This is a genomic window from Oceanobacillus iheyensis HTE831 (assembly GCF_000011245.1).
In the GTDB taxonomy this organism is placed as follows: domain Bacteria; phylum Bacillota; class Bacilli; order Bacillales; family Amphibacillaceae; genus Oceanobacillus; species Oceanobacillus iheyensis.
Map to the genome: position 1 here is coordinate 2351686 of NC_004193.1, position 230686 is coordinate 2582371.

A 230686-nucleotide genomic window follows, 5' to 3' on the forward strand; every position below is an offset into this window, starting at 1 on the left:
CTAGAGGCTTTTCTTGGCAGTGTGAAATCCGGAACTTCGGTACTCAATTTCCCTCCCCATCACAGCTTGAAATTGCCAGACGGATTTGCCTATCTGACTTTCTCACTGCTTGGGCGCACACGTCCATCGGTGCGCATTCCTTATCCTACTGCGTCCCCCCATCGCTCAAACAATCATGAGGTGGTACAGGAATATCTACCTGTTGTCCATCGCCTACGCCTATCGGCCTCGGCTTAGGTCCCGACTAACCCTGAGAGGACGAGCCTTCCTCAGGAAACCTTAGGCATTCGGTGAAAGAGATTCTCACTCTTTTTTCGCTACTCATACCGGCATTCTCACTTCTAAGCGCTCCACCAGTCCTCACGGTCTGACTTCGCAGCACTTAGAACGCTCTCCTACCATTGTTCGTAAGAACAATCCGCAGCTTCGGTGATACGTTTAGCCCCGGTACATTTTCGGCGCAGAGTCACTCGACCAGTGAGCTATTACGCACTCTTTAAATGGTGGCTGCTTCTAAGCCAACATCCTGGTTGTCTGGGCAACTCCACATCCTTTTCCACTTAACGTATACTTTGGGACCTTAGCTGGCGGTCTGGGCTGTTTCCCTTTCGACTATGAACCTTATCACCCATAGTCTGACTCCCAAGTTTAAGTAACTGGCATTCGGAGTTTGACTGAATTCGGTAACCCGGTAGGGGCCCCTAGTCCAATCAGTGCTCTACCTCCAGTACTCATCATCTTGAGGCTAGCCCTAAAGCTATTTCGGAGAGAACCAGCTATCTCCGTGTTCGATTGGCATTTCACCCCTACCCACACCTCATCCCCGCATTTTTCAACATACGTGGGTTCGGGCCTCCAGTCAGTGTTACCTGACCTTCACCCTGGACATGGGTAGATCACACGGTTTCGGGTCTACGACCACATACTATATTCGCCCTATTCAGACTCGCTTTCGCTGCGGCTCCGTGTCTTCCACTTAACCTTGCATGGGATCGTAACTCGCCGGTCCATTCTACAAAAGGTACGCCGTCACCCATTAACGGGCTTCGACTACTTGTAGGCACACGGTTTCAGGTTCTATTTCACTCCCCTTCCGGGGTGCTTTTCACCTTTCCCTCACGGTACTGGTTCACTATCGGTCACTAGGGAGTATTTAGCCTTGGGAGATGGTCCTCCCGGATTCCGACGGAATTCCACGTGTTCCGCCGTACTCAGGATACACTCCGGAGGAAATTCCTTTTCAATTACAGGGCTGTTACCTTCTTCGGCTGACCTTTCCAGATCGATTCATTTAAAGAATTTCTTTGTAACTCCAAAGGAGTGTCCTACAACCCCAGAAAGCAAGCTTTCTGGTTTGGGCTCTTTCCGTTTCGCTCGCCGCTACTCAGGAAATCGAGGTTTCTTTCTCTTCCTCCAGGTACTGAGATGTTTCAGTTCCCCGGGTCTGCTCCCTATACCCTATGTATTGAGGTATAGGTACTGCTCCATTACGAACAGTGGGTTTCCCCATTCGGAAATCCCCGGATCAAAGTTTACTTACAACTCCCCGAGGCATATCGGTGTTAGTCCCGTCCTTCGTCAGCTCCTAGTGCCAAGGCATCCACCGTGCGCCCTTATTCACTTAACTAAGTTATTTCAGTAAATAAGCGTGCTAATTTAATAGCCTTGTTTCAATCTAGCTTCAGCTCCTAGTGACTAGTGTAACTTCCTTCTCCTCCGTACGATAAGTCAACATCGATTCACATACGTTCATCGTGTATCCTTTATCTCCTTCGGTTCAGTCCAGTTCATACGTCACTAAACAGTCGCTTCAGCCTTCTGTTTTTTTGATGTCGTTGTTACTCTTATTTAGTTTTCAAGGTACAATATAGTAACTTCTGTAAAAGAAGTTTATTCAATCGAGAGATTGCTCTCTCAAAACTGAACCAAACAACCAAGTACGATTCCGTAATAATCCTTAGAAAGGAGGTGATCCAGCCGCACCTTCCGATACGGCTACCTTGTTACGACTTCACCCCAATCATTAGTCCCACCTTCGGCGGCTGGCTCCTTACGGTTACCTCACCGACTTCGGGTGTTACCAACTCTCGTGGTGTGACGGGCGGTGTGTACAAGGCCCGGGAACGTATTCACCGCGGCATGCTGATCCGCGATTACTAGCGATTCCGGCTTCATGTAGGCGAGTTGCAGCCTACAATCCGAACTGAGAATGGTTTTGTGGGATTTGCTTGACCTCGCGGGTTCGCTTCCCTTTGTTCCATCCATTGTAGCACGTGTGTAGCCCAGGTCATAAGGGGCATGATGATTTGACGTCATCCCCACCTTCCTCCGGTTTGTCACCGGCAGTCACCTTAGAGTGCCCAACTTAATGCTGGCAACTAAGATCAAGGGTTGCGCTCGTTGCGGGACTTAACCCAACATCTCACGACACGAGCTGACGACAACCATGCACCACCTGTCACTCTGTCCCCGAAGGGGAAACTCTATCTCTAGAGTGTTCAGAGGATGTCAAGACCTGGTAAGGTTCTTCGCGTTGCTTCGAATTAAACCACATGCTCCACCGCTTGTGCGGGCCCCCGTCAATTCTTTTGAGTTTCAGCCTTGCGGCCGTACTCCCCAGGCGGAGTGCTTAATGCGTTAACTTCAGCACTAAGGGGCGGAAACCCCCTAACACCTAGCACTCATCGTTTACGGCGTGGACTACCAGGGTATCTAATCCTGTTCGCTCCCCACGCTTTCGCTCCTCAGCGTCAGTTACAGACCAGAGAGTCGCCTTCGCCACTGGTGTTCCTCCACATCTCTACGCATTTCACCGCTACACGTGGAATTCCACTCTCCTCTTCTGCACTCAAGTTCCCCAGTTTCCAATGCACGTTTACGGTTGAGCCGTAAGATTTCACATCAGACTTAAAGAACCGCCTGCGAGCGCTTTACGCCCAATAATTCCGGACAACGCTTGCCACCTACGTATTACCGCGGCTGCTGGCACGTAGTTAGCCGTGGCTTTCTGGTTAGGTACCGTCAAGGTACTATCAGTTACTATAGTACTTGTTCTTCCCTAACAACAGAGTTTTACGATCCGAAAACCTTCATCACTCACGCGGCGTTGCTCCGTCAGACTTTCGTCCATTGCGGAAGATTCCCTACTGCTGCCTCCCGTAGGAGTCTGGGCCGTGTCTCAGTCCCAGTGTGGCCGATCACCCTCTCAGGTCGGCTACGCATCGTCGCCTTGGTAAGCCGTTACCTTACCAACTAGCTAATGCGCCGCAGGCCCATCTGTAAGTGACAGCAAAAGCCGCCTTTCAACTTCTCATCAGGAGATGAAAAGTGTTATCCGGTATTAGCTCGCGTTTCCACGAGTTATCCCAGTCTTACAGGCAGGTTGCCTACGTGTTACTCACCCGTCCGCCGCTCATTCCATTATCGTCACCTCTAAAAGAGGATCTGATAACTTCCTGCGCTCGACTTGCATGTATTAGGCACGCCGCCAGCGTTCGTCCTGAGCCAAGATCAAACTCTCCATAAAAGTTGTGTTTCTTGTGCTTCAGAAGTCAACTTCTGACTTCATTTCTTTTTAAGAAAAACGAGGTGTTTTTCTTCTTTCGTACTGGTTGTTTTGTTCAGTTTTCAAAGAGCAATTTCGTTGTCGCCTTCAAAACAGCGACTTTAATAATTTACCACGCATCAAAAGATGTGTCAACAACTTTTTTGAGGAATTTTGTAAGATTTATAATTAACTTGTCCTCAATTGGTGGATAATCATTGTAGCATTCATTCTTAAATAAGTCAACCTTGTTTATTTAAAATATATCACTTAAAAAAGCGAACTTAAATACAGTACTATATATTTCATTATTTTACAAGCTTTTTAAATAAAAACCAATTAAAAAATTAATTATGAGACTTGATAAAAAGACATATGATAACGTAAATCTATGAAATATACGGAGAATCCTTTATATTGCCTGAATAATTATGTTCCAACCATATATTTTTAAACTCCAATTCATCCATATACATCAAAAAGATCCCAATTCTTCATGAGGTTGGGATCTTTTCAACTACACACCGACTCATATATAAGATTTCTAAGGTTATTTAGAAATTGTTTCACCTTTCCACTCTAGCATTCCACCACTCATATTTTTTACATTAAAACCTTGATCTTGTAAAAACTCAGAGGCATTATAACTTCTTCTTCCAGAACGACAAATCATTATATACTCTTTATCTTTATTTAAGTTCTCATATTCGTGTGGAATATCACTTAGTTTAATATGCTTAGCATTTTCAATGATACCTTGTGCAACTTCTTCATCTTCACGTACATCTACTAGTACTACATTATTTTCATCTTTTATTTCTTCTACTTCTTCCGGAGAAATTTCTTTAATTTCAGCCATGTTAATCCCATCCTTTTAAAGTCAAGATTTTCTAAATTTAATATTACTTGGATTAAGAATAAGATGCAACATCTTTGATTAAAATAAGCCTACTTAATAAAAGGCGGTGACCATATGCTGTACTCTCTTTCGCTTCTATTAACACTTTCTATAGTAAGTCCTGTAGCTGAACAGCCAACAGACCCGATTTCTATTCATTCATATCATGAAGATGTAACCGGTGATGGACAAAGTGATACGATTGATTTAAAAGGGGAACTATTTGCACCTGATGGCCAATATTATCAACATATATGGGCTGATATTACTGATGCAAATAATCATTCCTGGACTATTCCTTATGGAGGAGGTTATGAACCTTCACTACAATTCGTAGATTTAAACCACGATAATCAAAATGATATTTTTTATCAGAGTGCTACTGGAGGAAGTGGAGGGTTATATACAAGTAAACTCCATACAATCAAAAATAATCAGTTGATCGAAATTCCCTTGCCAAACAATCAACCGTTACAAGGAGAATTTATTGATGATTTTAAAGCATCGATAACTTTACTTCCTGGAGAAGAACCAATTATTATTGATTTATCTGATCGTAAAGACGAATATATTCGACTCAATATATATGATGAAAACGGAAACTTATTAGAACCTACTTCGTTAATGATAGATCCAGTTGCTATGTTTGAACCCGTTAATCTCAGTGAGAGAAATGGATACGGTTTAAAAAGTTATCAACAAATCAGCGGAGCTTATCATGCAGACGGAATTGGTGTAGTTGAATCACTCTGGTATTACGAAAAAGGGAAATGGAAATTATTAAAAACGACATTGAAATCAGATAATCCAACGGAAAATCCAACAGAGGAAAATAAAGATGAATAACCTCTATAAAAAGAAGCATTGACCATTTCCAGATCAATGCTTCTTTTTTTAATTTGCTACTATATTTACAAGCTTTCCTGGCACAACGATAACTTTACGGATAGTTTTTCCTTCTAACCATTTTTGCATGCTTTCGTCATCTAATGCCGCTTTTTCAAGATCATCCTTACTAATATCAACAGGAACCTGAATTTTAGATCGAACCTTACCCATGATCTGTAGAACGACTTCCACTTCATCTTCTACTAATTTTGATTCATCATATGCTGGCCAAGTAGCCTTACTTATTGATTCTGAGTGTCCAAGTTTTTGCCAAATTTCTTCACTTAAATGTGGTGCTACTGGTGACAGTAATTTAACAAAGCCTTCCGCATAAATTTTAGGAATTTTATTCGCTTTATAGCATTCATTAATAAATACCATCATTTGTGAAATACCAGTATTAAAATGCATATGTTCAAAGTCATCTGTCACTTTTTTCACTGTTTCATGATAAATCTTGTCTAATTCAGTGGATTCATCATCAATAATTTTATCTGTAAGCGAACCATCATCACCTACATACAATCTCCATACACGATCTAAAAATCTACGCGATCCATCTAATCCGTTTGTAGACCAAGCAACAGAAGCATCTAGCGGTCCCATAAACATCTCGTATAAACGTAATGTGTCTGCGCCATGCGAATCGATTATATCATCAGGATTCACTACGTTCCCTTTGGATTTACTCATTTTTTCGTTGCCTTCACCAAGAATCATGCCTTGATTATATAGCTTTTGGAATGGTTCTTTTGTGGAGACGACTCCAATATCAAATAAGAATTTATGCCAGAAACGAGCATATAACAGATGGAGAACCGCATGTTCTGCTCCACCTATATATATATCGATAGGTAGCCATTCTTCTAATGCCTTTGGATCTGCCAATCGCTCTGTATTATTTGGATCAATATAACGTAAGAAATACCAACAACTACCGGCCCACTGTGGCATTGTATTGGTTTCACGACGTCCTTTCAATCCAGTCTCTGGGTCAACTACATTTACCCAATCAGTATTATTTGCTAATGGCGATTCTCCCGTACCTGAAGGTTTTATTTCAGCAACTTGAGGAAGTGTCAATGGTAAATCCTCATCAGGTACAGCTGTCATTGTACCGTCTTCCCAATGAATAATTGGAATTGGTTCTCCCCAATAGCGTTGACGAGCAAATAACCAGTCACGTAGACGATAAGTTATTTTTTTCTCCCCACTACCATTAGCTTCTAGCCAATCAATCATTTTCGTTATTGCTTCTTCCTTACCCAACCCATTCAAGAATTCAGAATTAACATGTTCACCATCACCAGTATAAGCCTCATCATCTATATTCCCACCAGCGACTACTTCTTTAATAGGTAAGCCAAATGTATTTGCAAATTCATAATCACGTTCATCATGCGCAGGAACAGCCATAATTGCTCCCGTTCCATAGCTCATTAATACATAATCCGCAACCCAGATTGGCATTTCTTCTCCATTAACCGGATTAATTGCATACGCTCCCGTAAATACACCAGTCTTATCTTTAGCTAAATCTGTTCTTTCCAAATCTGATTTGGTCTGTATTTCATCTAAATAGTTTTGAACTGCTTCTTTTTGACTCAACGTTGTTATTTCTTTTACTAAAGGATGTTCCGGAGCGACAACAGCATATGTTGCTCCAAATAATGTATCCGGACGTGTAGTAAATACAGTAAACGTCCCTTCGTTTCCTTTTATAGAGAAAGTAACTTCCGCACCTTCTGAGCGTCCAATCCAATTTCGTTGCATTTCTTTTAGGCTATCTGGCCAATCTAATTCATTTAAATCTTCTAACAAACGGTCAGCGTATGCCGTAATTTTTAACATCCATTGTTTCATTGGCTTACGGATTACAGGATGTCCGCCTCTTTCGCTTTTACCATCAATTACTTCTTCATTCGCAAGCACTGTGCCTAAAGCCGGACACCAGTTCACCGCGACTTCATCCATATATGCTAGGTCATTTTCATATAATTTTTTAAAGATCCATTGTGTCCATTTATAGTAATTTGGATCAGTTGTATTTATTTCTCTATCCCAATCATAAGAGAAACCTAATTCTTTAATCTGACGTTTAAACGTATTAATATTTTGATTTGTAAATTCTGCAGGGCTATTACCAGTATCAATTGCATATTGCTCAGCAGGAAGACCAAACGCATCCCAACCCATTGGGTGCATTACTTCATATCCTTGCATACGTTTCATACGGGCTAAAATATCTGTAGCGGTATATCCCTCTGGATGCCCTACGTGTAATCCCTGCCCTGATGGATAAGGAAACATATCTAATGCATAGAACTTTTCCTTATTAGAGAACGTATCTGTTTTAAAAGTTTTATTGTCTTCCCAATAATCTTGCCATTTCTTTTCTATTTGACGATGCTGAAAACTCATGTCAACCCTTCCTTTCATAGTAAAACTGCTTACACTTTAATTTTTTGAGTAAACTAAAAAAAGCCACTCATCCCTCATAAACAGGGACGAGAAGCTTTTATTTCCCGCGGTACCACCCAAATTAGCGTCTATGAAGACACTCACTTGACATCGATAACGTTGATGAAACGGCAATAGTTACTTAAGTTCACTACAGCAACATCCAAGGTGAGTTCATATGTACATCATCAACAGTTTTCACCAACCACTGTCTCTCTTTTTTTGATGAGTTACACACTACTAGTCCTTATCATAGTCGTTAATTGATTTAATGGAATTATAATGAAAATACTTTTCGATGTCAAGAAACCATCGAAATATAATCATAGTATATACATATTTCTCAAATTGGAAACTTACTTCTATTTATTTATTAATATTAGACATGCTAAAATGTAAATATCACAAAAGCAAATGGAGGAAAATCTGCTAATGTTAAAAGGGATATTACATTTCGCCCATTATTTATTAGAGGAATCAATAAGTGAAGGTGAAGTTGTTATTGATGCAACATGCGGTAATGGTAATGATACGTTATTCTTAAGTCGAGTAGTTGGAAAAAGTGGTCATGTTTATGCATTTGACATACAACAACAAGCTATTCAAAACACAAAACAAGCACTGGAAAAGTATCATAACAACAATGTTACATTAATACACGGAAGTCACGCGCTAATCGAGGATTATGTACAACACGATGTTATTGGAGGAGCTATTTTCAATTTAGGATACTTACCACGAAGCGATAAATCAATTATAACGAAACCAGACTCAACAATAGAAGCTATTCAAAAAATATTAACAAAGTTGAAGAAAGATGGAATCATTGTAATTGTCGTATATTACGGTCATGATGGAGGTACTAGTGAAAAAGAGGCAGTATTAAAGCATGTGGCTAATTTAGATCAAAAACTGTACAACGTCTTACAATATGGTTTTGTAAATCAAAAAAATTACCCACCCTTTATTTTAGCTATCCAAAAAAGATGAGATATCACTTGAAAAGATGAACACTTTTCAAGTGGATCTTCTACTCGTTTCAATTATCATTTGACTCAACTTGTTGTCCCATAAAATAGTAATATAAACAATAGGTTCATAAAATGACCCACGGTAAAAACAATAAACAGAAACAAACCAGAAATTAACGCTTTTTTCATTTTATTTTTGATTTGTAATACTATACGCAATAATATATAAAATGAAATCAACATAAAGGGGATCGAGTATAAATACCCAAACGTAGTTACCCAACTATATAATGGATTTTCTACAACTTTAACAATTGTTTCACTTTGCTCAATAAATGCTAAACGCTGATTATACCCCACTATAAAAATGATAGATAATATGATGTAGTAGACAAATGAGACTATCTTTACCCATCTGGCTTCATCGATTGTTAATATATATAAACCAATAAAAAATAGTATGCCAATAATCAATTGGATCATCATCCAATATCGCTCCACTTCTATATCTTGAATTTCAACTTTTTTATTGTATCATAAAATAAAATTCAAGAAAGAGGAAATTTGCACTACCAATTCGTTTTTGCTTTTTCTAACTCCTCATACTCTATGGTTGGACGTTGCATTGAAGGAGGACAAACCCTATTATACTCTTTAATACGCTTATTAATTTTTTTTAATTCTTTTTCATTATTGACCGCTTGAAGTTGTATGGCAATCTCTTTTTGAAGCTTTAACCAATAAGGAAGATAACCAGCATCTTTTGCGATTTTCTGGAAGTTTTGAAGTACATCTCGTTTCACATAATCCTTCGGTAAAGGTTTTCCCATTCCGTTTAAATCTTTTCTATTCATTTCGCCGGAATCCTTTAAAATATCGCCAATTATATCATTATATTTCCTATCCATTCGTTTTAACTCCTTTTTTCAAATTGGCCAATCGAACCATTCCCCATGAGGATGTGTATGCATTTTAAATTCTTCATTCCTGTTACCGTTGATATAACTTTCTACATGTAACTGTCCATCCCAAATATTATTATAAATATGAAATACATCTCGTTTTTTCCCAATTTCAGAAACACGATCTAATAAGGTTTCACGTTGTTCTTTAGTAAGTTGATTTGCAACATGTGTATGAAAGATACAAAGTATAGATTCTTTATCACATTCTATAGCTAGTTCTTCTAGACAACTTAAGGCATCCGCTTCTATTAGCCTGATTTGCTCATTTGCCTTATTAAATTGACCAATAGCTTTATCCAACACTTCTATTCTATGCAAATCCTCTGGCCAAACTAATGATTTCAACCATCTCACATCATCATCGTCCATTAAATTCAAAACATGTAAATCTATACCTAACCTATCCTTGATAGGTAATTCTTTTGATGTAAAAGAAGGTAAATCTCCTTTTCTCACAAAAGAACTTATTGTTAAATCAGAATCAATATTTCCAAATTTACTTTTATTACTATTATAAGTATATGCATACAGATCACATAAAAGTTGTAATCCAGCACTAGTACCGATTTCGATTAAAGACATCTGCCTACCGGTCTTCTCATAAATATAATGAAATATAGGGAATAAATATGCACATCTGTTCACTTCATTCGTTTGCACGTATTTTGTGGTAATTCGTTTGATAATATCATCCTTATGATTTTGTACAAAATCTTTAAAATCTGGGTAAGCATAATTAGGTTGGTCTACCTCTTTTTTAAATTCTGGATAATAGTTTTTGAGTGGATGGTCATTGTGTATGTAAAGTAGATCTTTAACGGAAGCAAATAATAAATTGGCTACCGGCTGCCCTTTGGGAATAACTGAACAAAGGTCAATCATTTCAGGATCTTCGGAAATGTGTAAAGATAAAATGGAATAAAGTGAGCTTTTTTCTTTTACTTCTATTTCACCAAAATGGATGAACCTATCTTTTAAATTCATTATTCAATCCCTCCTAACTGTAATTCCTACATTCTTTATATATTCGTCAAATATTCTTTAACACCTTTATGTAATTGGATTCGTATATTTTTTGTTCCATTTTAAATTTGGTATACTTTAACATAATGCTAGTACATAGGAGGTTTTTTATGATTGATCATTATAATAATATTTATCCAACGATTCATCCAACAGCATTCGTTGCCAAAGACGCTGTAATTAATGGGGATGTTCAAATAAAGGAAAAAGTAAGTATTTGGTTCCATACAGTAATACGTGGTGATGTATCTAAAACAACTATTGGAAAGCGTACAAATATTCAAGATTTATGTATGTTACATCAAAGTCCTGGACAACCACTGATTATTGAAGAGGATGTAACTGTTGGACATCAAGTAACGCTCCATTCTGCGATTGTTAGAAAAAAAGCTTTAATTGGAATGGGATCGATCGTACTAGATGGAGCTGAAATTGGTGAGGGTGCTTTTTTAGGGGCTGGTAGTCTTGTTCCACCGGGCAAGAAAATTCCTGCCCATACACTTGCAATGGGTAGACCAGCAAAAGTCGTACGTGAATTGACAGAAGAGGATTATAAAGAGATGGACCGTGTAAGAAATTCTTATGTGGAAAAAGGCCAATACTATAAAAATAATACTAATATGGGTATTTAATAAGCTAACATAAGACACACCTTAGAAAAAATGTTATCACACAAATGATGTTGAAATTTATTTCTAAGGAGTGTCGCTTATTTCAACTAATCATGAAATTTTGTTTCATTTTCCTCGCTCTCTTTTATTGTAATTCCTGCTTATTTGCAAAATACTTTAATTTCTTTAGCGCGCGGTAAGATAATGATTTTGTAGTACCATACGGAATATCTAATTGTTCTGAAATTTCTTTGAAACTTAATGCGTAATAAAATCGGAGCACGATAATGGTTCTTTCTTTTTCATTTAGACGATCTAATAGTTGCTCTACGGTAATCTTTAATGGAATATCCAAATCATAATAAGCTTTTGTAGACACTTTTTCTGGTTCCATTATGATCATCTTTTTATTCTTCCTTATCGTATCAAGTGCACAATTAATGGTTATTTTTGTGATCCACGTCTTAAAATATTGCGGATTTCTTAACTCAGGTAATTTTTCATATGTTCGATAAGCTGTTTCTTGAATTACATCATATGTATCATTAGAATTCTTTACATATGTATTCGCAATGCGGTATAGATTTTTCTCATAACTGTGAAATAATGCCATAAATGATTCTTGATTCCCTTTTTGTGCTTCTTCTACTAGTTCAATGATACTACCACCTGCTTTGCAATGTATAATATATTTTTTGTCATAATACCATAATAAGCAGCTTTGATTTTTCATAAATCAGTAAACTCAATAGAAGAATTCAACATAATTTTATATCTTTCAGATAAAATTCATGAAAGTTTTCCTGTATATTAAGTCAATTTTATAAATTTCTGTTAAGAATTGATGTCTAGTTGAAAAATTAATTATTATGATAAATGAGTGCCATAATAATAATTTCGAATGGAATCAAACTGTTGGTCCACTCGATTAATAAACTAAAAAAACTACCACCTTAAAGATAGATGATAGTTTTTTTAAACATTTAATTATTTAGTTAGAGCAATAAGCTCTTCTGTTTTGTCTGTTTTTTCCCATGGGAATAAGATATCTTTTCGACCAAAGTGACCATAAGCTGCGGTATTTTTGTATATAGGTTTTCTTAAATCTAACATGCGGATAATACCAGCTGGACGGAGATCAAATAATTCTCTAACTGCTTCTACCAATCTGTCTTCACTTACTTTTCCAGTTCCAAATGTATTAACTGCAATGGAGACAGGTTGAGCGACACCAATGGCATAGGCTAATTGAACCTCACAAGATTTTGCAAGTCCTGCGGCAACTATATTCTTAGCAACATAACGAGCTGCATATGCTGCAGAACGGTCTACTTTTGTAGCGTCTTTGCCACTAAATGCACCTCCGCCATGTCTAGCATAACCACCGTACGTGTCTACAATAATCTTTCTTCCTGTCAGCCCTACATCACCTTGAGGTCCTCCAATTACAAAACGACCAGTTGGATTTATAAAATATTTTGTTTTATCATCTAACAATTCGCTTGGAACAACCGCTTGAATGACTTTTTCAATCATATCTCTTTCAATTTGCTCATTTTGTATTTCTGAATGATGTTGTGTAGAGATAACGATTGTATCTATACGTTCGGGCTTGTCATTCTCATCATACTCAACAGTTACTTGTGTCTTTCCATCTGGACGAAGATAATCTACTATACCTTCTTTTCTTACATCCGCTAACCTTTTGGACAATTGATGTGCTAATGAGATTGGTAAAGGCATTAATTCTTCAGTCTCATCACATGCGTAACCAAACATTAGCCCTTGGTCGCCAGCTCCAATAGCATCAATTTCTTCCTCACTCATTTTTCCTTGTCGTGCCTCAAGTGCTTGATTTACTCCTCCTGCAATATCTGCAGACTGTTCATCTATCGCAGTTAATACCGCGCAAGTTTCAAAATCAAAACCATATTTAGCACGTGTATACCCTATTTCTTTTACTGTTTCACGAACAAGGGCTGGTATATCTACATAAGTAGAAGTAGAAATTTCTCCTGATACAAGAACTAGTCCTGTAGTTACTGTTGTCTCACATGCAACCCTTGCGTTTGGATCTTTCTTTAAAATTTCATCTAAAATAGCATCTGATATTTGGTCAGACATTTTATCTGGATGCCCCTCAGTTACTGACTCTGAAGTAAATAAACGTCGATTTGCAGCCATAAGGCTAAACTCTCCTTTGATATATGTTGGTACGGATCTCTTTATAACTTCTATCCTATTCAAAGTGCCAATAAAAGAACCTCGTACTAAAAAACGCGGTACCTAAAATTATAGATAAAAACAAAAAAACCTTTCCTTCATAACATGAGGAAAGGAAGAATTATGGCCTTTCGCTCTTATTGTTCAAGGAACTATTATCCTTGCATCAGATTAGCACCTTTTCACCAGTAGTGATGGTTGCTGGGCTTCATCGGGTCTGTCCCTCCACCAACTCTGAATAAGAGTATCCGTTCATGGTTAAGATTAACGAAAGGTGAGTTGTCTGTCAACTAATTTAAGCCTTGTCACATCAAAAAATATATTGCATAAAATAAATTTTAATATAGTATGGACTATTTATTTTAATGTGTTATACTAATAATCAGATTTAATAAATATGGATCGTTAAGAGATTAAAACTACTCTAATTAATAGTAAGGAGATTATACCATGAAAACTGTTGATAAGTCTTATATGAAAGAATTACAAACAAATCATATTCACCACAATCTATCGGTAGCACAGCTCGTTGAAAAAATTCTGTATAGACAAGAAGGAATTCTTACATCTACCGGAGCAGTACGCGCCACTACAGGAACTTATACTGGTCGATCTCCGGAAGATAAATTTACCGTTAAAGATGAAGTTTCGGATCAACATGTTAACTGGGGTAAAGTTAATAAACCCATCCAGGAGGAAGTATTCAACCAATTATTATCTAAAGTGATTTCTTATTTAAATGAAAAACAAGAAATATTTAAATTTCAAGGATTTGCGGGGTCTGATCATACTTACCGACTCCCTATTCAAGTGATTAATGAATATGCTTGGCATAATTTATTTTCTAGACAACTATTCATTACTCCAACGGAAGAGGAATTAAACAATCACCAAGCAGAATTTACAGTTATTTCAGCTCCAGGATTTAAGGCTGATCCAGCTATTGATGGAACAAATTCAGAAACATTTATATTAATTTCTTTTAAGAAAAGAATTGTACTTATCGGTGGTACTGAATATGCCGGAGAAATTAAAAAGTCCATTTTTTCTGTGATGAATTATTTATTACCACAGCAAGATGTGCTTTCTATGCATTGCTCCGCTAATGTAGGCCAGGAAGGTGACGTTGCATTATTTTTCGGGTTATCAGGTACCGGGAAAACGACATTATCCGCAGACCCCTACCGAAAATTAATCGGTGATGACGAACATGGTTGGAGTCCAAATGGTGTATTCAATATTGAAGGCGGTTGTTATGCGAAATGTATCAATCTCTCAGAAGAAAAGGAACCACAAATTTATAACGCAATCCGTTACGGTACTGTGTTAGAGAATGTGATTTTAAATGACAATAGCAGAGAACCCGATTATGATGATACTTCATTAACAGAAAACACACGTGCTGCTTATCCTTTAGAGAATATAGACAATATTATTAATCCTAGTGTTGCAGGGCATCCAAATACAATTATTTTCTTAACTGCTGACGCATCAGGCACATTGCCTCCGATTAGCAAACTGACAAAAGAACAAGCGATGTATCATTTTCTAAGCGGATATACAAGTAAATTAGCAGGAACAGAACGAGGAGTAACAGAACCACTAGCTACTTTCTCTGCTTGTTTTGGTTCTCCATTCTTACCATTAGCTCCATCTAAATATGCAGAAATGCTTGGAAAGAAAATTGATATGTTTGATACAAATGTATTTTTGATTAATACCGGATGGACTGGCGGATCATATGGAGTGGGTGACCGTATTAAACTTTCCTTCACCAGAGCAATGGTTCACTCTGCATTAGAAGGAGAATTAAATTCTATAGAAACAATCACTGATGAAATTTTCGGTTTACAGATTCCTGCTCATGTTCCTGGAGTCCCTGATGAATTATTAGTACCTAAACAGACATGGGGTAATAAAGAAGCATATATGAAAGAAGCACAAACACTTGCATTAAAATTCCACGAAAACTTTAAGAAATTCACTCTAGCTAGTGAAACGATTAAGCAAGCTGGTCCTTTATATAAAGGATAATTTAAACATGTTTACTCATCCCATTAAGGATTAATATAAATGAGTGAAGTACTCGTTCGATATTTGCGAACAACCAGTCTCAATACGAGGCTGGTTTTTTATTCGTTTATCTCTGAAGGCTCGGTCCAGTTCGGCGTCGCTTAGCGGTGAGAAATGCTTTTGACTTGGCTAGCATTGCTCACCACCGACTTCGCAACTTCCCTCCCCTTCCTTCGATAACTCATCTTCCTCTTTCCTTTCGGAGATTCGTTTATCTCTGAAGGCTCAGTCCAGTTCAGCGTCGCTTAACGGTGAGAAATGCTTTTGACTTGGCCAGCATTGCTCACCAGCGACTTCGCAACTTCCCTCCCCTTCCTTCGATAACTCATCTTCCTCTTTCCTTTCGGAGATTCGTTTATCTCTGAAGGCTCAGTCCAGTTCGGCGTCGCTTAGCGGTGAGAAATGCTTTTGACACATATTTATATTTGGGCGCATACACTATTTTGATAAATTTTATCACATTTGTTGAAGGGAACGGTGGGTATGCGTAAGACGTATTTTATTATTAGTTTTGTCGCTGTTCTAATACTTTTATCGGCTTGTAATCAAGAATCAACCACAAACATAAAATTAGCAGAAGTAACAAGATCTATTTTCTATGCTCCACAATACGTAGCTTTGGAAAAAGGGTTCTTTGAAGAGGAAGGATTAGAGGTAGACTTACAAACCACTTGGGGCGGAGACACAACAATGACTGCATTATTGTCGGATGGTGCCGATATTGCTTTAGTAGGGTCTGAAACATCAATGTATGTGTATGCACAAGATTCAAGGGATTATGCAATAAACTTTGCTCAACTAACACAAACAGATGGAACATTTCTTGTAGCAAAAGAAGCAGACGATGATTTCTCTTGGGAAGATCTAAAAGATAGTACTTTCCTTGGCCAACGTGTTGGCGGAATGCCGCAGATGGTTGGTGAATATGTATTAAAAGAAAATGGAATCGATCCCCATGGAGATTTAAAATTAGAACAAAATATTGACTTCGCAAATATTGCTGGAGCTTTTGCTTCCGGAGACTATGATTATGTACAGTTATTTGAACCAACTGCAAGTATATTTGAAGCAGAAGGGCAAGGACACATTGTTGCTTCATTCGGGGAAGAATCTGGAGCTGTTCCATATACGGTATTTATGACCAAACAAAGCTTTATAGAGAAAGAAGATGAAGCAGTTGAAGCATTTACTAGAGCCATTTATAAAGCACAACAATGGGTGGATGAACAAAGCGCGGAAGAAATCGCAGAAGTAGTAGCTCCATATTTTGAAGAAACTGATGTAGAAATGTTAGCTTTATCAATCGATCGATATAAAGCTCAAGGTTCTTTTGCCACAGATCCAATTCTCGATGAAGAAGAGTGGAATAATTTACAAGGGATCATGAAAGAAGCTGGTGAATTACCAGAAAATGTACCTTATGAAGACCTTGTAAATACAGATTTTGCAGAGCGTGTCATGTCAGAATAAAGAGGAGGAACTATCTTGTCATTTCTGACACTTGAGCATGTAACCCACTATTATTTCTCAAAGGATTCATATGTAAAGGCACTGGATAACATCTCATTTACCATCAAAGAAGGGGAATTTATATCCCTATTAGGTCCAAGCGGCTGTGGGAAATCAACACTGTTATCCATTATTGCAGGCATTATTCACCAAACAGAAGGCCAAGTGTGTTTGCAAAAAGAAGAATTAATTAACCAAAATCAAGCAATTGGTTATATGCTTCAACAAGATTATCTTTTTCCTTGGAAAACCATTATTGAAAATGTACTGATTGGACCAAAGATTCACAGCAATATAACAGAAGAAATAAAACAAAATGCAATTAGTTTATTGAATGAAGTGGGACTGAAAGATGTTGAATCAAAATATCCTTCCGAATTATCTGGAGGAATGAGACAACGTGTAGCATTGGTTCGAACTTTAATCAATGATCCAAAAATTTTATTATTAGATGAACCTTTCTCTGCTTTAGATTATCAAACTAAATTAAAGCTAGAAGACCTTGTTTCCAAATTACTAAAAACCTATAAAAAAACCGCAGTACTAGTAACACATGATATTGGAGAAGCAATCGCAATGAGTGATCGAATCATCTTATTAAATTCTCATCCTGGATCAGTCGCAAAAATATATGATGTCCCACTGGAACTCAGGGATGAAATGCCATTACACGTAAGAAAACACCCAAAATACCAATTACTTTTCGATAAAGTATGGGATCAATTAGAACAAAAAGATGATTCCTCACCACTAAGGGATGATGAACATGAGTGATAAACAACTTTTTTCAAATTATCTTCAAGGCTTAAAAAGAGAGAATAAAATCGTATTTGCTTGGCAAATTTCCATTCTAATCATTTTGATTAGCTTATGGGAAATCGCCAGTAGATTGTATTGGATAGATCCTTTATTATTTAGTTCTCCAAGTAGAGTATTTCATTTAATTATTCAACGATTCGCTAATGGTTCACTGTTTTCTCATATTCAGGTTACTTTGTTAGAAACAATCCTAGGTTTTTTAATTGGAACCATCGGAGGTATCTTAATAGCAACCTTATTATGGTCTTCAAGACGCTTTGCACGAGTTATGGACCCTTATCTCGTCATTATGAATGCAATGCCAAAAGTTGCTTTAGGCCCTATTCTCATTGTTGCATTAGGTCCTGGATACCTTTCCATTATCGCCATGGGTTTCATAATTTCCGTTATCGTTACTACACTAGTAGTATATTCTGCTTTTAATGAGGTTGATCCGAACTATCAAAAAGTAATGCTTAGTTTTGGGGCTACTAGATGGCAATGCTTTAAAGAGGCGATCTTTCCTTCCGCATTGCCAGCAATAATATCTACATTAAAAGTAAATGTTGGTCTGTCTTGGGTAGGGGTTATTGTAGGGGAATACCTTGTTTCCAAACAAGGGTTAGGTTACCTCATCATCTATGGTTTCCAAGTATTCGATTTTACTCTGGTGATGTCGAGCTTAGTAATTATTGCTGTACTTGCAACGATAATGTATAAAGTCGTAGAAAAAATTGAACAGGTACTCATACGAAATAGAAGCGTGTAAGTCCAAGGCTTACACGCTTCTATCATTATTGTAAAAAATTGTTTTGATCCGCTTCATACAAGTATGGAGCACATCATCCTTCATAATAAAACTATACCCTTTTCGCTTACGTACATTTTTCGGTATTACGGATAGTAACACCGGACCTTTCGTTTCATAATACGTTTCTTGTTCAACTAACTTATGAATCATAGCAAAATATACATTTTTTATCACTGTGTCATTTCTTCCATCCACTTTATACTGGCCAATATAATGTAGTGATTCTACAGATCCACCAGTTTCCTCCATAACTTCTCGAACTGCCGCTTGTTCAGCTGTTTCTCCAGGTTCAACCTTCCCACCAGGGAATTCTATGCCTCGTTCCTTATGAGCAGTTAATAACCATTTATCTTTATAACGACAGATAACCCATACGTGCTTAGGCTCTTTAGAAAATGGATGATCCAAAAATGATAATTGTACAGTATTATTATAGAAATCCTTAAATCTATTCAAATCTTCCACTACTTTCTTCGATTGAAAATTACTGATATGTTATCTTTGAAATTTTCCAATCATGTTGAAACGTGAAATCCACTACCAATGTATATTCTCCTACCATTTCATTATAATTACTTTGAGTTAATTGGATAGTATTTTCATCTTTTTTAATCATATCATAATCATTTTCCTCTTGAAACCAAGATGGTGCATCCATGGGGATTATGTACATCCCATCTTGCTTTTCTTCATAGTAATACGATACAAAGTCTGAAGCCAAAGCTTCTGTGGTATACTGTTCAAATGCTTGAATAAGTTCATCTTTCGATTGATAAGCTTGTACTTTATAATTGCTATCTACTTCCTGTATTAATGTATCCATGAAACCATTCATTTTTTCTGTTATAGTGGAATGATCTAAAATTGAAGATTCCTTTTCTACCTGAACAGAGGCACTGTTACTATGATTTTCAGCATTAACTACTTCTTCTTGATTAAATGCGGAGAGTAAGATTATACCTAAAAATGCAACTATACTAAGTGCTAATACGTAATACGTTTTATTCTTCATTAGTTGAGACACTCCTCCAATAAGTTGAGTATAAGCGCTTAGTAATCTTTACCTTTTTTTCATCTTAGTTAAACCTACAATCCGTTTTTCCTAGTGTATTACTGTAGTCCAATAGAAAGAGTGAGGACTACAGTAATATTCCTCTCACAGCGTATATTCGTCAATACACCATTCTTATAAATGCTTATCTGATAATATTCCCATAGTTTGAATATGATTTTTAGTTTTTTCATCACCTAGGTCGTATAATAGTTGAAAAGCTTCTGTCATTGTATTGTCGTACATATCGTTTGCTTCATCATTGTGGTAAGGCATAAAGGGAATATGCGCTCGTTTAAAAGAATCAAAACTTGATTCATGCATATCCTCAAACTTCGATCGTAGTAACGTAATTTCATCTTCTGTTGCATATATAACAAAATCATCATTATTTTGATAACGAACTTGAGATATTTCACCTTCACCAACACTAATAAAATATTTTTGTTTATCCATATCTGACACCTCCTAGTATATAATCTGTGTATTTTTGTCTAATTCATCCAAATAAAAAAAGAGTATCTAAACTTATCAAAGTAAAATACTCTCTCATCATTACATATATTCGCTATAACACGTCTGGAACTTATTTCCCTAAATTATGACGCACTAATTTATTAGCAGCATTTCTAGGAAGTTCATTAACTACATGAATTTCTTTTGGACGTTTGTACTTCGCTAAATATTTTTCTAGATGTGCAGCAATTTCATTCTCACTTATGGGTCTACTACATACAATAAAAGCAATAGGAACCATCCCCCATTCTTCATTAGGACTTCCTTTTACTCCTGCTTCTTCTATACCTTCTATTTGTACTAATACGTTTTCTATTTCAGAAGGGTAGATATTTTCTCCACCAGAAATAATTAAATCATTTCTTCTATCCACAACATATAAATAACCTTGTTCATCCAAATATCCCATATCTCCAGTATGTAGCCAGTTATTTTCAAACACTTCTTTATTCGTCTCTGCTCGTTTATAGTATCCTTTGGTAACCATTGGACCTTTTACAAGAATTTCCCCAATTTGATTTGGATTATTTTCATTGTGTGCTATTTTAAGCTGTGCTGGAAAAAGCGGTTTGCCCGCAGAACCAATTTTTTTCAACGCATCTTCAGGAGTTAATGTAACAATTTGTGAAGATGTTTCTGTCATCCCATAGGATTGAAAAACTGGTATATTTTTTAATTTTGCTTGTTCTAATAAAGATTTAGGTGCTGGACCACCACCAAGAAGCATACAACGAAAGTCGTTCGGATAATGATGGTTTCCTAGCCGCTTTATTAACCGTTGAACCATTACAGTAACAACAGATACAATCGTAACCTTACGATCCATAATGGCATTATGAACCTTTTCAACTTCAAACTTTTCTAATACATAGATAGGCATCCCATAGATCACACTCTTTAACATGGTAGACAAACCACTTACATGAAATAAAGGTAAGGGGATTAACCATTTATCATTATCGTGTAACCCTAAATTTAATGCTGAACTTGTTGCACTCCACCAATGATTGCCAAAGGTTTGCTGTACAGCTTTAGGGAATCCTGTAGTACCAGATGTATACATCATAGTAAATATATCATCGAAATAAATTTCACTCTTTAGCGTTATTATACTTGTATCTTCCGTTACAGATTCTAGCTCGTTGTAATCCATTCGCTGCAGGACAAACTCGCTTGCCTTAAAAGATTCGGAAGTTATAATCACCTTAGCGTCAGAATCTAAAAGTTGTTGGTTTAATTCGTTGATTGTCAGTTTAGTATTTAATAAAACCGCTACCGCACCTAAGTAACTACATGCATATATGATTTGAATCATTTCAGCACAATTCGTAGAAAGGATCGCAATATGATCTCCTTGTCGAAAACCAAGTTTCCCTAATTTTCTCGCATAGGACTGACTTCGATGAAATAATTCAAGATACGTAATTGAACTACCATCCTCAAATTCAATTGCCTTTTTATCAGGGGATAAATCTGCTCGTTTTGTTAGCCAATGTGGAGTTGTTTCACTCATGATAATCTCTCCATTCTAGTACACTATACGATAAAAGAAACCTTTGTCCACACGGGACAAAGGTTTTTCTCCATTCTATCACATCTTAAGGGAAGCGAGGGAATTGTTTAAAGTCAGGTTTTCTTTTTTCTTTAAACGCATCGCGTCCTTCTTTAGCTTCATCCGTTGTATAATACAATAATGTAGCGTCTCCACCTAATTGTTGCAGTCCAGCTAATCCATCTGTATCCGCATTAAAGGAAGCTTTTAAGAAACGTAAAGCTGTTGGCGATTTTTCTAAAATTTCTTCACACCATTGGATAGTTTCTTCCTCAAGTTTATCTAGTGGTACAACCGTATTTACAAGTCCCATTTCATATGCTTCATCCGCATTGTATTGACGACATAAATACCAGATTTCACGTGCGCGTTTATGACCAACTAGACGTGCTAAATATCCAGCTCCGTAACCCGCATCAAAGCTACCCACTTTTGGACCTGTTTGACCAAAGATGGCATTATCAGCAGCAATTGTTAAGTCGCAAACTACATGTAGTACATGACCTCCACCAATAGCGTAACCGGAAACCATTGCAATTACTGGTTTTGGTATCGTGCGGATAAGACGTTGTAAATCTAATACATTTAAACGAGGAACCTCGTCCGTACCAACATAACCCCCGTGCCCGCGCACAGATTGGTCTCCACCTGAACAGAAAGCTTTTTCACCTTCTCCAGCTAAAACAATTACACCGATAGAAGAATCATCGCGAGCATCAATAAATGCATCAATCATTTCTTTTACCGTTAGTGGTGTAAATGCATTACGTTTTTCAGGACGATTAATGGTAACTTTTGCAATCCCATTATATTTTTCATAAATTATTTCTTCATAGCTGTTTACCTTTTGCCATTCTACAGACATATATATGCTCCTTTCAAGCAACAAAATTATGTAGTTATTGGGTTTCTAATTAGAAACTCTTCTACTATTTTACCAAAGATTTGAGGATTTTCCACATGAACTGCATGACCAACGTTTTTACATACTGTTAACGCTGCATTTGGAAATTTTTCTCTCATATTTTTATTTATATTTACAAATTTTAAATCTTTTTCACCAGTTACTAATAAAACCTTCATATAAAACTGCTTTAGATCGTTCCAAAACGAAGGTTGTGCCCCCGTCCCCATAGATTGAAGTGAGTGCGCTAATCCTTCAGGTTGATGAGACAGACGTTCATTTCTAATTTGTTGCCGCTTTTCTTCAGAAAGTTCTTTTTGCGATAAAAACAAAGGGATATTTTCCCAATAATCAACAAAATCTTCTATACCATTTTGTAAAATATAGTTTGCCAAATCTTTATCATTTTGTTGTCGTTGCCTTTGCTCTAGTTCAGAGAATAAACCAGGGGAAGCACTTTCTAAAATTAAAGAATGTACCATATCTGGAAATTCATTAGCAAAGTGAATTGCAGTACGTCCTCCCATGGAATAACCAACTAAATGGAATTTGTAAATGTTCATTTCAGTTAACTGTTTTCTTAGTTGATTACAACAAGCTTGCATCGTGGTCAACGTGTATCCCTTCGAAGAACCATGTCCAGGAAGATCAAACAAAATTAATTGATAGCCATGTAAATAAGTTTTTATTGATTCCCAAGTATTGAGTGTCCCTGTAAAACCATGTAATAACACGATTGGTTCACCATCACCAACTACTTCAAAATGCAACGCTTTATCATCTAAACTCATCTAACCATCCTTTAAAATTGCTTCCTTAATCAATTGCCATTTCGCTTGATGCCATTGAACATTTTGTTCACGATCTGTTTTTACTTCTATAATGGATAGACCATCGAGTTGATAACTTTCGTACAAAGCAGCTTTTAATTGTTCCTCTGTTTTCACATGATTGTAATTTGCCTCATACAGTTTCGCTACCTGTTCAAAAGATAAATCCATTGGAGTGCCAAACAAAGCTTCAAAATGACGCTTATCTTTCGCTTGTGGTAAGAAGGAGAATATCCCGCCGCCATTATTATTAATTAACACAATAGTAATTGGTAACTTATAATGCTTAGCAGCAAATAATCCATTCATGTCGTGAAATAAAGATAAGTCGCCGAGTAATAATGTTACTCTCTCATTATCTGCAGAAGCTCCTACTCCACTTGAAACCATACCATCAATACCATTAGCACCACGATTCGCTAATATATTTATTGTTTTTGGTGAAGTCATATAAAATGTATCCACATCCCGAATTGCCATGCTATTTCCAACATACAAGGTGCTCCCATCTGGGATAACTTCAGCTAAACCTCTAACGGCTTCGCCTTCCGTTATTTGTTCTTCGACACCCTCTAGTAGGTAATGTTTAGCAATTTGATTCATTTCTTGCCAAGTTTTCAACCATGCAGTAGAGACATCTTGATCCACCACCGTCATCTGCTCAAGTTGTTGGCATAATGTTGTAGGATCGGCAAATAAAAATGTTGTTTGATTAGAAGAATGATCTCGAATTCCTTCGTTGGGTTCGATTACGTATTGTTGTGTTTCGACATTCTCCATAACATAAAATAAATACGATTTAGAAACTGGCATAGCTCCAAATCGAATAATATAATCCGGTTTGAGCTCTTGTCTAATTTCTGCTTCTCTTAGGAATGCATCGTACCCATCTATGACATTGTCCTTATGATGCTGTCCCGTTCTCAATTGTGATAAAGGATCTGCAACTACAGGAATTCCCCACTTCCCAGCTAATGAAGTAACCGCATCCGCAAACTCAGCATCTGCCTGTGGCCCACAAACAAACAATCCTTTTTTGTTTGGACCGACTTCCTCTAGTAATATTTGCAATTGGTTTGGCGCTAATTGTTTGGTTCCCTCTTGCATAATATTTTGTCTAGTATAACTTTTTGTACCCCAAATAGCATCCAAAGAAAAATTAGGTGTTAACGGTTCGCGTAATGGGAAATTTAAATGAACAACCCCAGGATTCCCTTCCTCAGCAACGTGCTTCGCATGAGATGCTTTATTACGAACATAATGTAACATCTTATCTGATGCTTCCGGCATAGCCATTTCGTGAAACCATTTGGTGTAGTCGCCATACATTTTAATTTGTTCAATTGTTTGAGGAGCTCCAATATGTCTCAGCTCATGCGGACGATCAGCTGTTAATACAAGAAGTGGTACACGACTATAGTGTGCTTCCACTATTGCAGGATAATAGTTAGCTGCTGCTGTTCCTGACGTACATACTATCGCTACTGCACGATTTGATTTCTTCGCTAATCCTAATGCAAAAAAGGCTGCTGAACGCTCATCGACGATAATCCACTCTTTTATGGATGGATGCTCTGTAAATACAAGAGCAAGTGGTGTAGAACGAGATCCAGGAGAAACCACCACATCCGTCACACCACTTTTGGCTAATTCATCTACAAAATTCGCGACATAGCGCGTTAACTTTTCTGTATAATCCATCGTCTATCCTCCTAAAACAGAGAGCATTGGCATCAATTTAATATTTGTTTCTTCATATTCACTCACTGGATCTGAATCTGCGACAATTCCGCAACCTGCAAAAAGTGACGCTTCAGTTCCTTGAATCATAGCAGAACGTATAGCTACAGCAAACTCACCATTATTATTACTATCTAACCATCCAATAGGAGCACCGTACCAACCTCTGTCTAGCAGTTCATTATCTCTAATAAAAGCCATCGATTCTTTTCTAGGTGTACCACCTAAAGCTGGGGTTGGATGAAGTTCTTCTATAATAGAAAAAATACTATGGCTATTCATTAATTTAGCCGTTACAGGTGTATAAAGATGTTGTAGTGTCTTATACATATACACCTGTGGTTCACTAGGAATATCTACATCCGTACAGTACCTTTCAACGGCTTTTCTAATCATTTGAACAACATAGTCATGTTCTTTTCGATTCTTTGGATCTCTATACAGTTCTTCCGCAATTTTTTGATCTTCTTTTGTAGTCTTTCCTCTTGGCGCTGTACCTGCCAGACAAGTAGAAAATAATTGATTTCCTTCCACTTTAACAAGACGTTCAGGAGTCGCCCCTACAAAACAATCTCCGTCAATCTCATAAGCAAAAATATAACTATTCGATTGCGTTTCTATTAATTTTCTTATAATGGATGGAATATCTGCTCGCTCATCAAAACGTAAACGAACCTCTCTTGCTAATACAATCTTATTCGTACTGGAAGTTTTCATTTCCTCAGTTGCTTTTTGGATAGTCTGCATCCATTGTTTGGGAGCTACTTCTTTCTTTTCGATCATATTTACATCTTTTTTAAAGAAACTCGATTCTTCTAATAAATAAGACTCCATTTCTTGGTATTCTTCCATTAATTGAAAACCATGATCATCTGTACGCAGATACATATTAAAAGTTAAATAAAATTGATTTTCGATCCTCGTAACCATGATTTCAGGTATAGTTAATTGACCATCTGGAAAATTACTCCACAAAGGTGTTGATTCTTTTTTAGGGTCAAATGCAAAACCACCTAGTCCTACAATTCCAGTTCCTTGCTTTTCAAAAGGATTATGAATGACAGCTTTTCTCAACAATTCATTCCACTGATTTTCTATTGATTGAAAACGTTCACCTTTTGCTTGTATGGTAGTAGCCTGTCCAGCACCAAGAATAGTTAAGTCGTTTGAATTACTGGACCAGAAACTTCTTGTTAGGTCTCTATCTCCTGCTAATTCCAAAAAAGTATATATATTTAGCTTGTTAATTTTTTTTGTGTAACTAAACAACTTAGCTTCATCTTCCGATACCATTTCACTAATAGTTATATCAATAAGTGACGCTAGTCGTTTCTCTTCTATCTCAATCATTCCTATGAACCCCCGACATAATATCGTAAATTAATTATATCCTTCCTTATTTTATGCTCTTTTTACGAGTTTCTCAAGAAAAGCCTATTATTTCTATAAAATTCCTGCTAGTAACATACATTGACACCTTCTTAACCTTTCCATAAAATTAATATGATATAGAAAAATCAGGAGGATACGCTCAATGCAATCAAAAGATACATCAAACATAAAACAATTATTAAATGAACGTGAAGGATTTCATGTTTGGTGGCGACTACTTCGACCACACACTTTAACCGCATCATTTGTCCCAGTTTTTGTAGGTACAATGATTGCATTTAATGAAGGTGCCATTAACTGGTGGATTTTTACAGCGATGTTAATAGCTTCTCTATTAATTCAATCAGCAACTAATATGTTTAATGAGTATTATGACTTTGTTCGAGGATTAGATAATGACCAATCTGTGGGAATTGGGGGATCAATTGTACGAGATGGGCTAAAACCAAAACATATTCGAAATTTAGCATTTTTATTTTACGGAATATCAGTTTTACTTGGAATATACATTTGCATGATGTCTAGTTGGTGGATTGCAATTATTGGTTTATTTTGTATGTTAATTGGTTATTTATATACTGGAGGCCCTATTCCAATTTCATATACTCCATTTGGAGAATTATTTTCAGGAGTATTAATGGGATCAGTAATCATCGGTATTACTTATTATATCCAAACTGAAACGATATCTACAGAAATGATTTGGATTTCAATCCCAATTACAATATTTATTGGCTGTATAAATTTTGCTAATAATATCCGAGATCGTGAAGGGGATAAACGTGGTGGCAGAAAAACGATTGCAGTATTGATTGGAAAAGAAAGATCGGTTGCGCTACTTGGAACTTTAATCGCGTTGGCGTACATTATGACCTTATTGTATATCTTAATTGGATTCCTTCCAATTTGGTCTTTCATCACTTTCTTGAGTATTCCAAAAGCATATGGAATAATTAAGAAATTCCAAGGGAAGAAAACATCACTTGAAATGATGCCGGCGATGGGTGCTACTGCAAAAACAAACACTATGTATGGAATGTTATTAGGGCTGTCACTACTTATAACAGCATTGTTATAACTTTGAAAGGATGGAACTATGACAAATAAATTAAGTAAAGATAAGCTAAATTATTTTAAAGAGAAATTACAACAAATGAAAGAGGAATTAGAAGATAAACGGAACATCAATTCAAACTCTGACGAACTTGCGGATTACGATAATCATCCAGCAGATATGGGTACAGAACAATTTGAACAACAACGAGACGCTGGTCTTAACCTAATGAGAGAAAATCAATTAAAGGAAATTGAAGATGCACTGCAAAAAATTGAAGATGGCACATATGGGATAAGTGAAAAATCAGGTGAGCCTATTCCTGAAGAGCGTTTAGAAGTATTGCCTACTGCCCGTCTTTTAGTATCAGAGGAAGAAGAAAACAATGAATAATCGCTATGCATGCAATAGAAATCAAACTGCACAACATTCGGATTTAGGAAGATGATTCATCTAAAAAAACTTCGCTACCAATTTGATAGCGAAGCTTTTTTTATTTTAAAGAAAATCTAGTTTGTTGTTGCTGCAGCCATGCATGTAATTTCATAAATAACGGGATAAACAATACCGCAATAAACACACCTTTTATCATATTAAATGGTAGTACACCTGCAATTACAGATACCCACTTCACTTGATTTGACATTTCCCATCCCATAAACCAACCATACGCTGGTAAAATTAGATAGTAATTTAGAATACTCATTCCAACTGCCATCACAATCGTTCCAAATACTAATCCCGTGATTAAGCCTTTTACACCTTTCATTCGATGATAGATCATAGAAACTGGTACAACTAACATTACACCTGCAATAAAATTAGACAGAACACCAATCGGGTCCCCAGACCCAGAAACTGCCAGGTATAATATATTTTTAAAACCAACTACTACAATTCCAGCTATAGGTGAAAAAATCAATGAAGCTATCAAAGCAGGAACATCACTAAAGTCTACTTTTAAATATGGTGTAGGTAAAAATGGTAAAGGGAAGTTAATAAAGAATAGCACTAACGAAATTGTACTTAATAACGCAATGATGATTAATTTTAATAAATTGTTTCTTTTTGATTTTTGCATTATTTCTCCTCCATCAGTTCATTCGATTCCTATCTTGTGATGAAGGACGATTAACCGTTTGTATTACAATTAATAAAACCCTAGAGCGAGGCCCTAGGGTTTGAATACATCGTCAAAAATGCACACAAAAAATGTGTAACACAAACATGATCGACATCTTCTCCCATCCAGACTATAACTGTCGGTACTGGAATTTAACCAGATCAACCACAATATGTATGCAGCTCGCGGACTTTACCGCCGGTCGGGAATTGCACCCTGCCCCGAAGATTGGAATCGAATATTTATTTGTTAGAAATAATTATACATTTACATTGACTTTTTGGCAAGTCAATTACTATTTTCTGATGAAGTCAATAACAATGCTACCGTCAATGCTGAAATACCTGCGGATAGCTTACCAATTATCATTGCAGTCACCATGGATGATTCTATACCTGCAACAAAACCTAAATGTCCTCCAAATACAAATGCACCACTCACAGCAAAAGCCACATTTATAACCTTTCCACGTTCATTCATTTGCGGTACTAATGCTAACATTGGTATGACATGTGCTACAGATGCTATTAGGCCTGCCGTAGAAGCTGAATTTATTCGTAAACGATGACCAATCTTTTCTAAATGTTTCGATGCAAGTTTTGTAATTGCTGCTACAAGTGGAAAGGCTCCAGCTAATACAATAGCGATTAATCCAACAATTTGAATCCCATCCTCTAAAGGGGCTAATCCCGGGATAACAGTGATTTCAGTAATGGTTTCAATGCCGATTGCGATTAATCCAATTAATGCAATGGTTGTTACTATTTTACCTAACCAAAAAAATAGTTTAATCATCTTGTCAGCAAATAATAGTAGTCCTATTAAAATACTAATCGAAAACACGATTGGAATTACAAGATTTCGAACCATCATCGACCAGTCAAACCCAGCATAAAAACCTCCAATAAGACAACCAATGGGGATCGTACTAATCCCAATCATAATTCCCTTCGCAAAATACGAATGATCTTGTTTCGTGATCATGGTAAGTGCAACTGGTATGGTAAATGAAATCGTAGGACCGAGCATAGTACCTAAAAATACCCAAGCAAATAAAGCTGCTTCATTGCTTTCAGCCATTTGTTCTGCAAGCGCTTGTCCTCCCATATCTAATGCCAATATTGTATTCGCAAAAGTAGATGGGTCTGCCCCGATCCATGTGTATAAAGGTGTTACAATTGGAGTCAATACATTAGCAATTACTGGAGCTAAAGAAACAATCCCTACTATTACTAATGCTAACGTTCCCATAGATGTAATTCCTTCTTGAAATTTTTCTCCCAAGCCTAAGCGATTTCCAGCTACATAATCCATTCCACCAACTAATAAAAATAAAGCTAATATTAACATTATAATTTCGTTTATATTCATACTTTACCCCTTATGTATATCCATAAAAAAATGATTGAACTATACTCTGCTTACACTATATCAAAAATAGATTAAACAATATATAAATCAATTTCATAAAAGATAGTTTATGTAAAATTCCAGAAGGACGCTTATTAGCAATTAAAAAGTCTGCAGGAAAGGAATTGCTTCCTCTCCTACAGACTCCTTTTTTGTAAAACAAGCGATGCGATTACTATTCTTCTAGATTAATAAATAGTTTTCCTTCAGCTTGTTCTCTTGTTTCATTACCAAAGCTATCTTTTGCAATAACTTCAATAACTGCACCATCTGCAACTACATTACTAGTAGCTGTCCAGTATCCAACATATTTACCTTCCGAAACTTCCATCATTGGAAGTTCAGTTGCATTCGTAAGCCCAAGGTTTGTTAATGGCATATGAATAACATAGGTTGCACGTAAACCTGGTTCAGCTTCAAACTCAATTTTAACACTTTCCCCTGCATTAAGATGAACATCCTCTGTTGGAGTTACATTTTCAATTTCAGGAGCGGTATAATCCACTTCTAGAGTGACAGATTCAGTCGTTGTATTGCCAGCCACATCAGCTGCAACAACTTCTATTGTATTTTCACCCTCATCAAGTAAAATACGTTTAGAATAAGCACCATCTTCTACAGATGCTTGTTGCCCATTAACTTCGACATAGTCTAGGTTTTCATCTACTACTGTACCTTCTACGGTTACCGTTTCACGATTTGTCTTATCCCCATCTGAAGGATTATCAATCGTTAGCTCAGGTGATTCAGTATCTAGCGTAACCGTTACACTATCCGATTCACCAACAACGACATCATTCATAATAGATTGAGCTTGAATTTCGTTAGCACCTTCCGTTAAATCAAATGGAATAGAGAACTCTCCACTATCTCCAACTTCTACAGAGCCAACTTCTTCTCCATTATTCAATAATTGTAAAGTTGTTGTAGGCGAAGCTGTTCCTTCAACAGTTAATTCTGTTTCATTTGTAATATAATCTTCTGCAGGAGTAGTTATAACCGGGTCATCTACACCGTAAGCTACTCGAGCTCGAATCATATAGTTCCCCTCAGCCTCAGGTGATGGAGACCATGCTCCTGCCACACTTTGGTAGCTTCTCCCTGCATAAGGACCATCCTCATCGGTTGCAAGTCCTGGGACATTAGGATTTACTCCCGTTTGAACATATACCATATAGAAGTCTCCTTCTACTTGGATTGCATGTTCAGATAAATCTACTACAGTCCATTCATCAAGGCTTCGGATTGCTTCTGCGTCTACTGGACCAGCAATTCTTTCACCTGGAGTACCATCTGGACCACTCGCATCCCATACCTCAACTGCAAATTCAGTTCCGCCTGGATTTGGCCAGTCTGTACCATGGAATTGGAACACACCATCCGTAACAACTGCAGAATCTTTACCTTCTTCTAAAGACATTTTTACTGCCCATTTGTTTCCGGCATCGTAATAAGCACGAGCATTCTCAGCAGTTCCATCATCATAACCAATTTCTCCACCTGGAACGGTATAGAATGGTTCTAATGAGATATTTACTTCAGCATCTTGACCATCTAGATCAACCTCAGTTTCTGTTGCATGGTAACCTGAAGCTAATACTTTTAACGTATACGTACCTTCATAAGCAGTAAGCGAGAAGTTACCATCTGCATCCGTTTCAACAGGTGTAATGTTGGCATCTTCTACTAAAATTACCGTAGCGCCTTCTACGGCTTCACCAGTATCTTCATCTGTTACAGATCCAGTAACAGTATATTGATCGATTTCTTCTAGTGTAAAATCAGCTGTTGTAGATGCATCATCTTCAATAGATACAGATTGTTCTTCAGAATGGAAGCCATATGCTTCTGCAACTGCAGTAAAGTCACCAGCAGCATGCATAATTGAATAAGAGCCGTTTGCTGGATCTGTATTCACTGATCTGCCTGATTCCAAAATACTTACTGTTGCACCAATTGGTAATAATGTTGGATGAATTGCTTCTTGTTTGTTATCCTTTTCAACTATTGGCATAGCAGGTGTGATTTTATTTGGATCAACTTTTTCTTTCTTCGTTACATCTTTCTCAACTGCAACGTTCGATTGTTTCTGATCAATTGTTAATGCATTGGATCCTTTGACTTCTTTTAACCCAACTGTATTGGAAAGAGAAGTATCCGATAATCCAACATCATCAATATACCAACCATCTCTTACTACACTTCCATCTGTATCAAGATTGAAGCCGATATAAACTCGTTGTCCACTATATTCTGATAAATCCAACTCTACTTGTTGCCAACCATCAGACACATTTGTGATACGCAATAATTGAGTCCAGTTTTCTTGATCAGTAGAAATAAATACATGACCGAAATCCCAGTTATTTTCGATATTAAACCAGTGTTGGAACTGTAAATACGATTCACCATCAGGTAAATCTATTGGTGGCATTACTAACGTACTATTTTCATTGCTAGTATATTGACCTTCTGTATTTGTTGCAAATACATTATCTCCTGAAAGAGCTTCTCCAGGTCCAGAAGTAGGTTCTCCTCTGTTCCAACTAGCATTTTCACCAGTTACAAGCCATCCAGCTGGATTGGACTCAAAATCAGTGAAATACCCCACTCCAATACCAGGTAAAACCGTCAACGAATATTCATCTGTCGTTACTTCATTTCCTCCAAAATCATTGATAACAAACTGATAAGAGAATGAATCGCCAGTAATACTATCACCAGGAATAGTTACCGCATACTCTCCAGATTTGTAATCACCAGACACTCTTTCTGCTGTTAATGTTTCATCCCCAAATTCAACTTCAACTGATGAGACACTGATATTATCTGAAACATTAATCGTTAATGGTAAATCCATTCCTTCGTACGTTTCTACCGGAGCTTCGTGCTCGTAAGTAGGAGCTTCACTATCTTCTCCTTCTTTTGTAACTTGTCCTTCAAGTGTACCAAGTCCAGAAACTACAGAAGAGACAGCATCATAAGCATTTACTAGCCCATGCCCATACCCCATATTTGGCGATTCTGAGAAGTTTCCATCCGTAAGCGGTTGTGCAGTATTTATAAGAATCTCCTCTATATCATCTACGGACAAGCTTGGGTCTGCTTGTATTAATAAAGCAATTGCACCAGAAACTGCTGGACCTGCCATCGAGGTTCCATTCCATCCACCTTCATATCCGCCACCAGGTACCGAAGAACGGATATTTACACCAGGTGCTGAAATGTCAGGCTTAATATCTCCTTCATATGGAGATGGCCCTTGTAATGAAAAGGATGCTAAGCCATCATTAATATCCGTTGCACCCGTCGCAAAAGACTCTGGATAGTTAGCTGGAACAGCAATAGATCCCGGTCCACCAGGATTAAATAATGTCGTATTACCAGCTGAGAATTCAGGGAAGATCTCTGCTGCTCTCCATGCAATGACAACATCGCGATACCATTCATCTAATCCAGGTCCGCCACCCCAAGAGTTATTGACAACATCAGGTGCCATCGATGCATCTCCACCAGGAGCAAGAATCCACTCTGCAGCATCTAACAGATCCGCATCTGTACCACCAGCTGCAGTAAACGCCTTAACAGAGAGCCATTGAGCACCTGGAGCCACCCCTATTTGGTTCGCACCATCTGGTTCACTACCAACCATCGTTCCTGTTACATGGGTACCATGTCCATCATCATCATATGGAATTTCTTCACCAGCTGTTGCATCATACCAGCTATACGTATGATCTACTTCACCAGTAGCTGGATTATAACCACGATATTTTTCTGCTAAAGCAGGGTGGTCAAATTGTGCACCAGTATCAATACTAGCTACAACAACTCCAGAACCATCAAATCCCATATTCCACGTAGCTGGAGCACCAACTCTTTCTACGTTCCATTCCACATTTGCTACATCTGATTTTGGTGTTTCAGCATCTTTATCTACAGTTGTATACAGCTCCCGTGTTTCGTTTGGAAGTATCTTTTCTACTTCTGCAAATGTAGCAACTTTTTCTGCAACTTTTTTCGTTGCTGTTACCGCAATACCATTAACAATATGATAAGATTTGAGATCTTTTGCATTCCCTTTATCAATTTCCGCCTCTAAATATTCAATGACTTCTGCTTGGGAATCAATTGAAGTAGCTTTCAACTCTGAAATTACTGCAGAGCGTTGGATATGCTCCAATTTAGCCGCTGATAAACTTGCTTTTTCTGCAGTACTTCTTGCTTCTTTCGCAACACTTTCCACATCTGCTTTTTCATTGAATTTAACAAGAAATGTTACTTTCTCATCTTCTTTAAAATTATTCATCAAGCGCTCACTGACTTTAGCTTCAGTAACCTGATTTGAATCATTTAAAGAAACACTTGTTTTTCCGCTTTCTGCAAAAGATAGTCCAGGTGTAACCAAAGATAACGTCATTGCTACTGTAGCAACAAGGCTAAATGCTTTTGTCTGACGCCTTTTCTTTTTTCTCAAATCTTTTCCTCCCCTCATTTTTAGAACAAGCTGCATAAAATCGACGGATAGTTTAAAAAACAACAATGCCCCCTTTTTCTAAAATTGTCGATAATATACGTGTTTTCGTTAAGTGGTTCTTGCTGTTAATGCAAGTATAGTAAATGAAAGGAGTGATTTTTGTCGATTGAAGTCGAACTAAATCAGAATATTCTAAATTGATAGAAATGTAGGATTTTTTCACTGGGAATTACATAGACTTTTTAACTATAAGTAGACAGAAACCCTTACTCTACTTGTCAACAAAGAAATTAAAGATTACAAAAATGAAACAGAGGTACCAAGTAATGTTACATTTCAATGTAATATTTTTCTAAAAAGCAGAAATTTAATTAAAAAGTAACAGATTTTACACTTAAAATTAAGACGAATTCAGTATATTAAAGGACTAAATATTGTTTTGTAGTACCTTATATTCACTGAATAAATTTTTAAAATTACTTTATAAATAGATGTCACACCAGTTTGTTTTACAAATAATTACAAATTATTTCTGAAATATATCATTATTATTAAGAAATTAAAAAAACTCCCTTCCAAAGAGTGTATTACATCTACTTCGGAAGAGAGTAAATTTTTTTATTTTGTTATTACCAATTAATCTTCTAATGGATTTAGACTTTCCTTACCTGAAAGATTAGTTAACATGGTTACCATTAGCTGCACTTCTTCTTCCATATCCTGTTTACTCGCGGTTTCCACAGGTGAATGCATATAACGTAATGGTAATGAGACTAATGATACAGGAACACCTTTACCAGTAAGTCGCATTCTGTCAGCGTCAGTCCCTGTCATACGTGGTGTTAGTTCATATTGAATTTTTATATTTGCTTCCTTAGCTGCATTTTCCAGCCATAGATTTATTTTTCGATTAATTGGGGCACCTTTTGCTAGAACGGGTCCACCTTCTAAATATACTTCACCATATTTTTCTTTACTTACTTTTGGATAATCTGTTGCAAACGTAACGTCCACGGCAATCGCCATCGTTGGGTCTATACCGGCTGCAGCGAAATACGCTCCGCCCATATTGGTTTCCTCATTAACGGTGCTAACCGCATAAACACCAATAGATAGATTTTTTTCTGATAAGATGCGAATTACTTCTGCAACCATAAATGCTCCTGTTCGATTGTCTAAACCTCTTCCCGCAATATATCTATTTTGCAGTAACTCCGGTTCTGTTTTATAGACAGCTAAATCACCTATCTGCACATTTTTAATTGCCTCTTTTTTAGAAGTAAACCCGCAATCAATAAATAGATCTTCTAAATCAAAATCACCTTTTAATCCCCCGTGATGTTGAGCATTAACACCAATTACCCCTGTAATTTTGTTTTGGTACCCCAGGACTTCTACTCTCATACCAACTGCTGCTTTTGGATTAATGCCCCCCATTTTATCAATGTAGAGAAATCCATTTTCATCAATTCGATTTATTATTAATGCAATCTCATCGCAATGACCTGCTAATAATACTTTGAATTCAGCTTCTGGATTTAATACCGCAATTGCATTCCCGGCATTATCTGTACGCACTTCATCAGCATAAGTCTTCACATATTCCATCCACTTCTTTTGAATATCCATTTCCATACTAGACGGAGATGGAGTTTTTAGTAAATCCATTAAAAAATCATAGTGTAAGTTTTCCATTTAATCGTCCTCCTTAAGTACTGTAATCACCGGTTTATAGGCACTTTAGTTTACCATCCGTAAATTAATGGGTACACTAACTATATCAAAATATGTAAAAGAGGTGTACAAACATGCAATTAAACGAATGGTATAACAAAGGGATGTCAGTAGATGACTATATTGAATCAATGCAGGTTCATAAAGAAAGTCTCTTACATATCTATGACCATTTTCAGTTACCAGACAAATTATCACTTGTTGATCGATCCCTTCGTATTATCGTTATAACAGAAGATTGGTGTGGCGATGCAATGCTTAATATTCCTATACTTTTACGTATGGCAGAAGAAAGTAACATGCCTGTTCGAATTTTATTACGAGATGATAATCTCGAATTGATGGACCAATATTTAACAAACGGTAAATCAAGATCCATTCCAATATTTATTTTTATTGATGAAGATGGGGAAGAAGTAGCTACGTGGGGACCTCGTGCAGAAAAAATTCAAGAATATGTAGATAACGCACGAGAACAGCTCCCATCAAAAGAAGCTTCTGATTTCGAAGAAAAACAGAAAGAAATGTTTCTCTTTCTAACGAAATCTTATCGAGATAATCAAGATATGTGGAATACTGTCTATAACAGTATTAAGAATACTTTAGCATAAAAATTCCCCACCCTTCACTGTTATTTTTAGAATAAGTATTTAACTAAAACGCACATACTAGAACAAAAGCGCAAGCGCCCGTTTATCACCGTATGTCCTGCGCCCCTGTTTTTCAAGGGGTGGTTCGACTGGTCGAACTTCTTTATTTCTTTGAGGTAAAGGAAACACGATAAGCGTATGCGAATCGATGATGACTTTCACCGCAAGGGTATAAGTGCGACTATGCCTCACAAAGGACATTCGGCAGTCTTCTTTTCGCCATGGCATAAGTGCGACTATGCCTCATAAAGAACATTCGGCAGTCTTCTTTTCGCCATGGCATAAGTGCGACTATGCCTCATAAAGAACATTCGGCAGTCTTCTTTATCGTAAGGAGGTCTCCGGAAGGACAATAGGTGATGGGCGCTGGAGCTGGACGTGGCTAATTAACTTAGTTGTTTATCCACAGCTCCAAAATTTTATAATTTCCTAGACTATAACAAAAGCGCAAGCGCCCGTATAGAAATGTTGCGAGTCTATAAAAAAACAGTGAGGGTGAACCTTCATGAATATCCGCTCCATAAAACGCATTTATTTTCGTATACCCATAATTTTAAAATTATTAATGATTGTATTAGTTACAATGATTTTTTTTGGGATGATTATTCATTTTATCGAACCCGTACAATTCCCCACAGCCTTTGATGGAATTTGGTGGGCTTTCGTTACTGCGGCTACCGTAGGTTATGGTGACTATGTTCCGCTTACTACTACAGGAAGAATCATCGGTATTCTATTGATATTAACAGGTGGTGGTCTTATTGCTTTCTATATTACTTCTTTATCTACTGCTACACTAAAAAGAGAGCAAGATCTCGAAAATGGCCGTTTAGCTTTTCATGGTCATGACCATTTCATATTTGTAGGTTGGAATGAGCGCACGAGACAACTTATGAAACTTGTCTTAGAGTATTATCCAGGTAGAAGAATTGTTGTGATAGATAAAACCGTAAACAAATTAACATATAAAGAATACCCAGTTCACTTTATCCAAGGAGACGCTACGGAAGATGACACGATTAAAAAAGCAAACATTGCAAATGCCAATTGTGTACTCATTACTGCAGATATTACAAAAAACGAACGTCAAGCAGATACCTATTCTATTATGACTACTATAGCCATGAGAGGAAATCATTTAACTCTACCTATTGTGACAGAAATTTTATCAAAAAAACAAATTGAGAATGCAATTCGTGCAGGTGCTACAACCATTATTCGTTCTAATGACTTTATGAGCAATTTATTCTTTCATGAATTGGATCATCTCATGCAGGCAACTCCTTTTGAAGATATCGACCAGCTTTTAGTGCAGCAGCAATTCTCTCATCAAAAGCTACCGCTTGATTTAGAGGACGAGACATTCAGTAAAGTAGTTAATTATTTCTTACACCAAGGTTATCTAGTAATAGGCCTCATCCGGGAAGATGCTTATACCATCCACCCCAAACCAGACTTTATTATGGAGGAGAACGATATTATTATTACGATTACAAATTGGTGATTATCAGCTTTGCTGATTTTTTCAAAGTATGTTATAGTATTTTATTGTGTTCAAAGAATCGAATATATAAGATATAGGAGTTGTTCAGCATGACTAACAAATTAGAAGCTGGTCAGATTATAGAAGGTAAAGTAACAGGAATTCAGCCATATGGAGCATTTGTTTCTGTAGACGAAGAAACACAAGGCTTAGTTCACATCTCTGAGATTACTCATGGATATGTAAAAGACATTAATGAACATTTGTCTGTTGGAGATGAAGTGAAAGTAAAAGTTATTAATGTAGATGAAGAAAGAAATAAAGTATCTCTTTCTATTCGTGCTACAGAAGAAGCTCCAAAAGCTACTACAGAAAAACCAAAAAAGCAAGCTGCTTCTACTCAGTCTAATGATACAGCAGGATTTAATACGTTAAAAGACAAGCTACAAGAATGGATTAATCAATCCGAAAAAAAATAATGGTATGTAAAGACTCTACATTTTTATGATGTAGAGTCTTTTTCATTTGTAAAGGGCTTGTTCTTGATTTCACATACCGTATCGCTTAAAGTTAAATTATAGAAATAATTGCTTTTACAGAGGAGGAAATAACTTGACACATGTATCCTTTAACTACGAAAAGGCATTGTCATTTTTCGAAAAACAAGAAATTACAAATCTAGAACCGTTTGTTCATACTGCGCATCAAATGATTCATGAACGTATTGGAGCAGGTAAAGATTTCTTGGGTTGGCTTGACTTACCTAGAAATTATAACCGTGAAGAATATACACGAATAAAAGCTGCTGCTGATAAAATAAAAAAAGACTCCGATATTTTACTTGTTATTGGCATAGGCGGATCTTATTTAGGTGCCAAAGCAGCACTTGAGATGTTGAATCATTCTTTCCAAAACCTTCTATCTAAGGATCAACGTCAAGTTCCACAAATTATTTTTGTCGGTCATCATTTAAGTTCAACTTATATGACTGAGCTTTTCGATATTCTTAAAGACAAAGATTTCTCTATCAACGTAATTTCTAAAAGTGGAACGACTACGGAGCCTGCAATTGCGTTTCGTGTTTTCAAGAAGTATCTTGAAGAAAAATATGGACAAGACGAGGCGAAAAAACGCATTTATGCAACAACTGACCGTTCTAAAGGAGCATTAAAAACTACTGCAGATTCCAATGACTATGAAACATTTGTTATTCCTGATGATGTAGGTGGACGATACTCAGTATTAACAGCAGTTGGGTTACTTCCAATCGCTGCCAGCGGCATTAATATCGATGACATGATGGAAGGCGCAAAAGCTGGAATGGAAGACCTTGCTAATCCAGTCATATCTGAAAATCCAGCATACCAGTATGCGGCTGTAAGAAATATTCTCTATCAAAAAGGGAAAGTTACTGAGTTATTAATTAACTATGAGCCGAATTTACAATACTTCTCTGAATGGTGGAAACAATTATTTGGGGAAAGTGAAGGAAAAAATCAAAAGGGAATTTATCCTTCATCAGCGAATTTCACTACAGACTTGCACTCTCTTGGACAATACATTCAAGAAGGTCGTCGTAATATATTCGAAACTATCCTACACGTGAATGAACCGAAAAAAGATTTCACATTAGAGAAAGAAGAATCGGATTTAGATGGCTTAAATTACTTAGCTGGTAAGTCGATTCATGAGATTAATGATAAAGCTTTCCAAGGAACACTGCTTGCACATACAGATGGAGATGTACCAAACTTAATCGTAGAAGTTCCTAGATTAGATGCATATACGTTTGGTTACCTTGTTTATTTCTTTGAAAAAGCATGTGCAATAAGTGGATATATTCTTGGTGTTAATCCGTTTGATCAACCTGGGGTTGAGGCATATAAAAAGAATATGTTTGCCCTACTCGGAAAACCAGGATTCGAAGATCAAAAAGAAGCGTTAGAAAAACGTTTGTAATAAAGAAAAGCGAAAGCGCCCCTGTGTTTAAGGCGTGATTCAAAAAAGGTCGATAAAGAGGCTCTTAAGATGGAGCCTCTTTTGTTTTTGTTCTATCATAAATTCTATTTATTAACCATATATCATCCTGTTTAATTAACTCAATAGATATTTGAAAAGCCTCTTCCTCATTATAAATACTAGGAAAAGATATAAAATCATAAATCGCTTCATCTTCTTCATTCTTCAATTCAATAAAATAATAACTATTTCTCCAAATATCATACCAGTCATAACTTTCACTATCCAAGCTATTCTCCGTCTTTAATTTGTTAACTAGCTGTTCATCTGGCTTTACGGATGCATACATAAAAAGTGACAATACCTCTTTAGCCGACGCATCCGATAATGCAGTTAGCTGCTCGTTCTGCTCAATATAATGATGATAAATGTCATGCGTCGTATCGACAACTGGCCACTTTTCAAAAGATAAAAAACTATCCTCCGTTAAATTTTGATAAGGATCTATAAAAATATACCTATATTCTCGATGTGCAAGTTCCTCTTTAGGAATCCAATTATTTTTCTTTAATTCTTGAACTACTTCATTTACTATAGTCCAATATATAGAATCCTGATGGTCTTGAACAAAGGAAAGTAGCTCTTTTTGATGTTCCTTAGATAATGGGTTTGTTGTATCTATTTCATAAGAATAAAATTTATCTCTTACAAATAAATAATCTATTAACACATACTGACCTGTTATAGCTAATTCTTGTTGAACAAAGATATTATGACGTTCATTGGGATATGTTCTATATATTTCCTCTATTTGCAAAAGAATATCTCCTAAATTAATATGTTCTCCATTGTAATAAGAGTCAATGTCTTCTTGGATGGATATCATATTTAAATATGGCTCAGATCCTTCTACATCGTGAATATATTGTATTGCCCAACTTCTGTCTATTCTCAAACTAAGACTTGTCGCATCTTCTAATTGCTCAATGGTATACCCATTATCTTTAATTGCATTTATCGCTTTTAAGATATCTTCTGATACATTTATTTCATCGATACTTTCTTGATTATTTATAATTTCTTGTCTATGATTTTTTTCAATAGAATGTTTTCTAAATAAACTGGATAAGTAAATTTCTAGCGTTTGTCTATTATTTACTTGTACTGTATAAAAATCTGGATGATTTAGGAATATTTTGTTTTCCTTTTTCTGTTTTTCTGCAAGTTGTTTAGGCGTTGTTAAGAGCATTGCAATCATATCCTTATACGATTGTATCTCCGCGTCATCGATATCTTCAGTTTGCTTGGTTACATTATTAAACTGAATAACTAGATCATATGCACGTTCAACCTGAATAAAGTCATCTACACTTTCTATACCGAGATTTTGCTTATATTCTTCTTTTTTTCGTTCAAAATACTGCTCCATTTTTTCTTGTTCTGTTAAATTAGTAGGAGAATCTTTAAAATCGTCAAACATAGGAATTGCAACTACCACAAATACTACTAAACTCAATACTATAGCTATCTTTGTTAGCCATCTTTTCTTCTTTTTTTCGTGTACCCCTTTTACAGTATGAAGAATTTGTTGGGTAGAGGTCTTTTCTGGAAGTGATTTATATTCTTCACTTAAGGACTTTAGCCAGTTATCTATAGGATTATTATCTTTTTCGAAAGTTGATTCCTCTGTTAATCTCACTTTACCTTGAAAAATTTTATTTTCTACTGAAGCACTTGATAGTTGTAAGATTTGACCAATATCTTCATACGGTTTTTGATGAAAATAATACAGAATAAGTGCAAATTTATATGTATCTTCTAGATGCTGAATACATTCATGCAGCACAACATGACTTTCACTTTCGAAATAATCAGTCAGAATATGGTGTTGCTTATTTACTATTTCCTCTGACTTTCTTTTCCTTTTTTCTTTACGCTTAAGCTTTTTAACAACATTTAATGTACATTTATATAGCAAAGTTGATAAATTTACATTTTGATCTTGATAATTTGTAAGGCTCTTACTGGTTCTTATAAATGTTTCTTGTACAACATCTGAAATTTCATTAGTATCAACACCTATTTGAAAAGCAAATCGTTCTACGGTCACACAATATTTGTCTATAAGTAATTCCATTCCTGACTCAAATTTATTACGCTGAAAATAACTTATTATTTGATGATCCTCCAAACAAATCCCCCTTTCAATGATTGATATACATATATAACGTATGTAACTTTAATTTGGTTGCAGTATTTCAAAAAAATTCTATTTTTCTTGTTTATAATTTTGTACATAGGGTAATACTATAACTGTAAGACTTTCTCGTATTCCCCCTGTAGGCAAGGCGCTTGAACGCTTTGCTTTTTTTTTGCCTTTTTCCCGATATTCTTTGTTATAATAGTAACATTACATTATACATAGCTAGGAGGTTTCCCAATGAGTATTTTTGAAGAAGTTTTTGATAGAAAACAAACTAGATCCGTAAAATGGGATATGGTACAAGAAGTTTTCCAGTCCAATGATGTGTTGCCAATGTGGGTAGCAGACATGGATTTTAAAGCTCCTGAAGAAGTTAATCAAGCTTTGATAGAACGCGCAAGACATGGAATTTATGGGTATACCGCAATTGATAGTGATGTAAGTTCAGCTATTATCAATTGGTTAGAACGGAGGCATAATTGGTCTATTGATCCTTCCTGGTTATCCTATAGTCCAGGGGTAGTGAACAGTCTACATATGGCGGTTCAAGCATTTACAGACCCAGGTGACAATATTTTAATTCAAACACCTGTATATACGCCGTTTTATAATTTGATAAAAGAATTAGATAGAGAAATCGTTAAGAACCCGCTCGTTTATGAAGATCAATATTATACCATCGATTTTAATGATATGGAAAAGAAGTTAGCAAGTGGAATAAAAGCATTTATCCTTTGTTCTCCACATAATCCTGTTGGTCGGGTTTGGACCAAAGAAGAATTACAAAAAATGGCAGACTTATGTTTGCAATATGATGTGATGATCTTTTCCGATGAAATTCATGCAGATTTAGTCTTTCCTGGGGAAAAACATATCCCTATCGCTTCATTGTCAGAAGAGGTTTCTGATAATACGATTACATGTATGGCACCTTCAAAAACATTTAATTTGGCTGGTTTAGACGCTTCCTATGTAATTACTTCAAATAAGGAGAACCGTCAAAAGTTGGATAAAGCCTTCCATCGTCAAGGGTTTCATAACATGTTAAATACAATGGGAAATACTGCTATGGAAGCAGCTTACCGTCATGGCGATTACTGGTTAGATGAGTTAGTACAAGTGTTAGAGCAACATACACAATATGTACGTGAAATGTTTGAAGCCCATGCCCCTGAATTAAAAGTTACACATACGGAGGGAACGTATCTGCTATGGGTGGATTGTTCTTCACTAGGATTGAATAAACAAGAATTAAAAAAATTCATGATTGAAAAAGCCAGAGTTGGATTAAATGCCGGTCAGGATTATGGCGTAGAAGGTGATTCGTTTATGCGTATTAACATCGCTTGCCCAAGAGCGACTTTAGAAGAAGGCATCGAGCGAATTATTACTGCCGTACAATCCAGATAATCAATTCGAAGAAAATAAAGATGAAGTAAACGTTATTTAAATGGGATATTAGTTTTTTAAATGTGGGTTAAAAATAAGGGGCTGGACACTGGTATTTACACTTTTGTCCACGCCCCTTTTCATATATTTACTTATTCTTCCTGTTCATCATTTTGCTCGGTTGGATCAGTCGGTGCTTTTTCTGAATCTCCTGATTCCTTTTCTGCATGAATTTCTCCACAAACGATTCTTGTTCCAGAATCTCCACCTGGTTGACTCATTCCATCATCTTGACCTTCATGGACAATTAATGCGGTCCCATCATTATTTATTAATGAACTTTTTCCTTCTTGTAACGAAGCTCCCGAGAGCTCAAGTTCGGCATGTACTAAACCGCCTGCATCTGCTTCGATATTTGGTAAATCTCCTAAATGAGATCCTTCGGGATGTATCATTCCATGTTCCTTACCTTGGGGATTCAGATGATTACCAGCAGTAGTAAAATCAGGAGCTTCACATCTTCCATATTCATGAACATGTATAGCATGAAATCCTGGTTGAAGCCCTTCTAAATCCAATTCAATGGCTACAGCATCTTCTTGATCACTTAATAAGGCTGTCCCTACTCGATCACCATCTACATTATACATTTCTATTGTTAGTGATTTCGGATTATGAAGCAAACACGCAGATAATAACAATGTAAGGCTCATTATTAATCCTAATATTAGAGGACGCATAACATAGACTCCTTTCCTCTTTTATATCAGTATCTGCAATGTTTGATAATCTAAACAAAAAAGTGAATGTTTCTTTAAAGAGGCTGTTTTAAAAAGTTCGGTGAAAGTGACACTTATCATGCGAACCTCCTGCTAAAATTGCCCACATCCTGTGGAAGCTAGCTTAATTTTCCAAATCTCATGTATAAATTGTCTACGTTCCAGGACTCAGAGCTAGGCCGCTTCCTTTCGCCCCTTTCCATCCTCCTTCTTGATCACGTACTTACAGCTATTTTGTAGGTGAATCTGTCTGTTTAGCTTGTTTTATTTCTTTGCTATATTTTTCATTAAACTTTTTTTCATCATTTCTTGATTTTTTCATCATCAATCGCATAGCAACTACTGTCAAAACAATAAATATCGCTAGTGAAATCACTGCTGGTATATATTCGGTTTTATCTTCTGGGAAATATAGAAATGGCATCAAAATTATCATTTTTATCATTGTATTCACACCTTTCCCACCTATTATAACAAACATGACTCCGTTTCCAAATACTAGATAAAAACGTTCGCATTTTTATCATATTTTTGGCAAAATGGGTAAAAGGAGTGATACAAATTGAGTACCTTTAATAATGGAGATATTGTGAAAGCACATTATAAATCAGGAACCTATATTGGAATTATCAAAGAAGATCGTGGACAACAATATCTGGTAGAAGTAAGAGCAGTATTAAAACATCCTCTTCAAGGAGATTTGCATAACTACGGACAAACTGGTGAGGATGTTTTCTTCCATGAGCGAAAAGCACTTTCCTATAAAGAAAAAATGAACGTTAAAAAACCAGCTGTTCATATCTATGATACGGAAGAAATCCCATCTTATAGCGAATCATTACAAACAGCAGTCGTTAATTATAAAGAAAAACTAGCTGATAATCCAACTGCTTTTGATTTACAATGTCTAAAGAAATTAGAACAACTAGAAGAAACTCATTATAAAAATAACGGTTCTAAGTCAAATGTTGGGGTGAGCAATTAGCTCACTCCTATTTATATTAAACCACTTTCTTTTTATATTGATGATGTAATAGTATTCTTGCTCGAAAGCGATCGAATCGCCTAAATCCAAATGCATTTCGTTTTATAACCTTTGTTTGATTGTTGATTCCTTCGATATAACCATTATGTAAATCAAAGGCAAAACTATTCATAATTTCTTTTTGCCAATTATGAAAGGTTTCTTTTGCTTTTAGGAATTCCGGCAGCCCTGCATTTTGCACAAGTTCATAAAACTGATAGAGATACTTTTTAGTATTTTTTAAAGCAGTAGGGCCGTTGGCCTTGGCTAGTTGAAACCAGACAATATACGCTTCTTTTAACTCATGGGCGCGTTTTAAATCTGGTGACATGTGTAAATAGCGATCTAAATACCATTGTTGCTTTTTCGTTAACTTCGATTGCTTTTTATAAAACACATGTCGCATACGTTTACACTTCTTCCGATCATAATCATGAAACTCTCTCTGTACACGAATTCTCACTCTTTCTAAAGCCCAATATATATATCGTGTAAAATGAAAACGATCGGCGATAACAATGGGGTGCCCTAATGCCTTATCAACAGCTGCTTTAAAGGATGGACTCATGTCCATGACTACAAATTCTACCTTCTCACCATGCATCCTTAGATAATCCACTAATGTATCTTTTTTACGATCTTTTAAAATCTCTAAAGGTTTTCTATTAATCGGATCAGCTATAACCGTTTGATACTTCTCGTTCCCTGCATCCCCTTTATACTCATCAATCGCTATCACTTTAGGCAATGCTTGTGTTTCCTTCATCTTCGATGCAGTAATCTCATCAAATCGACGCATAATGGTAGTTGGCGATGTATGAAAACGTGTCGCCACGTCTCGAAAGCTTTTTCCATGAACAAGCTCTAATGACAATACTTGATTAAACTCAATGGATTGTCTTTTATAACGTTTGACTAAAGGGTTTCTTTCAAAAAATCGCTTTCCGCAGAAAACGCATTTATATCTTCTCTTTCGGTAAAAAATAATCGTTTGCCTTCCGAATATGCTAGGATGACGGACTTTCTGCGTACGATAATCGTGTACCTTGTTTGTCCACTCTCCACACTGTGGACAACGATGAGAGGTTCTCTCCAACTCCCACCTAATGTAATAAATACCTTCTCGTACTTCTGTATCTAATATATTTCCTTCTTCCAACCCAGGTAATGTTATGTTAGAATTCAATTGCACGCATCTCCTTTTTGTTTGGTTTAGTGGTTTAAACAATGATAACAAAAATAGGAGATTGCGTGTTTTTTATTTTTCTTTTACCCCAACAAATATTATAGAGCCAAAATAACCATCATAACTAAAAAACACCCTTGTAAAGGAATATATCCATTACAAGGGTGTCTTAATATTATATGAAAACAATCTATTCACCAAGATGCTCTTTAATTACTTCAGCAACACCGTTAAGAGCGTCTTCTTCATCTTTTCCATCAGCAGAAACTTCGATTTCTGCGCCTTTTGGAATACCTAAAGACATAACACCCATGATCGATTTCAAGTTAACTTGCTTGCCTTTGTATGAAACTTCGATTTCAGAATCGAATTGTCCAGCTTTATTTACTAACAAAGTTGCAGGACGAGCATGTACTCCAGTTTCAGCAGTAATCGTAAATGTTTGTGATTTCATTACATTTCACCCTTCCACACCATATTTTCTCTATGATTGTTTATGCTTGTCTATTATAACAACGTTAAATATTTCACATAAACCTACGTTTATTATATACAAAAATCATAAAAGATGAAACCGATAACTATATTTTTATTTATATGAATTTAATTGTTTTTCAAATACGATTATGGTAACTTTAATCTAGAAATAGCAACTAGTTCAAGGAGGCTGTAAAATGAGTGTACATATTGGAGCAAAACAAGGAGAAATTGCAGATAAAATACTTTTACCCGGAGACCCGCTCCGCGCAAAATATATAGCAGAGACTTTTTTAGAGGAACCAAAATTATATAACGAAGTTAGAGGTATGTATGGTTACACTGGTACTTACAAAGGTGAACGTGTTTCTGTTCAAGGAACTGGTATGGGTGTACCATCTATTTCAATCTATGTAAACGAATTAATTCAAAGCTATGATGTGAAGAAATTAATTCGAGTAGGTACATGCGGTGCTATTCAAAAAGATGTCAACGTTCGTGATGTTATTTTAGCACAAGGAGCTACGACAGATTCTCAAATGAATCGCCTTATCTTCAACGGAATTGATTATGCACCAATTGCAGATTTTGAACTACTAAAAAATGCATATGACGCCGGAGTAGATAAAGGACTTCATTTACGAGTAGGAAATGTATTCACAAGTGATACATTTTATCGTGATAATGCACAGCAAGTAAATGAATTACTGGCTAAATATCAAGTACTTGCCATTGAAATGGAATCTACAGCGCTATATACATTAGCAGCTAAATATGGTAGACAAGCACTTTCTGTATTAACGGTTTCCGATCATATTATAACTGGTGAAGAAACTACTGCTGAGGAACGACAAACAACTTTTAATGACATGATGGAAATTGCTTTAGATACTATTATAAAATAAACGATTGCCCAGCTTATTCTTGCTGGGTATTTTTTTATTTGTATTGTCAACCTGTTAAAATATTTAGTTGACAAAATATATGAATCTATTTATAGTAAAGCTATCAAGAAGGGAGAAAATGCTAATGCAACAATTTCGAGCGATACATATAACCTATACTTCTTTATTTGTATGTCTGATGGTAATTGGTGCGAATATTGCTATTTGGTTTCCATTTTTAACTGTACCAATTGGCGGGGCTTCTGTCCCACTTTCGTTACAAACATTTTTTGCAATTTTAGCTGGTATGATCTTAGGAAAACGATTAGGGGCATTCGCAATGATTGTTTATATACTCATTGGTTTAACTGGATTGCCTGTTTTCGCAGGATTAAAAGGCGGCCTCTATCCAATGATTAGTCCCACAGGAGGATTTATTATTTCATTTGTTTTTATCGCCTTCATAGTTGGGTGGATATTAGAAAATAAATCTGTTTATTCCTCTAAAGATTTGATTACTGTTGCAATTATTGGATTGATGATTAATTATACTTTAGGTGTTACTTATATGTATATAGCTATGAATGAATGGTTAGAGCTTCCTATTTCTTATTTAACTGCATGGATTGGTATGGTGCCTTTCCTAGTGAAAGATAGTGTATTAACAATCGTAGCAGCGATTACCATGATGGCTTTGCAAAAACGGGTATCTTCTATTCCTGTAATTCAAAACATTTCACGGTAATCGGTTGTTTCTTTATCTTCCTAGGTCTGTATGATAAAATAACAGAAACATTTACACAAATACATGTGCTTTGTAGGAAGGATGTTTCGTCATACATGACTCTGTTTTCCAATTTCCCTCTGTGGGCTGCATTATGTGCAATCGTCTTTGCACAAGTAATAAAAATACCAATTAAATTAATATTCACCAAAGAATTTCAACCCGGTCTGGCTTTTAGTACCGGTGGTATGCCTAGTAGTCACTCTGCTGCTGTTACCGCGCTAACAACTGCAATCGGCATTACAGAAGGGGTAACTTCCAGTGTATTTGCCCTGGCATGTATTTTTAGCGTTATTACCATGTTCGATGCTTCAGGAGTTAGAAGACAAGCAGGTGAACAAGCTGTAGTTATTAACCAATTAATTCGAGATTTCCAATTAATTACTACAAGTGCAAAAGATTGGAATAAAAAAGGTGAAACAGAAAAATTACAAGAATTAAAAGAACTATTAGGTCATCAGCCAATTGAAGTATTTTTTGGAGCGTTAACTGGAATTATTTTAGCTTTTTCCATTGCACCGTTATTCAGCTACTAAGAAAATAAGGTTGAGACTTTGCACAGTAAACAAAAGCTGAATGGTATATCCTATTACCATTCAGCTTTTGTACACTTCTATACAATGTCTCAACCTTAATCTATTCTAATTAAACTGTTGACGAAATACTTGCATGGATTCATCTTCATTCAGTTCGAGGAGAGTTTCCTCTGTTAATGTTCCATCTCCCATTTCAATAACATATACGTCTACTTCTTTCTTTCCCCATTGTTCATACACATCATCTACAGTATGATAATATAAATCAATTTTATTTCCCGTTATAGCACTTCCTTTATCAGCTACAACTCCAAATCCATAATCTGGTATAAATAGAATTGTTCCTATTGGATATACACTTAAATCAGCAGCAATAGTAGAATACAAGTCTCGCTTCACTTGAACACCAGAAAAAGTAATCCCATATTCTGGGTGTTCAGCAGTCTTACCTGTAGATTCAATCCCAGCTGTATAACCGGTTGCCATTACCGTATGCACAGGAAATTGTTCTAAATCAATCGCCTCATCAATAGATGAAGGGCCTTCGATTTCATCATTACTTAAAAGCGTTTGATTTGCCTTTGCAACGTTAAGTTCTTTAGGTTTTAAGCTAACATTTTTAAACTGTTCTATAATACCTTCTGATGATGGAATGAGTTCAATGGGATTTGCCTTCACATGCTTTGGAATGAATAAATTTGTAACTGATGTTATCTCCAAAACAGATAAGCAAATAATAGATAACATCCCTACATGTTTCATCCAATTTTTAATTTTCATGATTAACACCTCTTTGGATGTCATCATTTCCAATCTATTAAAATTTTATTCAAAAAAGTAGTTAAAACATTTGATAGCCACTTTTTCGTAGAAACTTAATAACGAACCCTGATACGATTGTACCAATAAATCCAGCAATTAAAATGACAATATCTGCAAATGCTATATCAAGTAATCTTGTCCCTAAATCATTAAATGCTGTTGCAGTATTTGTGAAGTATTCTGCCATTCCTACATTATCTATAATGAGTATAACGACTATTGGGTATAAAAATGCCATTAACCAGGTTTGTCTTAATAACATATTTAATATGAATGCGATCCCAAAAAAGATAACAAAATATAGAAATACAGAAACAATTAATTGAACCATGCCACACTCTCCCTTTATCCTATGTACATATACATGAGTCATTTTATAATAAATAAAGTAAAAAGCAAAGGCTTAGCTAAATCTCCTTTGCTTTTTAGTCTAATGAAACATATTAAATTTTCCTTTTTTCATTAATAGCTGGATGCCACCCAATTTAAATAAATACCAATTATCGGCGACTCTCTTTAATAATGCAGCCTTCCATCCAAATAAATTCCTGCTAAACATATCCGCTATTCCATCATCACTCCCAAGGGATGTTATCCTTCCTGGAACATCAGGGAGGAATGCAGCCATTTCCTTCCCTTTAATCTTAGCATTAATGTTTCTAGCAATAAATTCTCCTTGTTGCATAGCGATCTGTGCAGTTGAAGGCAACACATTACCATTTTCGTCATAGTTTAGGGAACAGTCACCGATTAAATATATAGAATCGTCTTCAATAGAACGCAAATCATTACGTACCTTAACACGACCATGTTCCATAGAAAGATTTAATCGCTCGACTATACTATTTGCTTTCGTACCTGCTGTCCATATAACTGATTTAGTAGAAATTTTATGCTCCGATCCACCCTTCTCATAAATAATCGAATCTTCTGCACAAGCTTTTACCGTCGCATCATTTATAATTTCAACCCCTCGAGATTGCAACGAATTCATTGCATATTGAACAGCAGAGTCATCATAGCCATAAAGTACACAGTCTCTACCTTCCAATAAATACACCTTAACTAAATTTTTTTCAATATCATATTCTTCACATATGGTAGGAATACGATTAATCAATTCACCAGCAAATTCTACACCAGTTAATCCACCACCACCGATTACAATATTTAATCGTCCATCTGTGGGTTTATTTTCATTCGTGTATAGAGCAAAATTATATTCTATTCGTTCTCTTATGAGTCGAGCACTGTTAATATCTTTTATAGAATACGCAAATTCACTTAAACCAGGAATTCCATATATGGCAGGTTCAAAACCTAGACTTACAATTAAAATATCATAGTAAAGTTCTTGATTTTTTAATTTCACTTTTTTTTCTTCTCTCTTTATAGAGACCACTTCATCTAATATAAGTTTTATACGATTTCGATCAATTACCTCTTTAATGTCAATTTTAGAACGATCATGATGAAGTGTTCCTGCTGCATTCTCATGTAGCCAAGTAGTCTGGTAATGGTAATCATTTTTATTCACTAATGTAATTTTTGCCTCATTAGAATGTATCAATTTTTGCATTCTTGCTGCAGCCATCATTCCCCCATAACCCGCTCCTAAAATTACGATATGCGGTTTATTCATTCCTCTCACAACTCCTATAACATTAATTTCTCATATATATATCATTTTCATTATCAATCGATAATCTCTCTTTGCAACCTAAAAAACTGTACAATTTCCTCATTCGTCTTTCTTGCTAACCATTAACGAAAAAGACAGATCGAATACTGTTACCAAAATAAATTCTAATTGTAACCAAACTGTAATAAAGCACTTCATTATACTACATGCTTTAAATTAAATTTTCAACCTTATAATTACCCATTTTTATGACTATGAGATGATCTTAACTACTATTCTTCAGTGCGCAAAAATACCAACATAATTCAGTTTATGATACCATTGAAATGGTTATAAATTGTTTATATAGAAAAGAGGGGACATATGGATAGCAAAGTATTTGATGTAACTATTATCGGAGCAGGGCCAACTGGTTTATTCACTGCTTTCTATGGTGGAATGCGAGAGGCGAGTGTTAAAATTATTGAAAGCCTTCCTCATATTGGTGGACAGCTAACAGCCCTATATCCAGAAAAATATATATATGACATTGCTGGTTTTCCTAAAGTACATGCTCAAGAATTAATTGACCGCCTTGAAGAACAGGCAAAATTCTTTGATCCGGAAATTGTTCTTGGACAAGCAATTGATAAAGTAGAACGATTAGAAGATGAGACAATCCGATTAACCTCTAATACTGGAGAAGTTCATTTAACGAAAACAATAATCATAACAGCAGGAAATGGAGCGTTCCAACCTAGACGCTTAAATATCGGCAACAGTGAAGCGTTTGAAGGCAAGAACCTTCATTACTACGTAAGAGATATGAATCAATATAAGGGTAAGCGAGTGGTATTATTAGGTGGAGGCGATTCTGCTGTTGATTGGGCATTGATGTTAGAAAAGATCGCTGCAAAAGTGACACTTGTACATCGACGGGATCAATTTCGTGCGCATGAGCACAGCGTCAATCAACTGAAAGAATCCTCCGTAGAAATTCTAACTCCTTATGCACCTATTAATGTTGAAGCATCCGATAAAATTGAAAAAATTCAACTTCAAGAGGTAAAAGGTGAAAAAATTATTGACGTAGAAGTGGACGATATTATTTGTAATTATGGATTTATATCAAGCCTTGGTCCAATTAAGGATTGGGGATTAGAGATAGAGAAAAATAGTATCGTTGTAAACTCTAAAATGGAAACTAATATTCCAGGAGTATATGCCGCTGGAGATGTCTGCACATATGATGGGAAAGTAAAATTAATAGCAACAGGTTTTGGTGAAGGACCAACAGCTATAAATAATGCGAAAAACTATATTGATCCTAAGGCAAGAATACAACCAAAACATTCAACTGCTATGTTTTAAATTTGAATTAGCTTAGCTAGAAAAATGCATGGAATCCCTATTCCATGCGTTTTTCTATTTAAAGGGATTCTCCTGCACTTCTAACCATTCACTAATAGTTACTAATTTGTACCCTTGATCTACTAACTTTGGAATTGCAATTCGCATTGCTTGAATAGTAGTTGGATGTATATCATGTAGCAGAACAATATCACCTGCTTGTATATTTTCTAACAAATTGCTAGCAATTTGCTCTGCATTTAAGATTTCCCAATCTAATGTATCGTAGGTCCAGAGAATTGACTGCAATCCTATTTGATCAAATAAAAATTGTGTTTCAGCGGTGGAAAAACCATATGGCGGGCGTACATACTTAACAAGTATACCAAGAAGATCTTCTAAAAGAAGAGTACTGTCTATCAATTCGCGATACACTTCGTATATCTCCGTCTCCTGAAAATTAGGATGACTGAAGGAATGCACTCCAATATCATGCCCCTCTCGGACAATTCTTCGAGTAACATCACGATGCTTCGTTACATTATTTCCTAATACAAAAAAGGTGGCTCTCGACTGATTTTCAGATAAAATGTCTAATATTTCATTTGTTGGCCCAGGTAGAGGTCCATCATCAAATGTTAAAGCTATCATTCTTTCTTGCCGCTGGAACATCATGTCTTCCCCCCTCTTGTTAATAGAACATTCTATGTTTTTCATCTACCCAAAGTGAATGAAGAGAGAAAAGAGTTACAAGTAAGAACAAAAGCGCAAGCGCCCGTTTATCACCGTATGTCCTGCGCCCCTGTTTTTCAAGGGGTGGTTCGACTGGTCGAACTTCTTTATTTCTTTGAGATAAAGGAAACACGATAAGCGTATGCGAATCGATGTTGACTTTCACCGCAAGGGTATAAGTGCGACTATGCCTCACAAAGTACATTCAGCAGTCTTCTATATCTTAAGGAAGTTTCCGGAAGGACAATAGGTGATGGGCGCTGGAGCTGGACGTGGCTAAATAACTTAGTTGTTTAGCCACAGCCCCAAAATTTTATAATTTCCTAGACCATAATAAAAAAACGATTTTCTCAACGCAATGTACTGAGAAAATCGTTTAAATCTGTTTTTACTTAACAATCACCTGGTGTACCAACTTTGTCCTTCGTACGGAAAGATGATCCACATCCACAAGAAACAATGGCATTTGGATTATCGATACTAAATCCTCCACCCATTAAATTCTCTTTATAATCAATTGTAGTACCTTCAATAATTGGAATATCCTGATTAAAGAAAACAACTGGGATACCATTAATATTTTGAATAACATCTAATTCTTCATTAATATCTTCATCAAAGCCTAAGGAATAAGACAAACCACTGCATCCTCCACCTTTAATTCCAAAGCGCAGATGCGATTGATCAGATTCGTCTTTTTTCATTTCCTTAATTTGCTCACTTGCACTTTCAGTTATATTTATAATCATGACGAACCTCCTTATATTGTTCCATAATTTTAGTATACACATGTTCTACAGAGTTTCAAGCGTTTGAAATAGTTATTCCTCTTTATAATAAAATAGTCCAGTTGCAATTACCTCTGCTGGGCCAGTCATCCAAACATGGTTATCTTCTTTCCATTCAATATTTAAATCTCCTCCAGCAAGATGAACAACAATTGGGTGTGACTTCGTTACTTTTTCATTTAAAGTTGCGGCAACTACAGCAGCACACGCACCTGTTCCACAAGCCTGAGTTATTCCAGATCCACGCTCCCATACACGAAAATTGAGTTCGGTTGGCGAGACAACTTCGATAAATTCCACATTAATACTTTCCGGAAAACGCATATCCTTTTCAATAGTAGGTCCGAGTGTTTCTAATGGAGCCTTTTCAATATCATCAACAAAGAATACACCATGGGGATTTCCCATTGAGACTGCAGTAATATATTGTGTTTCTCCAGCTACAACAAATGGTTCATTTACAACTTTTACATCATTATTTCCCATCATCGGAATTTCATTTCTTGCTAAAATAGGTTCTCCCATATCGATTGTTACTTGATTTACTTTATTATTATCTACAGACACTTCGGCTTCAACAATATTTGCTTTCGTTTGAATATGGAACTTCTTATTCGTAACAATTCCATTTTCATATGCGTATTTTGCTGTACAACGTAATCCATTCCCACAGCTTTTACCTTCTGATCCATCCTTATTAAAAATACGCATGCCCACATCAGCATCCGTAGTGGGGTGAATTAGAATCATCCCATCCGAGCCAATACCTGTATAAACATCTGAAATTTGAATGGCCAGATCATGATATAGCTTTTCATCTATAGCATAATCAAATAAGTCAATATAAACATAATTATTTCCTAATCCATGCATTTTTGTAAAAGGTATCTGCATCCCTAATCTCCTGCTTTCTTTTGAAAAGTTAATTAACTAGTGGTAATCCTAGATCATCTAAAGTTCGATATATAGGCTTTAATGTCGGGATACCTTCTGCAACGATTTTATCATTAATAAAAATAATTGGATAAAACATATCCTCTTCCATCATTTCATTTATGAATTCTTGATGTATAAGTTCTTTTTGTGGTTCATTGATATCAATATACGTATAATCGACCATATCCACAACATATTTTCTGCCAATTGCTGCTTGAAGCCATTCATAGGTATCTTTTGATCCCGGTGCACCTACACAACTAGCACAAATTTGTTTACTTCCATATACAGTAATCATAATTTTCTCGCTCGCCATTCCATCTCCCCCATTTTACATGTTTACCTATATCTTTTATTTTACAAAATTGTTCTATAAAGATAAAATAAAAGTAGTTGCTAATTGAAAATAATTTTCAAATAGATTTTTTGTATCATTCCATTTATAATAAACATATGGGAAAGGAGTAGATGAGAATGCAAGAACAAGTACAAGAAGTATTAAATAAACTCCGTCCATTTTTATTGCGCGACGGTGGCGATGTTGAACTTATTGATGTAGATGAAGAAGGTGTGGTATTACTTCGTTTAATGGGAGCGTGTGGTAACTGTCCTAGTTCTACCATTACTTTAAAAGCTGGTATAGAACGTGCTCTAATGGCAGAGGTTCCTGGCGTACGTGAAATTGAACAAGTATTTTAATTCCATTTAACATATGTAAAATGATCTCTGTCTCATGTACAGAGATCATTTTTGTGTTAGTTATTAACAGGTGTAGTTGCTACTCTACCTGCAGTCACTTCTACTATATTTTTCATACATAGATGTATCATTTCTGTTCGTGTCTCAGTACTTGCAGATCCTATATGCGGTAAACAAACTACATTATCCATATTAACTAGTGGATGATCTGCACGAATTGGTTCCTCATAAAAAACATCCAATCCCGCCGCTTTGATTTCACCATGATTTAAAGCATCAATCAACGCTGTTTCATCCACCACTTTGCCTCGAGAAATATTAATAAAAATTGCTGATGCTTTCATTTTTTTAAAAGCAGATTCATTAAATAATTCTTCTGTCTCTTTCGTAAAAGGAACAACAGTGACAACGAAATCCGACGTTTCGAGTAATTCTTCGAAGCTAACGTAGGATGCTTGTAGTTTTTCTTCAGCTTCTGGTTTTCTGGAACGGTTATGATATTGAATTTTCATATTAAACCCCGTAGCTCTTTTTGCTAACGCTTCACCAATTCTACCCATTCCAACAATTCCCAATGTTTTGTGGTGAATATCAGTTCCTGCTAATAAGAAAGGGCCCCATTGTTTCCAATTATCTTCCTTTACATACGTACTTGCCTCTGTGATTCTTCTAGCGGTTGCTGCTAAAAGTGAAAAACCTAAATCAGCTGTTGTTTCTGAAAGTACATCAGGAGTATTCGCAACTGTAATACCATGTTTACTAGCTGCGTCAATATCTATATTGTCATATCCAACAGCCATATTTGCTACCACTTTTAAATTTTTTGCTTCTGCTAATAATGTTTCATCAATACGATCCCCTAATACCGTAAATAATGCATCTACTTCTTTCGCTTGACTTCTTAATATTTCTTCTGGAACAGGCTCTTCCTCCTTATCCCACATACGAATATCTAATATTTCTTCATATTCCTTTACGAATTGACTTGATAATTTCCTCGTAACAAATACCTTTGGCTTGCTCATAAAACATCTCTCCATTTTATTTATTTACAGCCAGTTTACCACAGGTATTTGCCAATCAGAAATATTCACTCCTACAATTTGATAAAAATCTCGAAGCTGTTTTTCATAATTTTCTTGAATGGTTTGCATTTGAATTAGCATCGACATGTCCCTTGTAGTAAAACCTTCTTCCAGTAAATCATATAAATGAATAGGAAATAGAAGCCTGGCATAGATAACGCGCCATCCGAAAACCGACAATGGTTGATAGGATTGATAATCATTCAAAAATTGTAGTATATCTTCTTTGTCTCGGTTATTAACAAAACACCAGCGGATATATTCTGCTATATCTCTAGTCGGATGATCAAAAACAAAGCCATCTGTCCATAAGACTTGATTTCCTTCAGGATTCCAGCGAACAAAGCAACTAGTGCCTTGATCTGTTTCCAGTACGCGTTGTTCCTTTTCACTTTCTTGTAAATATTGAATTGCATTTTCACTAATACCTACAATGTAAGGTAAGATATCCATTAACTCTCTATAATAATCACTCTGTTGTTCCTTCGCTTGTTTTTGGATTTCTTCTTCAAAGAAGGTAAGTTTCTCAATCCATAGCTCCTTCCATTTTCCATAACTGGATATGGTCTTCGGTTCAAATTGAAAGGAAGAACCAATTTGATGAATATTGCCTAATTGAATTCCTGAGTCGTTTGAATGTCTAATACTACTCATATCTAGTTCTAAAACCATCCAATTGTCATCTCCATAGGAAGTAAACCAATCTCCATTTGAATTGGCAATGGGATAAGCAACATTTGCAAAACCATTTCCTTTAAGATGATAAGCTAATGTTGCTTGTTCCATTAATATTGTTTCCCTGTTCCTCCCTGAAATGGTAAAATAAATATATTCTCCTTTTGTATACCCTTCTCGACTGTCAATGGTACGTTTGCCTTCAGGTTGGATGGAATACAAACTGCTTAACATTTCCGTTAGTGGCATAATCATCTCCCCCTTTACTGGTATACAATAATTATATGAATTGGTATTGGATACATTAACTATAAAAGAAAAAGGTGATCATTATGGCAAAGTATACAAAGAAAAGTGAACTCGAAGTAAAAGCTAGACAATTGCTAACCGAACGAGGTGTTGAACTTGATGATATTGCTGAATTGGTATATTACTTACAATCAAAATATCATCAAAATTTAACGTTGGAAATTTGTCGTCACAATGTTGATCGAGTTTTGACAAAAAGAGAAGTACAAAATGCAATCCTTACTGGAATTGAGCTAGACATGCTTGCGGAACAAAAAAAATTAGTAGAACCGCTTCAAAAAACCATTGAAATCGATGAGGGTCTCTATGGGATAGATGAAGTAATTGCTCTTTCCATTGTGAATGTATATGGTTCTATAGGACTTACAAATTTTGGATATATTGATAAACAAAAACCTGGTATCTTACAAAAACTAAATGATAAATCAAGTGGTCAAATACACACATTTTTAGATGATATTGTTGGTGCAATAGCAGCAGCTGCTTCGAGTCGATTAGCTCATAGTGATGCTGAAGATGAACATACAGAATTGGATAATTAATCAAAATAACTATTTGAGTATCAGAATACACGGATGGCAAGTTTGTAGAACAAAAGCGCAAGCGCCCGTTTATCACCGTATGTCCTGCGCCCCTGTTTTTCAAGGGGTGGTTCGACTGGTCGAACTTCTTTATTTCTTTGAGATAAAGGAAACACGATAAGCGTATGCGAATCGATGTTGACTTATCGTAAGGAGGTCTCCAGAAGGACAATAGGTGATGGGCGCTGGAGTTGGACGTGGCTAAATAACTTAGTTGTTTATCCATAGCCCCAAAATTTTTTAATTTCCTAGACAATTAAAAAAAGAGATTTGGTTAAAAAGGTTTGTCGGATATTTTACCGTCAAATTCTTTTATCCTAGTCTCTTCTTCTTTTAACAATGTCGTTATATAATTTAATCTCATCATTGCTAAGTTTTATTTAAAGGACACGTATATTTTTAATGATAGATATTTGGGGTTACACCATTCAAATATATGGAATCCATTCGTTTAGCGTTTTTACAGTATACGTAGGTTGCTTATTGAAAGTTAGTAATTGCTCCCTCGTCGTTACACCTGTTTCTACATATAACGTATCCATATTTGCTTGTATTCCAGCCTGAATGTCAGTATGATAATTATCTCCTATCATGATAACCTGTTCACTGGTCATACCAAGAGCTTTTATAGCTTGTTCCATAATGATTGAATCTGGTTTGCCGACAAATAATGGTTCCACTTCTGTACTTGTAGAAATTAGTGCAGTAATAGCACCATTTCCAGGCCCCATTCCTTTCTCAGTTGGAATAGCATGATCTCTATTAGTTGAGAGAAATGTTGCACCATTACGAATTGCCAAGCATGCACCTTCTAATTTTTCATACGTTATCGTACGATCTAACCCTACAATGACATAGTCAGGATTTATGTCATCAGTTAACTCAACACCCGTTTGTCTTAAAGCCTCTTTTAGACCTGCTTCACCTATGCAATAACAAGTCACTTTTCTATTTGGATGCTTAGACTGAATATACCTAGCTATCGCTTTACTACTTGTTATAATTTGCGAAGCTGTGGCACGTATCTGGATGTCTTGAAGACGTTTAGCTACATCTTCTGCGGTTTTTGTAGAATTATTAGTTACAAAAACATAAGGTATATTTTCCTGATACAACTTTTCAATAAATTCTTTTGCTCCGTCTATTTCTTCATTTCCTCGGTACATTGTACCATCTAAATCAATTAAATATCCTACGTATTTCTTCATTTCTTTTTCCTCCAAAATACAATTACATTAACAATTAACGGCTCACTTTCCATTGGCAACAAGCTTTTCCATCAGTAATTAGAGACTGTGTAGTAATTTTCTCATCAAAAAATAAATCGGACAACATTTGCTCTTCGTGTTTACATATCGATGGATATTTAACTGCAGCATCTTTAAATGGACAATGATAATTAATTAAAACAGTTGACCCATCCGAATTTATTCGTCTTTCAAACATATATCCTCTTTCATTTTGATTCTTTATAAAGATATCCAGATTATCTTCTATTTTTGTCTTTTCCATTTCCTTTATCAGCTTTTGTTCCACTCGATCAGTTTGTTTCTTTAATATTCCATTTACAGTATCTATCCCATATATATCTTCTAGATCTTCTAACAATTGCAAAGAAAGTTGTTGGTATTGATTTGGAAAGTACGCATGGCCTTTTTCAGCTAATTGGTATGTATGATATGGTCTACCTATTTCTTGTTTGTGATGTATGATATTTACAAAGTCTTGACTAGCTAACCCTTGTAAATGTTTCCTTACTGCAATTTCTGAAATAGAAAAATGATTCATAATTTGATCGATAGATAATTCACGATGCTTCTTTAGAAGTACTAATAGCTGTTCTTTCACAGGTGTTTGTTTTTTCATGCCTATCACCCCTTTGGATTAGAAAAAGCGTTAGCAACTCCTAATTCATTTTGTAAATAGGTTTGAATATATTTACTAAACTGAGCTATCTCTTCAAGGTGGTCATTTAACAAATCTGATATCAGATTATGATCAACTTCCCTATAATTATTCACTATCTGTTTTCTTAACTCAATAATCCTTTTATAAGCATGTTCATGTTCCGCTTCTAAGACATTCTCATCCAATAAAATATCAATAATGTCTTCATAACTACCGGGATCGCGCATAATAAATCCATCGATCATCATATTTCCGACATCTAAAATACTCTCAATAACAATATGTGTCATTCTTTCTTTTGCCATCTTATCTAAAAATGTAGTACTTGAAGACTGCTTTTTTAATTCGTCTATCACTGTGTCCATATATGTAAGAATTTCTTCCATTTTTTGTTGATCCACAAAATACATTTTATAATTACCTCCATCATGAGTAAAATGAGTATATAGATATCATATCATATTCTATAGGTGGAATTGTAAAATCGTGATATATTAAAAGTATCAACAATACATCAGCGAGGAGTAACTATATTATGGATGATACGCAAATAATCCAAATGGATGCGACACAGCTTTCTAAGGCTATATTAAGTTCAGAACTTACAAGTGTGAAAGCAGTTGCTGCATTTATCAAACATATTCATGAGGTAAATCCAATTATAAATGCCCTTGTAGAAGATCGGTTTATTGAAGCAATTGAAGAGGCAAAGGAGTATGACAACCTACTAAAGAACGGACAAAAACGCGGCCCATTACACGGCGTTCCAATAAGTATCAAGGAGTCTCTTCATGTTACTGGACTAAAAACAACTGGAGGATTAGAACATAGACAAGATTTAATCGCTATTGAGGATGCAGCTGTCGTAAAGAAATTAAAAGAAGCTGGCGCCATCATTATAGGAAAAACAAATACTCCAGCACTATGCTTTTGTCAGGAGACAGACAATAAATTATATGGTCGAACAAATAACCCATGGGATATTTCTAAATCGGCTGGTGGATCGAGCGGTGGTGAAGGTGCATTATTAGCAGTCGGTGGAGCAGCGGTTGGCATTGGTTCTGATGTAGGAGGATCTATACGTTTTCCTGCTCATTTTAATGGAGTTATTGGTTTTAAACCTGGGAAAGACCAAATATCTATGGATGGGCATTTTCCAAGTATACAGCATGATTTACAAGCACGTATGTTAACCATTGGACCAATGGGTAAGTCCGTACAAGATATGAGGTTACTATACGACATTCTAAGCCCATCCAATATAGAATCACAAAAATTGAAGGATTTTAAATTAGAAATCTTACCTGGTAATTCTGGGTATCCGTTATCCATTGAAACCGTTGATATATTAAACCAATTAGAATATTTTCTAGAAAAATCATTTCCAACAAAACGAATAATGCCTCCATACTTTAAAGATAGTGCATTAATTTGGCAAGAAATCATGTCCATCAATGGTAGTAAACTAATAGAAGATGAAGCATACAACAATGATCGTTCGGGAGTATATTCTTCCTTCTTAAAAGAAAAATTAACACAGAGAACATCGGTCCATCCGTATTTATCTTGGGCAATTATAGGTGCCAAGATGTTTAAACCATCTCATAAACGAGTGAACGAAATTTTAACAATCATTGAACAAGGCGATGGAGTGATAGAAACATACTTAGATAACCGTCTTTTAATTTTTCCAGTGTATCATGAAACCGCATTACCTCATGGAAAAGTATTTAAAGAAATCTTTTCGATACGAAAGACTTACCTCCAATATATGCCTTATGTAGCATATGCGAATGTGTGGGGACTTCCTTCTTTGACCATTCCTGTTGGGGAATCTAAAAATGGCCTACCCATTAGCATTCAAATAATGAGCAAACCTGGAAATGAGGATGCTATCTTTCGATTAGGCAGATTAATCGAGAAAAAGTATCGTGGCTTTAAATTAGCTCCCATACCAAACGTGGATTAGAAAAAGCTCCCATTATATTTTTTCAATGGTATGCACATACTGAAAATATAGGGGAGTGTTAGAATGAAAAAACAAAAATACGATGAAATATCGAATGTTGAAAAGCAAAAAGAACGCCTCATACCAGAAGAATTTCCTGAGGGGGCGTACGGTTCAGATATAAATCAAAATGAACCTGTTCAAGGAAAATCAGAACCTTGGCAGGAAGGTCAATACCGTGATAGTGCATTTGTCTATCCAGATCGAGAGCACCATGAAAAGACGGAGCGTAGAGTTCCAGGCTCGCATCCACTAGAAGAAGAATCGGAAGAATAAAGCTTGGGGACATTTCGTTTTGTCCCCTTTTTTATTTTGGCAATTTTTTCAAAACAAAATAAGCACAGCCAAAATTACAATACTCAAGTAAATAATCGTCTAGTGCTGTAATTTTTGAATCGATGGGGACTTTTGAATTTCTTTCACCATAGAATCCTTTTAAACGTAACTGGTCATATCCCCAGTCTCCAACAATATAATCATACTTTGCTAATATATCGGAATAACGCTCCTTAATTATATCCTCTTGGAACCCATCTTTTATATTTTCGATCATTTCATATTTTTTTCCATTCAATTCAATCATGAATGACCACTCCTTTATGTGCTTTTAGTTTATCATAGTCGATATATTAAAAACCAGAAAAAATTACCTGCATGATTTCTTCGTTTTTATAAAAACTACAAATACTAAAAGTTATGGGAGGATATAATAATGAAATTGTTAATACCGCTATTCTTAATAACTGGAATGTTAGCTGGATGTGGAGTAGATGATGCTGCTGACGATACCTCACCTCAACTAGATCCTAATCGAAATCAAACCGAACCCAATGAATCCAACAATAAGTTAGGTTTTGTACGCTATACAAAAGATGAATTTGCTAACGATGAATCACATGAACATCGTTCTATCACTATTGACCGGCGGGAAATGGCTGATATGATTTCAAGAATTTTATTACAAAACAATCAGTATGAAGAAGTTGCTACTTTAGTTACTGATGAAGAAGTGCTTATTGCATTCGAACGATCAGAAAATATTGATAATAACCAAGCTATGATAAATGCAAGAAAAACGGCAGAATCAGTGTTACCTCGTTATTATGATATTTATACATCTGGAGATAAATCGTTAATTCAGGATATTCAAACACTTCATTATTCACTTGCGAATAATCCAAATTTCGATTACGACCAAACAGTGCAAACCATCATAGAAGAGATGAAACAAGATGAAACACCAGATGATGAATAAACAATGGATTTAAGATCAAAAGTGAAAATCGGCATATAGAAACACATCGATTTTTATACGTGGTTCTTGATGTGAAGATTATTTGGGGTATAAAGGAGGTGACAACGTGAACCCAAAACAAGTGCTCATGCTAACGGGATTCATCCTATTTATTACTACTTTCCCATTAACCATTCTGGCTGAGGATAATCAAGAGAACGATATTTATGAACAACGGATGGCTCTTTTTAAAAAAACAGAAGCTTTAACGCAAATTCCATGGTATTATTTTGCGGCAATCGATAACTACGAACGAAATATAACTAATAGTGATGAACCAGAGAAAGTAATATCAATTGAATTTGCCGAGGAAATTTGGTACGGATTAGGCAACGCTGCTAAAGCATCTGAAAATGAAATAATTCAACAGTTTGGTGGCATTGGAAAAGATGGTAATGGTGACGGTAAGGCACAAATAAAAAATGAAGAAGATATTTTATATTCCATGGGTATGGTAATTCAAGAATATGGAATGAATGAAGATGATATTAAAATTGCTCTTTGGGAACATTATAAAAGAGATTTAACGGTGCAAACCATTATGAATACATCTAAAGTATTTAAGAAATTTGGTCACGTTCACCTCACCAATCGAGCATTTCCAGTAGACACAGATTATAATTATAGCTACCGTAATACGTGGGGGGATCGACGTGGATTCGGTGGTTTGCGAATACATGAAGGGACTGATATTTTTGCCTCTTACGGGGTTCCAGTTCAATCAACAACATACGGCGTAGTTGAAATGATGGGATGGAATCTTTATGGTGGTTGGAGAATAGGAATTAGAGACATCTACAATATTTATCATTATTATGCACATATGAATGGATATAGTGACGATTTAAAAGTAGGTCAAGTTGTAGAGCCAGGTGATGTTATCGGTAGCGTCGGATCCACAGGATACGGCCCACCAGGAACTTCTGGAAAATTTCCACCACATTTGCATTATGGAATGTATAAAGATAATGGATACAGCGAATTCTCATTCGATCCTTATCCATACTTAAAAAAGTGGGAGCGAATGTCTAATTAAACGTTTAAGCTTATTCCAATGTGGTTAGAATAAAAAAGTTTTTTTAATAACATTCAAGCTGTAGAATTGATGTATAACGACTAGGTTATCCAAGATTTCAACTCTAAAAGGACTACTTTCTGGTGATACGACAGAAAGTAGTCCTTTTAATTTTTCTACGCTTTTCCTTTTCGAATCGTATTCCATATACTAGCCGCTAATCCGCCCCACAGAATCACCATTCCAATTATCATTACTGTAATTGCACTAGCCGACATTTATTTTGCCTCCTTATCTTGTTCGGTATATTCAGTCAATTCATTGGATTTCCATTTTGTTAGTGATAAAACTATACCGATTACTAATGCTGCGATAGCTACCGTCCATCCTCCAAAAGTAATGAAGGTATTTGCGTATTCCCCATAATTTCCTGTAGCTGTATCAAATTCTCTTAATAAGTTTTGCTTAAATAACCCGAGCATCATATATCCCATTACAATCGGAGTAATAACTGTTAGACAAATAGTCCACCATGATCCTAATCGAATATCAGAAACACTATTTGCATGCGACTTTAATACATTTGACTTACGCAAAATCCAAGCAATTAGAACGACCTCAACCAATCCTAGCATCGCTACTCCAAATTGATTGATAAAATAGTCCACTACATCTAAGAAATGTAATCCACCACGACTAGCAAATAATAATGAAATTACCGCTGCTAATCCACCACCGAATAATACAGCTTTTGTACGAGTAATCTTAAATTTATCTACTAATGCTGATACATAAGCTTCTGTGATGGATACTAATGATGTTATCCCTGCTAATGTCAAAGAAACAAAGAATAATGCACCAAACAATCCATTAAATGCAGGTAATTCATTAATAATCGCTGGAAAAACGACAAAAGCGAGTCCTACTCCACCAGCTACAACTTCATCTACACCAACTCCTGAGGAGGTAGCCATAAAGCCTAATACACCAAAAACTCCAATTCCTGCTAATAATTCAAATCCAGAGTTACCGAAACCTACAATAAATGCATTATTAGTTATATCTGATTTTTTTGGTAAATAACTAGAATAGGTAATCATAATAGCAAAGGCAATTGATAAACTGAAAAAGATTTGACCATAAGCAGCAATCCATACATCAGGCTCAAGAATTCTGCTAAAGTCTGGTGTAAAGAATGCGTTCAAACCTTCTGCTGCTCCAGGCAATGTTACTGCTCGAATAACAATTACTAAAAATACTAAAACCAGAAGTGGTATAAATATACGGTTAGCTACTTCAATCCCTTTCTTTACACCACGGAATAAAATACCTAATACAAGAACCCAAACTATAATCAAAGGTATTAATACTCCAGGAACTAACCCACCGACTTGACCTGGCACCTCTGCTAGATTTAAATAATCTCCAAATAAAAATCCTTCTGTATCTTCTCCCCAAGATAAATTAAAAGAAAAGATAGAATATGAAATTGCCCAGGCAATAATGACAGAGTAATATGTCGATATAACAAAGGCAACTAAAACCGCCCACCAACCTACGAATTCTGCTTTCTTATTCATTCTGCTAAATGTCAATGGAGCTGAACCTCTATATTTATGCCCCATTGTAAATTCCATGATTAATATCGGTATACCAGCGGTTAATAATGCAAAAAGGTAAGGAATAAAAAACGCTCCTCCTCCACTTTCATAAGCCACCGAAGGAAATCTCCATATATTACCCAAACCAACTGCAGAACCCACTGCTGCTAAGATAAATCCTGCACGTGTTCCCCATTGTGACCGATTTTCCATTTACTTTCCCCCTCATATAAAAATAGTAATAGCCTGTTTCTTTATTAATATGTAGAAAAATATCAATTATTAATACTTTCAGACTATTATATTTGTATTATAACTTGTTCTTTTTATTTGTCAAACGGTTCTGATAATTTAATAGGCGTTTATTTACATTTAAAAAAATCACATGAGTAATAGTAATCCTATTACCTCATGTGATTTCAAATTTCTTTATTTCATTGTTGTTTTCTCTTTTCTTCGGTCAACGACGCTTTTCTTCAATACTATTACAATGATACTCATAAGTAAAATTGTCACCAATAAAGAAAGTAATGTAGAGTGAGTATATCCAACTAAGGTAAATCCTACTATAGCAGATACAGCAGCTATAATTGCATAAGGCAACTGTGTTAGCACATGGTCTATATGATTCGCTCCTGCACCTGTAGAGGAAAGTACGGTAGTATCTGAAATTGGAGAACAATGATCACCAAATACTGCTCCAGCAAGTACTGCTGCTAGTGCTGGCAATAATAAACTCTCATCTGTATTCACCATGATGTTAGCAGCAATTGGAAGCATAATACCAAAGGTTCCCCAAGATGTACCGGTTGCTAAAGCCATGATGGCAGATATTATAAATAATATAACTGGTAACAACGACACGTTAATTGAAGCATTTTCAACTAATCCAGCCAAGTAATCGCCTGTTCCAATACTTCCAATAATTGAACCAATCATCCAAGCCAATAAAAGAATGTTAATTGCAGGCATCATTGTTTTCGTACCTTCAATTAATATTTTTCCAAACTCAGAACGCGGTACCCTTTGAGAGAAATAGAATACAGCTGCAACTATTACGGACGAAAGACCACCTAATATTAATGATAAATTAACGTTTGTGTTTGCAAAGGCATCAATTAATCCATAACTTGATGCTTCAATTACACCAGTGGTATACATTGAGCCAATTGTAACAATAAATAACACAATAATTGGCACTAATAAGTGGTATACTTTCCCATCTTTATGTGGATCAAAAACATCACCTAAATCTCCGGCAACATTGTCTTGTTCAGGACTAAGAAGTTCACCATCTTTTTCAGCTCTTTTTTCATGTGTGTGCATTGGTCCTAGATCCAAATGGAAATACGCTACAATAAAGACGAGAATAATTGCTGATATTGCATAGAAATTCAATGGAATCATTTGGATAAATGCTTCAAATGGTTGATACTCTGTAATTTCATTAGCAGCGAATAACGTCCCTAATGTTCCGATAATATATGCTCCCCAACTAGAAATAGGGGCTAACACAGTAACTGGTGCAGAACTAGAATCAATAAAATAAGCAAGTTTTGCACGTGAAATTCGATGGCGGTCGGTTAGCGGTCTCGCAATTTGGCCAACTGCTAAACTATTAAAATAATCGTCAATAAAAATAATTATTCCAATAACAGCCGTCATTACCTGTGCACCCGTTCTTGTCTTCACTCGTTTCATCATCCAGTCACCAAATGCTCTACTTCCACCTGATGCTTGTAAAAATGCTGTTAATATCCCTAGAAGTATTAAAAAGCTAAGGAGGAATATATTTCCTATCTGCCATTCTCCATCAGCATAAAATATAGTGTAAAATACTTCCCAAATCTCAGTGATTGAGGATAAAATATTAAAATTGTGAATAAGCAATGCTCCTACAATAATTCCTGTACCTAATGATATTAGAACATTACGTGTAATAATCACTAGTAGTAGCATAATTACTGCAGGAATAAGTGAATAAATTGTACCTTCCATAGTTGTTACCTCCAAATAATTATTTGGTGATGGAGATAATACCCGAAATGCTCTTGATGTAAAGCAACGTTGCTATTTTTAAGCACAAAAAAAACAACGACAGAAAATAACCATCATTGTTTTACCAACTAACGTTATCCTCCATTTCGATCAGTAGTTCTCCATGCACTTAATTTTGCATGACAGTGCATCTTTTATTCAAAGATGTACCAGCAATAATAAGTCTGACCCTTATTATGCTTCGGCAAACAACCCTTCCACCAACTATCATCGTTGTCATCCTCTTGTCGATTACTAATGTTGTATGCTCCTCTACCTCACCGATCTGATAAGGCAATATTCAATTACTAGTAATATACTATATTATTCATCATTCTGCAAATCATCTTTTGGTATCGCTATATCTGGAGACCCATCTCCACCATAGAAATCAGGTACTTTCCCCATGATTGCACTACTATCTAGGTATAATTCTGTATGAACGGTCGTTACATCGGACGTAAAAGGAACAATAATTTGTACATCTGCCTCTACATTCACATATAGCGTAACCCACGATCCATTAATACCAAATTCTTCTGTTTCTCTTACTACATTTGTTCTCACATTACCAATAATTTGCATATTAATAGGGATTTTTGGACCAAGATTGGATAGCACCGAATTACCTGTCACTTGTCCAAGAGGAATTTCAATCAAAGTTGGATCAATAGCAGCTCTTCCCTCAGCACTTCCGTCATCATTCAAAGGATCTTCCACATTATTTTCAAAACTTAAAGGCTTTCCTTCATTTACATGAACAAAAAATTCTTCCACTCTATCCGTAGCCACACGGTTTATCTCACTCATAATGGTAGGGTTTTGATTGTATGTCACAAAATTCCCTTCATTATCATAAGTAATATCAATGATATCTTCAAAGCTATATTCACCTACAAAGGCTACTGCCGAATTGATTGCACGTGTGGCAAATTCTTCGGTTTTTCTCTTTGCAATGTCTCTCACTATAGGTTCAATCCTGTCATTAATAATCCAAAAACTAAAGGCCATGGATACTACAAATATGATAAGGGTCATTATTATTAAAAATTGACGTTGTGGAGGCCTTTTGTATGTTCTTCTACGGATGCGATATCTTCTTTTGAACCTCAACATTCATACCCCCTCTTCACAATGTATGCTTGTTCTTAGAGTGGGTAGAACTATGGATTATGTATTTTTGATAACTTCCGTAATAAGTGTATTCATCACTTTTCCTAAATTTAATTCATACGGATTATCGAGTATCTCTCCTTGTACTTCAGTCACACGAATAATTGGCCGATCGCATAAATATTTATTTTGTCTAACTACCTTTCCAGAAGTTCCATCGCTTAAATTTACCATTAAACCTTCCGGATACACAGAGATACTTTTTTTAAATGCCTCAATAATTTGTATATCAAATTCCCTGACTGCACCAGCATATAGAATTTCCAGCGCTTCATGCGGCAATAGAGCATCTCTATAAACACGGTTACTAGTTACAGCATCAAAGACATCTGCCACTGCTATGACCTTTGCGTAAGGAATAATATTTTTATCATACAGACCTAGAGGGTAACCAGAACCATCTAATCTTTCATGGTGTTGGTAGGCACATTGCGCAACGTTTTTAGGAAACCCAGGATAGCTGCTTAAGTAATCATACCCTAATTTTGTATGGCTTTTTATAATTTGAAACTCAGCTTCATCTAAATTAGAAGGTTTATTTAATATTTCCGATTCAATAAAAATTTTCCCCACATCATGTAATAACGCTCCGATACCTAATTCTTTTAATTGTTCGGAAGTATAATTTAATTGTTTTCCGATCGCAATCGAATATATAGCCACATTAAGAGAATGTTGTAAAATATAATCATTGGTGATCATTATATCCGAAAGTAATGTTAATGTGGTCTCATTACCTTCTACTTCATACAAAATCTGGTCTACAACTTCTCTTAGCTCTGTTTCTTTTGTTTGAAGTACGTAAGACTTACTTAACAGACCTGCTTGTTTTATTCCATTAAAAGTATCGTTAAGGGTATGTACTGCTTTTTGACGAAGCTGATCGGTTATCACTGGTTCGTAATACTGGTCATCGTCTATCTCACCTTCAATATATACATAGGTTATTCCTCGATCTAACAGTTTTTGGATAACACCTGAGGTCAACTTCATTCCTCTAGCCAATAAAATTACTCCTTGCTCATCATATAAAGATTGAGCTAATGTATCTTCAGACTGAATAAATTTCGTACTTACTAATTTCATAGATTTCTCCCGTAATCCGACATCTTTCAACATTCTATTAGTAATATAGTACCAAATAATCCTTCTTATGCCTATCTTAATTTCACTGATAATTTAAAAAGCTTTTCCTGTGAAAGAAAAGCTTTTTAACAGTTATGATATTTTTAACAAAGCCTCTTTCCCAGTCATACCTACTTCCCATCCATACTCTTTAGACGCATTCGTGATTTTTTCTAATGGTGCGTGAAGTAATTGATCAATGGTTCTAACTCCCATTGCACGACCAGCTACCACATTCCGTTCTTGTAGTTTAGGTATTTCATTAAAAATATCAACGTCGAGCGCCGCGCACATGATATATCCTACATCATTACTAATTGTTAATAATGTTGTCTTTGGCAATTCGACACTCACAGCAGTGAATATAATTCCATCTACCTCGAGAGGTTCTATTGTAATCATTTTTACATTTGCCCCCTTTATAAAATTCACTATAAGTGTATGCAAGGGGCATAGAAAGCGTCACAATCTAAAAGGAATATTGCTGTATCAAAGTTTCTGCAAGGAGATCTCTTAAAAATTCTGGAACAAAATATTGCTTCGTAGTTGATTTTGCAACCTCAGGCAGTAATCTCCCAAATGTAAATGTATCCGCAGTAGCTATATAATAAGTTTTGTCGGGATCAATCCGTTTTCCATTTTGTTCATAAACTGCTTTTACATACTCACCACCATTTCGATGAAAATCTGTCATAACATCTAAACCAGAGAATATCATTTTCCCTAGAATTTCACCGCGAAATCCAAACCCTTTTAGCTTTAATTCTGTAAAATCTGTAGATAAAGATGCTCGTATTACCTCGATAAGTTCATCGCCTTTTAAATCAACTAGAACAGGATTAATCGGGTGTGGACAAATACGATGGATGTCACCATACGTAACTGGGCCGGCAGGAAGGCTCTCTAACAATACTCCTGCATTTAACATGGCAAAATCAGCATTTGTCCATTTTCTTAATGTTGTTGTCAGACTTTGAATGATTGGTGTATTAGCAAACCAATTTACCTCAATCGGTTTATTTGCTTTGATAACAACATTATCTAGATATTCCCTTGATTGATCAAATAGCGTTTGAATATATTGTTCGGTTTGTAAATCCGGAAGCGTATGAGTGAGATCTACCGCATAACCATTACGCTTCGTAATATGATTTGCTTCATGATCCCATTCCACAGTGACCTCCCCTACATAATAACAATGCTTGCCAGCTGCTGTAATTAATGTATGATTAACCAGCTCACCCGTTTCAAGTAAATGATGCGTATGTCCGCCCATTATGATATCGACAGAAGGATATCTTCTAGCAATTTCTTGGTCAACACTGATTCCTAAGTGAGACAACAATACTATAATGTCTGTTTGTTTTTCTAATTCATGTATATATTGATCTAACACGTCAAATTCATTATCAATATGCCAATCCAAAAGCTCATAAAACGCATTAAATGGAGCAGTAAGGCCTAAAAAGCCGACTTTAATGCCACTAGCTGATTCTTTTATTTCAGTGCGTTTTAACCAAGCTGGTAATGGACCATCCAAGCTTTCCAGATTAGAACAAACCACCGAAAAATTAGCATGATCATATAGATGATATAATTCATCATGCGATAAAGTGATCCCTTCATTGTTTCCTAGTGTTACGACATCGTAATTTAATTGATTAAGTAAGTCTATATTTGCTTTCCCTCGGCTTGCTTCCGTTATAGGATGAGAGCGATCCACATGATCTCCTATATCCACCGTCCAATAAGTATCACTATTTGCTTTATGTATTTCCTGTTTATGAAGTAAATAACTTGCTACTTTCGGCCATTGTAAAAAATGACTATGTAGATCATTTGTAAAGTAAAACGTTAACTGTTCTTTTGACATTTACATTCTCCTAACCAATGCCTTGCATGATCATTCGTATACCAACTAAAATCAGCATAACTTTTAATAGTAATTCCAGTACATTATTTGATAAAAGATGATTTACCTTAGCTCCAAGTTTACCACCTATCCAAGCTCCAGGTATAAAGAAAAGCACATACTCCCAAACAACATTTCCTAAATATATATGTGTGATGGAGCCCATGAAACTGACAAATATAATCATGAACATGGAAGTTGCTGCGGCTAGATGTGCTGGGAATCCAAATAATAACATCATTACCGGCACCATTATTGCTCCTCCACCTATCCCAAATAAACCTGACAACATTCCTACAAATAAAGCAATGCTAATTGCAGATATGAAAGATAATTTATATATGTAAACTTCTCCTTTTAATTCGAAACTTCTTGCCCCCGGTTCAAGAATGTCTACATTACGTCTAAGTTTAGAAGCTTTTTTTCTTAGGCTCATGATAAATGATATAACGATGATTAAAAGACCAAAATAAAGATAAAACCCATCCATATTTACATATTGATTTAACCATGCACCGATCATACTACCAGGAATACTACCAGCTAAAAAGATACTGCCTGCATAAAAATCAACTTGCTTTTGCTTTGCATAAGAAAGCACCGATGAGATCCCAGTAAAAACCATTACGACCAGAGACATCGCGACTACTGATTGTGGGCTGACCCATTCAAAACCAATAACGTATTGGCTGGAGAGTAATAGTAATGGGATAAGAATAATTCCACCACCTAGCCCTACTAGTGAACCAATAAAAGCAGCTAGAACAGCAATTATAAAACAAATTAATGCTACAACCATTCTATCAACTCCTTCATTTTTCTTTATCATATCATAGGTATACTTATTTAATGTAATAGAGCGAATTAAAATAGTAAAAAACTATTATTAATATAAACATACTAAGAATAGTGGTTAAGATCATCCACGGATGATTTTGCCCACTATTCTTAGTATGTTGGAGGTGTTCTAGTTATCTAGTTACATGAATGGTTATGCTTTATCACTATCTCAAGATACTATTCATTTATATTAATTAAATTGGCAGCATTTAGATACCCTGCTCCTTGAACATTAGGGGATTGTCCTAAATCTTGGCATGCTTCCATTAATTTTTCCTTTACTTGATTAGGAGTTAAGCTTGAATCACTTTGAAGTAATTGAGCAACTATACCTGCGCAAATTGGAGTCGCCATGGAAGTACCAGATAAAGAGATATAATTGCTTCCAACACGAGCTGATTTATTTGTTTTATCAATGAAAGAACCTGGTGCTCTTAAGGATACGATATCAACGCCTGGCGTTAATAAATTTGGTTTTGTTAAACCATCAATGGTAGGTCCCCTACTAGAAAATTCAGCCACTGAATCGTCAGAACGTTCAGCGGTATTATTATCATCTGCAGCACCAACAGTTATTACTTTAGGACTTATTCCAGGACTGCCTACTGTCTTATCTCCAGGACCAGAATTACCAGCAGCAACACATACAACCATACCATTATCCCAAGCCGTTTCTACAGCATTAACAACAGGATCACCTTCAGCAGGCTCTGTAGCGTCTGAACCAAGTGATAGGGATAGTATATTTATATTATATTTAGACTGATTTTGAATACACCAATCAATACCTTCTATAACCGTAGATAATGACCCTGAACCAGTTTTATTTAACACTTTTACACCGACTAAATTTGCGTCTGGCGCTGGCCCCTGATATTGCCCATCCGACAATGCACCATTACCAGCAGCATCTCCAGCACAGTGTGTACCATGTCCATTATCATCATAAGGTTCTGTTTGCCCTTTTACGAAATCAGCAAACCCAATAATACGACCTTCTAAATCCTCATGCGGATGTATTCCTGTATCGATAACCGCAATAGTAGACCCTTGTCCTGTCAGCCCACTCTCCTTTAATACATCAGCATTTATTGATGAAGAAGCAGTATCTAGTAATGAAAAAACCTTTCTATCATAATAGATTTTCTCAATTAGGCTGCAATTTTCAATTAATTGCTCAATTTTTTCTGCAGAAAATTTAGCTGAGCAACAGGAAATAGAATGAAATTCACGAAGCGATTTACATTTTGTATTTTTCACTTCATGTAATCCATTAGCAAAATTGTCTGATTTGAATTTAATAACAACAGGTAATTTTTTTGTTTTCTTTTTAATTCGTTCTATCGGACTTTGTAAAAAACAAGGAATATAACGAAACGGTTTATAGAAATTCACCATTTCTTGTCTGATCCCTTTGTCCATCTTCTTACCATTACGACGAACCAAATTAATCATTGAAAAATTTAACATATAATTTCTCCCTCTCATTGATTTACGATAATGTACGCAAATTTTGTAAAAAGAGAGTAGTGAAATAGTATAAAAAATAGAAAAAGAGGTAGAAATCTATTGTCCAATTTTATTTTCTTTGAAATATATTTTTTCAGAAAATCGTTATCGAAGGGATACAGTAGCTGACTAATATAGAAGAATTTATATGAACATCACAACTGATTGCGTTCATTATTTGTTTACAGCTGATGAAGAACAGAAATAGATTTATAGACAGTTGACTTAAGATGGTGATGCTTTAAAATGAATATACATAAAATATAAAGGTGGTTACAATAAAAATGTTACTTTGGATAACTATTTTATTTATTCTAATTGGATTTTGTGTACTTATTTCGATGAAGAAGCCTATGGAAAATAAATTAGCCTTTATAAAATCAAATACAGAAGACCCAAATGTTACAAAAGATACTTATTCTATTGTCTGGTGGGTCGTAGGAGCGACTTCTTGGGGAATAGTAAGTATTATTCTAATCACATTAACATTTCAAGAGTTTTTTGGATAATCACCGTTTATCTTTTCATTACACTATTACCAAAAAAATAAATTAAATTCTAGGTAGACCTATTTACTACTTTTTACGATATCTCATGTTTATTTGGTATAGAGAGTTGCTCTATTCAATGCTATTTTGTTTTATAGAGCGTCAAGCAAGATTACAGAAAACTGGTAATTAATGACCAATACACTTATAACAGGAATTATAACATTAAAGATTATCGAACATTATTATTATCCAGCCAAATCAAAGAAGACGAACTAGAAAAGTTCGTCTTCTCCTTTTAGAGGAAATCTGAATCTGTATAACATCTACACGATTCTAGATCCTCTTATTTAATTCTTTCTGATCCCCATAGAAAAGGATGACTTATTAAACTTAACCAATAGAACCTTCCATTTCGAACTTGATTAAACGGTTCATTTCTACCGCATATTCCATTGGAAGTTCTTTTGTAAATGGCTCGATGAAGCCCATTACAATCATTTCTGTTGCTTCTTCTTCTGATAAACCACGGCTCATTAGATAGAAGAGCTGTTCTTCCGATACTTTAGATACTTTTGCTTCGTGCTCTAAAGAAATGTTGTCATTTAAGATTTCGTTATATGGAATAGTGTCTGAAGTAGACTCATTATCCATAATAAGCGTATCACACTCAATATTTGCACGAGCGCCGTCCGCTTTACGTCCAAAGTGTACTAAACCACGATAAGATACTTTACCGCCTTGTTTAGAGATTGATTTGGAAACGATCGTAGATGATGTGTTTGGCGCTAAGTGATGCATTTTCGCACCAGCATCTTGTAATTGTCCTTTACCAGCAAGTGCGATAGAAAGTGTATTTCCTCGTGCACCTTCACCTTTTAGTAAGATTGCTGGATATTTCATTGTTAATTTAGAACCAATGTTACCATCAATCCATTCCATTGTTGCATTTGCATCACAAGTTGCACGCTTCGTAACTAGGTTATAAACATTGTTTGCCCAGTTTTGAATTGTTGTGTAACGGCAATATGCATCTTTTTTAACAATAATCTCAACTACCGCACTGTGTAGAGAGTTTGTTGTATACACTGGAGCTGTACAACCTTCTACATAGTGTACAGAAGCTCCTTCATCAACAATTATTAGTGTACGCTCAAACTGTCCCATATTTTCAGAGTTAATACGGAAGTATGCTTGAAGTGGAGTTGTTGCTTCTACTCCTTTTGGCACATAGATGAAAGATCCACCGGACCATACTGCAGAATTCAATGCTGAGAATTTATTATCAGAGTAAGGAATTACTTTACCAAAATACTCTTTAAATAATTCTTCATTTTCTTTTAATGCAGTGTCTGTATCTTTAAAGATGATACCTAGATCTTGAAGGTCTTCTTTCAAGCTGTGGTATACAACTTCAGATTCATACTGAGCAGATACACCAGCAAGATACTTCTGTTCTGCTTCTGGAATTCCTAATTTATCAAAAGTTTGCTTGATTTCCTCAGGTACTTCATCCCACGTTCTACCTTGTTTTTCGGATGGTTTTACATAATAGACGATTTCGTCAAAATCTAAACCAGAAAGGTCTCCACCCCATTGTGGCATTGGACGGTTATAGAAATGCTCAAGAGATTTCAAGCGATACTCTAACATCCACTCCGGTTCTTCCTTCATTTTTGAAATTTCTTCTACTACTCGTGGCGTTAATCCTTTTTCCGTACGAAAAATAGATACGTCTTTATCATGAAATCCATATTTATACTCATCGATTTCTGGCATATTTTTAGCCATATAGATAACCTCCTCCTAGCAGAAAAAACATCTCTGCTTTATTGATCATGTACGCCTTTTTCCATTGCCTTCCAGGCTAAGGTCGCACACTTTATTCTTGCAGGGAATTTAGAAACACCTTGTAATGCTTCAATATCTCCCATTTCTTCAGTATCTACATCATTTCCCAGCATCATATCGGAAAATGTTTGTGACATTTCTAATGCTTCCTCTATCTTCTTCCCTTTAATCGCTTGTGTCATCATAGAAGCCGATGACATACTGATTGAACAACCTTCTCCTTCATACTTCGCGTCTTGAACAATTCCATCTTCAACATGTAACTGAAGTTGAATTCGGTCACCACAAGTCGGGTTATTCATATCTACTGTAACAGAGTCTCCTTCAAGACTACCACGATTTCTAGGATTCTTATAATGATCCATTATTACTTGTCGGTAAAGTGTATCGAGGTTATTCAAAGACATTCCCAAAATACTCCTTTGTTTTTAACAGTCCTTCTACCAATCGATCTACATCTTCTTTTGAATTATAAAGGTAGAAACTTGCTCTAGCCGTCGCTGAAACATTCAACCACTTCATTAATGGTTGAGCACAATGATGGCCAGCACGTACTGCGATTCCTTCTGCATCTAGTACAGTAGCAGTATCGTGTGGATGTACATCATCTAGATTAAATGTTACTAGCCCAGCCCTTTGTTCAGGTCCATATATGGAAATTCCATCAATTGTACGCATTTGCTTTAAAGCGTGTGCTGCCAATTCATTTTCATGATTGACAATTTCTTGATATCCTATATTTTCTAGGAAATCAATTGCAGCACCGAGTCCAATTGCTCCAGCAATTATTGGTGTCCCGCCTTCGAATTTCCAAGGAAGTTCTTTCCATGTAGAGTCATAAAGATTTACAAAATCAATCATTTCTCCGCCAAATTCAATAGGCTCCATGTTTTCTAATAAATGCTGCTTTCCATATAATACTCCGATTCCAGTAGGACCACACATTTTATGACCAGAGAATGCATAAAAGTCACAATCTAGATCTTCAACATCCACTTTCATATGAGGTGCACCTTGCGCACCATCGACTACCATAATTGCATCATGTTGATGCGCAATAGCAGCAATTTCTTTAATAGGATTAATTGAACCTAGCACATTAGAAACATGTGCCATGGCAACAATTTTTGTCTGATCTGTAATCGTCTTCTTCGCATCTTCAATTGTAATAGTACCATCCTCTTGAAGAGGTAAGTACACCAACGATGCTCCTGTTGCTTTAGCAACTTGTTGCCAAGGAATTAGATTACTATGGTGCTCCATTTGGGTGATAACTATTTCATCACCAGGACCAACATTCATTCTAGCATAGCTTGATGCTACGATATTAATGGAAGTAGTAGTCCCTCTTGTAAAAATAATCTCTTTTGTACTGTTCGCATTAATAAATGATCGAACCTTTTCTCTTGATCCCTCATATTGATCTGTTGCTCTTGTACCAAGAGTATGAACACCACGGTGTACATTGGAATTATTCTCTCTGTAGTACGCATTTACCGCTTCAATAACCGAAAGCGGTTTTTGAGATGTTGCAGAGGAATCCAAGTATACAAGTGGATGTCCATTTACTTCTTGATTTAAAATCGGAAATTGTTGTTTAATGGCATTTACATCCATTAATAAACTTTCCTTTCAATTACTTGCGTTAATTGTTTACGAACAGATTCAATCGGGATCTGTGATACTACTGGTGCAAGGAAACCATGAATAACAAGACGCTCTGCTTCTTCTTGTTTAAGTCCACGACTCATCAAATAGAACATTTGAATTGGATCCACACGGCCTACAGAAGCTGCATGCCCAGCAGTTACATCATCTTCATCTATAAGAAGAATTGGATTTGCATCTCCGCGTGCTTTTTCACTTAACATAAGGACTCTAGATTCTTGTTCTGAATTAGACTTCGTACCACCATGTTCAATTTTACCAATTGCATTAAAGATAGTGGAAGCTGCACCTTTCATTACTCCGCGCTGAAGGATATAAGCATCTGTTTGTTTACCATATTGGCGGATACTTGATGTGAAGTTTTGCGTTTGTTTTCCACGTCCTACAGAAACTGCTTTTGCTTCAGAAGTTGCGTTATCTCCTAATAGATACGTAATGTTTTCTGAAACGGTATTACCATCATTCATTTGACCAAGTGCCCAATTTATTTGAGCGTCACGATGTCCAACTCCGCGACGATTTACATACGTAGTAGTACCTGCAGCAAAATTATCTACAGCTCCATATGCAACCTGTGCATTATCATGTGCAAATACTTCAGTAATAATATTTGCAACAGAAGCTTGCTCGTCATTGTGAGATAAATAGTTCTCTACATAAGTTACAGAGCTACCTTCTTCAGCAACTACTAACACATGATTAAATAAAGCATTGTCTGCATCTTCTTGCCAAAAGACCGCCTGTAACGGCTCTTCAATTTGTACATTTTTTGGAACGTATACGAAAATACCACCATTTACTAATGCTGCATGTAGTGCGGTTAATTTATTTTGATCAACTGCAACAGCATCTTTCATATAATACTTTTCTACAAGATCACTATAATCACGCATTGCAGTAAAGATATCTGTAAAAATAACACCTTTTGATGCTAAGTCATCTTGTAATGTACTATAAGCAACAGATTGATTTCGTTGAATAAGCAAGTTATTAGGCTTGTTTTCGTTATCGAAATAATCTTTTAGTTCTTCCGGTAATTCAGATAGAGAAGAAATTGTTTTTTCTTCTTTATATTCATGTTTGAACTCTGTAAAGTTCCAATTTGTGATTTTTGTTTTATCCGGCTTTGGCATATCTAATGAGTCAACCATACCTAAAGCGCTTGAACGTAATTTCGTCATCCATTCTGGCTCATTACGATCTTCTGAAAATTGGTTTATATAATCTTGATTGAATGGAAGTTTTGTTTCTACAGTCATGCTATCCCTCCTTACATTACGCATTTTGTTCAATGGTTTCGTCTTCAATACCTAATTCTTCTTTAATCCACTCATAACCTTCTGCCTCAAGACGTTTTGCAAGCTCTGGTCCACCAGATTTCACGACACGACCTTGCATCATTACGTGCACAAAATCAGGAGTAATATAGTTAAGCAGACGTTGATAGTGAGTAATAATTAGGCAACCAAATTCGTCTGAACGCATTTTGTTAATTCCTTTTGAAACTACTTTCAATGCGTCGATATCTAATCCAGAGTCAATTTCATCAAGAATTGCAATCTCTGGTTTCAATTGCATTAATTGCAGGATTTCATTACGCTTCTTCTCCCCACCTGAGAAACCTTCGTTTAAGTAACGTGTAGCCATACTTTGATCGATATCAAGGTAATCTAAATCTTTATCTAATTCTTTAATAAATTTCATAAGTGGGATTTCATCGCCCTCTTCACGTTTTGCATTGATCGCTGAACGTAAGAAGTCAGAAGTTGTAACACCACTAATTTCACTTGGGTACTGCATAGCCAAGAACATTCCAGCACGAGCACGCTCGTCAACTTCCATTTCTAATACATCTTCACCGTCAAGAGTGATGCTTCCTTCCGTTATTTCATATTTTGGGTGACCCATAATTGCTGATGCTAATGTTGATTTACCAGTACCATTCGGCCCCATAATTGCGTGGAACTCTCCACCTTTTATTGTAAGGTTTACCCCTTTTAAGATCTCTTTATCCTCTATGCTAACATGAAGATTCTTGATTTCTAAAACTGATCCTGACATAAAACATACCTCCAAGTACTTTATTTTCATCAAATGAATTTATATCCATTCTCAATTTATTCTCATTATAATCTTAAAGCATTTCAAATTAATTATCAACTCTTTTAAGCTATACTGTAACTAGCCATTACGGGTTATTTCTAACTCGTTTGCTAGCTATTAATAAAGAAGAAAAGATAAAAATTTTACTGAATCATTAAGAAGGACATATAGTTGTATTTTAACATATTATCAAATGTAACTGTAATAAGGACAATGGCGTTAGAAATAGATTAGCCTTAGTAGATTTAAATTCCTTAACTTATTATAATTATAAAAAAGGCTGATGTCGTAACGACATCAGCCTTTTTTTGATCTATTTCGGTATTTGTGAATTTATTTCAGATGCCACTGATTTGGCTTCATGATATTCCTTGTCTCTCAGTTTTTCAACATGAATTTGTTTTTCTAAACTTCTTCCATATTCCTCATAATTCAATCCTCTAGATTGTCCAAGACCTTTTTCCATTTCCGAAGTAAAGGTTAAATCCATTCCACTGGTAATAATAAATCATCCTTTCTTATTCGTTAACAATAAAAATGTTAACACAGTGACTATTCCCGAACAAAATGGATTTAAACCTTGATTTCTCATTAAATCTTCATTTTTTTAAGAATAAAGTACTTTAACTGAGTTTTCTATTCAATTCTTACATTTTACTCTTTAATACTTAGTTTGTTGGAGTTGGAACCACCGCTCCATCGTAGTTCTCCGTGATAAACGTTTGAATTTCCTCTGACTGTAGCACTTCAACTAATGCTTTTAAGGCTTCATTATCCTTATCTTCCGATCTAACTGCAATTACATTAACATAATCTGATTCCTCATCTTCAACAACCAATGCATCTTGCGTTGGATTTAATCCAGTATCAATAGCATAGTTCGTATTAATAACAACTAATGCATCTTCTTCACTGTGATACAATTCAGGTAAGAAACCTGGTTCTGTCTCAGGCGAGAATTGAAGGTTCTTCGGATTTTCAACAATATCATCTATCGTTGCTGCAGATTTTTCCACACTTTCATCTAATTTAATTAAACCTTCTTTTTCAAATAAAGAAAGGACACGACCATGTTCAGCAACAGAGTTACTTAAAATAACTTCAGTACCTTCTGAAATTTCTTCAACACTAGTTATATTTTGGGAATACACACCCATTGGTTCCACATGTATACCACCAATGGATTCAATTTCATAGCCAGTATCAGCAATTGTTTGTTCTAGAAAAGGGATATGTTGAAAATAGTTTGCATCAATACGTTCATCAGCCAAATCATCATTAGGTAAAATATAATCTTGGTACTCTTCGATGTTTAATGTAATACCTTGTTCTTCTAATAATGGTTTCGCTTCTTCTAAAACTTCTGCATGCGGTACACTGGACGCGCCAACAGTTATTTCTGTTGTTTCGTTAGAAGACCCATCCCCTGATGAACCTTCATCACTTGTTCCACAAGCTGCTAATAATCCCACAAATGAAATAGCTAACAAAAATAATAATTTCTTCATCTCTGTATTCTCTCCTTATTAAACATATTATTTATTTCATCAAGTAGTAAAATCAATTGCATAATTAGTTATTTGGTATAAAACTTGAATATTACATTTATATCCTTACTTTTTAATGTTTTCAATTATGAAATTGACTCAAAAGTAACTTGAGTATTTTTTAACGCTTATCGAGTTTCCTTGTAATAGAGTCCCCGATGAATTGGAATATAAATACGATAAGAACGATAATAATTGTGCACCATAACACAACATCAAAGTCTCGACGCTGGAATCCGAAATAATAAGCATAGTTTCCTAATCCACCTGCTCCGATTGCTCCTGCCATAGCGGTGTATCCTATCAAAGCAATTGTGGTAACAGTTAATCCAGACACAAGTGCCGGTTTTGATTCAGGTAATAAAACTTTGAAAATAATCGTTCTCGTTTTCGCTCCCATTGCTTTTGCGGCTTCCACTACACCTTTATCCACTTCATTTAGTGCAATTTCTACTAGTCGTGCATAGAAAGGAGCAGATCCAATTATTAGCGCAGGTAAAGCAGCATTAGGACCACGAATTGTTCCCATCAGAAAATCGGTAAACGGAAATAGCAATAAAATTAATATAATAAACGGTATGGCTCTGAAGATGTTTACAAAGGCTGCAACAATACTATTCACGGTACGGTTTTCCCAAATATTACCTTTCGATGTAAGGAATAATAGTAACCCAAGTAAAATCCCAAAAATAGCTGTCCCTACCATTGAAATCATTGTCATATAAAACGTCTCATATGTTGCTTCAATTAAATCCTCTATTTTAATCCCTTCAAACAAACTACTTAGCATGTTGAATTACCTCCAATTCAACAGACTCTTGACTTTCAATAAAGCTTTTAGCTCGCTCAATTTCGCTTTCATTACCTGTTACTTGAACTACTAATGCTCCATAGCTGCCTGCTTGTGTCTGTGTAATATTTCCCTGGATAATATTTAAATCTACAGAGAATTGTTTAGCTATTTGACTGATTAGGGTTTGATTTGTTGTTTCACCCAAGAAATGAACCCGATATAAAACTCCATCTGGATAATTTTCTATAATTGTTGATATATCACTATCCTCATTAGAACTCATAACTTGTTCAACAAACTTTCTAGTTACTAATTGCTTCGGATTTGTAAATACATCAAGGACTTGTCCTTCTTCCACTACTTTTCCTTGCTCCATAACAGCTACACGATTACAAATTTTACGGATAACATGCATTTCATGCGTAATTAAGATTATCGTTAAATTTAATTTTTCATTAATGTCTTGCAGTAAAGATAAAATTTGATTCGTCGTTTCTGGATCCAGAGCAGAGGTAGCTTCGTCACACAATAATACTTTAGGTGAATTTGCTAGGGCTCTAGCAATACCAACACGTTGTTTTTGTCCACCACTCAGTTGGGAAGGATAAGATTTCTCTCTCCCCTCAAGTCCAACTAAACCAATCAACTCTTTTACTCTCCGTGCTTTTTCTTGCTTATCAACACCAGCAATTTCTAGTGGAAACCCAATGTTGTCCTCAACAGTGCGTGACCATAATAAATTAAAGTGCTGAAAAATCATACCTATATCTTGTCGTGCAACTCGAAGATCATTTTTATTTAACTCTGTTATAACCTGATCTCCAATTGTTACTTTTCCAGATGTAGGTTCCTCTAGTCGATTTATCAAACGTACAAACGTACTTTTTCCGGCTCCGCTATACCCGATCACGCCATAAATATCGCCATTTTCAATATTGAGGGTCAATGAGTCTACAGCTTTGATGTCTTTTTTATTTAATGAAAATACTTTACTTAACCCTTCGATGGATATCAATCTTTATTCCTCCTCTTACTCTCCAGCAACCATTTCGTATAGTTTCCCCATAATTCGTCAAAATAAAAACGCCTTTCTGTAAGAGAACAGAAAGACGTACGTATTTATCGTATATCGTCTGACGTTCTCTCATCTTTCATTTTCTGCAGGAATTGGCACCTTTCATTTAATTATGAAGGTTGCCGCGGTTTCAAAGGGCCAGTCCCTCCACCGCTCTAGATAAGAGATATCATATTGTTAATGGTTATTTTTTATTAATTCAGTGTACCTATCTTAGCATGCGCCTATAGGACTGTCAATTAATTTTTTTACGTCACATTTGAGAATAATTCTGGTTGATATTGTATTAAATAATCATAGATATTCGCAGTTGAATAAAATGTATATATCCTTTCGACAATTTCACCATTTTCAACAAATAATAAGCACGGTACACTTTCAATTTGGTTGTCGTGCATATATTCAGGGTGAACAGCTGCGTTCATTTCGTAGAAAATGTCTTGTCGGTGAAGCCGCTCTATATTCTCCAACATCGCTCTTGCAACCGAACATGTTCCACAGAATGGTGTGTAAATATAAATCACACCTCGTTCCATTTGTTTATTCCATTCCTTCATACATATCACCTTATCAATCTTTTCTTTAAAGTAAATAAGTCGGATTAACCGTAAACCGCGCTCCAATTAATGCATTTGCTAAAACCTTCATAGGTGTAGCTGCAACTTCTCGATACTCACTGCTCACATAAATATGCTCTGCATGAGGTAACTCTCTAGCTAATTGTTTTCTTAATTTCATACCAGAAGGATCCTCGTCTACTAAGATATAGACATCCTTCTCATCTAATTCATACGTTTCTAGTAGTTCATCGAGTTTTTCAACGCCTAAAGTTCCATTTGTACAGACGATTATAACCTTATCATCAATAATTTTTTCAATTTGCCGCTTATCTGACAAACCTTCTACAATAATTACTTTATTAGATTCATTTATCATCATCGCATAGCACTCCTTATGCAAGCAAGAAACATGCTTATTAATCACGATTTGATTTGTATTATAAGGATGACTTCCATTTGAAAGAGCCATCAATACTAGTATTTACATAGGCTCTACAATGAATGTGGTGGTGCTTCTTGTCCTGTCAATGTTTTAAAGATGTAAAAAATGCACCGTTCTCTCTCTTTTGATACCCTAAAGTTGCGACACAAAAGGCAAAGGAGAGAGAACGAATGCAAAACCATTTTATCATAGAAATGTTAGGGATAAAAGATACTAATGTGAAGGTGTGGGATATATCTCAGGGTTCGGATGCTTTGATTGTTGAACTTTATACCGAAAAACGTCAGCAGAAATGTCCGTTCTGTCGATGTAAAACGAAACGGGTTCATAGTTATCGAATTCAACCGATTCAAGGTCCCGTATTACCTAACCAACAGGTAAAACTTTTCCTTCGGAAACGCAGATATTTGTGTAAGGATTGTGGTAAGACCTTTTACGAACGACTTCAAATGATTGATCGCTATCAACGTTGTACCACCTCTCTGCAAGCAGAAGCTTTGATGTATACATCTTCCAGCTCATTTAAAACAGCTGCGAGATGGACTGGGCTGACGGACACTCGCCTTTTGCGACTGTTTGATCGTCGAAACATAAAGACAAACCGAGTACTGCCGAGAGCGATAGCCATAGATGAATTTAAAGGGGACGCCGGAGGAGAACGGTTTCAAACGGTCATTGTCGATGTGGAAAATAAACATATTATTGATATTTTAGAAGATCGAAAAGTGGATACCATTAAAAAGTATCTGCGATCCCGCGATACAGGTCAGGTGGAAATTGTCGTTATGGATATGTCGAAGTGGTTCAAGAAAGCAGTCTGTGATGTGCTTAATCATCCTCTTATTATCGCCGATCGTTTCCATTTCATGCGTCAAGTATATTGGGCTTTGGATGAAGTGAGACGGCAGGTGCAGGCAGATGTCGATAAACCCATCCGTCTTCAAATGAAGAGAAGTAAGAAGTTATTGTGGAAGTCGCATTTTAATCTGGACGAAGATCAAGAAGAAAAAGTTGAAAAGCTTCTAGAGATTGATACCCGTTTAAGAGAGGCCTACCAATTGAAGGTCATGATGGAGAAATGGTTTAAGGAAAGTGATCATCAAACGGCAAGTAAAAACCTAGATCATTGTTTAGCATCCTTAAAGAGGTCAGGGATTGAAGCCTTTCATCGTCTAAGAAAAACTTTTATAAATTGGAGACAAGAGATTTTACAAGCCTTTGTATATCCTTATAACAACGGATATATCGAAGGTGTGAACAACACGATTAAAGTAATAAAACGCAATTCTTATGGAATCAAAGGCTTCGAGAGATTAAAGAAGAAAATCCTGTGGCAACAAGAAATGAAAAAGGTGATGGGTTGATTCAACCCACCACCACATTTGACATAGAACCTTTACATATAATCATTATATGATAAAACAAAGGCTGACTATACACAATTAACGTGTAAAAGTCAGCCTAAAAATTAGTCTTGTATAAATGCCTCGTAATTCTCTGCGGATAATAGCTCTTCAAGTTCCTTTTCATCAGATGGTTCAATCACTATCATCCAAGCTTTTTCATATGGAGATTCATTAACATACTCTGGGCTATCTTCCAAGTCATCGTTGATTTCGACTACTTTTCCACTTACGGGTGCATAGAGCTCAGATACTGTCTTTACAGATTCTACACTACCAAAAGGATCATCGACTTTTAATTCTTCACCAATTTCAGGAAGTTCAACAAACACAATGTCTCCTAATTCATCTTGAGCAAAGTCTGTAATCCCAATGCGTAATTTTCCATCTTCTTGTTTTACCCATTCATGCTCCTTAGAATACAATAAATCTTGTGGCAAACTCATAAAAAATCCCTCCAAATTATCATTGCAATTTAACTATACAATTTATACTATCATTTTTCTAGTTAAAATTTACTTCCAGACCTTCTCAAAAGAATCTTCTTTAAAACCAACAGTTATATTTTCCCCATCCGTAACGATTGGGCGTTTAATTAACATACCATCTGAACTTAATAGATCTGCTATTTCCTTCTCAGATAATTGATTGACTTTGTCTTTAATATTAAGTTCTCGATACTTTTTTCCACTTGTATTAAAGAATTTTTTTGCAGGAAGCTCACTGATGTTTATCCAATTTTGAATCTGATCTGAAGACGGAGTCTCATTCACAATATGTATTGCGTCATAGTCTATTTGATGATCATCAAACCATTTTTTTGCTTTTTTACATGTCCCACAATTCGGATACCAATAAAATTTTAAAGCCATCATATTCCTCCTACATGATTTCTTATCGTGGACATTTTACCACATTTGACTCCGTTGTACATCTTGTAAGTGAATCAGTTCCATAATAAGATACTTCGCTAATTTGATTTCCATCGCAGACCCTAGGCCCGGCTTCAGCTAAATTAAAAAACAAGTTGCTGTTGAATTAGCTAATATCGGTACGACAAATCGGGCTAAACATACCATAAACAGCTTTTAATCCACTAAAAAATTTGTATATTATAAAAACACAACAAATAGCCTAGAATGAATTCTGCTCATATATGTTACACTAGTACTATAATAGACCGGCTTCACATGAGGGTGCTAGGTACACACATTTCCTTTAAAGGTATTTCCTTTGAAGGGGGGTGGTGCCTATGGATATGGAAGGCGTATTGACGCTTATGATTTCTTTTGGAACACTGATTGCGTTTATTATGTCCGAAATCAACCAAAAAAAATAACCCCTCATGTGCTTTAGCCCGGCGCTGAGGGATTATTGCCTTCGGTGTGCCTTCCCCACTTTGGGGTTGGTCTATTGAAAGTCATCTCATGTTTTTGCATGAGATGACTTTTTCATTATCGTATTACTCTCTAACTATAATATACCATATTTTAATTATTATGATAAGTGAAAATCAAATTACAACTTTACTGATCTTCTTTTGTTGGACCCATAACACCAGGGACAGATAAGCCAGCTTGTCTTAAAAGTACAGTCATTTGACCACGATGATGTGTTTGATGATCAATCATCTTTCTTAGTATTGCACCACGAGGGATAGGTGTTCCAAAACTATCCACTTTTTCGTTTAATGATTCATCAGTAAGTTGTTGTTCTACTTGCTCTTTAACAATTTGAGCCATGTCATTATACGCTTCTGCTATATCTTGCGCTTTCGTAGGAACTCGATCTGGATCATGTGACAGATCAATATCTAGGCCAGCTAGTTTCCCAAAAAAAGCTGGACTGTTTACCAAGTGCCAACCTAACCAACCAAGTGTGCTGTGACCTTCTACGATTGCTTGATCAAGCTTATCATCGGTTAAATTATTGATTACATTGGCTGTGCCATCTGCAGAATCATTCCATTCACTCAAAAAATCAGTTACTGTGCGATACATATAAAAATTCCCTCCCGTTCATCTTCATAACTGTATGCTACCACATTTAGTATTTTAATATCCAATCATCTACTTTAAGTGACATCCCGCCCCCGACATCGTACAATAGTGACATACATAGATACAGGAGGAAGAAAATACAGAATGAGAACAATACAGAAACAATGTGCTGCGCTTGCCAATAGTAATATATTTTTAAATATTATTATTGTACTTATTATATTAAATGCAATTTTGGTCGGGTTAGAGACCTATCCATTTTTTGCCCAATTTTCTACTTTTATTATTTGGGCAGATTGGACTTTGCTAACGATTTTCACTATCGAAATTATTATACGTTTAATTGGAAGTCATTCTTTGAAAAGTTTCTTCATTGAACCGTGGAATGTATTTGATTTTATTATTGTTTTAAGCAGCATCATTCTAGCTGGTTCAAGTTACGTTATGGTACTACGAATATTACGGGTTCTACGCGTACTGCGAGCGATATCAATTATTCCTTCTTTACGAAAAATGGTCAATGCCTTGCTATTAACAATACCTTCAATGGGTACGATTATGCTTTTACTGGGGTTATTTTTCTATGTATATGGAGTTATTGGAACCATGTTATTTCAATCTGTTTCTCCAGAGTATTTTGGTTCGCTTCATCGTACGTTATTAACCCTCTTCCAAGTGATTACATTAGAATCATGGGCAAGTGGAGTAATGTATCCCATCCTCGAGAAAGATCCAACGTCATGGTGGTATTTTGTTACCTTTATTTTAATCGGGGCATTTGTCATTATTAATTTATTTGTAGGTGTTGTTGTGAATAATGTAGAAGAAGCAAGTCGTGAAGAGTCTCCTTCACCAACTAATCTTAAATTAGAAAAAATGGAACAAGATATGGAAGAGATTAAAAAATTACTAAAACAACAGCATAAAGATTAATTATGTAAGAGGTTAGGACATTACAAACAGTTTTAGTCAAAAGACGGATAAAAGCTAGAATAAGCGTAAGAAATAAACGGAGATATCTTGAAAATCATAAATCGATTTTCTGCATGCGATGTGATGCTGTCGGGGTCTTCCTTGTCCTGTGGTAGGGATGGCCTAATTGAGCCCCCGATGCATGAGCAACCTGGGGCTCATCAGCCACTGCTGGATAAGCGCAGTATCTTCTAAACATGTGTTCATAGAACAATCATTTAGTTTTATCTTTTGCGTGAATACTTTTGTCGTCCCAACCTCTTTAACTTTGAATTAAATTACATATTTCTCTTCTTCAATAATTAGAGCTGCTATTTCACGTTTTTTCTTTACAACATTAACTGGTGTATGACGCGTTAATTTACGTAATGATGAAAGCATCATTCGTAGTGTATCGCCATCCTCTACCGTTACAAGAATATCTTTCGCTTCTGCTTCAATACGATTAAATGCTTCTTGTGCATAAACTTCTGTATATAATAACTTTTGTTTCGATTTTTCTTCCCCAACTTTAGATATTGCCTTTTCTGTACGTAAAATGGCAGATTCCATATTAAAAACTTCTGCAACCATATTAGCAAGATTAACAAGGATTTCTTGTTCATTTTCTAATTTTTGGCCGTATTTTTGCGCTGCCAATCCAGCTCCAAGTAAAACCATTTTCTTCGCATTTTTTAGTAAATATTTCTCTTGTTCTAGTGCTTCTGTTCCTACTTCTTCAGGCATCATCATCATTAATTCTTCTTGAAGGCCTTGTGCTTTTTGTAATAATGGCAACTCACCTTTTATCGCTTTCTTTATTAGTGTGCCAGGGACTAACAGACGGTTAATTTCATTTGTACCTTCAAATATACGGTTAATACGAGAATCACGATACGCACGTTCTACTTCATATTCTTGCATAAATCCATAACCGCCATGCATTTGTACAGCTTCATCAACCACATAATCTAATAGTTCAGTAGCCATATATTTTGTCATAGAGCATTCAATTTGATATTCAGCAATGGAACGAGCAACTTCTCTCCCGTCTTTTAATTGTTCATCTGTCAATGCTCCCATACGTTGTTCAAATAATCCAACTGTACGATAAACTGAACTTTCGTTTGCATAAATACCTGCTGCCATTGTAGCAAGTTTCTCTTTTGTTAGATTAAAGCTTGAAATAGGAGTGTTAAATTGTTTTCTTTCATTTGTATACTTTGCAGCTAATTCAATGGCGCGCTTGGATCCGCCAACGCCACCTACCGCAAGTTTATAACGACCAACATTTAAGATATTAAATGCGATAACATGACCTCTTCCTTTTTCTCCTAATAAGTTTTCTATCGGAACTTCAGCGTCTTCCAATACTAGCGTACGAGTAGAGGAACTCTTAATTCCCATTTTCTTTTCTTCTGGTCCAGTAGATACGCCTGGAAATTCTCTTTCTACAATAAATGCTGTAAAATGTTCTCCGTCAATTTTTGCATAAACTATGAATACATCAGCAAATGCAGAGTTTGTAATCCATTGTTTTTCACCATTAAGAATATAATGTGTACCTGCGTCATTTAATTTTGCAGTTGTTTTTGCTCCTAATGCGTCTGAACCAGAGCTAGGTTCCGTTAATGCATATGCTGCCAACAGCTCTCCTGTTGCAAGTTTCGGTAAATAATTTTCTTTTTGTTCATCATTACCGAAAAACACAATAGGCAAAGAACCTATTCCAACATGTGCCCCGTGTGTTACAGAGAACCCACCTGCACGAGAAAACTTCTCTGTAATTAAAGAAGAACTGATTTTATCTAAAGCCAGACCACCATATTGTTCAGGTACATCTGCTCCAAGTAATCCTAGATCGCCTGCTTTTTTCAATAAATCAACAGAATGCTCAAACTCATGGTTCTCCAGATTATCAATTTTCGGGACAACTTCTCCTAATACAAAATCTTCTGTAGTTTTCGCTATCATCTTGTGCTCATCTGTAAAATCTTCTGGAGTAATAATGTCTTCTCCTGTTATATCCTCTACTAAAAATGCTCCACCTTTAAATATTTTTTCTTTTGTTTCACTCATGTTTTTCTCCCTCTCCATAATTGGATTTTAAATTAAAGTAATTCAAATACCCCAGCAGCACCCATACCACCGCCAATACACATCGTAACAACACCAAACTGTTCATTTCTTCGTTTCATTTCATGCATTAATGATAATGTAAGCTTCGTTCCTGTACAGCCCAAAGGATGACCCAAGGCAATTGCTCCACCATTTACATTCACTTTATCCATATTTAAATCTAAAGCTTGAATTACACGTAAAGATTGGGAAGCAAAAGCTTCGTTTAATTCAAACAACCCAATATCAGATAATTCTAGTCCAGCTATTTTCAAGGCTTTTGGAATGGCTTCCACTGGTCCTACTCCCATAATTTCAGGTTCTACACCAGCAACTGCAAAAGATCGAAACTTCAATAGTGGAGTTAGACCCTCCGCTTCTGCTTTTCCTCTTTCCATTAATAGTACTGAAGCAGCTCCATCACTCATTTGTGAAGCATTCCCTGCAGTTACAGATCCCTTCACATGAAAAGCAGGTCGTAATTTACTTAAAATTTCAGAAGTTGTTCCTGCACGTACCCCTTCATCCTGATCAAAAATGAAACTTTTCTCTTCTACTTTATTATTCTGACCAACAAGTCGTTGACTTACTTCAACAGGAACAATTTCATCGTCAAACTTGCCTTCTTCCAGTGCTTTGGCTGCTCGTTGATGACTTTGTACTGCAAAAGCATCTTGATCCTCTCTCGAAATGTTAAATCGATTTGCTACTTCTTCTGCTGTGTGCCCCATACCCATGTAATAACCTGGAGCACTTTCTACAAGTTTAGGATTCGGCTTAAGTACATGCCCTCCCATAGGCAACATACTCATTGACTCTGCTCCACCAGCAATAATCGCATCACTTGCACCAACCATAATTCTTTCAGCACCGTAAGCAATACTTTGTAACCCTGAAGAGCAATAGCGATTTATTGTAATTCCGGGAACATCATTTTTCAGTCCTGCAAGTCCCGCCACATTTCTTGCCATGTTCATTCCTTGTTCTGCTTCCGGAGTTGCACATCCGATAATGACATCATCTATATTCCCATCGTAATTTCCAGCGCGCTTTAATGTTTCTTTTATTGTTAATGCAGCTAAATCATCTGGACGAACATTTGCTAGTGAACCTTTATTTGCTTTTCCTACTGGTGTTCTCGCACCAGCAACAATAACTGCTTCCTTCACGTTTTTATCCCCCTTTATCGCTTAGTTACGCAATGGTTTCCCTTTGACCAACATGTGTTGCATACGCTGTTGTGTCAATGGTTCAGCTATTAAACTTAAAAATGCCTCACGTTCTAAATCAAGCATTACTTGCTCATCGATTTCCGTACCTTCTTTAATTCTTCCCCCTGATAATACATAAGCCAATTTTTCTGCAATTTTCACATCATGTGCAGAAGCATATCCACTAAATTGCAATGACTTTGCTCCCATTAACATGGCAGCGTAACCAGCATCACCGACAACCGGAATTTTCTCACGTTGAGGTTTCTTATATCCTCCATCATATAAACGGATAACTCTTTGTTTCGCATCATATAAAACATGGTCTGGGTTAGCACTTATTCTATCGTTACTATTTAAGAACCCATTTTGAATGCCTTCTGCAGCAGAAGTAGAAACTTTAGCCGTTGCTACTTTTTCAAAAACATTATTTGCAACCTTAGTTAAATCAAAGTCTATTCCTTTAGGCATATGACGAAGTTCTTTTAAGTAAAGTTCTTTCGTTCCACCACCTCCAGGAATTAATCCGACTCCAAATTCTACTAGTCCGATATAGGTCTCTGGAGAAGCTTGGATAGCTGCTGCAGGTAAAGATACTTCTGCACCACCGCCAAGCGTCATATTAAAAGGTGCTACAACTACAGGACGATCGGAATACTTAATATTCATCGTCATATTTTGGAACTGACGGATTACCATATCTAGTTCAAAGAAATTATCATCCTGTGCTTCCATTAACATCATCGCTAGGTTAGCTCCAACACAGAAGTTCTTACCTTGATTCCCTATTACAAGACCTTTATAATTCTTATTCACTTCTTCAACCGCAAAATTAACCATTTGAATAATGTCTAATCCGATCGCATTACTTTGAGAGTGGAACTCTAAAAGTGCAACACCATCACCCATATCAATTAAACTAGCACCAGTATTTTTTTTAATGACACCTTTTTGTTCTTTTAATGTGCGAATGTTAACTTCTTTATTATTAATGGCCTGTTGTTTATACTCGCCATTATCATAGTAAAGATTATTTCCATTATCCTTTTGATAAAAAGTTTCAAAGCCTTCATCCAACATATTCTTCACCCAAGTTGGAATAGCTTCTCCTTCTGATTTCATCCGTTCTACAGAATCTCGAACTCCAATCGCATCCCACGATTCAAATGGACCTAATTCCCAGCCAAAACCCCATTTCATTGCTTGGTCAATCGATACAATATCATCAGCGATTTCTCCGAGTAACTCTGCAGAATATAACAAGCTTGGTTTTAGTACTGACCAAACTAAGTCACCAGCACGATCTCCCTTCGCATCTACAAGCGCTTTCAATTTTCGTTTAGAACCTTTTTGTTGCTTTGCCATTTCAACCGCAGCAGAATTTATTTTCTTTCTTTCTTGAAATTCCAATGTATCTGGATTAATCTCATAAATTTTTCCGTCTTTTTGCTTCTCATAAAATCCTTTACGTTTCTTTGCTCCAATCCAACCTTTTTCAATCATTTGATTCACAAAATCTGGTATCTCAAATACAGCTTTTTCCTCTGCATGATCTACCTGATCGTAGACATTTTTCGCAACATGGTGAAATGTATCAAGTCCTACAACATCCAACGTCCGAAATGTCGCACTCTTCGGCCTTCCAATAATTGGCCCTGTAACAGAATCGACTTCACCTACGCTATAACCACCCTTTTGCATTTCACGCACAGTTACTAATAACCCGTATGTTCCAATACGATTAGCAATAAAATTAGGTGTATCTTTTGCTTCCACAACACCTTTTCCTAACACATCTTCACCAAATTGTTTCATAAAGGATAGAACACTAGGATCAGTATGTTTTGTCGGTATAACTTCCAATAATTTTAAATATCTTGGCGGATTAAAGAAATGTGTCCCCAGGAAGTGTTTTTTCATATCTTCAGAACAATCTTCAATCATCGCTTCCACTGAGATTCCTGATGTATTGGAACTAACAATCGTACCCTCTTTTCGATATTTATCGACGTTTGCAAACACTTTTTTCTTTATATCAAGATTCTCAACTACTACTTCGATTATCCAGTCCACTTCAGCTAACTTCTCAATATCATCTTCTAAGTTACCAACATGAATTAGATTTAAACTCTGCTTCGTTGTAATTGGTGAGGGCTTTTGCTTCAATAATTTCTTTTTACTTTGTTCTGCAATCCTATTTCTTACTATTTGATCTTCTAAAGTTAATCCCTTCGTCTTTTCTTCATCTGTTAAATCCTTTGGCACAACATCTAGCATTGTTACTGGTATTCCGTTATTTGCTAAATGAGCTGCAATACCTGACCCCATCACACCAGATCCTAATACTGCTGCACTTTTTATAGAATATGTCACAAATTTCTCCCCCAATCCTATTTGAATGAATGCTCATTCATTTTTGTGTAAAAAAATAAAAGACATACAAATATCCTTCTATATAAATAACTATAAATCAATATCTGATATTTCGCAATAAATTTAATTAATTTATTGTAAGGGTTTTCTTCAAAAATTACACTAATTCGTAACGATTCCTATTTACATTTCATAATCATTACGCTATTATAATTAAGTACATTTATTTAAGAGTTTTATAGGTGAGTCAATTTTATCGCTAAGCTTCTTTTAGAAAGATTATACAAAATAATATGATTAACCTAGAACAGAAGACCACTTTAACTCGTAGCTATTTAGATTTCGTTGGTTTCCATTACAATCAAAGGAAAGTCATTTATATAATCTGAACTTTACTATTTATATTCTACTAATTATTCGTTTTTCAAATAAAACTATATTTAATTAAAGGAGGATTTTTATGAAGTCCCCTGTCGTATCAATGCGTAACCTTAATTTCCGTTACGACACAAGAATCGTTTTAGACAATATAAATTTTGAAATCCCACAAGGTGCGTTTATGGGTTTAGTTGGACCAAATGGTGGAGGTAAAACTACTTTAATTCGACTAATATTGGGCCTTACCAAAGCTGATAATGGAACAGTTGAGGTCTTTGGACAACCGATTCAAAAATTGAAAGATAAGAATAAAATTGGATTTGTATCTCAAAAAGCAAACTCATTTAATAAGGGATTTCCAGCAACTGTTTTTGAAGTTGTATTATCAGGTCTTACGTCGCAGATTGGCTATTTTCGCTTTCCATCAAAAAAACATAAACAAAAAGTTTATCACGCAATAGCTCAAGTAGACATGACCGAATACGCCCATGAAAATATCGGTAATCTTTCCGGTGGCCAGCAACAAAGAATATTTATTGCTCGTGCACTTGTTAGTGATCCAGAGCTCCTTATTCTTGATGAGCCTACAGTAGGGATAGACTATGAGCATGTTCGTAGATTCTATGAATTATTGCATGATCTACATCAACAACACAATAAAACATTACTTTTGGTAACACATGATACAGGTACAATGACAGAATATGCTACCGATATAGTTTGTTTAAATAAAACATTACACTTCCATGGTAATCCGGAAGAATATGCTTCACTTACAGAAAAGGACTTCTCCAATTTTTATGGACATCCCGTTAATCTAGTAAGTCATCAGCATTCATAATTGGAGGGGTGGAATATGCTAATCGATTTTTTACAATATCCTTTCTTAAGATATACATTTTTAACTGGTATTTTAATAGGTTTAATTGCTCCTTTACTTGGAACATTTATTGTAGTTCGTAGATTGTCCTTAATAGCCGATGCGTTATCTCATGTAACACTTGCAGGAATAGCCTTTGGTCTTATGGCGGAAAAAAAATTCGGATTAATGCTTTCTCCTATATATAGCGGGATGGCCTTTTCCGTAGCAGGTTCTGTATTAATTGAAAAACTTCGTACTGTTTATAAGGCATACCAAGAAATTGCTATTCCGATTATCTTGTCAGCGGGAGTTGGATTAAGTGTTATTTTTATATCCATAGCTGACGGGTTTAATAACGATCTGTTTAATTATTTATTTGGATCTGTATCTGCTGTTAGCCAAAATGATTTTACATCAATATTAATCATCTCGATTATTGTTGTATCTATCATAATATTATTTTACAAAGAATTGTTTTCATTATCTTTCGATGAAGAACAATCAATAATATCTGGACTGCACGCAAAATGGATTCATTTACTTTTTATTGTCTTAACAGCATTAGTTATTGCTGCATCCATTCGCATTGTTGGGGTTTTGCTCGTATCTGCTCTAATGACGTTACCAGTAGCTGCTAGCATGCGTTTAGCAAAAGGTTTTAAACAAATGATAATGTACTCAATTATTTTTGGCGAATTATCTGTTATACTTGGTATAGTTTCAGGATACTATTTAGATATCCCTCCAGGTGGTACAATAGTAATGATAGCTATTATTATATTATTAGTAGCTATCGGAGTTAAAAAGCTTCAATCTAAGTAAACGGGGGCTATAACATGAATCTTCAAGAAGCAATGATCGTTTTAAAAGATAAAGGTTATAAAGCAACTGGTAAACGAAAAGACATCTTAGAGTTTTTTGAAGATGTTGATGGTTATCGTTCTGCAAAAGATCTCATAACTCATTTAGAAAAAAGTTTTGATAGTGTAAGTTTTGATACTATTTACCGCAATCTCCATTTATATCATTCTCTTGGTATATTGGAGTCAACAGACTTAAATGGTGAAAAACATTTCCGAATGAATTGTACGCATCACCACCACCATCATTTTATATGTAATGAATGTGGTAAAACAAAAGAGATTGAAATTTGCCCAATGGATTCCGCAGAAAAATCATTGACGAATTATGTCATTGAAGATCATAAATTTGAAATATATGGACTTTGCCCACTTTGTAAAGGTGCTTAATTTGCTAAAATTCTGCATATAATATTTCCTATTCTTATATTTCCATGTATACTACGTGTAGATACTATTTTTGGGAGAAGTGAATAATGGATAAAAAGAAAATGGGAATATCACTACTTATAATAACTAGTATTGCTTTTGTTTTATTTGTAGTATTGATGCAGAATCAATTTAATAATCCAGAATTTGAAAACCATACACACTCTACATCCGTTGAGGCAAAACAAACAGACGAGCATGATAATAAATCTGATGAAAATGTAGATCATAATGACGAAGAAGATAAAGAGAAAGAAGAATCTAACGATGAAAGCAATAATGAGTCAGAACAAGCAGAAACTGTAGAGGAAGAACGAATCGTTAATGCAGACTTATTAAATGTTCGAAGCGGTCCAAGTACCGACCATCAAATTTCTGGAACATTAGCTACTGGTGATATCGTAAACGTGTACGATGATGGTAACGAGTGGGTCGAAATTGAGTATGAAGATGTTACAGGGTATGTTAATCGCGATTTTCTAGATCCTATTGATAATTAAAATGTAAAACGACCAGCTATCCCTTTAGCTGGTCGTTTTTTATTTAGCCACTGATTAAATTCTAATCTCTATGCTAAAACCTCTTCCATTACTTTACTTTCTTCATGTTCTAACATATTTTTGAGAATAATATCGTCAACTTCTTTATTCATTTGACTTGATAATTCTTTAGATGCAGGTGCTTCCCCTACTATAAATATTTTTTTCCAATTTCTATCTTTCGCTTGTTTATCTAACTTTCCTGCGATACTTTTATACCAACGCTGTTGGTTAGCTTCGTATCTTGCTTCAAAGTGATCCTTTTGTAAATTTCCTGATCCAAGTCCTGTAGTTGAATTTCCTTGACGCGGTCCTTGCATCGTTCTCCAGGTTTCCTCTTCTACATCTAATTCATAACCCACAGTATCCTTAAGCATATTTAAGTTCGTGTCTAGTAGTTTAATATAATTTTGCTGAACTAAAATAATGCCTGTATGTGGGTATTTCTCTCCTAGAATTTTTAATTGATTTAATTCAGGGGTTTCTTGCCAATAAAATTCATCTTCTAATCGCATTTGCACACGTTCAGCAAACCAAACTGTTTCATCAGCTGTAGCAAATACAATAAGTCCCCTCATTAAACTCTTTTCATATTCTTTTAGATAATCTTCTACTTTCTGTTTTACTTCTCGAAAGTTCTCTAATTCTTCTTTGTTATCTCCTTCTTCAAGATATTGCTCAAAATTTCTCATTCCATTTTTAAGATGTATTTTCCATTCTCCGCCTTGCTGATCTGGATCACTTAAATCCGTATTTAAATACATTGTAAATATTTTGTTACTACCTTCTGTCTGCATATATTCAAGTTCTTTAATCTTTTTTTGAATGTCCAAGATAGGACACCTCCTAAAATGATTGTACTAGTTATGTAACCGTCATAAAGAAAAACTAAACTACATATTTTTAATCACTGCATCAAAGGTAAAACAAAAAAGCTTCGGAGTAGAAAAATTCTACACACGAAGCTTTAAATTCTTTTAGTACTAGCTGTTCAAAAAGGAGACTTTCTGCTAAAATCGCCCATGTCCTGTGGCTAAAGCAAAAATCACCACATCCTGTGGAAGCTCATTTTTTACCCTACTTTTCGAACAATCTTTAAGCTATTTTAGTTATTTTAACTCGTTTAATTTGGAAGCCATCTTTTTCAATAAGTGCAAATTCATGTCCTTCATATTCCATAACAGTTCCAACATCTGCTTCTAAATTATGAGTAAAGAACCATCCACCAATTGTATCTACTTCATCGTCTTCTAAATAGATACTTAACCTTTGATTTACTTCATCTAAACTTAGTCTACCTGAAACAAGAAATGTATTTTCGTCTACCGTTTCAAAATCCGGTGTTTCATCTTCATCAAACTCATCACGAATATCTCCAACAATTTCCTCTAAGATATCTTCTACTGTTACTAACCCTGCAGTACCGCCATATTCATCGTTAACGATTGCCATATGAATTCTTTCTTTCTGCATTTTTAGTAACAGTTGTTTTATTGGTGTAGCTTCGGAAACATGAATAATGGGTCGAATAAACTTTTCAATTGAATTTGGTCTGTCATTATCTAGTTGTCCAGTAAAGACTTCTTTTAGATTCACCAAACCAATAATATTATCCTTGTCTTCATCAGCAACAGGATACCTCGTAAATTGACCTTCACGAATAATTTCCAAATTTGCTTCGAAACTGTCTTCTTTTGAGAAATATACCATTTCCGTACGTGGTACCATTATTTCTCTTGCAACTCTTTCATCAAAATCAAAAATGTTATTCACGTACATCATTTCTGATTGATTAATTTCACCACTTTTGTAACTGTCTGCTAGAATAAGTCTTAATTCCTCTTCCGTATGGGTTTCTTCATGTCCACTCATAGGTTTAAGCCCTACTGCTTTGGTAAGCAATCTTGCTGAACCATTTAAGAACCAAATAAAAGGGAATAGTAATCGATAAAACCAAGTTAATGGTCTGGCAACGAATAATGTAACTCTTTCTGCTTTTTGAATAGCTAAAGTCTTCGGAGCGAGTTCCCCAACGACCACATGTAGAAACGTTGCAACAGCGAATGAAATTGCTATGGAAGCTGTTGTAACAACAGCACTACTTAAATTGAAATCTTCTAATACTGGGTGTAGCATCCGTTCAAAAGTCGGTTCTGCTAAACGCCCAATACCAAGGGCAGTAATCGTAATACCCAACTGACAAGCAGATAAGTACTCATCTAAATGTGTTACAACCCTTTTTGCATAAATAGCACTTTTCTTTCCTTGTTCTATATGTGGTTCTAGTTGTGTACTTCGAATTTTTACAATAGCAAATTCTGACATTACAAAAAAAGCGGTTAATGCGATTAATATTGCCACCGCAGTTAAATTAATAATCGTCGATATGTCCAATTAAGATCCCTGTACCAATGAATGGCACAAGGATTTCACCTCCTGATTTACTTTAAAATAATTCTGTAATAATACGCACGTTGGTGATTCAACCAAACAGGCAGAATGACAGCCTCAGTGCAATGTCTGATGTTGTTATTCACTTTTACCTTCCCATGGAATCACCCTCTCTCCTATTCAATATTATAATCTAAATAACTTCAACATGTCTAGAATATAGAAAGAAAATCAGAAAGCATATAACCGTTTCTTCAAATAAGATAACCCGAACATGGATCACTAGTATAAGAAAAGTGATTTATGTCCGGGTTCCTTAAAATCTCTAAAGTTAACCTATTTAGAACTTCTATCTTTTTTTATTATTTTTAGGAAGGAAATCATTAAAATAATTATTATTATTGTAAATGGCAATGCTGACGTTAACGCTGCCGTTTGCAGTGCTTCTAAGCCACCAGCTAATAATAGAACAATTGCAATAGCAGTAATTAACAGTCCCCACACAATCTTTGTAACAAGTGCTGGATTCAAACTTCCTTTTGAAGTCATACTACCCAAAATATAAGTAGCCGAGTCCGCTGAAGTTACTAGGAAAGTAAATATAAGAAAAATAGCTAATAAAGACATAATTGTACTTAATGGTAAGGTACCAAATGTCTCAAATAAGGCTACTGCTAAATCCTCATCTACTGCTTCTGCTATCATGGTACCATTATTTAAATCACTAAATAATGCGGTCCCGCCAAATACAGCTATCCATAGACAAGCAATTATGGGTGAAACTGCTGTGACACCAAATATAAATTGACGAATGGTTCTACCACGCGATACTCTAGCTACAAACGCCCCTACAAATGGAGACCAAGATATTGCCCAAGCCCAGTAGAATACCGTCCATTCTGTCACCCAAGATTCTCCAGTATATGGGGTCATTCTCAAACTATATTGTACAAAATTAGTAATGTAATCTCCAATCCCTAGTACAAAGGATTCTAAGATAAATACAGTTGGACCCATAATAAATACAAATAATAACAGAGCTAAACATAAAGTTAAATTTAAAGTACTAAGCCATTTCATACCTTTTTTCAAACCTGTTGCAGATGATATCAGGTAAACAAGCAACATAGCAACCGCGATTCCTATTTGTACCCATATTGAATTTGAAAGTCCAAATACCGAATTTAACCCACCATTCATTTGCATAATTCCAAATCCTAGTGAAGTAGCTACTCCCATCACAGTCGCAATTACAGCTAATGAATTTACCGTGTTAGCAGTGAAGCGGTTTTTTCCAACTACCGGCTCTATTGCTGTTGATATCAAACCATTTTTATCTTTACGGAACTGAAGATAAGCTATCACTAGACCAACTAACGCAAAAACCGCCCACTGACTAATTCCCCAGTTAAAGAAAGAATAACCCATAGCAACACGAGCAGCTTCTTCTGATTGTGCTTCTAGCCCAGGAAAAGGCGTACTAAAAAAGTGAGTCATCGGCTCTGCAACACCCCAGAAAACGAGGCTAGAACCAAATCCTGTTGAAAATAGCATTCCAACCCAAGCAAAAAAAGAATACTCGGGTTTTGAATCAGCAGGTCCAAGTTTTAATTTGCCATACTTACCGAAAGCCAACCAAATTAAAAAAAGGATGAATACAAAAACTGCAAGTAGGTAAAACCATGCAAAATTAATAGTAGTAAAGTTAAATAATTTATTAGCCACTGCCTCAAATCTGCCAGGGCTTATAGCTCCTATGACAACTAGTATTAATATGAATATAGACGAAACAAAAAATACTGGGTTTAAAAACTTATGTTTATTCATTAGTTAATCCTTTCTTTGTTTTTTTATGTATGATAGCGATAACTATATATTTCCGATTATTAAAAAACTTAAACCACATATTTACCTAATACTAATTTATTGGTAGAACTAAATCATACATTTATTTGCGTTGACAAGAAAAAAACCATAAGGGATTTTTCCCTTATGGTTTTTTCACTTCTTATCAATTAATTAACGCACACTACGTACATGTCCACTAAATTTATCTGCCCAGTAACCACTTGTCATGTTAGCTACTGCAAGTCCAGTTGAATTTTGTGCACCAATAAATTCTCCTCCACCTAGGTAGATACCTACGTGACCATTTGTTTTATACGTATCAAAGAATACGATATCTCCAGGCTGCATATTGCTAGCAGATACTTTCGATCCCGTGCTTGCTAAAGCAGAGGTGCTTGATGGTATTGAAATTCCACCTTGCGCGAATGCCCAAGAAACAAATCCAGAACAATCAAATCCGCTTGGTGTTTTCCCACCCCAAACATATGGTGTTCCTAAATGATTAAATCCAGCATTAATCGCTGTACTTACTCCACCAGATCCTGAAGTTCTTGTAACATTATTGTTATCTGATTCTGAATTCGAGCCAACACTAGCACTTGCTACTGCTGTATTTGGCGCAGGAGAAGTAGCAGTATTTAAACTTCTTTCAACATCCTTTTCAAGAGTAGCCAATCTAGAGTCTTCTACTTCTAATTCATCTTTCATTGCCACTAGGTTGTTTTCTTTTTCTTTCAAGTCGTCTTTCTTCACATCATTCTCTGATTTTTGTTCCTCAATTGTTGCAAGCATTCCTTTAATTTCTACTTCCATATCTTTTAAATCATCAAGTTTAGAAACTACTTCATCTTGTTTTGTTTCGACTTCTTGTTTATCTGCTTCTTGTTGTTCAATTAAAGAAGTATCTGAATCAGTAATTTTATTAACAGCTTGTACACGTGTAATGAAATCACCAAAGTCTTGAGCTCCAAAGATTACTTCAAGGTATGTAATTTCCCCACCACTTTGCTGTAAAGATATAGCTCGCTCTTTTAGAATTTCATAACGCTTTTCAATTGCTTCTTCTAACTCTGCAATATCTTCTTCTAGTTTCTCAACTTCAGCTTCTCGATCAGCAATCTTATCTTGTGTTTCATCCATTTTTTCTTCATTTTCTTTTAGCGCGTTATCTACACGCTCGATCTCTTTATTAAGTTCTTCTAACTCAATAAGCACATCTGCTATTTCACTTTCAGCATCAGATAAATCTGCTTTAATAGCATCTCTTTCTTCTTGAATTTGTGATTGTTGTGATTCTAAATCCTCAACTGTTTCTGCTTGTGCGACACCTGTGAATAAAGTACTGCTTAACCCAACTACAGTTGCTGTAGTTAATGTAAATATTACCTTTTTCAACATTTATTCCTCGCTTCCCTATTGTACTGCAATTCTATAAGACTATTTATGTATTAATGTGAGAAAGTCCTATGCAGTTTTATATATTTGAACACATTATGTATATTTTCTAGGTAATATGAAGTATAACATTGGAAAATGTCATGCATATTATAGGAATGTTACAGTTATATTTCAATTTCGACAAAAATTGCTACGACAGTCAAAAAAATCTGTTCCCTATCATTAGGGAACAGATTTTTTCATGTTTATTTGTAAAAACTTGTAAATTGTTCTGTTTCAGTGGAACCTATTAACGCCGCAGTAGAAGCCTTGCCACCAGAAATGACTTGCGCAACTTCGTCAAAATAACCTGTACCAACTTCTCTCTGATGCCTAGTTGCTGTATATCCGTCTTTTTCACTTGAAAATTCTGCTTGCTGTAATTCAGAATAAGCTGCCATACCATGACTTTTATACTTTTTAGCTAAATCGAACATACTGTGATTTAATGCATGAAAACCCGCTAATGTTACAAATTGGAATTTATAACCTAATTTACCTAGCTCTTTTTGGAACTCTGCTATTTCTTGATCTGAGAGTTTTTTCTTCCAATTAAATGATGGTGAACAATTATATGCGAGTAATTTATTTGGAAACTTTTCATGTATAGCTTCTGCAAATATTCTAGCTTCCTCCAAATTTGGCTCCGATGTTTCGCACCAAATTAAATCAGCATAAGGTGCATATGCTAGCCCTCTAGCTATTGCCTGATCGATTCCTGCCTTTGTTTTGTAGAACCCTTCTACAGTTCTTTCTCCAGTGATAAATAAATGATCGTATTCATCTACATCACTAGTTATCATATCTGCTGCGTTTGCATCTGTGCGTGCGATGATTATAGTTGGGGTACCCATTACATCTGCAGCAAATCGGGCTGCGATTAAATTTCGGACTGCATTCTGTGTTGGCAGCAACACTTTACCACCTAGATGACCGCACTTCTTTTCAGATGATAATTGATCTTCAAAATGGACAGCAGCAGCACCCGCTTCAATCATTGATTTCATTAATTCGAATACATTTAGTTGACCTCCAAAACCAGCTTCTGCATCAGCAACTATCGGAGCGAACCAATCAATATCATTCTCCCCTTCTGAAAAATGAATCTGATCCGATCGTTGTAGTGCTTGATTAATTCTTCTCACCACCTGAGGGACACTATTTGCAGGGTATAGACTTTGATCAGGATACATTTCTCCTGCCATATTTGCATCAGCAGCAACCTGCCACCCGCTTAAATATATTGCTTTAAGTCCCGCTTTCACTTGTTGAACTGCTTGATTTCCGGTCAGTGCTCCTAAAGCATTTACATAGTCTTCTTCATTAATCAGTTTCCATAATTTCGAGGCTCCTCGAGTTGCTAAAGTATGCGTTATATCAATAGAACCTCTGAGTCTTATTACATCTTCTGCTTTATACGGACGTTCAATCCCCACCCAACGAATATCATCTTGCCACTCTTTAGTTAAATTCTCTACTCTTTCATTTTTCATTATACAGTTCCTCCCTCATTTAATTGTTGATAAGCTGGTAAAGTTAAAAATTCTTCAAAGTCTTTTTGCTTGATTAAAGATAGAAATAACGTAGCAGCTTCGTATACATGTTCGATTTCTATCCCTTCAATACCTAAGCTTTCTTCAAATTGAACTAAAACTTCATCTACTATATCCTTAACAACCTCAAAAGTGACTTGCTGTTCATTATCCATCATTGCTTTATTTTGAATCCACTGCCATACCTGTGCTCTCGAGATTTCTGCTGTTGCTGCATCTTCCATTAGATTATTAATTGGAACTGCCCCTCTGCCTGCTAGCCAGGCTGCTACATAGTGAATTCCGACTTTTATATTTGTACGCAAACCTTCCATTGTTATTGGCCCAGTCGGTAACTTCAATAGATCATCTGCTGTAACGTGTATATCTTCCCTTTTTCTATTAATCTGGTTAGCAGCAGGCATGCCTTGATCAAAAACATCCTTTACTAGTTGAACCATACCTGGATGTGCTATCCACGTTCCATCGTGTCCATCATTTACTTCCCGTTCTTTATCTTTTTTTACTTTGTCAAATGCTTGACGATTTAATTCTTCATTGTTTTTCACGGGAATTTGAGCAGCCATCCCTCCAATAGCATGTGCATTTCTTCGATGACATGTCTGAATTGCTAATAATGAGTAGGAGCGCATAAAATGGGTTTCCATCGTTACTAAAGAGCGATCAGGTAATAACATAGCAGGGTTATGTTGATTCTTTTTTATGAAACTGAAAATATAATCCCATCTACCGCAATTCAATCCTGCTGAATGATGACGAAGCTCGTATAAAATCTCATCCATTTCAAATGCAGCTGTAATTGTTTCAATGAGTACAGTTGCTTTGATTGTTCCCTGAGGAATGCCAATTTCATTTTGGGCAAAGGTAAATACATCATTCCAAAGACGTGCCTCTAAATAACTTTCTATTTTTGGCAAATAAAAGTATGGTCCAGATCCGCTTTGTAATAACTCTTTTGCATTATGGAAAAAATACAATCCAAAATCTACTAAACTAGCAGACATAGGCTCATTTTCAACTGTAATGTGGTGCTCTTCTAAGTGCCATCCTCGAGGTCGAACAATGATTACAGCCGTTTTATCATTCAAACGATATTGTTTTCCTTTGTTATCCAAAAAATCAATGTCTTTTCGAATTGCATCTTTTAAATTTCGTTGTCCTTCCATCATATTCTCCCAAGTTGGAGAGCTAGCATCTTCGAAATCAGCCATAAAAGTATTGGCACCTGAATTCAAAGCATTAATGATCATTTTTCTATCCACAGGTCCGGTGATTTCGACTCTTCTATCCTTTAAATCTGTTGGTACTGGATCAATTTCCCAATCTGCTTCTCGTACTTGTCTGGTTAAGGAAAGAAAATGTAACTTTTCTCCTTCAGACATTCTTTTTTGTTTTTCTTTTCTTTCAATAAGTAGTTCTTTTCTTCTTTGATTAAAATGGTGGTGCAATCGCAACAAAAACTTTCTTGCTTCAGTGTTAAGAATATCTTCGTATTTTGCTTTTTTATGATCTGGAAGTATAGTGGCATCCTTCATAAAATCCTCCTCACTAACTGTTGTATAATAATTTAAATTTATATACTTTGTTATATAACAAAGTATATAAAAAAATTTACTCCGCTTTTTTAGACAAACAATAATCACATTCTAATGATGATTGCTTAGCATCCATGGGAATACCACAGTCAGGGCACATCACTTGTTTTTCAGTCATTTTAAATCCTCCTTTTATATAACAGTTTGATAATTATTTATTTTGTTATAATACAGTCTATAAAATTATTAACTGTTTTGCAACACTTTTTCGAAAAATAATTGAAATTTATTCAAAAAGGGTGGAAAATAGAAATATTACATATATTCATTTCATCTCTAACATGGAATATTATACGTATGAAATGGATTCACTTAGGTAAAGAATGGAGATTTTATAGTCGTGAAACTTCGATCATTTATTGGTAGCAGAGTAATTAAAACAGGTATAGCTGTTCTCTTAACCGCTTATATTTGCGAATGGATTGGATGGTCACCAGTATTTGCTGTTATCACTGCCATTGTCACGATTGAACCAACCGTTTCGGATTCAATTCGAAAAGGGTTGATACGGTTTCCTGCTTCTGCAATTGGAGCAGCATATGCAGTATTATTTATTGCTTTGTTTGGGAATTCACCAGTGACATATGCTTTATCAGCAGTTTTCACAATTACTACCTGCTTTCGTCTTAAATTACATGATGGATTACTCGTTGCTACAATTACTTCTGTTGCAATGGTAGATGTTATTCATAGTAATTATGTGATGGAATTTTTTATTAGACTATTTACTACAACAATCGGTCTTTCTGTATCTACATTAGTGAATATGTTTTTACTTCCACCTGATTATCAAAAAAACATTCAAACAAAAGTTTCATCCATTGCTCAAGAATTAGGTAAACAAATACAAGGTATATATTACTGCCTTTTACATGTAGATGAGATAAACAATGAAAGCAAGTATTTAGATAAATTATTAGAATTAGATAAATTAATAATTAGAGCTGAAATTTTAAGTAGGTACCAAACAAATGATTCAAAATATCATTTCACCGAAAACAATCAAGAAAAATTTAAAGATATAAAAACACAGTTACACTTTTTAAGGATCATGCATTACCATCTAACGAATGTTATTGATCACCCTAAAGAACAAATAAACATTGATGAGAAGGAAAAAAATGAACTATTGAATGTATCGTCCTATATTGCACAAGTATTAAAAAAAGAACTTGCCTATAATAGTGATGATATACAAGATAAAAGAACTCGATTGAATGAATTATTTTGGAAAGAAAAGCATAGAACACATAACCTTAGTAGCGATATGTTAAATAAACTTCCGTTCGAATTAGTAATGCTTTATGAATTAATTTCTATTTTGGAACTAACAGAAGATTATTTTTATACAGCAAATTTGCATAAAGAAAACGCCAACTGAAACTAGCGTTGACGTTTTCTTTTAAATAATATAATAGCGATTACTACTAGTATGATAATAATGGCGATATATACAAATCTTGAGTATACATGCATGAATCCTAATATTTGCTGCCAGTTTTCTCCTAAAGCAACACCAAAACTAATTAATATAACATTCCATAAAATTGTACCAAGAGTAGTTAAAAAAATAAAAATAGGGAAATTCATCCTTGTCATACCAGCTGGAATAGATATAAGGCTTCTTATTACCGGGACCATTCTACAGAAAAAAACAGTCCAATAGCCTCTACGTTGAAACCAATCATTGGCTCGCTGTACATCCGATAATTTCAAACGAATCCACTGTCCATATCGATCGATTAATCTCTCTAATCGAGGTATGTCTAAAAATGTTCCAATACAATAAAGTACCATAGAACCAATGACAGATCCAAGCGTAGCAGCTGTTATAACACCTAATATTGTTAGATTTGTATAAGTAGTTAAAAATCCCCCAAACGGTAATACAATTTCTGATGGAATAGGTGGAAATAGATTCTCTAAAGCCATCATTAAAAAAATCCCTAAGTAACCTAACTGTTCCATAATACCCGTAACCCAGTCATTCATCTTTCTGCTCCCCTTTATAGCTTGTCCATGTAATCCATTATATGTCTTCAAAAAATACGTATGCTATAGTTGATAATTACGTTTGCTTACATATTAAAGACAGATATTAGCTATTCGTTCATACGATTTCTTTCTATCCCGATAATTTGAGGTAATTGTAAGAATCATTAATTCGTCACATTGATATAACTGTTGTAGAGTTTGTAGTTGTTGTTTTACTTGGATCGGATTACCAATAATCATATTAGGAAACATACCATCCTCTTCGGACGATGAAGTTTTTTGATTCCACTCAGACGCTTCCTTAGCTAATTGTATAGCTTCTTCTTCAGTTTCACCGCATATGACGGAAACAGCAACAATTATAGGCTTTTTATTCTCTGTTACGTTTTGATACTTTCTAATGATTTTAGGACCATCACTATCTGTCATAAAGTGCCCGAACACATACGCAAGGTCTTTTTCTGCCGCCAGAACCGCGCTTTTTTCACTGGTACCTAATAGCCACGGGCGTGGAGGATCAATTGACTTGGGTGAAATATCAATTTTCGCATACAAATGATCCTCTGGAAAATCATCATGTAAAAAATGTAATAATTCATCAATTAATATAGGCAGATTCTTAACTTTACTTAAAAAATCCCCCGCAAGTGCAATAGAAGCTTCCGCCGAACCACCAGGCGCACGTCCAATTCCTAAATCAACTCTGCCAGGAAACATGGATGCTAACATGTGGTATCTCTCAGCAACTGGAAACGCTCGATAATTCGGTAATAATACTGCACCCGCACCAATTCGTATTGTTGACGTTTGACTTCCAATAATAGCTAACAAAATATCTGGAGATGGGCTTGCTAATTGTGCCATTCCATGATGCTCTGCAACCCAATAACGATGATATCCTTTGTCATCTGCTAGTTTAGCTAACTCAATTGTCTCCTCCAAAGCTTGCTTTGGGGTAGTACCTTCTAAAACAGGAGACTGATCTAATATACTAAGCTTCATCTGAATTTTCGTCCTCCCATATAAGATTATCCACCATTTTCTCAGCTGCTCTCCGATAGAAATTACTCATTCCTGTAAAACTTAGAATAAGCAGAACTTGCTGTAAGTAGTCTGATTCTGTCACTTCCTTCTCATTAAACTCACGTACTAAATCTTGTTGATTTGATATAAATTCATCAAATAATTCTACATTATTCTCCATTACTCGTAGATAACTCTCATAAAAACCTTCCAATTGAAGGTTATCTTCCGAAACTTGATGATTAATACCCTTTAACGATTTACCAACATCACTTATAGATAAAACACTTTTCATTTGATAAATCATCGCAATCAATAGTATATGATCTTTAGAGTACTTTTTATTTTTAATTGGGAATAACAGCTTTCCTTTAGCGTAATTATTTATCATTGTTTTTGTCAGTACTTTTTCATCATCATTGCGTTTTGATGAGCTAAACTTGCTTTCAAAAAGTTGAATAACTTGATCCATATATAAATCAATGTTTGGAATTTCTTCTGGTGATAATTGGTTAGATAATGTTAAATCCTCTAATTGCTTATAAATATCCATTATTATTCTCCTCGTTTTGATTTGATACATATTATACTTTCAAAACATGATTCTGTAAATGTTGACTATATCATGAAACACATGTATTATCGTTATATAGTTTTTAAAACTACATAACGAAATGAAGGTGTTTTTCATAATGAATAACTATATTAGAGAACCGATGAATGCTTTTACACATTTTATTGGAATTGTCTTATCAGTAATAGGACTAGTATTTCTTGTCGTAAAATCAGCACAAATTAGCGCGTCTGCTCAAACGATTACTGCTGTTACTATATTTGGAGTCAGTTTAATTCTCTTATATACAGCATCTACAGTTTATCATTCTGTCATCGCACAACCTTCAGTAATCGCATTTTTGCGTAAGTTGGATCATTCGATGATTTATGTTCTTATTGCAGGGACATATATTCCTTTTTGTTTGATAAGTCTTAAAGGAACAATTGGCTGGATCTTATTTGCAATTATTACTGTTCTTGCTTTGCTTGGAGTTTCTTTTAAACTTATATGGTTCCACTCCCCTAGATGGTTATCTACAATGCTATACGTAGTAATGGGTTGGATCGTTATCTTATTTAGTGGTTCTTTAGCTCCTGAACTTGGAATGGAAGGAATGTTCCTGTTGATTATAGGGGGGATTTTATATACAGTGGGGGCACTTATTTATTGGTTAAAACCAGGATTTTTACGTTTTCGATATTTCGGGTTCCATGAAATCTTTCATATTTTTATTTTACTAGGTAGCATTTCTCATTATCTATGTATCTATGTTTATGTATTAATATAAATTAGCTAAATTAACGAGGCGTCGGGTAACCTTTCTTTTACTTTTTATTTCAATGGGGGCTGATCAGCCTTTCACATACCATACTTGATTGTGAGCAGCACTATTCGATCTACACCCCCGTGAAATTATGCTTTAGATTTGTCTATACAATAAATTAGCTATTACGTTTTATTCTTCCCCACATTTTCATATATCGATAATTTTTGTTTGAATATAATGATAGATTAATTTTTCTGTATGAATTAACGAAGATTCATGCGTTCGTTCAAAAGCATGAGATGCATCAATTCCAGGACCAATTAATCCATGTATAATATCATTACCTGATTGGATAGCTGCTGATGCATCTGACTGGTAATAAGGATATATATCTAATTTATAACTAATATCATGTTGTTTCGCTATCTTCACAAGATGGTTGCGAAGCCCATAATGATAAGGCCCTGAAGAATCTTTCACACAAATAGAAACAGTATATTCATCTGTTAATTGTCCATCCCCGATTGCTCCCATATCAACTGCTAAATACTCCACAGTTTCAGGAGTTATATTTGAATTACCTCCATACCCTATTTCTTCATTATTTGAGAATAAAAAATGGGTTGTATGAGGTAGTTTTATATTTTCTGCTTCGATTTGTTTTATCACTTGCAATAATATACCAACACTCGCTTTATCATCTAGGTGTCTAGACTTAATAAATCCATTATCTGTTATCTCTACTCTCGGCTCGAACGATATAAAGTCTCCTACTTCTATCCCGAGCGCTCGAGTGTCATTAGCATTATGTACTTCTGCATCAATTCGTATTTCAATATTATCCTCACTTCTTTCTAATGAAGATGACTTATGATAAACATGAACTGCGGTTTGATGCATTAGAATTGTACCACTAATAGAATTGTTATTAGACATATGAATAGTACAATATTCTCCTTCAATATAATTAAAGGGAAATCCGCCTATTCGCTGAATTTTTAAACGTCCGTTATCTTTTACTTCCTTTACCATAGCTCCAAGCGTATCAACATGAGCTGTTAGAAAGCGATGTTTATTATCGTTTTCTCCTTTAACAGTCGCAATTAAACCTCCTTTACGATTTCGTTTTGTTTCAACTCCTAACTGCCTCAAGTAATTTTCAACAAACGATATCGCTTCAGTTGTATACCCCGTTGGACTTGGGATTTTCACTAATTGTTCAATTATTGTTTTTGTTGCTTGAGCATTTGGATAACTTTCCATATCAAATTCACTCCTTTAGTAATAATCATCTTCACTTATTTTAACTCAATACTCCTAAATATCATAGTTTTCACACAGTAGTATCGTCACGAAAGTGTCAATAGTTTAGTGGTATTAAAAGTTGTTTCTGCATGCATTATTTAGTAATCTGATAACGACATAAAAATTTTAGGAGGTTATTCTTATGAAAAAAATATCAATGCTATTGTTTGTAGCCATTTTATTCCTTTTTAGTGCAAACACAGTATTTGCACACACACATTTGGATTCTTCAGATCCAGAAGATGGTTCAACAATTACAGAGTCTATAGATACAATTCAGCTAAACTTCGATACTGTTATAGAGCAAAATGCTTCTTTACAAGTTGAGAATAGTGAAGGAGATACGTTTGAGAACAATGATATTTCTATAACTGAAGGTGAACTTGTTGCAACATTAGAAGAGGAACTACCTAATGGTTCTTATACAGTGACTTGGGATATTATTGGTGTAGACGGACATGCGATGCAGGACTCGATCTCTTTTGAAGTTGATGCTGAAGAATTAGAAGAAGCTTCAGAAGAAGATAATACGGAAGAAACAAATACTACTGAAGAGGATGAATCAATGACTGAAGATAATCAATCCGAATCAGAAGACTCTACTACTACAAATGAAACAAATGAAGAAACTGCTTCAGATTCTAGTTCTAACACCATGATTATCGCAATTCTTCTTGTAGCAATTATCGCGATTATTGGAATTGTATTAATTAGAAAGAAAAAATAAGTTATGTACTTCTTCACAATATGGAGTGAGACGTTACTTTATTTATGTTTCTCTTTTCTGGCAGGAGCATTTATTCTAAGATGGATTCCCTCAAAATCTAAACCGACTATTAGTATTTCTATCTCATTACAATTATTTGCAGTATTGGGTATTGCATTATTGTCTTTTGTTCCTTTGATACAATTAATCACACATGTCGCTGGGATGGAAGGGATTGGATCTGCAGTTGAATCGATTCTACTCACTTTCCGAATCGGAAATGCTTGGCTCTTTACGTTTATTATTTGTATCGTTACTGCATTCTATATAACAATCTTTGGAAATGAATATCGGTTGAAATTCATTATAGGGGAGCTATTCCTTCTTTTTCTTCTTACCATTGGAATTGCCTGGTCCAGTCATGCTGGGAGTATTGAAGGAACTTATGGTATAGCAATTCACGCTATGCATGTATTAGCAGTTTCTGTTTGGTCCGGGATATTGTTAATCGTAAGTTGGCTCTCATCGAATTCATCGAATTGGTTAGGCTTTCTAAAGTGGTTTCATCCAACTGCAATTGGTTGCTTTCTATTAATTACTGTCAGTGGCATATTATTAATGAACGTAACTACAGCAGGGACAGATTATACAGATACCTTTTTAGTTTCCTATGGGCAAAGCTTGTTACTTAAGCATTTATTTATAATTCCGCTAATCTTATATGCATTAATTAATGGTTTTTGGATGAAAAAAAGGATAAAAAAGGATCCTACATTTAAACCTAAGCCATGGGTACGTGTGGAATTCATGATTATTACTTTCATTTTCATTATAACTGGTGCGCTTAATGAACAATCACCGCCAATGAACCTAGACAATCTTATAGAACATGGTGGATATGCACCATTGTTAAGTATGTTTTATGATGGTTCGTTAGAAGGTAGTAAAGTTGCTCTGATTGCTACAGATTCTGGTCTTTTCTTAGGAGCAATAGCATTTTTATGTCTTCTTGGAAGTTTATACATTTTTAAAATAAAAAAAAATGCAGCACTTTCGTTTTTAGTATCCGTTATCTTTATCATAATGGCTTATTTTGCCATTATACAAAGTATCTCGATTCGTTAAGTAAAATGCTAATGCTAAACAAAAGCGTAATACACCTTTAAAATCGTAGCGAGTGCGCCCCCGGTTTCTCTCTGAAGGTTTGAGATCCATCTTCTATTTTAGTTAGAGAAATCACAGTGGATAATAGTGTTCACCCGAAACAAAAGCGCAAGCGCCCGTTTATCACCGTATGTACTGCGCCCCTGGTTTTCAAGGGGTGGTTCGACTGGTCGAACTTCTTTATTTCTTTGAGATAAAGGAAACACGATAAGCGTATGCGAATCGATGTTGACTTTCACCGCAAGGGCATAAGTGCGACTATGCCTCACAAAGGACATTCGGCAGTCTTCTTCATCGTAAGGAGGTTTCCGTAAGGACAATAGGTGATGGGCGCTGGAGCTGGACGTGGCTAAATAACTTAGTTGTTTTATCCACAGCCCAAAAATTTTATAATTTCCTAGACCGCAAAAAAGAGATTGGACTTCTGTCCAATCTCTTTTTTATACGTTATCTATCTTACAGTTACTTTTACCGTTTTTACTCCCCAGTTACGAGCAGCAGTTTTATCGGAAATAAACACATCAATCTTCTTCCCTTTAATAGCACTACCGGTATCAGCAGCTATAGCTACTCCGTACCCTTCGACTTCAACAATGCTACCGAGTGGTATAACTTCAGGATCAACTGCAATCACTTTGATATCTGGATTTTCATTCAAATCAATACCATTATATGAAGTCTTGCCTGAACACCCTTCACAGTCTGCTGTATAGGCAGTTGCTGTTACTGTAAATGTCTTATTATCATTATTGGCTTCTGGCTTTTCTGGTTTTACTGGTTTATTTTCTTCTTCATCCTTTGAAGTAGAAGAATTTAACACTTCGCTTTCAGGAGCTTCTTGCTTTGATGCCTGTGCTTTCTTTTCAGCTTCTTTGGCAGCAATTGCTTTAGCTTTTGCTTCCTCTTCTTTTTGAATATCCGTTTTGATATTGCTTTCTAGAGAAGCTAATTTACTGTCAGACATTTCTAGTTCTTCTACCATTGCTTGAAGACTATTTCTCTTACTTTCTAGTTCGGATTGTTGATTTTTTTGAACTACAAGCTTTTTTTCTACATCCGCCTTCATTTGATCTTGTTCATCTTTTAATTCATTTAAATCATTTAACTTTACGACAATTTGTTGCTTGTTATCTTCTAACTTTTGCATATCTAACTCTTGTTGCTCAATTAAAGCTGCATCAGAATCTGTAATTTTATTTACAGCACTGACACGATTAACAAAATCATGAAAGCTTTGAGAACCAAAAATCACTTCTAAGTACGTAATATCTCCACCTGTTTGTTGAACAGATACTAAACGATCCTTTAATATATCAAATCGTTCTTCAATTTTTTCCTCTAGATCTTTGATTTCTTCCTCTAAATCAGATATGTTATTCATTGTTTCATTCATTTTTTGTTCTGTTTCATCTATAAGTGCTTCTTTCTCTTCCAATTCAACTTGAAGACTATCAATTTTAGTAGATAGAGTATTTAATTCTTCTACCGTGTCCATAACCTTTTGTTCTGAGTCAGACAATTCTTCTTGAATCTTATTTCGTTCATCTTTCACTTCATTTAAATCCTCTTTTGAATTTGCATAGACTGGACTATGAAAGATAGAAACTACGAAAGTAAGTATAACCACAATTGATAGCAATCTGAGTGATTTATTCATTATTAAGCTCCCCCTTTGCTTTCTTGGTCTATCTCGAAAAATTGAGTGTACAAATTATTTATGTATATCTAAATTTTTCATGTTTATCCTTAAATTAGAACATATGCAGTGTAACATCTAGAGATTTCAATGGTATTATCATAGTATTACATTTATGTATCATGTATGGAATAATTAAAAAATAGAGAATATATCAACATAATATTGTTCATAAAAAAACGAACTATTTCTTGAATAAAAATTTCCAAGAAATAGTTCATTTATGGTTTGAGCTAAATTCTGTTAAAAAGGTAGCCATTATGAAATTCACTTCGTTATGAAACTTGATAAAGATAGATTTCCCATGGTGAATCCTCGTGTTCAAATCGGTTTTCAAGTTCTAAATTAATTTCATCAGCGTTATTAATCGGTACTGCTGAGAGGATATAATCTCCTCCTAAGTTCTTTAACGCTTCTGTATTAATATCAAGTTGTTGAATAGGCTCATTTCTATCCTTTGTAAACATATAATTCTCTCCATGTTCTGCTACATACATATACAATCTACCTCCCCATGTATCGAAGTAATTCTTTAGGGAAGGGCTTTTATCTAATTCATCAGCTATAACTTCTCGGAAATTATGCTTATATTCTAAAGGGAAGCTATTGTTATATGTATCCAACGTGTAAAATCCATTGTATTGTGCAATTGTTGGATGCATGCCGATGCTAACGACACGATAACTAGATGGATCCTCACCGATATATTGTTTAATTTCTGTAAATAATTCCTCAGAATAAAACTCGTTAAATGTTGGAGTTCCAACTTCACCATATTTTATATCCTCGGTTAACACAAACAAATAAAGACTTTGGGCAATTAATACGAGTATAACGAGATATTTACCTAACTTTGCATATTTCCAAATAATCACTAATGCAATCGCAAATGCAATATACCAAATAGTCGGATCTAGAAAATGTATTCTTGCAAAGTTAAATGTATTAACAATGGATATCTCATCTTTTATTAAACGCCAGCCTTCCCAATACCAGAATGCATACCAGAAGGAAAGTATTAAATTACTTAGAAATAGTGTGATTAGAAGTTTGGGTTGAACCTTCTTAAATATGGCTAAGAATAGCGCAAAAAGAATTATTGGAACAATAATATATGCTTGATGCGCTTCATCGTGGGTATGTCCATATAAGAAATTCTCCCATGCTAATTCATAACTTCGCTCAAACGAATTATATCCTAAATCAAGTTCTTCTCGATGCGATGTAAAATTAGAGTCAAAAAACATCGACGTTATTAATAAGTAGTTTTTCACAAGATACATTGATGTCATTAAGCATAGTGCTTTAAAAAAACTCCAATTCCATTCCTTTTGTCGAATATAATCAACTAACCATAAAACACCCATTAATCCGACGAAAAATACAAAACTTAAAATAAAGTTCGAAAAGAATGGAATAATCACTAAAAATACCCAAACATGTTTCGGTGCTTCGGATTTATATTTTCGAATCGTCAAAAATACATATAAAGCTAATGGAATGCCGGCAATAGATAAAGCTCCTGATGGCCAATACGGTAACATCGCAAATGCAAGTGATACACCAACGGTAATCCAAGGAGTCGTATCTTTTGCTAATACAAATCTTGTTAATAATAGATACATCCCAAAATATGCTGCTAATCGCATTATTGTTTGGCTTATCGTATAGGCGGTTATTGGTTCAAATAATACATAAAGCCAAACGACAGCATCAAATGGTGACGGTAAAGCGCTGCGAGGCAATCCATCTATTGCGTATGGTAACATCACATCTTGTAGTGTAAATATTTTTCCGCTTTCGGCTAGAACTTTATACCATACAACGTTTGAATCCATATTGTCATGTATTCGTAGATGCGTGTTTTCTCCATTTATAAAATATGGTGATAGGTACGCAAGAATAATTAATACACCAAGCCACAGCCATTTATGTTGAATAATATTGCTGAATTGTTTGTATGACATATGCGACATCCCTTTTTGTTATTCCGTAATAAAGTGGTAAGCGTAGAATCCTGTTACTATGAGATGTTGTATACATGTCTTCTCCTGAGAAGGATCCATAATATCTACCAGCTTCAGATTGGTGTAATGGAACATAATGGGTTACAGCCATAATTTCTTGTTCCTTTAAGTATTTAATAAGTTCATTTCTGTCTTCTTCTGTTTTTGTTTTAATGTAAAACATATGTGCATTATGCTTATATCCATTTGGTATGGTTGGTAAATCTAAAATTCCTTTTTCTTCTAATGGCTTTAATCCTTTTTGATACAAATACCAAGTAGCAAGACGATCTTGGTTAATGACTTCTGCTTGATCCAATTGAACAGATAAATAGGCTGCATTTAATTCACTCGTTAAATAAGAAGATCCGATATCTCGCCATGTATATTTGTCTACTTCCCCGCGAACAAATTTAGAACGGTCTGTGCCTTTTTCCTGTATGATCTCTGCACGTTCGATAAAAGCATCGTCATTTATTATAAGAGCTCCGCCTTCTCCACATGTATAATTTTTTGTTTCATGAAAACTAAATGTCCCAAGATGACCAATAGTTCCTAATGGACGTCCATTATACTGACTCTTTAATCCTTGTGCCGCATCTTCAATTACCCATAATTGATGTTCGTTTGCCAAGTTCATGATAGGAATCATATCACAAGCCACACCCCCATAGTGAACCACTACGATTGCTTTAGTTCGATGATTAATTGCTGCTTCAATAGCCTTCGGATCAATATTCATTGTCGTTGGTTCCACATCTACAAACCGAATATGTGCTCCTCGCAATGCAAATGCATTAGCGGTAGACACAAATGTATAGGATGGCATAATAACTTCGTCTCCTTCTGACACATCTGTCAAAATGGCAGACATTTCCAAAGCGGCCGTACAGGACGGAGTTAATATTGCTTTTTTTGCGTCTAACTGATTCTCCAACCATGTCGTACAATATCGACTAAAACGGCCATTCCCAGATAACTTTTGCTCTTTAATTGCTTCAGCGATTGCTTCTTCTTCTTGACCTAAATGACAAGGTATATTAAATGGTATCAACTGATCACCTCATTACTATAATTCCTAGTATAATTAATCCAAATCCAACTATTTTCTGTGTACTGATTGGTTCTCCAAAGAATATTGCCGATAGTATAAAAACAAGTACAAATGATAGACTCATAAAAGGATATGCATAACTGATATCAAATTTCGTCATGGCCGCCATCCAACTCAATGCTGCAAGAAAAGCTGCTACAAACCCAGATAAAATCCAAGGATTCCATATCATCTGCACTAAAAATAAAAATTTATCCATCAAACCAGCGGGAAGTTCTCCTTGTTTATCCATCGTCCATTTAATAATTAATTGACCATACACAGTGAAAACAATGGTTCCAATAATATATGCATATGCCATAGTTATTCCCTTTCTCCGAGCGTTCCATTTAATTTGTGATATATATCGGTAGCTGGTCCGAGACGAAATCCTAAACCAAGAAATACATTTAAGGAAGCTGGATTACTAGGGGATATGGATGTCTTCAGTTCCGAATAGCCGGTTCTCTTAAATTGTTCGTTGACACACGCTCCAGCAAATGCAGTAGCCATTCCTTTTCCTCGGTAATCTTCGTGCATAGCTAACAACAATATTTGATTATCTTTATAAGCAAAGAAGCCAGCAATTTTCCCGTTTTGTTTGTATGCTAAAATTAAATCTTGATCAATTAAATCTTGAACCCAATTTCGATATCTTTGATCTGCCATGTTATTTGGTATATTAGGATCACGATGGTATCTGCCACCTTGAAACGCTTCTTCTGCAATATTAAGAATCTCGTCTTTATCAAAGTCCTCTGTAAATGAAACCTCTTCTGCTCTTTCAGATAGGAAACGTTCCTTTTTACAAAATGGTGCAATCAAAGTATCAGCATAATAGAATCCATATTCATGTAATAGCTTTGTATCTTCAAACGATCCTACTTTTACTGTAAAATGTCCTTCTACCTGATCCGTTTCTCTTAAAGCTGCTTCACTATATTCTGTTAGTTGATATGTTTCAAATGGGAAATTACGTCGATCCCATGGCGTAGGCTCTAAGTATGTTTTTATCATCTAATCAACCCCATCTTCTTGTTTTTCTCCTATTACATTTCGAACGGTATAAATCGGTCTGTTCTTTGTTTCATTAAAAATTTTGCCTAAATACAAACCTATAATTCCAAATTGGAAAAATATTAAACCACCAATAAAGAAAATAGATACCATTACACTCGTCCACCCCTGTACATGTTCGTCTAAAAAGAAATATCTACCAAATAAATAGACTGCATACACAAAGGAGACCAACGACATCAAAAACCCAAAACTAATCGAAATTCGGAGTGGTTTATTCGATTGGGAAACAATCGCATCAGTAGCTAATGAAACTAGTTTTTTCAGGTTATAAGATGATTCTCCTTCTTTTCGTTGATCATGTTGCACTGGTATCTTCGTTTGCTTGAATCCCAACCATTTGATAAACATCGGGTAATATCTATTTTGCTCTCTCATTTTTCGATAACTGCTTGCAACTTTCGAAGAGATAATACTGTAATTAGCAATAGATGCATCACTCTCTTGCCCAGCGAAATAATCATATATTTTATAAAAAAGTTTGGAAGAAAGACGCTTGATTGATTTATCTTGACGTTTTACACGCTGTGCGAAAACCACGTCATATCCTTCCATTGCCTTTTCAAATAATAACTTGATTTCTTCTGGCCGATCTTGAAGATCACAATCCATGACCACAACCCAATCTCCTTGAGCATAGTCCAATCCTGCAGTTATCGCATGATGTTGCCCAAAATTTTTAGCTAAATCAATACCTTTAATTTTATTGTCCTGTTCATGCAATCTTGCAATTACTTCCCACGCTTGATCTGGACTTGCGTCGTTGACGAGTATTATTTCATATTGAGCTGGAATGGACAGTACCGTCTCTTTAATACGACTACATAATTCTACAAGGCAGGTTTTGCAACCATAAACAGGTACTACAACTGAAATTACTGGTTCATTTTTGTAGGAGATTCCCATTTTCTTATATACCACTCAATAGTTTGTTTCAGTCCATTCTCTAATGTTTGTTTTGGTTCCCATTGTAATTCATTTCTTAATTTACGATCGTCAATTGCATACCGTAAATCGTGTCCTCTACGATCTTCGACAAATGTAATCAAATCTTGAAACTTCTCCAATTCATACTTGGATAATAAATCAGGACGTAAATCATTTAGAATATCACAAATCTGATTTGTCATTTCAAGGTTAGTTCTTTCGTTTCTACCACCGACGTTATATGTCTCCTGAGATTTCCCAAAATGATATACCGTATCAATTGCCCGGCAATGATCTTCTACATATAACCAATCTCGAACATTTTTTCCGTCACCATAAATCGGAATTTCCTTGCCGCTTAACGCTTTTTCAATAATTGTAGGTAACAACTTCTCTTGATGCTGTCTAGGTCCATAGTTATTCGAACTTGAAGATAAAATAACATTCATACCATACGTATACCCAAAACTTTTCACCATCAGGTTTGCACCAGCCTTTGACGCACTATATGGGTTTCTAGGATCATAAGGAGTTTCTTCAGTAAACATTCCTTCTTCTCCAAGTGAACCATATACTTCGTCAGTTGATATATGATGAAAACGCCTGCCTTCTAGTTCCCCTTTTTCTTCCCAATCATTACGTGCAGCTTGTAGTAAGTTCAGCGTGCCGACAACATTCGTATCTACAAAAGAACGCGCATCTTCAATAGACCTATCCACATGTGATTCGGCTGCAAAATGAATGACTCCGTGGATATCAAAATTTTGAAATACATGCTGTACAACCTGTTCATCTGCAATATCACCTTCTACAAAATGATAGTTAGAGTTTGAATCTATTCCTTTAAGATTCTGAAGAGATCCAGCATAAGTTAATTTATCTATATTAACAATCGGAACTTCCGGATATACATCCATAAAGTAATGGATAAAATTTGATCCAATAAATCCAGCTCCACCTGTTATTAAAATTGCTGACTTATTCATTTTCAACCAGTCCTAACATTGGATGATGATCGATCGAATCCCAGTATTGCTGATGATGCTTTCTATCGGCAATTTCCATAAGATATTGACCGTAATCATTTTTTTCCATCGTTTTTCCTCTTTCATATAATGCTTCTTTGGAAATATAACCCATATAAAACGCAATTTCTTCTAAACATGCGATTTTAAATCCCTGTCGTTGTTGAGTTGTTTTTATGAATTCCGCTGCATCGAATAGTGCTTCTTGTGTGCCGGCATCCATCCATGCAAACCCTCTACCTAACAACTCGACATCTAATTGATTGCACTTTAGGTACTCTTTGTTAATATCCGTAATTTCTAATTCTCCTCTGTCAGAGGGCTCTAAATTCTTCGCAATATTAACTGCTCGATAATCATACATATATAAACCTGTTACAGCAAAATCAGATTTGGGATCTTCAGGCTTTTCTTCAATAGAAATTGCTTTTTGATTATGGTCAAATTCAACAACGCCAAATCGCTCCGGATCTTTGACACGGTAACCAAACACCGTTGCATGCTGATGATCTTTAATTGCTTTTCTTAATAACGTAGTAAACCCTTGACCATAAAATATATTATCGGCAAGCATCAAAGTGACATCCTCTGTGCCAATAAAATCTTCAGCAATAATAAGTGCTTCTGGAATTCCTTTTGGTTCTTCCTGCACTCGATAAGTAATACTAATTCCTAATTGCGATCCATCACCAAGTAGCCTTTCAAATCGAGAAATATCCTCTGGCGTACTGATAATCATAATTTCTTTTAAACCACCTAGCATTAATACTGATAGTGGATAATAAATCATCGGCTTGTCATAAACCGGAAGTAAGTGCTTATTTAAGCTATCCGTACTTGGAGACAGTCGTGTTCCGCTTCCACCTGCGAGTAAAATCCCCTTCATTAGTAACACACCTTCCTAATCTTATTAGCGTTTAAAGCCTGTTTTATTGCTATCTTGAAATAAAATTTCCTGTTCATTTGTTCATTCCCTTTAAATATAGTTTTATAAACTTACATTCTTATTTCAAATATATTTCATCTTGATTATTTCGTTTTAACATTTTGGCTTTATACAATAATAAAATCATAGACATATCCACGGTTTTTATACTTGAATATAACAAAAAAGCATGAAGGTAGTCATCTACCTTCATGCTATCTATGACAATTATTCTCCTGTTTTAGCAAACACTTTTATGCGGTCGCCAATTTTATCACGAACCTGCTGAAATACAGTCCACTTTTCTTCTTCAGTACCTTGTGCTTTTGCAGGATCCTCAAATCCCCAATGGTCTCTTTTTACATGTGGAGGAGTCATTGGACATTTATCCTTCGCATCCCCACATAAAGTAACAACAAAGTCTGCTTTATTTAAGATATCCTTATCAATTTGATCTGAAGTTTGATTTGTAATATCGATATCTACTTCTCTCATTGCTTTTATGGCATTTGGATTAAGTCCATGTGCTTCAATTCCTGCACTATACACATCCCATTCTTCACCTAGGATTTTCTTTCCCCATCCTTCTGCCATTTGACTGCGACATGAATTTCCAGTACATAAGAAATATATAATTTTTTTAGACATATTAAAAACTCCTTTAATTTATAATCATTAACCACATAAACAATCCTGCAAGAGTCATAAATAAGACAGGTATTGTTATTACAATTCCGGTTTTAAAGTAAGTACCCCACGATATTTTAACTCCTTTTTGAGTTAGGACGTGAAGCCATAATAATGTTGCTAAAGATCCAATTGGTGTAATCTTTGGCCCTAAGTCTGCACCAACAACATTAGCATAGATTAAAGCCTCGCGTACCATCTGACTTGTAGAAGTTTCGGCAATTGCAAGAGCATCAATCATCACTGTTGGCATATTATTCATTATGGAAGATAAAAATGCAGCAATGAAGCCCATTCCCATGGTTGCTGCAAACATTCCTTGATCTGCAACAACTTGTATAATATCAGCCAAAATATCCGTTAGTCCAACATTACGCAATCCATAAACTACCACATACATACCGATGGAGAAAAAGACAATATTCCATGGAGCGCCTTTTACAACCGTCATCGTATTAACAGCCTTACTATTCTTCGCAACAATTAAAAATATAATAGCAATCACACCAGCTATAAAGGATACTGGAATACCAACAAACTCACTAACTAAATATCCGACTAATAACAAACCTAATACAAACCACGATAAGCGAAACATACGATGATCTTTAATCGCCTCATGCGGTTCTTTTAATTTGGAATAATCGTATGTTCTTGGAATTCTTTTTCGAAAATAAACGAAAAGCACAATTATACTAGATCCAAGTGCAACAATTGTTGGAACAATCATATGTGTCGCATATTCCACAAATCCAATTCCAAAGAAGTCCGCTGAAACAATATTTACTAAGTTACTTACGATTAAAGGAAGTGAAGTTGTATCTGCAATAAATCCACTTGCAATGATAAATGGGAAAACTATTTTTTCATCAAAGTCTAAGGATCGTACCATTGCTAATACAATTGGTGTTAAGATTAGTGCTGCCCCATCATTGGCAAAAAATGCGGCAACAATTGACCCAAGCACACAAACATAAATAAACATTAGAATTCCATTGCCTTTTGCAAGACGTGACATATGAAGCGCAGACCATTCGAAAAACCCAATTTCATCCAATATTAATGATATAAGAATGATTGCAATAAATGTAAGAGTTGCATTCCAAACAATTCCCGTTACATCCCAGACATCACTAATGCTGACAACACCAAAAAGTAAAGCAACAATTGCTCCCCCACATGCTGACCAGCCGATATTTAAATTCTTTGGTTGCCATATCACTAATATGAGCGTAAGTAAAAATATACTTGATGTAATAAACACTGATGACAATCTAAATACCTCCCTAACATTCCATAGGTTTTTCTTTTAACAATATACTTTTTACTTTTGTATCTTCTGGATTAATAGTATTGAGAATCTGTTGAACCAATGAATAATAAGGTGATTGATCGTTTATTGTAAAATATCTCCACTGGCCTTTTCTCGTTTCCGTAATTAAATCCATTCGTTTTAATTTACGTATGTGCTGGCTAATTGCCGGTTGAGTCATTTCAAACATTTCAACAAATTCACATACGCAATATGTTTTACTTTGTAAAAAGTATGCCATTAAAAGACGAGTAGGATCACTCATTATCCTCAGTAACTCTGTTAATTCTTGAGATTCGTATCTAGTTTGACTTTGAACCATAGTTACCGCCTCCTTGAGATATTATATAAGCATTTGCTTATATAAGTCAATGCTTATGTTTGGTGACTTTCGCGGATTTTAATGTTTTGCTGGTTTATCTTGTACGTTTAGATTTAGACCACTATAATGAGTGCCTTTTTTATTGCTCCTAAAGATTTTTGGTCACTCATCTAGCAGTTGATAGTTAAACGATTAAGACACATATAGTACCTACATTCTATATAGACACTTATATCCATCAACATAAAAAAGCCATCACCCAATCGGGAGATGACTTCAACGTACAATATTAGAATTTAAAGTGAGATAACGAAAAATGTTATCATGACTTTTTATGTAATTTCACACCAATATATTATGTATTGGTGGAGACGGAGGGAGTCGAACCCTCGTCCAAGGATATCGCCACTCAGGCTTCTACACGCGTAGTTGGTATATTATCATTCGCTCTCATGTTGGCCTACCAACAGGCTTTCATGGAGCTAGCCTGATTAGATTCATCTACAAATCCCCAGGCGGAGGATCGTAGCATAGCCCGCTTAATTTGAGACCCTTCAATCTGCCACACGGGCGATGCCAGGAAGGATCGTTTTAGGCTACTTACGCAGCTGCTAAAACAGGTTGATTAGTTTCTTTGCCAGTTATATTTAGGCATAACGTTTTACGAGCCGTAACCTCGACGTGCAACCTGAGCTCAATCTATCCCTGTCGAATCCGTAACGTCCCCGTAAAAGAGAAACGCTCGGGAATGAGCTCATTTCTGTTATTTAATTCTATAACTTATTATAACAAAGCCACGCTAAAAATCAAGTGCTGGCAACATTTAACAACATCTTAACGCATATGATCTTTAATGGCACGATCTACATCTCTTTTCATTTGCTTCTGTTTTAAATCTTCTCGCTTATCATATTTCTTCTTCCCTTTTCCAAGACCGATTAATACTTTGGCAAATCCATTTTTTAAATAAATCTTTAACGGCACTAAAGCATATCCTTGTTGTTGGGTTAAACCAATTAATTTATCGATTTCCTTACGATGTAGTAATAATTTACGAGATCGCGTTGGATCATGATTATAACGATTTCCCTGCTCGTATTCTGCTATGTGTAAATTAATTAATTGCACTTCACCTTTTCGATCTATACGCGCATGGGAATCTTTAATGTTTACCCTACCATTACGAATTGATTTGATCTCAGTTCCATGAAGAACGATACCAGCTTCGTACGTATCCTCTATGAAATAATCATGGGAAGCTTTTTTATTTTGTGCAATTACTTTTCCATTTCCTTTTGGCATAACCGTTCCTCCTACTAATATGTGTTCAAAATCAAATAAAAAGGATGTGAGTTCGACACAGATGTTATGAGATGAAGAAAAACTCTCTATATCGAAGCACCAATCATTTTATTAGTCATTTGAACAACGATAGACCTTTATTTTATCAAAAAAATAAGTGTATTCCAACTGGAACACACCCATCATGCTAATAATAATAGACTGACTGCCATAAGTGCCATACCTGAAATCACACCATACATTGACATATGTGCTTCATCATACTTTCGAGCTGCAGGTAATAATTCATCCAACGATATAAATACCATTATACCAGCAACCATTGCAAATATAATTCCAAACATCAAATCATTTAAGAAAGGCATTAAGATAAGTATTGCAACTATCGCACCTAAAGGTTCGGCTAAACCAGATAAGAATGAATATTTAAAAGCTTTTTTTCGATCACCAGTTGCATAATAAATTGGAACAGAAACGGCAATTCCTTCAGGGATATTATGAATCGCTACTGCAATCGCAATCGCTAAACCAATAGAAGGATCATGTAATGTCGATACAAAAGTTGCAATCCCCTCTGGAAAATTATGAATGGCAAGCGCGAGAGCTGTAAAAAGGCCCATTTTCATTAAATCCGGATCTCGTAAAGGTTGATGTGGCTTCTTCATATCTTCTACTTTTTTCACTTCATGAGGATTTGTATATTTAGGAATAAATCGATCAATAAATCCAATTAATAACATTCCACCGAAAAAGGCTATAACTGTAAGCCAATATCCTTGTGTATCGCCTAGATATGCAGTTAGCGCATCTTTTGCTTTAAAAAAGATATCAACCATCGATACATAAATCATTACTCCCGCAGAAAGCCCTAAAGCAAAAGATAAAAATTTCGTGTTGGTGGTCTTTGCCATGAAAGCAATCAAACTCCCAACACCTGTTGCTAATCCTGCAAATAAGGTAAGCAGGAATGCCAATAACATGTTATCCATCTATACTCCCCCACATAGTTGTTCCAACTGTTTTGAATATAATTTTTTCATTCATTATATATTGAAAAAATTAATTAGTCATTATATAGTCTTCTTCACTTATATGTCATATGCCTATTTTATGTTACTCAGATAAGCTTATCCAAAAAACTACATGAATGATTTTGATCATTCATGTAGTTTTTAGTTTATCTTTTCTTTTTATTCTTTGGCTTTGTTTTTTTAGAAGACTGCACTACCTTTTTCGGTACTCGCTGTCTCTTTTTCTTTTTTGGAGTTGCTTTACCAGAAGAAACCAATTCAAAATCAACGGTATACTCATCTGTATTCACATGGACCACTTTAACATCTACTTCATCACCGACACGATAAATGTTTGCGGTACGCTCACCAATCAGCGCTTGACTACGTTCATCGAAGTGATAATAATCATCTGTTAGATAGCTGACATGAATAAGTCCTTCTACCGTGTTCTCCAATTCAACAAACATACCAAAATTGGTAACTGAACTAATTAATCCTGTAAACTCTTCGCCAATTTTGTCTTTCATATATTCTGCTTTTTTCATTTCATCTGTATCACGTTCCGCATCAACTGCTCTTCTCTCCCGCTCTGAAGTATGTCTAGCGATTTCAGGCATGCGGGATTTCCAATGTTTCAACGTTTTACTGTCCATTTTCTTCTCAATCAAGTACGTTCGGATTAAACGATGTACAATTAAATCTGGATAACGTCTAATTGGAGAAGTGAAATGGGTATAGAAATCGGTCGCTAAACCAAAGTGTCCAATACTTTGAGGATCATATTTCGCTTGCTGCATAGAGCGTAGCATTAATTTCGATACAATCATCTCTTCTGGTTCCCCACGAATGGAATCAATAACTTTCTGTAACTCTTGAGGGTGGATATCTCCTGCTGTACCTTTCACAGAAATACCTAGGCCTGCTAAAAAGTCAAAGAATTTTTCTAATTTTCCTTCGTCAGGTTCTTCGTGAATACGATGGATAAATGGTACATCCATCCAATGGAAATGCTCTGCAATCGTTTCATTTGCAGCAAGCATAAATTCTTCAATAAGTCGTTCAGCAACAGAACGCTCTCTTATTGCGACATCAGTTGGTCTTCCCATGTCATCCACTAGAACTTGTGCTTCTTTGAAATCAAAATCAATCGCACCGCGACCAAATCGTTTTTCTCTTAAGATGGAAGCTAAATTCTCCATTTCTTCAAACATCGGAACAAGTGGTTCATACTTGTCTCGCAGTTCTTCATCTTGATCTACCAAGATTTTATTCACATCACTATATGTCATACGTTCAGTAGAATGAATAACACTTTGAAAGATTTCATGTTCAACTACCTGACCTTGATGATTAATTTCCATTTCACAACCAAGTGTTAATCGATCAACTTTTGGATTTAATGAACAAATTCCATTAGATAATCGATGAGGTATCATCGGGATAACTCGGTCAACTAAGTAGACACTTGTTCCTCTTTCAAGAGCTTCGCGATCAATAGGAGATTCCTCTTTTACATAATGACTTACATCGGCAATGTATACACCTAATTTATAATTTCCGTTAGATAATTTCTTAACGGTTACTGCGTCATCTAAGTCCTTTGCATCTGCACCATCAATCGTTACAATAGTTTCGTTACGAAGATCTCTTCTACCATTTATCTCGTCTGGATGAATCTCTTCTGGGGTCTGTTGAGCCTGTTCTAATACATCCTCTGGGAAATCAACTTGAATTCCATGTTTATGAATAATGGATAAAATATCAATACCCGGATCATTTTTATGGCCTAGAATATGGATAATTTCGCCTTCAGCACTATTTCGGCCCTCAGGATACTTGGAGATGCGGGCTATTACCTTATGCCCTTGTACAGCTCCGTGCGTATTTGCCTTAGGGATAAAGATATCACTTGGTATCCGCTTATCATCAGCGATTACGAACCCAAACGAACGATTATCTTCATACGTACCAACTACTTGAATAACAGCTCTTTCTAAGATACGTATGACTTTCCCTTCTGGTCTCGCACCATCAGAATAAGGTTTTTCTAATCGAACCAATACTTTATCGCCATTCATTGCTGACCCCATATCATTTGCATGGATATATACATCTTTTGAATTTTCATCCTCAGCAATTAAAAATGCAAATCCCTTTGCATGCATTTGTATATTTCCTTTTACCAAATTCATTTTATCCGGTAGTCCAAATCGATTTTTTCTTGTTCGAACCAATTCCCCTTCAAGTTCTAATTCATTTAACGCCTTGACAAGATCTTTAAAATCATCTGCATTTTCAAGTTGGAATGCTTCTTCTAATTCCTGTACAGATAATGGTTTTGTTCCAGATTCTTTAAAATAATTTATTATTTTCTCTTTCATACTTTCACCTTCTTTCATAATATTCTTTTCCTGTTTGTTACCAATCTAAACTTTCTAGAAATTGATAAATATCCTCATGAAGCTGATCTTTTTCTTTGTCCATCGTAATAACATGACCAGACTCTTCATACCATTTCATATCTTTTTTGGAAGCTTCTACATTTTCATAAATATAATTGGCACTGTCGGTATTAATCATCTTGTCATTCTTAGCTTGTACCACAAATGTCGGAGTATAGATCATATCGATATTTGTCTTTACTTCATTAATCGTTGTAGCTACACCCTTAAATAAGTCTTTAGATTGATCCATTAATTGATTTACTTCTTCTTCGATAACTTCTTTATCTTTTTTCTCCAGCTGTTTAAATTCTGTGGAAAATTGACGGAACCCCTTTGTCAATTCCTGTTCATTATCAAAAAACATAGGAGAACACATCGTTACAATACCTTTGATATTTTTGGAATAAGCTAATTTAAGTCCTAACACACCACCTAAAGAAAGGCCAGCAACTGCAATTTCTTCATAACCCAAATCTTGCAAGTGATTATATGCAGCTTCCACATCTGCCCACCATTGTTCAGGGTTACTTTTAATTAATTCTTCAGGAGGTTGTCCATGTCCTCTATAAATTGGTGCATGTGAAGTATACCCTTTTTTCTCCAAAAATCTACCTAGCATACGTACGTCTGCAGAATGACCGGTAAATCCATGTAGTAATAATACAGCTTTATCTCCTGCTTCAAATGTAAATGGCTCTGGTAATTTTATTTTCATTTCTCTATCTCCTTTTATCGTCTCTATTTACTTTACCCGTTCTTCAAGGATATACAACGTAAAAATAAAAAATCCTTACCACATAAGTGATAAGGAATCGCTTCTTTATTGTAAAACGTAGGCTGCTAAAAAAGCTAATACAAAGAATAGAACACCTGTTACAATAGTAGAACGATGTAATACTAAATCAATGCCTCTTGCTTTTTGCTTACCAAATAATTGTTCTGCTCCTCCGGAAACGGCTCCTGACAATCCAGCACTTTTTCCAGATTGTAATAAAACAAGTGTAATCATCACAATAACATCAATAACAAGCAATATATTTATCACAGTAATCATGTGTCCCCGACACCTCCTGTATCCGACAATACCTAACATATACTTTATCATATATTGGATTTATTTAGCAAGATGATTTTACAATATTGTTTTTAAAATAGTGATGATGTTCAAAGAATAAATTATTTTGCAATTATATTGATAGAACACTAAAATAAGTATATACAAATGAAAATAGGAGGAAATACATGGAACAATCCTATTATTTAACCATGCAAGACGGTACAAAACTATACGTTAAGCAATGGAATCCCACTATAAAACCAGTTGGAATTATCCAAATTGCACACGGGATGGCTGAACACATCTCCCGCTATCAATATTTTGCAGAATATTTTATTGATAAAGGGTTTGTTGTATTAGGCAATGATCATCGCGGTCATGGAAAAACAGGTGAAAAACATGTTCAAGGTTTTTTTGCAGACGCAGATGGAAATGCAATCGTAGTCCAAGATTTGTATGAAGTAATGCAGGTAACAATGAATCAATATCCTTCTCTTCCTTATTTTTTTGTTGGACATAGTATGGGTTCATTTTTAATGCGAAATTTTATTCAGAAATATAGTAATTGCATAGATGGATTAATATTAACCGGAACAGGTCATTATCCAAGATTAACAAGCTTCTCCGGACGAACTATCGCCTCTTTGCTCCCACCACATGAAAAATCTAATTTAATGAATTATTTAGCTTTCGGTAATAGTAATAGAAGGATCCCATCGCCAGCACATAAATATAGTTGGTTAACTAGAGATCTTGAACAAGCAGAAGCTTATGAGAATGATCCCCAATCAGGTTTTATACCAACTGCTCGATTCTTTTACGATCTACTTGATAGTATTAATACCATGCTAGACCCAAAGTTAAATCGTAATATTCGTAAGGATCTTCCGCTTTTATTATTGAGTGGGGATAAAGACCCTATTGGACAGCATGGAAAAGGTATTTGGAAAACGGCGAACTTATACAGTAAATTTGGGGTGGATAATATTACCATTAGCGTCTTTGATGACGGGCGTCATGAACTATTAAATGATATTTGTAAGCATGAAGCGTTTACATTAATAAATAGTTGGTTAAAAGCATATCTATAGGGATTCTATTAGTTGCACCATATAGGAAAAATGATTTAAACTATACAAGAATACAAAATTCTACATAACCTTGATGAAAGGATGTTCAGCATGGCAAAGAAAATCGAAGGAATTGCAGCTTCTTCTGGCATTGCAATTGCTAAGGCATACGAACTAAAAACTCCAGAACTATCATTCGAAAGAAGTAACATAGATGATCCAACTAGTGAAATTAATCGTCTTGACAAAGCTTTGGAGATTTCTAAACAAGAATTAGAAAAAATCAAAGCGCATACACTAAAAGAAATCGGCGAAGAGCACGCGGAAATATTCTCTGCTCATTTATTAGTTTTAAGTGATCCTGAATTGATAGGTCCAATGAAAGACAAAATTAATGAAGAAAAAATAAATGCTGAAGCTGCTTTAGATGAAGTAGCAACAATGTTTATTGAAATGTTTAAAGCAATGGATAATGAATACATGAGAGAACGCGCAGCCGATATACAGGATGTTACCAAGCGTGTGATGTCCCACCTATTAGGTGTAACATTCCCGGACCCTGCACTTATCGATGAGCAAGTAGTCGTTATTGCAGAAGATTTAACTCCATCTGATACTGCTCAATTGAATCGTGAATTTGTAAAAGGATTTGCAACTGATATCGGAGGTAGAACTTCTCATTCAGCAATCATGGCACGCTCTCTAGAGATACCTGCTGTGGTGGGTACAAAAAATATTACTTCATCTGTACAAAAAGATGATGTGATTATTGTAGATGGACTAGATGGCAATATCATTATTAATCCATCAGAAGAGGAAATACAAGCATATAAACAAAAACAAGCAGATTTCGCCAAAAAACAAGAAGAATGGGCAAAATTAAAAGATGAACCTAGCTTCACTAAGGATGGCGAACAGGTCGAACTTGCTGCTAATATTGGTACTCCTGAGGATGTTGAAGGAGTATTAAACAATGGTGGAGAAGGTGTAGGATTATATCGAACAGAATTTTTATATATGGGTAAGTCTGAACTTCCTTCTGAAGACGAGCAATTCGACGCATACAAAACAGTTCTAGAGAAAATGAAGGGTAAACCCGTTGTAGTCCGTACTTTAGACGTAGGTGGGGACAAGGAAATAAGCTATTTAGATCTTCCAAAAGAGCTAAATCCATTTTTAGGTTATCGTGCAATACGTTTTTGCTTAGAAAATGAACATGTATTCCGTCCACAATTACGTGCATTACTTCGTGCTAGTGCTTACGGAAACTTAAAAATTATGTTTCCAATGATCGCTACGATTGAAGAATTTCGTCAAGCTAAAGCGCTATTAATGGAAGAAAAAGATTCCTTAAAGAATGATGGAATCGAAGTTTCAGATGATATTGAGATTGGAATTATGGTAGAGATCCCTTCTACAGCTGTTATTGCTAAACAATTTGCAAAAGAAGTTGATTTCTTTAGTATTGGTACGAATGACTTGATTCAGTATACAATGGCTGCAGATCGTATGAATGAGCAAGTTTCTTATCTATATCAACCATATAACCCAGCCATTTTAAACTTAATTAATACAGTTATCGAAGCAGCACATGCTGAAGATAAGTGGGTAGGCATGTGTGGAGAAATGGCAGGAGATTCAATTGCAATTCCTTTATTAGTAGGTCTTGGATTGGACGAGTTTAGTATGAGTGCAACTTCTATACTTCCTGCACGTACCCAATTACTAAGCTTGAATAAAAAAGAATTAGTGAAAGCAAAAGAACAATTCTTAGCAATGAGCACTTCAGAAGAAGTAGTAGCATTTGTTAAGGAAATAACGGAATAAAAGATTAACACTGATAGGTTCTCATCATACAAGTGAGAACCTATTTTTCTTTTTTATATAACGACCGATCAAATTGACCATTCGACATATTTGTCATAAAATCGAAAAAGAATTGCTGATAATCCATTTGAAAAGCTATTTGATGGTGATTCGTCTCCGTAATAGTATAATATCCATCTTCATAGGAGCGTATATCGGCAATACTTTGTCCCCTCTCCTCACCTAACAATGACTGGACAATCGTAATCGGTCTACTAAAAAATTGAAACATATCTTTATTTTTTATTGCCATTAATACTAATACATCATGCATGGGACTTCCTATAATTGATGGGTCTCTTTTTTTATAAAAATCATAGTAATAATCAATCATTGGCTTTACAATAGAAATTTGTCCGACCTGATCAATATAATTTACCATTTCAGGAGTAACTATTGCTTGATTTGATACATTAAGTGGTAAAATCTTCAGGTTAGAAGCAAAGCGCATCACTAATTGTGCGGCTACTGGATCCCCGTGAAAATTAGCTTCAGCTACAGCTGTAATATTTCCAGGAACCCAAAATGCTCCCCCCATAATATAAATTCCTTTTACTTTTCCCATTAAATCTTCATATAATATAAATAATGTTGCTAAATCGGTTAGTCTGCCAATATTAGCTATGTATATATCTTCATTTTTTTCAATTATATCGATTATCTGTAAAAAGTTTTCAACAACCTCCGCATCATTTATAGGAGGAATAATCGGGCCCATACCGTACTCACCATGAATATCCGATACTTCTTTTGGTATTTCCCCCGTCATTGGACGTTGTGCCCCCAATATTAATGGTACCTGTAGATTTTTATAATTTAATAGATCTTGTATGTAACTAATTGTATTTGTGGCTTTCTCACGACTTATATTTCCATATGATGCGACTACTGCAATAACTTCTATTTCTTCATCTAATGCGGCATAAATGAGCGTAATAATATCATCAATACCTATATCACCAAATAACAATACTTTCTTTACCATAATTACCCCCTTTGTTTAGCTTATGCTTATAAGTAGCAAACTTTCATAAATTAGATATGAAGTATATAAAAAAACTACAATCAGAGTAATAACTCCAATTGTAGTTTTTGACTATATCATTGACATTATAATTATTTGTTAGCTAAGTTGTAGAATGAAGCTAATCCACCATACTCACCCATACCAGCTAATTCATCTTCAATGCGAAGTAGTTGGTTATATTTAGCTACACGGTCCGTACGAGATGGTGCACCTGTTTTGATTTGTCCAGCATTTGTTGCTACTGCAATATCTGCAATCGTAACATCTTCTGTTTCACCAGAACGGTGAGAGATAACAGCTGTATAACCAGCGCGTTTTGCCATTTCAATTGCTTCAAATGTTTCTGTTAGAGTTCCGATTTGGTTTACTTTGATTAAGATAGAGTTACCAATACCTTGATCGATACCTTTAGAAAGTTTATTCGTGTTGGTTACGAACAAGTCATCTCCAACTAATTGAACTTTATCACCAAGACGATCAGTTAGGATTTTGAAACCATCCCAATCATTTTCATCCAATCCATCTTCAATAGAGATAATTGGGTATTTAGAAATCATTTCTTCATACCAGTCAACCATTTCCTCAGATGAACGAACAACTCCCTCACCTTTTAGGTTATATTTACCATCACTGTAGATTTCAGAAGCAGCTACGTCCATTGCAAGTTTAACTTCTTCACCCGGCTTATAACCAGCAGCTTCAATTGCTTCTACGATAGTTTGTAGTGCTTCTTCATTAGAGCCTAGGTTTGGCGCAAAACCACCTTCATCACCTACTGCAGTGTTATAGCCTTTTGAAGTTAGTACTTTTTTCAACGCATGGAAAATTTCAGCACCAGTGCGCAATGCTTCTTTAAATGTTGGAGCACCAACAGGCATAATCATAAATTCTTGAATATCTACGTTGTTATCCGCATGCTCTCCACCATTTAATATGTTCATCATTGGTGTTGGAAGTGTTTTTGCATTGAACCCACCTAAATAGTTGTATAGAGGTACTTCTAAATAGTTTGCTGCTGCATGTGCTGCTGCCATGGATACTCCAAGGATTGCATTCGCACCTAGTTTACCTTTGTTTTCCGTTCCATCTAGGTCGATCATTAAAGCATCAATAATGTTTTGACGCGTAACATCAATACCAATAAGTTCAGGCGCAATTAGATCATTTACATTTTCAACTGCTTTTTGAACTCCTTTACCTAAATAACGATCTTTGTCACCATCACGAAGTTCTACTGCTTCATACTCACCAGTTGATGCACCACTTGGTACGATTGCTGAACCAAATGCTCCTGACTCTGTGAAAATTTCAACTTCAATGGTTGGGTTACCTCTTGAATCTAAGACTTCTCTAGCATAAACATCTGTAATATATGGCATATTATTCTCTCCTTATTGTTTTATTATTTTTTTATAAGACTATTGCCAGTCATTTCTTTTGGTTTTTCAACATTTAATAAATCAAGCAGTGTTGGTGATAAATCTGCTAAAATTCCACCATCACGTAACTCAATATCATCTTTGGTTACAATAACAGGTACAGGGTTAGTTGTGTGAGCTGTCATTGGTTTATCTTCCAAAGTCATAACTTCATCAGAGTTGCCGTGATCTGCAGTTATTATGGCATGACCACCTAATTCAGTAATTTTATCAATTACCTTACCTAAACATTCATCCACTGCTTCAATAGCATCAATAGTTGGTTGTAATTTCCCTGAATGTCCAACCATATCTGGATTAGCAAAATTCAAGATAATCGCATTCTGCTCCCCTTTATCTAATTCCTTTAACAGTGCATCAGTAACTTCATATACACTCATTTCAGGTTTCAGATCATAGGTTGCTACTTTGGGTGAGTCAATTAAAATCCTTTTTTCACCAGGGAATTCTTTTTCGCGTCCACCACTCATAAAGAAAGTAACGTGTGGATATTTCTCCGTTTCTGCAATACGTAATTGATTCAAATTATTTTGTGCTAGAACTTCTCCAACAGTATTATCTAGATTGACTGGTTGATACGCAACATATCCATCTACTGTTTCACTAAAGTTTGTCAGCATTACAAAGTCTAGTTTTTTTGGAGCTTTATCGCCTCGCTCAAAGTCACGAAAATCCTCATTCGCAAATGTTCTAGAGATTTGTATCGCACGATCAGGACGGAAATTATAGAAGATAATAGAATCTTCATCCTTAATCGTAGCCACTGGTTCATCATTGTCATCTGTAATTACAGAAGGAATTACAAACTCATCATAAATTTCATTTGCATAGTTATCATCTACAACTTCTTGTGCACTTTTATATGATGGACCTTCACCGTATACCATTGCGTCATAACATTTCTTTACACGGTCCCAACGTTTGTCACGATCCATGGAATAGTAACGACCAGATATAGTAGCGAATTGACCAACACCAAGTTCATCCATCACATCTTGTGTTTCTTTGATATATTTGCTCGCTGTTTTCGGACCAACATCACGTCCGTCTAAGAAAGCATGTACAAATACATTTTCTAATTCATGTTTCTTCGCTAATCGAAGTAAAGCAAATAAATGATTAATATGACTATGCACACCACCGTCAGATAATAAACCAAATAAGTGAAGCGCTTTGTCATGTTTCTTTGCATGTTCTACAGATTTAATGAACGCATCAACCTCATAGAAATCACCTTCGTCAATAGACACATTTACACGAGTAAGGCTTTGATACACAATACGACCAGCACCAATATTCAAATGACCAACTTCGGAATTCCCCATTTGCCCATCTGGTAATCCAACAGCCTTTCCAGAAGCCTCTAATTGATTATGAGCATATTGATTCCAAAAACGATCAAAATTAGGGGTGTTTGCTTGTTTGACTGCATTTCCTTTTACTTCATCACGAATAGCGAATCCATCAAGAATAATTAATGCAGCTAATTTATTCTGACTCATTTTGTACCTGCCTCCACTAGTTGTAGGAATGATTCAGGATCGAGACTTGCCCCACCAACTAATGCTCCGTCAATATCAGATTGAGCTAATAACTCATCCACATTGGCAGGTTTTACACTACCGCCATATTGAATAATTACTTTTTCAGCCACATCTGCTGACGTAACTTCAGCTACCACTTTGCGAATTTCAGTGCAAACTTCATTTGCTTGTTCACTTGTAGCTGTTTTTCCTGTACCGATTGCCCATACTGGTTCATAGGCAATAATAGTTTCAGCAACTTGTTCATTGGTAAGACCAGCAACTGCTTGCTTTACTTGTTCGCCAACAATGTTCATCGTTTCGTTTGCTTCACGTTGATCCAGTGTTTCTCCTACACAAACAATCGGAGTTAAATCATGAGCAAATGCTGCTTTCGTTTTCTTATTTACTAATTCGTTCGTTTCAGCAAATAGCTCTCTTCTTTCTGAGTGTCCAAGTACAACATGTGTTACACCTAGATCTTTCAACATCACAGGGCTAACCTCTCCAGTAAAAGCACCAGAATCTTCAAAATGCATGTTTTGCGCTGCTACTTTTACTTCTGATCCCTTCGCTTGCTCAACTAATTTTGACAGGAAAGGGAATGGAGCACACACAATTGCTTCTACGTCATTTCCTTTCGGAGCTTTTGGTACTACAGAATTCATAAATTCTCCTGCTTCAGATAGTACTTTATTCATTTTCCAGTTACCAGCTATCACTTTTTTACGCATCGAATCACCTCTGTTAGTTATTTATTATTATTTATCATTTAGAGCAGCTAGTCCAGGAAGAACTTTTCCTTCCATGAATTCTAATGATGCTCCTCCACCTGTAGATACATGATCCATTTCTTCTGCAAGGCCGAACTTTTCAACAGCTGCCGCAGAATCGCCACCACCTATTATAGAGTAGCCTTCTGTAGATGCTAATGCTTCTGCTACAGCTTTTGTACCACCTGCGAATGCATTTAATTCAAATACTCCCATTGGTCCATTCCATATAACAAGTTTTGAATCTTTCACGATACTACTATATTTTTCTCTTGTCTTCGTGCCTATATCTAACGCTTCCCAGTCAGAAGGAATTTTATCTATATCTACAATTTTGGTATTAGCCTCTTCTGAGAAATCATCGGCCACAATAGCGTCGACTGGCAATACAAAGTTAACACCTTTTTCTTTCGCTTTGTTCATAAATTCTTTAGCCAAATCAATTTTATCTTCTTCTAGAAGTGATTTTCCAATCTCATGACCTTGTGCTTTGATGAACGTGTAAGCTAGACCGCCACCAATAATCAAATTATCTACTTTATCTAACAGATTATCGATCACACTAATTTTATCTTTTACTTTCGCTCCACCAACAATTGCTGTAAACGGTCGTTCCGGATTTTCTAGAGCGTTGCCTAGTGCTTCAATTTCTTTCTCCATTAATTTACCTGCAGCTGCTGGTAATTTCTCTGCTACGCCAGTTGTAGATGCATGTGCACGATGAGCAGCACCAAAAGCATCATTGACATAAAGGTCAGCCATGTTAGCGAATGCTTCCACTAATTCAGGATCATTTTTTTCTTCTCCAGCTTCAAAGCGAACGTTCTCTATTAAAAGAACTCCACCGTTTTCTAGCTCACTGATAGCCTGATCAACTTCTTCACCATAAACTTGATCTGTTTTCAATACTTCTTTACCTAATAGATCACTAAGTCTATCAGCAACAGGGTCTAAACGTAGTTCTTCTACAACTGTTCCTTTAGGTCGTCCTAGATGACTAGCTAAAATCACTTTTGCACCTTGTGCTGTTAATTGTTCAATTGTCGGTAGTGCGGCGCGAATACGTGTATCATCTGTAATCTCACCATCTTTTAAAGGAACATTAAAGTCTACGCGTGTAAATACTCGCTTTCCTTCAACTTGTAGATCGTTAATTGTTTTTTTGTTCAAGATAATCCCTCCTAATACTGGATTATGTAATACATAATCATTCATAACCAAGCAATATTATACCACGTAGCAGTCAATATAAAACAATACTGATTAAAACGGAAAATGGAGGAGGAAACCATTCCCTCCTCCAATATCCTTTCGTCCGGAGGAAACAATATGTTTCTTCGAACGAATAATTCTATTAAAGTCCTTTATTGTTCATAAAGATTGCTAAGTCGATACAACGAGCGGAATAACCCATTTCGTTGTCATACCAAGAAACAACTTTAACCATGTTATCTTCCATTACGATTGTAGACAATGCATCGAAGATAGAAGAATGGTTGTTACCTACGATATCAGAAGATACAAGTGGTTCTTCTGAATACTCTAAGATACCTTTTAATGGGCCTTCAGCTGCTTCTTTCATTGCATTATTAACGTCCTCGATAGTAACGTTTTTATCTAATTCAGCAACTAAGTCTGTTAATGAACCATCTGGAGTTGGAACACGTACTGCATTACCATTTAATTTACCGTTAAGTTCAGGTAATACAAGTCCAACTGCTTTTGCAGCTCCTGTTGAAGTAGGAATGATATTTTCTGCTGCTGCACGAGCACGGCGATAATCTTTGTGTGGTAAGTCTAAGATTTGCTGATCGTTTGTATAAGAGTGGATAGTAGTCATTAAACCACGCTTAATACCAAAGTTATCATTTAATACTTTTGCAAATGGTGCTAAACAGTTTGTCGTACAAGAAGCATTAGAGATTACATTGTGCTCACTTGGATCATATTGATCATCATTAACACCCATAACAATTGTTAAATCTTCACCTTTTGCTGGTGCAGAGATGATTACTTTTTTAGCTCCTGCTTGAATATGCTTCTCAGCATCTTCTTTGTTTGTGAATCGACCAGTAGATTCAATTACAATATCAACACCAAGATCTCCCCATCCAAGTTCAGCAGGGTCACGCTCTGATAATACTTTAATTTCTTTACCATCGATTACAAGGTTAGAACCATTTACAGTTACCTCTTCTTGTAATTTTCCGTGTACTGAATCATATTTTAATAAGTGTGCAAGCATGTTAGCATCTGTTAAATCATTAATAGCAACAACTTCCACTTCATTATTTTTTAGAGATTGACGAAATACATTACGTCCGATTCTACCAAAACCATTAATACCTATTTTTACTGCCATGTATAATTCCTCCTAGAATTTTTATTAAATTATATATAAAGAGGCTATCCTCTTAATATCTCTTCTGCTGCACCCTGATCAGTGATCAGAATATTGCTTTTCGCTTGCTTAAAATAAGAGACGATTGCTTTGGCTTTTGAACTACCGCCAGCTACTGTTATGACCTGTTTCTTGTCATCAATATCTTGGAGTTGTATTCCTACTGTTTTAACTTTATAGATTACATTTCCAAATTCGTCAAAATAATAGCCGAATGCTTCACCTACTGCGTTCTTCTTTTTCAACAACTGCATTACTTCATCAGAAGAACGGCGTCGTTCAGCCATCTTCAATGCATCTCCAACTCCATGAAGAACAATATTTGAAGACTTTATAACTTCTAAAGCTTCTACTATATGGGGCTCTTTCATGATTGTTTCATACGTTGAATCACTGATTGGATCAGGCACATATAACATGCGATAATCCCCATCTGTTTTACGAGCCATCTCGGATACAATCCTCGAAGCTTGATTCTCCACTTTTTCTCCTATACCTCCACGAGCTGGAACAAAAAGTACCTGCTTATCTTTGGTTAGAGGAGTCATCGCATCTGCTACAGCAGCGATTGTACTGCCTCCAGTTACAGCAATCGTATTAGTAGAAGTAAGTTTTTTACGTAGATACGATACTGTAGCTTTACCCATTTCTGTTTTAATGGAAGTACGTTGATCACTATCACCAGGAACCACAATAACGGAATCTACTGATAATATTTCCTTTATTCTTTTTTCTAAAACATGGAGTCCACTTATTTCACCGATCATTGCTGCTAGTTGCTCCAATACTACTTTGCCCTCTTTGGTAATAAACATTCCTTTTGTTGTAATTTCTACCAAACCTTGGGCATGTAAAAGATCTATTTCACTACGTACATGTCTTTCTGTTAAATTCGTATTCTCTGCTAAACTACGCCTACCTATAGGCTGTAATGACTCTACACTTTTGAGCAATGAATAACGTTCCTTCATAACATGTACCAGCTCTGGAACAAGCTTTTTCTGTAAGTCAATGATGGAATCCATCTGCTAGCACTCCCTTCACCGGGTCTAAATACGTCCCGTATGGTTACATTATGTCCCGATGACAATTTCATTATATCACAATCTATTTTGAATTCAATCGAAAAGCTTTGTTTATTATTTCCTAAAAACATATAACTTAAAATACCTTTATTAGAAAAGCTATTTCCCTCATATAATCCGTGAACTATAATGTAAACATTCATTATATATGGGAGAGTCTTTCTTCCACTATTAGATGTTCGTATTAGGTAAAGACCTTTCACCAGCTCCACCGAATATTATTGAAATGATCGTTATAACCAATTATGCGAACAAAAAAACTCTTACCTAAATAGCAAGTACATTTCGTCTTGCCGTTTAAATAAGAGCTTATGTATTGAATGTTTTTATTTGAATCGTACGTAATTACCAAATTCTACTGATGGAGTCATAGTAACAATCTGAATATCAGAGATTCATCCTTTTCAAACTAGTTCATGCCAGCACCTTTAAAACAATAGAAATTAAACGGAGCAACACTCTGCTTTATTACTCTTTATGTAGTTGACTTGTTTAATAACCGATCAATATCTTCTATATTTAGTTGGTGGCCAAATAATTCCTTTCCATTATATTTAATCACTGGAATCATTAATTGATATTTTTCAAGTAGTTCATCGGAAGCGTATATATCTTTTTTAATAATTGGGATATCTTGTTTATTCATCATGATCAATAACTCTTCGGCTTCCACACATAGTGGACAATTTTCTTTTGTATAAAAATATATATTTTCATTCTTCATTATCTTGAGCCCCTTTTCGTTTAACAGAAGAAGCAATTTGCAATTCTTCACGGTATTTCACAATAGTTCTACGTGCAATTTTAATTTGATAACGTTCTTCCATCAACTGTTTAATTTTTTGATCTGACAGTGGTTTACTTTTATCTTCGAGATCTACTAATTCTTTAAGTAATTGTTTAATAACTATGGAAGCAACTCCTGCTCCTTTTTGCACTTCACGTTGTAGAAAATACTTTAATGGTAAAACTCCATGAGCTGTTTGAACATACTTCTGACGAATGGCACGACTAATTGTTGATATGTGAAGGTCCAACTGTGCGGAAAGCTCACTCAATGTTAGCGGTTTTAACATTTTGGGACCTCTTTCAAAAAACGGCAGTTGCTTCTCTACTATTATTCGTATTATTTTCTCTAAAGTAGAGCTTCGATAATCTATTGCCTGTTGTAGCATATCCACCTCTTTTTGTTTTTTCTTCACAAATGAAGCAGCCTCTCTGTCTAAATCATGCTTACTATAATCACTGTTTATTTGTATTGCAGGTGAGGACCAATTAAAAAAGGAAATTTTCCACTCTGTATCGTCTTTATATATAGATGCTTCAGGTATAATAAATTCCGTTTTAGTTGGTGATAATAGCTTTCCTGGTTTTGGATGGCATAATTTGATTGATTCAATTAATTTCTGTGCTGCTTCTTCGGTAATCCCATAATTTAATGCAATTTGATGTGAGTTTTCTTCTGCAAGTAATGTAATACCTTCGTTCATTAACGACGATATATAAGGAGCATCAATATTCATTTGATTCAACTGTAGCTGAATACATTCTGTAAGATTCCGAGCTCCAATACCAGCCGGCTCCAATGATTGAATATATGACAGTGCTCGTTCCACTGTAGTTAATTCTACTTCACAGTAATATGCCCAGTCTTCCATTGTTATTTCTAAATAACCATCCTCATTTAATGAGTCAATCCCAAAAACAATTACTGGTAATAAAGATTTATCTTCCAATTCTAGAACATACAAATTTGACTTTAACTGATCATATAATGACTGTTCAGCTGTATTCATTTCATCAATAGAATAATCGGTTGTCCGAAATTGGGAGATGAGTTCCTTATCTATTGGTTGTACTTCTTCAATGAGCGGGTTCTCTTCAGCAACTTGTTTCATATAATCATAAAGTTCCATCCCAGTTAATTGTAATATTTCAATAGATTGATATAAGGATTGATTCATTTTCCACTGCAATGATTGATTGATTACAAGTTTTTGCTTCAACTCATCTCACCCCTTTTTTCTACTTTTATTTTGCCATTACTTATCATTTCTGTCACCTTCACGAACAGTTCAACAAAACTTGTCCTTTACATAACCTTCTTATTGAAAAGGCTTTCATTCTATTTTACACCTGTTTCATAAAAAAACCAATCTACTCCTGATCGTTTATATCATAGAGTAAATTGGTTTAGAAAATACTATATCTATTAACAGTAAAAATAGTTTTAATTTCTAACTAGTTCCCGCGATATCCTGTGTTCGCCCTAACCTTAACTTCTGCATATCTACCAGGATCCAATTCTTTTGAAAGAATCGTACCCAGGAAGCCACCTAAGAACCCGACAGGAACTGATATTAATGCTGGATTTGTTAATGGAAATAAAGGATCACCAACAAAAATTGCACTTCCGTCTAAAGCGAATACATTCGGGCTCATAGAAACTAAAATTATTGCAGTTAATAACCCTGATAACATCGCAGTAATTGCTCCCGATGTATTAAAACGTTTCCAATATATGGTGTATAGTATTACTGGTAAGTTTGCACTGGCTGCCACACAGAAGGCTAAAGATACGAGAAATGCCACGTTAAGTGATTGTGCAAATAGTGAAAGTAATATCGAAAATACAGATACACCTAAAGATGCCCATTTTGCCGCTAACATTTGCTCCCTATCTGAAGCCTTTCCTTTTTTAATTATTTGACCGTAGATATCATGGGCAAATGCGGAAGCACCAGAGAGAACGAGGCCTGCTACAACTGCTAATATAGTAGCAAACGCAACTGCTGCAACAAATGACATTAATAAATCTCCACCTAATGCTTCTGCAAGCAGTGGTGCTGCCATATTTCCAGCAGGATTCGCTTCAAGTATATTGCTTTCTCCAACAAATGCTGCTGCACCAAACCCTAAAAATATCGTAAGAATATAAAATATCCCAACCACCCATGTGGCTGTTACTACTGATGAACGTGCTGTTCTTGCGTCTTTCACCGTAAAAAATCTCATTAAAATATGAGGTAAACCTGCCGTCCCTAAAACCAAAGCCAGCATCAATGATATCGTATCTAATGGAACAGTATATTTTAACCCTGGTTGAAGATAGGCATCACCGTGACTAGTTACGGTCTTCACCTCTGAGAACATCTGAAAAATATTAAAGTTAAATTTCATTAACACCAAGAATGCAATAATTACAGTTCCTAACATTAAAAGTACAGCTTTTATAATTTGAACCCAACTGGTTGCAGTCATACCACCAAACAATACATATATAGTCATCATGACTCCAACGAGTAAAACCGCCATCCAGTAATCAATACCAAATAATAATTGAATAAGTGCTCCTGCTCCTACTAACTGGGCAATCATATAGAAGATAACAATGGTAATCGTACTAATTGCTGCAACAGCCCTTACTTTTTTAGCATCAAATCTTGAATTAATCATATCTGCCAATGTGTACTTACCTAAATTACGTAAAGGCTCTGCGACTAAAAACATTACTACTAAATAAGCAATTAAAAAACCAATACTATAGAAAAAACCATCAAATCCATATAAAGCGATTGCACCTGCAATACCTAAGAAAGATGCAGCGGATAAATAATCTCCAGCAATAGCTAGTCCATTTTGCCAACCAGTTAAACCACCGCCAGCTGTGTAAAAATCTCCAGTTGATTGAGTCCGCTTTGCTGCAAAGTATGTAATCACCAAAGTAAGTGATACGATTGCTAGAAATAAAATGACAACTATTAAATTCATTAAATTACCTCTCCCCTTCTATTTCTTCTTCGATGATCTCATCAGCCTGTTTATCAAATTTTGCAGATCGTTTCACATAAACGATACAAAGCACCCATGTCATTACAAACTGGGCAAAAGCAAACAGCCAGGCCCAAGAAATATCACCTATAGCAGATTGGTTAAGTATCGTGCTATACGAAGTCATAATGGGTAAAGCAAAATAAAACACTAAGAAAAAAATAGTAAGTGGAATAATAAATTTCTTTCGTTGATTAATTAATTCCTTAAACTTTCTACTATTTTCGACCTTTTTAAAATCAGTATTTTTCTTGTAATCGCTTTCAACTTTTACTGGCAAGCATAATTCCTCCTTTGTAAAAATGGATATAAATGTAAGAAATTTCATTAAATACATAATAAAATAATTAAATCAAAAATTCAATCTATTAAATAAAAGTATTCTAAAATTAAGAATATAGTCTTTAACTTTAATAACGTTAATAGTCCAATATTAGGCATTTATTACCAAATAGCGTAGTTTTACTTAAACATTTTGAACATATTAAAATCCGAACTCTGTTCTTAGAACAAAGTTCGGAATACGTAGTTAGTTATATAATATTTAAAAACTAATCCCATTTCATTATTGCCGATACCATCATATTAAAGTTAGCATTGCAGTTCTTTTTACATGAAGCTGCTCACCTATTAAACTTTTTTAACCATGTTTTCCATTATACCTATTCCTTCAATTTCTAACTTAACTTTATCCTTATCTTTTACATATCCTGGAGGATCCATTGCAAATCCTACCCCATCAGGAGTACCTGTCATAATTATATCTCCTGGTTTCAAAGTAATTAGATTTGAAATAAATGACACGAGGTATGGCACAGAAAAAATTAAATGTTTGGTATTGGAGTATTGACGTTTTTCATTATTAACATAGGATGCGATAGTCAAATTACCAGGATCTACAATTTCATCTTTTGTTACAACCCACGGTCCAATTGGCGTCGTATGATCCAAGCTTTTACCTTGTAACCATTGAGGTGTACGCTTCTGTAAATCTCGAGCAGAAGTGTCATTTCCAATTGTATAGCCAGCTACATAATCCAATGCTTCTTCTTCGAATACATGGGAAGCTTCTCTCCCAATAACAATCGTTAATTCAACTTCATAATCCAATTTTTCAGTTAATGATGAATAATGTATCTCCTCTTCTGGGCCGATAATCGCATTATCAAATTTAGCAAATAGTACTGGAAATTCTGGGATTTCACTTTTCATTTCAGCGACATGCTCTGCATAATTCTTCCCGACACAAATAACTTTCCTAGCTGTACCTAATGGCATACCTAGTTGAATTTCATTCAAAGAATAAGTAAAATCACGATGATTACTACTTCCAAATAATTTGGTTGCCTCATCAATAAAATCTTGTCCTTTTTGATAAAATAACTCAGGTTGAAAAGGTAATTCTATCGTTGTATTTCCGGCTTGGATTGCATGTTGTGATGCAAGATGTACATCCACTACTTCTTCATTGTCCGTGATAAAACCCATACGAAAACTAGAGTCGGATTCTTTTTTTCGATAACTTACAAGTTTCATTCCCCATTCCCCCATTCTACTTCATAGTATAAATCAATGATTCCTATAAATCGACTTAACTTGCCGACTTTGTAGAAGATACAGTTTCCTGCTTTTTATATTGAATAGTCTTCCATCCAAATATAAGCATTACTATAATTATTCCAATAATATCTGTAAAACCCTCTGGTATAATCAATAGTAACGAGCCAATCCCTAGGATGAGACGAACCATCCACTGCAATTCCATTTTAAAAAATCCTTCTAAAGCTGCTCCAAAGCCAATTATCCCGATTATAGCCGTAACGGTAATTAAGGCTACATCAATTATTGGAGGAAATGGAAATTCTGTTGCATTTACTGCTAATCCTGATGGATCTATAAATAACATCGCAGGGTTGTATACAAACATATAAGGAATCAGGAACCCAGCTAAGGATAGCCGCAGTGCCGTAAAACCTGTACGCATAGGATCTCCGCCAGATATACCTGCTCCTGCAAATGCTGCTAATGCTACAGGTGGTGTGATATTTGCAAAGATACCAAAGTAAAAAACAAATAGATGCGCTACGAGCACCGGTACCCCATATTCAGCCAAAGCTGGGGCAGTCATTGTAGCAGTAATGATATACGCTGGAATAGATGGTAATCCCATTCCTAAAATAATCGAAGCGATCATCGTTAAGAAAAGAGTAAGAAATAAAGATCCTGCACCAAAGCTAGTAATTGCTGAGGTCATTACAGTACCGAAACTTGTTAAGTTCACAACACCAATAATAATACCTACTACTGCACAAGCAACCATTACAGCCAGTGACTGTCTCGCACCGTCTTCTAGTGCTTTGAAAATATCTTTGATTCCCATTCTACTTGTTTTTCGTAATGCTGCGATAACAATTGTTAAACCAATCGTATAAAGAGCAGCAAACCCAACAGGTACTCCCATATAAAGAAATATGATCAAACCTACAATTGGTAAGAGAAGATGTCCTCTTTCTTTTAATACTTCTTTTACTCTTGGTAAGTCTGCCTTTGGTATTCCTTTCAGATTTCTTCTTCCCGCTCGAAAATGTACTTGCATGATTACACCCAAGAAATATAGAACAGCTGGTATTAAGGCGGCAAGTGCAATTGTCCCATATGCAATCCCTGTCGTTTCTGCCATTATAAAGGCACTCGCCCCCATAATCGGTGGCAAAATTTGTCCACCAATCGATGCACTTGCCTCGACTGCTCCAGAAAAGTTTTTAGAGTATCCAATTCTTTTCATTAATGGAATTGTAAATGCTCCAGTTCCAACTACGTTAGCTACTGCCGCGCCATTTATACTACCCATAAAGCCACTAGAGATTACAGCTACTTTAGCTGGCCCGCCTTGCTTACTACCAGCTAGAGCCATTGCTAAATCATTGAATAGCTGTCCCATACCAGACTTCGCTAAAAAAGCACCAAATAGAATAAAAAGAAAGATAAACTGAACAGATGCACCAATCGCTGTTGAAAATAAACCCTCTGTTTTTAAATATAATTGTCCAAAAATATCTCCTAAATCAAAGGGCCTGGTCATTAACATATCAGGCACCCATATATTATGGCTAAAGAAAGGATATGCCAGAAAAATTAATGCAAGAATAGGAAGAATCCATCCTGTAACGCGCCTGGCAGCTTCTAGTACTAAGAGAACCGTCAGTATCGCAAACAGGATATCTGCCATATTAGGTATTCCACCACGTGTTGTCATCAAAGCATTATATTCCAACATTAAATACAGAGCCGAAGCAATACTTAATGTGAATAGTAACCAATCGTAATATGGTATTTTACCTCGATATTGTTTCTTGAAGCTAGGATAAATTAGAAATATTAATGCTATCCCAAATGACATATGGATAGATCGTTGTAATAATGCTGGAATAGGATTTACAGTAACATATAAATGATAAAGTGAATAAAGAATCGCAAGTAAAGTAACTAGTAAAGCAATTTTCTTATTGGTAATGTTGCGGACTCTGGATTCACTATCAAATTTCTCTAATATATCTTGTGTGGAATTACCTTGACCATCCTTTTTTGATTTCTGTTGTTTTTTGCTCATAACGTTTCCCCCTCCCATACTCTCCATCTAAATATATCTCTTACCGTTAAAACTACATTATTATAATTTTCTGTTAATTCGTATAGATGAACTTCCTTTTGATCCGTAGACAAAGTCGTTTGCACATTTTCAGACACTGCTATATTTATTTCTCTATAGCTTACATCCATTTTCATATGTATATAACCATCTGAAGAAGGTATAATTTCTCCTTGTGTAGGCACACCAGCACCAAAAGTCTTAAAATAAGTTTCTACTAGAGTTAATTTATTTTGTTTAATTTCATATTCTTCAACCCATTCTTCTTTTTCAACGGAATGAATCCACTTTAATTTAAATTCGTTATCATTAATATAATAACTGTCCCCATCAATTTTCACTTCTATCACAGTAACCTTGCTAAAGAGGAAAAATAGGAGTACAACCGTAATTGCACCCCCTACAATCCATTTATTTTTGTTCTTCATAATAACGCTCAGCACCAGGATGTAAAGGCGCAACATGTCCTTCTTGAGCGGCCTCTAATGAAATATCTGTTGCAGCTTGATGAGAATTCCCTAATGTCTCCAAACTTTCAAAGAACGTCTTGGTTAATTGATATACATCTTCTTCACTCATATCCGCATGAACTACTAAAGCATTCATAATCGCAGCTGTAGGTATTGGCTCCTCATTCCCATATGTATCTGCAGGAATATCTAACGCTACAAAATAAGAAGCATCTTGTGCAATCGACTCCACATCTTTAGGGTTTATTGTTACAAGACGAATATCTAATGTTTCCGATAATTCCATTAACGAAGCATTAGGTAGTCCGCTTGTTAAAAATGCAGCATCTAATTGGCCAGCACGTAATCCATCAGCAGCTTCTGCATAACCTAGATAATCTACTTCAATATCATCATAAGTAATACCATGACCATTTAGTAAAGTTCGTGCATTAACTTCAACACCAGAATTTTGGTCACCAACAGCAATTCGCTTCCCTTTTAAATCTTCAAACGTTTCAATTCCCGAATCAGCAGTTGTTACAATTTGAACGTAATTAGGATATAACGACGCAATTTGATTTACTTTCTCTACAGGTTGCTCAAAACTAACTTCTCCTGCAATTGCTTGGCTTACAACGTCACTCATTGTAAATGCCATTTCTATCTTATCTTGTTCCATTAAGTTAACATTTTCAACGGATGCCCCTGTTGTTTGTGTTCTAGAATTTATACCAAAAACACTACTATATTCTTCCGCTAATGTTGTCCCTATTATATTATAAGGACCAGATGAACCACCTGTAGCTATTGTAACTATGTTTGTCTCTAAACCTTCCCCAGCTTCACCTTCTGCGTCTTCGTTATCTTCTCCACACGCAGTAATAATAGGAATAAATAATAATACCAATAATATTGCCCAAATCTTTTTCATTTTCCTTCCCCCTTATTTCCTTCATTTTATTAAGCGTTTTCAATAAATATATTAGTTTAATTTTTCTGTAAAGTCAATATAGTGGCATTTTTAACAAAATAGGTTATACACTAGTGAATTGTATATATGTTGTCATTAAACGTTCAAAATAGAATGATAAATGTATGCTATACTCAATAATAGATTTATTGTTTGAACTAATTTTTTCGGAGGGAAATGTATAATGAAATTTAAAGCACTAATTTTTGTATCCGTTTTATTTTTCTTCCTGGCAGCATGTTCTCAGAATGAGGAAGATACGAATGGAAATAATGAGAATTTAGATGATGTTGTTAAAGAACTTAAAGTTGACTTTGATATCCCTGAACACGTAGAAACAGGAGAAACAATTGATTTAACTGCACATGTAACTTATGGCGATGCCCCTGTTGAAGACGCTGATGAAGTGATTTTTGAAGTGTGGACACAAGGGAATAGTGACCAAAGTGTTGAATTAGAGGGAAAACATCAGGAAAATGGTACTTATACTGCATCGTATACTTTTGAAGAAGAAAAAGTATACGAAATGTATGCACATACAACTGCAGAAGCGATACATAGTATGCCATTTAAGACAGTAATTGTAGGAAATGCAACTCCCTCAGAAGAAGACGAGCATGACGAAATGGATCACGAACATCATGAAGAAGGACATGAATCAGAAAACCATGATGATCATGAATAATAGAAATAAACATTAAAAATAGCTTTAATACTGAAGAAAATATATCTCTGATTCCCGTACTGAAAGCTAAATGAGATCTTAGAGGAAAAACTCTAAGATCTCATTTTCTGCTTATTTGAAGTAGCGCATATTTTTTTATTTACCAGTGTCTTAATAAATCCGTTCTTGCACTCCGACTCTAACTTCTAATGTTTCATCTTTGGATCCAATGCATCTCGTAAGCCATCTCCAATTAAATTAAAAGCTAAAACAACTAACATTATACATAAACCGGGTGCAATTAAAGTCCACGGTGCTAACTGAAGAAATGCTCTGCCATCAGCAAGCATTCTTCCCCATTCTGGAGTAGGATGTTGTGCACCCAAGCCAAGAAATCCTAAAGCGGCAGCTTCTATAATTGCAGTACCAAAACTCAACGTAGCTTGTACGATAATAGGAGCCGTACTATTCGGCAATATATGTTGAAAAATGATCCTTCCATTCTTCATTCCTTGAGCACGTGCCGCCATAATGTATTCTTCTTCTCGTAAACTAATTACTTTGGACCTTACTAATCTACCGAAAATGGGTATGTTAACAATGGCAATAGCTACTAATGCATTTTCTAAAGATGGTCCAAGTATAGCTACTATCGCAATAGCTAATAAAATACTAGGAAAAGCAAGTAAAATATCAAACATTCGAGATATGATCATATCCACCCATTTCCCGAAGAATCCTGCAATAATACCAAGTAATGTACCAAAGAGAAGTGCCCCTGTAACAGCATAAAATCCTACTTGCAGTGAAACAGAGGCCCCATAAATAATTCGAGTAGCTATATCTCGACCAATATGATCTGTACCGAGTAAATGTTCACTTGATGGGGACTGAAGTCTATTGGTAAGGTCTTGTTCTGCATAATCATAAGGTGTCAGTAAGGGACCTATAATTGCAATTACTAAAAATAAAAACAGGATAATAATACCAACTATAGCTAAACGACTTTTAAATAAACTAGAAAGCGTCTCCTTCCAAGGGCTAATTTCTTCTATATGATCTTGTTGTAATTGACTTACAAGAGATGGATCAGCAGTTTGCTGTTCTGCATGTGAATGTTTGCTCTTCATTATTTTCCATCCCCCTTAATAATTAATCCTTGGATCAATTTTCTTGTACAAAATATCTACAATTAGATTAATAATGACAAATAAAAATGCAATCACTAAAATTCCAGATTGAATTACAGGATAATCTCGGAAACTAATTGCTTCATATACATACCTTCCTATACCTGGCCAACTAAATATTGTTTCTGTTAATATTGCTCCACCTAATAGCACTCCAGTTTGTAGTCCAATAACAGTAATAACAGGTATAATTGCATTTTTTAATGCATGCTTATAAATGACTAAAAATTGACCTGATCCTTTTGCACGCACTGTTCTAATGTAGTCTGATTTCATTACCTCTAACATACTTGATCTTGTCATACGAGCAATAATCGCCATTGGTATAGTTCCTAATGCAATACTAGGTAATACTAAATGTTTTAAGATAGTTAATGTTCGTTCAAAATCAAGATGAATTAGAGAATCAAGAACATAGAAGTGAGTAATTACAGCTATTGGATCCCTTGGGTTCTGTCTACTATTTGCAGGCAACCATCCGAGTTCTTGTGCAAATACCCATTGCTCCATAAGCGCAAGCCAGAATACAGGCATTGACACCCCAATTAAAGCAAACAACATAGCAAGAAAATCAAACCAGGAGTTTTGCTTCCAAGCACTAATAATTCCTGCATTTACACCAATTACAATAGCAAAAAGCATTGCAAAAAGTGTCAATTCGAATGTAGCAGCTATATAAGGCCAAATTTCACTTGAAATATCTGCCTTTGTTCGTAACGAAGTCCCCAAATCGCCTTGTACCAAATCACCGAGATAGCGAGAATATTGTACAAGATACGGTTCATTTAACCCCATGGATTCTTCAAGGCTTTTTATGGATTGTTCCGTGGCTGTTTCTCCTAGTATAACCTTAGCTGGATTACCAGGAATTAAATGTACAATGGAAAATGTTATAATCGTCATTCCGAGTAGAACTGGTATGAGCATTAATAATCTACGACCTATGTAAGCTAGCATATCATCACCTCAGACTAATGGTTTTCACTTTATTCTATGTGTTAAAGGTCCATAGATAATCAAAAAGTATGGGTTATTTGCACACACAAACGATGATTATTTTGGGGTAAAGCCTATAAATCTACTTCTTACGTCAACAATTAAATAATATTTGTAGATTCATTGTTCGAATCGAAGTAGTTTATGGTTACATACTAAGAAAAAGTTAATGTGACAAAACTATAAAATAAAAAGAATAATTAAATGAGCGTAAGAATATACGGAGAATCCTTAAAATCAAAAATCGATTTTCTGCTTACGATCAATGCAATGCTGTCGAGATGTTCCTTGTTCTGTGGAAAGAAGGCATAGGTGAGACCCAGATGCTATGCATAAGCATCTGAAGGCTCACCATCCGCCGTTAGATAAGCACATTGTATTTCTGAACGGGTGTACAAAGTCACCCATTCGAATTTATCAATTGCTATACTTTTATCCCAACCTCTTACCTTTATTCTCCTAATTGTACTTCTGCTAAGGATTCACTTGTAGATGGGTGTGGAACATAATTTTGTACATTTGACGAGATAGCCATTACCGGCGTCGAGTGCACAAGTGTCACCATTGGTGAATCTTCAGATATTAATTCTTGAGCCTGCATATATAAATCTGCACGTTCATCTTGATCAACCGCACGTTTAGCCTGATTTAATAAATCATCTACTTCAGAGTTTTCATAGAACGTATTGTTACTACTTCCAATGTTAGAGCTATGCAATAAACTACTTAGGAAATAATCCGGATCACCATTTGTACCAGACCATCCTAAAATGTACATTTGGTGTTCTCCTTGTTCTGTTAACTCGAGGTATGGAGCCCATTCATGTGACGTAATTGTTAACTCAATACCAACTTCAGATAGGTTTTCTTGTACAATTTGAGCAACTGTTTCCGGATCTGGCATGTAAGGTCGAGCGGTTGGAGAAATCATTAATTCAATTTCAAGACCGTCTGCGTGTCCTGCTTCCTCTAACAATTCTCTCGCTCGATCAGGATTATATTCATATCCCTCTACTCCATCGTTATATCCTAGATAGCTTGGTGGCAGTGGGTTCTTTGCAGTAGTTGCATAACCCGCATATAATGCATCAGCGATTGCTTGTTTATTAATTGCATAATTAATTGCCTGTCTCACTTCTTTTTGATCAACTGGTTCTTTTTGGGTATGGAATCCTACATATCCAAAGTTATTCTCACCACGAGTTAATAATTCAATTCCTTCTTCCCCTTCGAGACCAGCAGCATCATCCGGATTTAAACCATCCATCATATCAATTTCACCTGATTGCAAAGCAATTAGTCGTGCTGAATTATCCGGTATTACTTGGAAAATAACCTGATCTAGTTTAGGAAGCCCTTCAACTCGATAATCTTCAAACTTATCTAATACAATGGAGTCATTCTTACTCCAATTATTAAATTTAAACGGCCCTGTACCCACTGGGTTTTCAGTAATATCTGGACCATATTCCTCTAAGGCAGCAGGAGAAGTTATTGCAAAATAAGACATCGCTAGATTCTGTAAAAAGAATCCTAGTGGTTCTTTTAATACGAATTCCACTTCATGTTCACTAACCGCATTGATTTCGTCTATAACATGTCCTTCATCACCTTCAAAACCGCCAAACATCGTACCGTAAATATTGTAAACAAATCCTTCATCCGTAAAGGCATACTCATGATTTGGATCTGCCCAGCGTTCAAAATTCGTTTTTACAGCTTCAGCATTAAAATCTGTCCCATCATGGAAAGTAACCCCTTCTTCTAAATAGAAAGTGTACGTAAGACCATCTTCTGATATATCCCAATCATGTGCTAAACCTGGTTTTATTTCGAACGATTCTTTATCAAAATCTAGTAAACTTTCGAGAATTTGTCTAGTTACTCTTGAGGATTCTCCATCAGTGGTACTCCCAGGATCTAAACTTTCAGAATCTCCACCTCGTGCAAAAACAAGTACTTGATCCTCAGAAGCGGAAGCATCAGAACCATTATCTTCTGTTCCTGCATCATCATTAGCATCTTCCGGATTTGCTCCACCATCGCCGGAACATGCAGCCATTATCAATAATACAAATGCAAGCATTAACAAAATCAGATATTTCTTTTTCATACTAGTTCCCCCTCTTTTTGTTTTGATAAATATTGCTGTTCATCACTATATAAATGACAAGCAACAACATGATTATCCTCAACTGGTAAAAACTGCGGTAACTCTTGTCTACATATGTCCATTGCCATCGGACATCTTGTATGAAATGGACATCCGCTTGGTGGATCCTGTGGACTTGGAACATCGCCTTCTAAAATAATTCTCTCTCGTTGAACATCTGGATCAGGATCAGGCACTGCTGATAACAATGCTTGCGTGTATGGATGTTTCGCATTATCGTATAACTGATCTTTAGGTGCAATTTCCACCATTTTTCCTAGATACATCACACCAACACGATCACTTATATGCTTTACTACACTTAAATCATGCGCTATGAATATGTATGTTAACTGGAATTCATCGCGAAGTTTTTCCATTAAATTTAACACTTGGGATTGTACGGAAACATCCAAAGCAGATACAGGTTCGTCACATATTATTAGTTTCGGATTATTAGCAAGTGCCCGCGCAATCCCAATACGTTGCCTCTGTCCACCGCTAAATTGATGGGGATAACGTGAGGCATGATAAGGACTAAGCCCCACAACCTCCAATAATTCTTTTATCCTTTTTCTTCTTTCTGCTTTTTTGGCATCCGTATGAATCATTAACGGTTCATTAATGATTTTCTCGACAGTATGTCTTGGATTTAAGGATGCATAGGGGTCTTGAAAAATAATTTGCATATCTTTCCTAAGCAATCTCATTTGCTCAGCGTTCAGTTTGGTAATATCTTTTCCTTGAAAGATTACTTCTCCTTCCGTCGGTTCGATTAACCGTAAAATTGCTTTGCCTGTAGTAGATTTACCGCAACCAGACTCACCGACTATTCCTAAAATCTCCCCAGGGTATACTTCAAAACTTACATCATCAACTGCTTTCACCTCTCCTACAGAGCGTCCCAAAACGCCACCTTTAACAGGAAAGTATTTCTTAAGGCTTCTAACCTCCAAGAGGGGTTGATTGTGTTGAGCCATTAGCTAGAACTCCCCCTTCTATTTCATCTTGAAGAAAACATCTACTTGTTCTGCCTTCACCTATATCATACAAATCTGGGTTTTCTTTAAAGCAACGCTCATATGCAAATTCACACCTAGGAGCAAACCTGCATCCAACTTGTTCAAGATTTGGTTTAGCAACTGTACCTGGTATAGAATAAAGTTGCTGTTCTTTTTCTCGTAAGTTTGGCAGAGAGCGTATAAGTCCTTTCGTATAAGGATGTCTCGGGTCTTTCAACACTTCACGCTTTGTTCCTTGTTCAACAACTTGTCCAGAATACATTACGACTACTCGATCACATATATCAGCTACTACACCTAAATCATGTGTAATTAATAAAATTGCTGTACCTTGCTCATCATTCAAATTCTTCATTAGGTCTAAAATTTGTGCTTGGATCGTTACATCCAACGCTGTTGTAGGTTCATCCGCTATTAATAACTCTGGATTACAAGCCATCGACATAGCAATCATAACTCTTTGTCTCATACCCCCAGAGAGTTGATGGGGATATTCATTAACGATGGATTCAGCTCTTGCTATACCTACTAATTTCAGCATATCTATTGATTTATCAATTGCTTCTTTCTTTTTCATCTTATGATGTAAACGAATCGCTTCACACATTTGATTACCAATCGTAAAAAGTGGATTTAAAGAAGTCATTGGCTCTTGGAATATCATTGATATTTCATTACCACGTATTTTTTTCATTTTTTTCTCTGTTGCCTGTGTTAAATCTTCTCCTTTAAACATGATCTCGCCTTCTACAATCTTTCCTGGAGGGTTAGGTATTAATTTCATAATTGATAGAGATGTTACACTTTTCCCTGAACCTGATTCTCCAACAATCCCAACTACCTCTCCTTTTTTTATTTGCAAACTCACTCGATCGACAGCGGGAACTATCTCCTTCTTTGTCGTAAAGTGAGTACTGAGATTCTTTAATTCAAGAATTACTTCAGACAAAGATTCTCCCCCCCTTTTTTCTATATTGAAAAGAGTTTCTTATAATATACTGAAAATTACCTAAAATTGCAACATAAATATTATTTAGTATGTTACTAATATTTTTACACTGTTTTCATTTTATTTGAAAATCTTATATACTGTATAAGTATTTTAAAGTTAACAGTTTGAGGTGTTCATAATGATTGAGGTATATACAGATGGAGCAACATTAGGGAATCCAGGCATTGGCGGAGCGGGAATCTATATAAAAGATGGCAAACAAAGCTATCAATATTCTATACCGCTTCCTTCTATGTCAAATCATGAAGCAGAATTCCATGCAATCATTCATGGACTACAAGTATGTAAGGAACATTTTCCTAACGAGATATTGTCATTTCGGACAGATTCTAAGGTAGCAGCAGACTTAATTGAAAAAGGCCATACTAAAAATATAGTGTTTCAATCCTTATTGCATACAATAAATCAAGTCTCATCAGAGTTTCCATTCTTCTTTATCAAATGGATTCCTGAAAAGAAGAATTATCATGCGGATAAACTTGCAAAAAAAGCCATTCAGCATCATCCTTAAAATTCGTGCAAACTTAGATTTATTCCATTATAATAACGTAAAGATTGTATGTAGGAGGAACAACATGGGGAAGTTTCCATTAAGAGAACAAAGTATAGTTTTAATAGGTTTTATGGGCGTTGGAAAAACGACGATTGGTAAGACGGTAGCAAAAAAATTATACCGTGATTTTATAGATATTGATGAAGAAATCGAAAAAAGATTCAAGATGCCAACTAAAGATATTTTTCGATTATATGGAGAAAAAACATTTCGCAATGCGGAAAAAGATATTATATCTGAAATATGCCAACAACGATTAAAAGTTGTTTCTTTAGGTGGAGGAGCATTTTTACAAAAGGAAATACAAGAAATTTGTTTAAACTCTAGTATTATATTTTATCTCGATTTGTCTTGGGATCGTTGGAAAGACCGTATCGAACTTTTAATGGAAAGTCGACCAGTACTTCAAGGCAAGACTATGAAGGAAATGAAACAATTATATGAAGACAGAAAGCCAATATATGAGCAACATCATTCTAGAGTAGATACAGATTATCATGAGATAGAAGAAGTTGCCGATTATATCGCCGAATCACTAAAATTAGCATGGGATATATATGAACCTACTTCATGAGAAAGCTTACCTATTCTGGTTAATTACTTTAGTTATAGCCATCATAGTACCAATATTTATATGGACTAAAACAAAGCAAGCATCAAAAGAAAAAGTCAACTTCATTTTTTTAATCCAATTTACCTTCGTTATGTTTATCGGTTTGATTACTGTCCTTATCATTTCTGAAGCATTTATATTTTCGATAATCCCATTTATTTTCTTAATCATAGGGATTATCATGATTTTTATTGCAGAAATAAGATGCAATAATTTTAACAATACTTCCTTTATATCAATAAACCTATAATCATTTGATTTTGCATAACTATATAAAAAAGACAAGGGAAAAAATCTATCCCTTGTCTTTTTTATGTTTAACTGACGCGCCCGGAGGGATTCGAACCCCCGGCAAACCTGGTACCGGAAACCAGTGCTCTATCCAACTGAGCTACGGGCGCATATTTAAATTTTTGAAGACACATCCACTATTATACAAGCGTTCGTACAGAGAAACAAGGATTTTTTAATGCTTTTATTAAAAAAGGAATACGTTTATAATTAATGAAATGGGGAATCATGGAAAAGGTAAATGATTCGTTAAACTTTTTGTTTGACCTTTATTGACCAATAAGCTATGATAAATGTATACACATTCCATGGAAGAACTATTTCAATTGGAAATTAAAGGAGGATGTATGATGAATTTAGTACCTACAGTTATTGAACAAACTAACCGTGGAGAGCGCGCATATGATATTTACTCTCGTTTACTTAAAGATCGTATTATCTTATTAGGAAGCGGAATTGATGATAATGTGTCCAATTCCATTGTAGCACAGCTACTTTTCTTAGAAGCTGAAGACCCAGATAAAGATATCTCCTTATACATTAATTCACCTGGTGGTTCGATCACAGCTGGGATGGCGATTTATGATACGATGAATTTCATTAAGCCAAACGTATCTACTATTTGTATCGGTATGGCAGCATCTATGGGTGCTTTCCTACTTACAGCTGGTGAAAAAGGCAAACGATTTGCTTTACCAAATAGTGAAATCATGATTCACCAACCTTTAGGTGGTACGCAAGGTCAAGCTACAGATATTGAAATTCATGCAAAACGTATTATTGATATTAAACGTCGTATGAATGAAATCATGGCTGAGAAAACAGGTCAACCTATTGAAGTTATTGAACGTGATACAGAACGTGATAATTTCATGACTGCTGATCAGTCTGTGGAATACGGCTTAATTGATAAAATTCTAGAACGTAAATAGTCATTAAAAATGTTGAGCTTACTCTAGCTCAACATTTTTTGTGTCTTTTAAGATTAATATCCTTCGCAACCTACCACGATTGTATCGTTGAAGAACAATAATAGGGAAATTAAAAAGGCAAGCATATAAAACCATTATCCACCCTGCCCAAATTGGGTTCCACAGAAAAAATAAAAAAGCAGGTGGTATACATAACCAATGGGTTAATTCCGCTCTTCGTGTTTCCATTTCGAATTTTTTTAAATACTCTATGGAAACTTCATTCAACTTCTTTTTTTTAAATCCCTTTTTAAATAAAGATGCACCATCTGGAATAATATATTTCCAGCGATGTACATGGAGCTTTCGTTTCCAGAAACCTCCTTGCATTTCCCAAGACCGTAATTTATAAAGTCTTCCTTTACTGTAAAAAGTCTTCTCTGGAAGTAATAATGTAAACAAAGAAACTCCTAAATGAATTAAAGTCCATGCCATAATATCAAGAACTAGTATGAGCCAATTACTTAATTCAACAATAGGCATTATGAGCGCTCCTATACATCAATATCTCTTCCCTTCCATTTCACCGATTTCTTCACTTTCGTCAAATAAAGAGAACGAATAAATACTATTGTAAAAAATAAAAATAACACTGGGTAGAAAAGGAAATGAGGGAAAAACGGAAAATTTCCAACTCTTCTTGCCAAAACATAACATTGAACTGCATAAATACTATATAATATAAAACTTATGATTATCCAATTACTATTACTAAGCATAGGAGAAATAATTAATAATAGTGATGCAACAAATGCCCCTGATATCCACATACTAATTAACGTCATTACTAAAGGATGCGTAGATTCGGAAGCAGTTGCGAAACTTTTAGTCCACCCTTCGACTAACTGTTTTATTCCATTTGGATACATTCGAAAATGAATGGTTTGCTTTCCTAGGTAACAATGTATGGGTAACCCTTTCTCCTCTATTGCTTTTGCAAGTCCAAAATTATCCATTACTGAGTCACAATACTTAAAATGTCCTCCAGAATTAAAATAATCCTCCTTAGAGCAAATAATAGTTGGCCCAAAAGCTCCAGCAGGTTTAAGTTTACTTTTAATAGGAGTAAATACGTTCATACCTGTGACTACAATGATATTAAAAACTACAGAAAAGCTTTCATACCACTTCTTCACAATATGATAAGGTTCAATGGAGAGGATTCCGCTGCTGCCTTTTTCTTCAAAATGATTAACGATTGTTTCCAATGAATCAGGCTTATATAATTCTGTGTCTGCATCTAAAAACAATAAATATTCGCCATTCGCTTGATTTGCACCTTTCCAACAAGCAGAAGATTTACCTACCCACCCTTTATTTAGTTCATTTTTTATTACTCTATAACCAAAACTTCTTACAATTTCTGCTGTATTGTCTGTTGATCCATCATCAACAACTAGAACTTCTAATTTTTTATATGTCTGTATGTTTATAGAATCTAGTAATCGACCGATTTGTCTCCCTTCATTTCTAGCAGGTATAATCACCGATAACATTTTCAGGTGATCGACTTCTCTATTTAAATACAATTTTTTATTTCTAAAAAACATACACCAACCACTAACAATACTAATTATGATTAGAGCAACGGATACATTTAGAATAATTGACATATTTACCATCTTTTCCCCCTTAACATTAACTAAATATCTGATGAATTTTTTCACTCACCTGCTGCCCGCTTAATACTACCATAGGCATACCACCACCTGGATTTACACTACCACCAACAAAAAACAAATTATCGTATTTACTACTTTGCTTTGGATGTTTGAAGCCTCGATTGATTTTTTTATTCGACAAAGTACCATAAATAGAACCCTTATAGGAATAATACGTACTTTGAATATCATTTGGCGTCCACATATCCTCCGTTACGATACTTTCTCTTAATCCATGCATCCCCATATTTTCTAGTTTTATTAGAACTTGTTCTCTAAACTGTTTATAATCATCGTCTGAGAATGGTTTATCCTGAATATACGGTATATGAGGTAGGATTTTAATATTTTCATACCCCGGTCCCGGCACTTGATTTGGATCTGTCTTATTTGTATTCACTAAATAAATAGTAGGGTCATCCGGTAATTGATGCTTGTGAAATACTTGATTCATCTGCTCTTTTAAATTATGTGAAAAGAAAAAGTTATGATGCGACAATTGAGGGTAGGAATTCTTAACCCCTAAATGTAATACTAATCCAGAACTAGAAGGTTCATATTTTTTTGTTAATTTTTTAATGTAAGAGGATTTCTCCATTAATAATTTCTCATATGTTGGAATTACCTCCATATTAGAAATAAATATATCTCCTTTAATTTCAGAATCATCTGCTAATGTTGCGGCGATCACATTTCCAGTAGAATCCTTTTTTAACTTGGTTACTTCCGAATTCGTATGAATTTGAACATCTAATTCATTTGCAAGCTTTACTAATCCTTCTGCAATTTTATGCATTCCTCCTGGAACGTACCAAGCTCCATAAGCATGTTGCATATAGATAAGCATATTTAAAACAGCTGGTGCATCGTAAGGGGACGATCCAACATATTTTATAAAGTATGCCAGCATCGAACGCAATTTTGGATTTGTTATTCTTTTTTCTATGCCTTCATACATTGTCGAAGTGAGATCAAATTTCTTCAAAGATTGGATCATGCCATGTTCCTGTATAATTTCCCAAGTAGTATCTAATCCCTTATCAAAGTATCCTTTTGTAGTAATGTCATCAATTTGTTTTGCATATTGAAGAAAGGATTTATATTCTTTAATATCTCGTTCTGTTAGCGATGGGTTCTGTTTTAGCATCTTGTCTGGATTATTATACAAATCAATCGTTGTTCCATCTGTAAAAAAGGAACGCCATTCATGTGATAATTGATAGATAGATATATAGTCTTCCATTCTCTTTCCACTGTTTGCAAACAATCTTTCAAAAATATGTGGCATTGTTAATATAGAAGGTCCTAAATCAAAACCAAATCCGTCTTGTTCTAAACGATTTAATTTCCCTCCAAGATGATGGTTTTTTTCAAAAAGTTCTACACTGTATCCTAACTGCGCCATTGAAATCGCTGCCGACAGCCCTCCGAGTCCACCACCAATAATAATTACCTTTTTCACGTTATTCACTCCTAATCTAGATACTAGTAGCTTGATTCAACCATTGTTTCATTGTTGGTAGTGGTACATAATTTCGATATTCAAAGCAGTTATAATCATTACCTCTAATTGCATCTAATATTCCACGATATACTTGTGCTGATAACCTAATAGGAACTTGACTATCTTTATCGAAGTAATCTAATTGGTTTAAGAAGTTTTCATAAAGAGTCTCTGCCCTATTCGCTAGCTTTTCCCATAACATAATAAATTCTTTATTTCGCTTCCCATCCGAAATGTCTACATGGGTGTAACAAACTAGTGACATTTCCTGTAATGGCAAATATATTCTATTATTCTCTTTAAAATCTTCACCTACATCTCTCAATATATTGGTCAATTGCATTGCTATTCCTAAATCGTTTGCTTCTTTTTTTAAATCACGGATAGACTGAGAGGCTATAATTGGTATTAACATTCTGCCAACTGAACCAGCTACATAACTACAATAGTTTTCAAGTTCTTGTAATGTGTGTGGCTGTTGAAAATTAATATCCATTTGTTGCCCTTCCAACTGTTCCCAAAAAGGATAAAGATCCATGTCGTATCTTTCAAAAACATCTGCTAGTGCCCTCCATAGAGGACTATCTACTATTTCCCCTTTAGAAAAATAATCTAGTTCTTTTCTTATTTTATCTATTTTTGATTGTTTTTCTTCACTATTATTAAAATTATCCACGGAATCATCCGCATATCTACAAAATGTATAAATTGCAAACACTGCTCGAGCTTTCTCTTTTGGTAATTTATTAAAGGCGAAATAAAAGCTTTTTGAATGTTTTTTTATGACTTTCTCACAAAAATTATAATCTTTAATTAGTTGATTATGCATGTACTCCATCCTCTCCATAAACAAGCTCTCTATCATCTTTTAACAATTCTTCAGTAGCAATCTTTGCAGATAATAATACGATAGGGACTCCTGCTCCTGGATGTGTACTACTTCCTGTGAAATATAAATTTTCACAGTTTTTCGCCTTGCTTTGAGGACGTAAATGATTACTCTGACTTAACGTCGGACGTAATCCAAAACACGCTCCATTATAAGCATTAAATTTTGATTCAAAGTCTAGTGGTGTCATGTAGGTTTCGGAGATGACTTCGTCTTTAATACCTTTAAATTCATCAATTTCATCTAATTTTTCAAACACCTTTTCTCGATAATAAGCTATTGTTTCATCTCCCCAACTATACTGTGCCGTTGACAAATCAGAAACCGGAACTAATACATATATTCCATCCTTTCCCTCAGGAGCAAGTGAAGGATCCATTTTCGAACCTATATATGTATAAAAGGCGGGGTCCTCTAATCGTTTTCCTGTAAAAATATCATCCATCGTTTCTTTTAAATTTTCACTGAAAAAGAAATTATGAACATTACTAACTTCATCGTATTTTTTATTCATACCTAGATACATAATGAAGCAGGAACATGAATACTTCATTTTATCAATTTTTTCATCTGTATATTTTCCTTTTGCTTTTATATCTTGTATTAAATTTTTCATTGAATATGGGAAGTCCGCGTTACAAACGACATAATCTGCATTGATTTCAAGGTTTTCTAATTTGATACCTGTTGCTTTCTTTTTTTCTATTATCACTTTTTCAACCGGTGAATTATAATGTATAGTACCACCTAACTCTAGAAACAACTTCTCCATAGATGTTGCCATCGTGTACATTCCACCTTTTATAAACCATACACCGTAAAGCATTTCTATCATGGGAATTATTGTATAAAGGGAAGGTCCATTATAAGGGGAGATACCAATATATAAAGTTTGAAAGCTAATCATTTGTCGTAATCGTTCATCTTTAATATATTTTTTTATGAAATTATCTGCATTTCCCAGCGTTCTTAGTTTTAATCCATTCCACAATGTTTTGGGTGTAAAAAATTGCCAAGGATGTCTAAATGGTCGTTGTATAAAATGATCCTTCGCAATTTGAAAACGTTGATATATTTTATTTAAATAGGTAATAAAACCAGCAGCATCTTTGTCACTAATTGCTTCAATTTCATCAATTAGTTGGATTAAATCAGATGAAATCTGATATCGATCTTCAGGTGTATTACCAAAGAAAACATTATACATTGGATCTATTCGCTCCATCGGGATATAATCATCAGGATTTCTTCCAGTCAATTCAAATACTTCCCGATATAATTCAGGCATCATCACGATACTTGGGCCCAGATCAAATGTAAATCCATCCTTCGTGATTTGATGCATTTTACCGCCTGGCATCGATTCTTTCTCATAAACTTCCACGTTGAATCCAGCATGTTGTAATCGTATAGCGCTCGCTAACCCAGCCACACCAGCTCCGATTACTATTACTTTCTTATTTTTCATAGACATCCTCCAGTAATAAAATAAGTCACTTAATTCTCTTATTACCCCTTTTATAAAATTAGTAACAGTTTATAAATATATCTATATCAAAATTTATTAATTTAATATTCGGTATTGTATACATCTCTTTCTAAATGTTGTTTTGTAAGTACTAAAAAAATAATTAATATTACTTCAAACCCGTTAGTAATTGCTCCACTATCAATAGGAAAAGATACAATACTACCAATTGTCATTAAACTTGCTCCAACAAACAGCCATACCCATTTCTCAGATATCCACAAAAGCACCCCCGACGACAGAAGTATTATGGTAACAAATAAAATCATTAATGGTGGTCCAGAAGCTGTTTCTATAGGTACATAACGTAAAACACTAAATTCCCACTGTGGTTGTAACGTTAAATTTATAAGTTCGGATTGTATTTCAACTGTTATTAACAAAATTGTGATTACTATAGCTCCATATAGCGCTGGTTTTTTTATCGTAATATTTTTAGATATTTCCAGAATTCCAACGCAATACAGAGTTAATGTTGGTGTTAAAAATGCATGAATCCAGTAACGAAGATAACTTATGTTTTCTAAAAAAGTTCCTTCTCCTATCAATCTACCCATTGCAACAATCGAATTGTCTACTATAAGTCCAACAATAACTAGATAAATAAATGACCGGCGTGAGAAAGAGGAGTTACTCCTTCCTTGATATAATGAAGAGATTATTATACCAATATAAATTAGTGTATATAAAATGTATAAATAGCTATCCATTTATTCCCCTCCTTACAACTATTCGTTATTAACCCACTCTAAAATAGATTCGATGACTATGTGTTGCTGCTCAATTACCGATATAGTTGCCTCACCATCCCCCTGTTGTTTACCGTAAACACCAAATTGAGAGTGATTACCTCCCCTTATCTCTTTCATCACCGTATTATCCGATAGTAAGTTACTCGAACCATCTATTTTATCAAGTGTAGTAAGTCTATCCTGATCTGCAAACAAAGTTAGGATAGGTACAGATGTGTTACTAAAATTAATGTTCTCGCTTGGAAAAGAACCTAAGAAAAAAACACCTGTGATTACATCCAAATGATCTATTGCATAGCTGGCTGCAGCAACGCCGCCTAATGAATGACCTCCAATAAACCAATTTTCTAATGAAGCATATTTATCAATGATTTCTTCTGCTTTATCAACTTCTAATATCGGTAAACTAAATCGAACATTAGGTATTGCTACAAGATACCCATGTTTAGATAATTCTTGACCGTAATAGCTGTATGCTTCAGGCTCTACTCTAGCTCCTGGATATAAAATGATCCCTCCCTTAGTTTGTTCTTCGCTCTTTGACTCAAATATTAGCCAGTCGTTGTAATACATTATCTCATCTTCATCTACTAATTTTGCTAATGTACTGGTTGGTTCATAGGTTTGTTGAGTCCAATAATAAAAGGCCAGACCACTAAAAAGTATTAATAAAAACAATGCTAGTATAATAATTTTTAATATTTTTTTCATAGAAAACTCTCTTCCACTAATATAAAAACTAATTTCTTTATATCACAATGCTGTTTACTTATCAATTGATAAGTAAACAGAAAAAAAAGAGATTAAAACAAAAGCCTTCAACTAAATGAGTTTTATAAGTTAAATTTTTGCCTTAACCTCTTAAGATTTAAATACTATGAATTTACAGTACCGTATAAGATAAAATCAACAAGTAAATCATATTGAGTGGATAATGATTGTGTGTTTTCATTCCATGTCGACATTGTTTGTCCCATCGTTAACAAACAAAATCTCGCAGCTTCCTCAGGGGCAATATGTTTCCTTAGTTTCCCTGTTTCCTTCAATTCTTCAAATACGGTAATAAACGGTTCTAAGTAAGTTTCTCTCCACAATAAATAAATTTTATGTTTGTTCTCATGTTTAAATTCAACCGATATATCATGAATCATCATCATAATGCTAGTAGGATGTTCATCAGCTAATATTTCCAACATTAACCGCAATCGTTGTTCTAAAGGTTCAACTGAAATCACTTTTAATTTAGATTTAATCTTCCTTACAAATCTCGTTAGCATTGCAATATACAATGATTGTTTATCAGGATAATGATAATATAAAGCTGGTTGAGATATCTTACATTTTGTTGAGATTTCACGCGTGGTAACAGTGCGATAACCTTTCTTCATAAACAATTCTTCGGCAACCTGTAAAATACGCTCTTTTGAATATTCATCTTTATTGCGAGGCATTATTAATCTTACTCCTTTAAATTATTAAGCTACGTCTTCTACTTACTACATTAATATACATTATCATAACCAGAAATATACTCAATTAAAGGAGAGTGTATAGTGAACATAAAATCAGACTACCATTAACACTTTATATTGTTAATTTAGTAGTCTTTTAAGAAATACTATCTACTATAATATTTTTAAGCTTCTCCGTCGTATACATATTTTTCTAGATGTTCAATTGCTGTATCCTCATCAGGTCCTTCCGCAATTAACTTTATTTGTTCTCCTTTGGTTATTGCCAAACTCATCAGTCCCATTATACTTTTAGCATTTATTTTCTTATCATCTTTTTCTAAAAAGACATGGGATGAAAAACGATTTGCTTCTTGAACAAATTGTGCTGCAGGCCTAGCCTGTAATCCAGTATCTAATTCAACCGTTACCAATTTTTCTACCAATACTCTCATCCTTCCCTATATTCGTAAACGCTATCAAATGAGATTGAGTCATGAATTCAAGTGATTTACTTTAAGAAAACCGCTTCAGAAATATTCTGCTTATGCATCGAGGTTTCAGCTATGCCTTCTTTCTACAGGACACAGAAGACCTCGACAGCATTACATTGCACCAAGAAAATTGATTTTGATTTTCAAGAATTCAAGGTATATTTCACCCTTTCATCTGGTCTTCAACTAAAAGTTTTACTTTTGTCCCAACCTCTACTTAATTAAATTATAAATATTATGAAATTAATCGTATTATATCATAATACACTAATTACCGCATCACTAGTCTAAGTTATGGATTCTCCCCGTTTAATCTTTTCAGCAAACTCATCAATTTTTTTCAGACGGTGATTCACACCTGATTTTGATATCGCACCACTTGTAACCAATTCACCCAGTTCTTTTAATGAAACATCTTCATACTGTATTCGAAGTTTTGCTATTTCTTGTAATTTATCAGGCAATTGATCTAGTCCAACAGTTCTTTCTATTAGCTTTATATTCTCAATCTGTCGAAACGCCGCTCCTATAGTTTTATTCAAGTTAGCTGTTTCACAATTCACAAGTCGGTTAACCGAATTCCTCATATCCCTGACAATTCTCACGTCTTCAAATTTAAATAGCGCTTTATGTGCTCCAATAATACTTAAGAATTCTGTTATCTTCTCAGCTTCTTTCATATATACAATGAAGCCATTTTTTCGAGCTAATAATCGTGCATGTAGACCATATGAGTTTAACAACTTCTGTAAGGATTCTGCGTGTTCTTCATAATAATTAAAGATTTCTAAATGATAAGAGGAGGTTTCAGGATTATTCATCGATCCTCCTGCTAAAAAGGCTCCTCTTAAGTAAGACTTTTTACAGCAGTCCTTTTCCAAATATTTATTTGAGATTGTCCGAACAATAGTATATTGGTTTATTATTAAATCTAGTTCTTCTAAAAGTAATTGAACTTCCTCTTTTAATCGAACAATATAAACATTATTTTTTTTTAATTTCATTTTTTTTCGGACGAGTAATTCAACTGCAATTGAATAGTTATCCTTAATCAAGGTATAAATACGCCTCGCTATTGCTGCATTCTCCGTCTGAACATCTAGAGAATAGCCTTGGCGTGAAATAGAAATTGCTCCATTCATTCTGACCAAGGCTGCGAGTTCTGCTAATTGACAACATTCTTCTGTTTCTATCGCTGTCAATTCTTTTTTAATTTCCGATGCGAAAGACATATTACTCCCCCCCTTTTTTTCTTATAAGCAAAACTTTACTCATTAGTAATGGACGTAAATCTCACTGAATACTAATTCCATAAACTGCACAAAAACAGGCATGTACAGGCAGTTCATGGAATTATATTCTTAACGATTTTTGGCCTAATCAGTTTTCAATTTAGGAATTACCGTAGATGACATATGGAACACTGATTATACAAAATTGTAGAGTAATGATGCTATTTTTTCATTATCATGTCTTAAACTTCCATTCGACTCAGCTAAAATATTTCCAGCAATCACATTTAAGCCCATTTTGTTTAATCTTGTTTCATCAAATGTTACCGGTGTTGCATTTTCACTTTTATAAAGGGCTTGAATTTCATCTGGGATTTTTTTATTATGAACGACAATTGCATCTATACAAGGTTCACCAATATGATCATGAATTGCTTTCACATGATCTGCAGCGGAGTAATTAGTTGTTTCTCCATCTTGTGTCATAGCATTACATACGTAAACAACCTTTGCTTTTGAAGAAGCGATTGCTTCCTTTACTTGTGGAACAATTAAATTAGGCATGATAGAAGTATATAAACTACCAGGAGAAATCACAATTAGATCTGCAGATTTAATTGCTCTTACTGCATTTGGCAGAGGTTTAACAGGCTGGGGTTCCAGAAATACCCGCTTTATTTTCTTTTGTGCCAGGGGAATATTCGACTCTCCTGAAACAATCTCCCCATCTTCCATTTCTGCGTGTAATGACATATTTTCATTGGAGATTGGATAAATTTTTCCTTTTACATTAAGAACTCGAGAAATTTCCTTAATTCCATTGTTAAAGTTTCCAGTAACAGAAGTCATTGCTGCTAACAATAGGTTTCCCATAGAATGGCCAGACAATCCATTTCCATGAGAGAAGCGATGCTGAAATAATTCTAATAACATTGGTTCTGCATCAGAAAGAGCAGCAATCACATTTCGAATATCTCCCGGTGCAGGTATATCCATCTCATTACGGATTCTACCTGTACTACCGCCATCATCTGCGACAGTAACAATTGCGGTTAAATCAACAGGAAGTTTTTTCAAACCTCTTAATAACACAGGCATTCCAGTTCCTCCACCAATTGCTACTACTTTAGGATTGGCTTCTGTCCCCATATTATAATACCTTCCTTTTATCTATATCTCTATGACTTACATGGGTCGTATATCCATTACTTAACACCTTAGAGAAGTGCTCCGCTAATGCAACAGATCGATGCTGTCCACCTGTACAACCGATTGCTACTACCAGTTGCGATTTTCCTTCTTTTTTATATTGAGGAAGCATAAATGTAAGTAAATCTGTTACTTTATCAATAAATGTTTGCGTGTCCGACCATTTGAATACATAAGAGGAGACATCGGGGTTTAATCCCGTTAATGGTTGCAAGTTTGAGACATAATGAGGGTTAGGTAAAAATCTCACATCGAATACGAGGTCAGCATCAATAGGAAGTCCATACTTGAAACCAAAAGATACAAAGTGTACGGAGAATACTTCTTGCTTTTCTTCTTTATACACTTTCAATATTTTTTCTCGTAAATTTCTCGGCTTTAAACTTGTAGTATCAATGATGCGTTGAGCTCTTCCTCTAAGTTCATCTAAAATTTCTCTTTCCTGCTTTATTCCATCTAACGGTAAACCATCTGTAGCTAATGGATGCGAACGTCTTGTTTCTTTATAGCGAGTAACTAACGCTTCATCCTTTGCATCTAAAAATAAAATATGGTCTTCTAACCAGTTCTCTTTCGCTAAAACATCTAATGCTTCAAAGAGCGAATCAAAAAATTCTCTCCCTCGTAGGTCCATGACTAATGCAACCTTTTGAATATTGTTTGTTGCATCTTTCATCAAATCTAAAAACTTTGGAAGTAATGCAGGAGGTAAATTATCAACGCAATAGTACCCTAAATCTTCAAAGCTCTGAATAGCCACTGTTTTTCCTGCACCTGACATTCCAGTAATGATTACGAGCTTCGTTTCTTGTTCTTGATTCAATATCCTCGCCCCTTTATTACTTTCGTCTCTATATATAAATTAGATATTTTTAAACTCAATACTACTTATATTATACAATGAAGTATTTCACCACAACAAGCAATTAAAAGAACTTCAACTACGCGACAATTTTGGACAAGTTATAGCAAAAAAAAGCACAGGTTATAACAACCTGTGCAAAATAACTAATCTATCTATTAAAAGGGGGTCAATTAGTTATTTATAGTGTACCCCATAAATGTTTCGTGCGTGTTACAGCAGGATTAAAAAGCAGTTACTATTGGTAAATTTTTCTATAGATTTGCTCCAATATTACTTACTTTTTATCTTTTCCTCTAAATCTTCGACATATTTTATTGCAGCTTCTGCAGCAATACTGCCATCTCCAGTTGCTGTAACAATTTGTCGAAGTTCTTTATCTCGGATATCTCCTGCAGCAAATATTCCCGGAATGGAAGTTTCCATATTTTCATTTGTTGCGATATATCCCTCATCATTTGTAATTCCTAATGAAAGAAATGCCTGATTTAGAGGAACCATTCCAATATAAATGAATACACCCTCAGCATCAAAATTATTTACTTCATTTGTTTTTGTATTTTTCAAAGTAACACTACTTACTTTTCCATCAGTGCCATTGATGGTTTCTGCAACAGTATCCCAAATGAAATCTATTTTTTCATTGTCAAAAGCACGATCTTGTATGATCTTTTGAGCACGAAGATTGTCTCTTCGATGCACGATAGTTACTTTATTGGCAAACCTTGTAAGGTAAATGCCTTCTTCAACTGCTGAATCTCCTCCACCAATTACTACAAGGTTTCGATTTTTAAAGAATGCACCGTCACAAACTGCACAATAAGACACACCTCTACCGCTAAGAGCTTCTTCGCCTTCAATTCCCAACTTTTTATATTGAGCGCCAGTTGCAATAATTAAAGAGCGAGTATAATACTCTTTACTACCTGCTTTTATTAATTTATATTCTCCATGATCTTCTACTTCCTTAATGTCACCATACGCATATGCTGCACCGAACTTTTTAGCATGCTCAAACATTTTATTTGATAAATCTGGACCTAGTATATTATCAAAACCTGGATAGTTCTCTACATCCTCGGTATTAGCCATTTGACCACCAGGTATTCCTCTTTCTAACATTAATGTGTCTAAATTTGCACGTGATGCATATACTGCTGCTGTCATTCCTGCTGGACCTGCTCCAGCAATGATTACATCATACATTTTTTCTTCGGACATATAAATCGCCCCCGTATTCTATTTAATTCCATCATCTAGTTTAATTAATCGATTGATATCCGTCTATCTTTTTGCTCATTACTTATTTATTATTCCAGGGACCTTCTTCATCAGATAATCGTGGATGTTTTTTGCATCCTTCTTCCCATATATCTAGTGCTTTTCCAGGGTCTCCGCAATTGTAGGCACAAATACTATACCATTTATAATAAGATAGATGCGTTTTCACTGGTTCTTTTGTAAGCTGTTTAAATCTGCTGTATGCTGCTTCTGCATGCCCTGTTCGTGCTAAAGTTACTGCAACACGCAGCTTTTGTTGTACATGAATTGGATATATATTTAGTAATGCCTGAATATGCTTTTCATATGCAGTATCATTGTTCTCATAATAAAATAAAGCTAAATTCATATGGCTGTACAAAGAATTTGGATCTTCTTCTAGAATGTCTTTCTCAATCTGAATAGCTTCATTTTGCTTTCCTGTATAAAAAATTGCTTGTGCATAATCATGTTTTGCTAAAATATGATCCGGGAATAATTCTATCATTTCTTCAATAATTGGTATTGCTTTTGTCCATTCACTATTTTCCATATGATAAAAGGCAGTTTCTTGAAAAATGAGTAACTCATCTTCATCTTCTAAATCTAAGTCATCGATATCTTCATCAATTTGAATTAATTCAAGTAATCTATTAGCATCTTCACTAAAATCACCGTCTGGTTCTTTATCCAAATAGAACTGAGCATATTTTCTTGCATCGTATAACAAACCAAGATGAGCGTAATTATTTGCGATCAAATAATAGCAATCTATATAATCACTAGATTGCAAGACTTCGGTTAATAATTGATTCGCTTTATGATAAGCTCCTACTTCTGTATATATAATCGATAATTGGCATTTATATAAAGGGTCTTTTGGTTTTTGTTCCATGGCTTTTTTCATCCATTTAATAGCAATGTCAAATTTACGTTTTTTAAACGCTTCAACACCTTTTGTATAATAAAAATCTCCTTCAGGGATAAAAGGGATCACCTTATTATATTCAGCTTTTTTACCTTTAGATTGCATGTGTATCCCCCTATTTTCTAAACATTCGTCCAAAGTATATCACACTATATATGATATCACCATAGTGTCTACACACATTGCAAAATTTGTTCGAATTTTGGAAGTTAAATCAAACAGCTTTCAAGTAAAGAAATAGTAAACTCTAATTTACTATTTCTTTACTCCACTATTATGATAAAAAGCACCTCCTAAAACGCCATTATATTTCTACTACGACGTTGGAGATGCTTTTTTATGCTGTTATACGTACAAAAAGCCTTGATTCATACACTTCAGTAAATATTATTTAACGGGATTAGTTGTTTCGTATAATAATTCTTTTAGCTGAGTTGTATACTCATTTAACTGTTCATCCGTATATTGTAATTTCTCTTTCATATATGGAAGAACTTTATCCATATGCGCTTCTACCCATGGACGTTGGAAGAATAATGCACCAGTTCGACGGATAAAGAAATCTACCGGTTTATATGCAAGTTCAAATTCTATTGCATATACCAATTCTGCAAATACAATTGGGTCAATATCGTACTTATTCGCTTCTTCTTTTTGATTTTTATAAATATCTAATAAAATCTCTACATTTGATCCATAACGCTGAATCATTTGAAGTGCTTCTTGTTCTGAAAGGCCTAATTGAATAGCTTGTTTTTGCTTATCTTTTTTAAATGCTTCAAATCCTTTAGATCCACCAACATCGCCACCGGATATCGGTAGATGTTTGGTTTGACTATCGGTATAAAGGATATTTTCTTCTTCTTTTAACTGTTTCGTTACTAGATCTACTGCGTGTTGGGCCATTTTTCGATATCCAGTTAATTTTCCGCCTGCCATAGATAACAGTCCAGAATCTGATTGGAAAATTTCATCTTTACGTGAAATTTCACTCGGACTAGTTGCGCCCTCTTGTGCAATTAGTGGACGTAATCCCGCCCAACTTGATTCCACATCTTCTGGTTTTAACTGTAGAGAAGGGAACATATAAGCAATAGCTTTTAATAAATAGTCACGATCATCTTCCGTCATCACTGGATGAGCTATATCTCCTTCATAAGTTGTATCCGTCGTACCAACATACGTTTTTCCATCTCGTGGAATAGCAAAGATCATACGACCATCAGGTGAATCAAAGTACACTGCTTGTTGTAAAGGAAATGTGTTATGATCAAAAACAAGATGGACACCTTTGGTTAAGTGAAGCGTCTTACCTTTTTTCGAACCATCTAATTCACGTACATCATCCACCCATGGTCCACCAGCATTAATGATTTTTTTTGCATAAATTTTTCGTTTTTCCCCAGTAATTAAATCTTCTGCAACAACACCGACAACTTTACTATCTTCATAAATAAATTCAACCGCTTTGGTGTAGTTTATCGCATGAACACCCTCTTCAACAGCCTTCTTCATAACTTCAATTGTTAAACGAGCATCATCGGTTTTATATTCCACATAGTATCCGCCACCACGTAATTCATCTTGTTTAATTAATGGTTCACGTTCCATTACTTCTTTTGGCTTAAACATTACTCTACGTTCGTCTTTTTTAACACCTGCTAAAAAGTCATAAACTCTTAATCCAATATTTGAAGTAAATGGTCCAAGTGTACTTCCCTTATGGAATGGTAGTAGCATCCATTCTGGGGTTGTAACATGTGGCCCATTTTCATATACAATTGCTCTTTCTTTCCCTACTTCAGCTACCATCTTCACTTCAAATTGCTGTAAATAACGTAGTCCACCATGAACTAGCTTAGTGGATCGACTAGATGTACCAGCAGCAAAGTCTTGCATTTCGATTAGGCCTGTATTTAAACCACGAGTTGTAGCATCCAGGGAAATACCTGCTCCAGTAATACCTCCGCCAATCACTAATAAGTCTAATTTTTCGTTTTGTAAAGCATCTAATGTATCTTTTCTTCTATAACTTGAAAATTGATTCATTATATTACACTCCCCGTTGTTTAGTTATTCTTATATTCACTTTACCCGTTTTTAAATATAATCATGTAGAGAAAAAGAAAAAACCGCAAAATAACTGGTATATACACTACCAGTAAATTGCGGTTTTCTCCTGATTTCTCCGTCCATCATTATTAACTTGACTTTAGTCTAACATACCTCATCGTTAATGTACAGAGGTTAATCTCGTTCTTTTGAAAAAGATTGAGTGACAGCCTCTATAATTTCGTGTTTTTCTTTCCCCATTCCGGACTCTACTGCTGCTACGTATGCACCTTCGACTAATGGTGCTTCAATAAGTTCCACGTCATCTACTTCGGTCATTTCTACGGCCATTTCTGCGTTCATTTTTGCACTACCAATATCATATAAAAGGAGAACTCCATCATCTTTATTCGCTTTAGTAATTGCGTTGAGAATTTTATCAATACTAGTCCCAATTTCACCTTCATCGGTACCACCAGCTACCTCAACCGTAACATCTTTCATTACCTGTTGTACTAACTCTTTCGTACCCTCTGCGATTTTTACACTGTGCGAAATAAGAACAATACCAACTTGTCCCATGTTATCTACGCTCCTTTTATAGAAGTTGCTAATGCTGAAAATATATAATAAGAAGATGCTGAACCAGGATCAATATGACCAATTGATTTTTCTTTAAAGTAAGAAGCTCTTCCTTTTGTAGCTTTTAATTCCTTCGTATCATTCATTGCTCGCTTTGCTGTTTCTTCAATTGTCGAAGGTGCCACATTTTCATCATCTTTAAACAACTGTACAACAGGATCCCAAACATCAATCATTGTTTTCTCACCGGTAGTAGCTTTTCCTCGTTGTTTAATACCATCTAATCCAGCTTGAAGCCCTTCTTTGATATCATTTACCTGAATTTCGTTTTTATCTTTCCAAGCCATCGATAATTTCAGAAAAGCAGTTCCATAGAGCGGTCCAGCTGCTCCTCCGACTTTAGACATTAGCGTCATCGCAACATCCTTTAATAAGTCTGAGGGTGACTGATAGTTTTGATCTTGAGTTTTTGTAATCACCTCTTGAAATCCTCTTGCCATATTTATACCGTGATCACTGTCACCAATAGCTTGGTCTAGTTCTATAAGATAGGATCTGTTCTCTTGCATTAATTGGTTTGATAATTCCAGCCAATTTCTGATGTCATTCAACTGTAATTTCAATGAAGATTCTCCTTTCCTTATACACGAAATGCTGTAGCTTCACTAGCTGCTTCTAAAAGAGATTTTAATTGATCGTCCAATTTCAATAAAGTGACCGAGCAACCTGTCATTTCTAGAGATGTCATAAACTCACCTACATACGTACGAAACACAGATAAACGTTTATTTTCAAGCAAATGATTTACATGTTTCTGTAATATAAATAATTCCATCTCTGGAGTTGCACCTAATCCATTAATCATCACTGCAACCTCATCACCTGATTGTAATCCCAGATCATCAAATACTTTTTGCGTTAGTTCATTGGCAATATCTTCAGCAGATGCTATTGGTTTTCTCTCTATACCTGCTTCCCCATGTATCCCTATACCAATCTCCATTTCATTTTCTTCTAATTGAAAACTTGGTTTACCTGCAGCAGGTACTGTACATGGAGTAAGTGCCATCCCCATTGATCTGACTTGATTAATTGTTTTTTCAGCAACTTCCTTCACTTCATTTAAAGTAGCACCTGTCTCAGCCATTGCTCCAGCGATTTTGTGTACAAACACAGTACCAGCAATACCTCTTCGACCAGTAGTAAAGTCACTATCTTCTACCGCAACATCATCGTTAACAATAACTTGTTCAACCTTTATTCCCTCTGACTCAGCCAATTCACTAGCCATATCGAAATTCATAACATCTCCTGTATAGTTTTTTACAATTAATAAAACTCCATGACCAGTATCTACTGCTTTAATTGCTTCCAATATTTGATCAGGAGTAGGTGAAGTAAATACTTCACCAGCAACTGCTGCATCTAACATTCCCTTTCCAACATATCCAGCATGCGCTGGTTCGTGACCGCTTCCTCCACCACTAACAAGACCGACTTTATTTGAAGATAATTCCTTACGTTTAATTACCATTGTTCCATCTATTTGTTCTAGTTCTTCTGGAAAGGCCTGTATCATCCCAGAAACCATATCTGATACAACGTCATTAGGATTATTAATAATTTTTTTCATAAGATTTTATCTCTCCTTTTCATAATGTAGGACGCTACTTAAGAAATGTAACAAATGTTCGCTATATTTTAAGGGGAAGTTTGAAAATGGTCAAACAATCTGACTAAGGTCACGTATCCTTCTTATCCATGTACAAGAAAACTGCCTCTTCATTGAGACAGTTTTCTTTCTTTTTTATGATTCAAATTTAAATGAACGAGTTGCTTCAACAGCTTTTTGCCAACCTTTATAGAGGTATGAACTTTCCTCTTCACTCATTTCATTCTCAAATGTTTTCTCATTTAACCATTGTTTTGCAATTTCCTCTTTATCTTTCCAGAACCCTACAGCTAAACCAGCTAAATAAGCCGATCCTAGTGCAGTTGTTTCTTGAACGACAGGTCGTTCAACGGTTACTCCCAGAATATCACTTTGGAACTGCATCAGTAAATTATTTTTTACTGCACCACCATCAACACGTAATTTCTTCAAATCAATGTCAGAATCCGCTAACATTGCATCCATAACATCTTTTGTTTGATATGCTAAAGATTCTAATGTTGCACGAACAAAGTGTTCCTTCGTTGTACCACGAGTTAAGCCAAATACAGCTCCTCGAGCATCACTATCCCAGTAAGGTGTTCCAAGACCAACAAATGCTGGCACCAAATACACGCCATCTGTTGTCTCGACTTGCGATGCTAATGCTTCACTTTGTGGACTTGATTCAATAAGTCTTAATCCATCTCTAAGCCACTGAATAGCAGATCCAGCAACGAAAATACTACCTTCAAGTGCATACTCAACTTTACCATCTACTCCCCAAGCAATCGTAGTGAGTAGACCATGCTTAGAGCGTACTGGTTCTTCACCTGTATTCATTAGTAAGAAACAACCAGTACCATACGTGTTTTTAGCCATTCCCTGATCGAAACAAGCTTGACCAAATAAAGCAGCTTGTTGGTCTCCAGCAACACCTGCAATAGGTACTTCTTCACCAAAGAAATGATAAGAAACAGTATTTGCGTATACTTCAGAAGAAGGTTTTACTTCAGGAAGCATACTTTTCGGTACATCCAATATTTCTAATAACTCATCATCCCATTTAAGATCATAAATATTAAACATTAATGTACGAGAAGCATTGGAATAATCTGTTACATGTGTTTTACCACCAGATAATCGATAAATTAACCAACTATCTATCGTTCCAAATGATAATTCTCCAGCTTCTGCTTTTTCTCTTGCTCCGTCTACATTATCTAAAATCCATTTTACTTTTGTACCAGAGAAATAAGGATCGATTAGTAAACCTGTCTTATGACGAATCGTATCTTCATGTCCTTGTTCTTTTAGTTCCTTACAAATGCCTTCCGTTTGACGAGATTGCCAAACAATGGCCTTATAAATTGGTCTACCCGTATTTTTATCCCAAACTACCGTTGTTTCACGTTGATTGGTGATTCCAATGCCTTCAATTTGGTTAGCTTCTATATCTGCTTTTCTTAAAACATCAGCAATACAAGCTAATACAGACGTCCAAATTTCATTTGCATCGTGTTCCACCCAACCTGGTTTTGGGAAGAATTGCTCAAATTCCTTCTGAGCAGATTCAACGATCTCACCCTTATGATTAAAAAGTATTGCTCGAGAGCTTGTTGTTCCTTGATCAATGGACAAAATAAATTTTTCTGACATGCCAAATTCCTCCTATCTTAATTTTTGATTCATTTTTTCAGCAGGATTTGAACCCGTTTTCAACTCACTCACTGCTGCTCCTATAAATAATACTATTACAAAAATAGTCATTACCCAAAACGGGAAGGTATAATTAGCTAGAAAAACACTGTCATAAAATAATGCACCGTAGACTCCACCAATAATTGGACCTACTACTGGAATCCACGCATAACCCCAATCAGAACTTCCTTTTCCAGGAATCGGTAAAATTGCATGTGCGATACGAGGCCCAAGGTCACGTGCTGGATTAATGGCATAACCAGTTGTACCACCTAGAGACATCCCAATAGCTGCAATAAGTGCCCCGACAATTAGCGGGTTTAAACCTTCTGTAAAATCGTTCGATCCAATAAACATCAATCCTAAAAGCAATGCAAATGTACCAATCATTTCACTAATTAAATTTGAAAATGGACTACGAATTGCTGGTCCAGTAGCAAATACACCTAATTTATCTTCTTTACTTTCTGTCACTTTCCAGTGCGGTAAGTAATTAAGGAAAACTATAATTGCACCAATAATGGCACCGATTACTTGTGCAAGAATATATAGTGGAACTTTACTCCAAGGGAAATCTCCTACAGCTGCAAATCCAATAGTTACCGCTGGATTTATGTGTGCTCCTGTAAAATTACCTACAGCATATACACCCAGAGCAACTGCTAATCCCCAACCAAGAGTAATAAGTACCCAACCTGTACCTTCTGCCTTCGATTTCTTTAATACAACGCCTGCTACAACGCCGCCACCGAAGATGATAAGAATCATTGTGCCTACTAACTCAGCTATAAACTCCGACATATCATCTACCTCCCTTTTAATCAAGTACCCTTTGTGGTATTAAAAAAACCCACACTTCAATAGCATACCCAAATATGCGAGTACGATTGAAATGTAGGTCTCCTAGTCTCCACCACAAAATTAACTTGTACCTAAATAGTACAAAATACTGAAAGCGTTGTCAACATTTTTTCCTATATGAAATTTTTTCCAACCCAATATAATTAAAAAAAAGACACGACATTATCATACGATAATTGTGCCTTTTAGTTATTTCCATAACGTTGTATTAGACGTGGATACCGCTATCGCTCCAGCTTCTAAAGCATAATTTACTTCTTCATCTTTTCTAATGAGGCCACCCGCAATAATTGGTATATTAGTCTGTGAACCCACTTGTTGAATAATATCCGGCATTAATCCGGGAAGTAATTCAATACAATGTGGTTGAAATTTGCGAACTAATTTCATGTTTTGATCCAATGCAAGACTATCTAATAGGAATATACGTTGAATAGCTAGTAACTTATACTTTTTTGCCAAGGCAATAACATTTCCCCGTGTAGATAAAACACCGTCTGGCTTCATCTCTCTATTCAAGAATTCCATACCATATTCATCTGCTTTTAATCCTTGAATAAGATCAAAATGAACTAATACTTTTTTTTTATTACGATGACTATAATCAATCAAACTTTTTAACTGTACGAGTCTCGATTCTAATATAACAATATATTCATGGTCTGTTTCTAACGCCTTATCAAAATCTTTCATCTGACGAACGGCTGGTAAAACTCCAGTAGGAAGTTCCATTATACACCACCTATTCTTCATTAATCATATTTTTTCTTTCCATCTCTTCTTTCGTATATATAATTTTCATCGGGTTTCCTCCAACGAATGCCCCTGCTGGTACATCTTTATGTACTAAAGTTGCTGCAGAGATAATTGCACCATTACCAATAGTTACACCGGGGAGAATAGTAGAATTCGCACCAATCATAACTTCATCTCCAATATGAACTTCTCCAAGCCGATATTCTTTTATAAGGTATTCATGAGTAAGAATTGTTGTATTATATCCAATCACACAGTTATTACCCACTTTAATTCTTTCTGGAAACATAATATCAGGCATTACCATTAGTGCGAACGAGGTAGTTTCTCCAATTTTCATATCTATAATATTTCTATATAGCCAATTTTTCACTTCTAGAAAAGGAGTATACCTCGCAATTTGAATTACTATAAAATTTCTTATAACCTTCCAAAAAGGAACAGTATCGTAAATTTGCCATAATGAATTTGCACGATTGACTGTAAAACGCTCTGTTTTACGCAAACGAATCACCTACTATCGTTATGATATCTTTAATATCTTCGATAATATAATCTGGATGAAAACTTTTTAGGTAGTTCGTGTCTTTTAATGACCAAGCAACTGCTGCTGTTTGTACATTTGCTCGTTGACCCGATACAATATCATGGTGATTATCTCCCACCATAAGCGTATGTTCCGGATGTGCACCTAGCTTTTGCATTGCCATCTGTACCGGTTCTGGATGCGGCTTCGCATGTGTCACATCATCATATGTTATTATCGTTGAAAAGAATTTAGATATCCCCGTTAATTCAAGTCCCATGTGCACCGTATGACGCATTTTTGTACTTACTATTCCTAGAGAAATATTTCTATTCTGCAATTCTTCTAATGTATCATATACATGCGGAAAAGCCGTGACAAAATTATCATGTTCACGAATATTATGCTCACGAAAAGTTGTAATCATCCTATCGGCTTTCGTTTCATCAATTTTATTAAACGTATCTACTAGTGGTGGACCATTAAACTTCAAAATTTCTTCATTACTAAAGTTTAGATTATATTCCTTAAATGTATGTTCAAAGGAAGCCTTAATTAACGTATTTGTATCAATAAGGGTCCCATCAAGATCAAAGAGTATGGTACGAATGCTCATGAATTATTTCCTTTCTTTTTTTCTTATCACGTTTATTCCAGAAATAGGCGATGGTCATTGTTAGAATTATTGCCGTCAATAATCGAATAATTAGCAAGGGCCAAACAGGTATACCTAAGGGAATAAATACCAGTGTATCTTCCACGACAGCATGACAAGATACTAGAAAAATTAATGCAAGAGACATATCTTTTTTGGATACATTGTCTTCTTTCACAGCTTGGATCATTAACCCAGCTCCATATGCTAGACCAATGGTTAACCCTGCAACCATCGTCATGGAAGCACTCTTATCTATTCCTAGTAAACGCATAAAAGGTGCCATCTTATTCGACATAGTGTCTAACCAGCCACGGTCACGCATCAATTGCATGATGATCATTAAAGGAATAACAATGCATGCTAACTGTACAATAGCAATTACCGCTGTTTGTGCCCCATGGGATATAATTTCTACCCATCCATTTGGAACAGCTTCAGAGCCGGACACAAACCCATATTGAGCCATTTCTGAACCACCATTCCATACTAGGTTAATAATAAAAGCAGAAATTAATGCTAAACCTACACGAACACTAACGATTATCCACCATTTCACACCTACACTTGTCGCTACCGCAGATTCCACAAATAAATTATGAGAGAAGGATAGCATGATCGCCATAATAAATACTTCTTTAACTGAAAAGTCAAATGAAATAATAGCAGCAATACCTGCATAAAGGTTTAATGCATTCCCTAAGACTAGAGGCACAGCAGCTTCGCCTGATAAACCTAGTAATCCCATCATTGGAGAAATGAGCTTTATAAACCAAGGTAGTACTGGAGTATACTGAAGTATGGTAACAATTAAAGTTATAGGGAAAATAATTTTCCCTAATTTCCATGTAGTATTAATTCCTTCCCGAAACCCTCTTTGTAAAGTGCCAGACATGTTTTTCATCCCCTGACTAGTCATGTTGAACCTTTATTTTTTCTTTTTAGTTGACTTTTTATTTTTCTTTTTGTTACTAGGTGGTGCGTCTAAATATCGCTCACTAACTGTTTTACGACGATAAATAATGAAAATAATAGATACAATGATAATTAATATAGAAATAAATTGTGCTGTACGAATTATATCGAACATATACAGACTGTCTGTACGTAATCCTTCAATAAAATACCTACCAATCGAATACGTAATAGCATAAGTTAAGAATACTTCACCTCGTACAGGATTGTACTTACGTAGGAGCAATAACCCCACAAAGATTAATATATTCCAAACCGATTCATATAAGAAGGTCGGATGATACATAACCCCATTAATGGTCATTTGATTCATGATAAAATCAGGCAAGTATTGATGAAAGCTTTCATATGTAGCTTGTGAAATTGGTCCACCATGAGCTTCTTGGTTTACAAAATTCCCCCATCTTCCAATCGCCTGTCCTAATATGAGGCTAGGGGCAACAATATCAGCTATTTGCCAAAAAGAAACCTTTCTTACTTTAGCAAAAACAATCGCAGTTATTACGCCTCCAATTACCGCCCCATGGATTGCAATTCCGCCTTCCCAGATCGCAAAAACTTTCCACCAAGGACCATTAGCATATTGATCAAATTCAAAAAACACATAATAAATTCTTGCAAAGATTATTGCGATTGGCACTGCAAACATGACAAAATCTAACATTAAATCCTTTGTTAAACCAAGTCGATCTGCTTCTTTAGAAGCAAGATAAATTGCTAATATAGCGCCAAATGCAATAATTATACCATACCAATATATTGAAAGAGGGCCAATTTCAATAGCTACTCTATCAATTGGTGCCGCAGTATGTAGCATAGTCTATTCCTCCTCTATTCAAGCTCACCTTTTTCAATCATGGTAGACAATCTTTCTGAGAATTCTTCTGCTGTATTGACTCCCATTCGCTTTAGACGAAAGTTCATTGCAGCTACTTCAATAATTACTGCAAGGTTTCTACCTGGTCGAACTGGTACAGTTGCTTTAGGTAAATGAACATCCATCACTTTCATCATATCTTCATCCAAGCCAAGACGATCATATTGTTTTTTCTCATCCCAGTTCTCAAGGTTAATGACTAACGAAATTCGTTTTTTACTACGTACGGACCCAGCTCCAAATAAGGTCATTACATTAATAATACCAAGACCTCTGATCTCTAATAAATGCTCGATTAATGGAGGAGCATTTCCAATTAGACTATCATAATCCTCTTGTCGAATCTCTACATTATCATCCGCAACTAATCGATGACCTCTTTTTACTAGTTCTAACGCTGTTTCACTTTTACCTACACCACTTTGACCTATAATTAATACACCTACACCATAAATATCTACAAGTACTCCATGTATAGCAGTAAATGGAGCAAATTTTGATTCCAAATAATTGGTTAATCGGCTAATAACGCGAGTCGTTTTTCTAGGAGATTGAAGAATAGGAACTCCAGATTTTTCAGAGGCTTCCTTCAACTCCTCAGGTATGTCCATCCCTCTTGAAACAACTATTCCTGGCGTGATATCAGTACATAAGCGCTCAGCACGATCTCTTCTTTGCTCCGAACTTAAGTCTAGAAAATAAGCCATTTCTGTTTTACCTATAAGTTGCAAACGTTCCTTAGGGTAATATCTAAAATAGCCAGTCATCTCTATTCCTGGTCTAGAAATATCACTTGTTATTATTTCACGTTGGATACCGTCTTCTCCAGATACTAAAGTCAGGTTAAAATTATCCAATAAATCTTGTGTACGGACAACCGCTACCATAATTGCAGCTCCTTCCATTCCTTGATAACTGAATACCATTTTAGCATAGTCAAACGAAAAAACGTAGACAAGAGTCTACGTTTCCAATAGTTTATATAAAATATTTTATCTAAGTAAAGAAAGTCTCACTTATACTGTCATAGAAAGTTAATATTTCTTCTAAAAAATTGAAGAAACTGGGACAAAAATATTCATGCAAAAGATAAATTCGAATAGTTTGCTTTGGAAAATCGCTTTAGAAATATACTGCGCTTATTCTAGCTTTCATTCGTCTTTTTGACCAGAAATTTTGTTATGTCCCAGCTCACCATTTTAATATTATCGGACGGAGTCTCTTACTAAACTATTTAAGATCATTGTAATTAAGGAAATAATTACCGAAGCAATAATAGCAATTCCAAAACCATCGATTACAAAAGAAGAGCCGATCAACGCTTGTGTAATCATTAACGTAATCGCATTAATCACAATTAAAAATAATCCAAAGGTAACTATCGTGATAGGTAACGTTAAAATGACTAAAATAGGCTTCACAATTATATTCAGGATAGCTAGAATAAAACTTGCTAATACAGCTGTGCCAAATCCTTCTAAATGAAATGAATCAAATAGTTGAGCAACAGCTATTAATGCTACAGCATTTAAAATTAATGATACAATCCACCTGATAATCATTAATATATGTCCTCTTTAGGCATAATCATCGCAACAGCGATATAGATTAATGACAATGTAAAGACACTGGGAATAAGTAAGATAATAAACCCAATACGTAAAATCGTGGAATCGATATTAAAATATTTTCCTAATCCCCCAAAAACACCTGCTACATATTTATCTGAATCTGATCGAAATATCTTTTTCATGTTATACCTCCTGTTCACTTATAATATGGCTATACCCGTTTTTTCTATTTATATATACGTAAAATGAGGTATAAAGTTTCATTCTCTATTATTTATCAAATTGCCAAATATAGAATCTTTCCTTACCAAAGTTTGCTACAATCTCTCTACGCTCTTCTTCATCTAATTCATCTAGCATTTTAAACTTACCAAACATCCCTGCTACTTGAGAATCATGAGATAAAATAGCTTCCAACTTCTTCCCAAAAAATTCATTAACATCTGTAATTATATCTGGACTGCCTAGCTCTAACTCATAATCATTAGAAATGGCTTGGGCCCATACAGTTGGACGTTCACTGGGCTCCATTAAACGAACTGCCTCGATAGCTGCCGCTCCAAGCGCATTATGATCAGGGTGAACAGCATAGTCAGGATAATGTGTAATCACGAGTGTTGGGCCAATTTCTTCTAATATTCCTTTTAACCGTTCAGCTATTTCTGTTCGATTTTCAAATTCAATTGTTTTATCACGATAACCTAACATTTGTAAATCTACATCTAACGCATCACATGCTTTGATTAATTCACTTTTTCTTATTTCTGGTAATGTTTCTCTATTTGCAAATGTAGGATTCCCCATATTTCTTCCCATTTGTCCTAATGTTCCACATAGATACGTAACCGGGATGCCTTCAGAACGAAATTTAGCCATTGAACCAGCAGCTCCAAACGATTCATCATCTGGATGTGGATAAATTACAACAACATGCTTTTCCATTATTTTCACCTATCTCCCTCTTTAATTATGAAATGGTTTCTCGCTAATTTCTAATGCAACCATTAATCTACCTTCACGATCATGGCCAGCTAATAGTAATTGTTCTTCATGCATAGTCCAATCGCTAAGTCCTTCGGCATATATCCAACCAAGGCCTGTTTTTAACCCTACACGATACGACTTCCCATCCCCAACAATTTTAGCTTGTTCGTATATAACGTTCGCATTCCGTATGTATGCCCCAACATTATATGCTTTATCGTCAAAATGACTTGCGTAAGCTCCATTTGTTGTTTCAAGGTGAATATATATATCTTTGTTTACAAACTGATCAAGTAAACCTTGAATATGATTTATTTCAATTGGTTTCATCATCCTAGCCTCCAATTCATTTCATCATTTACTCTATCGAAATGATGATTTTACGTCAAATAGATAGCTTCGTGTTTTTCATCACAATCAGAAAAGAAAACAGGTAGCAATTGAATACTACCTGTCCTTCATTAATTATGATCTTGATACAGTCTTCGCTTCAAGGGTTTCTTCCATTCGCTGTTTATCTCTGTCTAACACTGGACTTAGATATTTACCTGTATAGGATACATCTTGTTGTTCTGCAATTTGTTCAGGCGTACCAGTAGCAATAATTTGTCCACCGCGATCGCCACCTTCTGGTCCTAAATCAATGATATGGTCAGCACTTTTAATAACATCTAAATTATGTTCAATAATAAGAACAGAGTCACCATTATCAGCTATTCGTTGCAGGACACTAAGTAGTCTACGAATATCATCAACATGCAGTCCCGTTGTTGGCTCATCTAAAATGTAAAACGACTTACCAGTTGAACGTTTGTGCAGTTCACTTGCTAATTTAACACGCTGCGCTTCCCCTCCTGAAAGGGTGGTTGCTGGTTGACCAAGTCTTATATAGCCTAAGCCAACATCATATACCGTTTGTAACTTACGCTTGATCTTTGGAATTGCAGAAAAGAATTCAAGTGCTTCCTCAATTCGTAATTCGAGAACTTCAGAGATATTTTTTCCTTTGTACTTAACTTCTAATGTTTCACGGTTATAACGAGCTCCATGACAAACTTCACAGGGAACATAAACATCTGGCAAGAAGTGCATCTCAATTTTTAAAATGCCGTCACCTCGGCAAGCTTCACATCTTCCACCTTTAACATTGAAGCTGAATCTACCTTTTTTATACCCTCTTACTTTTGCTTCATTGGTCTGTGCAAAAACATCACGAATATCATCAAACACTCCGGTATACGTAGCTGGATTAGATCGAGGTGTACGTCCAATTGGTGACTGATCAATATCAATTACTTTATCGATATGTTCAATACCTTTTATTTTCTTATGCTTACCTGGTTTTACTTTCCCTTTATATAGTGATTTTGCTAGAGATTTATAAACAATTTCATTAACCAATGTACTTTTTCCAGATCCAGATACACCAGTCACTACTGTCATTAATCCAATCGGAATTTTTGCGGATACATTTTTCAAATTGTTTTCAGAAGCTCCCATTACTTCTATCTTACGTTTATTTGGTTTTCGCCGTTTAGTAGGTAATGGAATAAATTCTTTTCCTGATAAATATTTACCTGTTAGCGATTGTTCATTCTTCATCACGTTTTGTGGTGTATCACTTGCTACAATCTCTCCACCATGTTCTCCTGCTCCTGGTCCTATGTCTACTAGCCAGTCTGCAGCAAGCATTGTATCTTCATCATGCTCGACAACAATTAATGTATTATCGAGATCTCGCATTCTTTTTAACGTATCAATTAATCGGTCATTATCACGCTGATGCAAACCAATAGACGGTTCATCGAGTACATAGAGCACACCGGTTAAAGCAGAACCAATTTGTGTTGCCAATCGAATCCGTTGTGCTTCACCACCAGATAAAGTTCCCGCAGTTCTGGATAATGTTAGATAATCTAGTCCTACGTTATTAAGAAATTCCAAACGATTATCAATTTCTTTCAAAATTAATCTAGCTATCTGTTGTTCCTTTTCTGTAAGATCAAGTTGTTGAAAAAGTTGTATGGATTCTACGATAGAATAATCGGTTACGTTACTAATATGTTTTCCATTAATTAATACCGCTAATGCTTCCTTTTTTAAACGGTGTCCTTTACACGTTGGACAGTTTTTCTGAGCCATATACTTTTCTAATGTTTCTCTTATAAAATCAGAACTTGTTTCTCTATAACGTCTGGCCACATTTTTTAAAACTCCTTCGAATGGTGCTTCTGATCTCCTTATGCTTCCAAAGTCATTTTCATATTCAAATTTTATTTTTTCCTTACCGCTTCCTTGTAATATGATATCCATTTGCTGCTGTGGTATTTCCTTTACTGGAATATCCATATCAATACCAAAATGATTACAGACACTTTTTAATAATTGTGGGTAATATTGAGAACTTATGGGTTCCCAAGGTGCAATTGCATTTTCATTTAATGTCTTCTCCCAATCTGGAATCACAAGGTCGATATCTACTTCTAATTTTGTACCTAAGCCATCACAGCTAGGACAAGCTCCAAATGGACTATTAAAAGAGAATAGCCTTGGCTCTAGTTCACCAATGGAAAAACCACAAATGGGACATGCGTGATTCTCACTAAAGGTTAATTCTTCCTCACCAATTACATCGACGATAATATTACCTTCTCCAAGTTTCAATGCCGTCTCAATAGAATCACTTAATCTTGACGCCACACCGTCTTTTACAACAATACGATCAATTACTACCTCAATCGAATGCTTTTTATTCTTTTCTAATTGAATATCATCTGTAACTTCACGCATTTCATTATCTACACGAATACGAACATAACCTTCTTGTTTTAGGTTCTCTAGAATTTTTACATGCTCGCCTTTTCTTCCTGATACAACAGGTGCAAGAATTTGAAGTTTTGTACGTTCCGGGTACTCTAATATACGATCAACCATTTGTTGGACCGTCTGTGAACTAATTTCAATACCATGATTTGGACATGTCGGCCTTCCTACCCTTGCATATAACAGACGTAAATAATCATAAATCTCCGTAACTGTTCCGACCGTCGATCTTGGGTTTTTACTTGTCGTTTTTTGGTCAATAGATATTGCTGGAGACAGACCTTCAATAACGTCTACGTCTGGCTTATCCATTTGTCCTAAAAATTGACGTGCATAGGAAGATAATGATTCTACATATCTACGTTGTCCTTCTGCATAAATGGTATCAAATGCAAGCGAAGACTTACCTGAACCAGATAATCCTGTTAGTACTACTAATTTATTTTTAGGGATATCAATATCGATATCCTTTAAATTATGAGTTCGTGCTCCTTGAATTTTTATAGACTTACTTTGCATTCCAAAATCATCCTTCCGCTTTTAGTTCCAAAATGACATCTCTTAATTCTGCTGCTTTCTCAAAATCAAGATCTTTTGCTGCTTGCTTCATCTCGTTTTCCATTTGTTCAATTACTTTTTCTCTCTCTTTTTTCGTCATTTTGTTAATCTGTTTCGTTTTCGGTTCATATGATTCTGTTTCTTCTGCAGCAGTCGTTGCTTTAATAACATCTCGAACTTCTTTCCGAATCGTTTTAGGCGTAATACCATGTTGTTCATTATATTCTGTTTGTATTGTTCGACGTCGATTCGTCTCATCAATTGCTTTTTTCATCGAGTCCGTCATTTTATCTGCATACATGATTACTTTTCCATTTTCGTTACGTGCAGCACGCCCCATCGTTTGAATAAGCGATCGTTCTGAACGTAAAAATCCTTCTTTATCGGCATCTAAAATTGAAACAAGCGATACTTCAGGTATATCTAAACCTTCTCTTAATAAGTTGATGCCTACTAACACATCAAATTTTCCTACTCGTAAATCACGAATCACTTCTATACGTTCTAAGGTTTTAATTTCGGAGTGCAAATATGCCACTTTCATACCAATTTCTTTCAAATAATCAGTTAAATCTTCCGACATTTTTTTGGTTAGTGTCGTGATCAATACTCGCTCATTCTTTTCCATTCGAATACGAATTTCTTCTATTAGATTATCAATTTGTCCTTCAATTGGGCGCACCTCAACTTTTGGATCTAATAAACCAGTAGGTCGAATAATTTGTTCTGTCATTTCAGGCGAATGTTCAAGTTCATATGGGCCTGGAGTCGCTGAAACATAAACCAACTGTTTTGTTTTATCTTCAAACTCTTGAAAGCGAAGCGGACGATTATCCATGGCAGACGGCAAACGAAAACCATGATCAACAAGCACTTGTTTACGGGCTTGGTCCCCATTGAACATTCCACGAATCTGAGGGAGGGTTACGTGCGATTCATCAATAATTACTAGAAAATCCTCCGGAAAGAAATCCAATAATGTATAGGGTACCGCTCCAGGTCCACGTAATGTCAAGTGTCTTGAATAATTCTCAATCCCTGAACAAAACCCCATTTCACGCATCATTTCTAAATCATAATTGGTGCGTTGCTCTAATCGTTGTGCTTCTAATAACTTCCCATTATCACGCATTTCTTTTAGTTGTTCCTCAAGTTCTTTTTCTATATTTTGAATAGCAATTTTCATTTTTTCTTCTCTCGTAACAAAGTGAGAAGCTGGAAAAATGGCTACATGTTCTCGATCACCGATTATTTCACCGGTTAGTGCATCAACTTCACGTATACGGTCAATTTCATCACCAAAAAATTCTACACGGATACAATATTCTTCATGGGACGCTGGGATAATCTCTACAGAATCACCGCGAACTCGAAATGTACCACGTTGGAAATTAATATCATTTCTAGCATACTGAACTTCTACTAAATCACGAAGCAATTGGTCACGATCTTTTTCCATTCCCATTCGTAACGACAACACTTGACTCTTATATTCTTCCGGATTACCTAAACCATAAATACATGACACACTTGCTACAATTAATACATCTTGTCTCTCAAACAATGCTGATGTTGCGGAATGTCGTAATTTATCAATTTCATCATTGATACTCGCATCTTTCTCAATAAATGTATCTGTAGACGGTACATATGCCTCTGGTTGATAATAATCATAATAGCTAACAAAGTATTCTACAGCATTATTTGGAAAAAACTCTTTAAACTCACTGTATAGCTGTCCAGCTAATGTTTTATTATGCGCAATTACTAACGTCGGACGATTTATCTCTTTTACAACATTGGACATTGTAAATGTCTTTCCGGTACCTGTAGCACCTAGCAATGTTTGATGGCGTTGACCAGCTAATACCTTTTTCGTTATCTCATTTATTGCATTGGGTTGATCACCAGCTGGATCATAAGCAGATACTAATTCAAATTTCTCCTTCACAACAATGCCTCCGTTCTTTTCGAGCTAATATCTATTATATCTCTTTATAAAAAAACGAACAAGTATTCGTTTTTTGATTTATCCTATCTTATATTCTACCCATTTAAGTATAATGGAAATCATATCATACCAATCGAATTGCATGAATTATTTCGCTTCAAGGAGAATTCCTGCAGGAGTCGTTACCGTCTTTCATTACAATTAAAGCCAAGAATTCCTATAATCCAAACATTGATATTCGTAATAATCATTCGTCTTTTAATCAAAATTTGACCATTATTATATTGACTTATATATATAACTTCTTATTAACTGTTATAAAAGGTAAAACGAACAATACGTTGGATATATTTACATATACCCTCCATTATTGTTCGTTCATACTAATCCTATTCTCTTTCTTCTTCATTAGCCTGTTTGCTTTTGTTTCTGTTTAAACGGTTCCTTAGGGAAAAGTAACCCTAATGCATGGTGCTCTCCTTCATATAGTGATCCTTGAACGAGCCTAATCTCCTGTTGATAATCAAGTATTTCTAATTTAATAAATGCACCGTTACCTTGTAGTGCCTCATAAAAGCTTTGACTATTTGTTACTTTTCGACCGTTGACTCGATAGATAGATTCACCAGGAGAAATTTCAAGTCTATGAGCTGGACTATTAGGTAACACGCCGACTACTCGTAGTCCTTGATCATGTGGCTGATAATAAGGACGACGAAGTCTATCTCCCTCTCTATAACGATAATTTAAATATTCTTTACCAATAATAGCTAAAATTATTGAAGTCAGTGATAAATAAGGAACAAATACGCCTGCTACAGCGATCATTAAAATTACACTCGCTAACATATAATTCGCTTTTGAGACTTTTTTTATAGCATCCAAATGATAATGCCCTTTTGCGGTATAATCAAATCCGATTATAAAAGGAACAAGAGCTAAGCCGAGCGATGTTTCACCAACAGATAAATAAGGCCACCAAGGGGCAAAAGAAGTAATAAGCCCTTCTGGAACTAATACAAGTAACGGAATTAAAGCTAATCTTTTCACTTGGTGTTGACCTACCCATATACCTCTGTCACTAAGTGATATTCGCGGGAATGTTGATTGTTTTTGAATTCGTTGAATTAAAATGGATTCACTAAAAAGTAACAAAGCACCTATTATTGCTAATGATTTAAAGCTTAGACCATAGTCAAAACTATAATTTAGCTGAGTTTGCATTTCTAACAAAGGAGGTATAACTAATAACAGCAAAAAAGTCATTCCAATAATATAACTCGGTGACAACAGTGAAAATTTTGTGCTAATACTAAGTATAATTGTTACTATTGCTAATAAAATTAATACTTCATAAGAAAATACCATGCCAGTACCAACTATAATAACTGATAAGACCAACCCTGTGATTAAAGAAACAGCTGACGTTCCTTTCCACTCGATAAATTTCTGGTAAACTTTTATTCCAAAGTCTTGTCTCTCTCTTTTTATACGAAAATAGCTAGCTACTGTCAAAATAAAAATAAACCAATATAAAGTCGGGTTCACAAAAAACCTGCCGACTGATTTTGCTCCTTCTAATAACCAAGTCTCTACCATATCGTCACCTACTTTACTATGCCTAATCAAATTGTCTATATAAAAATATTCGATCCTTCTATCGTTTTTCCTGCTTTTTTGTAAAAGAAATAAGTAAATCCACGAGTAATCACTCGTGGATTTATCTTAAGAACAGAATTTATCCAAGTGAGCAATCTTACGGTAAAAGTCCTCACTTTAAGACTAGACCCTTACAAATGGCGTCTTAATTTATTGATACAATTCTTCTAATGAAGTATCCAGTTGTTGATCATCTTCACCGTTTCTAATCTTTTCAACGAGTTGTGTTTCAATTAATCCACCAGTTTCTGAATCTACTTCCCCAGTAGCTTCTAAATCATTATCTGCTTGAAAATCTTTTACTGCTTCTGCGGTCTGTTCATCAAAATATCCATCTGTACGGCCAGTATCATAGCCTAATCCAGTTAACATTACTTGCATATTAGCAATTTCCTCACTAGTCTCATCTAAAGAGAACGGTTCTTCTACTTGGATCGGTATAGAATAATAATATTCTGGTTGTTTCTCCTCGATAGTAGGCTCAACACCTTCTTCATTTATCCATTCACCTTTAGGGGAAAGCCATTTTAATGTGGTTAACTTAATAGAGCTTCCGTCCCCCATTGGAACAGCTTGTTGAACTGTACCTTTTCCGTAACTAGTTTCACCGACTATATCATACCCAAGATCCTTCATAGCAACTGCAAGAATCTCAGAAGCTGACGCACTTCCTTCGTCAATCATAACACTAATAGGGTACTCTTTTTTCTCTTCTAAATCTGAATATACTTCCTCTACTTGTCCCTCTCCATCTTCAATTTGCAGGATTGGAAGATCTTTTGGTACTAAATGTTTTAGAATATCTTCTGCTACATTTAACAGCCCACCTGGATTACCACGGACATCAATAACTAATCCTTCTATTCCTTGATTCTCTAGTTCAGTTAATTGTTGATCAAATTCATCTCCGGTTTTTTCAGAGAAATTAGTGATTTCGATAATTCCTGTCAATTTACCATCTACTTCTTTTGTTTCACTATATACAGTTTCTACAGGTATTGTATCTCGTACAATTGTTACTTCAAATGGTTCAGTAACACCTGATCTTTGTATCTCTAGAACAACTTCTGAACCCTTTTCACCTCTAATTTGTGCTACAGCTTCATTTAAATTTAATCCTTCTAGACTTTCTCCATCTACTTTTAACACTTGGTCATTTGGTCGTAAACCCGATTCTTCTGCTGGAGATCCTTTCATTGGAGAAACAATAGTGACATTGCCATTCACCATACTAACTTCTGCTCCAATTCCTTCAAAAGAGGATTCGATTTGTTCATTAAACTGTTGCATCATCTCAACATCTAAATAAGATGTATGTTGGTCCTCTAGAGTTGCCAACATTCCTTCGATTGCACCTTCGACTAATTGTTTATCTTCTACATCTTCTAAGTAATTTTCTTTAATAATATCATAGGCTTGAGAGACTTTACTTAAATCTCCGGTCAACTCAGACTGTCCATTACTGTCATCTTCATTCGTCGAAGAATTTTCAACAGAAGATTGTGATGATTGTTGATTATTATCTTGTGCTAGTTGAAATCCTCCATATGCACCTGCAAAACCTAATAGCAAAGCGCCCACAAGTATAAGCACTATTTGTTTCTTACTAAGCTTCATGTCTCCACCTCTTAGTTAATAGTACAAGCACCCGCTTGTTTCTATATTAATATTTATTCAGATATGAAAATACTTCAATAAGAAAAGGATACCATGTTAAGAATTGAATGACTATGGATTTGTTCATAAAAATTCTAACGTATTCCAATTATCAGAAGTAGAATATTGTCCGAACTTACGTATCTAGATGATTTCTATAATCAAGAAACCGAATTATAGATCGTAATTTGCGATCTATAATTCGGTTTCTTATTTGCTCATTTTTTAAACATAGCAATTATAAATTTGATTATACTAGTTAATATAATTGAATGGATTTACTGGATTCTTGTAGCCACCTGGGTGAATTTCGAAATGCAGATGTACACCTGTTGAATTACCAGTATTACCCATAACTCCTATTTTGTCACCCTGTGATACAGTTTGTCCTGTTGAAACTGACATACTGTTTAAATGTGCATATAGAGTAGTAAAGGTTTGTCCGTTTACGTGATGTGTAATCATTACTGTATTACCATAGCCACTTAAAACGCCAGCTTGATAAACAACTCCATCAGCAGAAGCCATAATATTTCGATCTCCAGCGTTAGAAGCTCCAAAATCTGTACCAGTATGTGGTCTTACTTCATTAAAAATAGGATGCATGCGATCTGGATTAAATCCAGATGTAACTGGTCCTGTAGTTGGTCGAATGAAGTCTCCACTAGGAACAGAACTACCCCCTCCAGATGATGCTGTTGAGTTATTATCTTGGTTAGAGGCTTTTTGTTCTTCTTCCTCTTTTTTCTTAAGGTTTGCTTGTTTCTCTTGAGCTAATTTTATCGCTTGTTCTTTAGCAGCAGCTTCATCAGAAATAAGTTGTTGTTCCTCTTCTGCTGAAAGTTTGATTTCTTCTAGCTCTTCGTGTTCATCCACTAACTCTGCCATCAGTGTTTCTTTTTCTGCAACTTGATCATTTAATTTATCTTTTAATGCGAGCAGCTCATCATGCTGTCCTTCTAGAGATTTCTTCTTCTCTTCAACAGTAAGCTTCTTCTCTTCAACTTCCTCTTTACTAGCTACAACTTCTTTTTTATTTTCTTCTAAAGTCTGTTTATCTCTTTCTTGTTCTTCCATTATTTCTTTATCCTGGTCCATAATGGTGTTTACTGCGGTACTTCGAGAAATAAAGTCTCCAAAGCTAGATGCACCAAAAATAACTTCTAAATATTTGATATCTCCACCATTTTGTTGAATAGAGAGTAGGCGATTCTTCAATAATTCGTCTCGCTTTTCAATCCGCTCTTTTAAAAGTTTAATTTCTTCCTCTAGTTCTTTCATCCGTTCTTTTAATTCTTCAACTTTTTCTGTAAGACTATTAATTTCATCATTTGTATTATCAATTTCTGTTTGTTTCGTTTCAATTTGCTTTTGTGTATCCTCTAATTCTGAATCAATACTGTTAATCTCAGTCTCTACTGAGTTTTGTTCTTTTTTATTTTCTTGCATTTTGCTCTCAGTATCTTTCTTAGAGTCCTCAATTTCTTGTCTTTCTTTTTCTAAATTCGATTTTTCTTTTTCAAGATCTTCAATTTGTTTTTGAACATCACCTGCAGATTCAGCAGAAACGAATAAATTTTGTCCAAATACAGTGAATGTTAATAAAGTAATAACTAGAATGGAAGTTATCTTTTTCAATCGTATTTCCCCCTCTGCTTGGAATTCGTCATCATCTATCAGACTTTTAAGAACTTACGTACACTCATTACGCTTCCCCATACACCAATTACAGCACCAATTAGAAGTACCATTCCAGCTAATTGCCAAGCAAATGGATTAAATGGTAATAATTCCACAAATGGAATTGTTATAGAGTCATTAAAATTAGTGTATATATAGTAATAACCACTCAATATTACAGTAATCGGTATGATTGATCCGAGAATACCGAGCAAAGCTCCTTCAATAAAAAATGGCCAACGAATAAAACTATTTTTAGCGCCCACTAGTTTTTGAATGCCTATTTCTGTACTACGTGCAATAATTGTGATTTTGATAGTATTTGAGATTAGGAATATAGCAGTAAATACAAGAGCTACAATCAAACCTAATCCAATTGTCCTTGCATAACTATTAAACTCGAACAATTTTTGTACTACATCTTGTCCATATAGAACCTCATCTACATAATTTAAAGATTCAATTTGTGAAGCAATTTGCTCCGTTTGTTCAGGTGTCATTGGATCAACATAATATGTATGGTGTAATGGATTATCTTGTTCGAACATTCCCCAAGCTTCTCCTTCTTCTCCCATACTATCCATCAACTTCGATAATTCATCATCTCTTGATGAAAATTGTACTTTTTCAACACCATCTATTTGTTTTAATTCTTCCCCTAACTCAACAATCTGCTGTTCATCTGCAGTACGGTCTATTATCGTACTGATTTGAACGTCTTCTTCGATATTAGTTGCCATTTGATCTAAATTTAACACTAGTGCTAAAAATACAGCTACAAGTATCAAAGTTGTTGTAACAGCAGCTACTGACGCAAACGTCATCCAACCATTTCTAAATATATTTTTTATTCCTTCACGGATATGTCTCATTAACGTTCTAAACTTCATAGCCGTATTCACCTCGTTGTTCGTCTCTCGCGATGACTCCATCTTCAAACGCAATTACACGTTTCTTCTTCCTGTCTACGATTTCTTTACTATGTGTGGCCATGATTATTGTAGTACCTCTTGCATTTATTTCTTCAAACAATTCCATAATTTCCCATGACGTTTCTGGGTCTAGGTTACCAGTTGGCTCATCGGCAATTACAATTCTAGGTTTGTTCACAATAGCTCTAGCAATAGACACTCGTTGTTGTTCCCCGCCAGATAATTCAGTTGGGATCATTCTAGCTTTATTCTTTAAACCTACCATTTCTAAAACTTCCATAACCTGTTTACGTATAACTTTAGGAGATTCTTCAATTACCTCCAATGCAAATGCAACATTTTCATATGCTGTCAATTTGGGTAGTAATTTAAAATCCTGGAAAATTACTCCAATATCTCTGCGTAAAAAAGGAACATGCTTTTCTTTCAGATCGCTTAAATCTTTTTCACCTATAATTATTTTCCCTTTAGAGGGCTTTTCTTCTCGATACATTAATTTAATGAAGGTTGATTTACCTGCCCCACTTGGGCCAACTATGTATACAAATTCGCCTTGATCGATATTAATATTAATACCATTCAATGCAGTTACACCATTTTTATATGTTTTATATATATCTTGCATTAGTATCATTGGAATACTCACCTTTATCATTTTTGTTAAAACAAAAGCTAGTCCATTTGTAACTAAAAACTAGCCGAACACTAATTAATTATAACATTTATCTACAAAATTTTTAGGACAATCATATTACATTTTCATTTCAATTCGACATATTATGTAACATTTATACAAAAAAATAGACCAGCCTCCCGATAATAATCGGTTGGATGATCTATAATACCTATTATTGATTTTATTGCTCTGAAAGCCAATTTGTTAATTCTTCTAGGTTCTGTCCTTCAACATTCATTGGCGGCATACTTCCTTTACCTTCTGTAACAATTTCTGCTATTTCATCTTGAGAGTATTTAGAACCAACATCAACTAATGATGGACCTCCTCTACCTGATAAATCATTTGCATGACAGGATGCACAATTATTGCGGAAGACTTCTTCACCTGGTTCAAGATTCTCAGTAGCAGTATCATTATCAGCATTACCACATGCCCCCAATGTCAATATAACTCCTAACAACATTGCAACAAGCCACTTTTTCATATAACTCCCTCTTTTCAACAAATATGTATAGTATCATTATAGCCTTTTTGTTATATAAAAAAACAAGTAAATTAATAATGAAACATCTATACTTATTGTTGTGTATAGGATTGAAGAAGTTTATGGCAAATTTATGAAAAGATGGGATAACTTAGGAAGAACTTGTTATATCCATTTTTTCGTCAGTTTTTTACTTAAAAATTCTTAATCCATTTGTGAACGAAGATAAGCATCAATGAAAGGATTTATATCTCCATCCATAACCGCCTGTGTATTACCAGTCTCTTTGTCTGTTCGATGGTCTTTCACCATAGAATATGGGTGGAATACATACGATCTAATTTGACTTCCCCAGCCAATTTCCTTTTGTTCTCCGCGTATATCATCTAATTCTTGCCTTTGCTTTTCAACTTCTAATTGATATAGTTTGGATTTCAACATCTTCATTGCCGCTTCTCTATTTTTTATTTGAGAACGTTCATTTTGACAAGTAACAATGATGTTTGTAGGTAGGTGAGTAATTCGAACAGCAGAATCAGTTGTATTTACATGCTGTCCACCCGCACCACTTGCACGATACGTATCTACTTTAATATCCTCTGTTCTAATATCAATATCGACATCATCTGACATTTCCGGTGTAACATCACATGAAACAAATGAAGTGTGTCTTCTACCAGAAGAATCAAATGGGGAGATTCGTACTAGACGATGTACTCCTTTTTCTGCTTTTAAATATCCATAGGCATTATGGCCTTTAATGATCAACGTGACGCTTTTCAGACCAGCTTCATCACCTGGCAAATAATCCAACGTTTCCACTTTAAAATTACGTTCTTCTGCCCAGCGCTGATACATTCTAAGTAACATGCTAGCCCAATCCTGAGATTCTGTACCTCCGGCGCCTGGGTGCAGTTCTAGAATAGCATTGTTTGCATCATACGGTTCACTTAGTAATAACTGTAACTCAAATTGGTTTACATCTGTTATAAACTGTTGAAGCTCAGCATCTAAATCAGCAAATAGTTCTTGGTCATTTTCTTCTTTAACTAACTCATAAGAAACTTCTAGGTTTTCTAGATTCTCTTCTATTGTTTCAAATCCATTAACATATTCTTTGATACCATTTGTCTCTTGTATTACACTTTGAGCCTTATTTTGGTCATCCCAAAAAGAAGGATCTGCCATTTCTGCTTCTAACTCAGCAATTCTAGCCTTTTTGACATCTAAGTCAAAGAGACCCCCTAAAATCTTCAACTCGTGAAGCTATTTTATTCAATTCTTGTCTAATCTCCGTTAATTCCACTTATATCTCTCCTTAAAATAATCACAGAATAGCCTCCTAATGTATTCAATTACACCGGAGGCTTTACAATTACATTTTGGTTACTCACTATTATTGACCGTGGCAGTTTTTATACTTTTTACCACTTCCGCACGGACAAGGATCATTCCTTTTTACCGTATTGGATTTCACTACCGGTTTCTTTGTTTTCTTCTTACCGCTATCTTCTCCGCCAGAAACTGCTTGTGTATTTTTCACCACTTCTTGTCGTTGCAGGTTTTCACGGATTTGTGCCTTCATGATGTACTTAGCAACTTCATCTTCAATGTTTGCTACCATTTCTTCAAACATCGAGAAGCCTTCCATCTGATATTCACGTAAAGGATCATTTTGCCCATAAGCTCTTAAATGAATACCCTGTCTTAGTTGATCCATCTGATCAATATGATCCATCCATTTTGAATCAACAGTACGTAGCAGAATAACTTTTTCAAATTCACGGAACTGTTCTGGTGTTAGCTCCTGCTCTTTTGCATCATATTTCTCTTTTACTTTTTTCATAAGAAGTTCTGTAATTTCATTTGCTTCTTTATCTTTTAAATCATCTGTATGAATAGTATCTGGATCAAATAAATTGCCATTGGAATATTCTATAATCGCTTCCAGGTTCCAATTTTCTTCATCACTGTCTTGTGTATGTGTAGCAACTACACGCTCTATCGACGATTGAATCATGTTTTCAATGATCTCTCTTAGATCACTATTATCGTCAATAACTTCAAATCGCTGTTTATAAATAATCTCACGCTGTTCACGCAATACATCATCATAAGATAGAATTGTTTTACGAGCATCAAAGTTATTTCCTTCTACGCGTTTTTGTGCTGATTCCACTGCTCTTGACACCATTTTACTCTCGATAGGTTGTGAATCGTCCATTCCAAGACGCTCCATCATTGATTTTAAATTATCTGAGCCAAATCTACGCATTAATTCATCTTCCATAGAAAGGAAAAATTGAGATATACCAGGATCTCCTTGTCGTCCAGAACGTCCTCGAAGCTGATTATCGATCCTTCGGGATTCATGACGTTCTGTCCCGATGACGGCCAAACCACCAAGTTCTTTAACACCATCACCAAGTTTAATATCTGTCCCACGTCCAGCCATATTGGTAGCAATTGTCACTGATCCTCTTTGCCCGGCATGTTCAATAATATCTGCTTCTCTAAAGTGATTTTTCGCATTTAAAACCTCATGTTTAACTCCTGCACGTTTTAACAATTTAGAGATTAACTCAGAGGTTTCTACTGCAACAGTACCTACTAATACTGGTTGTCCATTTTCATACCGTTCTTTAATATTTTCCACAACAGCACGGAACTTGCCTTCCATGGACTTATAAATTAAATCTGCTCTATCCTCACGAGCAATAGGTAAGTTGGTAGGAATTGCGATAACATCCATATTATATATATTCCTAAACTCTTCTTCTTCTGTTTTGGCAGTACCAGTCATTCCTGATAATTTATTATACATTCGGAAATAGTTCTGGAAAGTAATAGATGCTAACGTCATACTTTCATTTTGAATTTGCAATCCTTCTTTTGCCTCTATGGCTTGATGAAGTCCGTCACTATAACGACGTCCTTTCATCTTTCTTCCTGTGAACTGATCAATAATAACCACTTCATCTTCTTCAACCATATAATCCGTATCACGATGCATCGATACATGTGCTTTCAATGCTTGATTTATATGGTGCGTCAACGAAACATGATCTAAATCAAATAGATTTTCAATCGAAAAGTAGTTTTCAGCCTTATTTATTCCTTCTTCTGTTAGCTGAACTCCTTTTGTTTTCTCGTCATAGGTATAATCATTCTCTTTATTTAACGTTCTTACAAATCCATCTGCCTGCTGATATAACGCTGCAGATTTCTTCGCAGAACCAGAAATAATTAATGGTGTACGAGCTTCGTCTATGAGAATAGAGTCTACCTCATCAATAATTGCAAAATTTAAAGGTCGCTGTACCATTTGCTCTTTGTATAAGACCATATTATCACGCAAATAATCAAAGCCAAATTCGTTATTTGTTCCGTAGGTAATGTCTGCTAGATAAGCTTCACGTTTTTCATCTTTTGAAAGGCCATTATGATTAAAACCTACTGTTATACCAAGAAAATCAAATAATAACCCATTATCTTTCGCATCACGTTCTGCTAAGTAATCATTAACAGTGATAATGTGTACACCTTCATCTGTTAATGCATTCAAGTATGCGGGCATCGTGGAAGCAAGTGTTTTACCTTCCCCTGTTTTCATTTCAGAAATATTACCTTCATGCAAGGCAATCGCACCCAATAACTGTGTACGGAAAGGACGCATGCCAAGTACACGTTTAGAAGCTTCTCGAACTAGTGCATAAACTTCTATTAATAGGTCATTCAAAGATTCTCCATTTTTATAACGTGTCTTAAACTCTTCCGTTTTATTTTTAAAATCTATATCCTCTAGCTTCTCCATTTCAGGTTCTAACTGTTCAATTAAATCTACTTGTTTTTCTAATCGTTTTAATTGTTTTTGGTTACCATCACCAAATATTTTGGTCAAAATGCCTGCCATATCTAACGCTCCTCAATAATTTCAATCATTGAATTTTCTATATGATACCATTCTTATCATAACACTTTATAAACTGATGTGACAACTAAGCAGTAGGTGAATAGTACTTGAATGTTATTATGCACAAAAAAATAGAGAGATAGGATTCTATCACCTCTATAGAAGTGGGAAGTATTGCGAGGTAGTTGACAAGGGGAACCGATTTTTAAATAGGAAGTTTCTCTTTATTATGAGGGGAGATTTCGGAAACTTTTTTGTTTGTAGTGGCAATGATTCGAAGTAATTGAATTACCGCTTCCTCTTGTTTATCTAGTCGTTGAGCTAATTCATGAAGTAATTGGCGTTCACTTTCACTCAACTTCTCACCCCCTTTTCAACGTTTATTCATTTATATCACGTATATCATTTATTTCAAAACAGTGATTTTTCTATTTGATCGAGTAGAAATGGAACGAACTGATTATAAGTATGTAAAACCATCACTTGAAAAACTTCAAATCATAGTTTCCTATAAAAAACTCCCTTTAAAACAACATTTTCATTTTTTGTTCGACATATTTTGACAATGCATTCGTAAATATTTAAAAAAGCTTGGGACAAAATTTATGTCCCAAGCTAATATCTCTATATAATTACGTTTTTTTAAACATGTGGTTCTATCAAACCGTATTTCCCATCTCTACGTCTATAAACAACATTCGTTTCACCAGAATCGTCATTGGTAAATACGAAGAACTCATGTCCTAACATGTCCATTTGTAAGATCGCTTCTTCGGAGTCCATCGGTTTTAAATTAAATCTTTTTGTACGAACAATTTCTAATTGATTTTCATCTTCTTCATCTTCAGCTAGTCTAGCTTCTTTTTCCATTTCTGCAAAAGCATGTTTAGGAGAACCATTTTGTCTGAACTTACGATTTATTTTTGTTTTATGCTTACGAATTTGTCTTTCTAACTTATCAACGACTAAATCCACTGCGGCATAGAGATCAATATGCTGTACCTCTCCTCGGAGAAGCAAATTGGTCATAGGAATCGTAACTTCGATTCGTTGTTCATCATTGTAGACACTTAAATTGACATGTACATCCGTATTTGGAGCTGAATCAAAATATCTTTCTAGTTTACTAATTTTTTTCTCAACATATTCTTTGATTGCTCCAGTAACTTCAATATTTTCGCCTCGAATATTAAACTTCATACAAGTGTCCTCCTCTTATACTTTATATATTTATTATATCACTATATCACAAACATCTCTTCTCTAAACTTGTTTTTTATTACACCGTTACAAATTTTTGATAACTGTTTGATGATAATAATGCCAATACAACATACAAGAGAAAGGAATGTCAATTAACTCTAATTTTATTCGAGACGAAAACGAATTATGATAGTAAAATAATAGCGAAGGAATATAAATAACTGCTTTAGCAAAGGCCTAGATGAACCCTGGATTTTATGCATCGGGGCTCACCTAGGCCTTCTTCTCACAGATTAAAAGTATGGTTAGCTATTATCCTATAAGATTATTTTTTATTATCCATAAAATATCCGTCGCTGGATTGTACATGTTGATAAGGATTAGTATATGAATTATTGAATTTCTTTTTCTTCTTCATTAGTTTTAACTCTACTTTGATTTGATCAAATATTACATTCATTTTCATTTCAATCTGTTGATTAAGTTTCACAACCTCTATTCCTAAAGCTTCTTCTTCAATACTGTATGGTTGTGTTAAATCTTGTAATATTTGCTCTCGTTCTTCTATTTTCTGTTGTAACATACCTATTACTTGTTCACGATTTTTATTAGTAATTTCTACATTCAACAGGTGTTGCATACTTTTGGTTATTTTAAAAATAGGTTCCACCCGATTCATTATACAGAAGCACCTTCATTATATTGCTGTTGGCGGTTTTTAATAATAACTTGCTTCCAGGTATCACGAAACTCGGTGACAAATCCTAATACTTCGTCTAATTTAGAAGTATCATTATGAATATTAGCTTCTTTTAACTGGTACTGCATATATTCATACAATGGTAAAATTTGTTTCGATATATCCATTTTCGCATCTAACGTAATCATCAGCTCTTGAATTATGTTTTGTGCTTTTTGAATGTTTTTATTTTTTTCTGCAAAGTTATCTGCTTCCATGTCCTTTTTCGCTTGCTTAATAAATTTCATACAGCCATTATAAAGCATTAAGGTTAATTCTCCGTTTGATGCTGTGTTCACTGAATTATTTTGATAGACTTGATATGCATTGTTAGCTACCATTCGTCTTTCCTCCTTAACTATCCTTGTGCCATTCCAGAACCAAAGTTAGACATTAACATGGACGATTGCTGATTCATCATAGAAATTGCTCTCTCCATTTCGGAGAATTGTCTCCAATATCTTGCCTCTGTTTGCTCTAAACGACGTTCAAAATTTGTAATTCTACTATCAATATCTTTCATACGTTTGCCTAAAGTATAGCTATCCAGTGAAGTATCTGTGACGTTCCCAGCACGCTGACTAATTTGTCCCATTGTTGATTCCACGGCATTTTCTAAGCGATTGATTAAGCCTCTGTCATCGCCTTCGCTACTATTTGAAAATAATTTTTGCACACTTTCAGGATCATCCGTAATTGCTTCTCTTAGAGCGGATTCATCAACAACTAACTTACCACCGTCCATATAATTAGTAGAAGTAGTAATACCGATTTCTGTTAAACTTTTAAATGCTCCATCCCCATTTACAGTGCTATACCAACTCTCACGCATATTAAATAGTCCGTTAGACAATGAAGATTCTCCTTTAAGAAGTCCACTTTTAGCTTTTTCTTCCCAAAGTTCAATTTCTCTTTCCGTCATTTCTTTTTTTTGCTCTTCCGTTAATGGAGGGAAATCACGGTATTTTTCTTCTTGTTGAGAACCATTTATCGTTTCAACAATTTCATTGTATTTATCAACGAATTTCATGATATTCTCAACAGATCCATCTACATCATTATTGACAGTTAAGGTTGCATTTCCGTCAGTTGTATCATAAAACTGAAATGTTACTCCATTTAAAGAATATTGATTATCACGGGATTCAGTTTCGTACGCATTATTGTAGGTGAATTTTGCGTTATCTCCGCCAGTTTCGTTTTCCATTAATAAATTAAATTTACTTGCGAATTGACTACTCTCATTAAATTCAATCTCACTACCTGATTCATTGTACTGACCGGTTCGTGTAGTCTCCATAATGAGTTTATTCGCATTTTCATCATATGACATTCGAATAGGGCTTTCTTTATCATCATTTACTTTTTTCATTAAATCTTTTAATGTATCGCCTTCTTCAATTTTATAAGTATGAGTCTGCTCATTTCCGTCTTTATCAAAAGTAGTAAATTCTACATCTTCGGTAATTCCTTGTTCATGCAAAGTTTTATTTGGGTCAAACTCAACTTCACCTTCACTTACATTTATCGCAGATGTAGCTAACTGGCTCACATTTATCGAGTAAGTCCCATTGGATGCTCCGGCATTTGCTGTAGCTTTTACCGCATCACTTTGAGTAGATGAAATTAATTTCGAGTTATACGTGGAGCTAAGTTTCATATCTAACATCATATTGTCTAATTCAGATAACAATTTATTTACATCCCGAAATGCATCACGTTGCCATTCAAGTTTTGTTTTATCCTGTTCTAATTTGTTTAAAGGTATTCTTTCCGCCTGCATCAAATCTTTAATAATTGATTCTGTGTCTATTCCACTGGCCAATCCGCCTATTCGCATATCCTCACACCCTTAAATTTTCTCATCAATTAAAAATCCCATAAATTCTGCTAGCTCAGCGTACATATCTAGCATTTTCTTTGGAGGTATTTCTTTAATAACCTCGCTGGTCTCTGAATCTACTACTGTTACATAATATCGTTCTAATTTTTCATGCATTTCAAATTTGAGATTTCTTCTAATTGGTTTTAACAGTTCATTCATGTGATCTACTGCGTCTTCTAGATCTACTTTGTTTACGATTTTTTCAGCATATCCACCCTGTGTTTGATGACTGTTTTCATTTGTTATACTTTTTGTTTGGGATAATGCAACTTTATTTGTTGGTATATCAACAACAGCTGGTTTACTAGCTCCAATATTATTCACTGTCATTGTAGTTACACTCCTCATTGATTTATTTATATATCGGTCAAATCAAGTTTTGTTTTAAGATGTATTTATGAATTATTATTTTTTAAAAATTGAAGTAAATTTTTATCTATGATGGCAGCTTCGTTGTTTTGATTCGTAATATCTACATATATTTCTTTTCGATAAATATCAACTGATTTTGGAGCACGAATTCCTAATTTAACTTGCTCTCCTTCAATTGCAATTACTTCAATCTCTATATCTTCCCCAATTTGAATAGCTTCACTTTGTTTTCGTGTTAGTACAAGCATTATTCTCCCTCCTTTAGTGGAGGCGATTGTATAGAAGCTTGAGAAGAGTATTCATCTAGATTCAGTACATATTGCTTCGCTAGTTGCTTTTTCATATTAATGACAATCGGTGCTTTTAAATTAATCGTACTTTTATGGAATGGTTCTTTTAATGTCATAATCGCGAAGACAGCAACATCTTCTTGGGATGTTATTTGTAAGGATTCGATCGTATAATCATCTAGTTCAAACGTATATGAAGTATAGATTTGATATGGATCGGTAATTACGAAAGCAAGATTCGGATTATGTACGGACTGTAATACATGAAACATAGGATTCTCTGGAATTTCTAAGATGACAAACTCTTTTTCCTCCGCAAATCCTGGTAATCCTGCTGGGAATTGAAGGATCTTTTTTACATCAATATCAATGCTTCCTAAATAACTAGACTCAATTTGCATCAAAAAACACCTCATTCTAGGCTTCTAGCCAAATATCTAATTCTGGTTGTTGTTTTAAAGAAATCTCCACATCTCCTGATTGATAGGAAATTTGTGGTTGGTTCACCTTCGCTTGTATAATTGGTTCATTTCTTCGTACGGTTATATTTACTTCTGCAGGCTGATAATCTGTCTTCACAGAAAATGCAGAAGGAATAAACTTAATTCCTAATGACTTGTATGGCTCGTAAGCGTTTATTATACTTTGCTGTTGAATTGGATTGGATTGTTGCTCAATCTTCATTAATTGATTTCCTTGACGGGCTCTTCTAGCAATTCCATTCATTACTTCTTGTTTACCTTCTGCAGCAATTTTTTCTGTACGGCGCAATATCCCCATTAAATTCATATCTTCCCAAGCCTTTGATTGATCAATCGTCATTTTACTTGGGGTTGTTTGAATTTTTAATTCTGCTTTAGGTTGTTTAATCGTTAGTTCTGCTTGGGGTTGTGAAATAAGTTGCTTGGCATTATTTGTCTTTATTGCAATTTGTCCTAACTGGGAACGCATTTGTAATTGCGGAATTTGCATGTAGTTCACCCTTTCAAACTATCATTTTTTCATTCATATTACCTAAAATTTTCGATAAAAGGCCCTGTACCTTTTGGCCAGGGCCTTACCATTATCTTAGGAAATCAAGTAAAGAAGGTTGAATAATGCGTGAACCAGCTGATAGAGCTGCACGATGAAGACTTTCCTGAGTAATTAGTTTCGTGATTGTTTCTGCATAATCTGCATCTTCATTATCTGACATGGTTTGTGTTGCAACGATCTCTTGCTCAGATAATCGATTTTCAATAAGCTCTAATCGATTCATTCGTGCACCTAACTCAGCGCGTGAATTAATGATTTGATTAATCCCTGTATCTAATTCCCCTATACTTTCATCTAAATTCTCTCCACTTTCCAGGTTATCAATAAAATTATCGACTGCTGTAAATAAATCTGGGTCGCCACCGAAAGCTTCTCCACCGTCAACATTTGCTTTAATTTTAGTTCCAGCAGATACTTCGATCACGACATCACTATCCTGAAATTCAGTTGTAATATTACCATCTTCATCCACAGTAACTGGAGGTGTATCCGTATTTGTACCATTAAAAATATATTTACCATTTACATTCGTATTTGCAATATCCGTAAGATGTCCTTTTAATTCATTCGCTTCTTGAAGAATACTTTGTAATTCATCTTCACTATTCGTTCCATTATTAGCTTTCACAGCTAACTCTCGTAATCGTTGCATTGCGGATGTAGCTTGATCTAATGCAGAATCTGAATTATCCATCCAATTGTTCACTTCAGATGTGTTTCGTTGATATTGTTCCACACGAACCAGCTCTGAACGATACCCAATACCTTTCATTGCAACAACGGGATCATCAGAAGGTTTGGTGATTTTTTTTCCTGTGTATAGCTGCTCCATATATTTGTTCATTTGAGCATTACTATTGGTTAAATTTCTTAACATATTATTCGATAGCATCGACTGAGTAACACGCATTTAAATCCCTACCTTCCTACTAACCCCATACGATTAATTATTGTATCTATCATTTCATCCATAGTGGTCATTCCTCTTGCTGCAGCATTATAAGCATGTTGGAATTTGATCATATTTGACATCTCTTCATCAAGGGAGACTGCACTTATTGAAAGACGTTGGTTTTCCACTTGATGCTGCAATGTCATTGTGTTTTCTTGCATTGTATATGCTTGTTCTGATTTAACTCCTAAATCCCCAATGATTGATCCAAAATAATCATTAATGGAGGCTCCATCTAGCAAGTCATTTGGATTGGTAAATATGTCCGCTAGATCACTTGCAAGATCCCCGCTTCCAGCTTCCCCATCAGCGCTAGCATTAATATCTTCATAGTCTTCAAGAATGACCGATATTGCTCCTGCTGCACCTTTTTCATCTGTTAATTCACCAAAGAAAGGAACTCCGGAGTCTCCTTCAGAATGAATCTCATTAAAAGAAGTAGCAATGGAATATGCTAATTCATCTAACCGACTCATCATTTCAGGATAATCTCCAACTCTCTCCCCATCTTCCATATAACCATAGGATTCGACTAGACCGCTCAAACTTCCTTTTGATGATAGGATGCTTTCCCCATTTACTTGAATATCCTCTATAACTGTTAAATCGTTTTCTTCACCTTCGTTATACGTTGGAGCTTCTATATGATTTACTGTACCTTCGACTCCATCTACTAGTGTTGCAATCGAATCTCCGCTATCATTTAACACTTCTACAGTAGCCACTCCATCTGCTCTGTTTTTTGCATGACTATTATCATAGGTAACTTTAATATTTACAATTCCAGATAGCTCATCTAACAAAACATCTCTTTTATCATACAAGTCATTCGCATCATATCCATGCGTTTCCAAATTTTTGATTTGTTCGTTAAGATTATCAATATTGTCAATTAGTGAATTGGCATCCTTTACCGTCGTATCAATCTGATTACTTAAATCTGTACGAATGGTACTCATGGATGAAGAAATATAATTAAATGTATCCGCTAATGCATGACCGCGTTGCAACACAACAGAACGTGCACCAGCATTATCTGGGTTTACCGCTAAATCTTGTAAGGATTGCCAAAACTGATTCATCGTTTTTGATAACCCAGAGTCACTTGGTTCATTCATTACATTTTCCATTCTACTTAGCGCATTTGCTTTTTCTGTCCAATATCCTGAACTATTATTTTCACTCCGAAACTGGTTATCTAAAAATTGGTTGCGAATTCGTTGGACAGATCCAGCTTCTACTCCTGTTCCCATTTGGCCAGGCATATTGGGACGATTTCTAGAAGCATAAGGAAATCCGTTCATTGCTTCTAAATTTACTCTTTGTCTTGTATATCCAGGAGTGTTTGCATTCGATATATTATGACCAGTTGTATATAATGCACTCTGTTGTGCAGCTAATGCTTGTCTTGACATTTCTAACCCATAAAAAGTACCCATAAATTTAGCTCCTTTTTCTTACTAAGCTTTTGAATCGAAGACAGATCTGCTAGCTTCGTTCATACCTTTTTCAGATCCATAATTCATTGTTTTGATAGTTGGATTCATTAAATCTAATGATAATTGAACAAATTTCATCGATTCATTTAGCAATACTTGATTCAATTGCTCTTGTTTTTTTAATTCCTTAATTGTATCCGTTAGAGATGTTGCTATTGTTAATAGCTGTTTTTGTTTGTCTTCTGCTATATAATCAATAATTTCTGAAATAGTAGGGTTTGTTTTTGCTAATCTATGTTCTGCACTCCACTCTTGAACTACCTGCATTCTTTCTTCTTCACATTGTTGTAATTGACGAGCTAGTTTTCTCTCTTTTGCTAATAAAGTTTGAAGTGCATTAACATGACCATCCTTAATTTCGATTGTTTTCTTCTTCGATAGCTCTAATATTTCTTGATGCAACTCTAATAATTTATTTATTTTAGAAATAATTTTTTCCGACAATCTTTATCCCCCTAACATCATTTCTTCCAGAAATCCATCATTTTTTGTGCAGTTTTATCAACATCAACGTTATATTCACCAGCATCAATTTTCTTTTTCAATTCTTCCAGATAAGCAGCTCGCTTCGGGTCACTTGCGCTTTCTTGTAATTGTTTTGCTTTAGAAGATATTTCGATTTGATCTTTTTTATTTGTTTCACTTTTTGGTTCTGTCGTTGGTTGGATGGATTGTTTATAAGGATTAAAATTGGTTGGATTTGGTCCATTTATTTTCATTTTTTTCGCCACCTCTTCCACTAAAAATTATATCGGTATTAAAACGTTTATTCTGTAATTGTATTATTTACCATGTTTATCTATAGCATAAAATGTGTCTACTTTTTTTTCCTTTTTTGAGTTTCTTTCTTCCATTTGCTCATAAGCAGATAAATCTTCTTTAAATTTACCTATACAGTTATCACATAGTTTCCCACTCGAAATTACTGTAAAACAATTCTCACAGGGATAGCCTAAATTAGGAAAGTTTTTCACTTGTAATCTACGTTCTTTTATAAACTTTGTTATTAAAGTTTCTTTCACTTCAGTAGCATCTACAATTTCTGATAATGTTGCTTGTCTATTTTGTCTTACTCTTAGAAACGCATACACTTTTTGAAAAGCCTTTTCTTCCTTTTGGAAACAACTCATACAAATATCGCGAGTTGTCTTCACATAAACAGTGTCGCAACGTACACAATTTGCTAATTCCCCCACTGTTACCTCTCCTCTTAGAATCATAACAAAATCAATTTAATTATGTTTGTTAACGAATAAGTTTTTACGTTTTATCTATTCTTGATTATATCATCGTCACAAATAGGCATTGTGTTAATAGTTATATTAAAAATAAGCAGAATGTCCTAAAATCTTTTCTCAACTTTATCCAATCCACCTATTCCTTAACCTTTATACCTATATCAATACCTAATTTATTCCAAAATTAGCACCCAGCGTTCCATTATGACTTCAACAAAAAAAACAAGTTTAAGACAAATGAATCAAAAGAATATTTAAAACAGATTGGTTTTCACCATTTCTGATTACATTACATCTTTTGAACATACGTTATGTCTCAAACTTGTTTTTCCTAATTACGATTCATTTACTTCATCGATGATACCTTTTAAATAAATTAACAAAGAGAATGCTACAGATTAATACAATAACACTAATCACAACCACCCAAAATTCAAACTTTTGATTTTCGGTTGCATCTTGATTTGTACCTTGCATTCTACCAGGCATTCCTTCTTGCCGCATCCCTGGCATGCCTCCTTCTTGCATATCTGGCATTTCTTCGCCATTTACCTCCGGCATACCACCTTCTTGCATTTGCTCTCCGTTCCGTTGCATACCACCCACACCGTCTTCTAAGTCACCATTCATTTGCGGCATAGCTCCTGCTGCATCATCAGGCATACCACCAGCCGGCATGTTGGATTGCAAACCTTCTCCATTATTATAACTTGCAATTTCACCATCCAATTGTTGTTGTACGTGTTCTAATCGATTTGTTATAAATCCAACCAATCCTGGATAGCCATCAACCTCTTGATCTCCAATATTTGCTGTAAATTCTTCATAGCTATAAAATGCAGTTGGATCATTCTCCACAGCAGTACCGATTAAATTCTCTAGTGAATTCACTCTCTCCTCAAAATTATCTAGTAAATCAACCGTCTCTTGCACATATTGATGATATATTTGTTTGTAATCATCATTAGAGAGTACATAATCGACAAGAGGAAAATTCTCCACTGCTCCGGCGGTTGGTTCATCTATCAATAGTTCCGATGGGTCTGATCCCATCATGCCTGCAAATGACATATTATGATCCCATGGTAAAAACGTGAATTTACCATCCTGCTCATATAAATAATAATTATGACTCATCATCCCCTGATAGCTATCCATATTAGCAACTACAGTACTCACTGCTAAATATCTTAAATATGTGTCAACATCAAAATAATCCTCTACCTTCTCACCAGTATTAAGTCCCTCAATGAAGGATAACAACGAAGTATTCCCTTCTAGTCCGATTTTTAAATTAAGTGAGGTATCCTCTACTTCCATTCCTTCTTCCCAAATAAGGGATGCACCTGAATCAGCTTTATATAGATTTCCTGATGTATCATTAAAATTACGATCTAAATAGTTTTCTTCAATATTTTCAACAGCTAAATAAAACCCATAATGTTCACCATTGACATATACATTGACATAGCTATAATTCGGAGTAGGTAGACCCATTTTTTCCATCAACTCATATGTTAAGTATTCACGCATATATGATGGATCGGCAAAATTATTATTTAAATTGATTTTCGTATATCCTTCTAAATCTTGATCTATATATTCATCAAATTTCAGCTTAAAACTATATCGATCTGATTCAGAACTAGCAACACTACGAAGTGATGAATTTCCTTTCACGCGAACTCCAGTGTTTTCAATTGTTTGTCCATTGTACGTAACTGATGCTACCTGGTATTCTTCTTCCATCGGATTATCTAGCATACTCTGAAAATCCTGCTCATCTAACTCTATATTCACTTCACTTATTTCATCTTGTTGAAAGATCTTATCAGTATTTTGATCAGCTGCAGATGCAGGATTGATTCGATAACTAAACATCGTCATTAACGTGATTGTAAGCAAAATAAACATTTTCTTCCGTCGATTGGTTACCCTCAAAATATTCACCTTCTTTTTTGCCTTATTGAACATAATCCCCGTTATAACTAATTAGTACAGCATTTCCAACTCCTTGTATGTCAGAAATTGAATTTACAAAACTCGGCTCACTTCCTTTTAAACGCACTTCTATTGTCATTTCTGTTTCGTTTGCTGTAATTGATTTATGTTTAATATTGAACCGTTTTACTTCTGATTTTAATTGTTCAAATACTTTCTGTTCCGCTTGATGATCCGTTACATTTACGACGAATAGATAAGGTGTCTCTAAATTCGACTTCTTCATGGATAGAAACAGGACGAGTCCAATAATAATCGACCCAATAATAGATAGTTTATAAAAACCTGCTCCAGTAATAATCCCTACAGCTAATGCCCAAAACAGGAAAATTAAATCGCTAGGATCTTTAATGGGAGTACGGAAGCGTACGATGGACAATGCCCCAACCATTCCTAGAGATAGAATTAAATTTGACCCAATCGCCATAATAATTAAAGATGTGATCATCGACAAAGCGATTAAACTAATATTGAAGTTTTTAGAATATAAAACTCCACTAAACACTCGCTTATAAAGAAAATAAATAAATAATCCTAGCAAAAATGATATTGACATTGTTATTCCTATTTCTATTAACGAAATATCGGTATTAAAATTAGATAGCACTTCTGAATTAAATATATCTGACCAATTAACAGAATTTGTAGTTTCTGATTGTTGCATTTTACTGATCCTCCCATGTGTTTGCTTTCATATATTTACGACAAATCGTATACTTTGATGCAGATTGCCTTTGCAATCCATTTAATTGCAATGCTTGACTAATATATCTAGGTATATATTCATCAAACTTCACTTCTAAAATATAAACAGGCTCATCTAGAGCTCGCACTGGTTTTAAATCTATATCAAAAGGATTTATTTTATTTAATGATGTTCGTAAGTCCTTATCAAAAGTAATACGGACATTCCCTGTTCTTGCTACATACGCTTCTCGAACATAATCTACAATTACTTTTGGACGTAAAAGCCTGTGTTTCATTTCTAAATATATTTCTTGTAATAATGGAGACTTTTCATCAGCTATTGCTTCAAAATCTCCATGTAATAAGTCATCAACCATCCTTCTAGAGATACTTACTTTTTCTTTAGCAATCCACGTATTTCTTTTTATTTTCTTTTCCAAATGGATTATGTCATCGGATTTGTTATACATACGTATACGAAATTTATGCCTATTTTCAATTCCTGCCTGCTTTTCCTGTAATGCCTTATTTTCAAAGTCATCAAAATAAACACTACGAATATGGTAGTCACCTTCGTCATTTGCATGCTCGTCTCTACGAATAAGAATTCCTAAGCGTTGACGAATTAGATAATATTGATGATAGTTTACGTAATATTTCTGCTCGTGCCGAAACTTTACACCTGTCATTGTTTCCCTCCTTATACTTTTTTCCATTCTATTTTCAACAGTTACCTCAATTTCATAATTAATATATTTGGTATAAAAACCGCATGCACTGTTTGATTCCCATTTCAGACGGGCCTTTTTAACAGACAAGCTTCAACTAGAAGAAAATCCATCTTCCTATTGGATTTTCAATCTCTGTTGGTTTGATCAGGAGTCGCTGGCTTCCATTCCAATCGTTTTTTAATAAAACGTAGCAATTATGAAATTAAATCAGATAAGCAACCGATATAATCATCATAAATTGCTTATGTGTCAGGAAAATGTCTAGATTAATTATTAATGGTTCCGTCAACATTTTTAAACAAAAAATACCGAAGTATCTTCCGCAAAGGGATAATACTTCGGCTTCAATCTGATTGTTTTCTGTTTTCTTGTACTATGGGTAATTGCAATTTCATCGTTGTTCCACTTTTATCACTATGGAGTAAAGTTAAGTCTCCATTCATTGCTTGTGCAATCATTTTACTTAATGCTAATCCTAACCCTAATCCTCTCGTTGAATATTTCTTCTCATTACCACGATAGAACCTCTCAAAAATTAAAGCTTGCTCTTCCATTGGAATCCCAATTCCACCATCAACAACATATATCCATACATCTTGTTGTTCGATTAGAATTTTTACGGTTATGATCCCTTCAGACATTGCTTGACTAGCGTTATTAAATAAGTTCGTTATAATCTGTTCTAATCGAATCCAATCAACTTCTACTATAGCCTCTTCACTATTTCTTTCCACTTCTACACGAATAGAATTATTCAGATTCGTAATTTCCCAATCATGTACAATTTCTTCAATCGTCTCATTAATAGCTACTTTCTCTCGATTTAAAGGTAATGTACTTGATGCAAAAGAGTTAAAAGCGAGTAAATCTTCAATCATTGTTTGCATTTTTTCTGTTTCTTTCAGTGAAATCTCTAGGAATTCCTTTCTCTCTTCATCATTCACAACATCATCATTGATTGCTTGTAATAATCCACTAATTGAAGTAACTGGTGTTTTTAATTCATGCGTTACTCCAGCTAATAATTCCGTACGAATAGCTTCTAGCCTTTCCAATCGATTGGCCATTCCTTTAAAAGACGAGACTAATTCATGAATTTCTTCTTCTTTACTATTATTTGATAACTCAACTTTGTAGTCTCCCTCTTCTATGTTCCTAGCTGCATTAGCGACCTGTTTAATTGGATCTGATAAGCGTTTTGTCAATATATAGATAGCCGCCCAGCCTAATAAAGCAAGACTAATAATCATCGTAGCTAATAATTTATATTCATGGTTTACCTTTGTTAATAATTGTTTCGATTCTGCCATCATCACCCAGCCAATCGTTGTATCATCCATAACGATCGGGGATTTTACCATATAGAAAGTTAATCGGTTTTGATCATCCATTTTCAGTGTTTGTACCGTTTCTGTAGAATCTAACATTTCTATATCTATCTCTTGATCAAGTGGACTCATTGGCCGATTCCTAGAAATGATTTCTCCTGAACGATCAATTATATAAATTAGAGGCTCTTGTTCCAATCCCATCCAACGTTGATCAGGGAAACCACCAGGAATTCCCCCTGGCTGTGGTCTCTCTCCCCTTGATTCTGTGTAACGATCTGCCATATCTTCGGTTAATAATTCCATCATTTGTACACGATTTTCTAGTGTACTATGACGAATCCACCATACAGATAAAATTGCTATAATCAATAAACCAACACATAATGTTATAAGATAACGACTAGTCCAGTAACGTCGCATAGGAATTCGTTTAGACTTATTTATAAACACAGAATTGATACCCCAATCCACGAAATGTTTTTATTTCTCCTTCAGATTTTGGCCAGTCTTTTAATGATTTACGTAACCGTTTAATCGATAAATCTACTGCTCGATCACTACCATCATAATCCCAACCCCAAATGCTATCGAGTAATTGTTCTCTCGTAAACGTACGGTTTGGATTATCTGCGAAAAATAATAATAATGATAAATCTCTTGGAGTTAATTCAATGATTGTTCCTAATAAGCGAACACGGTGTGCAACAACATCAATCTCCAATGTTCCAAACTTTATTACATTCGAGTTGTTGTTTTTATTACCTATTCGTCGAAGAACTGCCTGTACACGTGCTACAAGTTCTTCTCCGTGAAAAGGTTTTGCTATATAGTCATCTGCACCTTGATTTAATCCATCTAAACGATAATTCACATCTCCTAGAGCAGTAAGCATGATCACTGCACATTTACTACGTATATCCTGTAGTAATGTCCAACCGTCTACCCCCGGTAGCATCACATCTAGAATAACCAAATCAGGTTCAACATGTTTAAAAGTATCCATAGCATTCGAACCATCAAATACTTGTTCTACATCATATCCTGCTTTTTTTAAATAAACCTTAATCACCTGACTAATCGGATATTCATCCTCTATAATCAATATTTTTTTCATATTTCCACTTCCTGTAACCAATTGATATACAATAAAAGTATACAACAGTTTTATGTCAGAATTATGTCTAATTATTATCCTCTTAGAAGTGTAAAAGCATAAACTTCCGGACAGCCATTCTCTAATAATATCGAAGCTGCCTGGCGTATGGTAGTTCCTGTTGTATAAATATCATCAATTAGAACAACGTTTTTTCGAATCGGACTAGAACTATAAAATGGATTAGTAGACTTCAATCTTTCCACTCTTGATTTTTTTGATTGTTTATCACTAACCTTTCTTCCAATCGCTTGTTGAATTGGCATATCTAACATTTCAGCCAGTGCGAGAGCTTGATTAAATCCTCTTTCCTTCATTCGTTTATCGCTCAGAGGCACAGGTACTAGAATTAATTCTTTTTTCTGATCTATAAAAACACGATCAAACGCATACTTCAATTCATCGCGAAATATTTCACGTAACACATAATCACCTCGAAACTTCCACAATGAGATAATATTTTTCATCCATTCATTATAAAGAAATACGGAATAATTAAATTGAATAACCTCTCCAAGTTGATTCCATTCTGTACAATCGTGACATATTGTTAATTCACTTGGACGACTACAAATCGAACACCTACTTCCGGTTATTTTTTCCATATAGAGTGAACAGTTAGAACAAATGACTTGATCTCGTTTAAAGGTTAACCAATTCCCCCAGGAAACTGTTGTATCCATAGATTGACCGCAACTCAGACATTGATTCATAATTTTTTCCCTTTTCGGTTCATATCAACTATCAATTGCTTACTTTTTTCCATTGCCTTTGTTTTACCGCTATGAAAGAATACAACTTCTCCAGTTGGATCAGTAGCACTTCTCCCTGCTCGGCCTGCAATTTGTACAAGTGCTGCTTCATCAAAAACTTCATGGCCTGCATCCATGACTGCTACATCTACAGATGGAAATGTTACTCCTCTTTCCAAGATTGTTGTAGTAAGTAATACTTGTAATTTCTTTACACGAAAGTCATTTATCTTTTCTTCTCTGCGCTTATCTTCAGCATAAACTTCTTGAAATTCCGATTTATTTTTAATAATACGATTGCTAAGTAATTCTTCACATAATTCTTTCTGTAAATCTTTAGCTAGTCGAACTGTTGGGACAAAAATTAATAGTTGCCTTTTAGGATTATTTCGCTTGGACAGCCACTTATAGAAGATAGAAGGGAACTGTTTGTTAGACAAGGATTGATGAAGTCGAAGAGACATTTTCATTGTTGGTTCAGGTAAAGGATAACCGTGGTAACGGAGAGGTACATAGACATGTGGAAGCTTTCGTTGTCGAATTCTGTTTTGTAGATCTTTACGAGGGGTTGCAGTGAGGTAAATGCTTATTGCATGAGGCTTTTTTGCATGATTTGCAGCGTAAGTTAATGTCTTATCATAATAGAAAGGGAACGCATCCACTTCATCAATTACTATTACATCAAAGGCCTCTCTAAATCGCATTAATTGATGTGTCGTTGCCAATATAATTTGAGACATACCAGATTTACTTTCACTACTTCCATACATTGCTTCCACAGTAACCTTCTCAAACGCTGACTGTATTCTCGGATACAGTTCACGAATAACATCTACTCTAGGTGAAGCAATTGCAATACGTTTTCCTTGTTGCATACAATAATTGATAGCCGGAAATAGCATTTCTGTTTTACCGGATCCACAAACCGCCCAAATTAAAAACTCTTTTTCTTTTCCTTGAATCGCTTTTACTAAACTGTTTGATGCTGTCTGTTGAGCATAAGTTAGTTCACCGTCCCAGGTTAATGCATTCGCATGCGATGTGTATTTTGCCTGTGTACCATTCCAGAGATATAAAGGTTTGCATTCACTTATCTTACCCATCTGAATACAATTTCTACAATAGAGATGCTTCTGCTGATTACACCGGCTACAAGGATAAACAGAAAATAGCTTTCGATTTTTATTACCACATCGTACACATTGAATAGATAACCCTTTTCGGATAATAGCTTTAACGGAAATTAGTTGTTGAGTGGATAGGAGTGTTTGAAGACATTTGCTGGGGAAAGGAATCTCTTCTTCTAATAGTAGTTTATTAGAAAAATAATAAGTTAGGAATAACGGTGAGGATGTAATACAATTACTATCTATTTCTTTCATCTATATACCTCCGTATATTATCAATGAGACTGGAAAAAAAGTATTTACGCAAAAGATAAGCACGAATTTTGAAAAACAAACTCCAGAAATATACTCCGCTTATCCTAAGGTGGCTGTTGAGCCTCCGATTACTCATGCATCGGGGTCTCAACTAGGCCTTCCTCCCACAGGATAAGTCGGCAGCATTGCATCGCACGCAGAAAATCGATTGTTGATTTTCAAGGAGTCTCCGTATATTTCTTACGCTTATTTCAGCTATCATCCGTCTTTTGAGCAGTACTTTTATTATGTCCCAATCCCGTATGATATTATTTTTTATACCAGCCAATACCTACTGCACCTTCACCTAGGTGCGTGCCGATTACAGGACCAAAATAACTGATCGATGTTTCTGCGTTCGGATATTTTTCTTTAAACTGTTGTTCTAATTGTTTTGCAGATGCTTCATCATTTCCATGAATAAACACTACACGTAATTCATTGCCTTCAGCTTCATCTTCCAACATCCCCATCATTCGATGAATGGCCTTCTTTCTAGTTCTAATTTTTTCAAAAGGCACAATTAACTTGTTTTGGAAATGTAGAATTGGTTTTACTTGCAACAAACTTCCAATCAATGCTTGTGCACCTGACAATCTCCCTCCGCGTTGTAGATTCGTTAAATCATCTACCATAAAGTAAGCACGAATAGATTGCTTCATTTCATGTAAACGGTCCATGATTTCATTTACCGATTTTCCTTCTTTTGCTAACTTTGCAGCCTCGATAGCATAAAATCCTTGAACCATACAGCTTATCTCTGAATCAAATGTAATTACTTCGATACCATCAACCATTTCACCAGCACTCGTGACAGTTTGATAAGTGCCACTAATCCCACTAGATAAATGTATGGAAATAACTGCATCGAAATGTTCTGCTAATGATTCAAGTTTCTTGGTTACATAGCCAATTGAAGGTTGAGAAGTACTAGGAAGATCTTTTGTTGATTTCATTTTTTTATAGAATTCTTCTGTTGTTATATCAATTTCTTCTTGATATGAAGCATCATCAAAAATAACGCTTAATGGTACCATATGTATATTATATCTTTCTCTATCATCCTTTGAGATATAAGCCGTACTATCTGACATGACAGCTATCTTCATGACTATCCTTCTCCTTAATCGATTTTAACTGTAGTTATTTATTTTACATGAATTCCTATAAAAAATCGACACAGAAAATGCCTTGATGATGTACATCAAGGCATTTTTATTTTCTTCGTTAAATTACTTCTACCCATCCTTTACGGATAGCAGATACAACAGCTTGAGTTCGATCATTAACGTTCATTTTTTGTAAAATATTACTTACATGGTTTTTTACAGTTTTTTCACTAATATATAGCGTCTCTGCTACTGCACGATTACTTTTTCCGTCAGCAAGCAGTTGTAGTACTTGACATTCTCTTTTTGTAAGTAAATGCAATGGCTTACGATATTCAATTCCTTTATCAGCTATACTAGAAGAATTTTCTTTAGCCAAGCGTCGATATTCTTTTACTAAGTTATGTGTTACACGAGGGTGTAGGTATGATCCACCATCGCTTACTACTTTAATTGCATCAATTAAAGCGTCTGAATCCATCTCTTTTAATAAGTATCCTTGCGCACCAGTTTTTAAGGCATGAGTAACATAACTTTCGTCATCATGAATAGATAGAATGATAACCTTTGAATTTGGAAAGTACCTTACTAAATCTGCAGTAGCCTGAACCCCATTAATCTCCGGCATGTTAATATCCATAAGTACAACATCTGGTGCATTCTCTTTCACGAGCTTAGATGCCATCGAACCATCATCACCTTCAGCTACTACTTCAAATGATGGTTCAAAATCTAGTATTCTTTTTACACCCTCTCGGAACAACTTATGATCATCAATTAATACAATTCTTACTTCTTTCTCTGTAATCATTTGGAAAAACTCCCTCCCGATGATAGTAATTCTTTCTATAGTTCCCTACACGAAATGACAGTAAATAATAATTCTATTTCTTCTATCTATTCTCTATTATATACTTAACTGGGCGAATATGGAACTTTAATTATTATAGATGTTCCTTTTCCTATTGCAGATTTTATATTTAATTCTCCCTCAAGCATCTCCACTCTCTCTCTCATCCCAATAAGACCGAAAGATTTGTCACTTTTTTCATTCTGATCAAAACCTTTTCCTTCATCTTTCACAATCAATGTTAAGTTTTCTCTACGAATCTCTAATTTAACTTGGATTAATGCAGCTTCACTATGCTTAATCGCATTTTGAATGGATTCTTGCATCAACCGAAATAGAGCAATTTCATATTTTTGATTCAATCGTTTTTCTTCGCCAATAACATTAAAATTTATTGTAATCGAATGATATTCTGAAATACTTTCCACATATTTTCTAATCGTCGGTATAAGTCCTAAATCATCAAGTGCCATTGGACGAAGATCGTAAATGATTCTCCTCACTTCATATAATGATGAGCGAACCATTTTACGTACACTATGAATCTCCTCAATTGCTTGGTCATGTGTTCCTTTTTTTATCGTTCTCTCAAGGATTTCTGATCGTAGTAACATATTCGCTAGCATTTGTGCAGGGCCATCATGAATTTCCCTCGATAATTTTCTTCTCTCTTCTTCTTGTGCTTCAATAATCTTCAAACCAAATTCTTGCTTTTCTTTAGCATTTTCGATCATTTCATTAACTTGACGAAAATCATCTTGTAGATAATTTAATATAACAGCAATTTTACCTGCTAAATTCTCAGCTCGATTGATAGTATGTGATAAACCAATTAACCTTCGTTCAAGTTCATCTCTCTTTTCCCTCAGCGATTTTTCTTCTTGCCTTAAAATAGCGAGTTTCGTTTGCATTAAATGCGTATTTTCATATACTTCTCGAATTTCATCTTCGGAATATTTTTCGAAATATTTACTCACTTCTGCTAATCGCTTACGAGAAAATCGAACTCTTTCTTCCAGTTGGTCACCATTTTGAATGTGGCGTAAAACTTTTTCTTTGGTTAATTTAAGCTCCCGAACTAAGTGTTCGTGCTCTTTTCTGGCCTCTTCACTTATATTAAAAATTTCATCTTTACTGTTTTCAACTACATCAACCATTTCATTAACCACGTGATCCAAAGCTTTATCAGTTATTTTGATTGCCATAATACATCCACCAACCTATGTTATAATTATTCGTAACGTTTCGCTGTTTGTAAGGGTTAGATTAAGAATATTTCAAAAGATATTATTTATTCCTTCCTTATACTCATAATGTGATCTATCTACTATAATGTTAGTTTGAGGTGAGAAAATCAAGATGTTAAATACCTATTATACCGTAAAACAACAAGGTATGGATGAAATAACTATTCAAAAATCTCGATTTATTGGATATGTCAAACGGGTGGAAACAGAAGAGGATGCCCAAGAATTTATTCAAGAAATTAAAAAGAAGCATTATAATGCAACACACAACTGTTCGGCATATATGATTGGGGAAAATGATCAGATTCAAAAAGCAAATGATGATGGTGAGCCTAGTGGAACCGCTGGTGTTCCCATTTTAGAAGTATTAAAGAAAAAAGGATTGAAAGATACAGCAGTAGTAATAACTCGTTATTTCGGAGGGATTAAATTAGGAGCTGGTGGCTTAATTCGTGCTTATGGAAGCACTACTTCTCAAGCAATCAAAACAACAGGAATTGTAAAACGACAATTGATGCAATGCATCTCAGTAAAGGTCGAATATCCTTTACTCGGTAAACTAGAGAATGAATTAAGACAATCTACCGAATTTATATTGGATGATATTCATTATCTGGAAAATGTCGAGTTTATTGTTTATATAATCGAAGGAGAAGAAGCAAGTTTTATTTCTTGGATTACTAATTTAACAAGTGATCAAGCAACTATTGAAATACTAGATAAAAAATACATGGAAATTGATGTTGATGATACACCTTCTCGTTCTTGATTATGGCAAACAAAAGCCTACGGACGTAAATCGATATACGCTCGTAGGCTTTTATAACTATCTTGCCGGGTGTATATACTTTTTTAAATTCGGATTCATTGATAACTCTTCAACCAGCTGCTTAATCAGCTCTTCAGAAGAGCCTATCTTTTGATTTTCGGTATCATGAATCATTCGCTGAAGAATATTCTGATACTGTTCTTGCTCTCTCATTTAATTCTACCGCCTTTTACGAGAATATAACCTTATATTCCATTAATCATGTAGTCGGATTTTGTCTTGTAATGAAATTTATTGTTGTTAATCGTAATTTTATACAATTTTTTCAGACATGTCTATACTTTTTTTGTAATCTGAAAATCACAGCAATTACAAGTAATGCTAGACTTCCTCCAAGTACATCTAGGATCACATCTCCGACATATGGAGTTCGGTTTGGAGTAATCCCCTGATGTAGTTCATCTACAATTGCATATAAACCAGTGAGGATTATAGACCAAATATAGATCTTGCCTCTATTCCATTGTGTGTTCTTTATAAAAGATATGAAAAACAAACATGTTAGAATAAAGAATACGCTGACATGAGCACCTTTTCTTAAAAAGAACTCTATAAATCCTTCTATCCCTAACGCTTCGACACTTACAATAGATGAATGATACGTAAACTCTACCCAAGATAAATAAGGATATAAAAATTGTAAGTCTAATCCACTTAATAACGGTTTAACATCTTGATTCTCATATGGAGTTGCAGATGAAATAAAAATCACCAACATCCACAGAATTGGTAATAAATATAATGATTTTAAACGCAAAACAAATACATCCTTTTAAATAAAATGCACCTTCATCTTAGTTGAAGATTTCGTTTCTACATCACTAGGTGTTAATGTCGCAAAAGTATGATGAAAAATCCCTTTGAATCGAATAGGACTTATCACACATGTATAAAATGACTCCCAAAAATACTTCGACAGAAATATATCTCGTTTCTAGTATATACATTAATACTATAATTGCCACTTCATATGTACTGCATCTGTAAAAAATCATTAGCCTGTTAAGATTTTAAACTTAACAAACTAATGATTATTTTTCTGACGCCATTTATTAAATTCAAGGTATTCTTTAAATTGTTCTTTTGATACACCGGATTTCATCGCTTCTTGAACAATTTGCATCCATTCTTCATCAAGATCAGCATCATCATTATTATTTTCTAAAATTATTTCATTTACAGTTACGCCTAAGACATTACTTATTTTTTCTATAAATTGAATAGAAGGATTAGATTGAAGATTACGCTCAATCGAACTTAAATATGATTTAGCGACTCCTGCTTTTTCCGCTAATTCGGAAATGGACATTCTTTTTTCTAGGCGTAGTTGTTTTATTTTTTCGCCGATCAAGCTCATCACCTACTTTCACTGCAAATTATAACATAACTGCAGCGAATAGTTCTATATTGCGTACGTTGTTCATACAAATTACACCTTCTGACCTGTAACCATTATGAACTGTCTTATCTCTTCGATTGTAAGTCCCAATTCTCTCGCTTGTTTGATTAAACGTACCCACTCTTGATCAACCTTAACAGAATGTAATGTTTTATCCACGATTTAGTCCCCTACCTTACATCCAGATAGTCCAGCCATCTTAGTAAAAATACCTTAGATCTGTGACTTTGCGTCCCCATCTTTCAATAGGTTTGCCTTTTTCTGAGGATTTCGTTTGATTTATAAGACTATCATACTATAATATCTTGCTTGTTTGTTTGACTTGTTTTGTCAGATAAACACTAGTTTTGCAAGGTGTAATCCTATCTTTTGGTAAATGGAGTTACTTGGGAATTGACTTGTATTTTTGCCATATTAATACGAATAATCCAACACATACAACCAAAAGTCCTAAAAGTAATATTGAGAATATGGAAGTAGCCGTGTCTGGCAGTAATTGATTATTAGAATCTCCATTATTGTTATCAACTACCCCCGAGACTTCAGCCACATCATTTTCCTTACTGCCTTGAACTGTATCCCCTTCTGCATAGAAGATAAAAGAAAAAGAGCTGGAAACACCTTGAAAGTCATTACCCAAATGTGCAGGAAAGGTTACTGTGATATGCAAATCTTCATGACTCCCAGCATCTAAGTATCTAGAAGGTATTGAAGAAAACTCTGAAATCTTTCCATCATATAATTTGTTCTGATCAACATCTTCAATTAATAATAAAAGCTCATTAAACAACTTATCATTACCATTATTTTCGACAGACATTTGATATTCAAATTCACTGATCCCCGAGTTATTAATGGTTAGTGTTCTTGGTGCCCAATCACCAGGTTTCATATTTTCGATATTGAATAGAAAATCATCAGGCGTTATGGATAATTCAATTTCACTCGCATCTGAATTATCCGTATCAGCATAAGAATGATAAGGGTAAATTAATGATACGATAATACTAAAACAGACAATAATAAGGATATTTTTCTTCATTTCCTCACCTCCACTTTATGCTCATACAATCACGTGGCGATTTGTTTATCTTCTTTGTCATCGTGAAATGCTTTCTGATTTCTTTCTAATTCACGTAATCCTTGCCAAATGGTGATGACCGCATACCCCAAAAGTAATATACCAGGTATTAGTAATAGAAAAGCTCCGTTTTGTGTTTGTGCAAAGCTAACAAGGTATCCTAAGTACGGTACTGTAAAACCCGTATATTCAGCGACAACATTTTCTGCAAAAACAGGATTTATATCTGCTGCATTATTGTTATCTCCTTTTGTTTCGTACATAATATGTTCCCCATTGTTTAACACTTCTGTAATTCGGTGTGTGACAAGTTTTGAATCTTCTTCCATAAATGTAATGACATCATCTTCTTGAAAACGAGTCATATCCCCACCCGTTTCTACAGCAATGACAGATCCTGTTTGAATACCCGGCTCCATTGAACCAGATAGTACCGTTTTAAATTGAAGCCCAAATAGTTCTGGTTCTCCACCGCTTGCTTTCGTTGTAATTACGATAGTTGCCATCGTAACTAAACCAAGGAAAAGTACAAATGATACTAGATTACTTCCCCATTTTAACAGCCTTTTTTTTGTGATTTTCATTGATCGTCCTCCTCGCTTTCACCTGATTTTTCTGCTTCTGATTGCTCTTCTTTTTCATCAATCTCTGGATTCGTTTCAGGTATTGTCTCTATTTCTTCTGTTTCTTCTTGATTATTTTCATCTGAAACTTCTTCTGACTTTTGTTCTTCTATATCTGTATCTTCAGTTTTATCCTTTGGAAGCTCTTCCTCCGTCTTGTTCTCTTTACTATCGTTCTTGGCTTCCACTTCTTGTTGATTTTCATTTGACACTTCAACTTCTTTATCTTGCTTATCTTGGGTAGATTTACACTTAATCATTATCTTCTTACTCCATTCATCATGCTGTTTTTCATCATTTTTAAATTCTGGATGTTGAAGAACACGAAATTGATAAGAACCGTTTTTATCAACATCAAATTTTAAGGTTGTTTGTTTTCCTGATTTTAGGGGTGCTAACTCCTTTTCACTTATTTTTTCCCCATTCTTCGGATTTCCGTTTTTACTAAAATAAATTTCATACGTAGTTGATTGTTTCATATCTTTTCCGATATTTTTTATCTCCGCTTGAATGGTTTGCATATCACATCCAGTTATAGGATCCGTTCCTTTTTCAGTGAATTTAAGTTCACTTCCGTCCCACCAAACTCCTGCCCGTACATATCCA

The 230686-nt window shown here is 35.2% G+C and carries 223 protein-coding genes, 1 tRNA gene, 2 rRNA genes, 1 other RNA gene, 5 riboswitches and 1 other annotated feature (2 of these 233 running past the window's edge); of the genes, 43 read left to right on the forward strand and 184 right to left on the reverse strand.

All coding sequences use genetic code 11. The annotated features are described in order from the left end of the window. The 3 genes from OB_RS11850 to OB_RS11860 all read right to left on the reverse strand — a co-directional run. Positions 1–1627 (reverse strand): 23S ribosomal RNA (locus OB_RS11850); it reaches 1295 nt to the left of the window's first position. Positions 1628–1961: 334 nt separating this feature from the next. Then, a 16S ribosomal RNA gene (locus OB_RS11855) occupies positions 1962–3526 on the reverse strand. The 16S and 23S rRNA genes sit together here, the layout of an rRNA operon. A 568-nt stretch (positions 3527–4094) precedes the next feature. Continuing rightward, complete coding sequence (locus OB_RS11860; protein ID WP_011066698.1) at positions 4095–4403, reverse strand: rhodanese-like domain-containing protein; 309 nt, start codon at positions 4401–4403, stop codon at positions 4095–4097. Between the two features lie 114 nt (positions 4404–4517). On the opposite strand from OB_RS11860, the gene OB_RS11865 reads away from it, so the two are divergent. Beyond that, on the forward strand, positions 4518–5288 hold the full coding sequence (locus OB_RS11865) for a hypothetical protein (RefSeq protein WP_011066699.1): 771 nt from the start codon (positions 4518–4520) through the stop codon (positions 5286–5288). Positions 5289–5336: 48 nt separating this feature from the next. Here the strand turns inward: OB_RS11865 and leuS are convergent, their stop codons facing one another. Continuing rightward, positions 5337–7751 carry a leucine--tRNA ligase gene (gene leuS / locus OB_RS11870; RefSeq protein WP_011066700.1) on the reverse strand — a complete coding sequence of 805 codons (2415 nt, stop codon included), beginning with the start codon at positions 7749–7751 and terminating at the stop codon, positions 5337–5339. A gap of 79 nt (positions 7752–7830) precedes the next feature. Next, positions 7831–8053: a binding site (T-box leader), on the reverse strand. Positions 8054–8222: 169 nt separating this feature from the next. Here leuS and OB_RS11875 point away from each other — a divergent pair. Then, positions 8223–8780: a tRNA (mnm(5)s(2)U34)-methyltransferase gene (locus tag OB_RS11875; RefSeq protein ID WP_041544248.1), complete on the forward strand. Its 558-nt coding sequence runs from the start codon at positions 8223–8225 to the stop codon at positions 8778–8780. Between the two features lie 65 nt (positions 8781–8845). Here OB_RS11875 and OB_RS11880 read toward each other — a convergent pair whose 3' ends face one another. The 3 genes from OB_RS11880 to OB_RS11890 form a co-directional block, all read right to left on the reverse strand. Then, positions 8846–9247 carry a hypothetical protein gene (locus tag OB_RS11880; RefSeq protein WP_152023708.1) on the reverse strand — a complete coding sequence of 134 codons (402 nt, stop codon included), beginning with the start codon at positions 9245–9247 and terminating at the stop codon, positions 8846–8848. Between the two features lie 83 nt (positions 9248–9330). Further along, complete coding sequence (locus tag OB_RS11885; protein WP_041544251.1) at positions 9331–9669, reverse strand: DnaJ family domain-containing protein; 339 nt, start codon at positions 9667–9669, stop codon at positions 9331–9333. Between the two features lie 18 nt (positions 9670–9687). Next, positions 9688–10710 carry a DUF2332 domain-containing protein gene (locus OB_RS11890; RefSeq protein ID WP_011066704.1) on the reverse strand — a complete coding sequence of 341 codons (1023 nt, stop codon included), beginning with the start codon at positions 10708–10710 and terminating at the stop codon, positions 9688–9690. A 149-nt stretch (positions 10711–10859) separates the two neighbouring features. Between OB_RS11890 and OB_RS11895 the strand changes: the two genes are divergently transcribed. After that, on the forward strand, positions 10860–11381 hold the full coding sequence (locus OB_RS11895) for a gamma carbonic anhydrase (protein ID WP_011066705.1): 522 nt from the start codon (positions 10860–10862) through the stop codon (positions 11379–11381). A gap of 124 nt (positions 11382–11505) precedes the next feature. On the opposite strand, the gene OB_RS11900 is transcribed toward OB_RS11895, so the two are convergent. Further along, entirely contained in the window at positions 11506–12093 is a 588-nt protein-coding gene (locus OB_RS11900) for a sigma-70 family RNA polymerase sigma factor (RefSeq protein WP_231846945.1), read from the reverse strand. A 254-nt stretch (positions 12094–12347) separates the two neighbouring features. Beyond that, positions 12348–13544: a methionine adenosyltransferase gene (gene metK / locus OB_RS11905; RefSeq protein ID WP_011066707.1), complete on the reverse strand. Its 1197-nt coding sequence runs from the start codon at positions 13542–13544 to the stop codon at positions 12348–12350. 173 nt (positions 13545–13717) lie between these two features. Next, positions 13718–13828: riboswitch (SAM riboswitch) on the reverse strand. 205 nt (positions 13829–14033) lie between these two features. Here metK and pckA point away from each other — a divergent pair. The 4 genes from pckA to OB_RS11925 all read left to right on the forward strand — a co-directional run bounded on the left by pckA (position 14034) and on the right by OB_RS11925 (position 18732). Beyond that, complete coding sequence (gene pckA, locus OB_RS11910) at positions 14034–15617, forward strand: phosphoenolpyruvate carboxykinase (ATP) (RefSeq protein WP_011066708.1); 1584 nt, start codon at positions 14034–14036, stop codon at positions 15615–15617. A 522-nt stretch (positions 15618–16139) separates the two neighbouring features. Beyond that, entirely contained in the window at positions 16140–17126 is a 987-nt protein-coding gene (locus OB_RS11915; RefSeq protein ID WP_011066709.1) for an ABC transporter substrate-binding protein, read from the forward strand. A gap of 15 nt (positions 17127–17141) precedes the next feature. Beyond that, positions 17142–17939, forward strand: a complete 798-nt coding sequence (locus OB_RS11920) for an ABC transporter ATP-binding protein (RefSeq protein ID WP_011066710.1) — start codon at positions 17142–17144, stop codon at positions 17937–17939. Further along, complete coding sequence (locus OB_RS11925) at positions 17932–18732, forward strand: ABC transporter permease (protein ID WP_011066711.1); 801 nt, start codon at positions 17932–17934, stop codon at positions 18730–18732. Before OB_RS11920 ends, OB_RS11925 begins: the two co-directional genes overlap by 8 nt. 9 nt (positions 18733–18741) lie before the next feature. Here OB_RS11925 and ytkD read toward each other — a convergent pair whose 3' ends face one another. From ytkD to OB_RS11965, 8 genes are all read right to left on the reverse strand, one after another. Then, a complete protein-coding gene (gene ytkD / locus OB_RS11930) occupies positions 18742–19230 on the reverse strand; it encodes an RNA deprotection pyrophosphohydrolase (protein WP_011066712.1) in 489 nt (162 codons plus the stop codon). Positions 19231–19258: 28 nt separating this feature from the next. After that, positions 19259–19786, reverse strand: a complete 528-nt coding sequence (locus OB_RS11935) for a hypothetical protein (RefSeq protein ID WP_011066713.1) — start codon at positions 19784–19786, stop codon at positions 19259–19261. Between the two features lie 174 nt (positions 19787–19960). Further along, positions 19961–20281 (reverse strand): hypothetical protein, encoded by a 321-nt coding sequence (locus OB_RS11940; RefSeq protein WP_011066714.1) that lies wholly within the window; start codon positions 20279–20281, stop codon positions 19961–19963. Between the two features lie 130 nt (positions 20282–20411). After that, positions 20412–21854: an o-succinylbenzoate--CoA ligase gene (locus OB_RS11945; protein WP_011066715.1), complete on the reverse strand. Its 1443-nt coding sequence runs from the start codon at positions 21852–21854 to the stop codon at positions 20412–20414. 85 nt (positions 21855–21939) lie between these two features. Beyond that, positions 21940–22758 (reverse strand): 1,4-dihydroxy-2-naphthoyl-CoA synthase, encoded by an 819-nt coding sequence (menB, locus tag OB_RS11950; RefSeq protein ID WP_011066716.1) that lies wholly within the window; start codon positions 22756–22758, stop codon positions 21940–21942. 26 nt (positions 22759–22784) lie between these two features. Beyond that, positions 22785–23588: a 2-succinyl-6-hydroxy-2,4-cyclohexadiene-1-carboxylate synthase gene (menH, locus tag OB_RS11955; protein ID WP_011066717.1), complete on the reverse strand. Its 804-nt coding sequence runs from the start codon at positions 23586–23588 to the stop codon at positions 22785–22787. Next, complete coding sequence (gene menD, locus OB_RS11960; RefSeq protein WP_011066718.1) at positions 23589–25328, reverse strand: 2-succinyl-5-enolpyruvyl-6-hydroxy-3-cyclohexene-1-carboxylic-acid synthase; 1740 nt, start codon at positions 25326–25328, stop codon at positions 23589–23591. A gap of 3 nt (positions 25329–25331) precedes the next feature. Next, positions 25332–26717, reverse strand: a complete 1386-nt coding sequence (locus tag OB_RS11965) for an isochorismate synthase (RefSeq protein ID WP_011066719.1) — start codon at positions 26715–26717, stop codon at positions 25332–25334. 184 nt (positions 26718–26901) lie between these two features. Here OB_RS11965 and OB_RS11970 point away from each other — a divergent pair, with 184 nt between their 5' ends. Continuing rightward, on the forward strand, positions 26902–27837 hold the full coding sequence (locus tag OB_RS11970) for a 1,4-dihydroxy-2-naphthoate polyprenyltransferase (RefSeq protein ID WP_011066720.1): 936 nt from the start codon (positions 26902–26904) through the stop codon (positions 27835–27837). An 18-nt stretch (positions 27838–27855) separates the two neighbouring features. Continuing rightward, the gene (locus tag OB_RS11975) at positions 27856–28206 is read left to right on the forward strand and encodes a hypothetical protein (RefSeq protein WP_011066721.1); all 351 of its coding nucleotides are present in this window, start codon (positions 27856–27858) and stop codon (positions 28204–28206) included. Between the two features lie 100 nt (positions 28207–28306). Here the strand turns inward: OB_RS11975 and OB_RS11980 are convergent, their stop codons facing one another. The 4 genes from OB_RS11980 to OB_RS11995 form a co-directional block, all read right to left on the reverse strand. Beyond that, the gene (locus OB_RS11980; RefSeq protein ID WP_011066722.1) at positions 28307–28894 is read right to left on the reverse strand and encodes an ECF transporter S component; all 588 of its coding nucleotides are present in this window, start codon (positions 28892–28894) and stop codon (positions 28307–28309) included. 151 nt (positions 28895–29045) lie between these two features. Further along, positions 29046–29169: riboswitch (FMN riboswitch) on the reverse strand. 55 nt (positions 29170–29224) lie between these two features. Beyond that, on the reverse strand, positions 29225–30307 hold the full coding sequence (gene eutH / locus OB_RS11985; RefSeq protein WP_011066723.1) for an ethanolamine utilization protein EutH: 1083 nt from the start codon (positions 30305–30307) through the stop codon (positions 29225–29227). A gap of 214 nt (positions 30308–30521) precedes the next feature. Then, on the reverse strand, positions 30522–34841 hold the full coding sequence (locus OB_RS11990; RefSeq protein ID WP_041544555.1) for a S8 family serine peptidase: 4320 nt from the start codon (positions 34839–34841) through the stop codon (positions 30522–30524). A gap of 618 nt (positions 34842–35459) precedes the next feature. After that, entirely contained in the window at positions 35460–36518 is a 1059-nt protein-coding gene (locus OB_RS11995; RefSeq protein WP_011066725.1) for a M20/M25/M40 family metallo-hydrolase, read from the reverse strand. 113 nt (positions 36519–36631) lie between these two features. On the opposite strand from OB_RS11995, the gene OB_RS12000 reads away from it, so the two are divergent. The 4 genes from OB_RS12000 to OB_RS12015 all read left to right on the forward strand — a co-directional run bounded on the left by OB_RS12000 (position 36632) and on the right by OB_RS12015 (position 40649). Beyond that, on the forward strand, positions 36632–37168 hold the full coding sequence (locus OB_RS12000) for a thioredoxin family protein (protein WP_011066726.1): 537 nt from the start codon (positions 36632–36634) through the stop codon (positions 37166–37168). A 604-nt stretch (positions 37169–37772) separates the two neighbouring features. Then, positions 37773–38711 carry a potassium channel family protein gene (locus OB_RS12005; protein ID WP_231846946.1) on the forward strand — a complete coding sequence of 313 codons (939 nt, stop codon included), beginning with the start codon at positions 37773–37775 and terminating at the stop codon, positions 38709–38711. Between the two features lie 89 nt (positions 38712–38800). Beyond that, positions 38801–39169 (forward strand): S1 domain-containing post-transcriptional regulator GSP13, encoded by a 369-nt coding sequence (yugI, locus tag OB_RS12010; RefSeq protein ID WP_011066728.1) that lies wholly within the window; start codon positions 38801–38803, stop codon positions 39167–39169. 133 nt (positions 39170–39302) lie between these two features. Further along, positions 39303–40649, forward strand: a complete 1347-nt coding sequence (locus OB_RS12015) for a glucose-6-phosphate isomerase (protein WP_011066729.1) — start codon at positions 39303–39305, stop codon at positions 40647–40649. 64 nt (positions 40650–40713) lie between these two features. On the opposite strand, the gene OB_RS12020 is transcribed toward OB_RS12015, so the two are convergent. Further along, entirely contained in the window at positions 40714–42840 is a 2127-nt protein-coding gene (locus tag OB_RS12020; RefSeq protein WP_011066730.1) for an RNA polymerase sigma factor, read from the reverse strand. 249 nt (positions 42841–43089) lie between these two features. On the opposite strand from OB_RS12020, the gene OB_RS12025 reads away from it, so the two are divergent. Then, the gene (locus tag OB_RS12025; protein WP_011066731.1) at positions 43090–44262 is read left to right on the forward strand and encodes a MalY/PatB family protein; all 1173 of its coding nucleotides are present in this window, start codon (positions 43090–43092) and stop codon (positions 44260–44262) included. A 131-nt stretch (positions 44263–44393) separates the two neighbouring features. Here OB_RS12025 and OB_RS12030 read toward each other — a convergent pair whose 3' ends face one another. Both OB_RS12030 and OB_RS12035 read right to left on the reverse strand, forming a co-directional pair. Continuing rightward, positions 44394–44981 carry a superoxide dismutase family protein gene (locus tag OB_RS12030; RefSeq protein WP_011066732.1) on the reverse strand — a complete coding sequence of 196 codons (588 nt, stop codon included), beginning with the start codon at positions 44979–44981 and terminating at the stop codon, positions 44394–44396. A 268-nt stretch (positions 44982–45249) separates the two neighbouring features. Next, positions 45250–45501, reverse strand: coding sequence for a hypothetical protein (locus OB_RS12035; protein ID WP_050750218.1), 252 nt, complete (start codon positions 45499–45501; stop codon positions 45250–45252). Positions 45502–45582: 81 nt separating this feature from the next. Between OB_RS12035 and OB_RS12040 the strand changes: the two genes are divergently transcribed. Continuing rightward, the gene (locus OB_RS12040) at positions 45583–46005 is read left to right on the forward strand and encodes a kinase-associated lipoprotein B (protein ID WP_011066734.1); all 423 of its coding nucleotides are present in this window, start codon (positions 45583–45585) and stop codon (positions 46003–46005) included. A gap of 16 nt (positions 46006–46021) precedes the next feature. On the opposite strand, the gene OB_RS12045 is transcribed toward OB_RS12040, so the two are convergent. Both OB_RS12045 and OB_RS12050 read right to left on the reverse strand, forming a co-directional pair. Beyond that, positions 46022–47236 carry an ISL3 family transposase gene (locus OB_RS12045; RefSeq protein WP_081427489.1) on the reverse strand — a complete coding sequence of 405 codons (1215 nt, stop codon included), beginning with the start codon at positions 47234–47236 and terminating at the stop codon, positions 46022–46024. A 184-nt stretch (positions 47237–47420) separates the two neighbouring features. Then, positions 47421–47684, reverse strand: coding sequence for a phosphocarrier protein HPr (locus OB_RS12050; RefSeq protein WP_011066736.1), 264 nt, complete (start codon positions 47682–47684; stop codon positions 47421–47423). Between the two features lie 220 nt (positions 47685–47904). Here OB_RS12050 and deoD point away from each other — a divergent pair, with 220 nt between their 5' ends. The 3 genes from deoD (at position 47905) to OB_RS12065 (ending at position 49911) form a co-directional block, all read left to right on the forward strand. After that, entirely contained in the window at positions 47905–48612 is a 708-nt protein-coding gene (deoD, locus tag OB_RS12055) for a purine-nucleoside phosphorylase (RefSeq protein ID WP_011066737.1), read from the forward strand. Positions 48613–48736: 124 nt separating this feature from the next. Next, positions 48737–49336, forward strand: coding sequence for a biotin transporter BioY (locus OB_RS12060; RefSeq protein ID WP_011066738.1), 600 nt, complete (start codon positions 48737–48739; stop codon positions 49334–49336). Between the two features lie 95 nt (positions 49337–49431). After that, a complete protein-coding gene (locus OB_RS12065; RefSeq protein ID WP_011066739.1) occupies positions 49432–49911 on the forward strand; it encodes a divergent PAP2 family protein in 480 nt (159 codons plus the stop codon). A gap of 105 nt (positions 49912–50016) precedes the next feature. Here OB_RS12065 and OB_RS12070 read toward each other — a convergent pair whose 3' ends face one another. The 3 genes from OB_RS12070 to OB_RS12080 form a co-directional block, all read right to left on the reverse strand. Further along, positions 50017–50691 carry a 3D domain-containing protein gene (locus OB_RS12070; RefSeq protein ID WP_011066740.1) on the reverse strand — a complete coding sequence of 225 codons (675 nt, stop codon included), beginning with the start codon at positions 50689–50691 and terminating at the stop codon, positions 50017–50019. A gap of 61 nt (positions 50692–50752) precedes the next feature. Next, complete coding sequence (locus tag OB_RS12075) at positions 50753–51064, reverse strand: YuiB family protein (RefSeq protein ID WP_011066741.1); 312 nt, start codon at positions 51062–51064, stop codon at positions 50753–50755. A 99-nt stretch (positions 51065–51163) separates the two neighbouring features. Then, complete coding sequence (locus OB_RS12080) at positions 51164–52375, reverse strand: NAD(P)/FAD-dependent oxidoreductase (RefSeq protein ID WP_011066742.1); 1212 nt, start codon at positions 52373–52375, stop codon at positions 51164–51166. Positions 52376–52738: 363 nt separating this feature from the next. On the opposite strand from OB_RS12080, the gene OB_RS12085 reads away from it, so the two are divergent. Continuing rightward, positions 52739–53725, forward strand: a complete 987-nt coding sequence (locus OB_RS12085; RefSeq protein ID WP_011066743.1) for an NAD(P)/FAD-dependent oxidoreductase — start codon at positions 52739–52741, stop codon at positions 53723–53725. 54 nt (positions 53726–53779) lie between these two features. Here the strand turns inward: OB_RS12085 and OB_RS12090 are convergent, their stop codons facing one another. The 4 genes from OB_RS12090 to OB_RS12110 form a co-directional block, all read right to left on the reverse strand. Continuing rightward, positions 53780–54379: a polysaccharide deacetylase family protein gene (locus tag OB_RS12090; protein WP_050750219.1), complete on the reverse strand. Its 600-nt coding sequence runs from the start codon at positions 54377–54379 to the stop codon at positions 53780–53782. Positions 54380–54828: 449 nt separating this feature from the next. Then, entirely contained in the window at positions 54829–55185 is a 357-nt protein-coding gene (locus OB_RS12100) for a HesB/IscA family protein (RefSeq protein WP_011066744.1), read from the reverse strand. 72 nt (positions 55186–55257) lie between these two features. Continuing rightward, entirely contained in the window at positions 55258–56118 is an 861-nt protein-coding gene (gene dapF, locus OB_RS12105; protein WP_011066745.1) for a diaminopimelate epimerase, read from the reverse strand. Between the two features lie 28 nt (positions 56119–56146). Continuing rightward, positions 56147–56476 carry a YuzD family protein gene (locus OB_RS12110; RefSeq protein WP_011066746.1) on the reverse strand — a complete coding sequence of 110 codons (330 nt, stop codon included), beginning with the start codon at positions 56474–56476 and terminating at the stop codon, positions 56147–56149. Positions 56477–56628: 152 nt separating this feature from the next. On the opposite strand from OB_RS12110, the gene OB_RS12115 reads away from it, so the two are divergent. Further along, positions 56629–56859, forward strand: coding sequence for a NifU family protein (locus OB_RS12115; protein ID WP_379603720.1), 231 nt, complete (start codon positions 56629–56631; stop codon positions 56857–56859). A 56-nt stretch (positions 56860–56915) separates the two neighbouring features. Here the strand turns inward: OB_RS12115 and OB_RS12120 are convergent, their stop codons facing one another. Together OB_RS12120 and OB_RS12125 are read right to left on the reverse strand one after the other, a co-directional pair. Beyond that, on the reverse strand, positions 56916–57884 hold the full coding sequence (locus tag OB_RS12120) for a 2-hydroxyacid dehydrogenase (protein ID WP_011066748.1): 969 nt from the start codon (positions 57882–57884) through the stop codon (positions 56916–56918). 24 nt (positions 57885–57908) lie between these two features. Continuing rightward, on the reverse strand, positions 57909–58868 hold the full coding sequence (locus tag OB_RS12125; RefSeq protein WP_011066749.1) for a hypothetical protein: 960 nt from the start codon (positions 58866–58868) through the stop codon (positions 57909–57911). An 83-nt stretch (positions 58869–58951) separates the two neighbouring features. On the opposite strand from OB_RS12125, the gene OB_RS12130 reads away from it, so the two are divergent. Then, positions 58952–59470: a phosphatidylglycerophosphatase A family protein gene (locus tag OB_RS12130; protein ID WP_011066750.1), complete on the forward strand. Its 519-nt coding sequence runs from the start codon at positions 58952–58954 to the stop codon at positions 59468–59470. A 467-nt stretch (positions 59471–59937) separates the two neighbouring features. Here the strand turns inward: OB_RS12130 and OB_RS12135 are convergent, their stop codons facing one another. Genes OB_RS12135 through OB_RS12145 form a run of 3 tightly spaced genes read right to left on the reverse strand, consistent with a single transcriptional unit; the run spans position 59938 to position 61827 of the window. Further along, positions 59938–60717 (reverse strand): TIGR01457 family HAD-type hydrolase, encoded by a 780-nt coding sequence (locus OB_RS12135; protein ID WP_011066751.1) that lies wholly within the window; start codon positions 60715–60717, stop codon positions 59938–59940. 34 nt (positions 60718–60751) lie between these two features. Continuing rightward, the gene (locus OB_RS12140; protein ID WP_011066752.1) at positions 60752–61375 is read right to left on the reverse strand and encodes a helix-turn-helix transcriptional regulator; all 624 of its coding nucleotides are present in this window, start codon (positions 61373–61375) and stop codon (positions 60752–60754) included. Positions 61376–61380: 5 nt separating this feature from the next. After that, entirely contained in the window at positions 61381–61827 is a 447-nt protein-coding gene (locus OB_RS12145) for a DUF86 domain-containing protein (RefSeq protein ID WP_011066753.1), read from the reverse strand. A gap of 125 nt (positions 61828–61952) precedes the next feature. On the opposite strand from OB_RS12145, the gene OB_RS12150 reads away from it, so the two are divergent. Together OB_RS12150 and OB_RS12155 are read left to right on the forward strand one after the other, a co-directional pair. Continuing rightward, on the forward strand, positions 61953–63386 hold the full coding sequence (locus tag OB_RS12150) for an amidase (RefSeq protein ID WP_011066754.1): 1434 nt from the start codon (positions 61953–61955) through the stop codon (positions 63384–63386). 63 nt (positions 63387–63449) lie between these two features. Continuing rightward, a complete protein-coding gene (locus OB_RS12155; protein WP_011066755.1) occupies positions 63450–63701 on the forward strand; it encodes a hypothetical protein in 252 nt (83 codons plus the stop codon). A gap of 31 nt (positions 63702–63732) precedes the next feature. Here OB_RS12155 and OB_RS12160 read toward each other — a convergent pair whose 3' ends face one another. Then, the gene (locus OB_RS12160; protein WP_011066756.1) at positions 63733–64008 is read right to left on the reverse strand and encodes a YutD family protein; all 276 of its coding nucleotides are present in this window, start codon (positions 64006–64008) and stop codon (positions 63733–63735) included. A gap of 129 nt (positions 64009–64137) precedes the next feature. Here OB_RS12160 and OB_RS12165 point away from each other — a divergent pair, with 129 nt between their 5' ends. Further along, on the forward strand, positions 64138–64680 hold the full coding sequence (locus OB_RS12165) for a YhcN/YlaJ family sporulation lipoprotein (protein ID WP_011066757.1): 543 nt from the start codon (positions 64138–64140) through the stop codon (positions 64678–64680). 106 nt (positions 64681–64786) lie between these two features. Beyond that, positions 64787–65755, forward strand: coding sequence for a M23 family metallopeptidase (locus OB_RS12170; RefSeq protein ID WP_011066758.1), 969 nt, complete (start codon positions 64787–64789; stop codon positions 65753–65755). A gap of 155 nt (positions 65756–65910) precedes the next feature. Here OB_RS12170 and OB_RS18325 read toward each other — a convergent pair whose 3' ends face one another. From OB_RS18325 to OB_RS12210, 9 genes are all read right to left on the reverse strand, one after another. Beyond that, positions 65911–66012 carry a MetS family NSS transporter small subunit gene (locus tag OB_RS18325; protein WP_152023709.1) on the reverse strand — a complete coding sequence of 34 codons (102 nt, stop codon included), beginning with the start codon at positions 66010–66012 and terminating at the stop codon, positions 65911–65913. After that, complete coding sequence (locus tag OB_RS12175) at positions 66013–67548, reverse strand: sodium-dependent transporter (protein WP_011066759.1); 1536 nt, start codon at positions 67546–67548, stop codon at positions 66013–66015. A gap of 216 nt (positions 67549–67764) precedes the next feature. Further along, positions 67765–69333, reverse strand: a complete 1569-nt coding sequence (locus tag OB_RS12180; RefSeq protein ID WP_011066760.1) for a Na+/H+ antiporter NhaC family protein — start codon at positions 69331–69333, stop codon at positions 67765–67767. A 146-nt stretch (positions 69334–69479) separates the two neighbouring features. Next, positions 69480–69656, reverse strand: a riboswitch (Lysine riboswitch). Positions 69657–69696: 40 nt separating this feature from the next. Next, positions 69697–70488: a sporulation protein YunB gene (yunB, locus tag OB_RS12185; RefSeq protein WP_011066761.1), complete on the reverse strand. Its 792-nt coding sequence runs from the start codon at positions 70486–70488 to the stop codon at positions 69697–69699. Positions 70489–70542: 54 nt separating this feature from the next. Beyond that, on the reverse strand, positions 70543–71631 hold the full coding sequence (locus tag OB_RS12190) for an HD-GYP domain-containing protein (protein ID WP_011066762.1): 1089 nt from the start codon (positions 71629–71631) through the stop codon (positions 70543–70545). A gap of 132 nt (positions 71632–71763) precedes the next feature. After that, a complete protein-coding gene (locus OB_RS12195) occupies positions 71764–72072 on the reverse strand; it encodes a YunC family protein (protein WP_011066763.1) in 309 nt (102 codons plus the stop codon). A 67-nt stretch (positions 72073–72139) separates the two neighbouring features. Next, positions 72140–73543 carry a bifunctional metallophosphatase/5'-nucleotidase gene (locus tag OB_RS12200; protein WP_011066764.1) on the reverse strand — a complete coding sequence of 468 codons (1404 nt, stop codon included), beginning with the start codon at positions 73541–73543 and terminating at the stop codon, positions 72140–72142. Between the two features lie 10 nt (positions 73544–73553). Continuing rightward, positions 73554–74381 carry a sulfite exporter TauE/SafE family protein gene (locus tag OB_RS12205; protein ID WP_041544261.1) on the reverse strand — a complete coding sequence of 276 codons (828 nt, stop codon included), beginning with the start codon at positions 74379–74381 and terminating at the stop codon, positions 73554–73556. 218 nt (positions 74382–74599) lie between these two features. Continuing rightward, the gene (locus tag OB_RS12210) at positions 74600–75892 is read right to left on the reverse strand and encodes a S8 family peptidase (protein WP_011066766.1); all 1293 of its coding nucleotides are present in this window, start codon (positions 75890–75892) and stop codon (positions 74600–74602) included. 323 nt (positions 75893–76215) lie between these two features. On the opposite strand from OB_RS12210, the gene OB_RS12215 reads away from it, so the two are divergent. Further along, a complete protein-coding gene (locus tag OB_RS12215) occupies positions 76216–76440 on the forward strand; it encodes a hypothetical protein (RefSeq protein WP_011066767.1) in 225 nt (74 codons plus the stop codon). Between the two features lie 372 nt (positions 76441–76812). Here the strand turns inward: OB_RS12215 and sufB are convergent, their stop codons facing one another. From sufB to OB_RS12265, 11 genes are all read right to left on the reverse strand, one after another. Then, entirely contained in the window at positions 76813–78210 is a 1398-nt protein-coding gene (sufB, locus tag OB_RS12220) for a Fe-S cluster assembly protein SufB (protein WP_011066768.1), read from the reverse strand. Positions 78211–78248: 38 nt separating this feature from the next. Beyond that, entirely contained in the window at positions 78249–78677 is a 429-nt protein-coding gene (sufU, locus tag OB_RS12225; RefSeq protein WP_011066769.1) for a Fe-S cluster assembly sulfur transfer protein SufU, read from the reverse strand. Next, a complete protein-coding gene (locus tag OB_RS12230) occupies positions 78664–79887 on the reverse strand; it encodes a cysteine desulfurase (protein ID WP_011066770.1) in 1224 nt (407 codons plus the stop codon). The genes sufU and OB_RS12230 overlap by 14 nt, the downstream gene beginning before the upstream one ends. After that, the gene (gene sufD, locus OB_RS12235; RefSeq protein WP_011066771.1) at positions 79887–81197 is read right to left on the reverse strand and encodes a Fe-S cluster assembly protein SufD; all 1311 of its coding nucleotides are present in this window, start codon (positions 81195–81197) and stop codon (positions 79887–79889) included. Before sufD ends, OB_RS12230 begins: the two co-directional genes overlap by 1 nt. A gap of 16 nt (positions 81198–81213) precedes the next feature. Continuing rightward, the gene (gene sufC / locus OB_RS12240; RefSeq protein ID WP_011066772.1) at positions 81214–81999 is read right to left on the reverse strand and encodes a Fe-S cluster assembly ATPase SufC; all 786 of its coding nucleotides are present in this window, start codon (positions 81997–81999) and stop codon (positions 81214–81216) included. A gap of 355 nt (positions 82000–82354) precedes the next feature. After that, positions 82355–82531: a hypothetical protein gene (locus OB_RS18500; protein ID WP_011066773.1), complete on the reverse strand. Its 177-nt coding sequence runs from the start codon at positions 82529–82531 to the stop codon at positions 82355–82357. A 178-nt stretch (positions 82532–82709) separates the two neighbouring features. Beyond that, entirely contained in the window at positions 82710–83549 is an 840-nt protein-coding gene (locus OB_RS12245) for a MetQ/NlpA family ABC transporter substrate-binding protein (RefSeq protein WP_011066774.1), read from the reverse strand. 160 nt (positions 83550–83709) lie between these two features. Then, positions 83710–84378 (reverse strand): methionine ABC transporter permease, encoded by a 669-nt coding sequence (locus OB_RS12250; protein ID WP_011066775.1) that lies wholly within the window; start codon positions 84376–84378, stop codon positions 83710–83712. Next, positions 84368–85396: a methionine ABC transporter ATP-binding protein gene (locus OB_RS12255; protein ID WP_011066776.1), complete on the reverse strand. Its 1029-nt coding sequence runs from the start codon at positions 85394–85396 to the stop codon at positions 84368–84370. The genes OB_RS12250 and OB_RS12255 overlap by 11 nt, the downstream gene beginning before the upstream one ends. 126 nt (positions 85397–85522) lie before the next feature. Next, positions 85523–85622: riboswitch (SAM riboswitch) on the reverse strand. An 82-nt stretch (positions 85623–85704) separates the two neighbouring features. Further along, positions 85705–86013, reverse strand: coding sequence for a thioredoxin family protein (locus OB_RS12260; protein WP_041544264.1), 309 nt, complete (start codon positions 86011–86013; stop codon positions 85705–85707). 25 nt (positions 86014–86038) lie between these two features. After that, entirely contained in the window at positions 86039–86395 is a 357-nt protein-coding gene (locus OB_RS12265; protein WP_050750220.1) for a toprim domain-containing protein, read from the reverse strand. Between the two features lie 233 nt (positions 86396–86628). On the opposite strand from OB_RS12265, the gene OB_RS12270 reads away from it, so the two are divergent. Then, entirely contained in the window at positions 86629–87822 is a 1194-nt protein-coding gene (locus tag OB_RS12270; RefSeq protein WP_011065822.1) for an ISL3 family transposase, read from the forward strand. Positions 87823–87926: 104 nt separating this feature from the next. Here the strand turns inward: OB_RS12270 and gcvH are convergent, their stop codons facing one another. The 3 genes from gcvH to OB_RS12285 form a co-directional block, all read right to left on the reverse strand. Continuing rightward, positions 87927–88307 carry a glycine cleavage system protein GcvH gene (gene gcvH / locus OB_RS12275; protein WP_011066779.1) on the reverse strand — a complete coding sequence of 127 codons (381 nt, stop codon included), beginning with the start codon at positions 88305–88307 and terminating at the stop codon, positions 87927–87929. 69 nt (positions 88308–88376) lie between these two features. Continuing rightward, positions 88377–88733: an arsenate reductase family protein gene (locus OB_RS12280; protein ID WP_011066780.1), complete on the reverse strand. Its 357-nt coding sequence runs from the start codon at positions 88731–88733 to the stop codon at positions 88377–88379. Positions 88734–89387: 654 nt separating this feature from the next. Further along, positions 89388–89861 (reverse strand): DinB family protein, encoded by a 474-nt coding sequence (locus OB_RS12285; RefSeq protein WP_011066781.1) that lies wholly within the window; start codon positions 89859–89861, stop codon positions 89388–89390. A gap of 144 nt (positions 89862–90005) precedes the next feature. Here OB_RS12285 and OB_RS12290 point away from each other — a divergent pair, with 144 nt between their 5' ends. After that, complete coding sequence (locus tag OB_RS12290; protein WP_011066782.1) at positions 90006–90794, forward strand: ion transporter; 789 nt, start codon at positions 90006–90008, stop codon at positions 90792–90794. Positions 90795–91106: 312 nt separating this feature from the next. Here OB_RS12290 and OB_RS12295 read toward each other — a convergent pair whose 3' ends face one another. The 3 genes from OB_RS12295 to OB_RS12305 are packed head-to-tail and all read right to left on the reverse strand — an operon-like array spanning position 91107 to position 96514. After that, the gene (locus OB_RS12295; protein WP_011066783.1) at positions 91107–92891 is read right to left on the reverse strand and encodes an acyl-CoA dehydrogenase family protein; all 1785 of its coding nucleotides are present in this window, start codon (positions 92889–92891) and stop codon (positions 91107–91109) included. 32 nt (positions 92892–92923) lie between these two features. After that, on the reverse strand, positions 92924–94099 hold the full coding sequence (locus tag OB_RS12300; protein ID WP_011066784.1) for an acetyl-CoA C-acetyltransferase: 1176 nt from the start codon (positions 94097–94099) through the stop codon (positions 92924–92926). 21 nt (positions 94100–94120) lie between these two features. Next, positions 94121–96514, reverse strand: a complete 2394-nt coding sequence (locus tag OB_RS12305) for a 3-hydroxyacyl-CoA dehydrogenase/enoyl-CoA hydratase family protein (RefSeq protein ID WP_011066785.1) — start codon at positions 96512–96514, stop codon at positions 94121–94123. A gap of 460 nt (positions 96515–96974) precedes the next feature. Here OB_RS12305 and OB_RS12310 point away from each other — a divergent pair, with 460 nt between their 5' ends. The 4 genes from OB_RS12310 to OB_RS12325 all read left to right on the forward strand — a co-directional run bounded on the left by OB_RS12310 (position 96975) and on the right by OB_RS12325 (position 99543). After that, positions 96975–97733: a metal ABC transporter ATP-binding protein gene (locus OB_RS12310; protein ID WP_011066786.1), complete on the forward strand. Its 759-nt coding sequence runs from the start codon at positions 96975–96977 to the stop codon at positions 97731–97733. Between the two features lie 15 nt (positions 97734–97748). After that, positions 97749–98576: a metal ABC transporter permease gene (locus OB_RS12315; protein ID WP_011066787.1), complete on the forward strand. Its 828-nt coding sequence runs from the start codon at positions 97749–97751 to the stop codon at positions 98574–98576. A 14-nt stretch (positions 98577–98590) separates the two neighbouring features. After that, complete coding sequence (locus OB_RS12320; protein ID WP_011066788.1) at positions 98591–99004, forward strand: Fur family transcriptional regulator; 414 nt, start codon at positions 98591–98593, stop codon at positions 99002–99004. Between the two features lie 86 nt (positions 99005–99090). After that, the gene (locus tag OB_RS12325) at positions 99091–99543 is read left to right on the forward strand and encodes an SH3 domain-containing protein (protein ID WP_011066789.1); all 453 of its coding nucleotides are present in this window, start codon (positions 99091–99093) and stop codon (positions 99541–99543) included. Positions 99544–99611: 68 nt separating this feature from the next. On the opposite strand, the gene OB_RS12330 is transcribed toward OB_RS12325, so the two are convergent. The 6 genes from OB_RS12330 to aceB form a co-directional block, all read right to left on the reverse strand. After that, positions 99612–100415 (reverse strand): VLRF1 family aeRF1-type release factor, encoded by an 804-nt coding sequence (locus tag OB_RS12330; RefSeq protein WP_011066790.1) that lies wholly within the window; start codon positions 100413–100415, stop codon positions 99612–99614. A 262-nt stretch (positions 100416–100677) separates the two neighbouring features. Continuing rightward, a complete protein-coding gene (locus OB_RS12335) occupies positions 100678–101976 on the reverse strand; it encodes a hemolysin family protein (protein WP_011066791.1) in 1299 nt (432 codons plus the stop codon). 333 nt (positions 101977–102309) lie between these two features. Continuing rightward, positions 102310–103800, reverse strand: a complete 1491-nt coding sequence (locus tag OB_RS12340) for a BCCT family transporter (RefSeq protein WP_011066792.1) — start codon at positions 103798–103800, stop codon at positions 102310–102312. A 192-nt stretch (positions 103801–103992) separates the two neighbouring features. After that, positions 103993–105219 carry an NlpC/P60 family protein gene (locus tag OB_RS12345; RefSeq protein ID WP_011066793.1) on the reverse strand — a complete coding sequence of 409 codons (1227 nt, stop codon included), beginning with the start codon at positions 105217–105219 and terminating at the stop codon, positions 103993–103995. 245 nt (positions 105220–105464) lie between these two features. Then, positions 105465–106751, reverse strand: a complete 1287-nt coding sequence (gene aceA, locus OB_RS12350) for an isocitrate lyase (protein WP_011066794.1) — start codon at positions 106749–106751, stop codon at positions 105465–105467. Continuing rightward, on the reverse strand, positions 106751–108346 hold the full coding sequence (gene aceB, locus OB_RS12355; protein ID WP_011066795.1) for a malate synthase A: 1596 nt from the start codon (positions 108344–108346) through the stop codon (positions 106751–106753). Before aceB ends, aceA begins: the two co-directional genes overlap by 1 nt. Positions 108347–108746: 400 nt before the next feature. On the opposite strand from aceB, the gene OB_RS12360 reads away from it, so the two are divergent. Beyond that, complete coding sequence (locus OB_RS12360) at positions 108747–109787, forward strand: aromatic acid exporter family protein (RefSeq protein WP_011066796.1); 1041 nt, start codon at positions 108747–108749, stop codon at positions 109785–109787. A gap of 2 nt (positions 109788–109789) precedes the next feature. Here OB_RS12360 and OB_RS12365 read toward each other — a convergent pair whose 3' ends face one another. From OB_RS12365 to OB_RS12375, 3 genes are all read right to left on the reverse strand, one after another. Next, a complete protein-coding gene (locus OB_RS12365; protein WP_011066798.1) occupies positions 109790–110398 on the reverse strand; it encodes a DedA family protein in 609 nt (202 codons plus the stop codon). Between the two features lie 93 nt (positions 110399–110491). Continuing rightward, positions 110492–111403, reverse strand: a complete 912-nt coding sequence (locus OB_RS12370; protein ID WP_011066799.1) for an MsnO8 family LLM class oxidoreductase — start codon at positions 111401–111403, stop codon at positions 110492–110494. Continuing rightward, entirely contained in the window at positions 111393–111977 is a 585-nt protein-coding gene (locus tag OB_RS12375; RefSeq protein WP_011066800.1) for a DUF1836 domain-containing protein, read from the reverse strand. The genes OB_RS12370 and OB_RS12375 overlap by 11 nt, the downstream gene beginning before the upstream one ends. A gap of 139 nt (positions 111978–112116) precedes the next feature. On the opposite strand from OB_RS12375, the gene OB_RS12380 reads away from it, so the two are divergent. Continuing rightward, positions 112117–112767: a PAQR family membrane homeostasis protein TrhA gene (locus OB_RS12380; RefSeq protein WP_011066801.1), complete on the forward strand. Its 651-nt coding sequence runs from the start codon at positions 112117–112119 to the stop codon at positions 112765–112767. 186 nt (positions 112768–112953) lie between these two features. Here OB_RS12380 and OB_RS12385 read toward each other — a convergent pair whose 3' ends face one another. Continuing rightward, a complete protein-coding gene (locus OB_RS12385) occupies positions 112954–114009 on the reverse strand; it encodes a M42 family metallopeptidase (protein ID WP_011066802.1) in 1056 nt (351 codons plus the stop codon). Between the two features lie 184 nt (positions 114010–114193). Between OB_RS12385 and OB_RS12390 the strand changes: the two genes are divergently transcribed. Both OB_RS12390 and OB_RS12395 read left to right on the forward strand, forming a co-directional pair. Continuing rightward, positions 114194–114778, forward strand: coding sequence for a copper resistance CopC family protein (locus OB_RS12390; protein ID WP_011066803.1), 585 nt, complete (start codon positions 114194–114196; stop codon positions 114776–114778). A gap of 3 nt (positions 114779–114781) precedes the next feature. Further along, a complete protein-coding gene (locus OB_RS12395) occupies positions 114782–115882 on the forward strand; it encodes a copper resistance D family protein (protein WP_011066804.1) in 1101 nt (366 codons plus the stop codon). Between the two features lie 490 nt (positions 115883–116372). Here the strand turns inward: OB_RS12395 and OB_RS18795 are convergent, their stop codons facing one another. The 17 genes from OB_RS18795 to secG all read right to left on the reverse strand — a co-directional run bounded on the left by OB_RS18795 (position 116373) and on the right by secG (position 132804). Further along, a complete protein-coding gene (locus tag OB_RS18795; protein ID WP_011066805.1) occupies positions 116373–117578 on the reverse strand; it encodes a PcsB-like coiled-coil domain-containing protein in 1206 nt (401 codons plus the stop codon). A gap of 314 nt (positions 117579–117892) precedes the next feature. Continuing rightward, the gene (locus tag OB_RS12405) at positions 117893–119584 is read right to left on the reverse strand and encodes a DUF6044 family protein (RefSeq protein ID WP_011066806.1); all 1692 of its coding nucleotides are present in this window, start codon (positions 119582–119584) and stop codon (positions 117893–117895) included. After that, positions 119547–120677, reverse strand: a complete 1131-nt coding sequence (gene rffA / locus OB_RS12410; RefSeq protein ID WP_011066807.1) for a dTDP-4-amino-4,6-dideoxygalactose transaminase — start codon at positions 120675–120677, stop codon at positions 119547–119549. The genes OB_RS12405 and rffA overlap by 38 nt, the downstream gene beginning before the upstream one ends. Positions 120678–120681: 4 nt before the next feature. After that, positions 120682–121038: an EamA family transporter gene (locus tag OB_RS12415; protein WP_011066808.1), complete on the reverse strand. Its 357-nt coding sequence runs from the start codon at positions 121036–121038 to the stop codon at positions 120682–120684. 2 nt (positions 121039–121040) lie between these two features. Beyond that, positions 121041–121733 (reverse strand): GNAT family N-acetyltransferase, encoded by a 693-nt coding sequence (locus OB_RS12420; protein WP_011066809.1) that lies wholly within the window; start codon positions 121731–121733, stop codon positions 121041–121043. After that, positions 121734–122714, reverse strand: coding sequence for a glycosyltransferase family 2 protein (locus tag OB_RS12425; RefSeq protein WP_231846947.1), 981 nt, complete (start codon positions 122712–122714; stop codon positions 121734–121736). Next, the gene (gene rfbB, locus OB_RS12430) at positions 122669–123706 is read right to left on the reverse strand and encodes a dTDP-glucose 4,6-dehydratase (protein WP_011066811.1); all 1038 of its coding nucleotides are present in this window, start codon (positions 123704–123706) and stop codon (positions 122669–122671) included. Before rfbB ends, OB_RS12425 begins: the two co-directional genes overlap by 46 nt. Continuing rightward, positions 123699–124631, reverse strand: a complete 933-nt coding sequence (gene rfbA, locus OB_RS12435) for a glucose-1-phosphate thymidylyltransferase RfbA (RefSeq protein WP_011066812.1) — start codon at positions 124629–124631, stop codon at positions 123699–123701. The genes rfbB and rfbA overlap by 8 nt, the downstream gene beginning before the upstream one ends. Before the next feature lie 267 nt (positions 124632–124898). After that, on the reverse strand, positions 124899–125318 hold the full coding sequence (arsC, locus tag OB_RS12440; protein ID WP_011066814.1) for an arsenate reductase (thioredoxin): 420 nt from the start codon (positions 125316–125318) through the stop codon (positions 124899–124901). A 13-nt stretch (positions 125319–125331) separates the two neighbouring features. After that, the gene (locus OB_RS12445; protein WP_011066815.1) at positions 125332–126630 is read right to left on the reverse strand and encodes an arsenic transporter; all 1299 of its coding nucleotides are present in this window, start codon (positions 126628–126630) and stop codon (positions 125332–125334) included. Between the two features lie 13 nt (positions 126631–126643). Continuing rightward, positions 126644–126991 (reverse strand): ArsR/SmtB family transcription factor, encoded by a 348-nt coding sequence (locus OB_RS12450; protein WP_011066816.1) that lies wholly within the window; start codon positions 126989–126991, stop codon positions 126644–126646. Positions 126992–127354: 363 nt separating this feature from the next. Continuing rightward, positions 127355–127718: a transfer-messenger RNA gene (ssrA, locus tag OB_RS17955) on the reverse strand. A gap of 107 nt (positions 127719–127825) precedes the next feature. Continuing rightward, positions 127826–128293 carry an SsrA-binding protein SmpB gene (gene smpB, locus OB_RS12455; RefSeq protein WP_011066817.1) on the reverse strand — a complete coding sequence of 156 codons (468 nt, stop codon included), beginning with the start codon at positions 128291–128293 and terminating at the stop codon, positions 127826–127828. Between the two features lie 182 nt (positions 128294–128475). After that, positions 128476–129282 carry a zinc transporter ZupT gene (zupT, locus tag OB_RS12460; RefSeq protein WP_011066818.1) on the reverse strand — a complete coding sequence of 269 codons (807 nt, stop codon included), beginning with the start codon at positions 129280–129282 and terminating at the stop codon, positions 128476–128478. Positions 129283–129470: 188 nt separating this feature from the next. Beyond that, complete coding sequence (gene rnr, locus OB_RS12465) at positions 129471–131687, reverse strand: ribonuclease R (protein WP_173338118.1); 2217 nt, start codon at positions 131685–131687, stop codon at positions 129471–129473. A gap of 37 nt (positions 131688–131724) precedes the next feature. Then, on the reverse strand, positions 131725–132465 hold the full coding sequence (locus OB_RS12470; RefSeq protein ID WP_011066820.1) for an alpha/beta hydrolase: 741 nt from the start codon (positions 132463–132465) through the stop codon (positions 131725–131727). A 105-nt stretch (positions 132466–132570) separates the two neighbouring features. Continuing rightward, entirely contained in the window at positions 132571–132804 is a 234-nt protein-coding gene (gene secG, locus OB_RS12475) for a preprotein translocase subunit SecG (protein WP_011066821.1), read from the reverse strand. A gap of 188 nt (positions 132805–132992) precedes the next feature. Between secG and OB_RS12480 the strand changes: the two genes are divergently transcribed. Together OB_RS12480 and ptsP are read left to right on the forward strand one after the other, a co-directional pair. After that, positions 132993–133898 carry an alpha/beta fold hydrolase gene (locus tag OB_RS12480; RefSeq protein WP_011066822.1) on the forward strand — a complete coding sequence of 302 codons (906 nt, stop codon included), beginning with the start codon at positions 132993–132995 and terminating at the stop codon, positions 133896–133898. A gap of 90 nt (positions 133899–133988) precedes the next feature. After that, the gene (gene ptsP, locus OB_RS12485) at positions 133989–135704 is read left to right on the forward strand and encodes a phosphoenolpyruvate--protein phosphotransferase (protein ID WP_011066823.1); all 1716 of its coding nucleotides are present in this window, start codon (positions 133989–133991) and stop codon (positions 135702–135704) included. 40 nt (positions 135705–135744) lie between these two features. Here the strand turns inward: ptsP and OB_RS12490 are convergent, their stop codons facing one another. From OB_RS12490 to OB_RS12560, 15 genes are all read right to left on the reverse strand, one after another. Continuing rightward, entirely contained in the window at positions 135745–136728 is a 984-nt protein-coding gene (locus OB_RS12490; protein ID WP_011066824.1) for a nucleoside hydrolase, read from the reverse strand. A gap of 131 nt (positions 136729–136859) precedes the next feature. Further along, positions 136860–138149, reverse strand: a complete 1290-nt coding sequence (eno, locus tag OB_RS12495; RefSeq protein ID WP_011066825.1) for a phosphopyruvate hydratase — start codon at positions 138147–138149, stop codon at positions 136860–136862. Positions 138150–138172: 23 nt separating this feature from the next. Beyond that, positions 138173–139711, reverse strand: a complete 1539-nt coding sequence (gene gpmI / locus OB_RS12500) for a 2,3-bisphosphoglycerate-independent phosphoglycerate mutase (protein WP_011066826.1) — start codon at positions 139709–139711, stop codon at positions 138173–138175. Continuing rightward, positions 139708–140466 carry a triose-phosphate isomerase gene (gene tpiA / locus OB_RS12505; protein WP_011066827.1) on the reverse strand — a complete coding sequence of 253 codons (759 nt, stop codon included), beginning with the start codon at positions 140464–140466 and terminating at the stop codon, positions 139708–139710. The genes gpmI and tpiA overlap by 4 nt, the downstream gene beginning before the upstream one ends. Before the next feature lie 27 nt (positions 140467–140493). Continuing rightward, positions 140494–141675 carry a phosphoglycerate kinase gene (locus tag OB_RS12510; protein WP_011066828.1) on the reverse strand — a complete coding sequence of 394 codons (1182 nt, stop codon included), beginning with the start codon at positions 141673–141675 and terminating at the stop codon, positions 140494–140496. 184 nt (positions 141676–141859) lie between these two features. After that, positions 141860–142867: a type I glyceraldehyde-3-phosphate dehydrogenase gene (gene gap, locus OB_RS12515; protein WP_011066829.1), complete on the reverse strand. Its 1008-nt coding sequence runs from the start codon at positions 142865–142867 to the stop codon at positions 141860–141862. Between the two features lie 44 nt (positions 142868–142911). Next, complete coding sequence (locus OB_RS12520; protein WP_011066830.1) at positions 142912–143931, reverse strand: sugar-binding transcriptional regulator; 1020 nt, start codon at positions 143929–143931, stop codon at positions 142912–142914. Between the two features lie 535 nt (positions 143932–144466). After that, complete coding sequence (locus OB_RS12525; RefSeq protein WP_011066831.1) at positions 144467–144715, reverse strand: glutaredoxin family protein; 249 nt, start codon at positions 144713–144715, stop codon at positions 144467–144469. Further along, the gene (rpoN, locus tag OB_RS12530; protein WP_011066832.1) at positions 144705–145997 is read right to left on the reverse strand and encodes an RNA polymerase factor sigma-54; all 1293 of its coding nucleotides are present in this window, start codon (positions 145995–145997) and stop codon (positions 144705–144707) included. The genes OB_RS12525 and rpoN overlap by 11 nt, the downstream gene beginning before the upstream one ends. A 235-nt stretch (positions 145998–146232) precedes the next feature. After that, positions 146233–147762 carry a solute symporter family protein gene (locus tag OB_RS12535; protein ID WP_011066833.1) on the reverse strand — a complete coding sequence of 510 codons (1530 nt, stop codon included), beginning with the start codon at positions 147760–147762 and terminating at the stop codon, positions 146233–146235. A 4-nt stretch (positions 147763–147766) separates the two neighbouring features. Further along, positions 147767–148102, reverse strand: coding sequence for a DUF485 domain-containing protein (locus OB_RS12540; protein ID WP_011066835.1), 336 nt, complete (start codon positions 148100–148102; stop codon positions 147767–147769). A 350-nt stretch (positions 148103–148452) separates the two neighbouring features. Beyond that, complete coding sequence (locus OB_RS12545; RefSeq protein ID WP_011066836.1) at positions 148453–149358, reverse strand: fumarylacetoacetate hydrolase family protein; 906 nt, start codon at positions 149356–149358, stop codon at positions 148453–148455. A gap of 55 nt (positions 149359–149413) precedes the next feature. Further along, positions 149414–151432, reverse strand: coding sequence for a TRAP transporter permease (locus OB_RS12550; RefSeq protein ID WP_011066837.1), 2019 nt, complete (start codon positions 151430–151432; stop codon positions 149414–149416). Continuing rightward, positions 151429–151899, reverse strand: coding sequence for a DUF1850 domain-containing protein (locus OB_RS12555; protein WP_041544270.1), 471 nt, complete (start codon positions 151897–151899; stop codon positions 151429–151431). Before OB_RS12555 ends, OB_RS12550 begins: the two co-directional genes overlap by 4 nt. After that, positions 151883–152854, reverse strand: coding sequence for a TAXI family TRAP transporter solute-binding subunit (locus OB_RS12560; protein WP_011066839.1), 972 nt, complete (start codon positions 152852–152854; stop codon positions 151883–151885). Before OB_RS12560 ends, OB_RS12555 begins: the two co-directional genes overlap by 17 nt. A 223-nt stretch (positions 152855–153077) precedes the next feature. On the opposite strand from OB_RS12560, the gene OB_RS12565 reads away from it, so the two are divergent. Continuing rightward, positions 153078–153578, forward strand: a complete 501-nt coding sequence (locus OB_RS12565; protein ID WP_011066840.1) for a FixH family protein — start codon at positions 153078–153080, stop codon at positions 153576–153578. Between the two features lie 185 nt (positions 153579–153763). Here the strand turns inward: OB_RS12565 and OB_RS12570 are convergent, their stop codons facing one another. From OB_RS12570 to OB_RS12590, 5 genes are all read right to left on the reverse strand, one after another. After that, positions 153764–154687, reverse strand: coding sequence for an ABC transporter permease (locus tag OB_RS12570; protein ID WP_011066841.1), 924 nt, complete (start codon positions 154685–154687; stop codon positions 153764–153766). Positions 154688–154702: 15 nt separating this feature from the next. After that, positions 154703–155704: an ABC transporter permease gene (locus tag OB_RS12575; protein WP_011066842.1), complete on the reverse strand. Its 1002-nt coding sequence runs from the start codon at positions 155702–155704 to the stop codon at positions 154703–154705. A 490-nt stretch (positions 155705–156194) separates the two neighbouring features. Continuing rightward, positions 156195–157856 (reverse strand): ABC transporter substrate-binding protein, encoded by a 1662-nt coding sequence (locus tag OB_RS12580; protein ID WP_011066843.1) that lies wholly within the window; start codon positions 157854–157856, stop codon positions 156195–156197. After that, positions 157853–158875 (reverse strand): ABC transporter ATP-binding protein, encoded by a 1023-nt coding sequence (locus OB_RS12585; RefSeq protein WP_011066844.1) that lies wholly within the window; start codon positions 158873–158875, stop codon positions 157853–157855. The genes OB_RS12580 and OB_RS12585 overlap by 4 nt, the downstream gene beginning before the upstream one ends. Beyond that, positions 158841–159866 carry an ABC transporter ATP-binding protein gene (locus tag OB_RS12590; protein WP_011066845.1) on the reverse strand — a complete coding sequence of 342 codons (1026 nt, stop codon included), beginning with the start codon at positions 159864–159866 and terminating at the stop codon, positions 158841–158843. Before OB_RS12590 ends, OB_RS12585 begins: the two co-directional genes overlap by 35 nt. 181 nt (positions 159867–160047) lie before the next feature. Between OB_RS12590 and OB_RS12595 the strand changes: the two genes are divergently transcribed. Together OB_RS12595 and OB_RS12600 are read left to right on the forward strand one after the other, a co-directional pair. After that, complete coding sequence (locus OB_RS12595; RefSeq protein WP_011066846.1) at positions 160048–160440, forward strand: reverse transcriptase-like protein; 393 nt, start codon at positions 160048–160050, stop codon at positions 160438–160440. Positions 160441–160504: 64 nt separating this feature from the next. Next, the gene (locus OB_RS12600) at positions 160505–161056 is read left to right on the forward strand and encodes a shikimate kinase (RefSeq protein WP_011066847.1); all 552 of its coding nucleotides are present in this window, start codon (positions 160505–160507) and stop codon (positions 161054–161056) included. Positions 161057–161420: 364 nt separating this feature from the next. On the opposite strand, the gene OB_RS12610 is transcribed toward OB_RS12600, so the two are convergent. Beyond that, positions 161421–161496, reverse strand: a tRNA-Arg gene (locus OB_RS12610). 240 nt (positions 161497–161736) lie between these two features. On the opposite strand from OB_RS12610, the gene clpP reads away from it, so the two are divergent. Further along, on the forward strand, positions 161737–162318 hold the full coding sequence (gene clpP / locus OB_RS12615; RefSeq protein WP_011066849.1) for an ATP-dependent Clp endopeptidase proteolytic subunit ClpP: 582 nt from the start codon (positions 161737–161739) through the stop codon (positions 162316–162318). Between the two features lie 18 nt (positions 162319–162336). On the opposite strand, the gene OB_RS12620 is transcribed toward clpP, so the two are convergent. The 64 genes from OB_RS12620 to OB_RS12930 form a co-directional block, all read right to left on the reverse strand. Next, positions 162337–162840 carry a hypothetical protein gene (locus tag OB_RS12620; protein ID WP_011066850.1) on the reverse strand — a complete coding sequence of 168 codons (504 nt, stop codon included), beginning with the start codon at positions 162838–162840 and terminating at the stop codon, positions 162337–162339. 11 nt (positions 162841–162851) lie between these two features. Next, positions 162852–163979 carry a glycosyltransferase gene (locus OB_RS12625; protein WP_050750221.1) on the reverse strand — a complete coding sequence of 376 codons (1128 nt, stop codon included), beginning with the start codon at positions 163977–163979 and terminating at the stop codon, positions 162852–162854. Positions 163980–163995: 16 nt separating this feature from the next. Next, the gene (locus OB_RS12630) at positions 163996–165480 is read right to left on the reverse strand and encodes a phytoene desaturase family protein (protein WP_011066852.1); all 1485 of its coding nucleotides are present in this window, start codon (positions 165478–165480) and stop codon (positions 163996–163998) included. 16 nt (positions 165481–165496) lie between these two features. Beyond that, a complete protein-coding gene (locus OB_RS12635; RefSeq protein WP_011066853.1) occupies positions 165497–166351 on the reverse strand; it encodes a phytoene/squalene synthase family protein in 855 nt (284 codons plus the stop codon). Next, the gene (locus OB_RS12640) at positions 166344–167879 is read right to left on the reverse strand and encodes a phytoene desaturase family protein (RefSeq protein ID WP_011066854.1); all 1536 of its coding nucleotides are present in this window, start codon (positions 167877–167879) and stop codon (positions 166344–166346) included. Before OB_RS12640 ends, OB_RS12635 begins: the two co-directional genes overlap by 8 nt. A gap of 101 nt (positions 167880–167980) precedes the next feature. Further along, positions 167981–168649: a hypothetical protein gene (locus tag OB_RS12645; protein WP_011066855.1), complete on the reverse strand. Its 669-nt coding sequence runs from the start codon at positions 168647–168649 to the stop codon at positions 167981–167983. Positions 168650–168667: 18 nt separating this feature from the next. Then, positions 168668–169402, reverse strand: coding sequence for an alpha/beta hydrolase (locus OB_RS12650; protein ID WP_011066856.1), 735 nt, complete (start codon positions 169400–169402; stop codon positions 168668–168670). Between the two features lie 164 nt (positions 169403–169566). Beyond that, complete coding sequence (locus OB_RS12655; RefSeq protein ID WP_011066857.1) at positions 169567–170142, reverse strand: TetR/AcrR family transcriptional regulator; 576 nt, start codon at positions 170140–170142, stop codon at positions 169567–169569. Between the two features lie 185 nt (positions 170143–170327). Further along, complete coding sequence (locus OB_RS12660; RefSeq protein WP_011066858.1) at positions 170328–170588, reverse strand: HPr family phosphocarrier protein; 261 nt, start codon at positions 170586–170588, stop codon at positions 170328–170330. Between the two features lie 335 nt (positions 170589–170923). Next, positions 170924–171868: a DNA-binding protein WhiA gene (gene whiA, locus OB_RS12665; RefSeq protein WP_011066859.1), complete on the reverse strand. Its 945-nt coding sequence runs from the start codon at positions 171866–171868 to the stop codon at positions 170924–170926. Positions 171869–172063: 195 nt separating this feature from the next. After that, positions 172064–173017, reverse strand: coding sequence for a gluconeogenesis factor YvcK family protein (gene yvcK, locus OB_RS12670; RefSeq protein WP_011066860.1), 954 nt, complete (start codon positions 173015–173017; stop codon positions 172064–172066). Position 173018: 1 nt separating this feature from the next. Further along, positions 173019–173900, reverse strand: coding sequence for an RNase adapter RapZ (rapZ, locus tag OB_RS12675; RefSeq protein ID WP_011066861.1), 882 nt, complete (start codon positions 173898–173900; stop codon positions 173019–173021). A 312-nt stretch (positions 173901–174212) separates the two neighbouring features. Beyond that, positions 174213–175160, reverse strand: coding sequence for a thioredoxin-disulfide reductase (gene trxB / locus OB_RS12680; RefSeq protein ID WP_011066862.1), 948 nt, complete (start codon positions 175158–175160; stop codon positions 174213–174215). A gap of 82 nt (positions 175161–175242) precedes the next feature. Further along, a complete protein-coding gene (locus OB_RS12685; protein ID WP_011066863.1) occupies positions 175243–176232 on the reverse strand; it encodes a tetratricopeptide repeat protein in 990 nt (329 codons plus the stop codon). A gap of 282 nt (positions 176233–176514) precedes the next feature. After that, positions 176515–178176 (reverse strand): glycerol-3-phosphate dehydrogenase/oxidase, encoded by a 1662-nt coding sequence (locus OB_RS12690; protein WP_011066864.1) that lies wholly within the window; start codon positions 178174–178176, stop codon positions 176515–176517. Between the two features lie 198 nt (positions 178177–178374). After that, the gene (gene dhaM, locus OB_RS12695) at positions 178375–178761 is read right to left on the reverse strand and encodes a dihydroxyacetone kinase phosphoryl donor subunit DhaM (protein ID WP_011066865.1); all 387 of its coding nucleotides are present in this window, start codon (positions 178759–178761) and stop codon (positions 178375–178377) included. 5 nt (positions 178762–178766) lie between these two features. Continuing rightward, positions 178767–179384, reverse strand: a complete 618-nt coding sequence (gene dhaL, locus OB_RS12700) for a dihydroxyacetone kinase subunit DhaL (protein WP_011066866.1) — start codon at positions 179382–179384, stop codon at positions 178767–178769. Positions 179385–179401: 17 nt separating this feature from the next. Beyond that, a complete protein-coding gene (dhaK, locus tag OB_RS12705; protein ID WP_011066867.1) occupies positions 179402–180394 on the reverse strand; it encodes a dihydroxyacetone kinase subunit DhaK in 993 nt (330 codons plus the stop codon). A gap of 174 nt (positions 180395–180568) precedes the next feature. Beyond that, complete coding sequence (glpK, locus tag OB_RS12710; RefSeq protein ID WP_011066868.1) at positions 180569–182071, reverse strand: glycerol kinase GlpK; 1503 nt, start codon at positions 182069–182071, stop codon at positions 180569–180571. A gap of 12 nt (positions 182072–182083) precedes the next feature. Beyond that, positions 182084–182914: an MIP/aquaporin family protein gene (locus OB_RS12715; protein WP_011066869.1), complete on the reverse strand. Its 831-nt coding sequence runs from the start codon at positions 182912–182914 to the stop codon at positions 182084–182086. A gap of 249 nt (positions 182915–183163) precedes the next feature. Then, a complete protein-coding gene (locus tag OB_RS12720) occupies positions 183164–183706 on the reverse strand; it encodes a glycerol-3-phosphate responsive antiterminator (protein WP_011066870.1) in 543 nt (180 codons plus the stop codon). A 10-nt stretch (positions 183707–183716) separates the two neighbouring features. Further along, a complete protein-coding gene (locus OB_RS12725; RefSeq protein ID WP_011066871.1) occupies positions 183717–184235 on the reverse strand; it encodes an acyltransferase in 519 nt (172 codons plus the stop codon). Beyond that, complete coding sequence (ppaX, locus tag OB_RS12730; RefSeq protein WP_011066872.1) at positions 184228–184872, reverse strand: pyrophosphatase PpaX; 645 nt, start codon at positions 184870–184872, stop codon at positions 184228–184230. Before ppaX ends, OB_RS12725 begins: the two co-directional genes overlap by 8 nt. Further along, complete coding sequence (locus tag OB_RS12735) at positions 184847–185806, reverse strand: nucleoside recognition domain-containing protein (RefSeq protein WP_011066873.1); 960 nt, start codon at positions 185804–185806, stop codon at positions 184847–184849. The genes ppaX and OB_RS12735 overlap by 26 nt, the downstream gene beginning before the upstream one ends. 33 nt (positions 185807–185839) lie before the next feature. Further along, on the reverse strand, positions 185840–186703 hold the full coding sequence (lgt, locus tag OB_RS12740; RefSeq protein ID WP_011066874.1) for a prolipoprotein diacylglyceryl transferase: 864 nt from the start codon (positions 186701–186703) through the stop codon (positions 185840–185842). A 14-nt stretch (positions 186704–186717) separates the two neighbouring features. Next, positions 186718–187650, reverse strand: a complete 933-nt coding sequence (gene hprK, locus OB_RS12745) for an HPr(Ser) kinase/phosphatase (RefSeq protein ID WP_011066875.1) — start codon at positions 187648–187650, stop codon at positions 186718–186720. Between the two features lie 318 nt (positions 187651–187968). After that, positions 187969–188325, reverse strand: a complete 357-nt coding sequence (locus OB_RS12750; protein ID WP_011066876.1) for a phage holin family protein — start codon at positions 188323–188325, stop codon at positions 187969–187971. Further along, positions 188325–188516, reverse strand: a complete 192-nt coding sequence (locus tag OB_RS12755; protein ID WP_011066877.1) for a PspC domain-containing protein — start codon at positions 188514–188516, stop codon at positions 188325–188327. The genes OB_RS12750 and OB_RS12755 overlap by 1 nt, the downstream gene beginning before the upstream one ends. Before the next feature lie 88 nt (positions 188517–188604). Further along, positions 188605–189276, reverse strand: coding sequence for a bacillithiol biosynthesis deacetylase BshB2 (gene bshB2, locus OB_RS12760; protein ID WP_011066878.1), 672 nt, complete (start codon positions 189274–189276; stop codon positions 188605–188607). 21 nt (positions 189277–189297) lie between these two features. Beyond that, the gene (locus tag OB_RS12765) at positions 189298–189648 is read right to left on the reverse strand and encodes a YojF family protein (protein ID WP_011066879.1); all 351 of its coding nucleotides are present in this window, start codon (positions 189646–189648) and stop codon (positions 189298–189300) included. A 135-nt stretch (positions 189649–189783) separates the two neighbouring features. Continuing rightward, the gene (uvrA, locus tag OB_RS12770; protein ID WP_011066880.1) at positions 189784–192660 is read right to left on the reverse strand and encodes an excinuclease ABC subunit UvrA; all 2877 of its coding nucleotides are present in this window, start codon (positions 192658–192660) and stop codon (positions 189784–189786) included. Positions 192661–192667: 7 nt separating this feature from the next. After that, a complete protein-coding gene (gene uvrB, locus OB_RS12775) occupies positions 192668–194650 on the reverse strand; it encodes an excinuclease ABC subunit UvrB (RefSeq protein ID WP_011066881.1) in 1983 nt (660 codons plus the stop codon). A 408-nt stretch (positions 194651–195058) separates the two neighbouring features. Beyond that, positions 195059–196249, reverse strand: a complete 1191-nt coding sequence (locus tag OB_RS12780; protein ID WP_011066882.1) for a PDZ domain-containing protein — start codon at positions 196247–196249, stop codon at positions 195059–195061. 210 nt (positions 196250–196459) lie between these two features. Further along, the gene (locus OB_RS12785; protein WP_011066883.1) at positions 196460–197926 is read right to left on the reverse strand and encodes a S41 family peptidase; all 1467 of its coding nucleotides are present in this window, start codon (positions 197924–197926) and stop codon (positions 196460–196462) included. Between the two features lie 294 nt (positions 197927–198220). Then, entirely contained in the window at positions 198221–199603 is a 1383-nt protein-coding gene (locus OB_RS12790) for a murein hydrolase activator EnvC family protein (RefSeq protein WP_011066884.1), read from the reverse strand. 38 nt (positions 199604–199641) lie between these two features. Then, a complete protein-coding gene (gene ftsX / locus OB_RS12795; RefSeq protein WP_011066885.1) occupies positions 199642–200535 on the reverse strand; it encodes a permease-like cell division protein FtsX in 894 nt (297 codons plus the stop codon). Continuing rightward, the gene (gene ftsE / locus OB_RS12800; protein WP_011066886.1) at positions 200525–201211 is read right to left on the reverse strand and encodes a cell division ATP-binding protein FtsE; all 687 of its coding nucleotides are present in this window, start codon (positions 201209–201211) and stop codon (positions 200525–200527) included. Before ftsE ends, ftsX begins: the two co-directional genes overlap by 11 nt. Before the next feature lie 223 nt (positions 201212–201434). Continuing rightward, positions 201435–201740: a c-type cytochrome gene (locus OB_RS12805; RefSeq protein WP_011066887.1), complete on the reverse strand. Its 306-nt coding sequence runs from the start codon at positions 201738–201740 to the stop codon at positions 201435–201437. A 204-nt stretch (positions 201741–201944) separates the two neighbouring features. After that, positions 201945–203046, reverse strand: a protein-coding gene (prfB, locus tag OB_RS12810; RefSeq protein WP_152023711.1) for a peptide chain release factor 2 whose coding sequence is annotated in 2 segments (ribosomal slippage) — positions 201945–202973 and positions 202975–203046 — 1101 coding nt in all. Because the reading frame shifts where the segments join, the coding sequence is not laid out codon by codon here. Positions 203047–203136: 90 nt separating this feature from the next. Then, positions 203137–205653, reverse strand: a complete 2517-nt coding sequence (secA, locus tag OB_RS12815) for a preprotein translocase subunit SecA (protein ID WP_011066889.1) — start codon at positions 205651–205653, stop codon at positions 203137–203139. A 205-nt stretch (positions 205654–205858) separates the two neighbouring features. After that, complete coding sequence (locus tag OB_RS18505; RefSeq protein WP_011066890.1) at positions 205859–206011, reverse strand: hypothetical protein; 153 nt, start codon at positions 206009–206011, stop codon at positions 205859–205861. 284 nt (positions 206012–206295) lie between these two features. Further along, positions 206296–206853 (reverse strand): ribosome hibernation-promoting factor, HPF/YfiA family, encoded by a 558-nt coding sequence (hpf, locus tag OB_RS12820; protein ID WP_011066891.1) that lies wholly within the window; start codon positions 206851–206853, stop codon positions 206296–206298. Between the two features lie 328 nt (positions 206854–207181). Continuing rightward, a complete protein-coding gene (locus OB_RS12825; RefSeq protein WP_011066892.1) occupies positions 207182–207535 on the reverse strand; it encodes a flagellar protein FliT in 354 nt (117 codons plus the stop codon). Next, positions 207535–207936, reverse strand: coding sequence for a flagellar export chaperone FliS (gene fliS, locus OB_RS12830; RefSeq protein WP_011066893.1), 402 nt, complete (start codon positions 207934–207936; stop codon positions 207535–207537). Before fliS ends, OB_RS12825 begins: the two co-directional genes overlap by 1 nt. A 17-nt stretch (positions 207937–207953) precedes the next feature. Then, entirely contained in the window at positions 207954–209435 is a 1482-nt protein-coding gene (locus OB_RS12835) for a flagellar hook-associated protein 2 (protein ID WP_011066894.1), read from the reverse strand. 12 nt (positions 209436–209447) lie between these two features. Beyond that, the gene (gene flaG, locus OB_RS12840) at positions 209448–209810 is read right to left on the reverse strand and encodes a flagellar protein FlaG (protein WP_011066895.1); all 363 of its coding nucleotides are present in this window, start codon (positions 209808–209810) and stop codon (positions 209448–209450) included. Between the two features lie 65 nt (positions 209811–209875). Continuing rightward, the gene (csrA, locus tag OB_RS12845; protein WP_011066896.1) at positions 209876–210100 is read right to left on the reverse strand and encodes a carbon storage regulator CsrA; all 225 of its coding nucleotides are present in this window, start codon (positions 210098–210100) and stop codon (positions 209876–209878) included. Then, the gene (gene fliW, locus OB_RS12850; protein WP_011066897.1) at positions 210100–210543 is read right to left on the reverse strand and encodes a flagellar assembly protein FliW; all 444 of its coding nucleotides are present in this window, start codon (positions 210541–210543) and stop codon (positions 210100–210102) included. Before fliW ends, csrA begins: the two co-directional genes overlap by 1 nt. 16 nt (positions 210544–210559) lie before the next feature. After that, positions 210560–211114, reverse strand: a complete 555-nt coding sequence (locus OB_RS12855; protein ID WP_011066898.1) for a DUF6470 family protein — start codon at positions 211112–211114, stop codon at positions 210560–210562. 91 nt (positions 211115–211205) lie between these two features. Then, complete coding sequence (flgL, locus tag OB_RS12860) at positions 211206–212087, reverse strand: flagellar hook-associated protein FlgL (protein WP_011066899.1); 882 nt, start codon at positions 212085–212087, stop codon at positions 211206–211208. An 8-nt stretch (positions 212088–212095) separates the two neighbouring features. Then, positions 212096–213568, reverse strand: coding sequence for a flagellar hook-associated protein FlgK (flgK, locus tag OB_RS12865; RefSeq protein ID WP_011066900.1), 1473 nt, complete (start codon positions 213566–213568; stop codon positions 212096–212098). A gap of 21 nt (positions 213569–213589) precedes the next feature. Next, complete coding sequence (locus OB_RS12870; protein ID WP_011066901.1) at positions 213590–214072, reverse strand: flagellar protein FlgN; 483 nt, start codon at positions 214070–214072, stop codon at positions 213590–213592. A gap of 17 nt (positions 214073–214089) precedes the next feature. Further along, positions 214090–214347 (reverse strand): flagellar biosynthesis anti-sigma factor FlgM, encoded by a 258-nt coding sequence (gene flgM, locus OB_RS12875; RefSeq protein WP_011066902.1) that lies wholly within the window; start codon positions 214345–214347, stop codon positions 214090–214092. Positions 214348–214410: 63 nt separating this feature from the next. Continuing rightward, positions 214411–214824 (reverse strand): TIGR03826 family flagellar region protein, encoded by a 414-nt coding sequence (locus OB_RS12880; protein ID WP_011066903.1) that lies wholly within the window; start codon positions 214822–214824, stop codon positions 214411–214413. 393 nt (positions 214825–215217) lie between these two features. Continuing rightward, positions 215218–216780: a CotH kinase family protein gene (locus tag OB_RS12885; protein ID WP_160162355.1), complete on the reverse strand. Its 1563-nt coding sequence runs from the start codon at positions 216778–216780 to the stop codon at positions 215218–215220. 49 nt (positions 216781–216829) lie between these two features. Beyond that, positions 216830–217531: a DUF4956 domain-containing protein gene (locus OB_RS12890; protein ID WP_011066905.1), complete on the reverse strand. Its 702-nt coding sequence runs from the start codon at positions 217529–217531 to the stop codon at positions 216830–216832. A gap of 1 nt (position 217532) precedes the next feature. Next, entirely contained in the window at positions 217533–218243 is a 711-nt protein-coding gene (locus OB_RS12895) for a polyphosphate polymerase domain-containing protein (RefSeq protein ID WP_011066906.1), read from the reverse strand. 386 nt (positions 218244–218629) lie between these two features. Then, positions 218630–220066 carry a HAMP domain-containing sensor histidine kinase gene (locus OB_RS12900; RefSeq protein WP_231846948.1) on the reverse strand — a complete coding sequence of 479 codons (1437 nt, stop codon included), beginning with the start codon at positions 220064–220066 and terminating at the stop codon, positions 218630–218632. Next, a complete protein-coding gene (locus OB_RS12905; RefSeq protein WP_011066908.1) occupies positions 220053–220730 on the reverse strand; it encodes a response regulator transcription factor in 678 nt (225 codons plus the stop codon). The genes OB_RS12900 and OB_RS12905 overlap by 14 nt, the downstream gene beginning before the upstream one ends. 74 nt (positions 220731–220804) lie before the next feature. Then, complete coding sequence (locus tag OB_RS12910; protein ID WP_011066909.1) at positions 220805–221482, reverse strand: ComF family protein; 678 nt, start codon at positions 221480–221482, stop codon at positions 220805–220807. Next, positions 221479–222624, reverse strand: coding sequence for a DEAD/DEAH box helicase (locus tag OB_RS12915; protein WP_231846949.1), 1146 nt, complete (start codon positions 222622–222624; stop codon positions 221479–221481). The genes OB_RS12910 and OB_RS12915 overlap by 4 nt, the downstream gene beginning before the upstream one ends. Positions 222625–223211: 587 nt before the next feature. Then, positions 223212–224051: a DegV family protein gene (locus tag OB_RS12920; protein ID WP_011066911.1), complete on the reverse strand. Its 840-nt coding sequence runs from the start codon at positions 224049–224051 to the stop codon at positions 223212–223214. A gap of 118 nt (positions 224052–224169) precedes the next feature. Then, entirely contained in the window at positions 224170–224862 is a 693-nt protein-coding gene (locus OB_RS12925) for a response regulator (protein ID WP_011066912.1), read from the reverse strand. 104 nt (positions 224863–224966) lie between these two features. Continuing rightward, entirely contained in the window at positions 224967–226106 is a 1140-nt protein-coding gene (locus tag OB_RS12930; protein ID WP_011066913.1) for a sensor histidine kinase, read from the reverse strand. Positions 226107–226260: 154 nt separating this feature from the next. On the opposite strand from OB_RS12930, the gene OB_RS12935 reads away from it, so the two are divergent. After that, a complete protein-coding gene (locus tag OB_RS12935; RefSeq protein WP_011066914.1) occupies positions 226261–226917 on the forward strand; it encodes a YigZ family protein in 657 nt (218 codons plus the stop codon). A gap of 57 nt (positions 226918–226974) precedes the next feature. Here OB_RS12935 and OB_RS18510 read toward each other — a convergent pair whose 3' ends face one another. The 7 genes from OB_RS18510 to tapA form a co-directional block, all read right to left on the reverse strand. Further along, positions 226975–227130: a hypothetical protein gene (locus OB_RS18510; protein ID WP_011066915.1), complete on the reverse strand. Its 156-nt coding sequence runs from the start codon at positions 227128–227130 to the stop codon at positions 226975–226977. A 112-nt stretch (positions 227131–227242) separates the two neighbouring features. Further along, positions 227243–227734 carry a VanZ family protein gene (locus tag OB_RS12940; RefSeq protein ID WP_011066916.1) on the reverse strand — a complete coding sequence of 164 codons (492 nt, stop codon included), beginning with the start codon at positions 227732–227734 and terminating at the stop codon, positions 227243–227245. A 267-nt stretch (positions 227735–228001) separates the two neighbouring features. Beyond that, positions 228002–228328: a helix-turn-helix domain-containing protein gene (locus tag OB_RS12945; RefSeq protein ID WP_011066917.1), complete on the reverse strand. Its 327-nt coding sequence runs from the start codon at positions 228326–228328 to the stop codon at positions 228002–228004. Between the two features lie 78 nt (positions 228329–228406). After that, positions 228407–228535 carry an anti-repressor SinI family protein gene (locus OB_RS18215; RefSeq protein WP_081427519.1) on the reverse strand — a complete coding sequence of 43 codons (129 nt, stop codon included), beginning with the start codon at positions 228533–228535 and terminating at the stop codon, positions 228407–228409. Positions 228536–228557: 22 nt separating this feature from the next. Next, positions 228558–228642: riboswitch (cyclic di-GMP riboswitch) on the reverse strand. A 116-nt stretch (positions 228643–228758) separates the two neighbouring features. Continuing rightward, a complete protein-coding gene (locus OB_RS12950; RefSeq protein WP_011066918.1) occupies positions 228759–229418 on the reverse strand; it encodes a TasA family protein in 660 nt (219 codons plus the stop codon). Positions 229419–229447: 29 nt separating this feature from the next. Next, entirely contained in the window at positions 229448–230041 is a 594-nt protein-coding gene (gene sipW, locus OB_RS12955) for a signal peptidase I SipW (protein WP_011066919.1), read from the reverse strand. Then, positions 230038–230686, reverse strand: partial view of an amyloid fiber anchoring/assembly protein TapA gene (gene tapA / locus OB_RS12960; protein WP_231847034.1) — the 3' portion only. It continues 143 nt past the right edge of the window; the window shows 649 of its 792 coding nt (coding positions 144–792); the start codon falls outside the window, past its right edge; it ends in the stop codon at positions 230038–230040. Before tapA ends, sipW begins: the two co-directional genes overlap by 4 nt.

Bases quoted from the DNA above. Each gene is read 5' to 3' on its own strand.
- OB_RS11860 (WP_011066698.1), bottom strand. From the start codon at position 4,403: ATGGCTGAAATTAAAGAAATTTCTCCGGAAGAAGTAGAAGAAATAAAA.
- OB_RS11865 (WP_011066699.1), top strand. From the start codon at position 4,518: ATGCTGTACTCTCTTTCGCTTCTATTAACACTTTCTATAGTAAGTCCT.
- leuS (WP_011066700.1), bottom strand. From the start codon at position 7,751: ATGAGTTTTCAGCATCGTCAAATAGAAAAGAAATGGCAAGATTATTGG.
- OB_RS11875 (WP_041544248.1), top strand. From the start codon at position 8,223: ATGTTAAAAGGGATATTACATTTCGCCCATTATTTATTAGAGGAATCA.
- OB_RS11880 (WP_152023708.1), bottom strand. From the start codon at position 9,247: ATGATGATCCAATTGATTATTGGCATACTATTTTTTATTGGTTTATAT.
- OB_RS11885 (WP_041544251.1), bottom strand. From the start codon at position 9,669: ATGGATAGGAAATATAATGATATAATTGGCGATATTTTAAAGGATTCC.
- OB_RS11890 (WP_011066704.1), bottom strand. From the start codon at position 10,710: ATGAATTTAAAAGATAGGTTCATCCATTTTGGTGAAATAGAAGTAAAA.
- OB_RS11895 (WP_011066705.1), top strand. From the start codon at position 10,860: ATGATTGATCATTATAATAATATTTATCCAACGATTCATCCAACAGCA.
- OB_RS11900 (WP_231846945.1), bottom strand. From the start codon at position 12,093: ATGAAAAATCAAAGCTGCTTATTATGGTATTATGACAAAAAATATATT.
- metK (WP_011066707.1), bottom strand. From the start codon at position 13,544: ATGGCTGCAAATCGACGTTTATTTACTTCAGAGTCAGTAACTGAGGGG.
- pckA (WP_011066708.1), top strand. From the start codon at position 14,034: ATGAAAACTGTTGATAAGTCTTATATGAAAGAATTACAAACAAATCAT.
- OB_RS11915 (WP_011066709.1), top strand. From the start codon at position 16,140: ATGCGTAAGACGTATTTTATTATTAGTTTTGTCGCTGTTCTAATACTT.
- OB_RS11925 (WP_011066711.1), top strand. From the start codon at position 17,932: ATGAGTGATAAACAACTTTTTTCAAATTATCTTCAAGGCTTAAAAAGA.
- OB_RS11935 (WP_011066713.1), bottom strand. From the start codon at position 19,786: ATGAAGAATAAAACGTATTACGTATTAGCACTTAGTATAGTTGCATTT.
- OB_RS11940 (WP_011066714.1), bottom strand. From the start codon at position 20,281: ATGGATAAACAAAAATATTTTATTAGTGTTGGTGAAGGTGAAATATCT.
- OB_RS11945 (WP_011066715.1), bottom strand. From the start codon at position 21,854: ATGAGTGAAACAACTCCACATTGGCTAACAAAACGAGCAGATTTATCC.
- menB (WP_011066716.1), bottom strand. From the start codon at position 22,758: ATGTCTGTAGAATGGCAAAAGGTAAACAGCTATGAAGAAATAATTTAT.
- menH (WP_011066717.1), bottom strand. From the start codon at position 23,588: ATGAGTTTAGATGATAAAGCGTTGCATTTTGAAGTAGTTGGTGATGGT.
- menD (WP_011066718.1), bottom strand. From the start codon at position 25,328: ATGGATTATACAGAAAAGTTAACGCGCTATGTCGCGAATTTTGTAGAT.
- OB_RS11965 (WP_011066719.1), bottom strand. From the start codon at position 26,717: ATGATTGAGATAGAAGAGAAACGACTAGCGTCACTTATTGATATAACT.
- OB_RS11970 (WP_011066720.1), top strand. From the start codon at position 26,902: ATGCAATCAAAAGATACATCAAACATAAAACAATTATTAAATGAACGT.
- OB_RS11975 (WP_011066721.1), top strand. From the start codon at position 27,856: ATGACAAATAAATTAAGTAAAGATAAGCTAAATTATTTTAAAGAGAAA.
- OB_RS11980 (WP_011066722.1), bottom strand. From the start codon at position 28,894: ATGCAAAAATCAAAAAGAAACAATTTATTAAAATTAATCATCATTGCG.
- eutH (WP_011066723.1), bottom strand. From the start codon at position 30,307: ATGAATATAAACGAAATTATAATGTTAATATTAGCTTTATTTTTATTA.
- OB_RS11990 (WP_041544555.1), bottom strand. From the start codon at position 34,841: ATGAGGGGAGGAAAAGATTTGAGAAAAAAGAAAAGGCGTCAGACAAAA.
- OB_RS11995 (WP_011066725.1), bottom strand. From the start codon at position 36,518: ATGGAAAACTTACACTATGATTTTTTAATGGATTTACTAAAAACTCCA.
- OB_RS12000 (WP_011066726.1), top strand. From the start codon at position 36,632: ATGCAATTAAACGAATGGTATAACAAAGGGATGTCAGTAGATGACTAT.
- OB_RS12005 (WP_231846946.1), top strand. From the start codon at position 37,773: ATGATTGTATTAGTTACAATGATTTTTTTTGGGATGATTATTCATTTT.
- yugI (WP_011066728.1), top strand. From the start codon at position 38,801: ATGACTAACAAATTAGAAGCTGGTCAGATTATAGAAGGTAAAGTAACA.
- OB_RS12025 (WP_011066731.1), top strand. From the start codon at position 43,090: ATGAGTATTTTTGAAGAAGTTTTTGATAGAAAACAAACTAGATCCGTA.
- OB_RS12030 (WP_011066732.1), bottom strand. From the start codon at position 44,981: ATGCGTCCTCTAATATTAGGATTAATAATGAGCCTTACATTGTTATTA.
- OB_RS12035 (WP_050750218.1), bottom strand. From the start codon at position 45,501: ATGTTTGTTATAATAGGTGGGAAAGGTGTGAATACAATGATAAAAATG.
- OB_RS12050 (WP_011066736.1), bottom strand. From the start codon at position 47,684: ATGAAATCACAAACATTTACGATTACTGCTGAAACTGGAGTACATGCT.
- deoD (WP_011066737.1), top strand. From the start codon at position 47,905: ATGAGTGTACATATTGGAGCAAAACAAGGAGAAATTGCAGATAAAATA.
- OB_RS12060 (WP_011066738.1), top strand. From the start codon at position 48,737: ATGCAACAATTTCGAGCGATACATATAACCTATACTTCTTTATTTGTA.
- OB_RS12065 (WP_011066739.1), top strand. From the start codon at position 49,432: ATGACTCTGTTTTCCAATTTCCCTCTGTGGGCTGCATTATGTGCAATC.
- OB_RS12070 (WP_011066740.1), bottom strand. From the start codon at position 50,691: ATGAAAATTAAAAATTGGATGAAACATGTAGGGATGTTATCTATTATT.
- OB_RS12075 (WP_011066741.1), bottom strand. From the start codon at position 51,064: ATGGTTCAATTAATTGTTTCTGTATTTCTATATTTTGTTATCTTTTTT.
- OB_RS12080 (WP_011066742.1), bottom strand. From the start codon at position 52,375: ATGAATAAACCGCATATCGTAATTTTAGGAGCGGGTTATGGGGGAATG.
- OB_RS12085 (WP_011066743.1), top strand. From the start codon at position 52,739: ATGGATAGCAAAGTATTTGATGTAACTATTATCGGAGCAGGGCCAACT.
- OB_RS12090 (WP_050750219.1), bottom strand. From the start codon at position 54,379: ATGATGTTCCAGCGGCAAGAAAGAATGATAGCTTTAACATTTGATGAT.
- OB_RS12100 (WP_011066744.1), bottom strand. From the start codon at position 55,185: ATGATTATAAATATAACTGAAAGTGCAAGTGAGCAAATTAAGGAAATG.
- dapF (WP_011066745.1), bottom strand. From the start codon at position 56,118: ATGCAGATACCTTTTACAAAAATGCATGGATTAGGAAATAATTATGTT.
- OB_RS12110 (WP_011066746.1), bottom strand. From the start codon at position 56,476: ATGGCGAGCGAGAAAATTATGATTACTGTATATGGAAGTAAACAAATT.
- OB_RS12115 (WP_379603720.1), top strand. From the start codon at position 56,629: ATGAGAATGCAAGAACAAGTACAAGAAGTATTAAATAAACTCCGTCCA.
- OB_RS12120 (WP_011066748.1), bottom strand. From the start codon at position 57,884: ATGAGCAAGCCAAAGGTATTTGTTACGAGGAAATTATCAAGTCAATTC.
- OB_RS12125 (WP_011066749.1), bottom strand. From the start codon at position 58,868: ATGCCACTAACGGAAATGTTAAGCAGTTTGTATTCCATCCAACCTGAA.
- OB_RS12130 (WP_011066750.1), top strand. From the start codon at position 58,952: ATGGCAAAGTATACAAAGAAAAGTGAACTCGAAGTAAAAGCTAGACAA.
- OB_RS12135 (WP_011066751.1), bottom strand. From the start codon at position 60,717: ATGAAGAAATACGTAGGATATTTAATTGATTTAGATGGTACAATGTAC.
- OB_RS12140 (WP_011066752.1), bottom strand. From the start codon at position 61,375: ATGAAAAAACAAACACCTGTGAAAGAACAGCTATTAGTACTTCTAAAG.
- OB_RS12145 (WP_011066753.1), bottom strand. From the start codon at position 61,827: ATGTATTTTGTGGATCAACAAAAAATGGAAGAAATTCTTACATATATG.
- OB_RS12150 (WP_011066754.1), top strand. From the start codon at position 61,953: ATGGATGATACGCAAATAATCCAAATGGATGCGACACAGCTTTCTAAG.
- OB_RS12155 (WP_011066755.1), top strand. From the start codon at position 63,450: ATGAAAAAACAAAAATACGATGAAATATCGAATGTTGAAAAGCAAAAA.
- OB_RS12160 (WP_011066756.1), bottom strand. From the start codon at position 64,008: ATGATTGAATTGAATGGAAAAAAATATGAAATGATCGAAAATATAAAA.
- OB_RS12165 (WP_011066757.1), top strand. From the start codon at position 64,138: ATGAAATTGTTAATACCGCTATTCTTAATAACTGGAATGTTAGCTGGA.
- OB_RS18325 (WP_152023709.1), bottom strand. From the start codon at position 66,012: ATGTCGGCTAGTGCAATTACAGTAATGATAATTGGAATGGTGATTCTG.
- OB_RS12175 (WP_011066759.1), bottom strand. From the start codon at position 67,548: ATGGAAAATCGGTCACAATGGGGAACACGTGCAGGATTTATCTTAGCA.
- OB_RS12180 (WP_011066760.1), bottom strand. From the start codon at position 69,333: ATGGAAGGTACAATTTATTCACTTATTCCTGCAGTAATTATGCTACTA.
- yunB (WP_011066761.1), bottom strand. From the start codon at position 70,488: ATGTTGAGGTTCAAAAGAAGATATCGCATCCGTAGAAGAACATACAAA.
- OB_RS12190 (WP_011066762.1), bottom strand. From the start codon at position 71,631: ATGAAATTAGTAAGTACGAAATTTATTCAGTCTGAAGATACATTAGCT.
- OB_RS12195 (WP_011066763.1), bottom strand. From the start codon at position 72,072: ATGATTACAATAGAACCTCTCGAGGTAGATGGAATTATATTCACTGCT.
- OB_RS12200 (WP_011066764.1), bottom strand. From the start codon at position 73,543: ATGTCAAAAGAACAGTTAACGTTTTACTTTACAAATGATCTACATAGT.
- OB_RS12205 (WP_041544261.1), bottom strand. From the start codon at position 74,381: ATGGTTGTAGCATTAATTTGTTTTATAATTGCTGTTCTAGCTGCTTTT.
- OB_RS12210 (WP_011066766.1), bottom strand. From the start codon at position 75,892: ATGTTAAATTTTTCAATGATTAATTTGGTTCGTCGTAATGGTAAGAAG.
- OB_RS12215 (WP_011066767.1), top strand. From the start codon at position 76,216: ATGTTACTTTGGATAACTATTTTATTTATTCTAATTGGATTTTGTGTA.
- sufB (WP_011066768.1), bottom strand. From the start codon at position 78,210: ATGGCTAAAAATATGCCAGAAATCGATGAGTATAAATATGGATTTCAT.
- sufU (WP_011066769.1), bottom strand. From the start codon at position 78,677: ATGTCTTTGAATAACCTCGATACACTTTACCGACAAGTAATAATGGAT.
- OB_RS12230 (WP_011066770.1), bottom strand. From the start codon at position 79,887: ATGGATGTAAATGCCATTAAACAACAATTTCCGATTTTAAATCAAGAA.
- sufD (WP_011066771.1), bottom strand. From the start codon at position 81,197: ATGACTGTAGAAACAAAACTTCCATTCAATCAAGATTATATAAACCAA.
- sufC (WP_011066772.1), bottom strand. From the start codon at position 81,999: ATGTCAGGATCAGTTTTAGAAATCAAGAATCTTCATGTTAGCATAGAG.
- OB_RS18500 (WP_011066773.1), bottom strand. From the start codon at position 82,531: ATGGATTTAACCTTTACTTCGGAAATGGAAAAAGGTCTTGGACAATCT.
- OB_RS12245 (WP_011066774.1), bottom strand. From the start codon at position 83,549: ATGAAGAAATTATTATTTTTGTTAGCTATTTCATTTGTGGGATTATTA.
- OB_RS12250 (WP_011066775.1), bottom strand. From the start codon at position 84,378: ATGCTAAGTAGTTTGTTTGAAGGGATTAAAATAGAGGATTTAATTGAA.
- OB_RS12260 (WP_041544264.1), bottom strand. From the start codon at position 86,013: ATGAAGGAATGGAATAAACAAATGGAACGAGGTGTGATTTATATTTAC.
- OB_RS12265 (WP_050750220.1), bottom strand. From the start codon at position 86,395: ATGATGATAAATGAATCTAATAAAGTAATTATTGTAGAAGGTTTGTCA.
- OB_RS12270 (WP_011065822.1), top strand. From the start codon at position 86,629: ATGCAAAACCATTTTATCATAGAAATGTTAGGGATAAAAGATACTAAT.
- gcvH (WP_011066779.1), bottom strand. From the start codon at position 88,307: ATGAGTTTGCCACAAGATTTATTGTATTCTAAGGAGCATGAATGGGTA.
- OB_RS12280 (WP_011066780.1), bottom strand. From the start codon at position 88,733: ATGGCTTTAAAATTTTATTGGTATCCGAATTGTGGGACATGTAAAAAA.
- OB_RS12285 (WP_011066781.1), bottom strand. From the start codon at position 89,861: ATGTATCGCACAGTAACTGATTTTTTGAGTGAATGGAATGATTCTGCA.
- OB_RS12290 (WP_011066782.1), top strand. From the start codon at position 90,006: ATGAGAACAATACAGAAACAATGTGCTGCGCTTGCCAATAGTAATATA.
- OB_RS12295 (WP_011066783.1), bottom strand. From the start codon at position 92,891: ATGAGTGAAACAAAAGAAAAAATATTTAAAGGTGGAGCATTTTTAGTA.
- OB_RS12310 (WP_011066786.1), top strand. From the start codon at position 96,975: ATGAAGTCCCCTGTCGTATCAATGCGTAACCTTAATTTCCGTTACGAC.
- OB_RS12315 (WP_011066787.1), top strand. From the start codon at position 97,749: ATGCTAATCGATTTTTTACAATATCCTTTCTTAAGATATACATTTTTA.
- OB_RS12320 (WP_011066788.1), top strand. From the start codon at position 98,591: ATGAATCTTCAAGAAGCAATGATCGTTTTAAAAGATAAAGGTTATAAA.
- OB_RS12325 (WP_011066789.1), top strand. From the start codon at position 99,091: ATGGATAAAAAGAAAATGGGAATATCACTACTTATAATAACTAGTATT.
- OB_RS12340 (WP_011066792.1), bottom strand. From the start codon at position 103,800: ATGAATAAACATAAGTTTTTAAACCCAGTATTTTTTGTTTCGTCTATA.
- OB_RS12345 (WP_011066793.1), bottom strand. From the start codon at position 105,219: ATGTTGAAAAAGGTAATATTTACATTAACTACAGCAACTGTAGTTGGG.
- aceA (WP_011066794.1), bottom strand. From the start codon at position 106,751: ATGAAAAATGAAAGAGTAGAGAATTTAACTAAAGAGTGGCAAGATGAT.
- aceB (WP_011066795.1), bottom strand. From the start codon at position 108,346: ATGAAGGATGCCACTATACTTCCAGATCATAAAAAAGCAAAATACGAA.
- OB_RS12365 (WP_011066798.1), bottom strand. From the start codon at position 110,398: ATGAATGACTGGGTTACGGGTATTATGGAACAGTTAGGTTACTTAGGG.
- OB_RS12370 (WP_011066799.1), bottom strand. From the start codon at position 111,403: ATGAAGCTTAGTATATTAGATCAGTCTCCTGTTTTAGAAGGTACTACC.
- OB_RS12375 (WP_011066800.1), bottom strand. From the start codon at position 111,977: ATGGATATTTATAAGCAATTAGAGGATTTAACATTATCTAACCAATTA.
- OB_RS12380 (WP_011066801.1), top strand. From the start codon at position 112,117: ATGAATAACTATATTAGAGAACCGATGAATGCTTTTACACATTTTATT.
- OB_RS12385 (WP_011066802.1), bottom strand. From the start codon at position 114,009: ATGGAAAGTTATCCAAATGCTCAAGCAACAAAAACAATAATTGAACAA.
- OB_RS12390 (WP_011066803.1), top strand. From the start codon at position 114,194: ATGAAAAAAATATCAATGCTATTGTTTGTAGCCATTTTATTCCTTTTT.
- OB_RS12395 (WP_011066804.1), top strand. From the start codon at position 114,782: ATGTACTTCTTCACAATATGGAGTGAGACGTTACTTTATTTATGTTTC.
- OB_RS18795 (WP_011066805.1), bottom strand. From the start codon at position 117,578: ATGAATAAATCACTCAGATTGCTATCAATTGTGGTTATACTTACTTTC.
- OB_RS12405 (WP_011066806.1), bottom strand. From the start codon at position 119,584: ATGTCATACAAACAATTCAGCAATATTATTCAACATAAATGGCTGTGG.
- OB_RS12415 (WP_011066808.1), bottom strand. From the start codon at position 121,038: ATGGCATATGCATATATTATTGGAACCATTGTTTTCACTGTGTATGGT.
- OB_RS12420 (WP_011066809.1), bottom strand. From the start codon at position 121,733: ATGATAAAAACATACTTAGAGCCTACGCCATGGGATCGACGTAATTTC.
- rfbB (WP_011066811.1), bottom strand. From the start codon at position 123,706: ATGAATAAGTCAGCAATTTTAATAACAGGTGGAGCTGGATTTATTGGA.
- rfbA (WP_011066812.1), bottom strand. From the start codon at position 124,631: ATGAAGGGGATTTTACTCGCAGGTGGAAGCGGAACACGACTGTCTCCA.
- arsC (WP_011066814.1), bottom strand. From the start codon at position 125,318: ATGTCTAAAAAAATTATATATTTCTTATGTACTGGAAATTCATGTCGC.
- OB_RS12450 (WP_011066816.1), bottom strand. From the start codon at position 126,991: ATGGTTCAAAGTCAAACTAGATACGAATCTCAAGAATTAACAGAGTTA.
- smpB (WP_011066817.1), bottom strand. From the start codon at position 128,293: ATGCCAAAAGGAAATGGAAAAGTAATTGCACAAAATAAAAAAGCTTCC.
- zupT (WP_011066818.1), bottom strand. From the start codon at position 129,282: ATGGATAACATGTTATTGGCATTCCTGCTTACCTTATTTGCAGGATTA.
- rnr (WP_173338118.1), bottom strand. From the start codon at position 131,687: ATGAAAGAGAAAATAATAAATTATTTTAAAGAATCTGGAACAAAACCA.
- OB_RS12470 (WP_011066820.1), bottom strand. From the start codon at position 132,465: ATGAAAATAAAATTACCAGAGCCATTTACATTTGAAGCAGGAGATAAA.
- secG (WP_011066821.1), bottom strand. From the start codon at position 132,804: ATGATTACTGTGATAAATATATTGCTTGTTATTGATGTTATTGTGATG.
- OB_RS12480 (WP_011066822.1), top strand. From the start codon at position 132,993: ATGGAACAATCCTATTATTTAACCATGCAAGACGGTACAAAACTATAC.
- ptsP (WP_011066823.1), top strand. From the start codon at position 133,989: ATGGCAAAGAAAATCGAAGGAATTGCAGCTTCTTCTGGCATTGCAATT.
- OB_RS12490 (WP_011066824.1), bottom strand. From the start codon at position 136,728: ATGGTAAAGAAAGTATTGTTATTTGGTGATATAGGTATTGATGATATT.
- eno (WP_011066825.1), bottom strand. From the start codon at position 138,149: ATGCCATATATTACAGATGTTTATGCTAGAGAAGTCTTAGATTCAAGA.
- gpmI (WP_011066826.1), bottom strand. From the start codon at position 139,711: ATGAGTCAGAATAAATTAGCTGCATTAATTATTCTTGATGGATTCGCT.
- tpiA (WP_011066827.1), bottom strand. From the start codon at position 140,466: ATGCGTAAAAAAGTGATAGCTGGTAACTGGAAAATGAATAAAGTACTA.
- gap (WP_011066829.1), bottom strand. From the start codon at position 142,867: ATGGCAGTAAAAATAGGTATTAATGGTTTTGGTAGAATCGGACGTAAT.
- OB_RS12520 (WP_011066830.1), bottom strand. From the start codon at position 143,931: ATGGATTCCATCATTGACTTACAGAAAAAGCTTGTTCCAGAGCTGGTA.
- OB_RS12525 (WP_011066831.1), bottom strand. From the start codon at position 144,715: ATGAAGAATGAAAATATATATTTTTATACAAAAGAAAATTGTCCACTA.
- OB_RS12535 (WP_011066833.1), bottom strand. From the start codon at position 147,762: ATGAATTTAATAGTTGTCATTTTATTTCTAGCAATCGTATCACTTACT.
- OB_RS12545 (WP_011066836.1), bottom strand. From the start codon at position 149,358: ATGAAACTTGTAAGTTATCGAAAAAAAGAATCCGACTCTAGTTTTCGT.
- OB_RS12550 (WP_011066837.1), bottom strand. From the start codon at position 151,432: ATGAGCAAAAAACAACAGAAATCAAAAAAGGATGGTCAAGGTAATTCC.
- OB_RS12555 (WP_041544270.1), bottom strand. From the start codon at position 151,899: ATGAAGAACAAAAATAAATGGATTGTAGGGGGTGCAATTACGGTTGTA.
- OB_RS12560 (WP_011066839.1), bottom strand. From the start codon at position 152,854: ATGAAAAAGATTTGGGCAATATTATTGGTATTATTATTTATTCCTATT.
- OB_RS12565 (WP_011066840.1), top strand. From the start codon at position 153,078: ATGAAATTTAAAGCACTAATTTTTGTATCCGTTTTATTTTTCTTCCTG.
- OB_RS12570 (WP_011066841.1), bottom strand. From the start codon at position 154,687: ATGAAGAGCAAACATTCACATGCAGAACAGCAAACTGCTGATCCATCT.
- OB_RS12575 (WP_011066842.1), bottom strand. From the start codon at position 155,704: ATGCTAGCTTACATAGGTCGTAGATTATTAATGCTCATACCAGTTCTA.
- OB_RS12580 (WP_011066843.1), bottom strand. From the start codon at position 157,856: ATGAAAAAGAAATATCTGATTTTGTTAATGCTTGCATTTGTATTATTG.
- OB_RS12585 (WP_011066844.1), bottom strand. From the start codon at position 158,875: ATGGCTCAACACAATCAACCCCTCTTGGAGGTTAGAAGCCTTAAGAAA.
- OB_RS12595 (WP_011066846.1), top strand. From the start codon at position 160,048: ATGATTGAGGTATATACAGATGGAGCAACATTAGGGAATCCAGGCATT.
- OB_RS12600 (WP_011066847.1), top strand. From the start codon at position 160,505: ATGGGGAAGTTTCCATTAAGAGAACAAAGTATAGTTTTAATAGGTTTT.
- clpP (WP_011066849.1), top strand. From the start codon at position 161,737: ATGAATTTAGTACCTACAGTTATTGAACAAACTAACCGTGGAGAGCGC.
- OB_RS12620 (WP_011066850.1), bottom strand. From the start codon at position 162,840: ATGCCTATTGTTGAATTAAGTAATTGGCTCATACTAGTTCTTGATATT.
- OB_RS12625 (WP_050750221.1), bottom strand. From the start codon at position 163,979: ATGGTAAATATGTCAATTATTCTAAATGTATCCGTTGCTCTAATCATA.
- OB_RS12635 (WP_011066853.1), bottom strand. From the start codon at position 166,351: ATGCATAATCAACTAATTAAAGATTATAATTTTTGTGAGAAAGTCATA.
- OB_RS12640 (WP_011066854.1), bottom strand. From the start codon at position 167,879: ATGAAAAATAAGAAAGTAATAGTAATCGGAGCTGGTGTGGCTGGGTTA.
- OB_RS12645 (WP_011066855.1), bottom strand. From the start codon at position 168,649: ATGGATAGCTATTTATACATTTTATATACACTAATTTATATTGGTATA.
- OB_RS12650 (WP_011066856.1), bottom strand. From the start codon at position 169,402: ATGAAAAAAATATTAAAAATTATTATACTAGCATTGTTTTTATTAATA.
- OB_RS12655 (WP_011066857.1), bottom strand. From the start codon at position 170,142: ATGCCTCGCAATAAAGATGAATATTCAAAAGAGCGTATTTTACAGGTT.
- whiA (WP_011066859.1), bottom strand. From the start codon at position 171,868: ATGTCTTTCGCATCGGAAATTAAAAAAGAATTGACAGCGATAGAAACA.
- yvcK (WP_011066860.1), bottom strand. From the start codon at position 173,017: ATGGGGACAGAAGCCAATCCTAAAGTAGTAGCAATTGGTGGAGGAACT.
- trxB (WP_011066862.1), bottom strand. From the start codon at position 175,160: ATGTCCGAAGAAAAAATGTATGATGTAATCATTGCTGGAGCAGGTCCA.
- OB_RS12685 (WP_011066863.1), bottom strand. From the start codon at position 176,232: ATGCAATCTAAAGGTAAAAAAGCTGAATATAATAAGGTGATCCCTTTT.
- OB_RS12690 (WP_011066864.1), bottom strand. From the start codon at position 178,176: ATGAATCAATTTTCAAGTTATAGAAGAAAAGATACATTAGATGCTTTA.
- dhaM (WP_011066865.1), bottom strand. From the start codon at position 178,761: ATGGGACAAGTTGGTATTGTTCTTATTTCGCACAGTGTAAAAATCGCA.
- dhaK (WP_011066867.1), bottom strand. From the start codon at position 180,394: ATGAAAAAAATTATTAATAATCCTAATGACGTTGTATCAGATATGGTT.
- glpK (WP_011066868.1), bottom strand. From the start codon at position 182,071: ATGTCAGAAAAATTTATTTTGTCCATTGATCAAGGAACAACAAGCTCT.
- OB_RS12715 (WP_011066869.1), bottom strand. From the start codon at position 182,914: ATGTCGGAGTTTATAGCTGAGTTAGTAGGCACAATGATTCTTATCATC.
- OB_RS12720 (WP_011066870.1), bottom strand. From the start codon at position 183,706: ATGGAACTTCCTACTGGAGTTTTACCAGCCGTTCGTCAGATGAAAGAT.
- ppaX (WP_011066872.1), bottom strand. From the start codon at position 184,872: ATGAGCATTCGTACCATACTCTTTGATCTTGATGGGACCCTTATTGAT.
- OB_RS12735 (WP_011066873.1), bottom strand. From the start codon at position 185,806: ATGTCTGGCACTTTACAAAGAGGGTTTCGGGAAGGAATTAATACTACA.
- lgt (WP_011066874.1), bottom strand. From the start codon at position 186,703: ATGCTACATACTGCGGCACCAATTGATAGAGTAGCTATTGAAATTGGC.
- hprK (WP_011066875.1), bottom strand. From the start codon at position 187,650: ATGGTAGCGGTTGTCCGTACACAAGATTTATTGGATAATTTTAACCTG.
- OB_RS12750 (WP_011066876.1), bottom strand. From the start codon at position 188,325: ATGATTATCAGGTGGATTGTATCATTAATTTTAAATGCTGTAGCATTA.
- OB_RS12755 (WP_011066877.1), bottom strand. From the start codon at position 188,516: ATGAAAAAGATATTTCGATCAGATTCAGATAAATATGTAGCAGGTGTT.
- bshB2 (WP_011066878.1), bottom strand. From the start codon at position 189,276: ATGGAAAAGCATGTTGTTGTAATTTATCCACATCCAGATGATGAATCG.
- OB_RS12765 (WP_011066879.1), bottom strand. From the start codon at position 189,648: ATGAAACCAATTGAAATAAATCATATTCAAGGTTTACTTGATCAGTTT.
- uvrA (WP_011066880.1), bottom strand. From the start codon at position 192,660: ATGCAAAGTAAGTCTATAAAAATTCAAGGAGCACGAACTCATAATTTA.
- OB_RS12780 (WP_011066882.1), bottom strand. From the start codon at position 196,249: ATGGTAGAGACTTGGTTATTAGAAGGAGCAAAATCAGTCGGCAGGTTT.
- OB_RS12785 (WP_011066883.1), bottom strand. From the start codon at position 197,926: ATGAAGCTTAGTAAGAAACAAATAGTGCTTATACTTGTGGGCGCTTTG.
- ftsX (WP_011066885.1), bottom strand. From the start codon at position 200,535: ATGAAGTTTAGAACGTTAATGAGACATATCCGTGAAGGAATAAAAAAT.
- ftsE (WP_011066886.1), bottom strand. From the start codon at position 201,211: ATGATACTAATGCAAGATATATATAAAACATATAAAAATGGTGTAACT.
- OB_RS12805 (WP_011066887.1), bottom strand. From the start codon at position 201,740: ATGAAAAAGTGGCTTGTTGCAATGTTGTTAGGAGTTATATTGACATTG.
- secA (WP_011066889.1), bottom strand. From the start codon at position 205,653: ATGGCAGGCATTTTGACCAAAATATTTGGTGATGGTAACCAAAAACAA.
- hpf (WP_011066891.1), bottom strand. From the start codon at position 206,853: ATGAAGTTTAATATTCGAGGCGAAAATATTGAAGTTACTGGAGCAATC.
- OB_RS12825 (WP_011066892.1), bottom strand. From the start codon at position 207,535: ATGAATCGGGTGGAACCTATTTTTAAAATAACCAAAAGTATGCAACAC.
- fliS (WP_011066893.1), bottom strand. From the start codon at position 207,936: ATGGTAGCTAACAATGCATATCAAGTCTATCAAAATAATTCAGTGAAC.
- OB_RS12835 (WP_011066894.1), bottom strand. From the start codon at position 209,435: ATGCGAATAGGCGGATTGGCCAGTGGAATAGACACAGAATCAATTATT.
- flaG (WP_011066895.1), bottom strand. From the start codon at position 209,810: ATGACAGTGAATAATATTGGAGCTAGTAAACCAGCTGTTGTTGATATA.
- csrA (WP_011066896.1), bottom strand. From the start codon at position 210,100: ATGCTTGTACTAACACGAAAACAAAGTGAAGCTATTCAAATTGGGGAA.
- fliW (WP_011066897.1), bottom strand. From the start codon at position 210,543: ATGCAAATTGAGTCTAGTTATTTAGGAAGCATTGATATTGATGTAAAA.
- OB_RS12855 (WP_011066898.1), bottom strand. From the start codon at position 211,114: ATGCAAATTCCGCAATTACAAATGCGTTCCCAGTTAGGACAAATTGCA.
- flgL (WP_011066899.1), bottom strand. From the start codon at position 212,087: ATGCGTGTTACTCAGTCGATGCTATCGAATAATATGTTAAGAAATTTA.
- flgK (WP_011066900.1), bottom strand. From the start codon at position 213,568: ATGGGTACTTTTTATGGGTTAGAAATGTCAAGACAAGCATTAGCTGCA.
- flgM (WP_011066902.1), bottom strand. From the start codon at position 214,347: ATGAAAATAAATGGACCAAATCCAACCAATTTTAATCCTTATAAACAA.
- OB_RS12885 (WP_160162355.1), bottom strand. From the start codon at position 216,780: ATGTTTATTTTGCTTACAATCACGTTAATGACGATGTTTAGTTATCGA.
- OB_RS12890 (WP_011066905.1), bottom strand. From the start codon at position 217,531: ATGCAACAATCAGAAACTACAAATTCTGTTAATTGGTCAGATATATTT.
- OB_RS12895 (WP_011066906.1), bottom strand. From the start codon at position 218,243: ATGACAGGTGTAAAGTTTCGGCACGAGCAGAAATATTACGTAAACTAT.
- OB_RS12905 (WP_011066908.1), bottom strand. From the start codon at position 220,730: ATGAAAAAAATATTGATTATAGAGGATGAATATCCGATTAGTCAGGTG.
- OB_RS12910 (WP_011066909.1), bottom strand. From the start codon at position 221,482: ATGAATCAATGTCTGAGTTGCGGTCAATCTATGGATACAACAGTTTCC.
- OB_RS12915 (WP_231846949.1), bottom strand. From the start codon at position 222,624: ATGGGTAAGATAAGTGAATGCAAACCTTTATATCTCTGGAATGGTACA.
- OB_RS12920 (WP_011066911.1), bottom strand. From the start codon at position 224,051: ATGAAGATAGCTGTCATGTCAGATAGTACGGCTTATATCTCAAAGGAT.
- OB_RS12925 (WP_011066912.1), bottom strand. From the start codon at position 224,862: ATGATTACAGAGAAAGAAGTAAGAATTGTATTAATTGATGATCATAAG.
- OB_RS12930 (WP_011066913.1), bottom strand. From the start codon at position 226,106: ATGGCAATCAAAATAACTGATAAAGCTTTGGATCACGTGGTTAATGAA.
- OB_RS12935 (WP_011066914.1), top strand. From the start codon at position 226,261: ATGTTAAATACCTATTATACCGTAAAACAACAAGGTATGGATGAAATA.
- OB_RS18510 (WP_011066915.1), bottom strand. From the start codon at position 227,130: ATGAGAGAGCAAGAACAGTATCAGAATATTCTTCAGCGAATGATTCAT.
- OB_RS12950 (WP_011066918.1), bottom strand. From the start codon at position 229,418: ATGAAGAAAAATATCCTTATTATTGTCTGTTTTAGTATTATCGTATCA.
- sipW (WP_011066919.1), bottom strand. From the start codon at position 230,041: ATGAAAATCACAAAAAAAAGGCTGTTAAAATGGGGAAGTAATCTAGTA.